This is a genomic window from Shewanella sp. Actino-trap-3 (genome assembly GCF_002836275.1).
GTDB lineage: Bacteria > Pseudomonadota > Gammaproteobacteria > Enterobacterales > Shewanellaceae > Shewanella > Shewanella psychromarinicola.
On the sequence record NZ_PJCE01000001.1, the window covers coordinates 1,095,757 to 1,326,442 of the forward strand.

200 protein-coding genes, 4 tRNA genes and 2 pseudogenes are annotated in these 230,686 nt (G+C 41.3%); 99 read left to right on the top strand and 107 right to left on the bottom strand.

Annotated elements, in window-relative coordinates:
• The first annotated feature begins 12 nt into the window (after positions 1–12).
• Complete coding sequence (katG, locus tag CXF80_RS04650; protein WP_101031691.1) at positions 13–2,199, top strand: catalase/peroxidase HPI; 2,187 nt, start codon at positions 13–15, stop codon at positions 2,197–2,199.
• Between the two features lie 116 nt (positions 2,200–2,315).
• Here the strand turns inward: katG and CXF80_RS04655 are convergent, their stop codons facing one another.
• The 3 genes from CXF80_RS04655 to seqA form a co-directional block, all read right to left on the bottom strand.
• Positions 2,316–2,723, bottom strand: coding sequence for a hypothetical protein (locus CXF80_RS04655; protein WP_101031693.1), 408 nt, complete (start codon positions 2,721–2,723; stop codon positions 2,316–2,318).
• A gap of 141 nt (positions 2,724–2,864) precedes the next feature.
• The gene (gene pgm, locus CXF80_RS04660) at positions 2,865–4,508 is read right to left on the bottom strand and encodes a phosphoglucomutase (alpha-D-glucose-1,6-bisphosphate-dependent) (protein WP_101031695.1); all 1,644 of its coding nucleotides are present in this window, start codon (positions 4,506–4,508) and stop codon (positions 2,865–2,867) included.
• A gap of 51 nt (positions 4,509–4,559) precedes the next feature.
• Complete coding sequence (gene seqA / locus CXF80_RS04665) at positions 4,560–5,186, bottom strand: replication initiation negative regulator SeqA (RefSeq protein ID WP_101031697.1); 627 nt, start codon at positions 5,184–5,186, stop codon at positions 4,560–4,562.
• A gap of 304 nt (positions 5,187–5,490) precedes the next feature.
• Between seqA and CXF80_RS04670 the strand changes: the two genes are divergently transcribed.
• The 10 genes from CXF80_RS04670 to CXF80_RS04715 all read left to right on the top strand — a co-directional run bounded on the left by CXF80_RS04670 (position 5,491) and on the right by CXF80_RS04715 (position 13,826).
• Positions 5,491–6,264: an alpha/beta fold hydrolase gene (locus tag CXF80_RS04670; RefSeq protein ID WP_101031699.1), complete on the top strand. Its 774-nt coding sequence runs from the start codon at positions 5,491–5,493 to the stop codon at positions 6,262–6,264.
• Positions 6,265–6,363: 99 nt separating this feature from the next.
• Positions 6,364–6,585, top strand: coding sequence for a DUF2788 domain-containing protein (locus CXF80_RS04675; RefSeq protein ID WP_101031701.1), 222 nt, complete (start codon positions 6,364–6,366; stop codon positions 6,583–6,585).
• A gap of 8 nt (positions 6,586–6,593) precedes the next feature.
• Positions 6,594–6,866 (top strand): LexA regulated protein, encoded by a 273-nt coding sequence (gene ybfE / locus CXF80_RS04680; protein ID WP_011637372.1) that lies wholly within the window; start codon positions 6,594–6,596, stop codon positions 6,864–6,866.
• Positions 6,867–6,917: 51 nt separating this feature from the next.
• Positions 6,918–7,445, top strand: coding sequence for a flavodoxin FldA (fldA, locus tag CXF80_RS04685; protein ID WP_101031703.1), 528 nt, complete (start codon positions 6,918–6,920; stop codon positions 7,443–7,445).
• A gap of 77 nt (positions 7,446–7,522) precedes the next feature.
• On the top strand, positions 7,523–8,395 hold the full coding sequence (locus CXF80_RS04690) for a hypothetical protein (protein WP_101031705.1): 873 nt from the start codon (positions 7,523–7,525) through the stop codon (positions 8,393–8,395).
• Positions 8,396–8,429: 34 nt separating this feature from the next.
• Positions 8,430–9,638: an elongation factor P maturation arginine rhamnosyltransferase EarP gene (gene earP, locus CXF80_RS04695; RefSeq protein WP_101031707.1), complete on the top strand. Its 1,209-nt coding sequence runs from the start codon at positions 8,430–8,432 to the stop codon at positions 9,636–9,638.
• 49 nt (positions 9,639–9,687) lie between these two features.
• Positions 9,688–10,248, top strand: a complete 561-nt coding sequence (gene efp, locus CXF80_RS04700) for an elongation factor P (RefSeq protein ID WP_101031709.1) — start codon at positions 9,688–9,690, stop codon at positions 10,246–10,248.
• A 277-nt stretch (positions 10,249–10,525) separates the two neighbouring features.
• Positions 10,526–11,740, top strand: a complete 1,215-nt coding sequence (locus tag CXF80_RS04705) for a pyridoxal phosphate-dependent aminotransferase (protein WP_101031711.1) — start codon at positions 10,526–10,528, stop codon at positions 11,738–11,740.
• A 112-nt stretch (positions 11,741–11,852) separates the two neighbouring features.
• Positions 11,853–12,440, top strand: coding sequence for a 5'-deoxynucleotidase (gene yfbR / locus CXF80_RS04710; protein WP_101031713.1), 588 nt, complete (start codon positions 11,853–11,855; stop codon positions 12,438–12,440).
• Positions 12,441–12,449: 9 nt separating this feature from the next.
• Entirely contained in the window at positions 12,450–13,826 is a 1,377-nt protein-coding gene (locus CXF80_RS04715) for an anti-phage deoxyguanosine triphosphatase (protein WP_443018994.1), read from the top strand.
• Here CXF80_RS04715 and CXF80_RS04720 read toward each other — a convergent pair.
• Positions 13,809–14,045 carry a hypothetical protein gene (locus tag CXF80_RS04720; protein WP_101031715.1) on the bottom strand — a complete coding sequence of 79 codons (237 nt, stop codon included), beginning with the start codon at positions 14,043–14,045 and terminating at the stop codon, positions 13,809–13,811. The two genes, CXF80_RS04715 and CXF80_RS04720, sit on opposite strands and share 18 nt — an antisense overlap.
• Positions 14,046–14,718: 673 nt before the next feature.
• Here CXF80_RS04720 and adhE point away from each other — a divergent pair.
• Positions 14,719–17,316, top strand: coding sequence for a bifunctional acetaldehyde-CoA/alcohol dehydrogenase (gene adhE / locus CXF80_RS04725; RefSeq protein WP_101031717.1), 2,598 nt, complete (start codon positions 14,719–14,721; stop codon positions 17,314–17,316).
• 102 nt (positions 17,317–17,418) lie between these two features.
• Here adhE and CXF80_RS04730 read toward each other — a convergent pair whose 3' ends face one another.
• The 6 genes from CXF80_RS04730 to zwf all read right to left on the bottom strand — a co-directional run bounded on the left by CXF80_RS04730 (position 17,419) and on the right by zwf (position 24,002).
• A complete protein-coding gene (locus tag CXF80_RS04730; protein WP_101031719.1) occupies positions 17,419–18,114 on the bottom strand; it encodes an aspartate/glutamate racemase family protein in 696 nt (231 codons plus the stop codon).
• A gap of 472 nt (positions 18,115–18,586) precedes the next feature.
• Positions 18,587–19,099, bottom strand: a complete 513-nt coding sequence (locus tag CXF80_RS04740; protein WP_101031723.1) for a DUF1993 domain-containing protein — start codon at positions 19,097–19,099, stop codon at positions 18,587–18,589.
• Positions 19,100–19,321: 222 nt separating this feature from the next.
• Positions 19,322–19,966, bottom strand: a complete 645-nt coding sequence (locus CXF80_RS04745) for a bifunctional 4-hydroxy-2-oxoglutarate aldolase/2-dehydro-3-deoxy-phosphogluconate aldolase (protein ID WP_101031725.1) — start codon at positions 19,964–19,966, stop codon at positions 19,322–19,324.
• Positions 19,967–19,986: 20 nt separating this feature from the next.
• Complete coding sequence (gene edd, locus CXF80_RS04750; RefSeq protein ID WP_101031727.1) at positions 19,987–21,813, bottom strand: phosphogluconate dehydratase; 1,827 nt, start codon at positions 21,811–21,813, stop codon at positions 19,987–19,989.
• A gap of 11 nt (positions 21,814–21,824) precedes the next feature.
• Positions 21,825–22,523, bottom strand: coding sequence for a 6-phosphogluconolactonase (gene pgl / locus CXF80_RS04755; protein ID WP_101031729.1), 699 nt, complete (start codon positions 22,521–22,523; stop codon positions 21,825–21,827).
• Positions 22,524–22,532: 9 nt separating this feature from the next.
• Positions 22,533–24,002: a glucose-6-phosphate dehydrogenase gene (zwf, locus tag CXF80_RS04760; protein ID WP_101031731.1), complete on the bottom strand. Its 1,470-nt coding sequence runs from the start codon at positions 24,000–24,002 to the stop codon at positions 22,533–22,535.
• Between the two features lie 345 nt (positions 24,003–24,347).
• Here zwf and CXF80_RS04765 point away from each other — a divergent pair, with 345 nt between their 5' ends.
• Together CXF80_RS04765 and pyk are read left to right on the top strand one after the other, a co-directional pair.
• Positions 24,348–25,202, top strand: coding sequence for a MurR/RpiR family transcriptional regulator (locus tag CXF80_RS04765; protein ID WP_101031733.1), 855 nt, complete (start codon positions 24,348–24,350; stop codon positions 25,200–25,202).
• A 426-nt stretch (positions 25,203–25,628) separates the two neighbouring features.
• Positions 25,629–27,068 carry a pyruvate kinase gene (gene pyk / locus CXF80_RS04770; RefSeq protein ID WP_101031735.1) on the top strand — a complete coding sequence of 480 codons (1,440 nt, stop codon included), beginning with the start codon at positions 25,629–25,631 and terminating at the stop codon, positions 27,066–27,068.
• Positions 27,069–27,365: 297 nt separating this feature from the next.
• Here the strand turns inward: pyk and CXF80_RS04775 are convergent, their stop codons facing one another.
• Together CXF80_RS04775 and CXF80_RS04780 are read right to left on the bottom strand one after the other, a co-directional pair.
• Positions 27,366–29,642, bottom strand: coding sequence for an acyl-CoA dehydrogenase (locus tag CXF80_RS04775; protein ID WP_101031737.1), 2,277 nt, complete (start codon positions 29,640–29,642; stop codon positions 27,366–27,368).
• A gap of 11 nt (positions 29,643–29,653) precedes the next feature.
• A complete protein-coding gene (locus CXF80_RS04780; RefSeq protein WP_101031739.1) occupies positions 29,654–30,295 on the bottom strand; it encodes a TetR/AcrR family transcriptional regulator in 642 nt (213 codons plus the stop codon).
• Between the two features lie 194 nt (positions 30,296–30,489).
• Between CXF80_RS04780 and CXF80_RS04785 the strand changes: the two genes are divergently transcribed.
• Complete coding sequence (locus tag CXF80_RS04785; RefSeq protein ID WP_101031741.1) at positions 30,490–32,331, top strand: M2 family metallopeptidase; 1,842 nt, start codon at positions 30,490–30,492, stop codon at positions 32,329–32,331.
• A gap of 167 nt (positions 32,332–32,498) precedes the next feature.
• On the opposite strand, the gene smrA is transcribed toward CXF80_RS04785, so the two are convergent.
• The gene (gene smrA, locus CXF80_RS04790) at positions 32,499–33,101 is read right to left on the bottom strand and encodes a DNA endonuclease SmrA (protein ID WP_101031743.1); all 603 of its coding nucleotides are present in this window, start codon (positions 33,099–33,101) and stop codon (positions 32,499–32,501) included.
• Between the two features lie 153 nt (positions 33,102–33,254).
• Between smrA and CXF80_RS04795 the strand changes: the two genes are divergently transcribed.
• Positions 33,255–33,839: a YybH family protein gene (locus CXF80_RS04795; RefSeq protein ID WP_232772043.1), complete on the top strand. Its 585-nt coding sequence runs from the start codon at positions 33,255–33,257 to the stop codon at positions 33,837–33,839.
• Positions 33,840–33,847: 8 nt separating this feature from the next.
• Positions 33,848–34,339, top strand: coding sequence for a YchJ family protein (locus CXF80_RS04800; RefSeq protein WP_101031745.1), 492 nt, complete (start codon positions 33,848–33,850; stop codon positions 34,337–34,339).
• A gap of 226 nt (positions 34,340–34,565) precedes the next feature.
• On the opposite strand, the gene CXF80_RS04805 is transcribed toward CXF80_RS04800, so the two are convergent.
• From CXF80_RS04805 to CXF80_RS04815, 3 genes are all read right to left on the bottom strand, one after another.
• On the bottom strand, positions 34,566–36,800 hold the full coding sequence (locus CXF80_RS04805; protein ID WP_101031747.1) for a sensor domain-containing phosphodiesterase: 2,235 nt from the start codon (positions 36,798–36,800) through the stop codon (positions 34,566–34,568).
• A gap of 341 nt (positions 36,801–37,141) precedes the next feature.
• A complete protein-coding gene (locus CXF80_RS04810) occupies positions 37,142–37,429 on the bottom strand; it encodes a DUF406 family protein (RefSeq protein ID WP_101031749.1) in 288 nt (95 codons plus the stop codon).
• Positions 37,430–37,569: 140 nt separating this feature from the next.
• Positions 37,570–38,067, bottom strand: a complete 498-nt coding sequence (locus CXF80_RS04815) for a VC2046/SO_2500 family protein (protein ID WP_101031751.1) — start codon at positions 38,065–38,067, stop codon at positions 37,570–37,572.
• A 125-nt stretch (positions 38,068–38,192) separates the two neighbouring features.
• Here CXF80_RS04815 and CXF80_RS04820 point away from each other — a divergent pair.
• The 4 genes from CXF80_RS04820 to CXF80_RS04835 all read left to right on the top strand — a co-directional run bounded on the left by CXF80_RS04820 (position 38,193) and on the right by CXF80_RS04835 (position 40,107).
• Positions 38,193–38,277 (top strand) — tRNA-Tyr (locus tag CXF80_RS04820).
• Between the two features lie 67 nt (positions 38,278–38,344).
• Positions 38,345–38,429, top strand: a tRNA-Tyr gene (locus tag CXF80_RS04825).
• Positions 38,430–38,459: 30 nt separating this feature from the next.
• Positions 38,460–38,544, top strand: a tRNA-Tyr gene (locus CXF80_RS04830).
• Between the two features lie 501 nt (positions 38,545–39,045).
• Positions 39,046–40,107: a PLP-dependent cysteine synthase family protein gene (locus tag CXF80_RS04835; protein WP_101031753.1), complete on the top strand. Its 1,062-nt coding sequence runs from the start codon at positions 39,046–39,048 to the stop codon at positions 40,105–40,107.
• Between the two features lie 93 nt (positions 40,108–40,200).
• Here the strand turns inward: CXF80_RS04835 and queE are convergent, their stop codons facing one another.
• Complete coding sequence (queE, locus tag CXF80_RS04840) at positions 40,201–40,869, bottom strand: 7-carboxy-7-deazaguanine synthase QueE (protein WP_101031755.1); 669 nt, start codon at positions 40,867–40,869, stop codon at positions 40,201–40,203.
• Between the two features lie 211 nt (positions 40,870–41,080).
• Here queE and queC point away from each other — a divergent pair, with 211 nt between their 5' ends.
• Entirely contained in the window at positions 41,081–41,788 is a 708-nt protein-coding gene (gene queC / locus CXF80_RS04845) for a 7-cyano-7-deazaguanine synthase QueC (protein ID WP_101031757.1), read from the top strand.
• A 196-nt stretch (positions 41,789–41,984) separates the two neighbouring features.
• Positions 41,985–42,611, top strand: coding sequence for a rhombosortase (gene rrtA, locus CXF80_RS04855; protein WP_232772044.1), 627 nt, complete (start codon positions 41,985–41,987; stop codon positions 42,609–42,611).
• 388 nt (positions 42,612–42,999) lie between these two features.
• Here the strand turns inward: rrtA and CXF80_RS04860 are convergent, their stop codons facing one another.
• Positions 43,000–43,644, bottom strand: a complete 645-nt coding sequence (locus CXF80_RS04860) for a hypothetical protein (protein ID WP_157822179.1) — start codon at positions 43,642–43,644, stop codon at positions 43,000–43,002.
• Positions 43,645–44,085: 441 nt separating this feature from the next.
• On the opposite strand from CXF80_RS04860, the gene trhA reads away from it, so the two are divergent.
• The 3 genes from trhA to CXF80_RS04875 all read left to right on the top strand — a co-directional run bounded on the left by trhA (position 44,086) and on the right by CXF80_RS04875 (position 46,285).
• Positions 44,086–44,769 (top strand): PAQR family membrane homeostasis protein TrhA, encoded by a 684-nt coding sequence (trhA, locus tag CXF80_RS04865; protein ID WP_101031763.1) that lies wholly within the window; start codon positions 44,086–44,088, stop codon positions 44,767–44,769.
• A 135-nt stretch (positions 44,770–44,904) separates the two neighbouring features.
• The gene (locus CXF80_RS04870) at positions 44,905–45,249 is read left to right on the top strand and encodes an MGMT family protein (RefSeq protein ID WP_101031765.1); all 345 of its coding nucleotides are present in this window, start codon (positions 44,905–44,907) and stop codon (positions 45,247–45,249) included.
• A gap of 43 nt (positions 45,250–45,292) precedes the next feature.
• Positions 45,293–46,285 carry a DUF3108 domain-containing protein gene (locus CXF80_RS04875; protein WP_232772045.1) on the top strand — a complete coding sequence of 331 codons (993 nt, stop codon included), beginning with the start codon at positions 45,293–45,295 and terminating at the stop codon, positions 46,283–46,285.
• On the opposite strand, the gene CXF80_RS04880 is transcribed toward CXF80_RS04875, so the two are convergent.
• On the bottom strand, positions 46,271–47,047 hold the full coding sequence (locus tag CXF80_RS04880; RefSeq protein WP_101031767.1) for a class II glutamine amidotransferase: 777 nt from the start codon (positions 47,045–47,047) through the stop codon (positions 46,271–46,273). The two genes, CXF80_RS04875 and CXF80_RS04880, sit on opposite strands and share 15 nt — an antisense overlap.
• A 250-nt stretch (positions 47,048–47,297) precedes the next feature.
• Between CXF80_RS04880 and fadE the strand changes: the two genes are divergently transcribed.
• Together fadE and CXF80_RS04890 are read left to right on the top strand one after the other, a co-directional pair.
• Positions 47,298–49,745: an acyl-CoA dehydrogenase FadE gene (gene fadE, locus CXF80_RS04885; protein ID WP_101031769.1), complete on the top strand. Its 2,448-nt coding sequence runs from the start codon at positions 47,298–47,300 to the stop codon at positions 49,743–49,745.
• Between the two features lie 93 nt (positions 49,746–49,838).
• Positions 49,839–50,270: a PaaI family thioesterase gene (locus CXF80_RS04890; RefSeq protein WP_101031772.1), complete on the top strand. Its 432-nt coding sequence runs from the start codon at positions 49,839–49,841 to the stop codon at positions 50,268–50,270.
• A gap of 161 nt (positions 50,271–50,431) precedes the next feature.
• On the opposite strand, the gene CXF80_RS04895 is transcribed toward CXF80_RS04890, so the two are convergent.
• The 4 genes from CXF80_RS04895 to dapA form a co-directional block, all read right to left on the bottom strand.
• On the bottom strand, positions 50,432–53,527 hold the full coding sequence (locus CXF80_RS04895; protein WP_101031774.1) for an efflux RND transporter permease subunit: 3,096 nt from the start codon (positions 53,525–53,527) through the stop codon (positions 50,432–50,434).
• A complete protein-coding gene (locus CXF80_RS04900) occupies positions 53,524–54,606 on the bottom strand; it encodes an efflux RND transporter periplasmic adaptor subunit (RefSeq protein ID WP_101031775.1) in 1,083 nt (360 codons plus the stop codon). Before CXF80_RS04900 ends, CXF80_RS04895 begins: the two co-directional genes overlap by 4 nt.
• A gap of 494 nt (positions 54,607–55,100) precedes the next feature.
• Positions 55,101–56,198, bottom strand: a complete 1,098-nt coding sequence (gene bamC / locus CXF80_RS04905; protein ID WP_101031777.1) for an outer membrane protein assembly factor BamC — start codon at positions 56,196–56,198, stop codon at positions 55,101–55,103.
• A gap of 4 nt (positions 56,199–56,202) precedes the next feature.
• The gene (dapA, locus tag CXF80_RS04910; RefSeq protein WP_101031779.1) at positions 56,203–57,087 is read right to left on the bottom strand and encodes a 4-hydroxy-tetrahydrodipicolinate synthase; all 885 of its coding nucleotides are present in this window, start codon (positions 57,085–57,087) and stop codon (positions 56,203–56,205) included.
• Between the two features lie 284 nt (positions 57,088–57,371).
• On the opposite strand from dapA, the gene CXF80_RS04915 reads away from it, so the two are divergent.
• Together CXF80_RS04915 and bcp are read left to right on the top strand one after the other, a co-directional pair.
• Positions 57,372–57,908, top strand: a complete 537-nt coding sequence (locus tag CXF80_RS04915) for a glycine cleavage system protein R (protein ID WP_101031781.1) — start codon at positions 57,372–57,374, stop codon at positions 57,906–57,908.
• Between the two features lie 108 nt (positions 57,909–58,016).
• Positions 58,017–58,484 (top strand): thioredoxin-dependent thiol peroxidase, encoded by a 468-nt coding sequence (gene bcp / locus CXF80_RS04920; RefSeq protein WP_101031783.1) that lies wholly within the window; start codon positions 58,017–58,019, stop codon positions 58,482–58,484.
• Between the two features lie 135 nt (positions 58,485–58,619).
• Here the strand turns inward: bcp and CXF80_RS04925 are convergent, their stop codons facing one another.
• From CXF80_RS04925 to CXF80_RS04950, 6 genes are all read right to left on the bottom strand, one after another.
• Complete coding sequence (locus CXF80_RS04925) at positions 58,620–60,782, bottom strand: cation:proton antiporter domain-containing protein (protein ID WP_232772046.1); 2,163 nt, start codon at positions 60,780–60,782, stop codon at positions 58,620–58,622.
• A 438-nt stretch (positions 60,783–61,220) separates the two neighbouring features.
• Positions 61,221–62,390, bottom strand: coding sequence for a 2-methylaconitate cis-trans isomerase PrpF (gene prpF, locus CXF80_RS04930; protein WP_101031785.1), 1,170 nt, complete (start codon positions 62,388–62,390; stop codon positions 61,221–61,223).
• A gap of 85 nt (positions 62,391–62,475) precedes the next feature.
• Positions 62,476–65,070, bottom strand: coding sequence for a Fe/S-dependent 2-methylisocitrate dehydratase AcnD (gene acnD / locus CXF80_RS04935; RefSeq protein WP_101031788.1), 2,595 nt, complete (start codon positions 65,068–65,070; stop codon positions 62,476–62,478).
• Positions 65,071–65,174: 104 nt separating this feature from the next.
• The gene (prpC, locus tag CXF80_RS04940) at positions 65,175–66,299 is read right to left on the bottom strand and encodes a bifunctional 2-methylcitrate synthase/citrate synthase (RefSeq protein ID WP_101031790.1); all 1,125 of its coding nucleotides are present in this window, start codon (positions 66,297–66,299) and stop codon (positions 65,175–65,177) included.
• A gap of 117 nt (positions 66,300–66,416) precedes the next feature.
• On the bottom strand, positions 66,417–67,295 hold the full coding sequence (gene prpB, locus CXF80_RS04945) for a methylisocitrate lyase (protein ID WP_101031792.1): 879 nt from the start codon (positions 67,293–67,295) through the stop codon (positions 66,417–66,419).
• A 55-nt stretch (positions 67,296–67,350) separates the two neighbouring features.
• Positions 67,351–67,995: a GntR family transcriptional regulator gene (locus tag CXF80_RS04950; protein ID WP_101031794.1), complete on the bottom strand. Its 645-nt coding sequence runs from the start codon at positions 67,993–67,995 to the stop codon at positions 67,351–67,353.
• Between the two features lie 341 nt (positions 67,996–68,336).
• Here CXF80_RS04950 and CXF80_RS04955 point away from each other — a divergent pair, with 341 nt between their 5' ends.
• The gene (locus tag CXF80_RS04955) at positions 68,337–69,236 is read left to right on the top strand and encodes a LysR family transcriptional regulator (RefSeq protein WP_101031798.1); all 900 of its coding nucleotides are present in this window, start codon (positions 68,337–68,339) and stop codon (positions 69,234–69,236) included.
• A gap of 208 nt (positions 69,237–69,444) precedes the next feature.
• On the opposite strand, the gene CXF80_RS04960 is transcribed toward CXF80_RS04955, so the two are convergent.
• The 3 genes from CXF80_RS04960 to CXF80_RS04970 are packed head-to-tail and all read right to left on the bottom strand — an operon-like array spanning position 69,445 to position 72,153.
• Entirely contained in the window at positions 69,445–70,008 is a 564-nt protein-coding gene (locus tag CXF80_RS04960; RefSeq protein ID WP_101031800.1) for a LutC/YkgG family protein, read from the bottom strand.
• A gap of 1 nt (position 70,009) precedes the next feature.
• Entirely contained in the window at positions 70,010–71,398 is a 1,389-nt protein-coding gene (locus tag CXF80_RS04965; RefSeq protein ID WP_101031803.1) for a lactate utilization protein B, read from the bottom strand.
• An 8-nt stretch (positions 71,399–71,406) separates the two neighbouring features.
• On the bottom strand, positions 71,407–72,153 hold the full coding sequence (locus CXF80_RS04970) for a (Fe-S)-binding protein (RefSeq protein ID WP_101031805.1): 747 nt from the start codon (positions 72,151–72,153) through the stop codon (positions 71,407–71,409).
• A gap of 1,539 nt (positions 72,154–73,692) precedes the next feature.
• Between CXF80_RS04970 and CXF80_RS04985 the strand changes: the two genes are divergently transcribed.
• A complete protein-coding gene (locus CXF80_RS04985) occupies positions 73,693–78,144 on the top strand; it encodes a PAS domain S-box protein (RefSeq protein WP_198554731.1) in 4,452 nt (1,483 codons plus the stop codon).
• A gap of 379 nt (positions 78,145–78,523) precedes the next feature.
• On the opposite strand, the gene CXF80_RS04990 is transcribed toward CXF80_RS04985, so the two are convergent.
• Together CXF80_RS04990 and CXF80_RS04995 are read right to left on the bottom strand one after the other, a co-directional pair.
• Entirely contained in the window at positions 78,524–79,060 is a 537-nt protein-coding gene (locus CXF80_RS04990; protein ID WP_101031817.1) for a response regulator transcription factor, read from the bottom strand.
• Between the two features lie 58 nt (positions 79,061–79,118).
• On the bottom strand, positions 79,119–80,453 hold the full coding sequence (locus tag CXF80_RS04995; protein WP_101031820.1) for a sensor histidine kinase: 1,335 nt from the start codon (positions 80,451–80,453) through the stop codon (positions 79,119–79,121).
• Between the two features lie 390 nt (positions 80,454–80,843).
• On the opposite strand from CXF80_RS04995, the gene CXF80_RS05000 reads away from it, so the two are divergent.
• Positions 80,844–82,250 (top strand): alanine/glycine:cation symporter family protein, encoded by a 1,407-nt coding sequence (locus CXF80_RS05000; protein ID WP_101031822.1) that lies wholly within the window; start codon positions 80,844–80,846, stop codon positions 82,248–82,250.
• A gap of 429 nt (positions 82,251–82,679) precedes the next feature.
• A complete protein-coding gene (locus tag CXF80_RS05005) occupies positions 82,680–83,264 on the top strand; it encodes a TetR/AcrR family transcriptional regulator (RefSeq protein ID WP_101031824.1) in 585 nt (194 codons plus the stop codon).
• Between the two features lie 84 nt (positions 83,265–83,348).
• Here CXF80_RS05005 and CXF80_RS05010 read toward each other — a convergent pair whose 3' ends face one another.
• The 5 genes from CXF80_RS05010 to CXF80_RS05030 form a co-directional block, all read right to left on the bottom strand.
• The gene (locus CXF80_RS05010; protein WP_101031826.1) at positions 83,349–84,131 is read right to left on the bottom strand and encodes a hypothetical protein; all 783 of its coding nucleotides are present in this window, start codon (positions 84,129–84,131) and stop codon (positions 83,349–83,351) included.
• 169 nt (positions 84,132–84,300) lie between these two features.
• Positions 84,301–84,771, bottom strand: coding sequence for a Dps family protein (locus tag CXF80_RS05015; RefSeq protein WP_101031828.1), 471 nt, complete (start codon positions 84,769–84,771; stop codon positions 84,301–84,303).
• 540 nt (positions 84,772–85,311) lie between these two features.
• On the bottom strand, positions 85,312–85,656 hold the full coding sequence (locus CXF80_RS05020; protein WP_232772047.1) for a DUF2127 domain-containing protein: 345 nt from the start codon (positions 85,654–85,656) through the stop codon (positions 85,312–85,314).
• A 177-nt stretch (positions 85,657–85,833) separates the two neighbouring features.
• Positions 85,834–86,226: a hypothetical protein gene (locus tag CXF80_RS05025; protein ID WP_124012118.1), complete on the bottom strand. Its 393-nt coding sequence runs from the start codon at positions 86,224–86,226 to the stop codon at positions 85,834–85,836.
• A gap of 172 nt (positions 86,227–86,398) precedes the next feature.
• Positions 86,399–86,824, bottom strand: coding sequence for a PACE efflux transporter (locus CXF80_RS05030; protein ID WP_101031830.1), 426 nt, complete (start codon positions 86,822–86,824; stop codon positions 86,399–86,401).
• Between the two features lie 86 nt (positions 86,825–86,910).
• Here CXF80_RS05030 and CXF80_RS05035 point away from each other — a divergent pair, with 86 nt between their 5' ends.
• Positions 86,911–87,792, top strand: coding sequence for a LysR family transcriptional regulator (locus CXF80_RS05035; RefSeq protein ID WP_101031832.1), 882 nt, complete (start codon positions 86,911–86,913; stop codon positions 87,790–87,792).
• Here CXF80_RS05035 and CXF80_RS20595 read toward each other — a convergent pair.
• Positions 87,769–87,900: a hypothetical protein gene (locus CXF80_RS20595; protein WP_269801255.1), complete on the bottom strand. Its 132-nt coding sequence runs from the start codon at positions 87,898–87,900 to the stop codon at positions 87,769–87,771. The two genes, CXF80_RS05035 and CXF80_RS20595, sit on opposite strands and share 24 nt — an antisense overlap.
• A 562-nt stretch (positions 87,901–88,462) precedes the next feature.
• Here CXF80_RS20595 and CXF80_RS05040 point away from each other — a divergent pair.
• Both CXF80_RS05040 and CXF80_RS20045 read left to right on the top strand, forming a co-directional pair.
• The gene (locus tag CXF80_RS05040) at positions 88,463–89,680 is read left to right on the top strand and encodes an HD-GYP domain-containing protein (RefSeq protein ID WP_101031834.1); all 1,218 of its coding nucleotides are present in this window, start codon (positions 88,463–88,465) and stop codon (positions 89,678–89,680) included.
• A gap of 178 nt (positions 89,681–89,858) precedes the next feature.
• A complete protein-coding gene (locus tag CXF80_RS20045) occupies positions 89,859–89,996 on the top strand; it encodes a hypothetical protein (RefSeq protein WP_157822180.1) in 138 nt (45 codons plus the stop codon).
• A gap of 681 nt (positions 89,997–90,677) precedes the next feature.
• Here the strand turns inward: CXF80_RS20045 and CXF80_RS05050 are convergent.
• The 3 genes from CXF80_RS05050 to CXF80_RS05060 all read right to left on the bottom strand — a co-directional run bounded on the left by CXF80_RS05050 (position 90,678) and on the right by CXF80_RS05060 (position 92,753).
• Entirely contained in the window at positions 90,678–91,442 is a 765-nt protein-coding gene (locus CXF80_RS05050; RefSeq protein WP_157822181.1) for an MFS transporter, read from the bottom strand.
• Complete coding sequence (locus tag CXF80_RS05055) at positions 91,415–91,723, bottom strand: hypothetical protein (protein WP_101031840.1); 309 nt, start codon at positions 91,721–91,723, stop codon at positions 91,415–91,417. Before CXF80_RS05055 ends, CXF80_RS05050 begins: the two co-directional genes overlap by 28 nt.
• A gap of 577 nt (positions 91,724–92,300) precedes the next feature.
• Positions 92,301–92,753, bottom strand: coding sequence for a hypothetical protein (locus tag CXF80_RS05060; protein WP_101031842.1), 453 nt, complete (start codon positions 92,751–92,753; stop codon positions 92,301–92,303).
• A 374-nt stretch (positions 92,754–93,127) separates the two neighbouring features.
• Here CXF80_RS05060 and CXF80_RS05065 point away from each other — a divergent pair, with 374 nt between their 5' ends.
• Positions 93,128–94,126, top strand: coding sequence for an NAD(P)H-hydrate dehydratase (locus CXF80_RS05065; RefSeq protein ID WP_101031844.1), 999 nt, complete (start codon positions 93,128–93,130; stop codon positions 94,124–94,126).
• A 466-nt stretch (positions 94,127–94,592) separates the two neighbouring features.
• On the opposite strand, the gene CXF80_RS05070 is transcribed toward CXF80_RS05065, so the two are convergent.
• Both CXF80_RS05070 and CXF80_RS05075 read right to left on the bottom strand, forming a co-directional pair.
• Positions 94,593–94,910, bottom strand: coding sequence for a chaperone modulator CbpM (locus tag CXF80_RS05070; protein WP_101031846.1), 318 nt, complete (start codon positions 94,908–94,910; stop codon positions 94,593–94,595).
• A gap of 2 nt (positions 94,911–94,912) precedes the next feature.
• Entirely contained in the window at positions 94,913–95,884 is a 972-nt protein-coding gene (locus tag CXF80_RS05075; RefSeq protein WP_101031848.1) for a DnaJ C-terminal domain-containing protein, read from the bottom strand.
• A gap of 538 nt (positions 95,885–96,422) precedes the next feature.
• Here CXF80_RS05075 and CXF80_RS05080 point away from each other — a divergent pair.
• Entirely contained in the window at positions 96,423–96,764 is a 342-nt protein-coding gene (locus CXF80_RS05080) for an ABC transporter permease (protein ID WP_232772049.1), read from the top strand.
• Between the two features lie 403 nt (positions 96,765–97,167).
• On the opposite strand, the gene CXF80_RS05090 is transcribed toward CXF80_RS05080, so the two are convergent.
• Positions 97,168–97,617 carry a host attachment protein gene (locus CXF80_RS05090; protein ID WP_101031852.1) on the bottom strand — a complete coding sequence of 150 codons (450 nt, stop codon included), beginning with the start codon at positions 97,615–97,617 and terminating at the stop codon, positions 97,168–97,170.
• 841 nt (positions 97,618–98,458) lie between these two features.
• On the opposite strand from CXF80_RS05090, the gene CXF80_RS05095 reads away from it, so the two are divergent.
• Positions 98,459–100,342, top strand: a complete 1,884-nt coding sequence (locus CXF80_RS05095) for a DUF294 nucleotidyltransferase-like domain-containing protein (RefSeq protein WP_101031854.1) — start codon at positions 98,459–98,461, stop codon at positions 100,340–100,342.
• Positions 100,343–100,352: 10 nt separating this feature from the next.
• The gene (locus CXF80_RS05100; protein ID WP_101031856.1) at positions 100,353–101,069 is read left to right on the top strand and encodes a 3'-5' exonuclease; all 717 of its coding nucleotides are present in this window, start codon (positions 100,353–100,355) and stop codon (positions 101,067–101,069) included.
• 79 nt (positions 101,070–101,148) lie between these two features.
• On the opposite strand, the gene CXF80_RS05105 is transcribed toward CXF80_RS05100, so the two are convergent.
• Both CXF80_RS05105 and CXF80_RS20050 read right to left on the bottom strand, forming a co-directional pair.
• Positions 101,149–102,729: a BCCT family transporter gene (locus CXF80_RS05105; RefSeq protein ID WP_101031858.1), complete on the bottom strand. Its 1,581-nt coding sequence runs from the start codon at positions 102,727–102,729 to the stop codon at positions 101,149–101,151.
• Between the two features lie 1,000 nt (positions 102,730–103,729).
• Positions 103,730–103,918: a hypothetical protein gene (locus CXF80_RS20050; protein WP_157822182.1), complete on the bottom strand. Its 189-nt coding sequence runs from the start codon at positions 103,916–103,918 to the stop codon at positions 103,730–103,732.
• Between the two features lie 950 nt (positions 103,919–104,868).
• Between CXF80_RS20050 and CXF80_RS05120 the strand changes: the two genes are divergently transcribed.
• The 6 genes from CXF80_RS05120 (at position 104,869) to CXF80_RS05150 (ending at position 112,467) form a co-directional block, all read left to right on the top strand.
• Positions 104,869–105,519, top strand: a complete 651-nt coding sequence (locus CXF80_RS05120) for a TetR/AcrR family transcriptional regulator (protein WP_157822183.1) — start codon at positions 104,869–104,871, stop codon at positions 105,517–105,519.
• On the top strand, positions 105,519–106,463 hold the full coding sequence (locus CXF80_RS05125) for an HlyD family secretion protein (protein WP_101031863.1): 945 nt from the start codon (positions 105,519–105,521) through the stop codon (positions 106,461–106,463). The genes CXF80_RS05120 and CXF80_RS05125 overlap by 1 nt, the downstream gene beginning before the upstream one ends.
• Positions 106,460–107,377 carry an ABC transporter ATP-binding protein gene (locus tag CXF80_RS05130; RefSeq protein WP_101031864.1) on the top strand — a complete coding sequence of 306 codons (918 nt, stop codon included), beginning with the start codon at positions 106,460–106,462 and terminating at the stop codon, positions 107,375–107,377. Before CXF80_RS05125 ends, CXF80_RS05130 begins: the two co-directional genes overlap by 4 nt.
• Positions 107,367–108,494, top strand: coding sequence for an ABC transporter permease (locus CXF80_RS05135; protein ID WP_101031865.1), 1,128 nt, complete (start codon positions 107,367–107,369; stop codon positions 108,492–108,494). The genes CXF80_RS05130 and CXF80_RS05135 overlap by 11 nt, the downstream gene beginning before the upstream one ends.
• A gap of 544 nt (positions 108,495–109,038) precedes the next feature.
• Positions 109,039–109,725, top strand: a complete 687-nt coding sequence (locus CXF80_RS05140; RefSeq protein ID WP_101031866.1) for a lysophospholipid acyltransferase family protein — start codon at positions 109,039–109,041, stop codon at positions 109,723–109,725.
• A 1,806-nt stretch (positions 109,726–111,531) separates the two neighbouring features.
• Positions 111,532–112,467, top strand: coding sequence for a DUF5692 family protein (locus CXF80_RS05150; protein ID WP_101031868.1), 936 nt, complete (start codon positions 111,532–111,534; stop codon positions 112,465–112,467).
• A 516-nt stretch (positions 112,468–112,983) separates the two neighbouring features.
• On the opposite strand, the gene CXF80_RS05155 is transcribed toward CXF80_RS05150, so the two are convergent.
• A complete protein-coding gene (locus CXF80_RS05155; protein WP_101031869.1) occupies positions 112,984–113,601 on the bottom strand; it encodes a TetR/AcrR family transcriptional regulator in 618 nt (205 codons plus the stop codon).
• A 388-nt stretch (positions 113,602–113,989) separates the two neighbouring features.
• Between CXF80_RS05155 and CXF80_RS05160 the strand changes: the two genes are divergently transcribed.
• A complete protein-coding gene (locus tag CXF80_RS05160; protein WP_101031870.1) occupies positions 113,990–114,904 on the top strand; it encodes a DUF5692 family protein in 915 nt (304 codons plus the stop codon).
• A 709-nt stretch (positions 114,905–115,613) separates the two neighbouring features.
• Here CXF80_RS05160 and CXF80_RS05165 read toward each other — a convergent pair.
• Both CXF80_RS05165 and nhaC read right to left on the bottom strand, forming a co-directional pair.
• Complete coding sequence (locus CXF80_RS05165) at positions 115,614–117,296, bottom strand: ABC1 kinase family protein (protein ID WP_101031871.1); 1,683 nt, start codon at positions 117,294–117,296, stop codon at positions 115,614–115,616.
• 125 nt (positions 117,297–117,421) lie between these two features.
• Entirely contained in the window at positions 117,422–118,855 is a 1,434-nt protein-coding gene (gene nhaC, locus CXF80_RS05170; RefSeq protein WP_198554732.1) for a Na+/H+ antiporter NhaC, read from the bottom strand.
• Between the two features lie 504 nt (positions 118,856–119,359).
• Here nhaC and CXF80_RS05175 point away from each other — a divergent pair.
• The gene (locus CXF80_RS05175) at positions 119,360–120,493 is read left to right on the top strand and encodes an ADP-ribosylglycohydrolase family protein (RefSeq protein ID WP_101031872.1); all 1,134 of its coding nucleotides are present in this window, start codon (positions 119,360–119,362) and stop codon (positions 120,491–120,493) included.
• Here CXF80_RS05175 and ovoA read toward each other — a convergent pair.
• The 3 genes from ovoA to CXF80_RS05190 all read right to left on the bottom strand — a co-directional run bounded on the left by ovoA (position 120,465) and on the right by CXF80_RS05190 (position 124,582).
• Positions 120,465–122,627: a 5-histidylcysteine sulfoxide synthase gene (gene ovoA / locus CXF80_RS05180; RefSeq protein ID WP_101031873.1), complete on the bottom strand. Its 2,163-nt coding sequence runs from the start codon at positions 122,625–122,627 to the stop codon at positions 120,465–120,467. The two genes, CXF80_RS05175 and ovoA, sit on opposite strands and share 29 nt — an antisense overlap.
• A gap of 128 nt (positions 122,628–122,755) precedes the next feature.
• Entirely contained in the window at positions 122,756–123,880 is a 1,125-nt protein-coding gene (locus CXF80_RS05185; protein WP_101031874.1) for a MalY/PatB family protein, read from the bottom strand.
• Between the two features lie 612 nt (positions 123,881–124,492).
• Positions 124,493–124,582, bottom strand: a tRNA-Ser gene (locus CXF80_RS05190).
• A gap of 325 nt (positions 124,583–124,907) precedes the next feature.
• On the opposite strand from CXF80_RS05190, the gene punR reads away from it, so the two are divergent.
• From punR to CXF80_RS05220, 6 genes are all read left to right on the top strand, one after another.
• Positions 124,908–125,810, top strand: coding sequence for a DNA-binding transcriptional activator PunR (punR, locus tag CXF80_RS05195; RefSeq protein ID WP_101031875.1), 903 nt, complete (start codon positions 124,908–124,910; stop codon positions 125,808–125,810).
• Positions 125,811–126,013: 203 nt separating this feature from the next.
• Positions 126,014–126,673, top strand: a complete 660-nt coding sequence (locus CXF80_RS05200; RefSeq protein WP_101031876.1) for a Bax inhibitor-1/YccA family protein — start codon at positions 126,014–126,016, stop codon at positions 126,671–126,673.
• A gap of 65 nt (positions 126,674–126,738) precedes the next feature.
• The gene (gene tusD, locus CXF80_RS05205; RefSeq protein WP_101031877.1) at positions 126,739–127,128 is read left to right on the top strand and encodes a sulfurtransferase complex subunit TusD; all 390 of its coding nucleotides are present in this window, start codon (positions 126,739–126,741) and stop codon (positions 127,126–127,128) included.
• A gap of 19 nt (positions 127,129–127,147) precedes the next feature.
• The gene (gene tusC / locus CXF80_RS05210; protein ID WP_101031878.1) at positions 127,148–127,504 is read left to right on the top strand and encodes a sulfurtransferase complex subunit TusC; all 357 of its coding nucleotides are present in this window, start codon (positions 127,148–127,150) and stop codon (positions 127,502–127,504) included.
• A complete protein-coding gene (tusB, locus tag CXF80_RS05215; RefSeq protein WP_101031879.1) occupies positions 127,501–127,806 on the top strand; it encodes a sulfurtransferase complex subunit TusB in 306 nt (101 codons plus the stop codon). Before tusC ends, tusB begins: the two co-directional genes overlap by 4 nt.
• A complete protein-coding gene (locus CXF80_RS05220) occupies positions 127,800–128,138 on the top strand; it encodes a TusE/DsrC/DsvC family sulfur relay protein (protein ID WP_101031880.1) in 339 nt (112 codons plus the stop codon). Before tusB ends, CXF80_RS05220 begins: the two co-directional genes overlap by 7 nt.
• A 470-nt stretch (positions 128,139–128,608) precedes the next feature.
• Here CXF80_RS05220 and serS read toward each other — a convergent pair whose 3' ends face one another.
• The 6 genes from serS to lrp all read right to left on the bottom strand — a co-directional run bounded on the left by serS (position 128,609) and on the right by lrp (position 135,685).
• The gene (gene serS / locus CXF80_RS05225) at positions 128,609–129,895 is read right to left on the bottom strand and encodes a serine--tRNA ligase (protein ID WP_101031881.1); all 1,287 of its coding nucleotides are present in this window, start codon (positions 129,893–129,895) and stop codon (positions 128,609–128,611) included.
• Between the two features lie 18 nt (positions 129,896–129,913).
• Positions 129,914–130,288: a fluoride efflux transporter CrcB gene (gene crcB, locus CXF80_RS05230; RefSeq protein WP_101031882.1), complete on the bottom strand. Its 375-nt coding sequence runs from the start codon at positions 130,286–130,288 to the stop codon at positions 129,914–129,916.
• Positions 130,281–131,612, bottom strand: a complete 1,332-nt coding sequence (locus CXF80_RS05235; RefSeq protein ID WP_101031883.1) for a replication-associated recombination protein A — start codon at positions 131,610–131,612, stop codon at positions 130,281–130,283. Before CXF80_RS05235 ends, crcB begins: the two co-directional genes overlap by 8 nt.
• Before the next feature lie 8 nt (positions 131,613–131,620).
• Complete coding sequence (gene lolA, locus CXF80_RS05240) at positions 131,621–132,265, bottom strand: outer membrane lipoprotein chaperone LolA (RefSeq protein WP_101031884.1); 645 nt, start codon at positions 132,263–132,265, stop codon at positions 131,621–131,623.
• 11 nt (positions 132,266–132,276) lie between these two features.
• A complete protein-coding gene (locus CXF80_RS05245; protein ID WP_101031885.1) occupies positions 132,277–134,913 on the bottom strand; it encodes a DNA translocase FtsK in 2,637 nt (878 codons plus the stop codon).
• A 274-nt stretch (positions 134,914–135,187) separates the two neighbouring features.
• The gene (gene lrp, locus CXF80_RS05250) at positions 135,188–135,685 is read right to left on the bottom strand and encodes a leucine-responsive transcriptional regulator Lrp (RefSeq protein WP_101031886.1); all 498 of its coding nucleotides are present in this window, start codon (positions 135,683–135,685) and stop codon (positions 135,188–135,190) included.
• 178 nt (positions 135,686–135,863) lie between these two features.
• Here lrp and ald point away from each other — a divergent pair, with 178 nt between their 5' ends.
• Positions 135,864–136,979 carry an alanine dehydrogenase gene (ald, locus tag CXF80_RS05255; protein WP_101031887.1) on the top strand — a complete coding sequence of 372 codons (1,116 nt, stop codon included), beginning with the start codon at positions 135,864–135,866 and terminating at the stop codon, positions 136,977–136,979.
• A 160-nt stretch (positions 136,980–137,139) separates the two neighbouring features.
• Here ald and CXF80_RS05260 read toward each other — a convergent pair whose 3' ends face one another.
• From CXF80_RS05260 to CXF80_RS05285, 6 genes are all read right to left on the bottom strand, one after another.
• Positions 137,140–139,383 (bottom strand): bifunctional diguanylate cyclase/phosphodiesterase, encoded by a 2,244-nt coding sequence (locus tag CXF80_RS05260; protein WP_101031888.1) that lies wholly within the window; start codon positions 139,381–139,383, stop codon positions 137,140–137,142.
• A gap of 216 nt (positions 139,384–139,599) precedes the next feature.
• The gene (locus tag CXF80_RS05265) at positions 139,600–140,814 is read right to left on the bottom strand and encodes an RsmB/NOP family class I SAM-dependent RNA methyltransferase (protein WP_101031889.1); all 1,215 of its coding nucleotides are present in this window, start codon (positions 140,812–140,814) and stop codon (positions 139,600–139,602) included.
• 1,044 nt (positions 140,815–141,858) lie between these two features.
• Complete coding sequence (locus tag CXF80_RS05270) at positions 141,859–142,758, bottom strand: universal stress protein (protein WP_157822184.1); 900 nt, start codon at positions 142,756–142,758, stop codon at positions 141,859–141,861.
• Between the two features lie 511 nt (positions 142,759–143,269).
• Positions 143,270–143,512: a YecH family metal-binding protein gene (locus CXF80_RS05275; RefSeq protein WP_101031891.1), complete on the bottom strand. Its 243-nt coding sequence runs from the start codon at positions 143,510–143,512 to the stop codon at positions 143,270–143,272.
• Positions 143,513–143,798: 286 nt separating this feature from the next.
• Positions 143,799–143,990, bottom strand: coding sequence for a hypothetical protein (locus tag CXF80_RS05280; RefSeq protein WP_101031892.1), 192 nt, complete (start codon positions 143,988–143,990; stop codon positions 143,799–143,801).
• Between the two features lie 25 nt (positions 143,991–144,015).
• Positions 144,016–144,873, bottom strand: a complete 858-nt coding sequence (locus CXF80_RS05285; protein ID WP_101031893.1) for an STAS/SEC14 domain-containing protein — start codon at positions 144,871–144,873, stop codon at positions 144,016–144,018.
• Positions 144,874–145,529: 656 nt separating this feature from the next.
• On the opposite strand from CXF80_RS05285, the gene trmY reads away from it, so the two are divergent.
• A complete protein-coding gene (gene trmY / locus CXF80_RS05290; RefSeq protein ID WP_101031894.1) occupies positions 145,530–146,126 on the top strand; it encodes a tRNA (pseudouridine(54)-N(1))-methyltransferase TrmY in 597 nt (198 codons plus the stop codon).
• A gap of 809 nt (positions 146,127–146,935) precedes the next feature.
• Positions 146,936–147,331, top strand: coding sequence for a DUF805 domain-containing protein (locus tag CXF80_RS05295; RefSeq protein WP_101031895.1), 396 nt, complete (start codon positions 146,936–146,938; stop codon positions 147,329–147,331).
• 102 nt (positions 147,332–147,433) lie between these two features.
• Here CXF80_RS05295 and CXF80_RS05300 read toward each other — a convergent pair whose 3' ends face one another.
• The 3 genes and pseudogenes from CXF80_RS05300 to CXF80_RS05310 form a co-directional block, all read right to left on the bottom strand.
• On the bottom strand, positions 147,434–148,366 hold the full coding sequence (locus tag CXF80_RS05300; RefSeq protein WP_101031896.1) for a DUF808 domain-containing protein: 933 nt from the start codon (positions 148,364–148,366) through the stop codon (positions 147,434–147,436).
• 229 nt (positions 148,367–148,595) lie between these two features.
• A pseudogene (locus tag CXF80_RS05305) lies at positions 148,596–148,750 on the bottom strand (LacI family transcriptional regulator); the annotation flags it as partial.
• Between the two features lie 148 nt (positions 148,751–148,898).
• Entirely contained in the window at positions 148,899–149,609 is a 711-nt protein-coding gene (locus CXF80_RS05310) for a DUF3334 family protein (RefSeq protein ID WP_101031897.1), read from the bottom strand.
• Positions 149,610–149,882: 273 nt separating this feature from the next.
• On the opposite strand from CXF80_RS05310, the gene CXF80_RS05315 reads away from it, so the two are divergent.
• From CXF80_RS05315 to CXF80_RS05375, 13 genes are all read left to right on the top strand, one after another.
• Entirely contained in the window at positions 149,883–151,499 is a 1,617-nt protein-coding gene (locus CXF80_RS05315; protein ID WP_101031898.1) for a methyl-accepting chemotaxis protein, read from the top strand.
• 344 nt (positions 151,500–151,843) lie between these two features.
• Positions 151,844–152,101 carry an HPr family phosphocarrier protein gene (locus CXF80_RS05320; RefSeq protein WP_101031899.1) on the top strand — a complete coding sequence of 86 codons (258 nt, stop codon included), beginning with the start codon at positions 151,844–151,846 and terminating at the stop codon, positions 152,099–152,101.
• Between the two features lie 61 nt (positions 152,102–152,162).
• The gene (ptsP, locus tag CXF80_RS05325; RefSeq protein ID WP_101031900.1) at positions 152,163–153,896 is read left to right on the top strand and encodes a phosphoenolpyruvate--protein phosphotransferase; all 1,734 of its coding nucleotides are present in this window, start codon (positions 152,163–152,165) and stop codon (positions 153,894–153,896) included.
• A 69-nt stretch (positions 153,897–153,965) separates the two neighbouring features.
• Positions 153,966–154,475, top strand: coding sequence for a PTS glucose transporter subunit IIA (gene crr / locus CXF80_RS05330; protein WP_101031901.1), 510 nt, complete (start codon positions 153,966–153,968; stop codon positions 154,473–154,475).
• A 290-nt stretch (positions 154,476–154,765) separates the two neighbouring features.
• Entirely contained in the window at positions 154,766–155,107 is a 342-nt protein-coding gene (locus CXF80_RS05335; RefSeq protein WP_101031902.1) for an ArsC family reductase, read from the top strand.
• On the top strand, positions 155,107–156,240 hold the full coding sequence (dapE, locus tag CXF80_RS05340) for a succinyl-diaminopimelate desuccinylase (RefSeq protein ID WP_101031903.1): 1,134 nt from the start codon (positions 155,107–155,109) through the stop codon (positions 156,238–156,240). Before CXF80_RS05335 ends, dapE begins: the two co-directional genes overlap by 1 nt.
• Positions 156,231–156,941: a M15 family metallopeptidase gene (locus CXF80_RS05345; protein WP_101031904.1), complete on the top strand. Its 711-nt coding sequence runs from the start codon at positions 156,231–156,233 to the stop codon at positions 156,939–156,941. The genes dapE and CXF80_RS05345 overlap by 10 nt, the downstream gene beginning before the upstream one ends.
• Positions 156,942–156,976: 35 nt before the next feature.
• A complete protein-coding gene (locus CXF80_RS05350) occupies positions 156,977–157,825 on the top strand; it encodes an alpha/beta fold hydrolase (RefSeq protein WP_157822185.1) in 849 nt (282 codons plus the stop codon).
• A gap of 107 nt (positions 157,826–157,932) precedes the next feature.
• Positions 157,933–158,547: a carbonate dehydratase gene (can, locus tag CXF80_RS05355; RefSeq protein WP_101031906.1), complete on the top strand. Its 615-nt coding sequence runs from the start codon at positions 157,933–157,935 to the stop codon at positions 158,545–158,547.
• 171 nt (positions 158,548–158,718) lie between these two features.
• Positions 158,719–159,903 carry an 8-amino-3,8-dideoxy-alpha-D-manno-octulosonate transaminase KdnA gene (kdnA, locus tag CXF80_RS05360; protein ID WP_101031907.1) on the top strand — a complete coding sequence of 395 codons (1,185 nt, stop codon included), beginning with the start codon at positions 158,719–158,721 and terminating at the stop codon, positions 159,901–159,903.
• A gap of 71 nt (positions 159,904–159,974) precedes the next feature.
• On the top strand, positions 159,975–161,045 hold the full coding sequence (kdnB, locus tag CXF80_RS05365; RefSeq protein ID WP_101031908.1) for a 3-deoxy-alpha-D-manno-octulosonate 8-oxidase KdnB: 1,071 nt from the start codon (positions 159,975–159,977) through the stop codon (positions 161,043–161,045).
• Between the two features lie 88 nt (positions 161,046–161,133).
• A complete protein-coding gene (kdsB, locus tag CXF80_RS05370) occupies positions 161,134–161,871 on the top strand; it encodes an 8-amino-3,8-dideoxy-manno-octulosonate cytidylyltransferase KdsB (protein ID WP_101031909.1) in 738 nt (245 codons plus the stop codon).
• A 75-nt stretch (positions 161,872–161,946) separates the two neighbouring features.
• Positions 161,947–162,177, top strand: a complete 231-nt coding sequence (locus CXF80_RS05375; protein WP_101031910.1) for a DUF2897 family protein — start codon at positions 161,947–161,949, stop codon at positions 162,175–162,177.
• Between the two features lie 181 nt (positions 162,178–162,358).
• On the opposite strand, the gene CXF80_RS05380 is transcribed toward CXF80_RS05375, so the two are convergent.
• Together CXF80_RS05380 and CXF80_RS05385 are read right to left on the bottom strand one after the other, a co-directional pair.
• Positions 162,359–163,441: an AI-2E family transporter gene (locus tag CXF80_RS05380; protein ID WP_101031911.1), complete on the bottom strand. Its 1,083-nt coding sequence runs from the start codon at positions 163,439–163,441 to the stop codon at positions 162,359–162,361.
• Between the two features lie 25 nt (positions 163,442–163,466).
• Positions 163,467–163,688: a sulfurtransferase TusA family protein gene (locus tag CXF80_RS05385; protein ID WP_101031912.1), complete on the bottom strand. Its 222-nt coding sequence runs from the start codon at positions 163,686–163,688 to the stop codon at positions 163,467–163,469.
• 126 nt (positions 163,689–163,814) lie between these two features.
• On the opposite strand from CXF80_RS05385, the gene CXF80_RS05390 reads away from it, so the two are divergent.
• From CXF80_RS05390 to CXF80_RS05405, 4 genes are all read left to right on the top strand, one after another.
• Entirely contained in the window at positions 163,815–165,284 is a 1,470-nt protein-coding gene (locus tag CXF80_RS05390; protein WP_101031913.1) for a M48 family metalloprotease, read from the top strand.
• Positions 165,285–165,382: 98 nt separating this feature from the next.
• Entirely contained in the window at positions 165,383–165,739 is a 357-nt protein-coding gene (gene arsC, locus CXF80_RS05395) for an arsenate reductase (glutaredoxin) (RefSeq protein WP_101034680.1), read from the top strand.
• Between the two features lie 11 nt (positions 165,740–165,750).
• The gene (locus tag CXF80_RS05400) at positions 165,751–166,128 is read left to right on the top strand and encodes a DUF2069 domain-containing protein (RefSeq protein WP_101031914.1); all 378 of its coding nucleotides are present in this window, start codon (positions 165,751–165,753) and stop codon (positions 166,126–166,128) included.
• Positions 166,129–166,278: 150 nt separating this feature from the next.
• A complete protein-coding gene (locus tag CXF80_RS05405) occupies positions 166,279–168,228 on the top strand; it encodes a hypothetical protein (protein WP_101031915.1) in 1,950 nt (649 codons plus the stop codon).
• Positions 168,229–168,342: 114 nt separating this feature from the next.
• Here the strand turns inward: CXF80_RS05405 and hda are convergent, their stop codons facing one another.
• Positions 168,343–169,053: a DnaA inactivator Hda gene (gene hda, locus CXF80_RS05410; RefSeq protein ID WP_101031916.1), complete on the bottom strand. Its 711-nt coding sequence runs from the start codon at positions 169,051–169,053 to the stop codon at positions 168,343–168,345.
• Positions 169,054–169,206: 153 nt separating this feature from the next.
• A complete protein-coding gene (locus CXF80_RS05415) occupies positions 169,207–170,301 on the bottom strand; it encodes a DUF2066 domain-containing protein (protein ID WP_101031917.1) in 1,095 nt (364 codons plus the stop codon).
• A 550-nt stretch (positions 170,302–170,851) separates the two neighbouring features.
• Here CXF80_RS05415 and CXF80_RS05420 point away from each other — a divergent pair.
• Positions 170,852–172,081 carry a uracil-xanthine permease family protein gene (locus CXF80_RS05420; RefSeq protein ID WP_101031918.1) on the top strand — a complete coding sequence of 410 codons (1,230 nt, stop codon included), beginning with the start codon at positions 170,852–170,854 and terminating at the stop codon, positions 172,079–172,081.
• A gap of 115 nt (positions 172,082–172,196) precedes the next feature.
• On the opposite strand, the gene grxD is transcribed toward CXF80_RS05420, so the two are convergent.
• Entirely contained in the window at positions 172,197–172,538 is a 342-nt protein-coding gene (gene grxD / locus CXF80_RS05425; protein WP_011637214.1) for a Grx4 family monothiol glutaredoxin, read from the bottom strand.
• Positions 172,539–172,772: 234 nt separating this feature from the next.
• Here grxD and sodB point away from each other — a divergent pair, with 234 nt between their 5' ends.
• The 4 genes from sodB to CXF80_RS05445 all read left to right on the top strand — a co-directional run bounded on the left by sodB (position 172,773) and on the right by CXF80_RS05445 (position 178,459).
• Entirely contained in the window at positions 172,773–173,357 is a 585-nt protein-coding gene (sodB, locus tag CXF80_RS05430; RefSeq protein ID WP_101031919.1) for a superoxide dismutase [Fe], read from the top strand.
• A gap of 298 nt (positions 173,358–173,655) precedes the next feature.
• Positions 173,656–175,590, top strand: a complete 1,935-nt coding sequence (locus CXF80_RS05435) for a PrkA family serine protein kinase (protein WP_101031920.1) — start codon at positions 173,656–173,658, stop codon at positions 175,588–175,590.
• A gap of 64 nt (positions 175,591–175,654) precedes the next feature.
• Entirely contained in the window at positions 175,655–176,923 is a 1,269-nt protein-coding gene (locus CXF80_RS05440) for a YeaH/YhbH family protein (protein ID WP_101031921.1), read from the top strand.
• 9 nt (positions 176,924–176,932) lie between these two features.
• A complete protein-coding gene (locus tag CXF80_RS05445; RefSeq protein WP_101031922.1) occupies positions 176,933–178,459 on the top strand; it encodes a SpoVR family protein in 1,527 nt (508 codons plus the stop codon).
• Positions 178,460–178,590: 131 nt separating this feature from the next.
• Here the strand turns inward: CXF80_RS05445 and fadR are convergent, their stop codons facing one another.
• Positions 178,591–179,310, bottom strand: a complete 720-nt coding sequence (fadR, locus tag CXF80_RS05450) for a fatty acid metabolism transcriptional regulator FadR (protein ID WP_101031923.1) — start codon at positions 179,308–179,310, stop codon at positions 178,591–178,593.
• Positions 179,311–179,895: 585 nt separating this feature from the next.
• Here fadR and nhaB point away from each other — a divergent pair.
• Positions 179,896–181,500: a sodium/proton antiporter NhaB gene (gene nhaB, locus CXF80_RS05455; RefSeq protein WP_101031924.1), complete on the top strand. Its 1,605-nt coding sequence runs from the start codon at positions 179,896–179,898 to the stop codon at positions 181,498–181,500.
• A 114-nt stretch (positions 181,501–181,614) separates the two neighbouring features.
• The gene (dsbB, locus tag CXF80_RS05460; protein WP_101031925.1) at positions 181,615–182,124 is read left to right on the top strand and encodes a disulfide bond formation protein DsbB; all 510 of its coding nucleotides are present in this window, start codon (positions 181,615–181,617) and stop codon (positions 182,122–182,124) included.
• A gap of 159 nt (positions 182,125–182,283) precedes the next feature.
• Here dsbB and CXF80_RS05465 read toward each other — a convergent pair whose 3' ends face one another.
• The 3 genes from CXF80_RS05465 to CXF80_RS05475 form a co-directional block, all read right to left on the bottom strand.
• Positions 182,284–182,730: a YcgN family cysteine cluster protein gene (locus CXF80_RS05465; RefSeq protein ID WP_101031926.1), complete on the bottom strand. Its 447-nt coding sequence runs from the start codon at positions 182,728–182,730 to the stop codon at positions 182,284–182,286.
• Between the two features lie 62 nt (positions 182,731–182,792).
• Complete coding sequence (locus CXF80_RS05470) at positions 182,793–183,761, bottom strand: lytic murein transglycosylase (RefSeq protein WP_101031927.1); 969 nt, start codon at positions 183,759–183,761, stop codon at positions 182,793–182,795.
• Positions 183,762–183,792: 31 nt separating this feature from the next.
• A complete protein-coding gene (locus CXF80_RS05475) occupies positions 183,793–184,086 on the bottom strand; it encodes a YcgL domain-containing protein (RefSeq protein ID WP_101031928.1) in 294 nt (97 codons plus the stop codon).
• A 119-nt stretch (positions 184,087–184,205) separates the two neighbouring features.
• On the opposite strand from CXF80_RS05475, the gene minC reads away from it, so the two are divergent.
• Genes minC through minE form a run of 3 tightly spaced genes read left to right on the top strand, consistent with a single transcriptional unit; the run spans position 184,206 to position 185,971 of the window.
• Positions 184,206–184,871 (top strand): septum site-determining protein MinC, encoded by a 666-nt coding sequence (gene minC / locus CXF80_RS05480; RefSeq protein ID WP_101031929.1) that lies wholly within the window; start codon positions 184,206–184,208, stop codon positions 184,869–184,871.
• A gap of 27 nt (positions 184,872–184,898) precedes the next feature.
• Entirely contained in the window at positions 184,899–185,708 is an 810-nt protein-coding gene (gene minD, locus CXF80_RS05485) for a septum site-determining protein MinD (RefSeq protein ID WP_101031930.1), read from the top strand.
• Positions 185,709–185,710: 2 nt separating this feature from the next.
• Entirely contained in the window at positions 185,711–185,971 is a 261-nt protein-coding gene (minE, locus tag CXF80_RS05490) for a cell division topological specificity factor MinE (protein WP_101031931.1), read from the top strand.
• 95 nt (positions 185,972–186,066) lie between these two features.
• On the opposite strand, the gene rnd is transcribed toward minE, so the two are convergent.
• The 11 genes from rnd to CXF80_RS05540 all read right to left on the bottom strand — a co-directional run bounded on the left by rnd (position 186,067) and on the right by CXF80_RS05540 (position 197,013).
• Positions 186,067–187,179, bottom strand: a complete 1,113-nt coding sequence (rnd, locus tag CXF80_RS05495) for a ribonuclease D (protein ID WP_101031932.1) — start codon at positions 187,177–187,179, stop codon at positions 186,067–186,069.
• A gap of 90 nt (positions 187,180–187,269) precedes the next feature.
• Positions 187,270–188,943 (bottom strand): long-chain-fatty-acid--CoA ligase FadD, encoded by a 1,674-nt coding sequence (fadD, locus tag CXF80_RS05500; RefSeq protein WP_101031933.1) that lies wholly within the window; start codon positions 188,941–188,943, stop codon positions 187,270–187,272.
• Positions 188,944–189,141: 198 nt separating this feature from the next.
• Positions 189,142–190,035 (bottom strand): alpha/beta hydrolase, encoded by an 894-nt coding sequence (locus tag CXF80_RS05505; protein WP_101031934.1) that lies wholly within the window; start codon positions 190,033–190,035, stop codon positions 189,142–189,144.
• Positions 190,036–190,259: 224 nt separating this feature from the next.
• Positions 190,260–191,123 carry a class I SAM-dependent methyltransferase gene (locus CXF80_RS05510; RefSeq protein WP_101031935.1) on the bottom strand — a complete coding sequence of 288 codons (864 nt, stop codon included), beginning with the start codon at positions 191,121–191,123 and terminating at the stop codon, positions 190,260–190,262.
• Positions 191,120–191,797 carry a M50 family metallopeptidase gene (locus tag CXF80_RS05515; RefSeq protein WP_101031936.1) on the bottom strand — a complete coding sequence of 226 codons (678 nt, stop codon included), beginning with the start codon at positions 191,795–191,797 and terminating at the stop codon, positions 191,120–191,122. The genes CXF80_RS05510 and CXF80_RS05515 overlap by 4 nt, the downstream gene beginning before the upstream one ends.
• On the bottom strand, positions 191,790–192,119 hold the full coding sequence (locus CXF80_RS05520) for a hypothetical protein (RefSeq protein WP_101031937.1): 330 nt from the start codon (positions 192,117–192,119) through the stop codon (positions 191,790–191,792). Before CXF80_RS05520 ends, CXF80_RS05515 begins: the two co-directional genes overlap by 8 nt.
• A 59-nt stretch (positions 192,120–192,178) precedes the next feature.
• Positions 192,179–192,877, bottom strand: a complete 699-nt coding sequence (gene tsaB, locus CXF80_RS05525; protein WP_101031938.1) for a tRNA (adenosine(37)-N6)-threonylcarbamoyltransferase complex dimerization subunit type 1 TsaB — start codon at positions 192,875–192,877, stop codon at positions 192,179–192,181.
• A gap of 71 nt (positions 192,878–192,948) precedes the next feature.
• Positions 192,949–194,874, bottom strand: coding sequence for an ATP-dependent DNA helicase (locus tag CXF80_RS05530; RefSeq protein WP_101031939.1), 1,926 nt, complete (start codon positions 194,872–194,874; stop codon positions 192,949–192,951).
• A gap of 478 nt (positions 194,875–195,352) precedes the next feature.
• Positions 195,353–195,559, bottom strand: a complete 207-nt coding sequence (locus CXF80_RS20055; protein ID WP_157822186.1) for a hypothetical protein — start codon at positions 195,557–195,559, stop codon at positions 195,353–195,355.
• A 185-nt stretch (positions 195,560–195,744) separates the two neighbouring features.
• Entirely contained in the window at positions 195,745–195,975 is a 231-nt protein-coding gene (locus CXF80_RS05535; RefSeq protein ID WP_101031940.1) for a thioredoxin family protein, read from the bottom strand.
• Positions 195,976–195,999: 24 nt separating this feature from the next.
• Complete coding sequence (locus tag CXF80_RS05540; RefSeq protein WP_101034681.1) at positions 196,000–197,013, bottom strand: permease; 1,014 nt, start codon at positions 197,011–197,013, stop codon at positions 196,000–196,002.
• Between the two features lie 429 nt (positions 197,014–197,442).
• On the opposite strand from CXF80_RS05540, the gene CXF80_RS05545 reads away from it, so the two are divergent.
• Positions 197,443–197,994 (top strand): DUF1569 domain-containing protein, encoded by a 552-nt coding sequence (locus tag CXF80_RS05545; protein WP_101031941.1) that lies wholly within the window; start codon positions 197,443–197,445, stop codon positions 197,992–197,994.
• A gap of 201 nt (positions 197,995–198,195) precedes the next feature.
• On the opposite strand, the gene CXF80_RS05550 is transcribed toward CXF80_RS05545, so the two are convergent.
• The gene (locus CXF80_RS05550; protein WP_101031942.1) at positions 198,196–198,597 is read right to left on the bottom strand and encodes a Fis family transcriptional regulator; all 402 of its coding nucleotides are present in this window, start codon (positions 198,595–198,597) and stop codon (positions 198,196–198,198) included.
• Positions 198,598–199,013: 416 nt separating this feature from the next.
• Entirely contained in the window at positions 199,014–199,883 is an 870-nt protein-coding gene (locus CXF80_RS05555; RefSeq protein WP_101031943.1) for a sensor domain-containing diguanylate cyclase, read from the bottom strand.
• A 902-nt stretch (positions 199,884–200,785) separates the two neighbouring features.
• On the opposite strand from CXF80_RS05555, the gene hisG reads away from it, so the two are divergent.
• The 8 genes from hisG (at position 200,786) to hisIE (ending at position 208,160) form a co-directional block, all read left to right on the top strand.
• A complete protein-coding gene (hisG, locus tag CXF80_RS05560; protein ID WP_101031944.1) occupies positions 200,786–201,685 on the top strand; it encodes an ATP phosphoribosyltransferase in 900 nt (299 codons plus the stop codon).
• A gap of 5 nt (positions 201,686–201,690) precedes the next feature.
• Positions 201,691–202,980, top strand: a complete 1,290-nt coding sequence (hisD, locus tag CXF80_RS05565; protein WP_101031945.1) for a histidinol dehydrogenase — start codon at positions 201,691–201,693, stop codon at positions 202,978–202,980.
• 79 nt (positions 202,981–203,059) lie between these two features.
• Positions 203,060–204,157 (top strand): histidinol-phosphate transaminase, encoded by a 1,098-nt coding sequence (gene hisC / locus CXF80_RS05570; RefSeq protein ID WP_101031946.1) that lies wholly within the window; start codon positions 203,060–203,062, stop codon positions 204,155–204,157.
• Between the two features lie 87 nt (positions 204,158–204,244).
• On the top strand, positions 204,245–205,312 hold the full coding sequence (gene hisB / locus CXF80_RS05575) for a bifunctional histidinol-phosphatase/imidazoleglycerol-phosphate dehydratase HisB (RefSeq protein WP_101031947.1): 1,068 nt from the start codon (positions 204,245–204,247) through the stop codon (positions 205,310–205,312).
• 9 nt (positions 205,313–205,321) lie between these two features.
• On the top strand, positions 205,322–205,996 hold the full coding sequence (gene hisH, locus CXF80_RS05580; RefSeq protein WP_198554734.1) for an imidazole glycerol phosphate synthase subunit HisH: 675 nt from the start codon (positions 205,322–205,324) through the stop codon (positions 205,994–205,996).
• Positions 205,993–206,730 (top strand): 1-(5-phosphoribosyl)-5-[(5-phosphoribosylamino)methylideneamino]imidazole-4-carboxamide isomerase, encoded by a 738-nt coding sequence (hisA, locus tag CXF80_RS05585; protein ID WP_101031948.1) that lies wholly within the window; start codon positions 205,993–205,995, stop codon positions 206,728–206,730. The genes hisH and hisA overlap by 4 nt, the downstream gene beginning before the upstream one ends.
• The gene (gene hisF / locus CXF80_RS05590; RefSeq protein WP_101031949.1) at positions 206,712–207,485 is read left to right on the top strand and encodes an imidazole glycerol phosphate synthase subunit HisF; all 774 of its coding nucleotides are present in this window, start codon (positions 206,712–206,714) and stop codon (positions 207,483–207,485) included. The genes hisA and hisF overlap by 19 nt, the downstream gene beginning before the upstream one ends.
• A 24-nt stretch (positions 207,486–207,509) precedes the next feature.
• A complete protein-coding gene (gene hisIE / locus CXF80_RS05595) occupies positions 207,510–208,160 on the top strand; it encodes a bifunctional phosphoribosyl-AMP cyclohydrolase/phosphoribosyl-ATP diphosphatase HisIE (protein WP_101031950.1) in 651 nt (216 codons plus the stop codon).
• Positions 208,161–208,234: 74 nt separating this feature from the next.
• On the opposite strand, the gene CXF80_RS05600 is transcribed toward hisIE, so the two are convergent.
• From CXF80_RS05600 to speA, 13 genes and pseudogenes are all read right to left on the bottom strand, one after another.
• Positions 208,235–209,104 (bottom strand): mechanosensitive ion channel family protein, encoded by an 870-nt coding sequence (locus CXF80_RS05600; protein ID WP_101031951.1) that lies wholly within the window; start codon positions 209,102–209,104, stop codon positions 208,235–208,237.
• A gap of 45 nt (positions 209,105–209,149) precedes the next feature.
• Entirely contained in the window at positions 209,150–210,085 is a 936-nt protein-coding gene (gene lpxM, locus CXF80_RS05605; RefSeq protein WP_101031952.1) for a lauroyl-Kdo(2)-lipid IV(A) myristoyltransferase, read from the bottom strand.
• Positions 210,086–210,402: 317 nt separating this feature from the next.
• On the bottom strand, positions 210,403–210,702 hold the full coding sequence (gene ihfA / locus CXF80_RS05610) for an integration host factor subunit alpha (protein ID WP_011637176.1): 300 nt from the start codon (positions 210,700–210,702) through the stop codon (positions 210,403–210,405).
• A gap of 3 nt (positions 210,703–210,705) precedes the next feature.
• A complete protein-coding gene (pheT, locus tag CXF80_RS05615; protein ID WP_101031953.1) occupies positions 210,706–213,093 on the bottom strand; it encodes a phenylalanine--tRNA ligase subunit beta in 2,388 nt (795 codons plus the stop codon).
• Between the two features lie 15 nt (positions 213,094–213,108).
• Positions 213,109–214,092 carry a phenylalanine--tRNA ligase subunit alpha gene (gene pheS / locus CXF80_RS05620; RefSeq protein ID WP_101031954.1) on the bottom strand — a complete coding sequence of 328 codons (984 nt, stop codon included), beginning with the start codon at positions 214,090–214,092 and terminating at the stop codon, positions 213,109–213,111.
• Positions 214,093–215,099: 1,007 nt separating this feature from the next.
• Positions 215,100–215,591: an ATP-dependent zinc protease family protein gene (locus CXF80_RS20400; RefSeq protein ID WP_101031955.1), complete on the bottom strand. Its 492-nt coding sequence runs from the start codon at positions 215,589–215,591 to the stop codon at positions 215,100–215,102.
• Between the two features lie 263 nt (positions 215,592–215,854).
• Positions 215,855–216,205 (bottom strand): DUF3802 family protein, encoded by a 351-nt coding sequence (locus CXF80_RS05630; RefSeq protein ID WP_101031956.1) that lies wholly within the window; start codon positions 216,203–216,205, stop codon positions 215,855–215,857.
• Between the two features lie 83 nt (positions 216,206–216,288).
• Positions 216,289–216,864, bottom strand: coding sequence for a YceI family protein (locus CXF80_RS05635; protein WP_101031957.1), 576 nt, complete (start codon positions 216,862–216,864; stop codon positions 216,289–216,291).
• Between the two features lie 50 nt (positions 216,865–216,914).
• Entirely contained in the window at positions 216,915–217,412 is a 498-nt protein-coding gene (locus CXF80_RS05640; RefSeq protein WP_101031958.1) for a YaiI/YqxD family protein, read from the bottom strand.
• On the bottom strand, positions 217,412–218,050 hold the full coding sequence (pdxH, locus tag CXF80_RS05645) for a pyridoxamine 5'-phosphate oxidase (protein WP_101031959.1): 639 nt from the start codon (positions 218,048–218,050) through the stop codon (positions 217,412–217,414). The genes CXF80_RS05640 and pdxH overlap by 1 nt, the downstream gene beginning before the upstream one ends.
• Positions 218,051–218,151: 101 nt before the next feature.
• Positions 218,152–218,779 (bottom strand): annotated as a pseudogene (locus tag CXF80_RS05650) (arginase family protein).
• A 31-nt stretch (positions 218,780–218,810) separates the two neighbouring features.
• The gene (locus tag CXF80_RS05655) at positions 218,811–219,740 is read right to left on the bottom strand and encodes an adenosylmethionine decarboxylase (RefSeq protein WP_101031960.1); all 930 of its coding nucleotides are present in this window, start codon (positions 219,738–219,740) and stop codon (positions 218,811–218,813) included.
• A gap of 73 nt (positions 219,741–219,813) precedes the next feature.
• The gene (speA, locus tag CXF80_RS05660; protein ID WP_101031961.1) at positions 219,814–221,724 is read right to left on the bottom strand and encodes a biosynthetic arginine decarboxylase; all 1,911 of its coding nucleotides are present in this window, start codon (positions 221,722–221,724) and stop codon (positions 219,814–219,816) included.
• Between the two features lie 584 nt (positions 221,725–222,308).
• Between speA and CXF80_RS05665 the strand changes: the two genes are divergently transcribed.
• The 4 genes from CXF80_RS05665 to CXF80_RS05680 all read left to right on the top strand — a co-directional run bounded on the left by CXF80_RS05665 (position 222,309) and on the right by CXF80_RS05680 (position 225,670).
• Entirely contained in the window at positions 222,309–223,142 is an 834-nt protein-coding gene (locus CXF80_RS05665; RefSeq protein ID WP_101031962.1) for a CvfB family protein, read from the top strand.
• Between the two features lie 105 nt (positions 223,143–223,247).
• Entirely contained in the window at positions 223,248–223,901 is a 654-nt protein-coding gene (locus CXF80_RS05670) for a YceH family protein (protein WP_101031963.1), read from the top strand.
• Between the two features lie 39 nt (positions 223,902–223,940).
• Positions 223,941–224,774 (top strand): ABC transporter permease subunit, encoded by an 834-nt coding sequence (locus CXF80_RS05675; protein ID WP_101031964.1) that lies wholly within the window; start codon positions 223,941–223,943, stop codon positions 224,772–224,774.
• Positions 224,771–225,670 carry an ABC transporter ATP-binding protein gene (locus CXF80_RS05680; protein WP_101031965.1) on the top strand — a complete coding sequence of 300 codons (900 nt, stop codon included), beginning with the start codon at positions 224,771–224,773 and terminating at the stop codon, positions 225,668–225,670. Before CXF80_RS05675 ends, CXF80_RS05680 begins: the two co-directional genes overlap by 4 nt.
• A 1,276-nt stretch (positions 225,671–226,946) precedes the next feature.
• Here CXF80_RS05680 and CXF80_RS05685 read toward each other — a convergent pair.
• From CXF80_RS05685 to CXF80_RS05695, 3 genes are all read right to left on the bottom strand, one after another.
• Positions 226,947–227,156 (bottom strand): cold-shock protein, encoded by a 210-nt coding sequence (locus CXF80_RS05685; protein ID WP_011496716.1) that lies wholly within the window; start codon positions 227,154–227,156, stop codon positions 226,947–226,949.
• 236 nt (positions 227,157–227,392) lie between these two features.
• Positions 227,393–228,235 carry a 23S rRNA (guanine(745)-N(1))-methyltransferase gene (gene rlmA / locus CXF80_RS05690; RefSeq protein ID WP_101031966.1) on the bottom strand — a complete coding sequence of 281 codons (843 nt, stop codon included), beginning with the start codon at positions 228,233–228,235 and terminating at the stop codon, positions 227,393–227,395.
• A gap of 26 nt (positions 228,236–228,261) precedes the next feature.
• Positions 228,262–229,068 (bottom strand): hypothetical protein, encoded by an 807-nt coding sequence (locus CXF80_RS05695; RefSeq protein WP_101031967.1) that lies wholly within the window; start codon positions 229,066–229,068, stop codon positions 228,262–228,264.
• A gap of 167 nt (positions 229,069–229,235) precedes the next feature.
• On the opposite strand from CXF80_RS05695, the gene sbcB reads away from it, so the two are divergent.
• Positions 229,236–230,651, top strand: coding sequence for an exodeoxyribonuclease I (sbcB, locus tag CXF80_RS05700; RefSeq protein WP_101031968.1), 1,416 nt, complete (start codon positions 229,236–229,238; stop codon positions 230,649–230,651).
• Positions 230,652–230,686: the final 35 nt, after the last annotated feature.

Genomic DNA, 230,686 nt, shown 5'->3' on the forward strand with positions numbered 1-230,686 from the left:
AAGGAAAATATCATGGACAAAGCACAACAATCTCAAGGCAAGTGCCCTGTTAATCATGGCGGTAATACCTCAGTCGAAGACGATGTGATGGAATGGTGGCCTAAGGCACTTAATCTCGATATTCTTCATCAACACGACAGCAAATCAGATCCGATGGAAGCTGACTTCAATTATCCTGCGGCCTTTAAAAGCCTTGATCTTTCTGCCGTAAAAAAAGATCTCATCGCATTAATGACTGACAGCCAAGACTGGTGGCCAGCCGATTGGGGCCATTATGGCGGACTGATGATCCGCATGGCTTGGCATTCTGCAGGGACATACCGTATTGCTGATGGTCGCGGCGGAGCAGGAACAGGTAACCAACGTTTTGCGCCCATAAACAGCTGGCCAGATAACGTCAATCTAGATAAAGCGCGTCGCTTATTATGGCCAATCAAAAAGAAATACGGTAACAAACTCTCTTGGGCTGATTTAATTATTTTTGCCGGTACTGTTGCCTATGAGTCTATGGGACTCAAAACATTCGGTTTTGCGGGTGGTCGCGCCGATATATGGCACCCAGAAAAAGACATCTACTGGGGCTCAGAAAAACAATGGCTTGCCACTAGTGACTCACCAGATAGTCGCTATTCTGGTGAAAGAGATCTCGAAAATCCATTAGCAGCTGTAATGATGGGATTAATTTATGTCAACCCAGAAGGTCCTGATGGTAAGCCCGACCCACTGAGAACCGCACAAGACATTCGTGTCACCTTTGAACGCATGGCAATGAATGACGAAGAAACCGTCGCTCTTACCGCGGGTGGTCACACTGTGGGTAAATGTCATGGCAATGGCCAAGCAGAAAATCTACAAGCCGTTCCTGAAGGCGCAGAACTTGAAGACCAAGGCCTGGGCTGGTTAAATAAAACAAGTCGTGGCGTGGGCCGAGATACGGTTTCCAGTGGTATTGAAGGGGCTTGGACCACTAACCCAACACAGTGGGACAATGGTTACTTTGAGTTATTGCTTAACTACGAGTGGGAGCTTAAAAAAAGCCCTGCTGGAGCGTGGCAGTGGGAACCCATCAATATCAAAGAAGAGCATAAACCTGTTGACGTCGAAGACCCATCAATTCGCTTAAACCCCATTATGACAGACGCCGATATGGCGATGAAAATGGATCCCGAATATGGCAAAATCTCGCAACGTTTTTATCAAGACCCAGCTTATTTCTCTGACGTGTTTGCCCGTGCTTGGTTTAAATTAACTCATCGTGATTTAGGCCCTAAAAGCCGCTATCTTGGCACCGAAGTCCCTGCTGAAGAGTTAATTTGGCAAGACCCTGTTCCACAAGTTGATTACAGCTTATCAGAGCAAGAAATTAACGATCTTAAAGCCAAAATCTTATCCAGTGAATTGAGTGTTGCAGAGCTTGTGGCAACCGCTTGGGACAGTGCCCGTACCTTCCGTGGTTCTGATTTCCGTGGTGGCGCCAATGGTGCGCGTATTCGTTTAGCGCCGCAAAAAGATTGGCAAGGAAATGAGCCGGCAAGATTGCAAAAAGTATTAGCAGCATTAACCACTATTCAAGCCGGTCTTGCGAAGTCTATCAGCATGGCTGACTTAATCGTACTTGGTGGTACTGCTGCAGTAGAAAAAGCCGCTCACGCTGCTGGTGTCAAGGTTACAGTGCCGTTTGCGCCTGGTCGTGGGGATTCCACCCAAGAGCAAACCGATATTGAGTCTTTTGAGGTATTAGAGCCGTTGCACGATGCTTATCGTAACTGGCAAAAGAAAGACTATATCGTTCAGCCTGAAGAAATGATGCTCGACCGTACTCAATTAATGGGACTAACCGCCCATGAAATGACAGTTTTGGTTGGCGGTATGCGAGTATTAGGTACCAACTACGACAACAGCCAACACGGTGTGTTTACTGACAATGTCGGCGTGTTATCGAATGACTTTTTTGTCAACTTGACCGACATGTCATACAACTGGAAACCTGCTGGCAATAACCTATATCACATTATTGACCGTAAAACAGGCAAGATGAAGTGGTCTGCCACTCGCGTTGACTTAGTCTTTGGTTCTAACTCTATACTGAGATCTTATGTCGAAGTGTATGCTCAAGATGACGCTAAAGAAAAATTTGTTCATGACTTCATTAAAGCATGGACTAAAGTCATGAATGCGGATCGATTTGATCTAGTCTAGTGAGTAATATCTGTAATAATGTTTACTTTGTAAAATAATGACGGGGCAGAATATATTATTCTGCCCCGTATTTTATTGGGTTAAAGAGTGCAACACACGTTTAAACGACCCCAAGATTAATTCATACGCTTTATTTCAAAATCCACTTTCACTTTTACGGGTACTCGCTTAACATTCGATGCCGCTGGCTCATACTGCTGTTTTGGCATCTTGTTGACTAATTTTTGCGTCATCCAACCTTCTGGCTGCGAGCTAATAAGTTCTTTGCTGACTTCGTTACCGTTTGAGTCAATCGTAATATAATATTCGCCCTGACCTGCACCTCTTGGTAACCAATCAGGACGTTTGTTTAACATTACAGATTTAATCTGCTCCAATGACCAATATTGATTTAGTTGAGAATGTTCAATAGTGATCACATTTGTATTAAACACGGCTTGAGGTACTTGAACGGTTTCAGGTTGAGTTTGGCAACCCGATAAAATAATCACAGGTAAAAAAAGTAGTGAGAAACATTTATTCATTAATCTCTTCCTTGAAATGACTTAATATTGATTATGGACGACAAACAGACTACACATATTGATAAAAAAATAACATCTTATAGAAGCAAAAAAGCACTGAAAATCAGTGCTTTTATTTTTATTAAACAAGTAACAGTAAACTTAGCCTTTTAGGGCTTGATCAATCATTTTTTGTGCTTGGATGATGATGTCATCCAAATGCTGCTGACTAATAAAGCTTTCGGCATAAATTTTAAACAAGGCTTCAGTGCCCGATGGCCGTGCGGCAAACCAGCCATTTTCTGTAGTGACTTTAATGCCGCCAATGGCAGCATTGTTGCCGGGTGCGTGACTCAAAATTGCTGTTATCGCCTCACCCGCTAATTGAGTATCAGTAAAGCTATCACTATTTAATTGTTCAAACTTGGCTTTTTTCTTAAGGCTAATGGGGCTATCGATACGCGTATAAAAACTCTCACCAAATTGCGCGGTTAATTCTTGATAACGCTCTGCAGGTGTTTTACCGGTTACCGCTAATATTTCAGCCGCAAGCAGAGCTAAAATAAAGCCGTCTTTGTCGGTACACCAAGTGCTGCCATCACGTTTTAAAAACGCTGCGCCTGCACTTTCTTCACCGCCAAATGCTATGGTGCTTTTGGCTAAGCCATCAACAAACCATTTAAAGCCTACTGGCACTTCAAGGCAATGACGTCCTAATGCCTTACAAACCCTGTCAATCATCGCGCTAGACACTAAGGTTTTTCCGACTGCAAGTGACTCTGACCACTGCGGGCGATGGGTCATTAAATAATCTATCGCAACAGCTAAGTAATGATTCGGGTTCATTAAGCCAAAACCAGGACACACAATACCGTGACGGTCGTAGTCAGGATCATTACCCACGCACAAGTCATAATCTTCGCTGTACGCTAACAAGCCTGCCATGGCATAAGGAGACGAGCAATCCATGCGGATTTTGCCGTCTTTATCTAATGTCATAAAGCCAAATGTGGGGTCGACTTTGTCATTGACTAAGGTAATATCAAGGCTATAGTGAGCGGCTATTTGCTGCCAATAATAAATACCAGAGCCACCCAGTGGATCAACACCAATACGAATGTTGGCTTTTTTAATCGCTTCCATATCTATCACTTGTGCAAGTGATTCAACATAGGGCGCAATAAAATCAACTTCATCTATCCAACCAGATTTTACCGCAACACCGTAATTGACCTTTTTAACCCCAGAGAGTTGATTCGCTAGGTATTGGTTGGCCTTAGATTCAATGATTTTGGTAATTTCACCTTCAGCGGGACCGCCGTGCGGTGGATTGTACTTAATGCCACCATCCTGAGGAGGATTATGTGATGGCGTTATAATCAAACCATCGATTAATGTCGCTGGGTTAGCTGCATTAGCGGTGACTATGGCTTGCGACACTACCGGGGTAGGCGTAAACCCATCGTCTTTTTGAATTAACATCTTAACTTGATTAGCAGTCAACACTTCTACCACCGACATAAAGGCGGCGTAAGATAATGCATGAGTGTCAAAACCGACGATCATTGGCCCAGTAATATTGGCTGAGTGACGATAATCGACAACAGCTTGGGTGATGGCCCAAATATGGTTTTGATTGAAACTGGATGTAAACGCACTACCACGATGACCCGAAGTGCCAAACGTCACTTTCTGCTGCACGTCTTCCACGTTAGGAATAATGCGATAATAATGACTCATCAATTTAGGAATATTCACTAAATCCGTTTGTAAAGCGTGCTGTCCTGCGCGTTGATGAATGGCCACGTGTGGTCTCCTATGAGTAAATGATTAATAGAATCTTCGGAAGATCAAATGTTAAATGTGTTCAGCGATGCTCTTTGCTCTTTCACTACCACAGCCTAAATGTTCCAATACCTCTGTTAATATAGTTTGTTTTTTCGCAGTATTGTTATTGGTGGTGACCCAAAAACCACTTGAGGCAATTTCTTTTGGATTAGAAGATTGACTTGAATTTAATAATGCCTGTTTAGAACGAGCAAAATACAAACGTCCTTTGCCTTGCACATTAAGCACCTTATCAAAATCACTGCGAGCAGTGGTTTCAAGACTGGCTAATAAATGCATAAAACGCCCTACCGCACCTTTTTGCTGGCTTAATAAATGTTGGTTAACAATCGCATCAAAATCAATCGTGACTAACGTTGAAATGTCTTCATCTAGTGGATAGTGCTGACCGGTAATATTCTGTTCAGCAATGACCTTTTCCACGACTGCCTTAGCTTGATTAAAAACCGAATTACGATCTTCCAGCGATTCAGATTCTAAACTGGGCTGACTAATGGCCTTGGGTAAGCTTATATCGACATCTTCGACAGACAAGTTCAATAAACGACGCAAAATATCTGAAGCGCTTTCGCCGATGCGTTCCGTCTTACTGGCAATAAAACGATAAAGTTCTTCGTCAATTTCAATGTATTTCATCAGAGTCATCCTTTTTCTATCAGTCTTTGTCACTACTGTAGCCATTATTTTGCTGGCGCCGAGTAATTCGGGATCGCAGATCAAATTATTATTAATGCGATCAAAAAAATATTGTTCCAGTGTAAGCCAAGCTTAACCTACTAATAAAGTAGCAAAATCATTAAATGACCTATAATGCTGAAATTTTATTAAAAGGCGATTAAAATATCATCAACAATTGTAACAACGATCATCAAAACTTGATTTGACAGGCTCATTGCAGCAAAATCCCCCGCACAAATTGTCCCAATGAGCTTATTGCGTTATGCATTATGTATCTTCTGGTCAAGGTGAAGCCGTCCTGCTTATTCATGGACTGTTTGGTAATCTTGATAATTTAAAAAACCTAGGCAGCGTGCTTGAACAACAGCATCAAGTCATACGGGTTGATTTGCCCAATCATGGCTTGAGTGAACATTGGGATAACATGGATTACGCTCAACTGGCTGATGCCATGGTTGATGTACTCGATGATTTATACCTCAAACAAGTCCATGTTATTGGGCATTCAATGGGCGGCAAAATTGCAATGGCAATGGCACTTTTACACCCAGAACGAGTAATAAGCCTAGTGATCGCAGATATCGCTCCTGTGGCTTATAGTCCCAGACATCAAACGGTGTTTGCAGGATTAACCAGTTTAATATTAAACAGTAAAACCACTCGAAAATCAGCCTTAACCCACTTAATGGATGCAGGTATTGATGAGCCGACATCTCAGTTTTTACTTAAGAATCTACAACGTACTGATAGCGGTTTTGAATGGAAAATGAATTTAACTGGGCTAATCGAGTCTTACGACCGTATTATTGGATGGAATTTACCATTAACCAATGACAAACATTTTGATAAACCAGCACTATTTATCCGTGGTGGTGAGTCAAATTATGTAACGGCTGAATATCGTGATGAAATCATGCGTCAATTTCCTCGCGCTAGCGCCAAAACATTAAATGGCACAGGGCATTGGTTACATGCACAAAAGCCAGAGATATTTAATCGCATCGTGTCTGAGTTTATTGAACAAAACCAAGGGTAAGTTTTTAATATTTTAGCTTTTTGAATATAGCCGATTGTCACCTAATGTGATATATTCGCGCCCTCTTTTCGCCAGACACTCAATCGCGAAGGTAGAAGTATGTTAAACCAATACATTGAACAAATTGAAGCGGTAGGCTTAAACTTGTTTTTTGCATCGATATTCTTTTTTATCGGCATGGCTATCCATGATGTGCTTAAACAAGGTCAAGTCCCAAAATTTGGTCGATTTATTGTGTGGTTAGTTTTATTCCTCGGCTGCGCCGGGTTTATTGCAAAAGGTATTATTCAGATGACCTGGGAAGGCTCTGGGATCGGTTAAAGAGTACAATGGCAAAAGAAACAACAGATAGAACGACTATTGACCTTTTTGCTGCAGAAACTCGCCGAGGGCGCCCGAGAAGTAACCCACTTTCTAGGGAGCAGCAATTAAAGATCAACAAGCGTAACCAAATTCAGCGTGATCGCGCTAACGGTTTAAAGCGAATAGAGTTAAAGGTGTCACAAGATCTGTATGATGCCTTGAACCAACAAGCTTTGAACAGTAACATTAGTCGTAGCCAGTTAATCGAATTTATTCTGCAACAGCAACTCGACAACTGAGACGTTTTTAGAACATCGCACAACGCGAACTTGATATTTAAAGGATAGACAATGGCAACTGTAGGTCTTTTTTTCGGTAGCGATACTGGCAACACCGAAGCTATAGCCAAAATGATCCAGAAAAAACTGGGTAAAAGCATGCTCGATGTTAAAGACATCGCAAAGAGTACTAAAGAGCAAATTGCTGAATACGATTTGTTAATGTTTGGTATTCCAACATGGTATTACGGCGAAGCACAGTGTGATTGGGATGATTTTTTTCCAGATCTTGAGCAAATCGACTTTACCGATAAGTTAGTCGCTATTTTTGGTTGTGGTGACCAAGAAGATTATGCGGAATACTTCCTCGATGCGATGGGCATGATACGTGACATCGTAGAAGCGCGTGGTGGGATCATTATTGGTAATTGGCCATCTGAAAGCTACAACTTCGAAGCCTCTAAAGGCATGGCGGACGATAAGCACTTTGTTGGTTTAGGGATTGACGAAGACCGTCAACCAGAACTCACCGATGAGCGTGTTGATGCTTGGGTCAAGCAGATTTATGAAGAAATGTGTTTAGCTGAGTTAGAAGACTAATTCTGTAGTTACTTAGTAAAAAAAGCGGCAATTAGCCGCTTTTTTACTTTTTAAGTATCGGCTGTTGTAGGTAAAAAGTGCTAAAACTTAATATAGAAGTTAAAGAGATTATTGATAATGTAGTGATGCAATATCATATTTTTGATACATCCCAGCCTCTAATGATAACGTTCCCCCCTGTATGTCAAAGCATCAAAAATAAAGACGTATCTATTACAGCTCCGGTGTGGAGTTTTGATTTTTTTGCTAAGCGTAAACTCAATATAATTGCTTTTAATCATATTGGTGAAGGAAATTATTTTGACTCAATAGCCTTCATATCTTTGCTCGATAAGCTCAGACAAGAAATAGCAATATTTCCAACTAAAATAGGCTATGGCTCAAGTTTAGGTGCCTTTGCACTCAGTTTACATGCCGATAGATTACTTTTAGATAAAGCTTTACTTATGATGCCTCAAAGCACTTATTGTAAAAAGACTGCATCATGGGATCCTATTGTTGTTAATGCACAAGACAGCAAGAACTCAGACATGACCGTTCTTGATGGCAGCACATGTAAAACGCCATTAACCATTATTTACGACCCACTGTCGCTTGCAGATAAGTTACATGTAGATCGTTATGAACAAACAGCCACACGATTAAAAATATTTGGTGTAGGACATCGTATTCCTCGAACGCTTCAGCATTTGGATATGTTATCTGAAGTCATATTACAATTCAGAATTGGCACTATCGACAATGATTATTTCTATCGTGGGCTAAAAGAGAGACGTAAACTCAGTTATTATTTTAGAGACGCATATAAAAAACCCACTGTTAGTTATACAAATCGTAGAATTATCATCATTTATTGGCATAAAACCAAACAGAGGCTGATTCATTTTAAGTTTGAACCCGCTAAAATTTTAGACAGACTTTTATGCAGTATAAAAAAAAGAATATCTTAAATACATTTTCTATATATAAAAAGCACACAAGAATATGGCCGGACTTAGCAGCAAAATCTTTGATCTCGACATAAATAATAGTTTGAATCATTGGGATATATTTTGTACCGTTGTCGATAATTATGGAGACATAGGTGTCACGTGGCGTTTGGCTAAGCAGTTGGTGACAGAATATGCCATACCCATTAATCTATGGGTCGATGACTTAGTGAGTTTTTCACATATTTTACCAATGCTAGATCCCGATAAAGCACAGCAGAATATCAATGGCGTGAATATATTTCAATGGAATAACCCACTTGATATTAAGTTTAAAGCTGGGGCTGTGGTAATAGAAGCATTTGCCTGTGAGTTACCTTCACAGGTAAAACTAGCCATTGAACAATTACATCAACACCCAGATACTTGCGCCCCTACTTGGTTAAACCTTGAATACCTTAGTGCCGAAGATTGGGTCGCTGGTTGTCATGGACTGCCGTCGTCACAAGCCAATGGGGTCAAAAAGTGGTTTTACTTTCCCGGTTTTAGCGCTCAAACCGGAGGACTTATTTGTGAACGTGAATTGTTTAGCCAACGAGATGAATGGCAAGCAGATCATAAACATAAATTAGCATTATTCAAACAGCTAGGGTTACAGGGCATTAATGCCCAAGATACGGTTATCAGTGTTTTTAGTTATGAAACCCAAGCCTTACTCGCTTTATGTCATTTATGGCAAGCGTCGCCTACCCCAATTCATGCGCTTATCCCTAAAGGGCGCAGTTTGTACAGCTTAAAAAGCCTATTGCCTTGTGCGATTGAAGATTTGATGCCCGGTCAGCAATTTGTCATAGGTAGCTTAACCTTGCATATATTACCCATGACAGATCAAAATGACTTTGATCGCTTGCTATGGAGCTGTGATTTTAATATTGTGCGGGGTGAAGATTCATTTTTACGTGCTCAATGGGCTGCAAAACCCTTCATATGGCACATTTATCCTCAAGAAGATGATTATCACTTGGTAAAATTACAAGCTTTTATGCAACTTTACTGCGATAATCTTGCTCCAGAAATTACTACTACTTGGTCTGAGGTGAATTTGGCCTTCAACCGAGGTAATACACACGCGGTAGTTATGCACTGGCAACAGTTAAATTCTGTTAATTTGTCTTTAATGCAACATGCTATTAAATGGCCAATTAACGCGTTAAAAGATGCAGATCTTGCGAGTCGACTCGTTCAATTCGTTAAAAATAGCTAAGATACTGCTCTATAAATAAAAAAAGTCCAAAAATATAGGAAATAGTGAAATGAAAACTGCTCATGAAATCCGTCCTGGTAACGTGATCATGTTAGATGGCAGCCCATGGGTTGTTCAGAAGACTGAAACAACTCGTTCTGGCCGTAACGCTGCAATCGTTAAATTAAAATTAAAGAACGTATTGCTAGATTCTGGTACTGAACAAACCTTTAAAGGTGAAGACAAATTAGACGATATCGTTCTAGAACGTCTTGATTGTACTTACTCATACTTTGCTGATCCTATGTATGTGTTCATGGATGAAGAATATAACCAGTATGATGTCGAAGCTGACAACTTAGGTGATGCAGCTGCCTATATCATCGATGGCATGGAAGACATGTGTCAAGTGACCTTCTATGAAGAGAAAGCGATATCTGTTGAATTGCCGATCCACATCGTACGTGAAGTTATTTACACCGAGCCATCCGCTCGTGGTGATACTTCAGGTAAAGTGATGAAGCCTGCTACTATTACTGGTGGTGGCACGGTCACTGTTGCTGACTTTGTCAAAGTGGGTGACAAGATTGAAATTGACTCTCGTACCGGCGAGTTCAAAAAGCGCGTTTAATTGCCCGCTAACATGTGTTATTGATAAAATATCAATAACACAAGTTAATGCATTAAAAGCCAGCACTTAGTGCTGGCTTTTTTGTTATAAAATGGAATAAGACAACTGTATTAGGCGTGAAAAACAGTATAAAACACTTTTATCTGTGCCATCAAACTGGCAATAACAGCATTTTTGACTGATTAATTTGTTCATTTTACTCTTATGCCTCTTCCACAAGAACAATAAATTCGTTATGGTTCGCTAACTTAAGCCGTATTTAGTTATCGAGAGTAGTATGCGACCCATTATCAAATCCAATAAGCTTGATTCAGTCTGTTACGATATACGTGGACCCGTCCATAAAGAAGCCCGTCGTTTAGAAGACGAAGGCCATCGTATTTTAAAGCTTAATATCGGCAACCCAGCCCCATTTGGATTTGAAGCACCAGAAGAAATCGTCCGAGATGTCATTTTAAACCTACCGAGTGCGCAAGGTTACTGCGAATCGAAAGGCTTATTCTCTGCGCGTAAAGCCATAGTGCAACACTATCAAGCACAAGGCATATTTGGCGTTGATATTGAAGATATCTACATTGGTAATGGTGTATCAGAATTAATTATGATGGCTATGCAAGGCCTACTCAACACCGATGATGAAGTACTCATCCCCTCGCCTGATTATCCATTATGGACTGCGGCAGCAAACCTTGCCGGTGGTAACGCGGTACATTACCGTTGCGATGAAGAAGCCGATTGGTTTCCAGACTTAGACGATATTAAACGCAAAATTAGCAGTCGCACCCGCGCAATAGTGTTGATCAACCCCAATAATCCAACCGGTGCAGTTTACAGTAAAGAATTGTTGTTAGAAGTTATTGAGCTATGTCGTCAACATGATTTGATTTTATTCGCGGATGAGATTTACGACAAAATTCTGTATGACGAAGCTAAGCATATTCCAGCGGCGGGCTTGTCTGATGATATTTTAACCATCACCTTTAATGGCTTATCTAAAGCGTATCGCGCAGCTGGGTTTCGTGTCGGTTGGATGATGTTATCGGGTAATTTAAAAGCCGCCAAAAGCTACATTGAAGGCTTAGAAATGCTCGCCTCAATGCGTTTGTGTGCCAATGTACCCAATCAACATGCTATTCAAACCGCGTTAGGGGGTTATCAGTCAATTAATGAATTGATATTACCAAACGGTCGCTTAACCGTACAACGTGATGCCGTATATGAATTGCTTAATCAAATCCCTGGGGTCAGCTGTAAAAAGCCTAAAGGAGCCTTATACGCGTTTCCGAAGTTAGACATGAAAAAGTTTAATTTACGTGATGACGAACGCTTGGTACTTGATTTATTAAAAACTAAAAAAATTCTGTTAGTACAAGGAACAGCCTTTAATTGGCCAGAGCCCGATCACCTTCGAGTGGTTTTTTTGCCCTATAAAGAAGATTTGGCTAAAGCCCTTACCGAGTTTGGCGCATTCTTAGAAGATTATCGTCAATAGTCTCTTGACACTGCATCTCTAGCACAAAATACTAAGCGACTGAACAGTCGCTTTTTTTTATCGATAAGCTCATGTAAGCTGACTGAATCTATTGAGCGCAGTAAGGAGTCTCATGAGTCATTTATTTGCCCATTTATCGCGGATGAAGCTAATCCAACGTTGGCCGTTAATGCATAACGTGCGTCGCGAAAACGTCCAAGAACATTCACTGCAAGTGGCTATGGTTGCCCACGCTTTAGTGATCATCAGCAATAAGAAATTCGCCACAGACTTAGACGCCAATAAAGCTGCAACGATTGCGATTTATCATGATGCCAGTGAAATTTTAACCGGAGACTTGCCCACACCGGTTAAATATTTTAATAAAGAGATAGAAGCTGAATATAAAAAGATCGAAGCCATAGCCGAACAACGAATGCTTGAAATGGTACCTGATGAATTTAAAGAAGATTACCGCAGTTTATTCATTAGTCAAGATGCTGACCCACAATACAAAGCCATTGTGAAAGCCGCCGATACCTTATGCGCGTATCTTAAATGCTTAGAAGAACAAAAAGCCGGTAACAGCGAATTCAACAGTGCCTGTAAACGTTTAGAACAAATGATAGACGACAACCCTAACCCTGCAGTTGGTTACTTCCGTGATTGTTTTATTCCAAGTTTTACATTGAATTTAGACGAAATTAATCAAATGCTGTAAAGGAATTATATGCCTGATAACACTGTCATGCCCAGTAGTACAGAACATGAGGACTGTTGGCAACAACGTCTACTTGGCGAAGATAAACAACGCCGTAATGATCACCGCAGTCCTTATCAGCGCGATCGTGGCCGAATCCTACATTCTGCCGCATTTCGACGACTTCAAGCCAAAACCCAAGTGCTTGGTATCGGCATGAATGACTTTTATCGCACTCGTTTGACCCATTCGTTGGAAGTCTCTCAAATTGGTACCGGCATCACCGCACAGTTACGTCGTAAGTATCCAGAACTTAAGTACTTGCTTAACTCTATGAGCTTAATTGAATCGATTTGTTTAGCTCACGATATAGGCCACCCACCCTTTGGCCACGGGGGCGAAGTCGCATTAAATTACATGATGCGTCATCATGGTGGATTTGAAGGAAATGGCCAAACATTCCGTATTTTAACCCGTTTAGAGCCCTATACACCGTCATGGGGGATGAATCTGACTCGGCGGACGCTATTGGGTGTGATGAAATACCCCGCAACTCATGGGCAGTTATTTGTTGATCAACACCGTCCAGACATTGCCAATCATCGTCAATTAAAACCATCAGAATGGCCACCAGTAAAAGGCTTGTTTGATGATGATAAACCTATTGTTGATTGGGTATTAGATTCATTATCCGAGTCTGATAGACAGTTGTTTATCACTAGTGAGCAAAATCATACTCACGCCAATTACCCACATCTTAAAACCCGCTATAAGTCCTTTGACTGCTCTATTATGGAGTTGGCTGACGATATTGCTTATGCCGTGCATGATCTAGAAGATGCCATTGTCATGGGGATTGTTAATCAACATCAGTGGCAACGCGATGTGGTTGAGCAGTTAACGGAGATCAAGGATCAATGGCTCATATCGGAAATGGCTCAAATAGGTGACAAACTATTTTCCCATGAGCATCATTTACGCAAAGATGCCATCGGTACCTTAGTCAACGGTTTCGTGACTGCGATTGGCATTACTGCCAATCCACAATTTGAACAAGACTTATTAAAATATAATGCAGAATTAGAGCCAGACTTTGCTTCAGCTTTACATGTACTTAAACAATTGGTGTTTAAGTACGTTATTCGTAAACCCGAAATTCAAATGTTGGAATACAAAGGACAACAAATTGTAATGGAATTGTTTGAAGCGTTTTCCTCTGATCCAGAGCGTCTATTACCGCTCAACACTCGTGAACGATGGTTAGCTGAGTGTAATGAAAACAATAATCCAATGCGGGTTATTGCCGATTATATTTCCGGCATGACTGATGAGTTTGCAGGCCGCTTACATCAGCAATTATTTGGTTCAAAAACCGCAGGCATCATGGAATTAAGTCGCGAGCAATAAGCATAAAAAAGCACTTGGTTGTTCCAACCACCATTGCTGTTCATTCTTATTGGTATACTTGTCCGTCATTAATGGATCTATCGCCATAAACCCAAGGGCAAAAACGCTAGCATTGAGACTAGATAGCGCTTTAGTGAGTGGCAAATCGATACCGTACGGCAAAGATGGTACTTGCGACAGTAACAATATTAGCGCGTAAAACACGCTTTTACTGAGCATCAGTAGTGCCATTTAAACATCAAACCACAACAATCACTCTGTATAATCACCCTTAAGGGGTTAACAGAAGATGAGTTTGGTTTGAGAGTCACCACGTTAATCTAACCAAAGCATACATTCGGCCACATTTAATATTGGCCTTAAAGTGAGTCAATCCGCCCTTATAAATATTGATATCAATCACAATTCACTGATTAAGTAAGCAAAAAACGCTTTAGCATTTGCTTATATGCATTAATCGGTACTAAGATATTTCATACATTCAACAGACTATTTTCAAACTGTTTGATATGGTTAATTAATTAGGTCAAGGTATAAGGTTAAAGGTAAAAGAATTTCAGTGTAAAACAACTAAAAACACACCCCCAAGTCTATTGACCATTGCACTAGTTGATGACGATAGACCCAGTGATGACTGATTTTACGCCATTATTAACTAGTGCCATAAGCAGATCATCATGTTGAGCGAGTATAAGCGTTAGGTCATATCGAAGTGCTGGATGAACAGAAGTTGAATATTAAGTGGCTAAAAAGCATTCAATGCTGTAATAAAATTACATGAGTTACGCTTTTGTGGTCATCATCACAACAAATATAGCCTAAAAGTTGTAATTTTATTTACAAAGAATATTTTGCAAAACTAATTTGTTGAATATTTTTACAGGAAACCACTATGACAGTCACCAATACGCAAGAGCTAGATTTATTAGTAGAACGCGTTGCCAAAGCCCAAGCCGAGTTTGCCAATTTTAGCCAAGAACAAGTTGATATCATCTTTAGGGCGGCCGCTTTAGCCGCTGCAGATGCACGTATATCATTAGCTAAAATGGCCGTAACCGAAACGGGTATGGGTGTATTAGAAGATAAGGTGATTAAAAACCACTTTGCCTCTGAATACATTTATAACAAATACAAAGATGAAAAAACCTGTGGCATTCTATCTGAGGATTTAACCTTTGGTACCATTACCATTGCAGAGCCTGTCGGTATTATTTGCGGTATTGTTCCCACCACGAATCCCACTTCAACCGCTATTTTTAAAGCCCTTATCAGCTTAAAAACCCGTAATGGCATTATTTTCTCACCCCACCCAAGAGCGAAAAACTCAACCACCACAGCAGCTAAAATTGTATTAGATGCCGCAGTGGCCGCGGGTGCGCCTAAAGACATCATTGGCTGGATAGACCAACCGAGTGTTGCACTGTCTAACCAATTAATGACTCATGAAAAAATTAACTTAATTTTAGCTACGGGGGGACCTGGCATGGTTAAAGCCGCCTACTCGTCTGGTAAACCTGCCATTGGTGTGGGCGCGGGTAATACACCGATTGTGATTGACGAAACCGCAGATATTAAACGTGCTGTGAGCTCAATTTTAATGTCAAAAACCTTCGACAATGGCGTAGTTTGTGCCTCTGAACAAGCCGTGATTATTGTGGACAGTATTTACAAGCAAGTAAAAGAGCGCTTTATCAGCCATGGCGGATATATCCTGTCTAAAGCTGAAACCGCAGCAATGCAAACGGTGATCCTTAAAAATGGCGGACTCAATGCTGATATTGTTGGCCAAAGTGCGGTGGCGATTGCTGCAATGGCGGGTTTTGACGTTCCTAGCACCACTAAAGTCCTCATTGGTGAAGTAACTGATATAGATGATGCCGAAGCATTTGCTCACGAGAAGTTGTCTCCGTTATTGGGAATGTATAAAGCAAAAGACTTTAACGAGGCAATGGATAAAGCCGAAGCCTTAGTCACGTTAGGGGGGATTGGCCACACATCAGGTTTATATACCAATCAAGACACCCAAGATGAACGTGTTAAAATCTTTGGTTTTAGAATGAAAACTGCACGTATTCTAATTAATACACCGGCATCTCATGGTGGCATCGGTGACTTGTACAACTTTAAATTAGCGCCGTCGTTAACGCTAGGTTGTGGTTCATGGGGCGGTAATTCAATTTCGGAAAATGTCGGTCCAAGCCACTTGATCAATAAGAAAATGGTCGCTAAGAGGGCTGAAAATATGTTGTGGCACAAACTTCCATCATCTATATACTTCCGCCGCGGCTGTTTACCGATAGCACTAGAAGAGTTAAGTGATAAAAAACGTGCGCTGATCATTACTGACAAATTCTTATTTAATAATGGTTACTGTAACGAGACCTTAAAAATTCTGAAAGCACAGGGTCTTGAAACCGAAATTTTTTATGAAGTAGAAGCAGACCCAACCTTAGCCATTGTTCGCCAAGGTGCAAAAGTCGCCCAAAGCTTCCAACCCGATGTCATTATTGCACTCGGTGGTGGTTCGCCAATGGATGCTGCTAAAATTATTTGGGTGATGTACGAGCACCCTGATGTTGATTTTGCCGATTTAGCACTGCGCTTTATGGATATCCGTAAACGTATATACAAATTCCCTAAAATGGGCGTTAAAGCTCAAATGGTTGCCATTCCGACAACCTCAGGTACAGGTTCAGAAGTGACCCCTTTTGCCGTGGTAACTGATGAAGTAACCGGAATGAAGTATCCTATCGCTGACTATCAATTAACCCCGAATATGGCGATTGTTGATCCTAACTTAGTCATGGATATGCCCAAATCACTCACCGCTTTTGGTGGCATTGATGCTGTTACACATGCGTTAGAAGCTTATGTGAGTGTAATGGCAAACGAATACAGTGATGGCCAAGCGCTACAAGCATTAGACCTATTGTTTACGTACCTACCAGAATCCTATGAGTTTGGTGCAAACGCGCCAGTTGCCCGAGAAAAAGTTCACAATGGTGCGACGATTGCTGGTATTGCTTTTGCCAATGCATTCTTAGGTGTTTGTCACTCAATGGCGCACAAGTTAGGTGCTGAGTTCCACCTAGCACACGGCTTAGCTAACGCGCTGTTAATCTCTAACGTGATCCGCTTTAACGCGACGGATATGCCAACCAAGCAAGCCGCTTTTAGTCAATACGACCGCCCTAAAGCACTGTGTCGTTATGCTGCCATTGCAGATTATTTAAAGCTTGGGGGTAAAACCGATGCTCAAAAAGTTGACAAGCTGATTGAAAAAATCGAAGCGCTGAAAGCAACCATAGGTATTCCTGCATCAATCCAGGACGCCGGTGTTAATGAAGCAGATTTTATCGCTAAACTGGATGAGCTTGCTGAAGATGCTTTTGATGATCAATGTACGGGTGCCAATCCACGTTACCCGTTGATTAAAGAGCTTAAACAAGTGTTATTGGACAGTTTCTATGGCAGAGCTTATAAAGACTAGTCAACTCAATAACAAGCAGTAAGCTTATAACACTACGCCTTACGAGATAATTATCGTAAGGCGTTTTTTTTATACCTTTGACTGTGTAAAAACCTTACAAAACTACTTTGCTAGCGCCAGCATAACAGCGCTGTGAGCATGAATTTGAGTGGTATCATACAAAGGCACATTGCTATGTTGTTGCTGCACCAGTAAGGCTATTTCAGTACAACCTAAAATCACTGCCTCGGCTCCTTGAGCGAATAATTTATCAATAATACTAAGATAGCATTGTCGAGATTGCAGATTAATCTTGCCTAGGCACAACTCTTGATATATCACATTATGGATTAATATTTGATCGTCTGGCGAAGGCACAATGACTTCGATCGGATAGTTATCGGTGATACGCTGCTTATAAAAATCTTGATCCATAGTAAAGCGCGTACCCAATAAGCCCACTTTACCGATACCGTCGGCTAACAACGCCTCGGCGGTGGCATCGGCGATATGTAAAATAGGAATAGAGATTTGTGCTTGAATGTCATCGGCCACTTTGTGCATTGTATTGGTACAAATCAACAAAAAGTCAGCCCCGCCCGCTTCAACAGCCTTAGCCGCATTTGATAAATGAATGGCGGTATCGTCCCACAACCCTTGATGTTGCAATATTTCAATTTCAGCAAAATCGACACTGTACAGACAAATTTTGGCCGAATGAAGTCCGCCTAAAGTAGACTTCACCCCTTGATTAATGGCCTGGTAGTAACTCAGTGTTGACTCCCAACTCATGCCACCTATCATACCGATTGTTTTCATGTTCACTCCTACAACTGAATAGCAAAAAGTCCCTATAGTCATGATTGGCCAGATGGAACCTTACTTCGAAATAACACACTTATATCCTAAGCCGTATTATCGTTATTCAGGCTTCGGATAATATAACCTCAATACAAAATAAGAGATAAGCCAAATGGATAAAAATCAGCATCTTTGACATATTGCATATCAAACTTGCCTAGCGTTCTGCTAACAAGACCCATTTATACGGAAATACCTGCCTATGACAGGTTACTACAACGGCATTAGCTGGACACAAGAGTTGCTTAATAACCGTTTACTATCTCAAATGCAGCTATCTAGTAATAAGCCCCCTTCGTGCCGCTATCCACAACTTACCCTATTATTGTTGTTTATTAGTCTTATTTGGCTAGATAACAAAAAAACAGCTCAGGCTGGTTTTAGTGGCGCCAATGACACTGGCTATTTCTGTTGGTCACTAGTGGCTCTGTTATGACTTAAATGACATTGCACCTAAGTAATCTTTTTTACCGACTTCAACCCCATTATGACGCAAGATTGAATAGGCGGTTGTGATATGGAAATGAACATTAGGGATTGCATGCTCAAGTAAGAAATCGTGGCCGGTAAGGTATTTATCGTTCCAACGATGATGAGTGATCTTACGGGTTTGGGCACCAACAAAATCTTCTGCTTTAAAAGTGGCTAAATATCCAATAACCGAGGTTATGCGGGTTTGTAATTCTGCCACAGTCGTTTCATTATCTTCATGTTTTGGCGCACTGTCTTGTTGACCCGTTAACCGCGCAACCGATAATTTTGCGGTATCACACGCGATTTGTACTTGGCGAATTAAGTTGAATTGATCTGCTGCTAAACGTGAGTTAAGTAATACCGACATTTCAATCTTTTTAGCATCGGCAAAGTCTTCCCCTTTCGCAAGAATTGAACTTAAGTTATTGAGCATTTTACTAAATTGCACAACCGTTAAATCATAAAACATAGAGAATACCTCTTAAAAATGAATGAGTTTGCATCGTTTTAGGCTTAAAACATCAATAATCGTATACTTATCAACAATAACGCTTAGATTATCACCAACGCTTAGATTACACCAAACTGAATAATAAGAACTTTTCATAAATTAAGTTAATGATATACACAGTAAACTATCGATAATAAAAAACCAGCTTAAGCTGGTTTTTTAGGTCACACAATCAATGTATTACAAAGCCGCCAGGGCTTCTTTACACAATTGTGTAATGCGATCCCACTCTTCGTTATCTACAGCATCAGTCGGTGCAATCCAGCTGCCGCCAATGCAATCAACATTTGATAATGCTAAATAATCTTTATAAGTCGCTGGGCTGATCCCGCCAGTTGGACAGAATCGGATCTCAGACAGTGGGCCAGAGAAAGACTTTAATACATTAACGCCACCCGAGGCTTCTGCGGGGAAAAACTTGAAGTGAGTGTAACCCAACTCCATACCCACCATAATCTCTGAAATACTCGCGACACCTGGAATTAACGGCACAGTGCCTTTCTTGGCCGCTTTTAATAGATCAACCGTTGCACCCGGGGTAATGATAAATTGCGAACCCGCATCAATAGCTTGTTGTAACTGGGCTTCATTTAAAATGGTCCCTGCACCAACCAATGCTTCTGGCACTTCTTTAGCAATTTTAGCTATCGCTTCTAACGCACATGGAGTTCGTAAAGTGACTTCTAAAACACTAATGCCGCCAGCCACTAACGCTTTTGCTAATGGGACAGCGTGTTCAAGTTTATTAATGACCATGACCGGAACAACCGGGCTGCGTTTAAACACGTCTTGTGGTTGGAGCAACCAATTATTAGGCTCAAGCATATTACAGTCTTCCTTTGTCGTTAGTATAATTCATCAATCGCATTAGTACTGCGAGCACCTGTTTCTGGGCTGCTCAAACTGCTACGTAGCGCGCCAAACAACTCACGGCCCATGCCATAACTTGAATGATGTAAATCCACTATCCCTGCGGTTCTGCTTGCAAGTGTCTTCTCGTCAACAAACAGGGTTAATTCACCCGTTGTAGCATCAACACGAATTAAATCACCGTTTTCAACTTTGGCAATCAAACCACCGTCTAGCGCTTCTGGGGTTAAATGAATTGCTGCAGGTACTTTACCTGATGCACCTGACATACGGCCGTCAGTCACTAGTGCAACTTTAAAACCTTTGTCTTGTAGGGTACCTAAATAAGGTGTGAGTTTATGCAGCTCAGGCATGCCGTTAGCTTTAGGGCCTTGACCTCTAACAACCACAACACAATCTCTGTCAAGCTCACCCGCTTGGAATAGTGCATCGAGTTTGTTTTGATCATCAATCACAATCGCAGGACCTTCAACTACGCGATTTTTATCGGGCACTGCAGATACTTTAATCACTGCGCGGCCTAAGTTACCTTTGAGCAATTTCAAACCGCCATTATGTTGAAATGGTGTTGCAAGGTGGGTTAACACTTCTTTGTCTAAGCTTTCAGTGACACCATCAACCCACTTAAGCTCGCCATCAAACAAACGAGGTTCTTGGGTATATCGACGTAAGCCATAACCTGCAACGGTATTGACATCTTCATGCAATAAGCCACCATCAAGTAACTCTTTAACCAACAACGCCATGCCACCTGCTGCATGGAAGTGATTAATATCGGCATGACCATTTGGATATACGCGGGCTAATAATGGTACTGCATCAGATAAATCAGAAAAATCATCCCAATTAACGATAATGCCAGCGGCGCGAGCTGCAGCGACAATGTGCATGGTTAAGTTAGTTGAACCACCGGTCGCGAGAATACCCACAATGCCATTAACTACCGACTTTTCAGAGACCAGTTCACCAATCGGAGTGTACTGTGTACCCATTGCGGTTAGGCGGCACACTTGTTTGGCAGCCATTTTGCTTAATTCATCACGTAATGGATCATCAGGATTAACAAACGATGAACCAGGTAATTGTAACCCCATGATTTCAAGCATTAACTGGTTAGAGTTAGCCGTACCATAAAAGGTACATGTGCCGGCGCTATGATATGACTTAGCTTCTGCTTCAAGCAATGCGGCACGATCAACCTGCCCTTGGGCAAATTGTTGACGAATACGCGCTTTTTCTTTATTTGGAATACCTGACTTCATTGGACCAGCAGGCACAAATAACATCGGCAAATGACCAAAGCTTAATGCACCGATTAATAAACCAGGAACGATTTTGTCACAAATACCCAGTAGTAGCGCACCATCAAACATATTGTGCGACAAACCAACTGCAGTAGACATAGCAATAACTTCACGACTCAGTAAGCTAAGTTCCATGCCTGGCTGACCTTGGGTCACACCGTCACACATGGCAGGAACACCTGCCGCGACTTGTGCCACACTACCCACATCCATACACGCTTGCTTAAGCATATTTGGATAAGTTTCATAGGGTTGATGTGCTGACAACATGTCATTAAATGCAGTCACAATACCAATATTGGCTTTCGTTAGCTGGCGTAAAGAATCTTTTGCTACCGGCTGACAGGCTGCAAAACCATGGGCCAAATTGCCACAACTTAATGCACTACGATGAACCCCTTGGGCTTTAGCATCGTTTAGCGCGGTTAAATACGTTGATCGAGATTGTTGACTACGAGCAATAATTCTATCGGTAACGGCTTGTACTACTGAATGCATGGTAAAACTCCTTACGCGCTATAGAACACATCAACGGGCGTTTTATGCTGCGCTAATACGGCTCTAATGGGCATTTGAGTAACATCATCATTCTCGAGAGCCTGATGATATACAGTTAATTTTGGTTCTCCGACAAGATGCAAATAAATCTGACGACTATTTAAAATGGCATCTTTAGACAATGTGATACGTGCATGCGGCGCGGTAGTTGGGTTAACAGCTACACATACCGCTTTGGTATTTAAGGTATTATCAAGCTCTGCACTGCAAGGAAACCATGAACATGTATGGCCATCAGTACCCATTCCCAGTATCACCACGTCAAAAGGACGGGGGAAATTAGCTAACGATTCGCTGGTCATGTCGCAACCCGCTTCAGGCGTCGCAAACATATTTTTCAAACCGCGAAACTTAGCGCTAGCGGCACGATTTTGCAGAAAATGCTGACGAACTAACCTTTCATTTGAATCATTTTCATCAGTGTCAACCCAGCGTTCATCGGCCAAAGTAATATAAACATCACTCCAATCAACAAGCTTATGACTCAATAGCTCAAATAATTTCACGGGTGTTGAGCCGCCAGAAACCACTAAGCTGGCTTTACCACGGGTATCAACAGCATCTTGTAATTGCCTAGCAATTTTATCGGCTAATTTAGCGTCTAAATCAGCGGGTGTATTGAACGATTTAAATACGGCTTCTTTAATCATGTTTACTCCCTACTCGTCCCAAGAACGACCATCTTTGGTTATCAATGCAACGGATGCAACAGGTCCCCACGTGCCAGCAGGGTATGGTTTAGGTTTTTCGCCACTTTGTTCCCATGACTGAATAATACCATCGACCCATGTCCACGCTTGCTCAACTTCATCACGACGAACAAACAGCGCTTGATTACCAAGCATGGCTTCAAGTAACAAACGCTCATAAGCATCTGCAATGCGTTCATTTTTAAAGGTGTCACTGAAACTTAAATCAAGCTTAGTGGTTTGAAGACGTTGCTTTTGCTCAAGACCTGGCACCTTGTTCATCATCTGAATTTCAACCCCTTCGTGAGGTTGCAAACGAATAGTCAGTTTATTCGGTGGGAGATTACGGTAGCTTGCACGGTATAAGTTATGCGGTGGGTTTTTAAAGTACACCACAATTTCACTGCTCTTAAATGGCATACGCTTACCACTGCGCAAGTAGAATGGTACGCCAGCCCAACGCCAGTTATCGATATCTACACGTAACGCCACAAAGGTTTCGGTATTCGATTGGGTGTTGGCATCTTCTTCTTCAAGATAACCAGGAACGGGTGAGCCTTTTAAGAAGCCGGCACTGTATTGACCCCGAACAGTATTTTCATACACATTCTCTTGGTTAATGGGACGCAGTGACTTAAGCACTTTTACTTTTTCGTCACGAATACTGTCAGCATCTAAATTGACCGGTGGATCCATCGCAACCAAGGTTAACACTTGTAATAAATGGTTTTGGATCATGTCGCGCATTTGTCCAGCGCCATCAAAGTAGCCCCAACGCCCTTCAATACCGACTTCTTCAGCAACCGTGATCTGGACATGATCAATCGTACGGTTATCCCATTTAGAGGCAAATAAAGAATTAGCAAAACGCAGAGCAATTAGATTTTGTACCGTTTCTTTACCAAGATAATGATCGATACGATATACCTGATTCTCATTGAAAAATTCAGCCACTTGGTTATTAATTACATGTGATGATTCCAAGTCGGTACCAATCGGCTTTTCAAGCACAACACGGGTATCAGATTGAATCAGGTTTTGTGCATGTAAACAGCGGCAGATGACACCAAAAATCGAAGGAGGCGTTGCGAAGTAATTCACCATGACGCGCTTACTGGGTTCAAGTAAATCGTGGAAGGCACGATAACCTTCAGGATCTTTAAAATTGGTACCAATATAATGACAACGACTGAGGAAGCGCGCTAGCGTGGTTGGGCAAAGTTCGTCTTTTACAAATGTATTTAATGCTTTAGTAACGAGGGCGATAAACTCTTCTTGAGTAAATGCGTCTTTTGCTACACCGATTACCTTGGTTTCTTTATCAAGCAATTCTGCTTTATCTAGCTGATATAGGGAAGGTAATAGTTTACGCCTAGCTAAATCGCCTTTAGTACCGAAAAGTACGAAGTCACAAGCCTTGGCTCCAATTGATTTGCCCATTGCTTAAAGCTCTCCTGATTATATGTGTGTGTCATGTTCCAATTTGGTCAATGAATAAATGAATAAAAGCACACTTTTGTTGTAATATAACAACAGAATTTAAATTTTGCATCTTTAATTTGCATTTATTGTATTGTTTTTAATCTAGTCATGTGTATCTATTATCTGCTATGATTTTCTACCAATAACAAAGATTGAGAACCATTTAACCATGATCTATGTATTGAAAAATAATTACGGATTACTACCATAAGTAAATAAATAACTTAATTTACGTAATTCCTGTAAGTTATGATATAAAATTACATTACCTACTTTTAGCTACTTTCTAGCGGATGCATGCTTATGAATACCCTTGAAAAGGTTCAAAAAAGCCTTACCCAATTTAGTAAATCGGAACGTAAAGTTGCCGAAGTCATATTAGCCTCACCGCAAACAGCTATACATTCAAGTATCGCCACCTTAGCCAAGATGGCTGATGTAAGTGAGCCAACCGTCAATCGCTTTTGTCGTCGACTAGACACTAAGGGGTTCCCTGATTTTAAGTTACATTTGGCTCAAAGTCTTGCTAACGGTACACCTTATGTTAGCCGTCACGTTGAAGAAGATGATTCACCCGATTCATATACCACAAAAATCTTCGAATCATCAATGGCATCGCTTGATACTGCACGCCAAAGTTTAGACACAGCGGCGATAAATAAAGCCGTTGATATTCTAACTCAAGCTAAGACTATTTCATTTTTTGGCCTTGGTGCCTCAGCCTCTGTAGCCCATGATGCGCAAAACAAGTTCTTTCGCTTTAATGTACCAGTGATATGTTTCGATGATGTGTTAATGCAGCGCATGAGCTGTATTAACTGTAATGAAGGCGACGTAGTGGTATTAATCTCGCACACTGGCCGGACTAAATCACTGATTGAAATAGCCCGTATCGCTCGTGAAAATGGCGCCGCAGTCATTGGTATTACAGCCCGTAATTCGCCACTTTCTCTGGAATGTACATTACCTGTAACAATGGAAGTGCCCGAAGATACTGACATGTATTTACCAATGGCATCGCGCTTAGCGCAACTGGTTACCATAGACGTATTGGCAACAGGGTTTACCTTACGCCGAGGCCCTCGTTTTCGTGATAATTTAAAACGCGTTAAAGAAGTATTAAAAGAATCTCGAGTGAACAAAGATTTGACTATTTAAATCGATGGCCGATTAAACAAGATGTTACGGATGATTAGACTGAGGATCGATAGACTCAACAACTATCATCAATCGACACAACTCATTCTCATTTATACAGTGAATTTTGCACAAAGCTTACAAGATAACTGGTAAATAATTACACAATTCAGTTATGTTTAATCGTGTAAATTATCACGTCTCGCAATCAAATATTGTTCATAAGGCCAAACGGTTTATTCTGTTTGGCTTTTTTTATTGCAAAAATCGCTGATCTGTCACATAAATCACACAATAAAAACGATCTTTTTGTTTGTAACTTTACTACATTTGTTGAGAATGTCTGTTAATATAGTTACATCATTTAAGTGCCGAGATTGCTTAAGCACTTTAAATAACCAAATTCTATTTAACACAAAATCTTTCTTATCATTAACGGAGTATCTTATGTTCCGCAGAACTAAAATCGTTACTACACTAGGGCCAGCAACTGATCGCGATGACAATTTACGTAAAATTATCGTGGCAGGTGCTAACGTTGTTAGACTTAACTTCTCACACGGTTCACCAGAAGATCATTTAAAGCGTGCTACAGATACACGTAGAATTGCTAAAGAATTGGGCAAACACGTCGCTATTTTAGGTGACTTGCAAGGGCCTAAAATTCGTATTTCTACCTTTAAAGATAACAAAAAAATCAAGCTTAACTTAGGTGATGCTTTTATCCTTGATGCTGATTTAGCAAAGGGCGAAGGTGATGAAACTCAAGTGGGTATCGATTACAAGCAATTACCTAATGATGTCGTTATTGGCGATATATTAATGCTTGATGATGGCCGAGTGCAGTTAAAAGTTGAACGTGTTGAGGCTAATAAAGTCTTCACCAGCGTTACAATAGCAGGCCCGTTATCAAATAACAAAGGCATCAACAAAAAAGGCGGCGGCTTAACCGCTCCTGCCCTCACTGAAAAAGACATGGCTGATATCAAAACAGCTGCGTTGATTGATGTTGATTACTTAGCGGTATCGTTTCCTCGAACGGGTGCGGATCTTGATTTAGCGCGTTCGTTAGCACTTGAAGCGGGCAGTAAAGCATTAATTGTCGCTAAAGTTGAACGTGCAGAAGCGGTTGAATCTGACGAAGCTATGGACGATGTTATCCGGGCATCAGACGTCGTCATGGTTGCTCGTGGTGACTTAGGTGTTGAAATCGGCGATGCGGCACTTGTTGCTGTACAAAAACGGTTAATTGAACGTTCGCGTCAACTCAACAAAGCCGTGATCACTGCAACACAAATGATGGAATCAATGATTTCAAGCCCAATGCCAACACGTGCAGAAGTGATGGACGTGGCTAACGCAGTGTTAGACGGTACTGATGCGGTGATGCTTTCAGCAGAAACCGCTGCGGGCGATTTCCCTGAAGAAACCGTTCTGGCAATGGCTAACGTTTGTTTAGGCGCAGAGTTGCACCCAAGTGTAAATGTGTCTAAGCACCGTATGGATGAACGTTTCTCTTCAGTTGAAGAAACGATTGCACTATCAACCATGTATGCTGCTAACCACTTGCCAGGTGTTAAAGCGATTATTTCGTTAACTGAATCTGGCGCGACAGCTAAATTAATGTCACGTATCAGCTCTGGTTTGCCGATTTTTGCATTATCACGTCATCAAAAAACATTAGCTAGCATGGCTATGTTCCGTGGTGTACAGCCTATTGAGTTTGATTCAACAGCTTATCCTGCTGATGAATTAGCTAAAGAAGCATTAAACTGCATGGTTAACGCCGGTTATTTGGTCAGTGGTGATCTGGTACTGATGACTAAAGGTGACGCGATGGAAACCATCGGTGGCACTAACACTTGTAAAGTACTTATCGTTGCTTAATCAACAACTACGCGTAACGAGTAACACTCAATAGTTTTTATATTGTGATTATCTCGTTAACCCTAAAGCCAGTCTTCGGATTGGCTTTTTTATGGGTTAAATTTAGAACGTTAATAACGCTAATAACGCTAATAATGAACAGCCTACCCCCCCAAAACTCGCCCATCCCTCCCTTGTTGTATTTCTAACAATGTCTGTTTATCCCCTTATCGTAATAAAATAAACCCCGACAGAGTCAGGGTTTATTTGGCGCCAATGATTTACATCAAAGACTCACATAAAAGTAATCAACTTACATTATAGCGTTTCAAAGTCATTGACGTTAATAGCGGCTAAACGCAATACATCTGCTTCGACAAGCTGTTTATGTTCAGCTTCAGTGATAATGTCTTTTGCTAACGCTACGTCAAATAACTCAAGCATTGGAAGCTTGGATTTTATATGACCGCTACGTTGAGCTTTCTTCAACTTTTTATACAGCTCTTTGGCAGCATATTTGGCTAAGAACGCCTGCTCTACTTCCGCAATACCACTTTGGTCATCTTCAACATCACTACAAAGGAAAGTAATACGGTCTCGTGCCGGTCCAGGCTTTAGCATACCGGTCACTAAATCGACCGCCAACTTGTCGCTTGGTGCGTTGAAGTGATTCCCTAATGGAAAAATCAATACTCGCAGTAATACTGCCGCGATTTTGCTTGGAAAATTATGGATAGCGTCATTCAACGCTTTAGCCGCTAAATGTAAACGCTCCGTCATCACATAATGCACTGCAGGTAAATCATCTTGTTGACGACCATTATCTTCAAACAGTTTCAACGTGGCGGACGCTAGGTATAGCTGACTTAATACATCACCCATACGTGCAGAGAGCATTTCTTTACGTTTAAGGTCGCCGCCCATTATCAACATCGAAACATCAGTCATGATGGCAAGTGATGAAGAGATACGCGTCATATCACGATAATATTGCTGCGTCGGACCGCTCACTGGCGCACTGGCAAAACGACTGCCCGTTAGCGCATTACCCAATGATCGTAAGGCGTTACCGGTGGCATAACCTATGTGTCCCAGTAACAGAGAATCGAAACGATCTAATGCTGATGTTTCATCTTCCATCGCCGCGGCTTCCATTTCAGCCAAAACGTAGGGATGACAGCGCGTTGCACCTTGGCCAAAAATCATCAATGACCGAGTCAAAATGTTTGCACCTTCTACGGTAATTGAAATAGGAGTTGCCATGTATGCATGACCTAAATAGTTTTTAGGTCCTAATTGGATGCCTTTACCCGACTGGATGTCCATTGCGTCTTCTAATACATCACGACCTAACTCTGTCATATGGTATTTAGCAATTGCGGTAACTACAGAAGGTTTAACTTTTAAGTCGATACCTTGAGTGGTTAAACGACGGGCGGCTTCAAGCTGGTAAGTATTGGCAATAATACGCGCCATGGCCTCTTGTACGCCTTCAAAGTGACCGATTGGCATACCGAACTGTTGACGAACGTAACTATACGCTGTGGTCGTTTTAGTGGCCACATGGCCAGATGCAGTAGCAAGCGCAGGTAATGAAATACCACGTCCTGCAGACAAACACTCAACCAGCATACGCCAGCCTTTACCCGCAAACTGAGGTCCACCAATAATCCAATCCAATGGAATGAATACATCTTCACCACTGGTAGTACCGTTCATAAACCCCATCATTAATGGATTATGACGACGGCCGATTTCAACGCCTTGATGATCCGTTGGGATCAACGCACAAGTAATACCTAGGTTTTTAATCTCACCTAACAAACCGTCAGGATCGCGCATTTGGAATGCTAAACCTAATACTGTCGCTACAGGCGCTAAGGTAATGTAACGTTTGTTCCAAGTTAAACTTAAGCCTAATGTTTCTTCGCCTTCAAACTCACGACGACACACAATACCCAAGTCAGGGATTGCGCCAGCATCACTGCCCGCTTCTGGACCCGTTAACGCGAAACAGGGAATATCTTTACCCACAGCTAACGATGGCAACCAACGCTCTTTTTGCTCTTGAGTGCCGTAATGCGTTAATAGCTCACCTGGGCCTAACGAGTTAGGCACCATTACGGTAACGGCAGCACTGACACTGCGGGTGGCAATTTTAGCCACAATCGTTGAGTTTGCATAAGCTGAAAATTCACGCCCGCCGTACTTTTTAGGAATAATTAACGCAAAGAAGCCTTGTTCTTTAAAATATTGCCATAACTCTGGCGGTAAATCTTTACGATTATGGACAATATCGAAATCGTCAATCATGGTTAATGCGGTTTGTACTTGGTTATCAATAAAGTCTTTTTCTTCTGCACTTAACGTTGGTTTACCATAACCATGTAAGGTGTTCCAGTTTGGTTTCCCGCGGAATAACTCACCTTCCCACCAAACATCACCGGCTTCCATTGCTTCTTTCTCGGTACTCGACAATGGAGGCAACACTTTTTTGAAAAATGAGAATACTGGACGCGTGATAAATTGCATCCTGATATTACGTACGCCAAAGAGGACGATGATCGCTATAATAAGCAATATGACGATAGTCATTTTATACCTTCTTAGTTTGTTAACACAGGGACAGCGACACCAGCTGCCATATAGGGAATAACTTTACGAATAATTGCTTCAATATTGTTATGTTCACCATAATCAGCCGCGGCAATTTCATTTAAGGCATCTGCAGAAGCCATAGTGAACACTATAGTTCCTAAAGTGAAATGCAAACGCCAAAACATTTCAGCCGCGGGAATATGCGGTACGCTGGCTGATACAGCTTGAACAAATGTGGCTAAATGTTCGCCATAGTGTGTGGTAATAAACCAGCGCAAATGCCCTTGGCTTTCTATGTAACCTCTGCCCAACAACTGTAAGAAGATAATCGTGCCGCCGTTACGAACTTTATTCAATTCAAGTAACGGGTTAATTAAAGCAGAAAAAATCTCGTTTAGTGATGCATGTTCAGGCGCATTATGTAAACGATTAATTTCTATCGCAGCGCTTGGCATGAACACATCTAAGTATCTTGCTAATACAGCACGAATTAATTCTTTTTTCGAACCAAAATGGTAATTGACCGATGCCAAATTGACTTCAGCTTTACTCGTGATCAGTCGTAACGACGTTTCAGAAAAACCTCTTTCAGCAAACAACTTTTCAGCTGCATCGAGTATTCTTGTTTTTGTATCAGTACGACTTGCCATTCCAAGACCCAAGTTAATTTAAACACCTGTTTAAATTAATCATTGAGCGCACAGATGTCAATCGAAATTGTTAGCTTTCTTTGTTTATGCAAACAACAAAAAAAGTAACAACCGCATCAGATTGTTAACTTATATGCAAAGTTTGCTATTTTTCGGTACACTCATTACGACCAGAAAAACAAGGATGCAAACAAATGAATTTGCCTTTAAAACGACCGTCTCAAATTGCACTTATTGTCTCAATCGCATTAGGATTATGTGCATGTAACGACACGACTGTCACCACTGAGGCTGCTGATGAAAAAACAGATATCGCAGCCGCAATAAATTTTGTTAACCGCGCAGAGGCTGATTTAGCCAGTTTATCGATTGAAGCTAACCGTGCAGAATGGATCTATTCCAATTTCATTACAGATGACACCGCGGCGTTATCTGCTGCAATGGGAGAAAAAGTAACCTCCACATCAGTGCGCTATGCAACTGAAGCGGCCAAATACGCTAACGTAGATTTAGACCCCGTCAATGCACGCAAGCTTAACAGCCTTCGCAGTAGCATAGTATTACCCGCTCCACTTGATGCAGCTAAAAATGCCGAGCTGGCTAGTATCGTCTCACAGCTCAATGGACTTTACGGCAAAGGTAAATATTGCTTTGCTGACGGTCGCTGCCTTACTCAACCTGAGTTATCTAATATTATGGCAGAGTCAAAAGACCCTGCTTTGCTTTTAGAAGCATGGAAAGGTTGGCGTGAAATAGCCAAACCCATGCGTCCGTTATTTGAACGCGAAGTTGAATTAGCCAATCAAGGCGCAAGCGATCTAGGTTATACCGACTTGTCTGAACTGTGGCGCAGCCAATACGACATGGAGCCTGAGGCATTTTCAGCAGAACTTGATCGGCTCTGGGCACAAATAAAGCCGCTTTATGACTCATTACATTGCTATGTTCGCGGCGAATTAAACCAACAATATGGTGATGACGTTGCGCCAAAGACAGGCCCTATTCCAGCGCATTTACTGGGAAATATGTGGGCTCAACAATGGGGTACTATCTATAACAGTGTTGCACCTAAAGATGCAGACCCTGGCTATAACGTGACCGAACTATTAGCCCAAAACGGCTATGATGAAATCAAAATGGTAAAACAAGCTGAAGGTTTCTTCACTTCACTTGGGTTTGGCGCATTACCAGAAACATTTTGGACCCGTTCAATGTTTGTACAACCTCAAGACCGTGATGTGGTGTGCCATGCATCGGCGTGGGACTTGGATAACCTAGATGATATCCGCATTAAAATGTGTATTCAGAAAAATGCTGAAGACTTTAGTGTTATTCATCATGAATTAGGCCATAATTTTTATCAACGAGCCTATAAAAACCAGCCTTTCATCTTTAAAAACTCAGCAAATGATGGCTTCCATGAAGCGATTGGCGACACAATAGCCTTATCTATTACGCCTAAGTATTTGCAGAAAATTGGCTTACTTGAAACGGTCCCCGATGCGTCTAAAGACATTGGATTATTGTTAAAGCAAGCATTAGATAAAATTGCCTTTATGCCTTTTGGGTTAATGATTGATCAATGGCGCTGGCAAGTATTTAACGGCACCATCAAACCGGAGCAATATAACCAAGCTTGGTGGGAGCTACGTGAAAAATATCAAGGTGTTAAAGCACCCATTGAGCGTACTGAAGCGGATTTTGATCCTGGTGCTAAATATCATGTCCCAGGCAATGTCCCCTATACGCGTTATTTCTTAGCCCATGTACTGCAGTTCCAATTCCATAAAGCACTGTGTGATATTGCAGGTGACACAGGTCCTGTTCACCGTTGTAGCATTTATGGTAACAAAGCAGCAGGAGCTAAACTGAATCAAATGCTCGAAATGGGTGCCAGCAAACCTTGGCCTGAAGCGCTTAACGTTGTGACAGGTTCAGACAAAATGGACGCCAAAGCAGTGTTAGATTACTTTGCCCCTTTGCAAGTCTGGTTAGATGAACAAAATACACAGGCAAACCGCCAGTGTGGCTGGTAACCCTCGATGTGATGACCGATTGTTGTAGCGATTGGTTGCCGTGACTGATGCAAATAAACGATCATTAAGAGGCCGCTACTTCACATCTAATTTTTTCACTCAAAATAATGGTGCTAATTAATATTAGCGCCATTATTTTATATAAATACCCTATATTTAATATAAACCTATCTAAAACCACGACCTTTCCTATTCAACTCGCTATTTTCAATTCTTTTTTGCTGTGATTTTTTTAGTATCACAAATAGCGCACCGACCCCGCCACATTCTTTTGTGGCAGAATGATACGCGGTAACTGGCTCGATAAATCGTAACCAATGGCATACTGCAGATTTCATTAATGCTGCATAAGGTTTGCTTTTATAACCCTTACCATGAATAACCAGTATGTTACGTTCTCCGTTTTCATATGCACTTAATACGTAATTAAGTAAACTTTCACGGGCCTGTAAAAGCCGATATTGATGTAAATCCAACACCGTATTGAATCGATATTTACCAAGTCGAAGTTGTGTAAACACTTCGTCTTGAATGCCATCCATTTTATAGCTCACCACATCGTCGGGCTTAAGCGGTTTGAATAAATAAGGATCGGTGGGCAATAATGGTAACAACTCATGTTGCTCTGCTGCCGCTCGCTTTGCCAGTTGAGCATCTGTTACTCTTAATGGATTAGGCCATGTTTGGGCAGTCTGTGTTTGATGTTCATGTTTAATAGGAGTCACATCGGCCATTTCTTGTAAGAATAATGGGTCATCACTTAACGACATATGGACCTCCTACATACTTTGTAAAGATTCTACGCTTTAGCAAAGTTGATGAATATATTATAATTACGGTTACGTTATCGCTTCAATTATTGATTTACAATTTAGGCGACAACTGCCTTGAAAAACACCGTTAGCTAAAAAGAGAACTAATCCTTGAAAAGAATATTGACCTTATTGAATACGCCATGGTTATCTCTACTTCTGCTAGCAGTGGGTTTGGGCGGAACCACATTGAACGTTTATGCCGCAGAGCCGATCCCTCATCAGACGTTGAATGCTAATTTTACAAAATTGACTCAAGCTTTTGAACAATTAGATTTAACCGCCATTGAACAAATATACACTGACGATGCTGTGTATATTTCTGAAACACAAGACCGAGGCATCATTAGCGGTAAAGAAAACATTTTAGATCTGTATAGCCGATTTTTTAATAAGATTAAAACTAAACACGCTAAACTTGAAGTCGACTTTCGTGTACTTGTACGTTATAGCGAACCCAATAGCGCAACCTACATTGGTTATTATTTAGTGCGGTTTCACCCAGGGAAAGAGTCTGGTGAACCGATCAGTGAGTTTGCCGGTAAGTTTGTGACTGTTTTTACCAAAGACAACAAGCAACAATGGAAAATTAGCGTCGACTCTAACACTCACGCCGCGCCCCATTTTTACTATGATGCGAAACCGGTACCGAATCTATATTATGGTCGGCAATTTATTGCTGCCGCCGCAAAATAATAAACTTGATGAATAATAATGATTTATTAGACGCTAAATCGACACACTGCCCCTGTGGCAGTTCACGTCCCTATGAGCAATGCTGTGAGCCATATCATTTAGGTCGTGCTGTGGCAGAGATACCAGAGCGTTTAATGCGGTCTCGTTATTGTGCCTTTGTGTTGCGTCATTTTCGCTATTTGATTGCGACTCATCATCCGCAATATTTACACGGTTTGACTGAACAACAGCTTGCGCAAGGTAAAACCCTGTGGTTGGGGTTAGAGGTAATGTCATCGACACAACAATCTGAATATGGCGAAGTAACCTTTAAAGCTTGGTTTATTGAAAACAAACACATCGATGCTATTTATGAGTGTTCGTCATTTATCAAACAAGATGGCCATTGGTTTTATACTCACGGACACCAAATGCAAACTCAGTTACCAGGCAGAAATGACCCTTGCATCTGTCATAGCGGCAAAAAATTCAAACAATGCTGTGCTAAGCGCATGGGTTAGCAACGGTGAGTAATACGCTACCCATCCGATCAAAATAAGCCTAATTGCTGATGTAGTCGAGTAGCTCGTTGCAGAGCAATAGTGAATCAATCTGCTATTGATGAATAAAAATTGAGTAAAAGACACTGTGAAAACGGTATTTAGCATTTTGTAGAATACTGCTTAAAGATAATTTCAATCATTACCCGTAAAAATCTTATGCTCCATAAAGATGAAATACGACGACTCAGCCAACATGTTGCTCACTTAATGCCTGTTGGTGTCGTTTCATCTCATGGGCATTAATAAACAAGGCAAAATCATTAACACGTATAGCTGGGCTATACAAAAACCCTTGAGCATGATCGCAAGCGTTCAATGTTAAAAACGCTTCCTGTTCTTTGGTTTCAACCCCTTCAGCGGTTAACGAAATATTCAGTGCTTTGGCCATCGCGATAATCGCACTGACAATCTCACGGCTTTCGTGGCTAGAACAGATATCCATAATAAATGAGCGATCTATTTTTAATTTCGAAATGGGGAATTGCTTAAGGTATTTCATCGAACTGTAACCTGTACCAAAATCATCAATCGCTAAACCGACACCTAATTCGGCCAATTCATGACATAACTTAATTGCATAGCGAATATCTCCCATGAGTTCCGTTTCCGTTATTTCAAGGATCAAAGTCTTCGGTTTAATACGATAGCGCGTAACGAAACGCCAAACTTGTTCATACAAGTTACCGCTAAAAAATTGTCGCGCGGCAACATTCACATGCATCGCAATGTTGACATCTTTATGCTGCCATAAATTCAATTGCTTACAGGCCGCTTCTAATACCCATTCACCAATTTGATTAATCATCCCGGATTGTTCTGCTATTTCGATAAACGCACCTGGATAAAGCACCCCTTTTTTAGGGTGATGCCAGCGAATTAATGCTTCTGCACCAATATACTGATTATTTTTCAGATCCATTAAGGGTTGATAATACAACTCAAACTCTCGACCGCGAATAGCATGGTGTAAATCACGCTCTATCTCTGCTTTAGTGTTAAAAGCTTCAAGTAGCGCTTCATTAAAGAATTGATAATGAATATCATTGTTTTTCTTAGCAACTTGTAACGTAATATCAGCACAAGATAACGGGTTGAACAAGCCGACTACTGACTTGATATCGACTACGGCAATGGCGGGTCTAGGTTCTACTTTTTCTCGATAAATGACTGATGAAGCGGCCAGATTCATGTAAAGCTGGCTGATCATTTGTTCGACATCCGTCTCCGGTAACATCGGCGGCAATAATACAGCAAATTCATCGCTACCTATTCTGGCGACATCAATAGCGTTGGAAGTCTCAGCAAAATATTGTAAACGTCTTGCCGTCTCAATTAATAAGGCATCACCTTGTTCATGGCCATGAGTATCGTTAAAACGCTTGAAGCCTAATAAATCAATAAGAATTAATGTACCTTCAGTAGCGCTATCCAGAATGGGGGTAAAATGGCTACGATTGTGTAGTCCTGTTAATGAACAATGCCATGCAAAACGCTCTAATTCGGCTTTGTGTAAATATTCTGCTGAATTATCATAACTAGCCACAAGCGCATAATGCTTACCCTGTTCCGTTACAAACGGCGTAATATGATAATTTATCCAATATTCACTACCGTCAATTCGCGCCAATTTAAGGTCACCTTTAACGATCTCACTATTACGTAATTTATTGATAATCTGGTCAAGCAGTTGTGGCGTATGCCTAAACACATCAAGGTTTGAAGCACTATGATGTTCAACCGAAGAACGGGGTAACCCGGTCATTTTTTCATGGGCACTGTTAACATACTCAATAATACGACTATCGGTATTCACCAGCATGACAACATGCTCTGATTGCTCGGTAGCATTTCGCAACATACAAATTTGTTCATTGCGATCATAGGTATAGCGCGTAGATAATGTTAATGCCAATTGATCAGCACATTGAATAGCAAACTGAATATCAGATTCTATCCAACGGGCCGCTTCACAGCTTTCCACCGACAAAATGCCCTCTATATGGCCATTTATTCGGATGGCAATATCAATGCTGGTGGCGATGTTGTGGTGTTGGTAGTACTCAGAAAATGTTTGAACTAAATTTATATGCGTGCTGTCGGTGGATAAAATATATCGATGGGAACGTAATTCGTTAAAATATTGAGGGTCAATGCTCATTTGTCTCAAATGAGATAAATGACTCAGTTTGTCGTTAACCTTGCTAGCGACTAAGGTATGCTCACAGATAAAATCGTCATCGTCAGCAAAGCCGTTATTATCGGTTTTATTTCTCAATGACCAAACAGATACAAATGACGCAGCGAAATATTCTCGCAGCTGTTGGCATACCAACTCTGCGGTTTTTTTGAAATCACCTTGTTGTTTAGCACTGGAATTTACAATTAATTCCAATAAGTGCTGTTGCTCTTTTCGATTCATTTACATTCCGAAAAAATGGCTTCATCACCCTAAATTTTTAACATTATTAACTCAATACACTTATTATTATTTTCTGATATTCACAGCGTGAGTCAACATATAACAGCAATGCACCGGGAGCGAAACTCGTGTTAAAGACATTTAGAATATTAAATTAGCATAAGCTACTATACCTTTGATTAAGTAAAGCAGATTACACCCGATACTCTAAAACAGCAATCCTTTGGTAATATATTGTTACGCTTAATTAGGATTGTTGACACACGATGCTCACTCCCATAAAAAGTGTTTAACAACAAACACGTAACACGTTTTTATTTTCATTACAAAGTGCCATAAATCTAAAGTTGATTTTCAAGTTGAAAAATCATCTTCTCCACGCTATAAGCGAAATCAAGCTTCAAAGCAATAGTGTTATCCTCATCAACAATTTCAGCTTTTGTATCAGTAAAACGTTGTTGTGCTATTTGCTGCATAGCTTGTGCTTGTAACAATGCATCGTCACCGACAAAACTAAGCATCAATAAAGTATCTTCTGCTTCAACGACGGCACCAATATCAACATAACTACCACATTCCGCACAGGTGTCATTGACATTACCTTGTTGCTGTTTAATTTTCTCAATCATTACTCACCCCATCAGTTTGTTTAACGTCGAACCACAAATATAACCCAGTTTTGGCTGAATTTTATTTGCCATGCTCACAATTACCAAAAATATTCACTCTATACTATTAAGAGTAACAGCACCGTATTACCCCTAAGCAGTTAAGCCAACTGTAATGATAAGGTATTTGAAATCTTACGTTGTGTATTGAGCTGATCCAGAAAATGCATCTCTTCTATTGGAGTATGTTGTTGGTAAGCATTAATGGCTTTATTTTTAGTTAGGTAATCACAGTTACTTAAGACTTCAACCATCGCATCTGGTTGAGAGCCTCTAATCACAAGCGCTTCGGGCGTTAATGCTTGTTGAAGTTGGAACTGCCTTGCCCCTTGCTGCTGAAACACAATAGCGTTATCGATAGTGTCCGGGTGGACTGATATATCATCAACCAGTAATTGCGCTGGCGGTACCGCAAACTGTCTTCGTAGCTTTTGCGTGCTCTCTATATCATTATCCAATTGAAATTGAGCCATATCAACGGCATCAACCGACAACATAGCCAATAGCAAACCAAATTCACCGCGACGATTATGTTCAATCGCGACGTTTAATCGGTTCCCTATTTGTAATTCATTGACTAATGTTGATTCAATTTGCATATAAAAACATCACTACTACTGCTCGATGCTAATTTATCGACCAAACAGTCATAAACTTTAGCAATATATTCAATTTTACACTTTACATATAAAAGGTTTCTGACTACTATGGCGGCCGCAATTGAGGAGGGGTTCCCGAGTGGCCAAAGGGATCAGACTGTAAATCTGACGGCTCAGCCTTCGAAGGTTCGAATCCTTCTCCCTCCACCATTTGCGATGTGGTAAAGCTGTAAAGAGTTAAAATGTAAAAAGAGAGTAAGAAAAAAAGAAAAAATGTGGAGGGGTTCCCGAGTGGCCAAAGGGATCAGACTGTAAATCTGACGGCTCAGCCTTCGAAGGTTCGAATCCTTCTCCCTCCACCATCTTTCTTTTATTCGTATCTATCTTGCTGTGGAGGGGTTCCCGAGTGGCCAAAGGGATCAGACTGTAAATCTGACGGCTCAGCCTTCGAAGGTTCGAATCCTTCTCCCTCCACCATTTTACATCTTGCTTTAATTCAACGCTGTTTTATTACTGTGTCCTATCGGTTATTTACCCCGTTAAAATATTTCCCTATCTGCGCTTTGTCGACCTCATCTAGACCAATTTATGTCATCCAAGTTATAGCCTATTTACGCCACTATTGTTGTACTCACTATCCGTTGTACTCACTATCCGTTGTACTCACTATCCGTTGTGCTAACTATCTGTTGTACTAACAATCCATTGTACTAACTATTTTTTTTACTAATTATCTGTTGTACTAACAATCTGTTGTGATAACTATTGTGTTATTTATTGTGGTAGTACTTGTACTAACTACTGGGTTACTTGTGCACTAATTGTTGTTCTAATTGTTGTGTGATTAGCTGATCTCAACAATATTGCCCTTCATCGCCGTTATTCAATAATAATTGTTTCCTTGTGTCGATAAACACTACTCTTAAGTTTGTATTTTAGTTATTATTTATTCCTTTTTGGAATAACGGGTGCAATTGCATGTCATCTACTTGGGTCAATCAGGCCATCGCAAAAATAGAAGCCGATTATCAACGTTCTGCAGATACGCATCTTATAAAATTAGATCTTCCACAACTTGATGGAATAGACATTTATTTAAAAGATGAGAGTACTCACCCCACTGGTAGCTTAAAACATCGCTTAGCTCGATCACTATTTCTGTATGCGCTCTGTAATGGCTGGATAAAAAAAGATACCCCGATTATTGAATCCTCCTCTGGCAGCACCGCCGTTTCGGAAGCCTATTTTGCAAGATTACTCGGATTACCTTTTATCGCAGTGATGCCAACTACTACCGCCAAGAAAAAAATCCAACAAATTGAATTCTATGGTGCTCAATGCCATTTTGTCGATAATGGCAGTCAAATGTATGCAGAATCAGAAAGGTTAGCCACTGAGTTAAAGGGTCATTATATGGACCAATTCACTTATGCTGAACGCGCAACAGATTGGCGGGGTAATAACAATATTGCTGACTCGATTTTTAATCAGATGGAGAGAGAACCTCATCCAATTCCAAGTTGGATTGTCATGAGCCCTGGTACTGGAGGTACAAGTGCCACCATTGGCCGCTACATTCGTTATCAACAACAACAAACACAACTGTGCGTCGTTGACCCAGAAAATTCAGTATTTTATGATTACTTTCACAGTGGTGATGCCACTCTGGTTAGTGATAAAAGCAGTAAAATTGAAGGCATTGGCCGACCTCGCGTTGAACCGTCTTTTATTGCTGGTGTGATTGATAGCATGATTAAAATCCCTGATGCCGCCTCAATCGCAACGATTCAGTGGTTAGAACAACTCATCGGGCGTAAAACCGGGGCGTCAACCGGCACAAACTTATACGGCGCATTGTTGCTGGCATCGCAGATGCGAAGTGCCGGTCAAACTGGCTCGATTGTGACCTTGATTTGTGATGCCGGAGAGCGTTATCTAGATACCTATTACAATCCACAATGGATTGAGGACAACATTGGTTGTTTTGAGCACTATCGAGAAAAACTGACCGCGTTTAATGACACAGGTTTACTGAGTTAACTATCCGAATATAAAAAAGCCGTTGAACCTGTGTTCAACGGCTTTTTTATGGCACAACTGTGTTGACACAATTGTGCCTGAAATAAATACCTGCTAGTCGATATTCAAATATTTGTGTGTTTGGATAGATAATCGCCAATTACGACTAATACATACTTTCATTGCAAGTTCTGTCGCGCGGGCTTTTTGGCTGATCGGTTGCAAACAAATGGTTTTATCGCTGACATCAATATTTCGCAATAACTCATCTAATTCTTCAATATGATGTTCTGTGGCGATCGGATGTTTAATTTCATTTGCGCGGTTTAATGCTTGTTCGAGCACCTTGTATCCACCTTTCATATTGATTTTAGGTGATACAGTTACCCAAACCTTAGCATGGCATTTCACTTCAAAAGTACCACTGGTTTCAATCTGGATCTTATAACCAGCCTCTATAAAGTCAGTAGTTAACTCTGTTAAATCATACAAGCACGGCTCACCACCGGTTAACACTATGTGCTTAGCCGTAAATCCTTTCTCTGTGAACGCTTGCAATAATGTTTGCCCAGTATGATCAGCCCATCGACCGAGGGTGCCATCAACTTGAATAACTTGATCCGCAGTAACTTTATTTTCAGGTAATACATCCCAAGTTTGCTTAGTATCACACCATGCACAACCCACAGGACAGCCCTGTAAGCGCACAAACAGTGCAGCAACACCAGTATATGAGCCCTCACCTTGTATTGTTTCAAATACTTCGTTAATGGGATATTTCATCGTTTACCTTACTTTTAGCGACAAGTATCGGCTACCTGACTTACAACGGGGCGGCATTTATAGAGTATTTTGCCATTAGCTGCAAGTATTTACACCTATGGCTTTCCAGTTGGGTCTGCCTTAGGTAAAATATCAATTCTATTTACTTGAACCACTAAGCGTTGATCACACCGATCTTACCCGTCAGTTCAGTACGTTAATGAGTATATCCATGCCAGATGCAAAGCAAAACCCACCAACTAAAGCCCTTGTTGTTTTCAGTGGCGGTCAAGATTCAACTACTTGTGTTATCCAAGCTTTATCACAATATGATGAAGTACATGGGATCACGTTTGATTATGGTCAACGTCATCGTCAAGAAATAGAAGTGGCAAAATCATTGGCAATAGAGTTGAAATTAGCGAGCCATAAAGTGATGGATGCTACCTTGTTAAACGAGTTGGCCATTTCGGCGTTAACGCGTGACGCCATTCCCGTATCACATGATTTGATGAATAATGGTTTGCCAAATACCTTTGTACCTGGGCGTAATATACTATTTTTAACCTTAGCGGGTATTTATGCTTATCAACTTGGTTGTGAGGTTATCATTACCGGTGTATGTGAAACGGATTTTTCCGGATATCCAGATTGTCGTAACGAGTTTATTCAATCGATGCAATCGTCTTTAGCTTTAGGTATGGACAAACCCATGAAAATCGTCACCCCACTAATGTGGCTCAATAAAGCTGAAACATGGGCTTTGGCAGATAAATATCATCAATTAGCCTTAGTGCAACAACAAACGTTAACTTGTTATAACGGTATTATTGGTGAGGGCTGTGGAGATTGTCCTGCATGTTTACTGCGTCAACGAGGCTTAGATGATTACCTGCAAAATAGTCAATCAGTCATGACATCGTTAAACAATAAAATATGACCATATCGTTTACACTCTTTAACTAACAAGCGTAGTTTATTAGTTAAATATCCCTCTGTTGTTATTGCATTATTTTTCATTACGATACCAAAACGACATAGGGTTAACTCAAAATAACCTTTTTGCGCTACAGTTAACTTAGTGTCTTCAAATAAATTGGCTTGACTGTAATTTGACGGTGAACATAGAGGATATTTTGTTAAAACATAAATCAAACACTGTAGGCCTATATCATGTTGTTGTGGTGATCAGCCTCATTTGTATTGGGCTGTTTGCGGCAGATTTACCTTCGCCTTCATTTTGGCCTACTGATCAGTATTTCAGTTATCAGTATGACGCAATTGCTCATGGACAAGTTTGGCGATTAATCACCGGTAACCTGCTGCATACTAATTTATGGCACTTGCTAATGAATTTAGCCGGTTTCTGGGTCATTATCTTCCTCCATGAAGTTCATTATAAGCAGCACGCCGGTAAATTATTGCTGCTTTTTTTCAGTTTATGCCTGTTAGAGGGCATAGGCTTATATATTTTTTATCCTAGCTTGAAAGCCTATGTGGGGCTAAGTGGCTTATTACATGGCTTATTTGTATTTGGCGCGGTAATGGATATCCGCAGAGGTTATCGTTCAGGTTATTTACTGTTGCTCGGTGTCATCATCAAAGTGGGATATGAGCAATTATTTGGTGCGAGCGACAGCATTACTCAATTGATTAATGCGCGAGTTGCCACTGAATCCCATTTTGTCGGCTTAATCAGTGGGATGATCTGTGCATTATGCTGGTCTAGTGTCGTTCACCGTTTTAAGTATAAAAAAGTATAATCTCCGCTTCGCCTTATTGAGCATATTCAGCTTAATTACACTTCAATCAATTTTCGTTGATTGAAGTGACTATTCATTGCCGTTGAACAAACAAGCAAAGGCTCATTTAACACCGTTTAAACTTTGCTGCGCTATTGCACTTTTATCACATAAGCCATGCCACTGATGCTTTAGCTACCGGTAACACTCTCGACCAAGTATCGATCACAAGTCAGTATCGATCACAACTCAGTGCGCAGCAAGAATATCAATAGACTACTGTATCGAAGCGGTCTAGAACCAATTTGATCCAACCAACGCTTTGAGGCATTAACCTTTTTGCAGACAATCAAGCTTATCTAGATTATTGGTGACGGGTGCCAACTCGGAAAGACTAACTCAGTGACGGTTACTTGCGCTGATCAGTGCTAGGTATTGCCTTTTCAGGCGCTTGTACCACATCATTATTGATAACCTCAGTAACAGGTACATCTATTGCCGTATTATTGGTGGCATTCGGTTTGAGATTAGCTCGCTCAACCAATTTGTCATACTCGGCTTGGGTGATGAGGTAACTTTTAAGTGGGGGTAAAGGCTTAGCTTGATTGCGACTTGCGGCATCGGTTAGCGGAATATCGAGTAAATCACCGACATCGACTTTCCAATAAATGCTCGCAAAAATAATCAGTAACACGTGTACCATAACAACAATAATCATTGCATTTGTTGATGTCATTATTCGGGTAATAAGCTTATTAACAACAGAGCCTATTGGGGCTGTATCTGTTTCTGCATCTATCTCAGTCATTCCAGGCACTCCCAAATCATGTTCAGACTGAGTTGCCCCCATTAATTGCAGTTTAATCTTATTCGCAACCCGTTGTTGATGAGCATGAAGTTGACTGTCATCGACATCCTGTTGTTGAGGATCAATAAAAGGTGTCATATCTTCATTAAAGTCAATCTTAGCACTCTCATTAACTTGAGCGGTTTCATTACCCCACACAGAGGACTCATCAGTGTTAGCGTGGACATTTCGCGTAGGATTGGCCATAGGATGCTTATAAAATAATTATCAATAAAGTAATACAGGTTTCATTGCCATAGTATAGCGTTAATCACCGCATAAGCGACACACAGTAAGATTAATTAAGTTAAACATAACGACCAATGGACACTTCACTTAACTCAATGCACTGTTAGCTGTACATCATAAAAGGTTGTTGCATGGTATCCTGCGATAGGGTTTTAGCACAACGAACAGCCTTAATGTTTGCGTCATATGTCTAACCTTTACAGTGGCAGCGTCGAGATTATTAGCTTGTATGAAAAAACTATCTTGCTATTTTTTGTACTACAGCTATAGCAGTTCAAACGGATGTAGACCCAAGGATCATATTCAGCTTACGCGTGTTCACCAATTTAATGCTATTGTAGTTGGACACTGTTAGACTTGATTTCGATTCATTTCCATTCAACAACACAACGGACAATCATGAATTCATCCATAGCCACATCGTCAGCTCATCAAGATAACTTAACTCATACTGCTTCTGACTATTGTCACAAAGAAGAAACAGCAAACAGCCTTTCCCATGGCTTAGGTATCTTAGCGGGAATAGTCGGCTTAATCCTAATGTTAACCAAAGCCCCTGCACACTTATCATTCATACAATTAGCCGGTGTGTTTATCTATGGCATTAGTATTATTGCGCTGTTTTTGGCCTCAACATTGTACCATTCAAGTAAAACAACACTTTGGCGTCGCCGTTTTAAGATGGCAGATCATTGTGCCATTTATACCCTCATCGCTGGCACTTATACCCCAATGATGTTGATAAGCCTTCAAAGCCCACAAGCAACAAGGGTACTTATCGCCATTTGGGCGTTGGCACTTGGCGGTATTATTTTTAAAACCTTATTTATCGGGCGATTTAAAGCGTTTAGTGTGGTGTTATATTTAGTGATGGGTTGGTTATGTGTCACCGTAATCGGCGATTTAAACCAACACATGAGTGATGTAGGTTTAGGCTTATTATTCGCGGGGGGCTTATTTTATAGTCTGGGAGTGATATTTTATGTTGGAAAACGTATTCCATTTAATCATGCTATATGGCACTTGTTTGTGCTCGGCGGCGCGGTGTCACACTTTTTATGTATCTACTTAACGGTACTTTAAACGTTGATAATACAGTTATTATATCCTCGCTATCACCTATATTGCGATTGTACACTTGATGCTATTTTTATTATCCTTGCCTAATATTCAATATTTAATCATTATTGCGTCTAAAGCATCTTTGTTTGGAATGTAATGGCAACCCTTTCTTCGATGGAGCGTATCTGGTTTATTGTTAACCTCATCCCCAAAGGCAATGTATTACCTTATGGCATAGCCGCCGATTTAGCGGGATTACCAGGACGGGCGCGTTACGTATCACGAGCCCTAAAATTAGCACCACAATCATTAGCATTACCATGGCATCGTGTCATTAACAGCCAAGGAAAAATATCATTCGCTAACAATACTGAACCTTTTCGAACCCAACAAGAATTATTAAGATTAGAAGGTATAGAAGTGAACGCAGGCAAGGTTTCATTGTCTCAATATCAATGGAAACCTGATATTGCCACATTGGTAATGACATTACCCTTTTAATATCAGAGTGTTAACTGTTTTTATACTTTAAGGTAATTATACATTGGCAAATAAATTAACTCGCTTATTCACGTTGATCTTGTGTATTAGTCCTGTGATTTTCGCACACGCCTCTGACAACCAACCGCTGACTTCAGATGCTGAGATGACGGAGCCATTAGGTCTGTCACAAACCGCTGTTATCGGAAAACAAGGTGAACAAGTTAATCCAACTGCGGCATTAAGTGGTATCCAAAAAGCGGCTATTTTATCACCCTTGACGGCCCACACCGCTAAATACAACGTATTTTATGGCAGCATTGAATTAGGTGTAGCAAATTATCGCTTACCTGCAACCGATAGCGGTTTTTACAGTTATCATTTTGATAGCGATGTCAGTTTATTCATACTGTCCGATCAACGTCACCTTAAAAGCGAGTTCACCCTAGAAGATGGTAAATTGGTGCCATTTAGATACATACATGAACGGACAGGTACAGGCAGTGATTACACAGAACAGACTGCATTTGCCAAAGCCCAACAATTTATTCATACCATCTATAAGCAGGAAGCATTAAAACTGCCATACGAAGAAAAAGTATTTGATCCTTTAATGGTCCAATTACAATTTAGAATGGATCTCGCTGCAAATATAAGACCGTTAGATTATAAAATGGTTAAAGAAAAAGAAGTCGATGACTATCAATTTAGAGTATTAGGCAAAGAAAAAGTCATCATAGAAAGCGGCACTTACGATACGGTTAAGGTTGAAGTTGTTCGCGATAGTACCAAAAGACAGACATTTTTCTGGATGGCACCAGATTTAGCTTATCTACCGGTGCGATTAAGTCATTTTTCAAAAGGCAGCAAGCAACTGGATATTCAGCTAGCAAGCTATCAATTTGAACAAGCATTGCCACCAATGACCCCCGTGCTCATTGATGGTCCTGAGCATGAAGGTTCAGCAGCGCTTGATAAACTAGTGGCAGATGCTGAAAATGACGCAGGCATCAGTGAGTCAGAATTAGACAACATTAAGCAATTAGCGACGGATTAACTCACCTTTACGGAATAACGTCCACTCACCTGGCTGTAAAATAACCCAATTTTCATTATTGGTTAACGGTCGGGTGGCAATTACTGTCACCACGTCATTGGGGGTGGTTTCTTGACTAAAATCGATGACCACATCGGTATCGATCAAGGTTGCCTTTCCAAATGGAGCTCGGCGAGTGATGTGGCATAAATTATTGGTACAGTAAGTCATTAAGTCTATGCCGTTACTGAGCAACATATTAAATACACCTAGTTGTCTTATTTCATTGGCAAGTTGGCCAATATACTCAAACACCTCATTCATATTGTCAGGTTCATACTCACCAAATTTATTGACCACAGATTCCAATATCCAGCAGAAAGCCAGTTCACTGTCAGTTTCTCCAACAGGTTGAAACCGTGACACGATAAATTTAGTCTGATAATCAGTTAATTGACCATTATGCACATAGGTCCAATAACGGCCCCAAAGCTCACGACTAAAAGGGTGAGTATTGACCAAGGACACACAGCCTCGATTTGCCTGGCGAATATGACTGATCACTATTTCACTTTTAATTGGATATGACTTAATGAGCTCTGCAATATGTGACTTACTGCTAGGACAAGCATCTTTAAAGGTGCGGTGTCCTTTGCCTTCATAGAAGGTAATCCCCCAGCCATCAACATGAGGACCCGTTACCCCACCGCGCTCAGCTAAGCCTGTAAAACTAAATACAATATCCGTTGGTACATTGGCACTCATCGCCAGTAATTCACACATTAACCTTGCCTTTTTATTGCCATATTGAGCTAAACACTTCTTATAAACGTATTGTATATACTAAGCTTATTGAGTGGAATATTTCTGTCACACAAATATTTAAACAATTGTTTGAAAAACACTTGTAATCGAGTCTGCATAAGGTTAACTTTTACGTGACACAGGTCTGACCACGATCGAATCTGTGAATAAGATCAACAATTGACGGGCTATTCATTACCTATTTTGAATAGTTTTAAGGAGAAGTACATTGACCACCCTACTTTGGATCATCGCGATGATCTTTGTGCTCGGCGCTATGGCATACCTAAGGGTATCCCTACTATCAACCACAGTTGCAGCAGCCATTGTGCTCGTTGTCGGTAGCACTTTAGACATTACTGGTGTAATTGCATGGATTATTTTCATTGTTATTGCACTGCCACTCAATATCAAATCATTTAGGCAGAATTTTATCAGTCGCCCACTGATAAAAGTGTATCGCGGTATTATGCCAGAGATGTCTTCAACAGAAAAAGAAGCCATTGAAGCTGGTACTACGTGGTGGGAAGCAGATTTGTTTGCCGGTAACCCTAACTGGAGCAAATTACACAACTACCCAAAAGCACGGTTAACTGCCGATGAACAAGCATTCCTAGATGGCCCGGTTGAAGAAGTCTGTAAAATGCTTAATCAACATGAAGTGTCTCATGTGCTTGGGGATTTACCACCGGAGATCTGGCAATTCTTAAAAGATCATGGCTTCTTCGCGATGATCATCAAGAAAAAGTTCGGTGGTCTTGAATATTCAGCTTATGCTCAATCATGTGTGTTACAAAAGTTGGCCGGCGTGAGTAGCGAACTAGCCTCTACAGTAGGCGTACCCAATTCACTAGGCCCTGGCGAGCTATTGCAACATTACGGTACTAAAGATCAGCAAGATCATTACTTACCACGTTTAGCGAAAGGCTTAGAAGTGCCATGTTTTGCATTAACGAGCCCAGAAGCTGGCAGTGATGCTGGTTCAATCCCAGATTTCGGCGTTGTATGTAAAGGTGAATTCCAAGGCGAAGAAGTTCTTGGCATGAAACTAACGTGGAACAAACGTTATATTACGTTAGCACCTGTCGCGACCGTATTAGGTCTTGCATTTAAACTACGCGACCCTGATCACCTTTTAGGTGACAAAGAAGAATTAGGCATTACTTGTGCGCTTATCCCTACGGATGTTCCTGGTGTTGAAACCGGCCGTCGTCACTTCCCATTGAACTGTATGTTCCAAAATGGTCCAACACGCGGAAACGAAGTGTTTGTGCCATTAAGCTTCATTATTGGTGGTCCAGATATGGCAGGCCAAGGGTGGAGAATGTTGGTTGAATGTTTGTCAGTGGGTCGTGGTATTACCCTACCCTCAAACTCAGCCGGTGGAGTAAAAACCGCCGCGGTAGCGACTGGAGCTTACGCTCGTATTCGCCGCCAATTTAAATTACCTATCGGTAAGTTAGAAGGTATTGAAGAGCCAATGGCGCGTATTGGTGGTAACGCATACTTAATGGATGCTGTTGCCACATTAACGACTACTGCTATCGATTTAGGTGAAAAACCTTCGGTGATTTCTGCCATCGTTAAGTACCACTTAACCGACAGAATGCAAAAGTGTGTTATTGATGCAATGGACATTCATGGTGGTAAAGGTGTTTGTCTTGGCCCTAATAACTATTTAGGCCGTGGCTATCAAGCAGCACCGATTGCAATTACCGTAGAAGGTGCAAATATACTGACTCGTTCAATGATCATTTATGGTCAAGGCGCAATACGCTGCCACCCATATGTATTGGCCGAAATGGAGTCTGCATTTGATACTGATGCAAACCGTGGTTTAGCTAACTTTGACGCCGCGATATTTGGTCATATTGGTTTTGCAACATCTAACTTCATTCGTAGCTTCTGGATGGGCTTAACCTCATCTCGTTTCTCCAATAGCCCTTACTCAGATAAAACTAAACGTTATTATCAACAGATGAACCGTTTCAGTGCTAACTTAGCATTATTATCTGATTTAGCGATGGCAACCCTTGGTGGCAACCTAAAACGTAAAGAGCGTATTTCTGCTCGTTTAGGTGACTTGTTAAGTCAGCTGTACCTAACCTCTGCCACATTAAAACGTTATCAAGACGATGGCCGTTTAACTGAAGATTTACCGTTAGTGCAATGGGCTGTTGAAGATTCGTTATACAAGTTACAAGATTCGTTAGATGACTTGCTTAACAACTTCCCAATGGGCTTAGGCATTGCGCTTCGTGCGGTGATCTTCCCATTCGGTCGTCCAATTAAGCGTCCAAGTGATGTATTAGATCACAAAGTAGCTAAGATTATGCAAACCCCCTGTGCTAGCCGTGACCGTTTAGGTAAAGGCCAGTTCTGGACGCCATCTGAGTTCAATCCTGTTGGTATCCAAGAACAAACGTTTAAGGATATCCTAGCTGCAGAACCACTGTATGACAAAGTCTGTAAAGCTGCCGGTAAACGTCTACCATTTATGTGGTTAGACAAAGTTGCTGCAGAAGGTAAAGCGCTTGGTGTGTTAAGCGACAGCGAAATCGCTTTACTTGAACGAGCTGAAATTGGTCGTTTGAAATCAATTAACGTTGATGACTTCGATACCGATGAGCTCCGCGCGCAACTAGCGCCTAAAGCTAAGCGAGAAAAAGCAGCCTAGCTGCCTAGGTTATAAACCTAAAGTAAAAAGGGTAAAGCGCAAGCTTTACCCTTTTTTATTGCTACAGATTGTTCAGATAGACAAAGGATTAACATGAAGCACTTTACCGGATTACAATTAATGCAAGCCATGCTCAATGGCGATATCCCAGCTCCCTCCATCACCAAAACTATGCCAATGACGGCCATTGAAGTGAGCCAAGGATCGGTTACCTTCGAGGCCTTCGCTGATGAGCGTCACTTAAACCCTATGGGTGGCGTTCATGGTGGTTTTGCCGCCACGGTATTAGACTCGGCAACGGCATGTGCAGTTCATTCAGCCTTGCCTGCTGGTGTCGGCTATTCAACCATAGATTTAAACATTAAGATGGTCCGCCCAGTACCGCAAAAACAACGTTTATTAGCCAAAGGTAGCGTGATGAACTTGTCTACATCATTGGGCATTGCTGAAGCAACATTAACCACTGAAGACGGCAAACTATTGGCCACGGCAACAGCAAGCTGCTTAATTTTACGTGGCGCATAGCTATTTCTATTTCTATTTCTATATAAGAATGACCCGGTCACCATAAAGTCACCTATAAAGAGATCGCAACCACAATAAAATTGTCGATTAAACTGCCGCCGAAAAGCTAAAAAGCCAGTCATTTGCATAACTGGCTTTTGACATCACTCAAAAAAGTAAAGTTAGTCGTCTTGTAATTCTATTTCTAACTGCTTCGCCACCGCTTGCGGTGAGCTGCTATTGCGGGCAAATAAGCTATAAGCAACAGGAATAACAATCAAGGTAAAGAAAGTCGCCAGTAAAATACCTGACAACACCACTACCCCTATTACAAATCGAGTTTCAGCCCCTGCTCCACTGGACAACACTAATGGAATGGCGCCTGCAGCAGTGGTAATACCGGTCATTAAAATGGGCCGTAAACGTTGAGTCGAAGCTTGTAAAATCGCTTGTTGAAACTCAACACCTCGGTCGCGTAATTGATTGGCAAATTCAACGATTAAGATACCGTTTTTAGCAGCCAAGCCAACCAGCATGATAATTCCGATTTGACTGTAAATATTGATACTTTGGTCTGTAAACCATAACCCAATTAGCGCACCTAACGTCGCGAGTGGTACAGTTAACATAATCACCAAAGGATGAATATAGCTTTCAAACTGTGCCGCAAGCACTAAAAAAACAATCCCCAATGCTAGTAAGAATACAAAGTTCATCGAGTTACCCGACTCTTGGTAATCTAACGATGGACCTTTATAACTGATCACCGCTTCTGCAGGTAAATACGTCACAGCAAGTTCATTGAGATAATCTAACGATTCACCCAGAGTATAATCATCTGCTAAGTTGGCTTCTAACGTGATGGCACGCATACGATTGTAGCGATTTAACGAACTCGCATCGGCAAACTCTTCAACCGAGACTAAGTTTGATAACGGGATCAGTTCTTGCGAGCGGTCAGAACGAACATAAATGTTCTCCATATCAGTCGCAGTACTTTGATTATCACGATTACCTTCAACAATAACATCATACTCCTCGCCATCGCGCATAAAGGTTGTGACCAAGCGCGACCCCAGCATTGACTCTAATGTTCTGCCAATATGGGAAATCGACACACCTAAATCTGCCGCACGTTCCCGATCAATTACCACTCTCAACTGTGGTTTGGTTTCTTGATAATCGTGATCTAAACCAATGATTTTATGATTCTCTTTGGCTTTATCAAGCATAATATCACGCCACTCCGCCAGTTCTTCGTAGCTTGGACCACCGATAACAAACTGCACAGGTTTACCCACACCGCGACCAAACGCTTGGCGCATAATCGGGAAAGCACGAATGCCGGCTAAATCTGATAAGCGATTACGGATATCGACAATAATTTCATTAGCACTGCGGCGCTCAGCCCAATCTTCGAGCACAATGATCGCCATACCATTTGAAAAATCAGCAGAGGTTCCAAAACCACGAGGGGCACGGATCAATAAGCGCTTAATTTCGCCGCTTTCAACCAGTGGCATTAACCGACCTTCGACTTCATCCATGTATTTTTCAATGTATTCAAAGCTTGCGCCTTGAGGACCATTAACAATTAAAAACATAGAACCCCGGTCTTCTTGTGGGGCAAATTCTTGGGGGATTTTATTCAATAAAAACCCACTTAATGCAAACGAGAACAGTACAATTAATGACACTAAAATCGGTTTTTTCATGCCCGCTTGTAAACTTATCAAATACCAACTTGATAGCTTACTCATCATCTTATCGACTTGTTTAACTAACCACGGGTCTTGGTTTGCGGGTTTTAATAATTTTGAGCACATCATCGGGCTTAACGTTAACGCCACAATACTGGAAAAAATCACTGCCGCGCTCATGGTGACCGCAAACTCTTTAAACAGCTTGCCTAAATCACCCTCTAAGAAGGTGATCGGCATAAACACAGCAACAAGTACCAAGGTTGTTGCCACCACGGCAAATGCCACTTCACGCGCGCCTAAGAAGGCTGCTTTTAACGGTGAATCGCCTTCTTCAATACGTCGATGAATATTTTCGAGCATCACAATGGCATCATCGACCACCATGCCAATGGCGAGGATCATCGCCAACAATGTCAGTAAGTTGATGGTATACCCTAGTGCATATAGCACTATAAAGGTCCCCATTAAAGATACGGGCACAGTGATGGCTGGAATTAACATCGCTCGCACGGAACCTAAAAACAAGTAAATAACGATAATAACTAACACCATGGCAATAAACAGTGTTTTATAAACCTCAGCAATAGAGGCTTCAATAAACACTGAGCTGTCATATGATCGTTTAATCTTCATGCCGGCTGGCAATGTTGGGTTAAGCTTGTCTACCAAGATATTCGCCGCGCGCGCGACGTCCAGGGTATTAGCCGTAGATTGTTTACTGACGCCTAAGCCAATCATCGCCTCTTTGTTGCCACGAAAGATAATTCGCTCTTCCTCGGAACCAATTTCTACTTTGGCGACATCACTTAATTTAATTAAATAACCGTCCTCACCTTGCTTGATCACTAAGTTAGAAAAGTCATTCGCCGTTTTAAATACCCTGTCTAGGCGCACCGTAAAGTGACGATCTTTCGATTCGATTGACCCGGCTGGCAATTCAACATTTTCAGAGCGTAACGCATCTTCAACATCAGAGACGGTTAGATTGCGCGAAGCTAACGCTTGACGGTCAATCCAAATTCGCAAGGCATACACCTTGCCGCCACCTAAACGTAATGTCGACACCCCATCAATTACGGCAAAACGATCGACTAAATAACGATTGGCATAATCCGTAAGCTGCAAGATATCCATTTGATCGGACACTAAATTCAGCCACATAATCACTTCGTCGCTGCCGTTGGCTTTGTAAATGGATGGCGCATCGGCTTCTTCTGGAAGCTGCTCTAATAAACCAGAGATGCGGTCGCGCACATCATTGGTCGCAGCCTCAATATCTCGATTAATATCAAACTCAATAGTGACATTTGAACGGCCATCACTACTGGAAGAACTAATATGACGTATCCCTTCTACACCACTGATCTTGTCTTCGATAAGTTGGGTAATTCGACTCTCGACGACAGAAGCACTGGCGCCACGATAACTGGTTTCGACCGACACAATCGGCGGATCAATATTTGGGTACTCCCGCAAAGGTAATTTACCGAATGATACTAAACCTAGAACAATCAGTAAGATACTAATAACAGATGCAAAAACCGGTCTTTTAACCGATAAGTCAGTTAAGATCATGCCGACTTCTCCATTGCTTCAATAAGAGCAAAATTGAAGTTTTCAGCTTGTTGAACTTGAACCTTATCTCCAGGTCTAACTTTTAAAATACCGCGAATAATCACTTGCTGATCAACCTTAAGCCCTTTGGTTATTTCAACCCAACCTCGCGTCCGGGTGCCTAAGGTAACTTGTTGCTGTTCAACTTTATTTTCAGCATTAACCACATACACATAATGTTTGTTTTGAATAGGAATAATAGCGGCTTCTGGTAACAATAATGCTTCACGACTTTGCTTAATAAGACGGACTTTCATTAGCATGCCGGGCAGTAACTTATAATCATCATTAGGCATTACCGCACGCACGACTACCGCTCGGGTTTCAGGGTTAACCCTGCTGTCAATCGAGGTCACAACGCCTTTGAATATCTGGTCTGGATAAGCAACGGCTCTGGCTTCCACTAATTTACCTGGTTGTAATTCTTGGATAAAACGTTCTGGCACTGAAAAGTCTAATTTGATTTTACTCACATCATCTAACGTACTGATTTGCTCACCAGGGGTAACCAAACTGCCGACACTCACTTGGCGTAAGCCTAATTTACCTGCAAATGGCGCTTTAATAGTGCGATCATTGAGTGCCGCTTTTGCTTGCTCGACTTCCGCACGAGTGGTATCGATTAAACTTTGTAACCGGTCTCGTTCTAATTCTGCGATGGTTTTGCTGGTGACCAATGAACGGATACGATCCAATTCACGTAGATTTTCAATTAATTTGATTTCAGTGACGGCCACTTTGGCTTTATGTTCGTCATTTCTCAATTGCACTAATAGCGTACCTTTTTCGACCAAATCACCATCTTTAAAATTAATATTGGTTACAATTTCAGTGATTTTTGATGTCACTATGATCGATTCATACGCTTTTCCTGTACCTAAAGCTTCTACTTCATCACGAATAGGCATAATCGCCACGTTAGCTACAACCACATTAGGTATAGGTCTCGGACGTTGAATGACGGCCTCTTGAGGAAACATTAAATAGTAAGCCGACAGCGCAGCCAACACTATGGCGATCAGTACAATTATCTTTTTCATTTCAGGTCCGTAACCATCGAAGGTTAAATGAATTATATATATGATTTTTAACTTGTATGATTGTACTTAGCAATAAAACTACATCAAGTTGTTTTACTTTCATTTACAAACTACGAACATATCAAGCAAAAGGTTCACATCGAAATTATATGCACCATATTGTGCTTTTAAAGCAATAATAATGCATATTTTTTGCTTTTTATGCACTATGTGAATATTAAAACAATATAGAGGTCTTATTGTCGACACATGCTGTGACAAATGGTTTATAGCATCACTTTAAGTCTCGGTTCATTCTGCGAGAGTTAAGCTTTTCTGGGGGATTATTTAAAAAAGGAGCTCGCGTTATCGTGTCTATATGGATTGAACTGAAGACATTAATATGTGCAGACTAACGACCCATTGAATAAAATGAATATTAAAACTGTATAGCCGGCAAAGCAAAAGAGACGCTCGAAGCGTCTCTTTTAGAATAAAGTCGTTAACCGTAACGCTTAACGAATTTTACGGTCTTCTTGCATTAAGTCTGAGATAATGTTGTACACTTCTGTAATAGACTCATCAGGTAATGGTTTGTCTTCTACATCACGCAGCAATATTTTAGTTTGATTAACATCTTCGGTTTCTTTAAGCAGTAGACGATAATTGCCTTTTTTCAATGACAACTTTTCTTCACTCCATAAAGAGCTCCAGAAACCGCCGCTTTCTTCTAAATTAATGTAAAACAAGCCTTTGCTGTTATCCATATCAACAACATCAAAACCCATTTCCGGTAACACTAACCGTAAGCGATCCCAAACCGATTTGTAACTTGCATCAGCTAACCAATAAGCAGATTCGCTGGCATTCGTCACTAAATCAACTTTAATACCAAGACTTTGCTCAATCCGTGCAGCACGGATAGCTTGATCACGTTTAATACTCATATAAGCAATGGCATTATTTAGCATATCAGTGGTATAACGACGCTTGTCTTCACCATTTAATAAAATCTTTTGATCTTTATCATCGTAAAATTCTTGATGTTCAATTAAATCAATTGCGACAGAGCCTGAACGACCGTGAGATTTCACCTCTACTTGATAACGATAGCGTTGACGAAGTTGATACACTTTGTCACTGCTCCACCAATTAGATTCAATGATTTCATCATTTTCAATCCAATCTGTTTCAATAAAGCCTGCAGCCATATCTTCACTACGCACAGCAATATTGTTTTTGGCTAGATAACCATTAATCACATCAAATATTTCTTGATTTAAATCAGTAGTACTTTCAATCGATTCAATCACCACTCGAATATTATCATTGCTTTCTTCGATGTGTGTGCCTTCAGCCATTGGTAATACTTGCAATGGTGCACGAATATCAAGATTTTTACCCACAAGTTGCTTGTTTACTTTATTGCCCACAGCGGGAATATCATATTCTTTGCTGTAAGTAGGCGTATTCAAGCCCTGTGGGATCGTCAATAATGGCGTAGTGTCAGCATTGACGAAATCATCATCACCATTTGCCTGACGGCGGTCTAATGGTGTACTGCAAGCTGTAATAGCTGCAACAAGGAGTAACGGAGTGACTTTCTTTAACATGAATTTATTTTACCTCGATATGAGCTTGTTTCATTGTTTCTATTAACAGACCATGAAACTGCTCAGAAAGTTCAGTTAAAGGTAAACGAATATGACCATCAGCTATCAAACCCATTCTATGAACAGCCCATTTCACTGGGATTGGGTTGGCTTCACAAAATAAAGAGCGATATATGCCCATCAATGGTTGATCAATGGTGGCAGCTAATTGAGCATTTTTAGATAATGCGGCATCACACATGGCTTTAAACGCATGTGGAACAATATTATTCGCTACAGAAATAACGCCATTACCACCCAGCAATAAAAACTCGCGTGCTGTGGCATCATCACCGCTGTAAAGTAAAAATTCATCACCACATAATTCGCGCAAACGTGAGACTCGGCTTAAATCGCCAGTAGCCTCTTTTACACCAATAATATTACTCACCGTTGATAATTCCGCCACGGTTTCGGGTTTCATATCAACAGCGGTACGACCTGGTACATTATAAAGAATTTGCGAAATGTCAGTACTTGCAGCAACCGCCTTATAATGGGCAATGAGCCCCTTTGGCGAAGGCTTATTGTAATAAGGGGTCACGCCAAGCATGGCGACAACACCTGATTTTTGCATTGCTTTGGTTAATTCTATTGCTTCTGCAGTGGCATTGGCGCCATTACCACCAATAACAGGCAGACGACCTGATGCAAACTTAACCGTTTGGGTAACAACAGCCACATGCTCTGTCATAGGCAAAGTTGCAGATTCGCCTGTAGTACCGACCGCGACAATGGCATCAGTACCTTGTTCAATATGAAACTCAACAAGTCGTTCAAGACTTGCATAATCTACTGTGCCATCACTATTCATTGGTGTGATTAAGGCTACGATGCTTCCGTTTATCATCTATCTTCCCCACGGTTTCAGGATTCGCTATGTTACTGATGCCAACCACTAATGACAAGCTCTACGGTAACCAGAATCTCAAATAAGTTATTTATACTATTTATTGCACAGTAACCTAGCATCTTTGAAGCCATAGCGCTAAAAAATAATCACATTTATGTGAGTGATATAGGTTAGTATATTGAGGTGTTTTAGTGAAAAATGATAGTATTAACACCCGCACCAAAACTTACATGCTTTGGCATAAGTTTTCGCTCTAAGATATCAAAAAGTGAGGAAAATCCATGACCAATTATCTGGTCGTTACGGCAATGGGCGCAGACCGTCCTGGATTAGTGAGTCGTTTAGCGCGTTTAGCAAGTGATTGTGATTGCGATATAGTCGACAGTCGTATGGCATTATTTGGTAATGAATTTACCTTAATTATGATGATATCAGGATCTTGGTCAGCGATGACAAAAATCGAAAGCTTATTACCCGTGTTGAGTGTTGAACTTGAACTCATGACAGTAATGAAGCGAACATCCAAACATACGCCCAAAAACTTTGTCTCTCGTATTGAAGTTATTTTTAATGGTGAAGATCTACGCGGAACCATGAAGAGCATTACCCATTTCTTGGCTGAAAGAGGCCTCGATTTAGGTGCAGTCCGCTCCCACGCTGAAGATAATAACAATCTTAAAACTCAGTCGATTCTACTCGCTATCAATATCCCCGATAAAGTCAATCTATTGAAGCTTGAACAAGGTATTCATGAACTGGCTGAATCTATGTCATTAGAGTGCACCATTAAACGTATGCAAGGTATTGCGGCGCCATAATAGTTAAAAATGTTTAACCACGGTAATACAATCCATATTGATGCGATTAACGTGAACTTCTCAGGGCTTTTTGAGCAGAAATCGCATCTTAAATATTAAGGACAACTGATGAATACATTACAGGTCGGTGATAACGCACCACAATTTAGTCTTAATAACCAAGCAGGTGAAACCATATCGTTAAAGGACGTATTAACGAAAGGTCCTGTGTTGGTGTACTTCTACCCTAAGGCATCGACTCCCGGATGCACAGTGCAAGCACAAGGCCTGCGCGATATCAAAGCACAACTTGATGGCTTAAATGTAACAGTCTTGGGCATTAGCCCTGATCCTGTGGCTAAACTGGCCAAGTTTTCAGACAAACAACAACTCAATTTTGCTTTGTTAAGTGATGAAGACCATGCCGTTGCTGACGGTTTTGGTGTGTGGGGCGAGAAAAAATTTATGGGTAAAATTTACGATGGTATTCACCGTTTAAGTTTTGTCGTGGGGACTGATGGTAACGTTAGCCATGTACTCAACAAGTTCAAAACCAAAGATCATCATGAAGTGGTATTAGCGACACTGGCAGATTAATTCAGCTCAATCCCATCGTATGACAGTTACATGACCCTTGCATGAACAACAAAAAGGCTTAGCAACTGCTAAGCCTTTTACATTATTATCAAGCTAATTAAGACGAAATGTCACTAATAATCACCTCACAGTGAATTACACTACTTTAGGTTCTTCGCCGGTTTTAAGTTCACAGACAGTATCGCGAGTCGCATCGTCAACGGGTGTTGCGGCGTGTTGATCCTTAGCGGTCTTTTTGACTGCCTCTTGTTCAGTTAACTTATTGGATAACTCACTGGTTTCCTGCTGCACTAATGTCGCTTTTTCAGCTGATAAACGGGCTTTTTCATCCACTTCAAACAGAGCAAGCTCTTCTTCTTTACGGCGTGACTTTTCAATTGTACGAAGCTGCGCTTCTTGTGCTTCACGAACGACTCTCGCTTCAGCTGCCACTTTTGCATCTGCTTCAACTAATGCTTTGGTTTTCCGCTCCGCTTCATCATCTACAGCTCGCTGAATAACCGCTTGATCTTGTGCTTCTTGCGGCAATAAGCTAATTAACTCGATACCCACAGGGAGAACAATCGCTTCAACGCCAGAGAACACTTTAACTTTACCTTCTTTCGTTAAATAAACCAGAGGCATAGCCGTTTCTCCATAGCGTTTTTTGAAATGTGCAAAGGTAAAGTTTTCGGTAATGTTGGTTATTTTCAGTACCGCGCCTTTTGCCATTAAAGTGGCAATCTTGGCATAAGAGATATTTTCACCAAACAAACATAAGCGTTTTAGATAGGATTCAGACAACTGATGACGAGCACTCGCACTGTCAGCATTATTTAAACCATAAACTTTTTCTGTGCCCATTAAATCTTGGAAGTGAAATATTACCAACGGATTTAACTGACGGTAAGGCGATATCACTAACACTCGGCCAATGCCACTTAAGTCCATATAATTAGTGGCATGCTCTGAGGCAGGATTACCAAAATATACCGGAATATTGACCATGCGCGCTTGACGAATGTTGTCCCAGTTGTTATCGGCTAAAATGACCTTAATATTTTTGGAAATTAAAATTAAAGCCAGTTCACGGGAGAATTTTGATGCTCCAAATATCAATACCCCTTGGTTTGAGCCTTCTTTTACCCCTAAAAATGCCGCCCAACGACCGGCGGTTAAACTTTGGATCACTACCGTACCAATAATGATTAAGAATACTAACGGCACAATCGAACTCGCGCCTTCTAACCCAACCGACTCTAACTTAATTGCAAATAAAGATGAAATGGCTGCCGCCACAATACCGCGAGGTGCAACCCAACTTAAAAACCACTTATCTTTTGACGATAAGTTGGTTCCTAAGCCAGAAATCCAAATGCTTAATGGACGCGCAATAAACATCGCGACTAATAGTACGCCAAGACCACCAAAACCAAGATCAAGCATCGCCCCCGAATCAAGACGAGCCGCCAATAGAATAAATAGCGCTGATATTAACAGTACCGTTAGGGTCTCTTTAAACTCGAGGATATCAGCGATGTCTACGCCACGCATATTGGCTAACCAAATCCCCATAACGGTTACGGTTAACAGACCAGACTCTTCTTGTAAGATGTTAGAACCGACAAAAATACCCAGCATGATGGTGAGCACGGCAGTATTACGCAAATAATGTGGAAACACGTTTTTACGGATTGCGATACCGGTCAAAAAACCGGCCGCGGCGCCTAAGCCAAATCCGAGCAGTAAGGTTAGCCCTAACGCATTCAACACATGAGTGGTTGGATCGGCGGCGGCGGCAATATACTCAAAAACAAGTACCGCTAATAACGCACCGATGGGATCAATAACAATACCTTCCCAACGTAAAATACTGGCCAAATTTGATTTGGGTTTGACAGTACGCAACATTGGTACAATAACGGTTGGACCCGTTACCACTACTAATGCGCCGAATAACATGGCGATAGCCCAATCAAAACCGAGAAGGTAATGGGCGGCGGGCGCAATACACGCCCAAGTAATAAAAGCGCCGATCGTGACTAGATGTGTCACCATGCGGCCATGCTCTTTAATTTCTTTAAAATTAAGTGTTAGTGCCCCTTCAAACAGGATGACCGCAACACCTAAAGAAATAATAGGAAACAATAAATCGCCGAAAATTTCATCTGGATCTAATACACCTAACCCTGGCCCTAACAGTAGACCACATAATAGAAGTGGTAAAATTGCTGGTAGACGTAATTTCCAACCAACCCATTGACACAAAAGCGACAGCACACCGATTAATGCCAGCATGCCTGTAATGTGTTCAACCATAATTGTTTCCTTTTGTATTGCCCTCGGCGCCATTCATTGACTCTGTCAGCAATCTGTTTCATGTTAATACATGAATGATAAATAATCGTCTCGCTTATTAACGTTCAAGTTAACAAGATTAAAAAGAACTTAGTGTATTTAATGGATCACAACAACGAGGTAGCTCCTTAATTAGAGACTTTTTTAATGACATAAAGATGACTTAATACGCATCAATATTGGGACAAATAAACTCAGCATATGACATACTAATTTGCCTAAGGGATCAAGCATTTTTTAACCTAGATTACAATTTTATAACAAGATAACGTTTTTCACATAAAATATTGTTTCTAATAAAATAATATTCTTTTTTGTGTCAAGTTAAGCTGTTTATTTATCGATAAAATTAAAAAACCTCGGACATGCCGAGGTTTTGGGTAATAAACAGAGCCGTGACTATTGTGGCACTCTCACCTTACCTTCCATCAGTACCCGCGCACTGCGACTCATGATGGCTTTTTTGACTTGCCATTGACCTTGCACTAATTCAGCCTGTGCACCAACGCGCAGAGTTCCAGATGGATGACCAAAACGTACGGACGTTCTGTCTCCCCCACCGGCAGCCAAATTAACTAGCGTCCCCGGAATGGCAGCCGCAGTGCCAATAGCCACCGCAGCGGTACCCATCATGGCATGGTGTAATTTCCCCATAGATAATGCCCTAACGACCAGGTCGATATCTGTGGTTGTCACACTTTTGCCACTTGATGACACATAGTCAGCGGCAGGGGCAACAAAGGCGACTTTCGGCGTATGTTGACGAGCGACAGCTTCGTCGATATCACTTATTAAGCCCATTTTAACCGCGCCATAAGCACGAATGGTTTCAAACATGGTTAAGGCTTTATCGTCATTGTTTATGGCGTCTTGTAGCTCGGTGCCAAGGTAGTTAATATCTGCAGCATTGATAAAAATTGTCGGAATACCGGCATTGATCATGGTGACGACAAAAGTCCCCACGCCAGGTACGTCAAGTTCATCAACCACGTTACCCGTTGGAAACATTGCACCATCACCGTCGGCAGGATCAAGAAATTCGACTTGCACTTCAGCAGCAGGAAACGTCACGCCATCGAGTTCAAAATCACCGGTTTCTTGTACTTCACCGTGGGTTATCGGTACATGAGCGATAATGGTTTTGTGAATATTGGCTTGCCAAATACGCACCACTGCGGTGCCATTGTGCGGCACGCGGCTGGGATCAATTAACCCATTACTGATGGCAAATGAACCCACCGCGGCGGTCAAATTGCCACAGTTACCGCTCCAATCGACAAACGGCTTATCAATCGAGACTTGGCCAAATAAGTAATCAACATCGTGTTCTGCTTGAGTGCTTTTAGATAAAATCACCGTTTTACTCGTACTTGAGGTCGCGCCGCCCATGCCATCAGTGTGCTTACCGTAAGGGTCGGGACTGCCAATGACTCGCAGTAACAGCGCATCACGTTCAGCCCCAGCCACTTGGGCTGCAGCAGGCAAGTCGGTTAAACTGAAAAATACCCCTTTACTGGTGCCGCCGCGCATATACGTCGCGGGAATTTTCATTTGTGGTAAATGAGTCATCAGATATTCCTGTTAAGCTTAAAATAAGCAAACCCTTATGACTGTTGTTCATTAATCGAGATAAGGGTTTGCGGTAACGACATGATTACTTCGAGCCTTCAGACGCTAGAAAATCTTGGGCAAAACGCTGCAATACACCGCCAGCTTCATAAATTGACAACTCTTCGGCAGTGTCTACACGACACTTAACAGGAATGGTCACTTGCTCAGCGTTTTTACGCGTCATGATCACCTTTAACATGGCGCCCGGCTTGCGATCACCCAAAACATCATAGGTTTCAGTACCATCAATATGATAAGTATGACGATTATGACCTGCAGTGAACTCAAGCGGTAACACGCCCATACCCACCAAGTTAGTGCGGTGAATACGCTCAAACCCTTCAGCAACAATCACTTCAACCCCAGCAAGACGCACACCTTTGGCTGCCCAGTCACGTGACGAACCCTGGCCATAATCAGCGCCAGCAATAATAATCAGTGGCTGCTTTCGCTCCATATAGGTTTCAATCGCTTCCCACATGCGTGTCACTTGGCCTTCTGGCTCAAGGCGCGCCAAGGAACCTTGTTTAACCTTGCCGTTTTCCTGCACCATCTCGTTAAACAATTTAGGATTAGCAAAGGTGGCACGTTGGGCGGTTAAGTGATCGCCACGGTGAGTGGCATAAGAATTAAAGTCAGCTTCTGGTAAGCCCATTTTGTGTAAGTAAGCCCCTGCAGCGCTGTCGAGCATAATCGCGTTTGATGGCGATAAATGATCGGTAGTGATGTTGTCGCCCAGAACGGCTAATGGACGCATACCTTTCATGGTACGCTCACCCGCCAATGCTCCATCCCAATAAGGTGGACGGCGAATATAGGTACTTTGTGGACGCCAATCATATTGCGGATTAATGTGACTGCCATATTCCACTTTAATGTCGAACATTGGCTCATACACTTTACGGAACTGTTCTGGCTTGACGCTGGCTTTGACAACCGAATCGATTTCTTCATCGGTTGGCCAAATATCTTTTAAGGTGACCGAGTGACCTTGGTTATCGATGCCTAAGATATCTTTTTCAATATCAAAGCGAATCGTACCAGCAATGGCATAGGCTATCACTAATGGCGGTGATGCCAAAAAGGCTTGCTTGGCATAGGGATGAATACGGCCGTCAAAGTTACGGTTGCCCGACAATACTGCTGTGGCGTATAAGTCGCGATCAATCACTTCTTGTTGAATAACCGGATCGAGCGCGCCGCTCATGCCGTTACAGGTGGTACATGCAAAGCCGACAATGCCAAAGCCTAAGTTTTCAAGCTCAGGTAATAAACCGGCTTCTTCTAAATACAATTGCACCGCTTTTGAGCCAGGTGCCAGTGACGATTTCACCCAAGGTTTACGAAATAGGCCACGTGCATTGGCATTACGAGCCAATAAACCAGCTGCTATCATGTTGCGTGGGTTACTGGTGTTAGTACAACTGGTAATGGCGGCAATAATGACTGCACCGTCGGGCATTTTACCCGGTTCGTTTTCAACCACGCCACTAATGCCACGCGCCGCTAATTCTGAGGTTGGCACCCGAGAATGCGGATTTGATGGCCCAGCAATATTGCGACCGACTGACGATAGGTCAAAATGCAGTACCCGCTCATATTCAACACCCGTTAAGGTGTCTGCCCATAAACCCGCTTGTTTAGCATAGGTTTCGACTAATTTAACTTGGGCGTCGTCACGACCCGTTAGGGTTAAGTAATCGATGGTTTGTCTATCGATATAAAACATTGCCGCGGTGGCGCCGTATTCTGGGGTCATGTTGGTGATGGTGGCACGATCGCCAAGGGTTAAATGGCTGGTACCTTCGCCGTAAAACTCAAGATACGATGACACTACTTTTTGCGCACGTAAGTATTCAGTTAACGCCAGTACTATATCCGTGGCAGTAATGCCAGGTTGCGGCTTACCCGTAACCTCAACCCCAATAATATCAGGCAGACGCATGTAAGATGCCCGTCCTAGCATGACGCTTTCAGCTTCTAAGCCACCTACGCCAATCGCAATAACGCCTAATGCATCCACGTGAGGCGTATGACTGTCTGTGCCCACTAAGGTGTCTGGAAACGCCACACCATCGAGTGCATGTACCACAGGCGACATACGCTCTAAATTAATTTGATGCATAATGCCGTTACCGGGTTGGATAACATCGACGTTTTTAAAGGCGGTTTTAGTCCAGTTGATAAAATGGAAGCGGTCTTCATTACGGCGATCTTCAATGGCACGGTTTTTCTCAAACGCGTCTTTTTCAAAACCGGCATGCTCTACCGCAAGTGAGTGATCGACAATTAATTGGGTCGGTACCACTGGGTTTACTTTTGAAGGGTCGCCACCTTTTTCAGCAATGGCATCACGCAGACCGGCTAAGTCAACCAATGCGGTTTGGCCTAAAATATCATGACACACCACACGGGCCGGGTACCACGGAAAGTCGAGGTCACTTTTGCGTTCAATAAGCTGCTTTAACGAATCAGTAAGCGTCTCAGGAGAACAACGACGGACTAAGTTTTCGGCAAACACCCGTGAACAATAAGGCAGTTTGGCATAAGCACCGGCCGCAATAGCATCAACGGCTTCTTCGGTATCAAAGTAGTCTAATTTTGTGCCAGGTAAAGGTTTACGATAATCAGTATTCATAACAACATCCACAGTAAATTCGGCGATCGGTGATCAATATGTGATAATTAATAGATGATCATCGAAAAAAGTCGCGTCATCATGATGATGACGCGATCATCAAATTAGCGTTGGCTGATAGGAACCACTTTACGAGGTTCGCTACCAACATAATCAGCACTTGGACGAATAATGCGGTTGTTCGAGCGCTGCTCCATCACATGTGCCGCCCACCCCGTTAAACGTGAACAGACAAAAATGGGGGTAAATAACTTGGTTGGAATGCCCATAAAATAATAAGCCGAGGCATGGAAGAAATCCGCATTACAAAATAGCTTTTTGGTGTCCCACATAAACTCTTCACAGGCGACAGAAATGTCATATAGCGACGTATCACCCTGTTCATGAGCCAGTTTTTCTGACCACGTTTTAATGATCACATTACGAGGGTCTGACTCGCTATAAATGGCATGGCCAAAGCCCATGATTTTTTCTTTGCGGGCTAACATCAACGCCATTTGCACTTTAGCATCAGCTGGCGAACTGAATTTTTGGATCATGTCCATCGCCGCTTCGTTAGCACCACCGTGCAAAGGACCACGTAATGTACCAATCGCACCGGTAACACAAGAATACATATCAGATAGTGTCGAGGCACATACTCGTGCAGTAAAGGTTGAAGCGTTAAACTCATGCTCTGCATACAAAATAAGTGACACATCCATCACCTTACGGTGCATCTCTGACGGGGTTTTACCGTGCAGTAGTTTGAGGAAATGACCGCCTAATGAGTCTTCATCGGTGGTGCAATCAATGTCTACACCGTCATGGCTATAACGATACCAATAACACATGATCGCTGGGAATGCGGCTAACAAGCGATTGGCGGCTTTATTCTGCTGAGTAAAATCGACTTCTGGCTCAAGATTACCTAAAAACGAGCAACCGGTGCGCATTACATCCATTGGGTGCGCATCAGCAGGAATGAGTTTTAATACCGCTTTAAGGGCATCGGGTAAATCACGCTGCGCTGTTAATTCGGTTTTATAAGCAGCTAATTGCGCTTGGCTAGGCAGTTCGCCGTTAAATAATAAATAAGCGACTTCTTCAAAGGTAGCGTTATCAGCCAAATCAGAAACATCGTAACCGCAATACGTCAGGCCTGAACCTGATTTACCTACAGTACATAATTTTGTTTCGCCAGCACTCTGACCGCGTAATCCTGCGCCTGATAATTTCTTGTCTACCATAATATCTTCCTTTCTATGCTGTTCGCGATTTAGCGCTGCTAAATCGCGATTGTAGGGTATTTTTTATTTTAGTCGTAAACCTGTCAAGTAAACCTGTCAATCTGTTGTGCTGGGTGGTTATTTGTTTTTACCTTCGGCAAATAGACTGTCTAATTTTTGCTCATAATCGTGGTAACCTAAATAGTCATACAAATCCATCCGCGTTTGCATAGTATCAACCACGGCTTTTTGGTCACCATCGATTAAAATTGCACTGTAAACATTTTCAGCTGCTTTGTTCATCGCACGGAACGCGCTTAATGGATATAACACCATAGATGCACCCCACTCGCCTAATTGTTGCTTATTCCATAATTCGGTTTGGCCGAACTCTGTAATATTGGCCAAAATAGGCACATCAAGTGCTTCAGCAAACGCGCGATAATGTTGTTCGGTTTTAATGGCCTCAGCAAAAATACCGTCAGCACCAGCAGCAACATAAGCTTTTGCACGTTCTATGGCGGCTTCGAGACCTTCTTGAGCAAATGAGTCAGTACGCGCCATAATGAAAAAATCTGGATCAATGCGGGCATCGACTGCCGCTTTAATCCGATCAACCATTTCTTCTACTGGCACAATTTCTTTATTAGGACGATGGCCGCAGCGCTTTTGTGCCACTTGATCTTCCATGTGCACAGCTGCTGCGCCGGCTTTTTCCATATCACGAATGGTTTTAGCAATATTAAATGCCCCGCCCCAACCGGTATCAATGTCCACCAGCAAAGGTAAGTCACAGGCAGACGTAATCCGCTGTACATCAACCAGCACATCATTTAGCGATGTCATGCCCAAATCGGGTAAACCATAAGAGGCGTTAGCCACGCCACCACCAGACAAATATATCGCTTGATGACCAATTTTTTTTGCCATCATGGCGGTATAAGCATTAATGGCACCAACAATTTGCAGTGGATTATTGTTGGCTAAGGCTTGACGAAATTTTTTACCTGCACTCATGATATTTTCCTCTTTGTAATTATGGCTGTGGGCGTAAAACGCTACACGCAAATCGCTACGATAATTTATGTTCGATACTGTTTTTAGAATACATAATATGGCGGCGCATCAGCATTTCGGCTAATTCTGCGTCACGATTGAAAATGGCCTGAACAATGTGTTTGTGTTCATCATAGGCGGTGGTCACTCTCGGACCGGCCATACTAAGTTGCACCCGGTACATGCGCACTAAATGATAAATGCCATCAAACAGCATTGAAATTAGGTGTTTATTTTTACTGCCTAAAATAATTCGATAATGAAAATCAACATCACCGGCTTCTTGATAATAAGACTCGCCCCCTTTGACCTCGTCAAAGTGGGATTGTAATAAATGGTTTAAATCGGTAATTTCGACATCGGTCATGTTCTTTGCCGCTAAACGTGCCGCCATGCCTTCAAGTGATTCACGCACTTGATACAGCTCTATCAACCCTTGTGGAGATAACGCCACAACACGAGCGCCTACGTTGGCTTTACGCTCAACAATATGACACGACTCTAAGCGGTTAATGGCTTCACGGATCACGGCTCTACTCACGGCGTACTTTGTCGACAATTCAGTTTCGCTCAATTTAGAGCCAGCCTGAATACGACCTTCGACTATATCGTCTCTAAGGGCTACGAAGGTCTTATCTGCAGAAGTAATCGGCTGGATCATATTTATACCTTGGATAATAAAAACAGACATTAAAAACAGCTATACAAAACAAGTTGTCGACAATATAGCACCTTTGTAACGTATAACAACCCTAAATGGTACTTTTTGTCGACAATTAATCTAATTAACCCTAAAGCGTTAGCCATTCCTAATTTATGATGTCACTCAATACACCTTACCTCACCCCATGCTAATATTAGCCGCCGAGGTATGACTCATCACACCATTGTGGTTCGATGCTCACTCAGCTATCTGTTACACGCTATGCTGCGTTACACTCAATGATATAAAGAGATTGATGTATCGATTAATAGAACGATAAATACAATAAGGGTCTCTTGATGAGCCAACACTTAGCTTGCCAACTTGAATTGATCCATTTGTTTGTCCATGTGGTCAATGCAGGTGGTTTCTCATCTGCTGCACAAGAGTTACAGTTGCCTATTGCCACTGTCAGCCGCAAGATAAGTAAATTGGAACAAAGCCTTAATACTCAGTTGATTATGCGCAGCACGCGAAAGCTGCGATTAACTGAAGAAGGCGGCGCGTTATTTGATCGTTACCATAATGTAGTGGCACAATTTGATCGTATTTGTGGTCAAACCATAAACGAGCCGCAAAGCACCCTACGGATATCTACGCCTGTCTCGATAACCTCGATGATATTAATTGAGGCCATCAACGACTTTTCGAAACAACATCCGCACATTCAACTGCACATCACCCAAAATAACAGCACCATTGATTTAATTGACGAAGGAGTCGACGTTGCCATTGTCGGTGGCGCACAACCAGACTCATCTTGGGTATCTACATCATTGGGGGTATTAAACTACGGCCTATATGCATCACCGGAATATGCTAAGCAACTCATTGATCTGCACCATCCGCAGCAGCTAGTTGATTATCAGTTAATTAAAGTGTGGCCGCTGTTTAACTGGACCTTAAGACATCACAGTGGTGAGCAGTATTATTACGATGGACCCGCCAAATTAACCCTAGGGGATTTACACGGCGCAATACGGGCAGCTGTCGGTGATGGCGGGATTTTATATGGCCCTGAATTATTTGCGAAACAGCAATTATTGAACGGTGAACTCGTGCATGTATTACCACAATGGGCTGGCGAGCATCGTCGCATCAGTATTTTGTATCATCAACGTCGCCAACAACCATTAAAAGTGAAGTTGTTTATTGAGTTTATGCAGCAACGTGCAGCCACTATCTTCGACTTTTTCTAACTCGATTCGATTTTTGATACTTTAAATTTGCATGCGAAGTTCAAGTTGAAGTTGAAGTTGAATATTTTGCTTCAATAGCGGGCGTTTTCCTAACCTAAGCGATTCGAATTATATTGCTATAGGTTAGCGTGATCCCATCGACTGACACACTCAGTCAATGGCATCACTGGTAACTAACAGCTGGCGACTAATAACTAGCAACTAATGCCTAGTATAAGTACACATTTAAACTACAGGCGCCATGGGCCCCCACCACTAATGCTTGTTCAATGTCAGCGGTTTTAGACGGACCAGATATAAATAATCCTAACTCACCTTGTTGCAGCGATACTTGTTTAACCGCTTGATGCATATTGGCGACAATATTATCTTTCGATATGGCAAGAATAAGGTTTTCACAAATAAACGGCGTCACTCGATGACTGGGTTGATTGACCCAAATAGCCCCATTTTCGGCCACACCAAGATCGCCTGGAATAACCGCATAATCAATATCCGCCAGATCATGAGCGGTTGCAGGCACCTGACGATTACCTTTAATCCCCTCCATCAACGAGATCACCTGCATATTTTGTGTTATCAGATCATCGACGGCCTGTTGTAGCAATACTAAGCCGCCTTCGCTGTGAAGCGTCCCTGCGACTGTCTTTAAACTTGCGCTAAATTGGCCAACAAGATCATCATTATTAGCAACTACATCAATGTCTGGCATGGCATGATTATCCAATGCCGATTTCGATAGTTCAGATAAAATACTATTTTTATTAGACATATTAACGGCTCCGATTCTTGTTATACCAGGTGGCAAAGCTTGACTCTGGCGCGACAGGTAATTCGCGATATTTCCCCCATGCACCGCTAAATGGCTTGAGTAAACTTCCCGGTAATACCCGCAATGCTAATCTTGCTGCTGACATAGAGGTATTCATTAAGGTTTCATTGCCCATAAAACGGCCAACTAACGGCATATAGCTACCTTTGCCATAAGGCAAGGTCTTGGCCTCCGCTTTTAAACGACGATGATGAGCAATAATTTTATCCAAAGGCACCATCGTTGGGCACACGTAAGTGCAACTGCCACATAACGTACATGCCCAAGGGATAGAATTGGTATCATCATGCTTGGCACCTACGGCAATACCAATAGGGCCTGGAATGGTGTAGTTATAGCTATAACCACCTGAACGGCGATATACAGGACAAGTGTTTAAGCAGCCACCGCAACGAATACATTTTAGCGACTCGGCTAAAATTTTATCCTTCATCATATCGCTGCGGCCATTATCAACAATGATCACGTGCATCTCACCGCCATCTTGTGGACCACGGTAAAACGATGAATAGGTGGTGATGGGTTGCCCTGTGGCATTTCGGGCCAGTGTCCTCAACAACACCCCTACAGAATCCATATTAGGAACCACTTTATCGATGCCCATTGAGTGCAATTGCAACTTAGGTAAGTTAGCGCCCATATCAGCGTTACCTTCGTTGGTACACACAACGATAGCACCTTGATCGGCAATGGCCATATTGACACCGGTCATGGCGGCGTCGGCAGTGAGGAATTTCTCTCTCAAATGCGCTCGAGCAGCACGGGTTAAATACAAAGGATCTGATTCACCGGCTTTAGTGCCTAACTGTTGGTGAAATAACTCACCCACTTCTTCTTTTTTCATGTGAATGGCTGGCACCACAATGTGCGATGGTGGCATATTGGCTAACTGAATAATGCGTTCACCTAAATCGGTATCAACCACTTCAATGCCATGGCGTTCTAAATACGGATTCATATGGCATTCTTCAGTTAACATCGACTTTGATTTAACCAGTTTCTTAACTTTATGTTGAGCTAAAATACCTTGGACAATTTCATTATGTTGCTGAGCATCTTTAGCCCAATGCACCTTAATACCATTGCTAAGGCACTGTTGTTCAAATTGTTCAAGGTAATCCGCTAAGTGGCTCAAGGTATGAAGTTTAAGTTGTGAGCCTAGCAGCCTTAATTGTTCCCATTCGGGTATACTGCCCGCGGCGCGATCACGTTTTTCACGTAATGCCCAAAGGGCTTTAGAATGCCAATCGACACGGGTTTCATCGCGGCAAAAAATTTCAGCTTTATGGGCATGCACCTTTGAACCGGATGCAGAATATAATTCAGTCATGGTCGCTCCTAGAGTGCATCATTAATGATTTGGGCAATGTGACGGGTTTCTATCGGTAATTTTTGGCGACGGATCATGCCATCTAAATGCAACAAGCATGAGGGATCAAACCCCACCACATATTTAGCTCCCGTTGCCGCATGGGCTTGAGCTTTATCTTTACCCATCTTAGCGGAGACCGCCCCTTCATCTACGGCAAACGTGCCACCAAAGCCACAACATTCATCGATACGCGCCGGATAGACAATCTCGAGCCCAGCAATGTTGGCCAACACAGCTTCCACTTTATTAAAGCGTTTTTTACCCATTTGTTCTGTGGGCGTCGCCAAATTAAGCATACGGATCCCATGGCAGCTCATTTGAATACTAATTTTAGCCGCCACTGAACGCTTGAAGGTTTTAATCGGCGCGATGTCATGTAAAAATTCGGTCAACTCATAAAGCTTACTGATGACAGCTTGTGCCTCTTGGCTACCATCAAATTCGTGAAAGTTTTCTTTGGCTGCCACAAGGCAACTGGCAGCAGGACATACAATGGCATCACACTCAACACCTTTAAATGCATTGAGTAATTTAAGCGTGGTATTTTTGGCTTCATCAAAACAGCCTGAGTTTGTCATCGGTTGGCCGCAACAGGTTTGCCCTGGCGGAAAAATCACTTCATGGCCTAACTTTTCCAATAATGTCAGGGTTGCGATGGCCACATCGGGCATCATTTGATTCACTAAACAAGGTATAAATAGTGCTATTTTCATAAGGCGGTGTTATCCCCAAAAGCGTCATTAAACATGAGTCAAATCACATTGAGCTATTCAGCATCATGACCAACAACTCATAATCGTAGGTACAATGTATTCCGATACCCTTATAAAATGTAGTGCTAATTTAACAAATATCGCTACAGACTTTTCCATTTTTGTAATATTGAATATCGGCGTTAAAATTAAGCCTAGTTTACGCGACACTATGACGCACTTAAATTTAGGCTTTATTGTTGATATGAATGATGATGAATCGAGAAAAAGTCATTGGTTAATTCAACAAAAATTATTAATAACAATAACGTTAATCCCAGCAGTTCACTTAACAAAATATTGATAAATAGCTAGCACCTTAGTGAGTATTTCCCTGGATGCACCGACCCATTAAATTGAGTTGCTTACAGATTTCAATATCGTTTTTATTTGACTGATCCATCGATAAAATTATGAATATTCATTCACAGCAGATACTTAATCAGAGCATATTATTTAGTCAGTGCACACCGTTTAGGCGCTATCATAATGAGACGCCTACCATGGCATATCTGGTATTGTTGCCACACATTAACTGAATCAATATCAAGGCCATTACAACATCAACAGATTAGGTAATGTTAAAGGTTCACCTTATGTAAAGGGCATCTCATATTAACTGCGACATGGTGTCGCAGTTTGGCACTATTTGATTGCCCTGCTTGGGTAGATTCAGCAGACTCAGTTGATGGGTGACGTCAGTGACATCCCCCCGATTTAAATAACTTATTTAACACTGATGTTATAACCTGTTTGATACGACACTTTGGCGTTGTTTGGTTGATGACTTTGAGTCACAATCAAATGTCTACACTATGCTTGGTGACTTTACTCTGTATTTATTTACTATGGGAATGGGGATAGATGCAAATTAAAGGTATCGTTTTTAATCTGAATAAGATTATTGGGCCTCTATTAATATAGAGGCCTTTTTTTATGGCTAACTGTCTGCAGATAATGAAGTTTGTCACTTTTATGGGGCTAAACGCGCGCTGGCGGAACAGACTAACTCATTTGCGATCCAAAGCTTGTTAGCCACTTTGCTTTACCATCTTGAACGCTACTTGGTTTGAGTGAGTTCTATCATGCTAAAGCCTATTTCTCAATATTATAGGCCGATGATTACGTCATGCAGCAAAGTGTTTATGAACAGTCAATGTCGAGGATAGCAAACTAAGTTGACCATAACCCATTTAAGCCTATGGTAAAAAACTTGTTAAAAAACTGTCTTTTATAGGATTATTTAATATTTTATTTTTGATATTGCACATTAATTCATCCTCTGCGGACATAAAATTTACGACTATTGTGAGTTTACGAAAATTAGCGTTATTAAGATTGACGTCAATCAAAGTGATTCTAGCTGAAGTTATGATATTGTTAATGGATTTACTTGTATGGGGTTTTCTAGCGAAGAAATGTATGACTTTAAAATTGAAATAAAAAAACATTTTTGCCTATAAAAAATTTAATTTATTGTGTTAAACATGGATGCATCATATGGAAGCTGGCTCTCGTAGAATACAGTTTATTTCTATACCGGTAACGTTGCTCATCATGGCGATTGTTTACTACTCATTCAACACCGGACGCGATATAGCAGTACGCTACTCACCATTAGTTGATGCTGCGATGGAGATCAAACTTGAAGCGACCACGGCTCATTTGTGGTTTGAAGAGGCGATTAGTGGTGACCCAACTATTGATATCGATGCGATATGGACTCATCTTGATCAGTCAGCATGGTATGCACAAGCAATGCTTGATGGTGGCGTAAATAATGAAAACACTTTTCTCGCACTTAACGATCCCCATTTACGACTGCAAATAGAAGACACAATTGTCGATCTTCAGCATTTCCGTCAAATTGCTCAACTACGCTGGAATGCACAATCAACATCCGGTATTGGTTCTAATATTGATCAACAGTTTGATCAAGCCTTTTTAGAATTTAATCTTGCTGTTGATCATGTTCAAACCACCTTACAGAAAATCATCATTAACGATCTGCAAACATTTAAATTCATGCAACAATTGTTGATGGCCCTGATCCTTATCGTAGGGTTGGTTATACTTGGCTTATTGCTGCGCTACAACACTAGGATAAACAACCATATACTGGCGTTACATAAGCAAGAAGAAAGTCTGCGGATTACGTTAAACTCTATCGGTGATGCTGTGATTGTGACCGATACCCATGGCACTGTAACCTACATAAACCCAGTGGCAATTAAACTCACTGGCTATACAGCTGCTCAAGCGATAGGACAACCGTTAACTGCGGTTTTCAATATTATTCATGCTCTCACATTTGAACCGGTTAATAACCCAGTAAAAAAGGTACTCGAAACCGGTTTAATCGTCGGGCTAGCTAATCACACTATGCTTATTGCCAAAGATGGCTCTGAATACCAAATTGCAGACTCAGGCGCCCCTATACGCAACCCTGCTGGTGACATTAGTGGAGTGGTACTGGTGTTTAGAGATGTCACCGAAGAACACACATTATTTTCAGAGTTAGAGTCTAGTCAGGCACTGATAAAAACATTGTTAAATACCGTCCCCGATATGATTTGGTTAAAAGATGCAAAAGGGGTTTATTTAGGCTGCAACTCCAAATTTGAACGAATGGTTGGCGCTCGAGAACATGAGATTGTGGGTAAAACGGATTATGACTTTGTAGACCATGAGCTTGCCAATTTTTTCCGCAACAATGATGACAAAGCTTTAATTGCCGGAGAAGCAACTGTCAATGAAGAGTCACTTACGTTTGCCGATGACGGTCACATTGAGCTTGTCGAAACCATAAAAACCCCGATGAGAGATAATAATGGTCACTTAATCGGCATATTAGGTGTTGCCAGAGATGTCACTAACTATAAAAAATCGTTGGCACAACTTAAAGAAAGTGAGACGAGGCTAATTGAGGCTCAAGTTTATGCACAAATAGGCTATTGGGAGTTGCTGGCAGATCAGAAAACTGCCATTTGGTCTGATCAAATGTACGCTTTATTTGGACTCGTCCAAACATCTAAAGCTGGGCCAGAAACCATATGTGAAGTCATGAATAAAAGCGACTTTCCAACCTTTATAGCATCCGTTAAAGAATGCTTCTTTAGTGGCAAAGAACACCATGTCGAATTTCGGATCATAAGACCCTGTGATGGTGAGGAACGCTGGATAGAGTGTCGAGGTAAAGTGGTCACGGATAGTGATGGAAAACCGCAAAAAATATCAGGTTTTATCCAAGATATTACTGAGAGTAAAAAAGCCGAAGAGACTTTACGCCAAAGCGAAGCGACTATCCGAAACAAGCTAAAAGCGATATTAGAACCCGATGCAGATATTGATGCATTAGCATTATCCGACATCATTGATGCAGAGGCGCTGCAATCCCTGATGGATGATTTTTATGATCTTACCGGTATGTTAGGTGCGATACTTGATATCAAAGGCAATATTTTAGTCGCCGTGGGCTGGCAAGATATCTGCACTCAATTTCACCGTTGTCATCCTGATACGCGAAAAAATTGTCTTGAGAGCGATTTGCTCCTCACACACGGTGTAGAGCATGGAACATTTAAGGAATACAACTGCAAAAACAATATGTTCGAAATGGTCACTCCTATCGTTATCGGAGACAAGCATCTCGGCAATGTTTTCATTGGCCAGTTCTTTTATCAGGATGAGGTCCCTGATGTTGAGTTATTCCGAAAGCAAGCAAACAATTATGGCTTTGATGAACAAGAATACCTTGCTGCACTCGACAGAGTCCCCCGCTTCACCCGCAATGAGGTCACTCGAGGAATGCATTTCTATGCCAAACTTGCCGATATTATTTCAACATCAAGTTTCAGTGCGATTAAACAATCAAGGTTGCTTGCTGAGCAAAAAAAAACCGAAGAAAAACTTCAATTATCCTTTAGGGTCTTTAGTGATACCCACGAAGGCATCATTATCACCGATGCCCAACAGCACATCGTTGATGTTAATCCTGCATTTAGTCAAATCACTGGTTATAGCCGTGAGGACATTATTGGCAAAACGCCAGCCATCTTGAGATCGGGTAAGCATAGTCCGCAATTTTATTCCGCGATGTGGCAAACCGTCTCGGAACATGGATACTGGCTAGGCGAAGTATGGAACAGGACAAAGCAGGGACAACTCTATGCTGAATTACTCACCATTTCATCATTAACAAATGAACACGATGAAGTGACTCACTATGTCGGGATGTTTTCTGATATTACCAGTAGCAAACAACAACAAGATCAACTTAATATGATGGCGCACTATGATGTACTCACGAAACTGCCTAATCGCGCTTTATTTGTAGATCGTTTTCAGCAATCCATTGCCCATAGTCTGCGAACAGGACACCAACTTGCGGTATGCTTCTTTGATTTAGATGATTTCAAACCGGTAAATGATAACTATGGTCATGAAGCGGGTGATCGTTTATTAATTGAAGTAGCAAACCGCATCACAGTTTGTATTAGAGAAGAAGATACAGTATCACGTCAAGGTGGCGATGAATTTGCAATATTACTTAATGATATTGAATTGGCATCACAATATGAAGCAACGATAAAGCGTATTCATCAAGCGCTGGCGCAACCTTATTTTATTGATGATGTTCAACATCATATTACCGTCTCTAGTGGTGTAACCTTATACCCGTCAGATAATGCTGATATAGATACCTTACTACGCCACGCTGATCACGCGATGTATCAATCTAAATTGGCAGGTAAGGATCGTTCCCGATTATACAGTCCAGATTCTGACCAACGTATTATCCAAAAGAACCATCTCCTAGAAGAAATTGAACAAGCTTTAGGTAATCATGAATTTCAATTGTACTATCAGCCAAAAGTTAACATGGTTAGTGGCCATGTTTTTGGGGTTGAAGCCTTAATACGTTGGATCCATCCAGGAAAAGGACTCATTCCCCCATTAGACTTCTTACCCTTTATCGATGGTACGCCATTAGAGGTTAGGATTGGCGAATGGGTTATCAATGAGGCGCTACAGCAACTTGATGATTGGAAACTGCAAGGTGTTAACCTTGAAGTCAGTGTCAATATCTCATCAAACCATCTACTCTCGCCCTCTTTTGTCGTCAATCTAGAAAAGAGTTTAGCTAAGTACCCCAGTAACAATTCTCAATATTTACAATTAGAGATATTGGAAAGTTCTGCTTTTGGCGATATCAATACCATTAATCATATTATTGAGACATGCCAAAACAGGCTAGGCGTCAGTTTTGCTTTGGATGATTTTGGTACCGGTTATTCATCGTTAACCCATTTAAGAAGTTTACCGGTGAATACAATTAAGATCGATCAACGTTTCGTTTTTGACATGTTGGATAATCCAAGTGACTACTCCATCATTGAGGGCGTCATTGCGTTAACGAAATCATTTAACCGCAATGTTATTGCTGAAGGCGTTGAAAGCACAGAACACGGTCTCATGCTACTACTAATGGGCTGTGAGCAAGCTCAAGGTTATGGGATAGCGAAACCAATGCCAGCTAAAGCTTTTTTACCATGGCTTAGCAACTATACTCCGAATAAAAACTGGCGTGTTAGTGGCAATAAGCATCGTAATAATACCGAAAACAGTTTGGCGATATTCACTATGCTTAATGCTCAGTGGAAAGAGACATTTAGAAAAAAGATAGTATCGTCTCCAGATGACCATGCACTCTGGCCTATTCTTGATGTGCAGTCTTGTCAATGTGGCAACTGGATCCGTCGAGAAAAGCAAAGGCCGTTATTTGAAACGCAATACATACAGCGACTTGAACAAGCTCATAATAATATTCATTTTATTGCTCATGCAATACAGCATCAATATCAACAGGGCAATATTGACACTGCACGTAATAGCTTAGTCAATCTCGAATTAGCGTTTGATGATATAATTAACGTACTAAGTTTGAGCTAATCAAAATTATGATTAAAATGATTCTATAACATAAAAAAGCGAACATTATGGTTCGATCTAGGCGTTACGTTATATAATGAGGGTCACAAATATTGTGGTACTCTCTTCATAAGGTTAAATGACCAAATGTATGCTTTGGATCGATAAAATCCATTATTGAGATCATTGCTATGACGACTACAGAAGTAGTTTAACGTGTCGATCTGCTCTGATATTTAACCATAGTTCCGCTGTTAAAATCCCGATGTAGTAAATTTGTCGCAAAAACGGGAAGAAAACCATACATCCCCCTAATAACAAGAGTCATTTTAAGATCTAAAGCACTAACCCACGTTTGTCCGTGCGAGTTAAAAACAATCAAAATTTATTGTCCGCAATACTAACGATTATCTGCCGTCGGCTTTTTCAGCAATTTGCGTTGTAAGGTTCTGCGGTGCATGCCGAGTTGGCGGGCGGTTTCTGATACGTTGCCGTTGTTGTTGGCGAGAACTTGTTGAATGTGTTCCCATTCGACACGTTTTGGGGTTAAAGGCTGTTCCCCAATGGCATCATAAGTGGTGGTTTCTGCCGTGACTGATAATGCATTTAATAAGGTTTGGGTGTCGACGGGTTTGGCGAGGTAATTGTCTGCGCCAAGGCGGATGGCTTCTACGGCGGTGGCGATACTGGCAAAGCCGGTGAGCAATACCATGTGTACATGGGGTAAAAGTTGTCTTAACGGTTTAATCAACGATAAACCATTATGGTCGGCCAATTTCATGTCTAGCACGATATGGGTGGGGGAAAATTGCCTTGCCATTAATAAGCTGTCGCTGGCGTGATGGCAGGTTTTACACTCAAAACCCTGCTTGCCGAGGCGGCGGGCTAAAATGGCCGATAGGGCTAAATCGTCTTCAATAATCAATAGCTTGTTCATGGTGTTCTCAATTCAACTTCTATTTACTTCTATTCGCTTCTATTCGTTTAAAATAGCGTCAACTCGCTTTTTGTTCGTTCAGCGGTAAGGTCACAATGGCTTCGGTGCCGCATTCGGGATGGGGTTTAAGGTATAATTTACCGCCTAAACGCTCAAAGCTGGTGTGACTTAATAATACCGCGATGCCCATCCCTTTAGGACTTTTTACCATGTTACTGCCTAATGTTTGTAATAAATGAGTCGCAATCCCCACACCGTAATCACGAATAGTGATACTCAACTGCTTGGGTTGTGACAAGCCAATATTTACATCTACGCGGGTTTGGTGTTGATTATCTTCGCTGGCCTGAATGCCATTTTGAATTAACGCCATTAATGCTGGTAATAAGCTCATGTCGGTCATCACTATACGTGACTCAACTTGTGGTGCTATGGATATATTCAGTTGCGCTTCTGGCATCAATAAACTTATCTGCTCGGTTAAGGTTGCCACTAACTCATCGACTCGCTGTTCTGCTAGTTTTTGCTCTCGTATCGATTCGGTCGCTAAACGTAAGTCATCTAAGGTGACTTCGCAGCGATTCAGTGCGTGCTGCATTTCGGTGATCAATTCCAGTTGTTCAGCATAGTGCTGAGTATCGACTAACTCATCGGTGAGTAAACGTAATGTGGCTAACGGCGTCGCTAGTTGGTGAGCCATTTGCGCTGATGCGGTGCCTAAGGCCAATATCTTTTCTTGGCGTAGCTGGCCTTCTCGTAAATAGCGCAGCTCGGCATTTTTTTGTCTGATCCGTTTGGCAATAAAGCCGACGGTGACGGTTAACACTAATGCCGAAATAACAAAATTAAACCACATGCCTAAATAGTGCGATCCCATGTCCATACTGTGACTTGCGGGCATAGCCTGGTTTGCTGACATAACGTGGTCCATTGGTATTTGGCTTATGTCGTGTTCCATTACCGAGCCACTATTTTGTTCGGTGATATCAACAATCATCAAGCTATAAAATATCGTCGACACTATGGTTAAGCACCAAGGAGCCCATAGGGGTAAGGTAATGGCTGAAATCGCAATCGGTAATAGCAGTAATGAGACAAAAGCATTGGTTGCTCCGCCGGTGAAATATAACCACGTCGTCCAAAACAAGCTGTCTAATAATAAGGTTAAAAACAACAAACCATTGTTGTTCATGCTGAGTCGATGAAAGCGATAGCTAAAACCCACATAACAGGCTTCAAAAATTAACACGTAAGACAAGGTTACTGGAGGTGTTGTTAAACCAAATAAGTCGGTGGCAAACAAAATAAGACCAATTTTAAGCCCCCAATTAACCAATCGCAGTAAGGCTAATTGTTGCTGGCTTGCATTAAAAGGCAGATTCGCATTTGTCATACTATTATTTATCCTAATTTTTATGATGTATTAAGCTAAAGAACCCGCTTTCAAATGTGAGTGCCTTACAACACGGTAATTATGGGGGTATTTTATCAAATATTTACCCTTACAGTGCCAATATTAACGATATTAATTCAGCGAAACAGACTCACTTTTTAGTCAAAAATAAAGTTAACAAGTAACAAAAACGCCTCGCCTAGCATTAAATATGTAGCTACAATGCATATAAATTCACGCTATAAAATCAACCAACCGCATTATAACTCATCTTTCACGGTTATTAACGCATTTGGACTTTGGCTGTGTTTGCATTTATAGGCCATTTTTCCTAAATGTAACCTTTTTAAATATCTAATAATAAAACGATAAAACCAAGGAAGTTGTTCAATGATTAACGACATTATATCGCTCGCCAACAATGTGCTGTGGGGCGAGTACCAAGTCCTCATTTATATCTTGGTATTCGCCGGAGTGTGGTTTTCATTGAAGTTAAGGTTTATTCAATTTCGCCATTTTGGCTATATGTTTAAGGTGATGAAAGGCAGTACCCAAAGTGACAAATCGGGCATTAGTTCTTATCAAGCCTTGTGTACAGGTTTGTCAGCCCGTGTCGGTACCGGTAATTTAGCCGGTGTCGCCATGGCCATATCATTAGGCGGCAGTGGCGCGGTCTTTTGGATGTGGGTTATCGCACTGCTGGGTATGGCGACCGGTTTTGCGGAAAGCATTTTAGGCCAGCTGTATAAAGTACGAGACGATCATAAAGAATACCGCGGAGGACCCGCCTATTACATCCGCGCAGGACTCAACAAACCTTGGTTAGCAGTATTATTCGCCCTGTGTTTGTTCCTCGGTTACGGCATTAGTTTTAGTGCCATGCAAGCCAACACCATTACCGACGCACTCAACCACACTTTCGAAATTTCACCCGTTTATTCTGGGGCAGTCATTACCTTCATTGCTGGCATCATTGTTATGGGAGGCCTTCGCAGCATTGCTCGGTTTGCCGAGTTCGTGGTGCCTTTTATGGGCCTGGCATTTATTTTGGCAGCGGTAACCGTCACCATCATTAATATCCATCAAGTTCCCGGAGTATTGATGGATATTATTAACTCTGCTTTTGGATTAAATGAAGCGGCGGCCGGCGCGCTCGGTACAGCCATTAAAAATGGTATTCAACGCGGTTTGTATTCTAACGAAGCCGGTGCGGGCAGTGTGCCACATGCCGCCGCAGGCGCAACGCCAGTGCCAAATCACCCGGTTGCGCAAGGTTATGTGCAAATGCTGGGGGTGTTTATTGACACTATGGTGTTGTGTAGCTGTACCGCCATTGTAATTCTACTGGCTCAAGGCAGTATTGGCAGTGAAATGGAAGGTATTCGTATCACTCAAAACGCCATGACTTATCATATGGGCATTAGCGGCGATATGTTTGTTGCCATCATTATTACTCTATTCTCTTTTACTTCTGTAGTGGCCAACTACGCCTACGCCGAAAGTAACTTACATTTATTTAAACTCGACAACATCTATGGTCGCACCGGGTACACTTTATTGTATTTGGGCATGGTGTATTGGGGAGCTAATGCCTCATTAAAAGAAGTGTGGAATATGGCCGACATGGCGCTGGGATTAATGACAGTAGTTAACATCAGTGCAATTATGCTGCTCACCCCGACCATCGTAAATTTAACCCGCGACTACCAAGTTAAGCTTAAAACCACTAATAAGCCTGAATTCAAGCTGGCCGATGTAGAGATTCAAGGTAAAACCGAAAAAGGGATTTGGTCTTAGCCATTCATTAAGGCAGTTTTTTACGATGGATTTCACTTTAGTGTCAATGTAGCGCTTAGTTTTCAAAGCGGAATTGAATAAATTAGTTCAATTCCGCTTTATCGTTTACAACTGCTCATTACAGCCGTACTAACTATAACGCCACTATCAAAATGCCACCATTACATCACTACTAGTACAACGCCAATATCACAACACCACTTATGCTTGAAGCTGTATTTTTCCCTCAATTTTGCAATTAAAATAATCTCACATGCATGCTGCATTGTTGTTTAATTGGCTTTATTGGTTTAAATATGAATAGTTCATATCACATCCATAATTAAGCATAATCAGCAACAATGGCCGTTATGGTTAAAAATAACCAAAAGATACTGGCCTTACCTCATCGAGTTAACGTAAAATAATAATCTAACTAAAGAGGGGCTAATGGCTAATATATCTAAATTTGATCGCGAAGACGTACTCAAAAAAGCAAAAAACCTGTTTTGGCAAAAGGGGTTTCTAGCCACTTCTACGCGAGAAATTCAAACTATCATGGACATGCGGCCAGGTAGCATTTATGCCGCATTCGGTAGTAAGGCTGATTTATATAATCAGACATTAATTCATTATGCACAAACGTCCGCAAGCAATTTAAATGATAAAATCGAGCAGAATGACTACGTATGGGACGGGTTGAAGCAGTATCTACGCAGCTTAATGGCTCCTTGCAGTGAAACCGTACCCAGTGAATTATGTATGTTGATGCGCACGCTTGCAGAACTTGATGAGTCACATCAAGAAACCCTTAGCATCGCTCGTGATTTATTGACTCAAGTTGAGCATCGCTTTGCCAATATCATTGAGCAAGCTCAAAACGAAGGTGATTTGCCTGCTCAATTGGATAAACATAAGCTCGCGAAAAAGCTACAAGTACATATTATCGGCTTACGCTCTTACCTAAAAGCCACCGGCGATACTGAAACAGTAAGCCAGCAACTCGAAGAGTTTTTTATTCAGATACAAAGTTAACAAAAGCGCCTAAGGCGCTTTTTAAATAACGCAACGACAAGGTTTTTCACCTATTTTACTGCCAAGATTTATTTAGCGGTAAAATTAGGCCAGCGCATCGTAAAACCTCACATCAAATTGACCAATGCCATGATAGCCAATATTGATTTTTGTCGCTAATGGCACTTTTACCACACCGCAGTATGATCCGGTAATAATCGCTTGCCCTGCACTGAGGTTAATGCCCAATTGTGCTAAGTAATTAATCAGCCAATACACAGGCATTTGTGGTAATTCACACGGATGGAACCCAGAAAACTGCTGCACCATTTGGGTCTTATACTCGCTCACCACCACATCGATATGACTGGCTTTATACGCCACAGACTTATCTATTTTAGGGCCAATATACAGGCCTTGATTACTTAGTCCATCGGCAAGTTTTTGATAAAAACTCGGTTGACTCTCACGGCTAAATCGATTCTGGATCAGCTCTAATGCCATATGCGTAGCTGAAATCATTTGATCAATTTCACTATGACTGTATTGACGATAAGCTTCAATGTCTTGCCCTAGTATAAACGCTATTTCTGGCTCTATCAGCGCTGTCGCCTGCCCGTCTGTCACTCTGGGTATAATCGCGCAATCAATACTATGACTCACCGAATCTTGCAAAATGGGTGCTACAATTAATTGATCATTGGCTTGTGGAACTAAGCATTTCCACCCCGCAATGGTGCCATTAAGATTAATCATTAATTGTTGTACAGCAATTGATTCTTCAATACTTTGAGGAAGTACCGCTAGATAGTTAGAGTCGGGATGAAGAGTATTTCGCTGAGCAAATAAATGCATAGCAAGTTTAATAAGAGCGGGGTTATCAGTCAAAATAGCATCATCAAAACAATCAAAATGCTACATTATCGTTTTTAGCGACTTGGATCGATAGATTTCGTCACCGTATAATAAAAAAATAAACCGCTGCAACATAGTCAGCGGTTTAGTTTTACATCCAATGATTTGGCTACGTTAGCCTAAATATGATGCTTAAAGTAGATTACTTGCTCATCGCTCTTAACATCCATGCGGTTTTTTCATGTATCCGCATTCGATCGGACACTAATGCTGCCGTAGACTCATCCTCAGCGGCTTGGGCTAATTTGAGCACTTGTCGCGCGGTTTTGATCACTTGCTCGTGACCTTTGGTCAGTAAATCGACCATGTCAGCTGAACTCGGTACGCCTTCGACTTCTTTAATGGAGCTTAAACGGGCAAACTCTTTATAAGTTCCTGGTGCTGCCACGTCCAAGGTGCGAATACGTTCGGCAATATCATCAACCGCTAGCGCAAGTTCAGTGTAATGCTCTTCAAACATTAAGTGCAGTTCGCGAAAGTGGATCCCGGTGACATTCCAATGGAAATTATGGGTTTGCAAATATAGCGTATAGGAATCGGCTAATAAACTTTTTAAGCCATCAGCAATTTTTAGTCGATCTTCTTTTTTTATACCAATATCGATGTCAGTCATTTTATTCCTCGTAAAGTAGAATTAATTAGTCATAACATTACAGCACTTGTATAAATGGTGATGACAAGCTAGCAAGATTAACAATAAATATATTTTATCATTAACATGTTGCTTACATTGTATCTCAGCGAGTCTTTATCGTCGTATTATGACACCAACGAAAACAGCACATGCTGTTAAAACAAATATTACACCACTAATAAAACGGGTCTCAATTCAAATAACATTTATTTAATAAATAAGTTTATTGAATGTCTACATAAATTAACGTAATAAACTCGGGTAAATTAATTGCGATTACGCTAACTCATCGTTAATGTTAGTGAGTATTCATACTAACATTACCACTTAATGGATCAACCGCTGGCCATTAAACTCTGTTAATACTTTTATATTAATAACTGTAATCAAACATTGAAGCGGATCTCATATTGATGCTCGAAGAGGAAACAACACAAAATACATATACATGACCACCACAAGATTAATCAGCAGCACAATCACACTGAGCAAGCTAAAGTGGCTCATCATTTCATAAAACTAAAAAGGTAAATATATTGCGCCGCTAAGCAGTGCAAACCATTGGGTCCAGCGCATGTTATGCCATAAACCATAGGCTTCAATAAAGCGCACCAAAGTATATGCCGCAGCGCCTAGTGCCAGTATCGTCAGGCTTGATTGCGACACTGAACCCACTGCTGAAATAAAAATACTAGGGTAATGACTAGCAGGGTTTAGGTGTAAATGAGTAACTAGCTCAATTGCCAGCGTTGACAAGTTTTGACCGACATAGACATGAAGACCAATCGCGACCAGTAACGACAATAGGCCTTTAGATGCTTCAAGTACCGCAACGGCATGGACACCTTTATTCGAGTGCTTCATTGTGTAGCGTTTCCAATTTCCGGTAAAGCAAGCCGGCTAATATTAGCTTGTAACAATGACGATGGCGATTAATATTTCCCCGACAAAAAAGCACTTCGGTTAACGTGTTTAGTCGTCAATACCCATTCATTTTTACAATAAGTAACGTAAACACCTCGTCCAACTTAAACTGTGAAGTTACTGATTTTGGGCTGATAAAAGCTCGATTTGTTGACGCTCATCATCGGTTAGTGCACCGTAATCTCTTGGGTATGGCCAGCCATAACCCCAGCGAAATTGGGTCGGTAAATAAGGTGTACCGCCAACGCGGACCCCGGCTAACATCAATAATGCCACTTCAGATTGGCCGACTTGAGCCACACAAATACGTAATGCCTTATCTGATGCCAAACGCTCATCTGATGTCCCCCCTTTCCAGTAGTCATAATCATGACGTTCGCAACAGGACAACCATAATTGTTGCTGTGCAAAAGTGCCATCAGGAAACGCACTGCAACCATCACTGGTAAACGGTACGAGTGTGTCGGCTTGTAAAGGATTGCCTAGCATCGACATACTGGCGATAAACATGGCAGCGCAAATTAAGCGGTATTTTTTCACTATTAGTATCCAGCTTTTCATTATTCACGCATTATGATGCCACAGCAACGATGACAGTAATAGAATATAAACGTTGCTTCTTGATTAAATCCTCTTTTACATCAATGGGTAACTCTATATAAGGCCAGACTAATAAGCCAGATTAATGTGCCAGATTAGCAAACCATTTTTGGTACGGTTGATACACGTCGTAAAGCCAATTAAATATAAAGGTATAGATAAAAAGAAAAGCTAACAGGCCCGCCTCCAGCATTAAGGTATCGACAAGGGTTAACCCTAAATACCACGACACTGAGGGGATTGTGATTATAAGCATTCCTCCTTCAAAGCCGCAAACATGTACTCCCCTGATAAACAGCGTTCGCGCGAGTCGTTCCGCACCAAACAAACGATCAAACCATAAGTTATAAACATAATTCCACAACACGGCAAACACCGACAGAGCGAAACTGACCAGTAACATATCAGCGCTATTTTGCTTCATCACTATCGCACTTATTGGCACAATAAAGGCCATGGCGATCAGTTCAAAAGACACGGCGTGAAACATTCTTTCTCTACTTTGCATTTATATCTCAATTGGGGGGTGACGTTTTAACTATTTTCATCCAATATAAAGATACATTAAAGTTAGTAAGTATCGGTAAAAGCGATATGTATAGTATTGAACAGCTTGAGGCCTTTGTGGCGACCGTAAAAACGGGGTCATTTTCATCTGCAGCTAGAAACCTCAATAAAGCTCAGTCGGTTGTCAGTCAGCATGTGATAAACCTTGAAATAGACTGCAATAGCGAACTATTTGATCGCAGTGGACGTTATCCTCAATTGACACCAGCAGGAAAAAAACTGCTACCCCATGCCCAAGTATTACTGAGCCAACATCAACGCCTGCGCGATTGTGCCAAAAGCCTAGATCAACAAGCAATATCTGAGCTGACAATTGGTTTAGATGAAGGCATTCCGCTGCAAAAGCTGTCCAATATTATTAATGAGCTCGAAGCTCAATTTCCAACTATCACGCTTGAGTTTTTAACTGCATCGAGCATTGATATTATCGATATGATTGACACTGAGCGGGCTGTTACCGGAATTATTTTCAGCGAGTTAACGATCCCGACTCACATCGACTTTGAATCTATCGGGTCAATTAAGTTTGATATGTATGTGGCGAGTGTTCACCCTCTAGCACAACAGATATGTGATAACTTAGCCAACTTAAAATTGCATCGTCAACTCTTGATCCGTTCGCGAAATACTAAATCCAGTAGCTTTCAGACAGCAATTAGCCCAGATGCTTGGTACGCCGACAATTACTATATTTTGCTCGAACTTGCATTGCAGGGACATGGTTGGTGTTTACTGCCCAATCATATTGCCAATAACTATGTTAATAGCGGTCAATTAGTATTATTACCGTCTGAATTTAAAGAGATTGGCTGGCAAGCTAATGTGGATGTTATACAGCACCATTGTTACAGTCACGAGCCGGTATTTAAGCAACTTAGACACTCGCTACGGCAATTGCTGACGCCATAATTTACGTTGATAATAACTATTCTCCATGTCATATATCGAAACGGCTTTGGCAAACGAACCTTGCTGAACAACATGTAAAAACATTCCCAATTGAGCGGTGACAAACACGGCCTATCCCAACCCATTTATGATTAACATCAAAAAAAGCGCTACTGACTCAGCCTTAGACGTTGTAGCAAAGAGTACACGGAGGCTAGTGATTATAGTGGGGTTAACTATTATTTTTTAAAAAAATACAACAACTCAAACAGCAGACTTTATACTTTGTTTCACACCTAGTTTTTATACCGTTTACAGCTTGTAAAAGATACTTGCTCTATATTGAGAATTATCAATTGTTGAGATATCATCCGCTGTACACTTTGGTTAACATCTTGTATTGACGATATATAGTTAATTAACCGCACAAAAATAAACAATCCAATAACGATTATTCAAAGCCATTGAACCTTAGGTGATTTCGGCATAAACTCTGATTATGTTGCCTGTAACATAGTTGATTAACACCACAAATAAACCTTGAATAACGGTTGTGGTAAAGCTTGTTCTACGAAGCGTTATTTCACTTATATTACAGCATCAAATTCGTGATATTGTAACCTATCGTATGCTAAATCATACGATACAGTTGATAGCGCTGATGCTGATAAATAGCCCGAGGAACCGATTTATGCTGATTGAACATGACATTACTGACGTTTGTGTTGGAATGTATGTGGTCGAAATCACCGAGCCCAAAGATACGTTTTCGCTAACTAAACCTGGTGTGCTTAACAATGCACGAGTTATCGAAGCACTAAAGCGAAAATCGGTCACTAAACTACTCATTGATACCAGTAAAACTGAAGTTATTGTCAAAGAAGTCGAGCAAAAAATCAATGTGCTCAAGCCTCAACCGCCTCGTAAAGTCACGCCTGCACGCACCGATGTGAAAGCAAATTTCTTTAATCAAGAATTAGTTAAAGCTCGCCAAGTATTTAATGAATCAAAAAACATTCAAAAAAAGTTATTCCATAATGCCCAACACGGTTTGCCGTTAGAAATGGACCCGGTGCAGAAAATAACCTCCGAATCGACAGATTTGATTTTCAATAATCCCAATGCATTATCGTGTGTGATTAACATCCGCAATAAAGATGAATATTTACTTGAACATTCGGTGTCAGTATCGGTATTGATGACTATGTTTTCTGTATATAAAAAAATCGACAAAGATATTGTTAATCAATTAGCAGTCGGTGCATTTTTACATGATGTGGGTAAAATTATGATCCCCGATCGCATTTTAAATAAGCCTGATAAACTGACAGATGAAGAGTTTCATATTATGAAAACTCACGCCAGTTATTCAATTGAAATCATGAAAAACACCCCAGGCATTAGCCCGCTAAGTTTAGAGGTGGCAACTTTACACCATGAAAAACTTAACGGACAAGGTTACCCATTTGGTGTGCCAGCAGAAAAAATTACCCTATACGGACGGATGATCAGTATTTGCGATATTTTCGATGCTCTCACCTCCAATCGTTGCTACAAACAAGGTTATGCACAAGTCAAATCCTTTAGTATTTTGCGGGCATTGGCTGAAAAAAATGAATTAGATAAAGACCTAGTCGATCAATTTATACGTTGTATGGGGGTTTACCCTGTCGGCTCAGTGGTTCAACTTGAGTCGAATAGACTTGCTATTGTTGAAAGTCATAATCCTAAAGACCCAATCCGCCCGCTTGTGAAACCGTTTTATCATTTAAAACCGGATCATTTCGAAGTCGGGCAAAAGATTGATTTGGCAACAGTGACTGACGACTTAATCGTAAAATGTGTTCGCGCCGATGATTTTAACCTAAACATGGAACAAATTATTCAATATTTAGCCCACGAAGGCTAGCCAGTAAACGTTGCAGGCTTTACCTGTCGCAGTTAATTGAACTATGGGGTTTATTAACGCTCTCTTGTACTTCAAGCTCATCAATCACGAAGTGCGCTTTACCATCAGTGTGAAACTACCAATGCTCACGATGTACCTGGGCAAAAGGTTTGGCTAGAAAACGGCTATTGGGTAAATTGTGCACCACAAACTGCGACCAAATTCAGTGTATACATTGCATCCTTACGCTGCAGCATTACCTTTACAAATCACGGTATGCTCACAAGCCATTGAAGATAAATCAACCCAAACCACTGATGCCGCCGAACATCACTAAAGCTTTAGTCTATTTTGCCTAAAGAGGCATACTTACACATTTTTAAGCAATAACGGGGGTTTCAAGACAGTTGTCGCCTAAAGGTTTAATAAGCCAATAACACAGCAATGCACAGACAATATATAAGGCTAAAGCTGATGCTAAATATAAAATGAATAGATCAATTCATTGGTTAGATGTAACCACGTCGGAGTGCGGATTATATGGGCATTGACGTAACCTGTCGGGGTTAATAATCCACTCCATGACACTAAAACACACACCAACCACCATAATTGCTAACGGGCAGTTAACGACAAATAAGGGCTTAAATCCGGTGAATAATAGTAACCATAATTCAATAATGAGCTCACTAACAGGCAGCTTAAATATCGATGTAGATGGGTGGTTAATGCGCGCCAAATAACGTCACTTGTAACAAACTCATGCCTGCGAAAAATAAAACAAATAGAACACACTCAATGACAGGTTTTCGATATGGTGACTTTCCGATGGCGCCATATACTTTAAGGCGCAGCGTAATATCACTAGTAGCACGACCAAAGATAATAAATCGTACCAATGGCAGCTTATTCGCTCAAGCCACTGTTGCCACTTACCCCCCCCCTTGGTTTACTGGTTAAAAAGTGTTTGAATGGGACTGCCAATAACATAAAAAGATGAAACACCAGCGCCAAAAAGTTAACGAATCAACGTCTGTTCAGCTTTCATCTCTTCTCTAGTTCTTAAAAACGGTATGAGTATTAAAGGTAATATAACAATTACTGATTCTATAAAGAACATATTGGCATAGCCCATATGTTCTGAGACAATCCCTTGCCAATAGTTAGATACCATAATGGCTAGGTTTCCAAAGGCCATATAAACTGTAAATTGGGTTGCCGCTACCATAGGATTGGTTGCCCCCATAAAATAAGCTGTCGATACTGCAAAGCCCATACCAAAGAGAAAGCCATGCGCTGTAGCAATGGTGTAAAACTCATAAGTATGAATATCTTCTAAGCCAGCCATATATATTCTCGTGCCTAAATATAGTCCGGGAAATATCAGTAGGAAATAGAAAGTAAACAACATCTTTCGCAAGCCACAGATATCAGCCAAATATCCGCCGATGACACACCCAATGCCCGCAAAAATGGTATTGAGTAATGTTACCTGAGAAATTTCATTATTGCTAAAGCCCAGATCGACTTGAATAGTCTGCAAGGAAGCATAAGCCAAAGCCATGGTGCCAGTAGGAAGAAAAGCAAACAATAAGGCTAGGATCGGTATTCTACCCGAAAGCCAAAAACTATCGAAGACGGCTTTAATGAAGTAGATAAAACTAACGTATAATTCATGGAGAACTGATTTTTCTGTGACTATTTTTGCTTTTTGTATATGTAGATCTTTTACAAAAAATAAAATAAACAATAAATTCAGAAATAATAGTACGCTAATGACCATAAGAGCAACATCATTATGGTACAGGCAACAATCCATGCTTTTCTACCGCCATAATGGGTGAACTTGATAATATCGACAAATGGGGCAACCGCCCATTTAAAGGTCCAAGGAAGAAAGAGTGCCGCGGTGAAAATCCCAATTACGTCGAGACCTAAACCAGACTGACGCATAATAGAGACGAGTGCAATACTGGTAAATCCAAATGGGATACCCTCAGAAATATACATCATACCAAAGGAAAACAATCGGCCTTTGGTCGTATTAAATAGATTACCTTGCATAAACATCCTAATTATTTTAATTAAATATATGATGCTGGTGCGAACGTAACACAAACGTCGGTGATATTTAGGTGTGTATATCAATCAATGACTTGTGATGTTTTAATGATTGAAAAATTACTAATAATCAATGTTATGAATACATATTGTAGTCTATTAAATGGCTAATTTTTCTAAAACACAGTGCTTCATTAATGGGTTAAGCCAAAACCGGTGCAGTAACACTTGTTAAACGCGTTGGCAGTACGCTAGATTTGAACATTCAGTTTCACATGCTGTTTTAGAAGGTGCGCGGAGCGGAGATAAGCTAGGTAACACCAAAATTACGCGCATTAAAGCGCCTACCCATAATGATATAGTCAATCAAATGCACACCATCAGTTGTCGCGTGAGCGGTATGTGTAAAAAGTAGGGTTATTTACCCAAAAGATGGAGAACACTTACCTAAACTTTGCAAAAGATGATGACGACGGCCTGTTAGCGTTTACAGGGGGAAAACAGCCCAACTTACCATCTCAATAAAATATTGATTCCGACAATCAGACAAACCCCAGCTAACAGCAATCAATAAACGTGGTTAGCCTAACCATTGCTTAAACTGATCCCAAATACCTAATGACGTATCAGAAAATAAATCGATACCTAATGCTGACTTGATAATATAAAGCACCAGCAAACCAAGTAGCATCGAGGCAAATATAACCGTAAAAACTAACATTACCATGATCGCTAACGAGGCATTTTTTTCACGACGTGTGTAAGCACGTTTATTTCGTCCCAGTAGAAATACATAATAAAAACGCCACTTTATAAACGGAAATTTAAATGTTCCCCGATTATCAATAAAGTGGCTGCCCCATGTATTTGGACCTAACGCGCCTTTAATACCCTCAAGTTGTTCATCAGTATAAGATTGAACCAGTTGTGCTGGTAACCTCCCAAGTAACTTAGCGATTAAAGGATCTTGTCTAATATCCTTTTTATTGGGAGCCAGAGGGTCATCTTGCTTACTCGCTTGCCACTGTGTCATACATGAGTCTCATATTGTTGCGATAGACTTAACCATAATCCCATTAACTGTAAATGATGCGTTATTATAATTAGTATAGTTATCAATGCCATTGACCTACGGCAGACCGCTAAGTCGAGAAAGCGTTGACCATCACCAGTAAAATACATAAAGATGATCCCTGTGCCCTATCAACTCTCGTCATTCATTTTCCTTAACATTATGTCTAAACCCAGGCGGTGTAATTGATACAATATTGTCCACGGTACATTCAAGCTTAACGAGTTAATCACAGAGTAAAAAATATTATAATATTTCTGTATTAGGTGCCATTAAGCATTTTCTGTTTGTGCTACTTTATTGTATGAATATTTAATATTAAGCAGCGAAGATCAATGAATACACTAACCCTCGAATACATCAACAGTATATTGCCGCCAAGGCCAGATGACAGTCATAAGATGACCTTTGGCCAGGTGCTGAATATTGCCGGTTCGATACATTATCGAGGGGCGGCATATCTTTCTAGTTTATCCGCGCTGCGGGTTGGTGCAGGTTACGTCACATTAGCCAGTAGCCCATCGGTCTGTGACAGTGTGAGCGCGCAAACCCCAAATGTAGTTACCTTGCCGCTACCATCTCGTCAAGCACAGCAAGATATTGATATAAAAGATATAAATACACAATCCATAGCCCCCCAAGCTGTTTTACAACTTCGGGGTAAACTCGCACAAGCCAGTGTAATTTCCATAGGCAGTGGATTGAGCATTAGCCAAAGTACAGATCAATTGAACCATTACCCTAACCCTATAAATGGCTTAATAGTCCCTGATGGTAATAGTGAATTTTTTTATGCACTGCTAACAGAAATCCAAGCGAATACTCATCCGGTGATATTCGATGCAGATGCACTGAACTTTATGAGTCGTTTACTTCACCACCCTACAAGCACCGTGCAAAAACCGATTAGTTTGACCAAAAATAGCATTATTACCCCACATCCAAAAGAACTCTCACGGTTATTAAATGTAGATGTCAACATGATTCAAGCGCAACGGGTTCATTTTGCTAGCTTAGCGGCTAAACAATTAAATACGCTCGTGGTGCTTAAAGGTAAGCACACCGTCATAAGCGATGGGGAGCACGTTTTCATTAATCCTACTGGCAACAGCGCGCTAGCCAAAGCCGGTACTGGAGATGTCTTGACCGGTATGATCGCAGGATTTTGCGCCCAAGGCGTCAGCCCACTTAACGCTGCGTGCCTAGGGGTATATTTGCATGGTTTAGCAGGCGAGTTAGCCGCAAATGAATTAAGCCAATATGGGGTGCTTGCCAGTGATCTACTCGAGTACATACCTAAAGCCATCTTGCGAGTATTAAATGCCGATAATTAAGGTTAATACGCCAATAACACAATGGTTGTGTGTCTTAACAATAGCGAGCATTTGTGGGATGGGGAGTAAGCCGCAATTTACCCTGTTAACGTGACTCTGGGGTTGAATATAAAACGCTGATGCTAATCAACGCAATCGCAGTCAAATTAGGTTATTGATTGGTGGAAGGTTTATACGTATTAACCCGTTTTAATTAATTACTAACCTACATATGTACTTGTTACCTTGCTGCAACCTCCGGATTAAGAGTCGCTTTATCTAAAATATTAGGATGATGAGCGAAAGACAGCAACCCTAGTCAGCAACACTAGCCAGCAACCATGCCATCCATTTTTTAATCAATATCATAGCCTCTTTCAGCATTTATTGCGTGACTCAATCCTTACAGAAAGATCCTAAAATACGAATAGCACTGTGGATCGACTAGTGTTTTTTGCTAACACACCGACAGATAATCGACTTGTACCTATGATTTAAATCGACTAAGTTGCTGTTTGAGCCTATAGACTTCATGCTCCAATTGTTCTCTTTCATCGAGTAATTGCAAAATTAAGCCAATGCCCCCCCAATCCAGTGCAAGATCACGTTGAATTCGAGTGGCTTTTTTAACTTGATGTAAATTTTCCACGCTAAATTGCCATTGTTCTATCACCTCGCCCTGCAGTGGAATGGCTATACTATGCTCTACGAGCTCAAGTAATAATGTCGAGCTAATATCGCTGCATTCACACAGTTCATCGCTACTCAACCAACAATCTTGTTCGTTTATATTAATCTGCAGCATGGTTATTTACTCCAACTGGCACGAGGGTCGAATGTATTTTTTTCGGCTAGTTCAGTCCACAATGGCTTGCTTGTCTCATCTGGTGATGTCGGTACCACAATTTTAAGCACCGCAAATAAATCGCCCTGCACTTTTTTACTGAGTAAACCTTTGCCTTTTATGCGTAATCGCTGTCCTGACTGACTATTGGCGGGGATACTGAGTTGAATATTACCCGTTAACGTGGGCAATTTAAGCTTGGTACCCAACACGGCTTCCCAAGGTGCAATAGGCACAACAATGCTCAAGTTTCGACCATCAACATCAAATAAAGGATGCGGCGCAAAACGAATTTGTAAATACAAATCGCCATTATCGGCCTTGGTCGGTCCCGGTCCACCTTGGCCTTTAAGGCGAATACGTTCGCCATTAATAACCCCGGCTGGAATTTTAACTTTTAGAGATTTGGGCTGATCAACGACATGACCTTGGGGATCACGTTGCTGTAAGGTAAACGCTACCGGCTTAAGAGTGTCAACCAAGGTTTCTTCAAGGAACATCGGGAACTCAATTTCGATATCTTGGCCTTTTGGCTGCTGAGCTTGGCGACTTCTTTGTTGCCCGCCATGCTCAAAGCCTGAATGCCTTCCACCAAACATTGAATTAAAAAAGTCCGCAAATTCTTGATCAGTTTGTGGATCACTTTGCTGTTGGCCCCAATCTTGACCTGCACCATTTGCACCACCTTGATTGGCATAGCGATGTTGGGTTCTATTTAGGTGATGATGGCGCAACTCGTCATATTCGGCACGCTTTTTAGTATTGTGTAATACCTCATAGGCTTCACTAATTTCTTTGAATTTTGCTTCTGCTTCAGGATGTTTGCTCACATCAGGATGGTACTGCACCGCGAGTTTTTTATACGCTTTTTTTATTACTTTATCATCCGCATCAGGTTCTACCCCTAATACAGTGTAATAGTCTTTAAAATTCATTTTATCCCCTAACAAAAAACAAGTTTGCAACGGATCATCAGACGGCTTGGAACTAATCAACATTAACAAGTTTAGGCCCAGGGAGAAAGAACACGCTTGATCTTGATCAACTCTATTACAATATCTCTAGTTTAGTTAATAAGCATCAAATGATGACAAAAATAACCGTTAAATGAAAAGATATTGCATATTAAAGATCATATACAACTGATTTTATTGATAATAAATTACCGCATACCTCGGTATCAATAATCCAAGTGTTCACGTTTAATATCAAGCTTATTCAGTCAAAACCAAAACAGTACTCTCGTTCTATTATGTGGGACTAAGAGGGCCATTAATAAACGCCTCCACGCTGAAGAAAAGTATGGGTAGATGCCATCAATAACATCAGACTCGGGATAATATATTTTGCACAAGGAGTGAATTATAAACTCATTACACAGTTTAAAATATCACCACAAGTGTATTGTAGGAATGATTAACACAAAGGTCTCCAGACTTGAGATAGATATTCAAATAATGAGAGGCTCGTGACATGGCATCAGATAAACAACAACCGAAAGCAACACAGGGTGCCGAATTTGTCCAACGCAGGGTCTTAATCAGTCTAGCCATCGGCGCCATGGAACGAGAACTGCTATTACAGTTTTTGGTAGAAGCCGTGATGCTGACTTCTCTGGGCGGAATGGTTGGCATAATACTGGCGCTACTGGGCTCAGTTGCGCTGGCCGATTTGATGCAAATTCCTTTTGTCTTCAATCTGGACATAATAGTTGTCTCTTTTCTGTTTTCTGCAGCAGTCGGCGTCATCTTTGGTTACTTCCCTGCCCTTAAGGCCGCGCAACTAGACCCGATAGAAACCATGCGTCATGAATAGACTGGTTGATGATCGCTGCTTTTTATCAACGAGAGGAACAAAGGCTTTATATTGTTTTTGTGGACTTATTTGATAGATGTCCTCCATGCTTGAAGCGTCCATTTTAGGTATCATGCATTGCTTATCTGCATCTTTTTTTATGTCTACTATAGCAACTGGTATGGATACCCCCCCATCTAATAACAAATAATTCCCGTTTCGGTAATATGAGACCCAGGCTTTAGCTGCAACTAAAGCTTTTTTTGTCGTAGTTCGATTGAGTGCAGGCAGCTCTACTGAGAAACCGATACCAACAACAAACGCGACAAAGGACGGCAAGCATTACCCTCGAATAGTCTACTGGGTCTTGTTAAATTTTGTTGCCTCCACTGTATATGGGTTAATAAAAAATGCTTTGGCCGCATTATGAGGTTAAAAGTGGAAGAATAGTGGGCAGGTGACCTCGAATCGTGGCAATGTCCTGCTTAACTATGTCTTTGTCTATTTCTAGGGTAATAAGCTTAGCGACGTTGTCGCTCATTACCTTGCGTAAGTTGCCAAGGAACTGAGGTTCAGCAACCACGATCAATTGGCTAAATTTTTGCGCATTATATTCAGCCTCAAGGTATCTACATATATCTCTAGCAAATTCTACCGCCTCATACTCTTTGGGCTCTGTTTTACCTCCCACAGCATGGTGACTAAACGTTGCACCACCAGCCTGACGTCCTGGTAGATCAGAGGTTAGCTTCTGTTCATGTTGTCTTGATTCGGGGTGGATCATGCTCTTAATCTCATTTAATGCGGATTTTGCTGTTTCGGCGTTAAATAGACGTGCATGAGCGCTATCGGCGACTAAAATCCAACTGCTCATTATTTATCTCCCAATAAGTTCATCATTAAGTTCATCATTAATAGATTGTCTTATTAAAAATAAGACAATCGAGTCACTTAATTATAGACAATATTTTTGTTAATTCTTTGGAATCGATTGCTGTTAGCTTGTTTCTTTGAATTAACGTCTTTCTCAGCAGTGAAGTTTGCTGGTGCACATTTTGCGTTTTTTTCAAAGACCACTACTGTGCACTAAATCCGTTGCAGCACTTGTTCGCTATCCTTTTACGGTAGAACTCCATCTTAAAACCCTGCTGTTCAGTTTCTGATACCGTACCAATACACTGATATTATTTGTCTCAATTAACTTGTAGATTAACGTGTAGGTATATTTATGTGAAAAATCGTGTTTACGGTTCTCCAATACCTCCGCATTATCGGGTTATCATCACAATACGTTAGTTTACATAAATGGGAGATCTATCAAGATTATCATGTCATATATGAACAATTTACTTATCACCGCATAAACATAGAGTTCATTCACCAAGATGGTTGCCAGTAAGAAATTCACCCATTTTTGGCGATGTTCATAGTTAATATAGAGGTGTAATTCTCCTGTCATATTATCAGGCCCCACAGAAATGCTTAAGTACAATACACCAACAGAGTGATAGTATTGTGTGTCATTTAAACTGACTATCGTTTATCTTGGTCTAACGATTATTTGTTACTTACAAGCAAATCAAGGTAACTAAAGACGAGACCAACAGTTAAATATTCAGCAAAAATTATGGCTGCTCATATTTTAGCTTTACTCGTATAATATCTAAATCGATATAAACAAAAGCTCCAGTAATCACCAACTAGCAGGCCTATTAATGTCAGCCGAACTACTCGAAATTAAAAGCTTTATCGCTCAGTACGCCCCTTTTGACCAACTTCCAGAACAAGCCATCATTGAAGTTGCACAAAGTGTTGAGATTTCTTATTACCGTACCGATAGCATGATTGTTAACTTTAACGACAATATTACCGAACTGTATATGATCCGCAGTGGCGTCGTTGAGTTATATCGCCGTAAAGGTGAACTGTACAATCGTCTAGATCAGGGACAGTTATTTGGCCAAATGGGCTTACTCACCAATAATAAAGTACGTTTCCCAGCCAAAGCGGTAAAAGATACCTTGGTATACTGTATTCCAGAATTGGTATTCACTAACTTATGCGAGCTTTATGACGATTTCGCTGATTTTGTTGAAGTGGAAGATACTACCCGTTTAAAACAGGCGGTAAAAGGTAAAACCGATGATGCTAATGCACTGACCACTTCCAAAGTGAAAACATTATTGACGAGAGGAGCAGTCGTTATTTCCTGTAATAGCACTATTCAAGCGGCAGCTAAGCTAATGGCCGAAGAAAATGTTTCTGCTGCATTGATTAATGATCCTGATGCAGAGGATGAGAATGAGGAGGGCAGCAGTTTTGTTGGCATTATTACCGAACATGATCTCTGCGCTAACGTCATTGCAGCTGGGGTAAATGTTGATAATCCGATTTCACAAGTCATGTCGACCAATTTGATTTCACTGGATCATAACGCTTATATTTTTGAAGCAATGCTGCTCATGCTGCGTTATAACATTCATCATCTACCTATTCTAAAAAATAAAAAGCCCATTGGCCTGATTGAAGTTGCAGATATTATCCGTTACGAATCGCAAAATAGTTTGTTATTTGTGAGCAGTATCTTTCAGCAGAAAAGTAGCGAGGATTTAGTGCTGCTTTCTGCACAGTTAAAAAACTGTTTTGTGCGCATGGTTAACGAAGATGCTAATTCACATATGGTCGGGCGGGCAATGTCTGAAATCGGTCGCAACTTTAAACAGCGTTTATTAGAACTTGCCGAAGAGATGTTCGGCCCCCCGCCGGTTCCCTACTGCTTTTTAGCATTGGGCTCGATGGCTCGAGATGAGCAACTGATGGTAACCGATCAAGATAATGCCATAATCCTTGATAATAGCTATCAAGTCGCGTTGCATGGTGCCTATTTTGAAAAGCTAGCCAATTTTGTTTGTGATGGTTTAGCTGCCTGCGGTTACAGTTACTGCACTGGTGATATTATGGCAAGTAACCCTGAGTTTCGCAAAACACGATCTCAGTGGGAAGATTGTTTCGGTGATTGGATAGATAATCCAAACCCTCAAGCTTTATTGAACTGCTCTATTTTCTTTGATCTTACGGGTGTCTATGGCCGAGTAAAATGGGCTGAGCAATTAAATGCATTTATCCTGCGCAAGACCAAGAAAAACAACCGATTTTTAGCCTGTTTGGCGCACAATGCCCTTAATCGTAAACCCCCTCTGGGATTTTTTAAAGATTTTGTGATGGAAAAAGATGGCCGCCATAATAACGCTATTAATTTAAAACGTCGTGGTACTGCACCATTGGCGGATCTGATCCGAGTGCATGCCTTGGCGATCGGCTCACAATCGCAAAACTCATTTCAACGCTTGGATGATATTATCGAAGCAGGTATTTTGCCTAAATCAAAGGGCGAAGATTTACAACATGCAATGGAGCTTATCTCTCTGGTACGTTTGCGTCATCAGTCATCCGATATAGAGTCTGGGATCGAGCCTGATAATAATATTGAACCGGAAAGTATGTCTGATTTTGAAAGACGCAATCTTAAAGATGCTTTTTTAGTATTAAGCAATGCACAAAACTTTTTAAAATATCGTTATACTTCAAACAAACTTTAAAGGTTAACTCATGAACAATTTCAGTAATCAGGAGATTTTAAACTGGGCGGCCTTGCTAAAATTAAAAGCCAAAAACAGTAAAGATCCACGCTTGGTTGATTTTTATAATACCGGAACCTATAGCAATGAAACGCCATTAAATGATATTGATTTTGTCGCGCTTGATTTTGAAACGACAGGCTTAGATTCACAGCAAAACAGCATCATTAGTATTGGTTTGGTACCCTTTAATTTACAGCGCATTTTTTGCCGCAAAGCAAAAGAATGGTATCTCAATCCACAGGATAAATTACAAGAAAACTCAATTATTATTCATGGTATCACCCACTCGGATTTACAAGATGCACCTGATCTGTTGCGTATTTTAGAGCAGCTTTTAGCTGAACTGGCAGGAAAAGTGGTGGTGGTACATTATCGGCATATTGAGCGTGATTTTCTTGATCACACTTTACGCTTGTTGATAAATGAAGGTATTATCTTTCCGGTTATCGATACCATGCAGATTGAGGCTAATTTGCAAAGGGTTAATACGTCGGGCTTGCTTAATTTCTTTAAAAGAAAACGCCCAGAGTCCATTCGTCTTGCTAATAGTCGTGATCGCTACAACTTACCCGCTTACGCGCCTCACGATGCTTTAACCGATGCAATTGCCACCGCAGAATTACTGCAGGCTCAAATTAAATATCATTTTAGTCCCGACACTGCGATTAAAAAATTGTGGTTATAACGTCTCGGTGATGAGAGCACAATACTAGACAAAAAAAAGCCGATGATTCAATCATCGGCTTTTTTGTAGCAAGTAAAAACTAGCTTTTATTATGCTTTTCGGTACGCATGCCCATTAACAAACTGACACACATTACCAATAAAATAATGGTAAAGGGTAGCGCCGTCGAAATGGCACCCGCTTGTAATGCCTCAATCGCCTCAGTACCACCAACCCACAATAGCACAGCGGCAATAGCACCTTCGATTGATGCCCAAAAAATACGTTGTGGAACCGGCGCATCAATTTTACCACCAGCAGTAATACTGTCTATTACCAACGACCCGGAATCGGAAGAGGTAATAAAGAAAACCAGTACCAGTAGCACAGCTATCATTGATAAAATATTACCTAATGGCAGCGCATCAAACATCTGGAACATCGCAAGCGGAACGTCCGTTAACCCTTCACTGCCTAATATGCCGACTTCATTGACAACTTGGTCAATAGCGACACCACCAAAGACAGACATCCATAAGATAGTCACTGATGTTGGTATAATCAATACTGCGGTAAGAAATTCACGTACCGTACGGCCGCGCGAAATACGAGCAATAAACATACCCACAAATGGAGACCATGAAATCCACCATGCCCAATAGAAGACGGTCCAGCCGTGCATCCAAGCTTCATCTTCACGACCTACTGGATTACTCAAGGGGATAATATTCTTAACATAACCCATTATGGTTGTGGGAATAGTACCCATAGAAACTGCAGCGGTCACAAGCGCAACAAAAATAACTAAAACAGCAGCAAGTAACATATTAACGTTACTGATTACTTTAACACCACCTTCAAGGCCGCGTACCACAGAGACAATCGCCAGCATAGTCACTACGACAATAATAATGATTTGCAAGGAGAGGTCACCGTCAATGCCAAACACGTGCTGGAAACCACCCGCAGCTTGTTGGGCACCTAAACCAAGTGATGTTGCCAGACCAAATAATGTGGCTATCACAGCTACAATATCAATGACATGTCCGGGCCAACCCCAGGTGCGGTCGCCTAATATCGGGTAAAAAGCAGACCGTATGGAAAGCGGTAGGCCTTTGTTGTAAGCAAAGAAAGATAACGATAAGGCGACTACGCCATAAACCGCCCAAGGGTGTAATCCCCAGTGGAACATAGTAGCACCCAGTGCAAGCTCTGCTGCTGCCGGGGTATTGGCGACGACATTGAGTGGTGTTTCATACCAGCCTGTGTAATACGCTACAGGCTCAGCAACCCCCCAAAACATCAAACCAATGCCCATACCTGCAGCAAAAAGCATCGCTATCCAGGAAAGTCTTGAATGATCGGCTTTTGCGCCGTCACCACCTAGGCGAATTTTACCAAAAGGTGAGACAATTAATCCCAGACAGAAGATCACAAAAATATTCATAGACCACATAAAGAGGCCGTCAAATGCACCTATAATCTGCCATTTTATACCGTCTAAAAATTCTTTTGATGTTGCTGGGTCGATAATTAAAATAGCAATTAAAAAAATAGCGATTAAGCCTGCACTCGTTCCAAATACAGGGTTATGTATATCAAAACCCCATTTTTGAATGTTATCTTGCCCGACAGTATAATCGGTATTATCTATACTGTATTTATCCTGATTTTTCTTCATAAATCCTCGATTAGAGCGGCCTTGCGCTTTTAATTTAGCTTTCGATTTAACAGTCGATTGAATATTGTGGACGGATGTTAACAAAATCAGGTGCTAATTTCAGGCTTATTTCAAAATAAAAAATAAACAGGCATCTATATTTCTTATCATTATAAGTGAAGAAAGGGAGCCAAATTAAATTAACCAATCGCTCATATTCACCCATTGCGTCGACAGCAAACAATGCCAGCCAGAGTTTTAACCCTGAATGTCTGGCTAATAAAATTATCCTTCAAAGCATTAAAGGCATTGGTAATATCACCGCGGTATCCATCATGAGTAACTTGTCAGCATTAGGTTAAATCAATAATAAAGAAGCCAGCGCACCAAACCTCAGTGTAAGTATAGCTATCACCCACTTAAAGTCTTCATTTAAAATTTTAAATTCAGTAAAGTGTATGAGTCTTTCAATTCAGCATAACGCCATCGGTTTCTGCCTTGATTGGGCTTTATTTTGCTTTGCCCACGCTGACATTCTGAAACGGATTTTATTCGCCGTCATTAATTAACTCACACCTCTTAACAAACAGAAACACGGCTTGTTAGATACTCGTGGTCACTTTTACAGCGTCTGCACTTTTTCGATGCTGCGGTTTCAATAAAGTGACGTGTTCGCTGTGCAAGTTGTTAGCTATAGCGGCATGCCCAACGTCATTGGCTATTTATGTTATCAACTCATGCTGCGCTGCAGATCGACCATCGACTGCTACCCTACTGTTATTAACCCGCTTTGAGGGCGATTGAGGTCCACAACGAGCGCCACAAGCGCTGCAAAAACCAGTACCAAAGGGATCATTGCCACCAATCTTCGCTTACCAGTAAGCCCAACCTCAGCACCCATAGTTATCATTGTGAGTGCGATGATGCCTATGAGCGCCGTCCAGACACTGCTGGGAATTCGATTGCGCAGCGGTCAATCGTTTTTCGTGCATATCAAATATGTCATTGATGGATTGGATCATTAGTGAGGTGTTTGTATTGGGCGCTCTTTCGCTGCTGCTGTTGACACCAGTGCCCACAGGAGGTAATGGATCTCAACGGATTCTGCCATGGCCGTGTCTAGGGCGATGCCACTTGCGGCCTTTAGGCGAATATCGACATAATCTCGCAACAGATGTTTGACTTTTAATCCGTATGGCTTATCAAGCAAGTCAGCTCGCAGGTATGCCGTGCTAATTGAATTCGCTTCTTCGAGAACATTCTGTTTTCTAAGATCGTGCTGATGAGAAGCGATAGAAAATGTGAAGGCGAGAACAAAAGCGAGCAAGGTTAACCCCCCCCACCATCGGGCCTAACGAGCTCGGGGCCTCCTTGTCTTGACTCGTTCGCGCATGTGCCCCGAACTGATAGCCCACTTCGCTGAAAACTAACATGAGTATCGAGACACCAACATAGCCGCCAGCGATAGGAAAGGAGTCAAACAGGTTTAGATTCATTTAGTCCCCTAGGGTTATTTGTTAGCTAACCAATGTTATGGACTCCCCTGGCCAAATGGCACTATGTGCCATATTAAAAGTGCAAACATTCAATCAAAGAGAGTCCGTACATTGTTAATTAAAACCGTTGGCATCGATTTAGCAAATTAGTTTTTAGTCTTCACGGTGTGGACAAACACGGCAACAGCAAACTAAATAAAAAACAATCTATAAACAGATCTTCATCACATCGTTATAAGTTAATAAAGGGAGTCAAATTAGAGTCGCCACAGGCTTATATTCATCCGCAGCTGTGATGGTGAATATTCTGCAGGTAGGATATTAGATTTTATCTGATCGGGGCTAGTGTTTTATGCCTTCAACTACTCAATCCGTTTATTAACAATTCATCGCTTTATAAACAACAATATATTGTCTGATTTAACCCCGACAAAGATCGCCACAAATACAAACAATAATTATTGCGGCCCCTTTTTTTTACTCCCCTCCAGTGGCTTTGGTCATAAAATGATTTTGCACCTCATTGTTGACTATTTATTAATCTTAATAAGACACCATTCCTTGATGTAATTCCGCACGGGATCATACATTGTGGAATTAATGTTCTATTTTCTTTGTCCGTTTTTGCTATTATTCATCAACAGATGAATTAATGGAGTTTGAGATGGCAGATAAACCTGGAAGACCTAAAGGGGAGACACAAACTCGCGCTGCACTCATCGACTCGGCACAAGGATGTTTTCTTCACAACAGCTATGATCGAGTGTCTATTCGCGAACTGGCTCGGCGTGCTGGTGTCGATGCCGCGATGATCCGTTACTACTTTGATTCCAAAGCAGGTTTATTTGAAACTATGGTGAGAGAAACGATTGCCCCCGTGGCCATTGTGTTTAAACATGATGTAAAAAATCAAAAAGACTCTCCAGAAGCACTAATGCGGGCTTATTATCGAATGATGGAAAGAACCCCTGCACTGCCTAGATTAATTTTCCAATCATTGAATCAACAGGATAGTGATGAAGCGTTCACCATTGTATCGAATGTAATTCATGAGATGATCGGTTATGCCGGAGACTGGATTAAGGAATTATCCGATCAACAAAAACTCAATCCACAGCTCGATCCCAAATGGGTACGTTTAAGTTTTATCAGCTTAATGGTCTTTCCACTGATTGCGCCCAAAGTATTACTCAAAGAATTGGATTTACCCCTTAGCGAGTCCATGTTAGACCAACTGCTTGCACACAATATGCTTGTGATGAATCAAGGATTATTCCAAGAGTCATCGATACGAGCTTCAGGATCAGGAGTTTAATGATGAAACGTCTGCTATTTTGGTTACCTATTATGCTTCTATTCGCAGGTTGTTCTGGGGAAGAAGGTAATCGCGCAATGGGATTAGTTGAACGAGACCGAATGATGCTTTCTGCACCCGTTGCGGAACAGATCCGCTCGGTTTTGGTTGAAGAGGGACAAAAAGTGAACGCTGGAGACTTGTTGCTTCAACTTGATCCCCGGCATGCGCAATGGCTGATTGACCAGCGACAAGCAACCCTCGTCCAAGCACAAGCGAAGCTAAATCAACTGCAAACGGGCACTCGTTTAGAGCAGCTTGCTGCGGCCTATGCCGCAATGCTTGCAGTGCAAGCACAAGCGCAAGATGCAGACAGAAGCTATCTGCGAATGAAAGATCTTTGGTTTAAAAAAATAGTGGCACAAGCCGATTTTGATTCTGCCAAAGCAGTAAGAGATCAAACGACAGCGCAATTGACTCAAGCTAAGCAGCAATGGTTAGAGCTTAAAAATGGCACCCGCAGTGAAGAAGTGGTGCAGGCGCAAGCGCAAGCTGACGTAGCACAAGCTTCATTAGCCGATGCACAACAATCTTTAGCCGAGTTAAGCATACGAGCACCCAAAGCGGGAGTGGTAGATGTTTTACCTTGGAAGCTTGGCGACCGCGTCGCGGCCAACATTCAATTAGTGACACTGCTTGCCAGTGACCGACTTTATGCGCGGGTGTATTTGCCTGCCACTGCTCTGGGTAAAATTAACCAAGGTGACACTGTAGCGGTATGGATTGATGGTCAAGAACAACCTGTCATGGGAACCGTGCGTAACATTCGAAGTACTCCAGCTTTTACGCCCTACTTCGCACTGAACGAGCGAGATCGTGCCCGGTTAATGTATTTAACCGAGATTGACTTACCGAGCGATCAAAATTTACCCATAGGGATTGGTGTCGAGGTTCGATTACCATGAAACAACCCGCATATGTGATCGAAACACGAGGATTAACCCGTCGATTTGGCGATTTAGTCGCGGTAGATCAACTGGATTTACAGGTGACGAAAGGCAGTATTTATGGCTTTCTCGGTCCCAATGGCTGTGGTAAGTCAACACTCATTCGGATGTTAACTGGGTTATTAACACCCAGTGCTGGCAAGGCCACTATTTTAGGCTTACCACTGCAAGGTAATGAAGAGTCGCTCAAAAGCCGAATTGGCTATATGACGCAGAAATTTTCCTTGTATGACAATTTAACGGTATTGGAAAATATGCGCTTTGTTGCGGCCATCTATAGTGTTAAAGATAAAACCCGCGTGGCAAGCTTATTGGAGCAATATGGCCTCGAGCCGCAACAAAAGCAGTTAGCTGGCACCATGAGCGGTGGACAAAAACAACGCTTGGCGCTGGCGTGTGCCACCATGCACCGCCCTGAACTGCTGTTTCTTGATGAACCTACTTCCGCTGTCGACCCGCAAAATCGACGGGATTTTTGGGAGCACCTGTTTGATCTTAGTGACAGTGGCACAACGATTTTGGTGTCGACGCACTATATGGATGAGGCTGAGCGCTGTCATCAATTGGCCATTTTAGAAAATGGCATCAAACGGGCAAATGGAACCCCGCGTGAGTTAATGCAATCAATGGGGGCCACGGTTATCGAAGTCAGTGGCGATAATATAAGGGAGTTAAAACAAAAACTAACTGCTGTGGACGCGGTTATTTCAGCATCCCAATCTGGTACTCGGTTAAGAGTACTGGTCAATGAGTCTATAACGGAGCCTTTGCAGTTTCTGAGCACTGTTTGTGATCAACATCAGCTTGAAATCGTTCGTCCGAGTCTTGAAGATGTTTTTGTCACCAGTACCGGAGGTCGACATGTGGGGTAGATTAGTTGCCATTGTCTTCAAAGAAATGAAACAGCTCTCTCGAGATCGGATGACATTTGGCATGATTGTGATGATCCCATTACTGCAATTAATGTTATTTGGTTATGCCATCAATACCGATATTCGCCATGTGCCCGCTGGCATTATCGACATGAGTCAAACCACCTATAGCCGGGCAATCAAACAGACCGTAATTGCTACGCAAGCAGTTGACTTTAAACATCAATATTACTCTATCGATCAAGCTGAAAAAGCCATTACTAATGGCGAAGTCAAAGCCGTGCTTTATTTACCCGTCGATTTACCTCAACGACTGTTAATTCACCCTGCATTTGATCCAAAACAGGGATCATCGCAAATTACTCGACCCGTTGGACAATGGCTATTAGACGGTTCCGATACTATGGTTGCCGCAACGATCCGATCACTAAGAAAACTACCACTGGACGAAGTGGCTAACCGCTCAATCACAATGAATGTACCGACATTTGAAGTGGTTGAATACTTTAATCCAGAGCAGCGCTCAGTGGTCAATATTGTGCCCGGTTTACTGGCGGTGATCCTAACAATGACGATGATTATGTTCACCTCTGCGGCGATTGTTCGTGAGCAAGAGCTGGGGAATATGGAGTTTTTAATTGTAACGCCGGTTCGCCCACTGGAACTTATGCTGGGTAAAATCATTCCGTATATCTTGGTTGGACTCATCCAAGTGGCGATTATTCTCAGTGCTGGACACTGGATATTTTCAGTACCGGTCCGCGGCGGCTTAGATTCGTTACTACTCGCTTCTTTCTTGTTTATCTGCGCCAGTTTAGCATTGGGCTTGGTCATTAGTACCATTGCGAAAACCCAGCTTCAAGCGATGCAGTTAACCATTTTTGTGCTGATGCCATCAATTTTGTTATCTGGATTTATGTTCCCTTATGAAGCTATGCCCATTGGAGCCCAATGGGTAGCGGAAGCTCTGCCTGCAACCCATTTTATTCGTATGGTGCGAGGCATTGTGCTTAGGGAAGCCGAAGTCATGTCATTAGGCCAGGATGCACTGTGGTTACTCGGCTTTACCTGTATTGGGGTGTTGCTAGCGGCCAAGCGTTTTAATAAACATTTATAAACGGCTTAAAGAAGCGGTGAGTGGTGAAACAACTAGGGAGTGTTTATCTTTGGTGGTCACATATTGTTAAAATAAACCAAGGCTAATCGTGTTTCAAGGGTGACGCCGAGTCATTTTAAGCTAATAGCTTGTAATAATGCCCCCTTGCTTAGAAATAAGTACAACCATTTAGCTGCATTTTTCGGGCGGCATGAGCCTGTAAATAATGTTTTGGATTGGTGCTGCGTTATAGATTGTTGATGTAGAAAAACCATACTTCATAAGCTCTGCCTTAGACAAAATGGCCACACATTGCAGCAAAATACTCCAAAATTCATCTCAAAAGATCAATAGCTCATAGTCTCTTGGCAAGTAGGTCTTCAACCGCGCTCATTGATCCCTTATCTTAACGACTGACCTTCATATAGGCGATATCATGGCTAAACATCTTAGCAAGTAGGTCTTCAACCGAGTCAAACTCATTGACAGTAGAAAGTAAAGACCCGCCCCTGACGAAACTGTTATGATGCAGCAACTTTTATGACAGTCATTTTCTGGAGCGCCCTTGACACTGAATCAAATTAAACAAGCAATATACGCCCTTTATTTAACCAATAAGTTCGGTATTAAGCTAAAAGGTGATCACACACCCGATGACATGACGAGAATTCGGTTGGAGTATGCAGAAACGCTATTATCTCGCTTGAATATTAGTGTAGAGGTTGAAGGCATTGAGAAGGTTAATCAAGGTGGTCAATATCTTATCGTGTCGAATCATCGAAGTATTATCGATCCATTAATTGTCGAGATTGCTCTAAAGCATAAGGGAATTAACAGTTTATGGATTGCGAAAAAAGAACTTTATAATTCGTTTTTCTTTGGTATGTTTACCAGAAATGCTGGCACAGTATTGCTAGATAGAGAATCAAGTACAATGAGTTCGTTTTTTACTGACATTAAAAACAAGGTATCCAAAGGTTATTCTATTAGTGTGTTCGCTGAAGGTACGCGTAATAAGAGTGATGAAACATTGACTGAGTTTAAAGAAGGCGCTCAAATCATCGCGATGAAAAATAGATTGCCGATATTACCAGTATTTATAAAAACCAATGCCAATGAAGTCTTGGGTGAGTCGTTGAAAAATAATACTAAAGATTTAAAAATCATAATCAATATTGGTGACATGATTGATTATAAAGATCGTTCTAAAACACTACAAGACTCGTATAAGTCGCGGTTTAATCTCCTCTAGCCGTTATGACGTTGACTGTACCCTCTCAGCAAACACCAATCTATTAAAGTGGTGAAGTTAACAAGCTCAGCGCCTTTGTAACTCAACCGAAAATAGATCACATACGGTGGCTTACCTTCGCGCAGAACGAGGAATCGTATTTTACTTGGTCATCACGGTGTAATTTATTAAAACATTGAAAATAAAGAGTAAATATGAAAATTGTTATTCGGCATGATTAAAATGAGCAAGGCCTGATGAACGGATCATTGTAATGGCTAGCGTTAGTGGCTAGCATTAATGGCTCACTCATTTAGCGTTTAATGCTCAGTATTTTTAAGCCACAATCACCCCGCTTTGCGACTTAAAAAGATGCTCATGATCAAAGAAAAGCGAACACAAAGATTTGACCTTCAGCCCTAGGCTGACCACTTGCGCTACAGTATCAAGAAGGGAGCCCTTCGGCGGGTCTTCGTCCTTGCTACTTTCGCAGGTAAACCTTGAGCAACAGATCAACATCGATATTCTTCAAATTGTGAACCCGCCTCCTCAGCTGAATGTAATGGTCAAGATCACAGAGAACATTGTTAATTTTGTTTCGAGCGATTGTTGTGTTTTTGCTATGACCATAAAACTGTTGCACCAGTTGTGTCGCGCCTTTCAAGTTCTGATCTACTTTGGCGGCGTCCGTCAATGCATGGGTTGGTTTAATTGGGTCTTAACGCACCATAAAAATAATCTGCAATGCTCTGCAGCGTTGTCCTCGATTAGTTGATGACCCATTGACTGATCTTAGATTGGGTCAGTACAACATCTTCAGGCAGACTGGTCATACTAATGTCGCGACCTCGAGATATGTTTCCACTGAACGACAATTAGGTTAACACCAGCAACTGCGTGCAAAAATGGTCCGCTGGCTTTGATTTTGCCTGCTTCTCGACATAAATAGTGCTCTTTTCTTTAATGGCTTTCAACCCATTGGGTAGTTCTAAAAATGAGGCATTATCACTCTCTAATTGTACTTCCAATTATACTTACTATATTGTTCTGACCAACGAAAGCGGTTCCTAGCAATGAATACGGCAAAGGCAAATTTTGCACTTTTAGTCTACCCTTTAAAAACCGTAGACACATACTTAATCCATCAAAATGGAATATTTACAACTACAGCAGTTTATAAAATTTTATTAAAGTGAAATTTAATTAAAATTTCGATTATAAACATCCTGAACCCTTTTACTTTACTTCTTGAAGTGCTTTTAGTAATAAGTAATATAAATCATTCGAGTACAACTCACTCCAAAACTTAAACCCCGATGTTTTATTAGTGATTTATTATATAAACCACTCCATAGAAATATTAGTTATTTTTACGTTTATTTTATCGTAAAAATTGATAATGGCCTAGCCGCGACATGGATTTTCGCTCTATAACTCACTTTAAATAAAAATAATAAAACCAGCAAAACAGCTAGATACCTTGATTTAAATATATTTTTAGAGTAAATACACTAATTTGTGATTTTGATTATTGAAAATCGTTGATTATAGGAGTAAGTTACTCGCCACTTGATGGTTATTGTTGATACTTGAGATTAGTAATTTTTCGACATCTCAAATAAAACGTACCATTGCTTTTTTGCTATAAATACTGCTCGACGTTATTCGAGTTAAGCGATTTGATGCAACTGCAGATAGTATCGATTTAATAAGAGAGATATTTAGCTTGCTAATGTTAAGGCCAATTAAATTTCCAGTTAATAAACCGAATGACGTTAAGTAGAAAACAACTCTGATTATTTTTAAATTATAAGGAAATGAAATACTATGGGTTTTTTATATAATATGCCAAATATTGAAGGTTGGGGGATCGCGATTGCGGTTCTCTTTACCTTAATGGCTTTCAATGAATTTGCTCGTACTACCCGTTGGGGTGGGATCTCTATGTTTATTGTGCTTCCTATCATCTTGACCATCTTCATTTGGCCAACCACTGCTGCTCCTGGTAATGAGTACGGTACAGGCAACTGGTTTAACTGGGTAAAAACTTACTCTTGCCTTGCTGGTGCAATTGGTTTTATGGCCATTCGCTTCATTCCTGGTCTTTCTAAAAATAAGTATGTGTTAATTTTCCCCGCGGCTATTCTTGCTCTTAATATCTTCGAAGCCTGTATTCGTGATTTCCAAGTCTATAGCTATGGTGCATGGGATGGCGAAATCATTAACCAACTTTGGATGATGTCAGGTTCATGGAACATCATGAATGGTATTGCAGGTCTACTTAACATTGTTGCTATTTGTGGTTGGGCTGGAATTATTATTTCAAAAGATAAGTCAAAAGATATGATCTGGCCTGATATGATCTGGCCTTGGATCATTGCTTATGATTTATGGAATTTCGCTTACACTTATAATTGTATCTCGGATCACTCTTTCTACGCGGGTGTTGTACTGTTACTATCTTGTACTATCCCTGCATTCTTCATCAAGAAAGGTGCTTGGCTACAGCATCGCGCTTCAACATTAGCCTTGTGGATCATGTTTGTCATGTCTGTTCCTCAGTTCGCAGATAAAATTGCACCAGTTCCAACAACGCATGATCCAAAAGCATTCTTCATTGTAAGTTTGATCGCACTACTGGCAAATGTTGCCCTTGTGGTATACCAGTTTAATAAGATCCGTAAACACAAACTGAATCCTTTAAAAGATGAAATATTCACAGATTCAAAAGACTATAAACTAGTTATTAAAGAAAATACTTAATTAAACTCTTTATAACAAAGACTCAGAGCACTTCATTAATTTAATTCTTGAAGGGCTTTTTTATAGCGATTCGATTATTAAAACTAGACAATATCTTTATTTGATAACTCAGTAATCAAATAAAGATATTTTAGCGGGGTATTGCGTCATATTGGTGTTTATTCACATTGTTCCAAAAATACGAGCTAACAGGTTATCTAACCGAGCCGGTTCATCATTGTCTAAAAATTTATGCCACATATGTACCCCCTCGGTGGGTCAAGGCAATAATGTGTTCACCGATGGCCTTAGGTCTCTATTCTACAGTTCACTCTTGTCATTGCTTTTGATGCGACTCATGTACCGCAACAAGCGGTTGTACTGCCTTGATATTTATAAAAATAGGCGTTGACAGTCCAGCTACGACTCTACTGAAATCCGTAGCAGTGGCCCTATAAACGTGGGACACCCATGCAGATTAGCCGTTGGAATGGGTGCCAATGTATTCCGACATTGGTAATCAGGCGCGCCTCTCTCTTATTCAATATAATTAGCCATACCAGACATAACCGTATCAACATATATCTTCTTTAGCTGTTCCGGTGTACTCGCATCACTAGAAAAACACAGGCGTATAACGGAGCTAAATAGAAGACTCATCAATAAAATAAATTGCTTTAACTGTATCTCATCTTTAGGACGAGCGACTTTGAGTACGCTTTGAAATATTTTGTCGGCTTTGACATTACTTTCTAAGGTCGCAAGATTAACAAGATCGGTATCAATCGACTCAAACCAAATTTGACGTAGTGCCGACTCATTTTTATGTAATAAATAAATATCATCAAAATTATTATTTAGCACCATCTCTAGGTCTTCAAGTGTTTTCAGAGCAATAACATGTTTATCCACGATAAGCTGGATTTTTTCCATAAAATGTTCAGCTAAAGAAAGAATGATTGCTTCTTTATCTGAAAAATATCGATAAATCGAGGCTGGGGATGTATTCGCACGTTTAGCTATATCAGTAATTTTAAGGTTACCGATGTTTCTTTCTTCAATTAACCCCTTCACGGCTTCAAGGATTATTGCCACTCGTTCTTTACTACGATTTTGACTAGGATTTTTTCGGTTGGTGGCTTGTTTTAAATTCATCTGATTAAGCTCTTGCTCATAATATAGAATAAATAATTGGCTCAATATAGCATATTAAAAAATCAGATTCAGCTTGGTAATTATGTTGCGGCATTTGAGTAAAAGTAATCTTACAAGTATTAATTAGAGATCTAGAACACAAAATAAACAGAAGTAGAATTTATATTTTGACATTTAGTCGAGAACTCGAGATTATAAAAACGTGACGTTTAATCACGTTTTATGGTTTGGGGATATTGAGCTATTTGATTAACGACTAATTAATCATTTTAACTCATTAAATTACCAACAATAAGCAAAGATTTCACACTACCAACTGTGAATTGTAATGGTCGTTTTTATCCACAAAGGAAGCTTTACTTTAGCAACACAAAATAAAGGAATATATATGTTTTTTGAAACAATCCCTTGGCAATCTGCGCTTGTTGGTGTGGCGGTCACACTCGCGCTAATTGTGCTCAATGAAATATCTAGACGCAGTAAATGGGCTGCAATATTCTGTTTCATTGTCTTACCGATTATTTTAACCATCTTCGTGTGGCCAACAACAGCTGCCGAAGGTACTACTGTAGGCAGTTGGTTTGCTTGGGTTAAAGTTTACTCTTGTCTTGCTGGTGTCATTGGTTTTATGGCTATCCGTTATATTAAAGGTGCAGTTAATAATAAATATTTGTTGTTTTTTCCTGCCTTTATTTTAGGTTTCAATATTTTTGAAGCTGTTATGCGTGAATTCCAGACTTCTGGTTTCAATGGTATGCACGATGGTATGCTTATTATTGGCGGCCAGTGGAACATCCTTAACGCTATTGCGGGTATCTTAAACATCGTTACAATCTGTGGTTGGGCTGGTATCTACATCAGTAAAAATAAATCTCAAGATATGATGTGGCCAGATATGCTTTGGTTCTGGATCATCGCGTATGACCTATGGAACTTTGCTTACGTGTACAACTGTGTACCAGATCATTCATTCTATGCCGGTATGTGTCTGCTTCTTTCTTGTACTATTCCGGCCTTCTTTATCAAAAAAGGTGCATGGTTACAGCACAGAGCATCAACACTAGGTTTCTGGATGATGTTTGTAATGACGTTCCCTTCATTCGTAGATACTAGCGCATATGCGGTTAAATCTTCGCATAATACTGATGCAATGTGGTTAATTAGTATTATCAGTATTGCATTTAATCTCGGCGTATTTGTTTACCAGTTTGCTAAAATCCGTAAATTTAAACTGAGTCCTCTAAAAGACGAAATACACACAGATCTTAAAGTTTACCAAGATGTTGCAGCGGTAAATAACTAGATAGAAAATAGATTTTATTTATTCTATAAATAAAAAAGCCTCTCGATTTTGAGGCTTTTTTGCATGCCAAAAATTTAAATGTGCCAACTAAAAATTGTTACTACGTAGAGCAGACCAAATTGATGACATCCGCATAGACAGTTTCTGTATTCTTCTCATTCAACATTTATTAACGCTCTTATAGATATAAATGATGCGTTACCTTTTCGCAAAAAAAGAAGAAAACCCAAGCGACCCATTTTAATGATGAATTAACAGAATGTTGTTCAACTTTGATTGCGATAGTATTTATCACTATTTAAATGTATAAATTGAACGGGAATTAGCGAAAAATTGAGCTTTAGATGAAAATCGATGAGCATTATGGCAGATTCAAACATCACAAGCGGTTTGATATTAATCAAGGATGAAATGGGATAATTGATGTTAAACGTTAAGCCTTAAACCTTAAACCTTAAGCACACCACTAGGCATTGGCAGATTGTTGCACCTTGTCGCCGTTTTAGCGCTAAATGCTCACTGTATTCTGTTTATTTTTAAGTGGCATAATTATTTTTCCACACAATAGAACTGTCATCAATGTTGCGCAAAACAAAAATGCCTGATTAAGTGGTTATCAATTATCGCCCCGTAATTTTAATGCGATGACCCTGCAATGTAGCGCCAACGGTTACGGCCATGTTTATCTATTGAGTGGGAAAAAAGCGACTCATCTCCCCCGTCCGCTTGACCAGATAGAGAACACTAACCATATTCCACCAACGACAGCACTCAGAAATCCAAGAACGCCAAATAACGGCAAACCAAACAAGGTCGGGCCACCATCAACCGTCATAACAATAGAAGAGCCAATAATCATGGCTGCTACAACATTACCTATTGCCACTCGGCTAGCGGCACGGTCAAGTTGATTGCCAAAGGCTTTTAACCTCGTTACATCAACATGTAGCTGAAATCTCCCGCTACGCGCTGAGCGAAAAAGTTGCTGTAAATCTTGCGGTAATCCGGTTAAAAGTTCGGCGGTACCGACAATAGCTTGCCAACCTCTTTTGGCCATTGCATCTGGTGCATAGCGGTCTAACATTAGCTGGTGTAATAATGGCTCTGCTTCAGAAACCATATCAAAGTCAGGATCTAACTGCAGGGCAACGCCTTCAAGCGTTATCAATGCTTTAATCAATATAGTTAAATCAGGGGGTAAGTTAAGGCTATATTCTCTAAGTAATGACATCAGCTCAGTAAGCATCATGCCCAAATTGAAGTTCTTTAATGAAACGCCATGATATTTATCAACAAACTCTTCTACTTCAAAAGTAAGATTTTCACAATTTAATGGCGGATCTCCAGCCCAAGTCAGTAATACTTCAACAACTCTAGGCGCATCCAACTCAACCATGCTATGTAAAAGCTGTACCAATTGATGTCGGCGCTCGAAAGACAGTCGTCCAACCATACCAAAATCAATAAATGCAATTCTATTTTCCGGCAGATAAAAAATATTACCTTGATGGGGATCTCCATGATAAAAACCATCAATCAACATCATTTTTAACGCCGCTTGACCGCCATGCTTGGCTAACAATTTTCTATCTAACCCTGTTTTCTCCACAGCTTCGATATTTCGCCCAGAAATACCATCAATAAATTCTTGAACATTGACACGTTCACGGCACCACGACCAATAAACTTTAGGAATAACGATTTTTGGATCATTATTGAAATTTTTGGCGATCCTTTCAGCATTACGACACTCGGCCAACAAATCCAATTCCCGCCGCAAAGAGTGGGTAAATTGACGTACCACCTCACGAGGTCTAAAACGCCGTAAAGTTGTTGACTCGGACTCCATAACTTCAGCAATGCGGGCAAGTAAACGTAAATCGGCCTCCATTATCGGTCGGATACCCGGCCTGCGGACCTTAATAATGACCTCAGTGCCATCTTGTAATCGAGCTCGATGAACTTGCGCAATGGAGGCGGCAGCGAGAGGTTTAGGATCAAATTCGGCAAAAGCCTGTTGCGGGCTACATCCTAAGTCTTCGTGTAACTGTTTACAGATTAATTCAAATGATACCGGAGGAGCTTGATCCTGTAATTTTTCAAATTCAACAATCCACTCTGGAGAAAACAGATCTGAGCGTGTCGCAAGGATCTGTCCTAGTTTAATAAAGGTTGGCCCCATTTCAGCCAAGGCATGACAAAACCTGACTGGTGATTCTACATTGGTTATTTCCGAAGCATACTTCCAATGCAGTGCCTTACCTGCGCCATTAACCACATTCGCTAGGCCTAGTCTTCGCAGCACATCGCCAAAACCATAACGGATTAAGACCGATGCAAGCTCATTCAGTCGACCAATATCTCGCGCGGTACCTAACGTATCCCAAAGCATGGCGCACCTATTTATTCTTATTTGCAGTAGAATTGGATGTTAATTTATCATCCAATGTTTGTGCAATCCCGTCAAGAAAACCTGTTACTAAAACCTCGGAACATTTACCATCGCCAGCGGTGTGACTATGGCTCCCTTGAAGTAAAAACGGCCAAAGCTGATTTGGTTTTCGGTTTGAGAAGACCAATACCAAAGGCGGCCATTGCCACTGCAATGATGGCATTAAGGTAGTTGAAAAAAGCATAGGGCGCGTAGTCAAGTACGTCTACCCCTAGAGTGGCGGTATAAAAGGCACCGGCCGTGGTCCACGGAATAAGACCTGTGGTCATAGTGGCACCTTCTTCAACTGAGCGCGAAAGAATGGCAGCCTCTAAATTTTGTTGCTCATATTTGGGCTTAAACAGTTGGCAACTTAGAATAATCGAAATATAAGCCTCTCCCATAGCAATGTTACCTAAGAAGCCGGACATAATAGTTGTGGCAATAAGGGTGGCGGTGCGCTGCACTCTTTTTATGATGCCGGCTAATAGTGCAGTGAGAAATCCCGCGCCGTGCAAAATTCCGCCAAGTGCGATAGCCATTAAAGCCAGCAGCAAGGTCCAGCTCATGCTGCTAATGCCGCCGCGACCAAGCAAAGCATCTAAACTGGGGATACCCGTTGATTCGGGCGTATTTTCCCACAGCGCATTAAGCACGGAGATAGCACTTTCTTGCTGATAAACAATCGCGATTAGCACGGCGAGTATAATACTGCATGACATCGTCACTTCTGCAGGCACTTTTCTAATGCTCAGCACAGCGAGTAAAATCAGTGGTAATAACGTAATCAGCGGCGTAAGGCTGTAATTGTTGGCAAGTGCTGTTTGAATTGAGGTAACTTCTGCCAAGTCTAGATTTTGCTCACCATAGTTCAATCCGATCACTAAAAATATTAAGAAAGTGAGAATAAAAGTGGGCGTTGTGGTGAACAGCATGGAGTAAATGTGTCGATAAATATCGGTGCCAGCACTCATAGCGGCGAGATTTGTGGTATCTGAAATCGGCGACATTTTATCACCGAAGGTTGCACCGCAGACAATCATACCTGCGACTAAAGGCAGGGGAATATTCATGGCAGAGCCGATGCCAATAAAAACCACGCCTAAGGTGCCGACGGTACCCCAAGATGTTCCGGTTGCTACCGACATCAAGGCGCACAGTAATAAACCGACGGCCAAAAACAAACTTGGACTCAGCCAGCTAAGGCCATAATAAATAAGCGTGGCGATGGTGCCACTGTGCATAAAACTAGCAATCACCATGCCGATCAATATAAATATATAGATGGCAGGCATGGCTCTGGTGAGGGCGCTAGTCATCAACTCGCGTATGTGTATATAGCCGTAGCCAAGACTAAAAGCGTTGAGTCCTATCCACAAAAGACACAGAAACATCAGTGTATGCAGGCTGATCCCTAAACCAAAAAGTCCTCCTGCAATGGTGATGATAATCACGCTAAAACAGATAAGAGACTGCAAAAAACCAGGGCTACGGGGTAAGTTAGGAGTGATTACAGGCATTGGCACACAGTATGGTAACAATTGGGATGAAGCTGAGTATATCAGTACAGATAATTGGGTAAACTATAAACAAGCAGGATATGAAAAAAAATAAACCTTTCGTCTTTTATAAGCAATGGTTTAGCTACCAAGCAAAGGCCAAATCAAAAGATATATCATCACAGAGTGCGGCAAATAATTATTTATAAGCTCATTTATAAACTCATTTACAGGCTCATTTATAAACTCAATGGGTCACATCCTCTACATCTTCCACATACTCCAAATACTCAAAAAAGCTGTTGCGCTTGTCGGGTTGAATATTATGGTTGCGAAATAAATTTAGCCTATTGCCTTAAAAAAACGTCTACTTTTGTATAAATGACGTACCTAGTATGACCACATACATTTTTAATCAATATTCACATGGTAAAAATTAACCATTCGTTATCGATTCACAACCTATTGTTGCGGTATCTAATGCAGGTGCGAGTTGTTTTTTTACCATGTGAAAGAGGCATTATCATGAATCACACCCCTTCTCAGCCACTTCGCGTTACCTGGGCACTTAAAACAAGCTTTATTGCTGATGCTTTGGCCATGCCAGTGCATTGGTATTATCAACCAATGGAAATAGAGCGTGCTTTTACTGGTGGTATTGAGCGCTTTGAGGCCGCACCTGAGTTTCACCCTTCATCTATTATGTCATTGCACTCCAAGCATAAAGGGGGGCGACAGTCAGCTGATAGTTCGTCTAAAGGGCATTCGTCTATCGTTCAGTCGCCGCAAGTGGTTGGCGATGTTATTTTAAAAGATAAGGCGCTGTTTTGGGACCGACCTAATGTCCATTATCATCAAGGCATGCAGGCGGGTGAAAACACCCTCAACGCACATTGCGCTCGTGTATTGATGCGCACCTTGGCGAGTTCGCCACAACGCTACGACCGACAGGCATTTGTTAGCGCCTACATTGACTTTATGACAAAGACCCCCGCCGCTCATCCCGATACTTATGCAGAATCCTACCATCGAGGATTTTTTGCTAACTTGGCGCTGGGACGCAAGCCTGAAAACTGTGGAATGATAACTCACGACACCGCATCCATTGGTGCATTGGTGACAATAGCGCCTTTGGTTTTTTCAGAACGACTTAAGGGCATCAGCGAAGCCGAGATAAAGATTGCCTGCCGAGCGCATCTGGCCTTGACCCATCCTGATGAATCCTTAATGCAGGTGTGTGATCGCTACGTGCAACTCTTGTGTGGTCTGATGGATGGGCCTGATGAGGCAGGCATTAAGGCACTTATACTTGAAGCAAGTCAGGGCCTAACCAGTACTAATTTAGCCGGTCTGTTAAAACGTAACGTGCCCGACAATCAGGTCGTCGGCCAGATATTTTCAAGGGCATGTTATATTTCAGATTCTTGGCCTGTCGTCTTGTATCTAGCCTGTAAATACCAAAATGATCCTTGGCAAGCACTGCGAGTCAATACTAACTTAGGCGGTGACAACGTACATCGCGGCATAGTGCTGGGAACCTTGCTTGGATTGCAAAGCGATATTGTGGCCACCAGCTGGTTTGAACAACTGGTAGACCACAAATTGATTGCTCAGGAAATTGAGGCGCTTATCAGCGTGGCAAGCGCTCCCAAACCGTAAGTTCAGACAAGGTATGCTGAAACTTGTGCTGAGTTTCACGGATCACAAAAGGGACTTTGCGCGGCTCACCCACTAACGTAAAGTGGCTTGATAGTTGCTCTTTCAAGCCATCTAATGTGCTGTAGTTTTCGCCATCTTTTTTGAAACCCCCTATCCATTCTTCCTTGGGTGTATGTTCTTCCAGCCACGTGTAAGGCGATGCAATAATAAGCAAGCCGCCATCATTGATGCGCTGTGCCATATCCGCCAGAAAACGGCTCGGCTGGTAGAGCCTATCAATCAAATTAGCTGCTAGTACTAAATCATAAGCAGTGAATTGGGGTTTGAGGTTACAGGCGTCGCCTTGATGAAATGCAACACGGTTTGCATAAGCTTCCAACCCTAGTTCTTGCAGGGTACGAGTATGGTAGCTAACTAATTCGCCTTCTTCGGCACGGGCGTAACGCACTGCGCCTTGCTGCGCCATTTTAGCCGCTAGGCGGGTAAAGTTGGCAGAAAAGTCAATACCGTCTACTTCATCGAACTGACGGGCCAACTCAAAACTTGCTCGACCACACGCACAGCCTAAGTCAAGTGCTTTACCGGTGGTTTTGCCCTTCATTGCCTCAAGTGCAATATCAGCTAAGGCTTTAGGAAAATTCTCTACGCCATACCAGGTGTCACCAAAGTGAAACTCTGCATATTCTGACAGAAGCTGATCACTTTCATAGTAAGCCTTAGGAGACATTGCCTCAACTTCGGAGGCAATATAGCGAAATCCGGCGTGCTGCGAAAAGTGACGTCTAAACGCATAACGTGCACTAAGGCGCGCTTCGTTACCACTTGAGATCCATGAACCACCTTTGATTATATTGTGTTTACCATCAAAAGTTGGCGTGGTGAAATCGTCATACAGTGGGTGTACTTTAAAGTTATCGAAGGGATAAATAGGCGTTTCAGTCCATTGCCACACATTGCCCACCACATCAAACCAACTGCCATGTTGATAGCGCGTTACCGGGCAGCATGATGCAAAATGGTCAAGATGCAAGTTTGCATCGGCCGCGCTATTACCCAGCTCTTCAACGCCCGCTTGTGAGCATAGACGATGCCATTCGTCTTCCGTTGGCATGCGGATCTGTTGCCCAGTTTCTACGGTTTTCCATTCACAAAACGCTTTCGCTTCATGGTAGTTTACTTCAGCAGGCCAGTCCCAAGCCATATCAATTTCTTGTGTCATCAGGCGCAAACGCCAACCATTGTGCCAACGCCAAAATACCGGGTGTTTCGCCTCAGTAAACTGCCGCCAAGCCAGGCCTTCATCGCTCCAAAAACGATTTTGCTCATAACCACCGTCCTCAACAAACTCGAGGAACTCTTGATTGCTGACTAAATATTGGCTGGCTTTAAATTCGGCTACCTCTGCCTGATGTTGGCCATATTCGTTGTCCCATCCATAGAAGGCACTATCAAAGGATTTTCCAAGATTAACTGAGCCGGCAGTAACGCTTATCAGTTTGTTTTTTGGCGCTTGGCCAGTATCTTTGCAAGCTGGCCATTGAGGTAATGGCTGGACTTTGGCAAGTTCATGTTGGCGAATGAGAACAGACGACGTCTCAAGGTGAATACGCTCGTGCTCAATACCCATGACGATGGGCCACCAGGTATTTTCCCAATCAATGGGTAGGACAAGGTGCAAGGTATCAATTAATGTTAATACTGTGGCACGCACTTTAGCGCGGTAGTCTTTTACCGCAGAAACACTGGGCCAGTCATAACTGTCTTCAGACAGATCATCCCAGCTCATTTCATCAACACCCACCGCAAAAATTGATTCCATATGAGGATTAATCCGATCGGGTATCAGTTTTGCCAATAGTAGCTTGTTGATGAAAAAAGTGGCCGTATGCCCAAGATAGAAAATAAGCGGGTGGCGCAAGGGTATAGGTTTTTGATAGAAAACAGCATCATCGCGCAAACAATCGAACAGTTGCGTATAGGTATCGAAGGTATTAGTGAAGTAAAGCGCTATTTCTTTGCGCTTATCATCCACGGTGCCACTGTTCAGTGTAGGGGTTCGGCGCAATGCTCCAGAGTCAACAAACGTTGCGGATCGTTTAGCCATTTCTTGTGCGTTTTGTATAGGTAAGGTCATCCTGAAACACGTTCCTTTGATTTTTATTCTATAGTCATACGATTTACTACTGGATAAAGGCTCAACTTTTTTACTTTATATTAATATTACTTGCCAAGAAACAAATCTTTTCCCAGTGGTTAAACGTCTCAGCCCTGCAGTTTTTTAATGGCTTCGACTAAATAATCTCGTGAGCAACCGAAGTTCAAGCGAAAACAGTCTTTATCACCAAAATCTCTGCCCGCTGATGGACCAACACCTTTGGCTTCACACCAGGCTTGCGTATCGGTGACTTGCAAACCGCTGGCATCAACCCACAGCAAAAAAGTAGCCGCGGGTGAGATTGCTTTTAAACCTTCAATTTTGTTGATTTCAGTCACCAAATAATCGCGATTTTCAGTTAAATACGCCACTTGTTGTTGATGCCACTCATCGCAATGCCTGAAAGCTGCATTAGTAGCGGTAAGGCCTGTAACGGTTACCGATGGTAATCTGCCGCGGGCAGCATGGTTGAAGTCTGCTCTTAATTTTTCGTTTGGAATAATAGCGAAGGACGTACCTAATCCAGCAATATTGAAGGTTTTACTGGCGGCCATTAATGTCACTGAATACTCAGCCAACTCTGGGTGCGCACTGGCCGGTAGATGTGGCACGTCATCTAAAATTAAATCGCAGTGTATTTCATCAGAGCACAGCATAACGCCATGTTTTCTGCATATTGCTGCAATTGTGTCTAACTCGTCTTGGTTTAAAACTGAGCCGAGCGGATTCATCGGATTACACATAATAAATAAGCTGGCTTTAGGATCCGCGGCAGCCGCTTCTAAGGCATTAAAATCGAGTGTCCAGCGACCTTCCACTTCTATCGAGCCGATACAAGTTCGGTTGAGATGATTAATTGCAGGTGCTGCCATTATCGGAGGATAATTGGGTGTTTGTACGATAATCGTATCCCCTGCTTGGCAATATGCTTGAATAGCCACATTAAATGCGGGCACCACACCCGGAGTCCACACTAGCCAACTAGGATCAATCTTCCAGTTATACTGACGTTGACACCATGCCACAACAGCCTCACTGCCATCGGTATCGTGAGCCGGTAAGGTATAACCAAATAAGCCGTCATCAATGCGCTGATGTAAGGCGGATAAAATAGGCTCAGCACAGCGAAATTCAGTATCAGCAATCCACATAGGCAGTATATCGGTACCTTTGTATTTTTCCCATTTATGGGCTTTTGACGATGTGCGGTCTGGTTTATCACTGAAGTTCATTGCAGGTCCTTTGATCGTTAATTTAGCTGTCTGTAGAAAACAGCCGATTTAGCCTGTTACTATTAACCTTTGGTTTAGGTTAAAACACAAGTCAACATAACCCAAGTACTTGTGGGAATAAAAATGCTCCCCCATTTTATTCGGTATACAAGTGATAACGCTAACGATGACACTCATGGTTAATTTTTATTGGATATTAATCTTGAGGAAGGATAGCTTGCTTGTAATAAAGAGGAACCCTTGGGTTCAAAGTCCTATCTTTCGCCCAAACAAAGGCCTTATCTTTCGATAAGGCCTTTTTGTTGAATGCGGCGGAGGGATAGCGATCTGAAAAATAGGAACCCTAGGTTCAAAACTATTACAGACACAAAAAAGCCCGCTTTGATAAGCAGGCTCTTTCATTTAATATTGCGGAGGGATAGCTTGCTTTTATAAAGAGGAACCCGTGGGTTCAAAGTCCTATCTTTCGCCCAACAAAAGGCCTTATCTTTCGATAAGGCCTTTTGTTGAATGTGGCGGAGGGATAGCGATCTGAAAAATAGGAACCCTGGGTTCAAAACTATTACAGACACAAAAAAGCCCGCTTTGATAAGCAGGCTCTTTCATTTAATGTGGCGGAGGGATAGGGATTTGAACCCTAGAACGGGATAAACCGTTGCCGGTTTTCAAGACCGGTGCATTCGACCACTCTGCCATCCCTCCGAGCGGGCGAATAATATGACAATGACCCTTTGGTGTAAAGGGTAAATTGCAAATAACCCGTTAAGTGTCTATTAAACACACAAATTAACTTATCATCTGCTGTTCGGTGATTCAAAATGTATCGCGCAGCTAATATTGCTCAATGGTATTGGTTCACTCAACACCAAAAGCCCGCGACTGCGCTATCGGCTATTAAGCTTCGAATACAGCAATGGGCTAAGCGAAAACATGATTAAACAGCCGATAACGGCAACTTTGCTTGATTTGATTAGGGTTAATGTTTACCTTTACTGCTAGTAATTTTGCCAATGCCAAGGATAGCGAGATGCTTTCAGAACAAGCATTCGAGATGATAGATATCGTGGCCCGTGTGGGTAGTTTTACCGCCGCAGCCAATAAATTGAATAAAGTGCCGTCTGCGGTGAGTTATGCAATTAAACAAATTGAAGATGACTTAGGGGTAATATTGTTTGAGCGTCACCATCGCAGTGTCAGTTTGACGCCCGCTGGTGAACATTTTGTGGCCCAGTCGCGTGACATTATGACCAAGCTTAATAATATTAAACGTGATACACAAAAAGTGGCTAATGGCTGGCGCCCTTCGTTATCTATTGCGATTGACAATATGGTGCGTGCTGACAAAATTAGTGGCTTAATTGCTGATTTTTATCGCCACTTTACCGACATAGAATTGATTATCCGCTTAGAAGTCTATAATGGAGTGTGGGAAGCTTTGTCCAGCGGCAAAAGCGATATCGCCATTGGTGCAACGTCAAGCATTCCTGTTGGTGGTACATTTAAGTCCCGCCATATGGGGATGATTGAGTGGTCTTTTTTAGTCGGTAAAAACCACCCTTTAGCTATCGCAGAGCATGCATTAACGGATGAAGAGTTATTGCAATATCCGTCAATTTGCCTGCAAGATACCGCCCATAATATTGCCCATCGACCTAATTGGTTGCTGAATAATCAGCGCAGAATTGTGGTACCTGATTGGATCAGAGCGATTAATTGTTTTAGAGAAGGCTTAGGCGTGGGATATATGCCATACCATTTGGCCGATATCTTTATTAAAGCCGGCGCGCTCATAGAAAAACAACTCGCCACACCAAAGCAAGACACAGCCTGCTGTTTAGCCTGGAATAATGCCAACATGAGCCCAGCAATGCAGTGGGTATTAGATCACCTAGGTGATACCGAAAAACTAAAAAAAGAATGGCTTAGTTAATCCTGTTACGCCAAATATGTTTTTTGTAATAGCATTACTTATCAAACCGTATATGTTAAATTAGCAACTATTAAGATGATGTTAGTTATGAATTAATTTTGGTTTAATATACATTGCTTACGCTATACAAATAGATTTAGCTTCAGAGTGAGAAATATTTTTTCTCGTAGAGCGAATCATTGAGTTAACACCTGGAGACGATAATGAATCAACAATCAGTTATATCAACCAGTCTATCGACTACTGAGGTCAATAAACTGTTAAAAAACACCTACATGCTTCTGGCGATGACATTAGCATTCTCTGCTGTCACTGCTGGTTTTTCCATGGCGATAAACCTTGGCCCAATGATGTCAATAGGCTTATCGCTTGGTAGCTTGGTATTGTTATTTGTAACACTCAAAAAAGCTGACAGTTCTGCAGGTATTTTTTGGGTGTTTGCTTTTACGGGTATGCAAGGCGCTTCACTCGGTTACATTCTTAATCATTATGCCGGAATGGCAAATGGTCCTGGCTTAATTATGCAGGCACTAGGCTTAACCTCTATCATTTTCGTGTCGCTTTCGGCATATGCGTTAACCACGAAGAAAGACTTTTCATTTATGCGCGGCTTCTTATTTGCGGGTTTATTAGTGATGATCGGTGCGATGGTCATTAATATATTCGTCGGTAGCTCAATATTATTTATGGCAATGAACGCAGGTATTGCGTTGCTAATGACCGGTTTCATTCTTTATGACACCAGTCGTATCGTGAATGGCGGCGAAACAAACTACGTTCGGGCGACTATTTCATTGTACTTAGATTTTTTGAACTTGTTCATAAGCCTACTACATTTAATGGGTATTGGCAGCGACGATTAATCGTCGATAGAGTTCACTAGCAAATTACGTTAAAATGACCCTACATTAGGGTCATTTTTTTTATCATGAGCAAATTCATCATTCAAGTAAATGGAAGCGTTTATGGCTCTACGGCCAGCTTTCGTGCATTAGCATTTTGCCAAAGCGCATTAGCGAATGGCCATCAAATCATTAATGTCTTTTTCTATCAAGATGGCGTAACTAACAGTAATGCCCTCACCTGTCCTGCTTCTGACGAAATTGATATGCATTCCAATTGGCAATCATTGTCATTAAAACATTCGATACCGTTGACCAATTGTGTCTCTGCAGCTCTGCGGCGTGGCGTATTATCGCAACAAGATGCGACGGAAAATGGTAAACCACAATGGAATAGCAGCGACGCATTTATCATGGGCGGTTTAGGTGAATTAGTGGTGGGTATTGAGCAAGCAGATAGATTAATTAGCTTTTAAGGTATTAGTGGAATAGACAATGAAATCACTAGTGATTATTTTTAGGCATGCCCCTTTTGGCACCACAAGTACCCGTGAAGGGTTAGATTTTGCCATGCTCAGCGCAAGCTTTGAGCAACAAGTGAGTCTGGTATTTACCAATGAAGCGGTATTACATTTACTGGCAGGCCAAACCCCCGAGCAAGCAGGCTCTAAAGATTATGTGTCGGCGTTTAAAGCGCTTTCTCTTTACGATATTGATACCGTATTGGTTTGTGCTGAATCAATGACCACATTAGGAATACACCCCAATGACTTTAGTATTGCGGCCACTGTGGCAACTCCAGATGTGATCACCAAAACCCTGCAAGCGGCTGATGAGGTGTTAGTATTTTGATATTACATCATATCCAAACATCAACAATGAGTGACGATGCCTTAAATACTTGCTTGCGGTATATTCACCCTACTGACAGTATTTTATTGTCTAGCGATGCGGTGAATTGTTTGTTACAAACCCAGTGGCAACAACGTTTAGCAAACATTAAGCTGTTTGTGCTGCAAGATGATGTTGTAGCAAGAGGCCTAGTTGAACGCTTGATGATGTTAGCGAATAAGACTGCTAGCTCTTTTGATATTATTGATTATTCACAATTTGTTGAACAATCTTTGTTACACGATAAGGTCATAACGTGGTAAATTTTTTTGAATTTAATGGTCAGCAAATTGAAACCGATCATCAAGGCTATTTAAACAACGTCAATGACTGGCAAGAATCCATGGCTGTTGTTATTGCTGCCACTGAGAATATTGAGTTGACCGAACAACACTGGGAAGTGATCCGTTTTGTACGTGATTTTTATCTTGAGTACAAAACCAGTCCAGCCATTCGAATATTGGTTAAAGCTATTGGCCAACGTTTAGGCGCGGATAAAGGTAACTCTAAATATTTGTATACCTTGTTCCCGATTGGTCCCGCTAAACAAGCAACAAAAATTGCCGGTTTGCCAAAACCGGCAAAATGTTTATAGCAGAAAAGGCTTACAAAAAAGCCCGCTTAAGATGACTTAAGCGGGCTTTTTAAATGGCTAACCTTAACTGAGGTTATTTTGGAAATATATTTTCTATCACTATAAATACTGCTTGAGCTAGTTCAACAATTACCAACAAAATAAAAAAGAAGATAACTGATAAATAGATAAGCCTACGATTATCACGCCGACTTGAACCCATTGCTGGTTGTACCAACCCTTATAAATATGTGACCAACTCAAACTGAGTGACACAATTTCCAATACAACGTAGGAGTAAAATATGTGCTGCGATACAGTAACGCCGTTAACTCGATTTACGGATTGTGGGGTCACTCAACGCGCAACAACATACAGGTCTTTTTAGACCATGAATGTCTAAGCTCTATCTTGTAAAAGACTGACGATTAAAACCCTAGCCACACTCAAAATTGACTGCGGCTAGCACTAAATCATATTAGCCCATAACATTAGCCAATCAGACTTAAGCCACCCATGTATGGACGTAATACTTCAGGTATTGTGATGGTGCCATCTTGATTTTGATAGTTTTCAAGCACGGCCACTAACGTACGACCAACCGCCAAACCTGAACCATTTAATGTGTGTAATAAAGCCGGTTTGTTATCTACCTTGCTACGGTATCTGGCTTGCATTCTACGGGCTTGGAAATCTTTCATGTTCGAGCAAGATGAAATTTCACGATAAGTATTTTGCGCCGGTAACCAGACTTCAATATCAAAGGTTTTGCTTGAACCAAAGCCCATATCACCAGTACATAACACCATAGTGCGGTACGGTAATGCTAGTAACTGTAATACTTTTTCAGCATTTGCGGTGATTTCGTCAAGTGCTTGCATTGAATTATCTGGATGAACAATTTGCACTAATTCTACTTTGTCGAATTGATGCTGACGGATTAATCCGCGGGTATCACGGCCGTAAGAGCCAGCTTCACTTCTGAAACATGAGGTTAATGCGGTCATTTTCATCGGCAGTTCACTTTCATCCACAATCATATCGCGCACATAGTTGGTTAATGGCACTTCTGCAGTGGGGATAAGAGATAAACCTTGGCCTTCTTCTGTGGCCGGTTTAGTGTGGAATAAATCTTCACCAAATTTAGGTAACTGACCTGTACCTAATAAACTGTCTTCATTAACCAATAGCGGTACATATGTTTCGGTATAGCCGTGTTCAGTGGTGTGTAGGTCTAGCATAAACTGACCTAAAGCACGATTTAAACGGGCAATTTGGCCACGCATAATAATAAAACGTGAACCGGTAATTTTTACCGCACTTTTAAAATCTAATCCACCTAACGCTTCACCTAAATCAAGATGATCTTTGACTTCGAAATCGAATACTTTTGGGGTACCCCACCGGCGTACTTCTACATTGTCATTTTCATCAGCACCCACGGGAGCCGATTCGTCTGGCAAATTTGGCATGCTCATGGCGATGCTATTGATCTGTTGCAACAACTCAGCAAGCTCAGCTTTCTTTGCATCTAACTGCGCACCTAAATCACCCACTTGCGCCATAATGGAACTGGTGTCTTCGCCGCGCGCTTTAGCTTGACCAATCGACTTCGATATCGCATTACGCGAGGCTTGTAAGTCTTCGGTAGCCACTTGAAGCGATTTACGCTTTTCTTCAAGCTTGGTCAAATTATCGACTTCAAGAATAAAGCCACGAGTGGCTAAACGCTCGGCGGTGATGTCCAGTTCATTACGCAAAAATTTTGGATCTAGCATGTTGTCAGTTCTTTTTAGTTAAACGCGAGAAAATATAAGTTGTTGACCTAAATACACCATAAATAGACATAAGGAGACATTCAACAACACATTTAAAATAGCTTTATGCCATAAGCCTTCTTGCAGCAGCAGTAAGGTTTCATTCGAGAAAGTCGAAAACGTCGTTAACGCGCCCAATAGGCCAATGCCAATAAGCGCTTTAATTTCAGGGCTAATATGACTTAATTGCCCCATCGCATAAACGGCGCCCATTAAAAACGATCCCAATAGATTGACTAACAGTGTACCAAAAGGAAAACTGCTTCCAAATAGCTGGATCATAAAAATTGACAGAAGATAGCGTAAAACTGCACCAATTGACCCACCTAGTGCCACCAAGAACACATTAGTCATAGCGCTTGTCCTCGCTTTGTTGATCAAGTTGGTTTAACTGCGCTAATTTATCTTGAATGCGTTTTTCAAAACCTCTATTCGTAGGCTGATAAAATTGGCTTTGTTGCAATGATTCAGGAAAGTAATTCTCCCCAGCAGCATAAGCACCCGGTTCATTATGAGCATAACGGTATTCTTTGCCAAAGCCGATTTCTTTCATCAATTTGGTCGGGGCATTGCGAAGGTGGTTCGGCACAGGCTCGTGTCCAGTTTGCTTAGCTAACTCACGCGCAGCGTTAAATGCGCTATAAACAGCATTACTTTTAGGCGCACTGGCTAAATACAACACCGCCTGAGCAATGGCGCGCTCACCTTCAGCGGGCCCAATACGGTGGTAACAATCCCATGCATTAAGTGCAACGGTCATGGCGACAGGATCGGCGTTACCAATGTCTTCAGAGGCAATGGCTAATAAACGTCGTGCAACATACAAGGCATCGCCGCCACCTTCTAGAATGCGGCAATACCAATACAAGGCGGCATCGGGAGATGATCCTCGCACCGACTTATGCACTGCAGAAATTAAATCGTAAAATTGATCGCCATTTTTATCGTAACCCGCAGCTTGATGCCCCGCGACTTGAGTGAGCATGTCAGTGGAAAATGCGCCACCATCACTGACTAAATCACTCATTAGCTCAAGTAAATTAAGGGCTTTACGTGCATCGCCATCACTAATGTCGGCTAATTGCTTGGCCACATCTGCAGGTAATGTTAACTGGCGTTTGCCCAAACCCCGTTCTTCATCGGTTAATGCTTGGGTAACAATCAAACTTATTTCGTCTGGTGTGAGACGATTAATCAGGTAAACGCGCGCCCGGGATAATAAGGCATTATTGATTTCAAATGAGGGGTTTTCGGTGGTGGCGCCAATAAAAATGACCGTACCGTCTTCAATAAAAGGTAAAAATGCATCTTGCTGGCTTTTATTAAACCGGTGGACTTCATCGACAAACAATAAGGTACGTTGACCGCGGCTTTGGGCGATAGCCTTGGCTTGCTCTATGGCGGCCCGGATATCCTTTACGCCCGATGTCACCGCAGAAATACGTTCAACATGGGCGTTGGCATAATGGGCAATTAACTCTGCCAAGGTGGTTTTGCCTGTACCAGGCGGCCCCCACAGTAGCATCGAATGAGCTCGGTTAGCTTCTAACGCCCTACGCAGAGGCTGACCTTCACCTAATAAATGTGCCTGACCAATATATTCGCTAATTTCCCTTGGACGCATACGAGCTGCCAAGGGGCGAAAGTCTGGGGAAAAATCAAAACCTAAATTAGCCATCAAATAACTTAGTTAGTTTGCTTTAAACGTTGATCATCTATATCAACGTTATCGGGCACGGCAAACTCAAATATATTGGCTTCATCAGGTTTCACCGTGCGTTGCTGAGTCAATGCAAATTGGCTTAGATTACCTTGCTCGTCAGTTAAGTTAAATTTAACTAATTGACTCGCTTCAAAACACACACTTACGGCGACAACATTACTGTTGAGTTTTTTAGGTTGGATATCAAAACAACTTGCTTTAGCGTTAACTGCACGCTTGGTGACTGAATATTTAGCCCATGTGGCTTCATCTCGATGAACCAACAAGGCCATAGGTGATGCATCAACCGCTTGAGCAACATCCATTACTGTGACTTCTTCAGCAAAGGGATTATAAATCCACAAGTTAACACCATCGGCCACAATCAGTGAATCATCAGGCTCAGTTAAATGCCAGTAAAATTGATTAGGGTACGCTAGCGCAAACACGCCGCTTCCACTTTGGATTGGTTTATTGTTAATGTCGGTCACTTGCTGGGAAAATGTCGCATGCAAGCTATCAATATTAGATAGCTTTTCACGTAATTGGGTTGCGTCATCTGCCATCGCGGCAAAGCAACTTAAGCTCGTTGTCAATAATAGGCTTAATACCGTAAAACGTTTATTCATCATCATTCCTATTATGTTCTTGGTGGCGGCGGAGCCAACACTTCACGATTACCGTTGTGGCCTTGAGCCGTCACAATACCTTGTCCTTCCATCATTTCAATAATACGGGCGGCGCGGTTGTAACCAATTTTAAATTTACGTTGTACGCTCGAAATAGAACCTCGGCGTGTTTCGGTCACAAATGCTACCGCATCATCATATAATGCATCGAGCTCTTCTTCACTATCTGAGGTTTCACCGGGTAACAATACTTGCTCACCATCAGTGGCACCATTAAGAATTTCTTCAATATATTGCGGCTTACCACGAGCACACCAGTCGGCAACGACTTTATGTACTTCATGATCATCAATAAATGCACCATGAACACGATTTGGCAACCCCGTTCCTGGCGGTAAATATAACATATCACCCATGCCTAAGAGGGTTTCTGCACCCTGTTGATCAAGAATGGTACGAGAGTCAATACGTGATGACACTTGGAAGGCTATACGGGTCGGAATGTTAGCTTTAATCAAGCCGGTGATCACATCAACCGATGGACGCTGTGTCGCTAAAATTAAATGGATCCCTGCAGCACGAGCCTTTTGCGCAATACGCGCTATCAGTTCTTCTACTTTTTTACCGACAATCATGATCATGTCAGCAAATTCATCGACCACTACCACAATAGATGGCAGCTTTTCTAAAGGTGGCGCCTCGTCCAGCATACTTTCAGATGACTTCCATAATGGATCGGGAATGTACTCCCCTTTTGCCGCCGCATCTTTAATTTTGATGTTGTAACCTTTAAGGTTACGCACACCTAATGCTGACATTAACTTGTAACGACGTTCCATTTCACCCACACACCAACGCAGTGCATTAGCCGCTTCCTTCATGTCGGTAACCACTTCACAGAGTAAATGCGGAATACCTTCATATACTGACAATTCGAGCATTTTAGGATCAATCATAATAAAGCGGACATCATCTGGGCCCGATTTATACAATAAACTGGTGATCATCGCATTCACACCAACCGACTTACCAGAACCTGTGGTTCCTGCAACCAATAGATGAGGCATCTTGCCTAAATCAACCACAACCGGCTCGCCAGCAATGTCTTGACCTAATACCATAGACAATGTCGATTTGCTATTTTTAAAGACCTCTGAATCAAGTACATCACGCATAAATACGGTTTCACGGAATTTATTAGGTAACTCTAAACCTACGTAAGCTTTGCCTGGAATAACTTCCACAACACGCACGTTTTCCGATAATAGTGAACGGGCTAAATCTTTTGATAGATTGGTAATTTTAGACGCTTTAACCCCTGGAGCTAACTCAAGTTCAAAGCGAGTGATCACAGGCCCTGGATACACCCCCACTACATTAGCGATGATGTTAAAATCGGCCAGTTTTATTTCAACCAATCGTGCTACTTGTTGTAATTCTGCTTCACTGATCGGATTTTTCTTACGATCAGGGACGTCGAGTAAGGTAATACTCGGTAAAGGATCCATTTTTTGACGAGTTTGCTGAGGCCCTTGACCATCAATCATCACGACGCCATCAACAATTTTAGCTTCTTTTTTCGGTTTTTGTTGTGCGACTAATGCCGCTGCCGAATGAGGCTTATTAGCGACTTCCTTAGATGGCTCATCCTCCATATTCAGGTTATTCACTTCATCATCAATGTCGTCATCAATGTTGAAGTCAATATCATCTTTAGTCGCTACCCAAGGAGCAAAATGAGTATCGTCATTATCGACTTGCATCGACGGTTCTTGTCGAACATCAATATCAAGATCTTCATCATCAATGTCTGACACGGTAATATCTTCAGTGGGTTTAGCCTTACGACTAAAAAAGCTGCGTTTCTTTTCAACAACAGGTGGACTCACTGCTGCTGGCTTAACGTGAATAGGTGCTGGGATAGACTTCTTTGGTTGATCCTGTGATGGATCATTTTGTTGATCAATTTCATTGCGACGTTGGGTAAACTTATCAACTAATGACATAAAACCTTTAGTATCTTCGGTCTCACGTTCACGTTTTAATAATCGAGGCAGTGTCCATAATTTCTTTGCGCACCAAATAGAACCTAATCCGGTTAACTCAATAATGGTCAACCAACTAATCCCTGTTGCTAAGGTGAAACCGGCACCAATAAAACACATCAATAGCAATGTGGTACCTAGCTTATTAAAGTACGGCAGCATGGCTTGACCAATCACATCACCAGCAACGCCACCAGCGGAAAACACAAACATATCGTCGGCATTCATACTGACCAGTGCAGCCAAAGCCAGCAGCATCAAAATAAACCCGATAATTCTTAGTCCAACTGAAAAATAATCTATTTCGAACAATCGATGGGCACGATTAAAAATAAACCAACCTGTGGTGGCAATCATAATAGGAATTAAAAAGGCGATGAACCCAAAAAAATAAAACAACACGTCCGCAGTCCAAGCTCCAACAGCGCCGGTCCAGTTATGAATTTCACCTTGAAAATGCGACTGGCTCCAGCCTGGGTCACTTGGATTGAAACTGGATAACGCCAATAGAATATATGTTGCAACCATGCAACATAAAATAAGGCCACCTTCGAGCAATCGTTGAAGACCGCTGAGTGTTTTTAGACTATTTTCCTGAGTCAAACGAAAGCTTCCATAAAAAGTGAAAAATAAGGGTTAAGATAACAGAATATCACTGTATTTGCAGTGATTATGCACCTTGATTGAATCAAGCTCAATCGATTGTAATGCCGAATTAATCCTGAAACTGAAAAGCGATGGGGTTTAGTCTCAAGTTGATGATTTTATATTCGAAAATGTGTAGGTTGAATATCAAGGGTGACGTTCACCCCCCATAAGTGACGACAGATTTATCACTGAGACGCTAAAGATTTGGCTGCAAATGAAACGCTACTATTTAACCTAAGTTGTACAGTGCAACTTTATTGGTTTGCTTCACTTCTTCCATGACGACATAAGTACGAGTATCTGATATTGATGGCAGTTTCAATAAGGTTTCACCTAATAATCGTCTATATGCAGACATATCTGACACACGAGTCTTTAATAAGTAGTCAAAATCACCAGAGACTAAATGGCATTCTTGAATATCATCAAGTAATTGTACTGCACGATTAAAGCGGTCAAAAATATCTGGAGTATCACGATTAAGGGTGATCTCAACAAACACTAATAAAGACGCACCGAGAAAGTGCGGATTCACCAATGCGGTATACCCATTTATAAATCCCTGTTTTTCAAGCCTTTTAACTCTTTCCAAACAGGGTGTAGGACTTAACCCTACTCGTTTTGATAGCTCAACATTTGAAATGCGACCATCCAGTTGAAGTTCATTTAATATATTGCGATCAATACGGTCTAAATCATTCACTGAAAAGCTTTTACTATTTACCATATATTTAACCTTGTTTTGTCCTTAAAACAATATTTATATCTATTAAAGGAGCAACTTCAGCAGCATAATCTGCTAAAGCAGCACTATACTAGAGTCCCCTGGAATAAGCACGTTCAGGTCACAATTAATAACAACTAAACCCACTTAACGTGGGTTTTATGTCAATCGAGGCTCAAAGATGATTATTGGTGTTCCAACAGAAATCAAAAACCACGAATACCGTGTAGGCATGGTACCTTCAAGCGTACGCGAATTAACAATAAAAGGTCACGATGTTTTTGTTCAATCAGATGCGGGGGTTGGAATTGGATTTACCGATCAAGACTATACTGATGCAGGCGCCTCGATTTTAGCTACTGCAGCTGAAGTGTTTGCTAAATCAGACATGATTGTAAAAGTAAAAGAGCCACAAACAGTTGAACGTGCAATGCTACGTCACGACCAGATTTTGTTTACTTACCTTCACCTTGCACCTGATTTACCACAAACAGAAGAGCTAATGACCAGCGGTGCTGTTTGTATTGCTTACGAAACCGTAACCGATGATCGTGGCGGCTTACCTTTACTCGCACCAATGTCAGAAGTGGCTGGTCGTATGTCAATTCAGGCTGGTGCTCGCGCGCTTGAGAAATCATTGGGTGGCCGAGGCATGCTGTTAGGCGGTGTGCCTGGTGTAGAACCTGCAAAAGTGGTCATTATCGGCGGCGGTATGGTCGGTACTAACGCTGCGCAAATGGCCGTTGGTATGGGTGCTGATGTGGTGGTATTAGATCGCAGCATCGATGCCTTACGTCGTTTAAATATTCAGTTTGGTTCTGCGGTTAAAGCGGTTTACTCAACAGCTGATGCGATAGAACGTCATGTGTTAGAAGCTGATCTTGTGATTGGTGGTGTATTAGTACCGGGTGCTGCGGCGCCAAAATTAATCACTAAAGACATGGTTAAGCGCATGAAACCTGGTAGTGCAATTGTTGACGTCGCTATTGACCAAGGTGGCTGTGTAGAAACATCACACGCAACCACTCACCAAGACCCAACTTACATTGTTGATGATGTTGTACATTATTGCGTGGCTAACATGCCTGGCGCGGTTGCACGTACTTCTACGTTTGCATTGAACAACGCAACCCTTCCTTACATCATTAAGTTAGCCAACCAAGGTTACAAACAAGCATTATTAAATGACAAACATTTATTAAACGGCTTAAATGTTATCCACGGTAAATTGGTTTGTAAAGAAGTGGCTGAAGCATTAAATCTTCAGTTCACTGAACCAAAAAGTATGCTTAACTAAGTTTGCTTAATTCAATAAAAATGCCGCATTAACTAATGCGGCATTTTTTTATCTCCAAGACTAAACCTTATCAATATGGATTTAATCCACAATACCGACCCTTTCCATTCAAGGTGGTTGAGATTTTATCCGATGATTATGATGCAGGCATCAATTCAGATTACTTGGCTAACAAATCAAAAAAGGCTTCTTGTGGCATAGGTTTATAAAAGTAATAACCTTGTACCGCTTCAATATCTTGTTGCTTAATATAATCAAGCTCTACTTGGGTTTCTACCCCTTCGACGACAATCGCCAGGTCTAACGCCCGGCTCATGCTAACAATCGCTTCAATGAGTGCTTTATGACGCGAACCCGATGATATTTTGTGAATAAATGATTTATCAATTTTTATTTGATCCACCGGAAAATTGGCCAAATAAGATAATGAGGAATACCCCGTACCAAAGTCGTCTACTGAAATTTGCATACCCCGATGTCTAAGCTCAGTCAGTAATTGATTAATAGTCTCTTGCTGCTTCATCATTAATGATTCAGTTATTTCAAGGGTAATCAATGAGTAAGGAAGATAATCCAAACCAAGCTTTTGTTGTATCACATCAAAATAGGCTAAAAACCTATGCTGTAAATCCGGGGTCCAAAATTCTATGGTAGAAACGTTAATGGATAGTGGAATGGCAAGATGACGTTTTTGCAATGCCACGATAGTGGTAAGCGCTTGCATTCTAACCCATTCACCGATTTGAACAATGAGGCCGGACTCTTCAGCAATAGGAATAAATTCATCTGGCGAAATAAATTGACCATTATGTACCCAACGCAATAATACTTCCGCTTTAATGATTTGACCACTAAATGGATTCACAATCGGTTGATAATATAGCTCGAATTCATCTTGGCTTAATGCCGATTTGAGGTATAAGTGAAGTTCAGCATTTCGTTCTGCATCTTTTTGGATTTGCTGATTAAAAAACTGCAGGCAATTACGCCCTTGGGCTTTAGCATTATACATGGCTTGAGTGGCGCAATTTAATATTTGTTCAACATTATCTGCATCATAAGGAAATCGAGCGAGACCAGTACTCATTGACAGCATCATATCTTGACTACCGACAATAAAATGTTTTTTCAGTTCATCCGTTAAATTATTAAACAAGCTAATCAATGACTCTGTAGACATTTTACCGGGCAAAACTAAAGCAAATTCATCGGCCGCAATACGTGCAATGAGAACATTCTCGGGAATAACACTCAATAAACGCTGCGCCACAAATTTCAGTACCAGATCACCGTTATCATGTCCGATCGTGTCGTTAATTTGTTTAAAATGATCGATGTCCATCAACATTAAATTAAACTCTTGTTTACAACCATTTACGTTGTTATTTGAATCTATCATGGTTTGTAACGTATTGAATAAATACTTTCGATTGGATAATCCGGTCAATTGATCATAGTTTGTTTGAAAATCAATTAATTTTTCAGCATTTTTACGAGCTGAAATATCAGTAATCAGCCATGCGAAACAATTTTGTTGAGTAAAGCTATCTCGAATAACCGTCACGGTAAGAGCAATATCAATAATATCATTATCGCTTTTAAGGCCTTTTAACTCCCCTTGCCAAGCCTGCCCTCGGTTTAAATTTTCAAATAAATCAGCAACCACATGATGCGGAGAATGGCTTAAAAAACGATGAACATCAAAGAGTTTCAGGTTTGAATAATAGGTAGATGTTAGCGATTTAAAAATTGGATTAACGGATAAGACTGAGTTGTCTTCAGTGGTGATCACAAGCGCGATGGGCAGGCTGTTAAAAATTTGGCTACTTAACCGTTCAATGTACATCCCACGACTTCGATCAATGGCTAAACTTGCCAAACGTGCCGCTTCTTGTATTAGGTATAAATCTTGCTCTGATGGCGATTTAACCGTGTCATAGTACATGGCGAAAGTGCCCAATACCTTTTGGTTACTGTCTTTTATCGGCTCAGACCAACACGCTTTCAATCCCGCTTTTAATGGTAGTACTTTATAATCTTGCCAATTAGGATGATGCTCGATGTCTTCAACAATGACACTTTCACACGTAAATGCTGCAGCGCCACAAGAACCAATATTGGGACCAATTTCGATGCCATTTATTGCATTATTATATTCTTCAGGGAGATTAGGAGCCGCACCCGATAATAGCCGTTTACCGTCATCACTGAGTAACAGTACTGATGCCCGGGTTCCTATTTTTTGTGCTTCAATCAATAAGACTAAGTCATGAAGTATTTCGCCTAACGGAAGGCCCTGCAATACCATATCAAGTATTGTACTGTAGCGTTCAACACTTGATTCACGAAAAGAATGTTGGTTGCTCTCTTCCATGAAGTGATTAATATCTGACCCTATATCCATAAAGCTCCATCATCACGGCAAATGCTTAAAAATACATTTTCTAATGTGACTGTAAGATTATGCATTTATGAGAACTTTATCAACGATTTAATATGAATTTATTAAAAGTGCCTTTTATCAGTAAATAATTATCCATAAAAACAATGCAGAAATTTGCACTGTTTTTTGTTATCTATCATCAATATGATGACTCTAAAAATCAATAGCCATGAATAACTATTCAGCTATACGTTCCATTTTAGCTAAATAGAAACCATCAAATCCACGTTCTGAAACCAAGATATTTTCATCCTCGATAAGAGTAAACTGTGGGTTTTCAGCGAGAAACGCATCGATTTGATGACGGTTTTCTTCTGGCATAATAGAGCATGTCGCGTAAATGAGCATTCCGCCAACTTTGACCATACGGCAGTAACTCTGCAAAATATGCTTTTGCAATTCAACCAGCACCGGCAAGCGCTCCGGCGTATCACGCCATTTAGAATCAGGATTACGTTTTAACACCCCAAGTCCCGAACAAGGCACATCTAATAACACTCGATCGGCCGATAATTTCAGACGTTTAATGGTTTTAGAGCTAGCGATAATCCGCGTTTCAACATTATGTGCACCAGCGCGTTTAGCCCGAGTTTTAAGATTATCGAGTTTCCATTGCTCAACATCCATCGCAAGCAAACGACCTTTACCTTGCATTTGTGCTGCAATATGTAAGGTTTTACCACCCGCACCCGCACAAGCATCGACAACCCGCATTCCGGGTTTGGCACCCACAGCGTCAGCAACCAGTTGTGAACCCGCATCTTGCTGTTCAAACCAGCCATTTTTAAATGCCTCGGTTCGAAATAGTGCTGAGTCTGATGTAACCTCAACAGCAGAAGCGACATCGCTTACCACTACCGCAGTTACGCCTTCTTTTTTAAGTCTTTCAATAAGGGATTCGCGATTACATTTCAGTTCATTCACGCGTAAATAACGCTTTGGCTGCTCTGCTAGTGCTGCACGTTCAGCGGGCCATTTATCACCTAACTGTGCTTGACCTATGATTTCTAACCATTCTGGACAGCCATCCCATAGCACAGGGTCTGTTTTTGCTTGTTCAAGATTAGCACTAAATGCCGCCTGCTCAATTTGCAATGAATACTGCATTTTAGGTAAATCTAAGCCATGAAAAACATGCCAACCATTGAGTAATTTAGATCCTAAACGATCAAACTCTTCCGGTTTAATATCAACCAGAAAACAATATAAGTTTAAGCGACGTAAAATATCGCCAGTGACTTGCGTGATCCGTGCTTGCTCTGATGGGTTAAGGGTTAAACCAGAAAAATGCTCTGAATAGGCTCTATCTAAAGGTTTTCCTCGGGTTAACACCATGGTTAGTACATTTAATACCAACTCTGATGAACTGCCTGACAACGGATAAGTCAACATGGGCTCTCTCATAATATTACGGTCAATTTAAAAACGTGCTGATCATAGGGATTAAAGCCGCTGATAGCAAGGCAATATCGGCCTTTAGCACCCATATCGATACCATAAAATAGACATTAATTCAGCGCGTATACGTTTTTTATACAGAAGATATATAGTGGCATCAACCGATGCTCAATACTGTCACAGAGACTGGATTTTAAGCATTTAAATATTTGAATATCGAATCCATGCCATTTCTTCTTAAACGTTAATGACTAGTCTCGACAGCCGTTCGCTGTAATGCCTCATCTCCTCATCGAACTAAACTGCTTGAGCGGCAAGTTAATCATCTACCATAAATAGCGTTTTTCTTTGTTGTGCAAAAACCTATTGCCCCAAAAAAATACCATACGACATTGATATCGCAGCCACTTCACATCAAGATCCACTAGCCTTATGCGCGTTCTATGGCGCAGTGTTTGAGCCTTTTAGTTTGAGCCCTGCCAAGGCGGGCACTTCTTGCCCTTTTGGGTTTAACACTTGGGTGATAGTGGGGGTTATCTGATTGGTTTTATTTTGGCTTATGAGCTTGCTTACTCACATCAAGTCGAAGCCTTGGTGACTATCGATGTCAACAATATATTTGAACCCGATATAGCTCATCAGCTAATAGTAGTTTGTTGCCCATGTCTTCATCCAAAGGCAAATAATCACACTGCGACGCTGTGTCAGTCGAAAAACCTAATGTGATGGGCGGCTCGAAGTAAGGTGTACTTCTGCATTGATTGTAAATTTAATTGTTGAAGTAATTGTCTACGTTTTAAGCAATTTTTCAACAGTGTCAATGTACCTCCATTCCTATAGATTAAATGGTATTTGAAGGTCGACAAACAACCACTTAAGAGACGAGGAGCATATACCTTGGTTGTAAATTAATACTCTTCTTTTATATGAGAAAGCAAGGTGGCGATATTACAATATGAAATTACAATATGAATATCCGACGAGAGGCGTTTTAGTCACGTCCCTGTGCTGTGTTGTCTGATCGATAGATTTTTGAGCTTATCTAAGCTCACTTGTGGGCGGTTTAACGGCGAGTATGTCGCAGGGGAGTTGATTAATCAGCAGTTCAGGAATATGGCCTTTAATTGAGTGGATTAACCCTGTGTGCTCGGCCGCTCCCATGATGACCATATTCACATCGAGTTGATGGGCCTTGATGGGAATAGCATCTTCAGGTAAGCCATGAGCTATGTGACAGTGATATTTTTCAGACAGTAAATCTGCCACTGCGTGATTAAGAATGCTTTGCTGGTTTGCTTGTTGTGACAACATTGAATGAGCATGGGCCCTATCTTCGGTTTCAAAGGCTATGCTGTAATTGTCAGCCAAAAAACAATTAATGAAGTGTAAATCATTATTGATGCTGTCTGCTATACCTTTAGATTCATGAATAATGTGATGATTAAAAGCTTGATGGCAATCTTGAGTGTGATTAATATCTAAGGCGGTCAACACGTGGCCTTGGGTCTGCCATTGACTGCTATTAACAAACATTACGGGTACCAAGGTTTCTCTTAATAAGTGCCATTCGTCAGCAGAAACCAACTCAGAAATAATGGAGTGATAACGTTTATGAGGCAATACCACAAGATCGTAATGTTCTTGCTTTAGTTGATTTAGCACTGCGCGATAAATGGTGCTCGATTGGCAACTGATTTGTTTGCTTGGGTATTTGAGAACTTGCTCTAATCCTTTGGTTGTCAATGTTCGTTTTGACTTAGGTTCAATTACACAGCTTCTTTCTAATAGACGTTTCAACAGGCTAGTTTGGGTAAGCTTTACGGTTAGCAATGTGAGTTTAGCGCGTGATCTACTGGCTAAGATAACGGCTTTGTGAAATGAGCTATTCAGTAGGTTTGGTGTTTCTGTAACAGCTAATATGTGCTCATATGGGTACATGGTAGCGGCCTCCATCGTAATGGTATTAGACCTGTACAATCCTAGTTTAACAGAGGCATTTTCGCCTCATACTTCAGTATTAGTGGATCTCACCCTGACACAGAAAGATTGATTGACACTAACTGAGGGGGCTTTATAGTGAATAGTTAAGCCATCGAACCGGAGTAAAATCAAACATCTACATAATTGTTGCGACCATATTTATTGTTACAATTTTTATCCTACTTTGACCAGAAATATTTGCGCCGCAAATGAAGCCAGCCATTTTACTAACTCAATCAACTATCGCAATAAACCCATATTGCAAAATCTAGGCGATTGAGCATTTTCATCCAAGGGTTGTTTACAAATGCAAACAAAACGACTTGTTAGATGTAAGCAGGACTGTGCGGATTAAATACCGCTTCAGCAGAGGCACTCAATGTGATATGACATCGCATCTGATTATAAAGTGAGTGTTGTTACATTAGGCCTAAGGAGATCTAAGCCACATGTTGTCACGGTAAATGATTTAGTGATTACAAATTTTATCTGCTGCTGTTGTAATACCACCTTCACTAGGGATGAACTTACCTTTGCCTTCTAAAAACTCAATAAGCATCTCAGCGTCCATCTCCGCTGCAGAGCAGGTATGATAACGAGTATCAGCACCAAAGTTAGTATGCATTAACGTTTTAAGCTCTTGCTTTGTTAACGCAGAGCCATGGGTTAGCATCAATTGCATAACTTGATGGCCGTGTACTGATCCAGACATTGTATCTCCAATTAAGGTGTAAATTTATTATACTTTATAGCTTATTTTTTTTTCATAAATACAGATCTCACCCACAAGATCCGAAAAAATATTTTTTTTGATGCCCGGATTAAAAAATGATACGGCATACCCACTACATCCGTATAAACGATACCCGTAAAATAAAAAATTAATATTCAACTTAGCATAGCTTCGCGAATAAATATTCGATGAAATCAGCCGTCAGAGTGATGATAAATTTAGCGGCATCTGTTGATTATTAACGGCCTTTTGCATGGCTTTCGCTTTATTTTGAGCTTTTTTCGATCTCTGCAAGTGCTGAATAAATTGCTTGAAAGATAAGCCTGTCTGCCTCCACAGTGTCATTATCAGGGACGTCCCACGCCATGATTTCACGATATTTTTCGACTACTTTACGTAAATCTTCAGTGATTTTGTCATGGTAGCGTTCAATTTCTATATTTTGTACATCAGACATATCGATACTCCTTAGCAATAATAACTTAGAACACAGGCTCTTGAACGGGAACGATTAATATTTCACAACGACTATGATTTTGAACATAATGCGCCACTGAGCCCAATAACTTGTTTATGCCTTTTTTCTTTTTTGCCCCAAAAATGGCTAAATCAACATCTTGTGCTTCCAAAAAAGACACGATGCTATAATTTACCTCACCACAAATCACTTTGGACTCTATGGGAAAATCGGTATCCAAATCGTTTACAAACGCTTTCATCTGAAACTGAGCAGCATCAATAGCTTTTTTGTTTTGATCTTTGATGATATCTAGATCAACAACGTTGTAGCCCACTGGATCGCCATAGAGTGTATAAGCGAGTACTTCTGGAACAACATTGAGTAATGTTAACGAAGCTTGATAGTAGTTAGCTAATTCTATTGCGCGTTTACATGCATGCTTTGAATACAGGGAGAAATCCACCGCAACCACAATGTTTTGATAGGGTTGCAATTGTTCTACCGCCTTTTCAAACTCTTGTTTTTCACGTAACCAGTCCCAAGCTTGTTGCAGATTTTCTCGGTTAAAATAACGCACTTCACTAGATATTAAAAAAGGCTTCGCGATTAACACCATCCAATGTTCCCAAGACTTATCGCCAACCATCGCAATGCGATCAAAATCACTAAGATGTTTCATACCAAACTTAACATCATTTATGGCGGCATCTACATCCCAGCCGGAAAAATTATCAAATTCAAAAAGTAATGAAATTTTACCTAATCGTTTAATTTGCGTTTCAAGTTGGGGTAAGAATTTCTGGTAATCTTCAAGAGTTAATTTTCCAGAAGCTCGCACAGCAATGGTATTGCCATCAAATACAGGTATAAATTGCAACATAGGATTTTCCTTCTATTTGTGGATAGTTCACATCCAGAATCAGTTAAAACACACTACTCACTAACTTCATCTTAAAACCTTTTTTTATAGAGCTTATTGATCAATGACAACATTTCAGAATGAAACGTTTCATGATGTTACATTATAGTGTGTTGAATTTGCTCTTACCTTTCCTGATTATGTACAAGCTTCAAAACCTGACGGCTAGGGTCTTGCCCTGTATTTACAATGATCTCTTCGTGTTCATCATCACGCGCCTACTAGGCCAGAACAACTCGGGCATGTTCATAGAAGTCATTGGAATGTTGCCTAATCGCATTTTAATGTCAGCTACTATCTCAAGGCTTCAGCAAGTTCTTCCCCCAGAGCCTTATTTCAGCTAACTATAGCGCATGTTCTGAACTGTAAAAGTCTGAGCATTGTCGACAATGACTCGGTTTCTCATGGTGTAAATAGATTGAACATCATGACGGTGTAAACAAACTCATTAAACCATAGTACAACTCGATATAATGTAAAAATAAAACCAATAGATTAATCGCGTTACAGTCAGCCTTAAAGCTGTGATAATACAGCCTATACCATGCGCAATGGCTGATTGATTATCCAACTCAGTTATCACATTTATGCTCCGATTCCCCTCATTAGGATTTACCATGCGCGCTTTTGTAGTTCGAGCCAGAGCGGCTCCAGTTGATAGTCAGCAGTTTGTGGCGGGTATAGGCCAAGAGGCCCATACTGAAATTTTAGCCCATACCTTAATGAACACCATCTTTGTGGCCCAGTCTCATCGGGATGATGTTATTGTTTATTTAGTATTAGAAAGCACCCAAGATTTTTCTCGCACCATCTGTTTCCGTTCAGGTGAACTAGGCCACATAGGCGGATTTCACGAACAAAATTTAACCAATAAAATTGCCAAAGCCTTAACCGCGTCAAAGGGCATGACGAAAGAGCAATTGCGTGTGGTTGAGCCCGGCATTACGGTACGCACTGTGAGTTTTGAAAAGCTGGTGCAAGAGTTAGCCGAAGAATATCAACTGTATATGTTGGAGAAAAAAGGCACCCCAGTGCGTGACATAGAGTTTGCACATAATCCTTGTTTTCTACTCACCGATCATATTCCTATGCCTAAAAAGAGCTTTAATAGCTTAAAGCGACTCGGTACTCAACATATAAACTTAGGGCCAAAAATGCTATTCGCGTCTCAATGCGTGGTGTTAATCCATAATGAGTTAGATATGCGGTTGTAAATCAATACGATTGGATCAAGGACCTGCAGTTGATGGATAATTTACGTCAATTAACGCTAAGCTTGTTGAGCTTACATAACAGACAAATCCAATCAATAAAGCTTAAACCTTAGTCTCCGTCGTCCTTACTTTCTAATGGATGTCTTACCTTTTTGGCAATTTATTATGCCCTATTCCACTACCTTGTGGATTGCCGCAGGTATGCGGTGACTTATGGCTTCCGACATCACTCAGTGGCATTACGATATGCTCATACCCGCTAATTTTTTCGTCAAGAATGCAAAATTAGATTATGACGCCTCTCAAATAACCCGCCCAGGCCCCAAACAACACCGAAAGCCGACGAGATAAAACACTAAGTCGAAACGAGATTTGCGGCTGATGTTAAACGCTAACTTTTTAGAATGAGTCCGTGATGAAGAGGTTGATGTTCAAGACCCACACATTCGCAACCGTGTTATATTTATTGATGGCCAAACTCTTGAGCTAAACTGATGAGTTAAATGTTAATGTTGCGCAAAAGATAGCAGAAATGCGCCGGGTTATAATCTTTAGCGTAATGAAGGTTATGGTTTATTTATTGCTTGAAAATTCCACGCAAGTAGCGAGTTTGATAAGGGTTTATTATCCCTTGAGATAGCCAAGTGATCAGCCACGTTAACAACCTTTTTATCAGCTTGTACCATAATGCCGTTGTTGATCAAATCGGCATTAATGTTTAGGCTTAAATAAAATAAAATATTGTTAATTCAAGGCTGTTTTGTTACAAATGCACTAGATTAAAAAAAATTAACGTTAAGGAATAACGAATGGATTGGTATTTAAAGGTTTTAAAACAGTATTTCGATTTTAGCGGCCGAGCACGTCGTAAAGAATACTGGATGTTTGCACTGATCAGCATGATCATTAGTATTGTGCTGACCTTATTGGATATGGGTGTGGGCTTATACAGTGAACTTTATGGTGCTGGATTATTGAGTTCTATTTATTCACTCGCCATCGTCATTCCAAGCATCGCAGTGAGTGTTCGTCGTCTTCACGATACTGACCATTCTGGTTGGTGGTTATTATTAATGTTTATCCCGCTGCTTGGTGCATTAATTCTGCTCGTCGTGATGTGCTTTAACAGTAAAGATGACAACGAATACGGCCCGAATCCAAAAGCAGATCCAAACCTTGGTGAGAGTGACAACTTAGCCGTTTAATCTTAAGTGATTCACTAACAGAGGTTAGCATCACTCATTAAAAAAAGCATGGTCATTGACTATGCTCTTTTGGTATCTGCAGCCAGCTTTATCACTATAAAACTAAGTTTTAGAGGGCATTAACTTAGTCACACCATTGATCACTAATACCGCTAAACCACCAGCAACAACACCAAATAGTGCATTCAACACGCTTGGGGTTAATAGCCCTAAAAAGCCACCTACAACACTCACTTGGCTTACCAGCGTTTCTGCATGCGCAATCCATTCAGATACCAGATGAATACCGTGAGTTAAAATACCGCCACCCACCATAAACATGGCAATAGTGCCTACAAATGTGAGAATTTTCATTAAGTAAGGGGCAGCAGATACTAATCCTAATCCCAATTTATGCCCTATTCCACTGGGCTTACGTTGAGCAAGATACAAACCAAGGTCATCAATTTTAACAATCCCTGCCACTAGGCCGTATACGCCTATCGTAATCACAATGGCAATAACGCATAAGGTTAAAAATTGCCCCATTAGGTCCATGTGTGCAGCAACACCTAAACTAATTGCGATAATTTCAGCGGATAAGACAAAGTCGGTGCGGATCGCCCCTTTTATTTTTTCTTTTTCGAATGCTGCTAAGTCTTCGATATCAGCTTTTGCTTTGGCAACCACCGCATCGTCATCGACCACAGGTACACGCTTATGTGTTAATGAATGATAGACCTTTTCAAAGCCCTCATAACATAAAAACAAACCACCAAACATCAATAAAGGAGTAATAGCCCATGGAATAAACGCACTGATCAGCATGGCCATCGGCACCAAAATGACTTTATTGCGAAACGACCCCATGGCGACGGCAAACACGACAGGAAGCTCTCGCTCAGAGGCGACACCCGATACTTGCTGCGCATTTAACGCTAAATCATCACCCAGAACACCAGCGGTTTTGCGTGCCGCCACTTTGCTCATTGCCGCTACATCATCCAAAATAGTGGCAATATCATCTAATAGGGTTAATAAACTGGCACCTGCCATAAACAGTCTTATCCTTTTAAATCAATCATTTAATTGATTTATACTTATCTCATACATCGTTTAGAGTAAACACACGGGAACACTTAAACCCGTGATATTGACCTAGTGTGTTGATACTCAAAATACTACTCAGTACACGTTAAGTCAGTGAGTCGTCTTCTACCATCACACCACAAGAGCTATGTAACACTAAATGGTTTTTGATTAATGGCTGACAGGCCTCTTAACCACAAATTAATAAGGCTAATATATGCCTATTTTGAGTACTTAAGTTACTGGCGTTTTTATCAACGTTAGCATTAAGCTCTTTGGCAATAGCTTGAAATGGCTGACGCGTGTCTAAATTTACCAATGGACTATTCATAACGCACCAGACACGGTCAACTAAAACACGCCATCACAGTAAGTTATATCAATAGAAGTGGCTTTAAATGCCATTTTTATAGCTAACCTTCTATGAATAGTGCATTTTGGTAAACAAAACAACCAAGATAAATAACTTAACATGGTTGTTTTCATTATATCCCTGACGTTATAACCCAAGCTCGCTGAGTAAGTCATCAGCATCGTCAACAACAAGGCCTTTTACATTGGGATCATTGAGTACATCTTGTGATTTATCTGATTTAGCTTGCGCTTTTTGACCGTGAGTTTCGATTAATGAGTCAAGATCAAATTCCTCATTCATTTCAAAGTCTGCAGATCGAAGAAACTCTGTTTTATCCATGGCAAATTCAAGATAAAAAATATGGTTATTTTCAGTCTTAAACGACACTCTTCTCGCGACGGCGTTATCGAGGTTAGTATCGACTGAAATCGTTAATTCTTTATTAATCGTCAACATTTTAGGCTGACTTTGGCTAATGGATGTTTGTAATTCTTTTGATATTTTACCAATAAAATCACCCAAAATTTGGTTCATTAATTCGCCCATTACATTGCTCACATCATCAGAAGTATGTGAAAACGCTAATTCCGTTTCAGGCATTCCCATGTTGAGCATATAACGGCGATAAATTTCAATAGCCGCTGCCGCAGAAAAGTTGATCACAACCAAGCCAGAAAAACCACCATCGAAAATAGAGAAACAACCCAAATCAGGTTTTAAGCGGGTGCGAGAAATACTTTGAATCATCCCAGCATGACTAATTTGGCTAGCACTCGTGCTAGAAAGAACATGAGACACTGAATGACAAAGCTTAAGTAGAATATCGTCATTGTTGACGATAGAAGATGAATTCATAGCATTAATACCTTTTCGTTAATTACACTAATCTTGCGGGTAAACCGTAAAAAAATCAAAATTAAAACAATTGCTTAGCACATTAATTAACCAAACAACGTTAATATTCAACTAACCAGTTGATAAAAAACAGCTTTAACCAATTCACTACATTATGCTTACAAATATAAAATATGCAGTTTGTTCACAAAAACAATCTTTTACGCTTATTTTTTTTAATATTTTCATTATAATCCCATTACTTTGTATTGATAGTTTAAAATAGGACTGATAATGATTAGATTATTGAGACGCCTAACCATTTTAAAGCGATTATTTATTATGTTAGCTTTAGCCGCTTTAGGTACAGTGGTTTTCGGTTCTTTTTCCATTAATGAACAATACAATCATTTAATAGAACAAAAGTTCAAACAGATCACCGGGCAAGTCAACCAATTAAGTAGCACACTTGATGCCTTTAAGCTTGTTAATCCTGATGCAACGGTCGAATCATTAAGCCAGTTTATTAGTGACATTAAGGTCTCTGAGCATCAAGCGTTTATTGTTATCGATAATCAAAATAATATTATTGTTAATCCACTAAACCCAAGATCAATCAGTAAATCCATCAACAACTTGGCGGCAAATGATGCTTCAACGCCTTATCAACAGCTAATCACCACGGCAAAACAACGCCAAACAGCCCAAGCAAAGTTTGCGGTTGTCGATCAACAAAATCAACCACAAACGGTATTAGCCGCAGCACAATATTATCCAAAACTTGAATTAACGTTAATCACCCAAGCAAACGTCAACGATGTCAATAACAGTATGACAGGTATCATTATTGACTATTTCATCATTATGATGATGATTGCAGTGCCTATTTTTGCGTTCTTTTTATTGCTTAATCATTCCATTACCCAACCTCTTAACGTCACAATCGACGCGATGGAACAAATTGCCAAAGGTGAAGGCGATTTGACTCAACGCTTGTCGACAGAAGGCAATGATGAAGTCGCCAAACTGGCCGATGCGTTCAATCAATTTGTGATTAAAATAGCCAATATGGTTGCTAATTTACAGCCTCTTGGGCATACCTTAAGTAATGAAGCGGTGCATTTATTAGATACTGTAAAATTATCGAATCAAAGCGCGAACCAAGTGCACAGTGAAACTCAAAGTGTCGCCGCTGCGATTAACCAAATGCTATCGACGAGCCAAGAAATGGCTCGAAACACTCAAGATGCTGCAGACGGTGCCAGCAATGTGAAACATCAAGCCGAACAAAATCAACAATTGATGCAACAAACAGTTGAACAGACAGAAAGTTTAGTCGGTGAGCTACAACAAGCAGAAACGGTGTCGTTAACCCTCAGTCAATCATCTGCTGAGATTGGCAGCATCCTTGACGTGATAGGTAGCATTGCAGATCAAACTAATCTACTTGCACTGAATGCCGCCATTGAAGCTGCACGCGCAGGTGAACATGGCCGAGGTTTTGCTGTAGTCGCTGATGAAGTGCGTGCGTTGGCAAACAGGACTCAGTCTTCAACCAATGAAATCAATAAAATTATTAACCAGATCCAGACAGGTATTCAATCGGTTATTAACAGTATTACTAACACACAGCAACATTCTGCTCAGCTGCAATCAAAAGCTGTGCAATCAAGTGATGCGATTATCGCAATTTTAGCGCTTATCGAAAATATTAGTAGCATGACAGCGCAACTCGCCAGCGCCACAGAAGAACAAGCACTCGTCACCGAAGACATTAACATTAATGTCAGTACGATTTCTGAACTCACCGAACTATCGTTAACAGCTAACGAAACCCACAGTCAGGCAGCACAATCGTTGCAAACTATTAGTGTAGATATGAGTCAGACACTAGGACAATTTAAAATATAATTTAATTCGATCAACTCATTACACAAACAAAGGCTTCCCACGGTTGATATTATACCCATCAGCATGGAAAGCCTTAATGTTGCTACCCTCAAACCTCGCCGTCTTATCGACAAACAATATTGGCTATAGCCATGGTCTATATCAACATCACAGCTCATTTCGAGTCGAACATCGCTTTTAGCTATTATGACTTTAGGGTATATTATGCCTATTAGATTAAATAGCTGAGTTCTACAAGGTATCATTTAACCAATAAGCTAGTGGATATCTCGACTAGCTTATTGAAATATTGATATTTAATCCGATGAGTATTTAGTTGTCATTCATTACAGAGTATGTTGTCTATGTATCAAAAAACGGTCACCATTGTTGCTCCTCACGGTATTCATACCCGCCCAGCGGCATTACTGGTTAAAGAGGCAAAAGAGTTTGATTGCGACGTCATAGTCGAATGCAATGGTAAGCAGGCCAGCGCCAAAAGTTTATTCAAGTTACAAACATTAGGTCTATACCAAGGTGTGTCAGTGACGGTATTTGCTTCCGGTGAACACGCCCAAGCAGCCGTTGACAAAATTGCCTCACTGCTGATGACTCTGAGTTAATTAGAGTTAATTAGAGTTAATTAGAGTTAATTAGGACAACCATAGTTAATAGGACAGCGATATGTCAATCAACGGAATAGTAGTATCAGCAGGCATCGCTTTTGGTAAAGCACTGACTATCACCACTCAACTGCCACCACTGGATTTTAAACTTCTCTCTATTGAACAAATTGACCAGCAGCAACAACAGCTAACACAAGCCATTAATCACCTTATTGCTCATTTACAACACTGCCAACATCACCTGTACCCAGATGGTGATAATTTCCAACTTATTGATAGCGATATTATGTTGCTTGAAGATGAGGAACTACAACAGCAACTTCATCAACATATTCGTCAATTTAAAGTCGGTGCCGCCGTTGCTGTTGATCGCATTTTTAATCAACATGCAGCAGAAATGTCGGCATTAGATGACCCTTATTTGGCTAATCGCAGTGTTGATATTATGTGTTTGGCTAAGCGCTTAACCAGTGCGTTGCAAGGGCACTTACAATGGGATTTATCGACCCTTGCCGAAGACACCATATTACTGGCTGATGATTTAACCCCTGCAGAATTTGCCATATTGCCACTAACTCACATCACCGGGCTGATCCTAGAGTCTGGAGGTCTAACAAGCCATACTGCTATTTTGGCTCGGGCAGCAGGGATACCTGCATTACTCAATTATCAATTTTCACAAACCAAAGACGTCATTGACGATGGCACTCAGCTTATTTTAGATGGTATGTCAGGTGAATTACATGTTGCCCCGTCAGCTGACGTTTTTGATCAATTAAAGCAGAAACAACAACAAGAATTGCTGCGTCGCCAAGCATTGATGATTTATAAAGATAAACCCAGTCAAACTCGCGACGGTCATAAGGTCACTTTGCTGGCCAATGTGGGCAACCTGAGTGAAATATCTCATGTCACCGATGTTGGAGCCCAAGGTATTGGCTTATTTCGTACCGAATTTTTACTGATGAATGCCAAAGCTCTGCCAGATGAACATCAACAATATAAACTTTATTGCGATGCCCTTCATAGCTTACAAGGTGAAGTGCTTACCATTCGAACGTTTGATATTGGCGCCGATAAAGAAATTCCTTTCTTGCCTCAAAACAACGAAGATAACCCTGCCCTTGGCATTCGTGGCATTCGCTATAGTTTGGCACACCCAGAGACCTTTATTACTCAAGTGAAAGCCGCCCTTCGCGCCGCTAATCATGGCCAAGTTCGATTAATGTTTCCGATGGTAAGCCAGGTAGAAGAACTTGACGCCGCCTTCTTGTTAATTGAACGCGCTAAATCCGAGTTGAACGAGCAAGAAAAAGGTTTTGGGGCTCTCAGCTACGGCATTGTGGTTGAAACCCCAGCAGCAGTTCTGAACCTGCCAAGTATGTTGCCATTACTCGATTTTGTCAGTATCGGCACCAATGACTTAACCCAATATACCTTAGCGGCCGATCGCACCAATCCGCATTTAGCTAAACAATACCCACCACTGTCACCGGCAGTAATACAACTTATTGCCTTAACGATTTCCCACTGTAAACACACTCATGTCAGTGTTTCATTGTGTGGTGAACTTGGCAGCGATCCACAAGTTCTGCCCTTATTGGTAGGACTTGGGCTTGATGAGTTGAGTATCAATCCTGCTAATTTATTAGACGTAAAAGTGGCATTGATTGAAGGTAACTACACCAATTTTGTTAACCATGCACAACACATCGCTTTGTTAACTCGCATTACTGATATTCGTGAAGCCATTAACGCTTTTTCACTCGATTGCGACCAATCACACGAATAAAGTAGGTAAAGCTGGCAGAGCCGTTTACACTTAACCGCATAAAAAAATGACTAACAGGGGCTTGTTCTTATGGGATTTTTAAGCCGAATACGGCGATTGATTTCTGGCCAACCACCATTGACGGGCGGTATAGCTATTTATGCACCAGTATCGGGTGATATTGTTGCAATTGAAAAAGTACCCGACGTGGTATTTGCTGAAAAAATTGTTGGCGATGGTATTGCTATCGACCCTAAGGGCGAATTTATGGTTGCCCCAATTGATGGCACCATTGGTAAAATTTTTGAAACCAATCATGCGTTCAGCATCGAGTCACCCCAGGGGCTAGAATTGTTTGTTCACTTTGGTGTTGGCACCGTTGAGCTCAAGGGTAATGGTTTTAAACGTTTAGCCGAAGAAGGTCAGCAAGTCAAAGCAGGTGAACCCATTTTGTCTTTTGATCTGGCCTATTTGCGCGATAAAGTCGACAGTCTATTGACCCCTGTGGTGTTGGCCAATATGGAAGATATTAAGCAATTAGATAAAGCCCAAGGTAGTGTCATTGCCGGTAAAGATATTATTTTTACTGTGCAAATGTAACATCATGTTGGACTGAGCTATTTTTATCGACATAGTTAACCGACATAGTTAACCGATATTGCTAATGGTTAGCGACACATTAATATGCAACCGCACGCTTAAATTAGCCTAGGTTGCAAATTATGAAATCGCCCCAAAACGCCGTCTTAGGCTTGTTCAAGCCGCTTCACAATGCCACAATGTTGTTAAATGCATTCACTGATATCCATCTTACATAAGGCACTTTTCAGGCTTATTTTGAAAGCCAAACCTTACTATTACAATCCAATCGACATTAATGGAGTATTCTTTTGACCTTATACGGCATAAAAAATTGCGATACTGTTCGTAAAGCGCGCAAATGGCTTGAAGCCGAAAAAATTGATTACACGTTTCACGATTTTCGGGAAGACGGTCTAAGTGAAACCACGTTAGCGCTGTGGGCTAATATCGTCGGTTGGGAAACCCTGTTTAATAAACGAAGTACCAGTTTTCGTGGCTTAAATGATGCCGAAAAAAACGATCTCACTCAAGACAAGGCTATCGCATTGATGGTGCAACACCCTACGCTGATCAAGCGCCCAGTTTTAGTTAACAAGGATAAATTGCTGATTGGCTTTAAAGCAGCAGAATATCAAATGTGGTTCGCATAATGAATAATGACGTAGTTGAATTAGCAAAAGATCTGATTTCACGCCCATCGGTAACGCCATTAGATGAAGGTTGCCAAACGTTGATGGCCAATCGTCTTGCCGCCATTGGCTTTAACATTGAGCCAATGGTATTTGAAGACACCACTAACATGTGGGCAAGACGTGGCAATAGCGACCCTGTTTTTTGCTTTGCTGGCCATACCGACGTGGTACCAACAGGCGATCTCAATCGTTGGCACACTCCACCGTTCGAACCCACCATTATTGATAATTATTTACATGGTCGCGGCGCTGCCGACATGAAAGGCTCATTGGCGGCGATGATTATTGCTACCGAACGATTTATCGCCAAACATCCAGATCACAATGGCTCTATTGCTTATTTAATTACCAGTGACGAAGAAGGTCCGTTTATTAACGGTACTACGCGCGTGATTGATACCCTCGAAGCCCGTAATGAAAAAATGACTTGGGCGTTAGTCGGCGAGCCCTCTTCAACGCATAAATTGGGTGATGTGGTCAAAAATGGTCGCCGAGGCAGCTTAACAGGCAACTTAACCGTCAATGGTATTCAAGGTCATGTAGCCTATCCACATTTAGCCGATAATCCTATTCATAAAGCGGTTCCTGCACTAACTGAACTCGCACAAATGCATTGGGACAATGGCAATGAGTTTTTCCCACCCACCAGTTTTCAAATCGCTAACATCAATGGCGGTACGGGCGCATCAAATGTGGTTCCAGGTGAGCTAACCGTCATGTTTAACTTCCGTTACTCCACTGAGGTGACCGCAGAAGAGTTGATCCAACGGGTAGTGAGTATTCTTGATGCACATGGCTTAGATTATGATATCAACTGGATTTTTAATGGCTTACCTTTTTTAACCGGTGACGGTCCATTACTTGACGCTGCGCGTGAGGCAATTCGTGAAGTCACAGGTTATCAAACCGATCCACAAACCACAGGTGGTACTTCAGATGGACGTTTTATCGCCCCAACGGGCGCACAAGTGTTGGAGTTAGGCCCAGTAAACGCCACTATTCATAAGGTCAACGAATGCGTAAATGTGGCCGACTTAGAGATATTGGCCAATTGTTATGAACGCATTTTGGAAAAACTACTGTGCAAATAAGTCCACGGCAGCCCTTGGTCGATATTGCTTGCGAGCAAGCGACACTTTACGGTTTAGGCGATGGAAATCTAGTTGCTATTGGGCAATATTTACTGGAACAGCGCACTGCAGCTGCATTTAACCAGCTGCAAAATGCGGCATCAGCGGCAGGGTTTGATTTGCAAATATGCTCGGCATATCGACCATTTGATCGCCAATTGAGTATTTGGAATGCAAAAGCTTGTGGCCAACGTCCTTTACTCGATAAAACCTCAAATCCCGTAGAGTTTACTACCCTCACGCCACAGCAACTAATTGATACTATTTTGATATGGTCTGCATTACCTGGTGCCTCGAGGCACCATTGGGGTACAGATATTGATGTATATGATGCCAATAGTATTACCCAGCAAGCGTTACAATTAATCACAGCAGAATACTCAGGCAATGGTCCTTGTGCTCCATTGCACCAGTGGCTCAATTTACACGCTGCTCAATTTGGGTTTTATTTCCCGTATCAGCCTCATTTAAGCGGTGTTAGCCCAGAGCCTTGGCATATAAGTTATTTCCCCGTTGCTAATGAATTGTTAGCGCAATTTAGCGCGGTTGAATTAGCAAAAGTGTTGTCTGCTGCAGAAATATCGTTAAAATCATCATTACTTGAACGACTAACCGAGTTAGTTAATCATTACGTTTTTTTTGTTGCGCCCTCTCCGGCTTAATGCCTGTGCGTACGTTCCCTTTGAATGAGTCTGTTATGTCCACTTTAATGCCCCATAAAATAATTGATAATCACCCACTGTATTACTCGGATGAAGGCCATGGACCTGTGGTTATTTTTTGTCATGGCTTACTCGCAAACAGTCATATGTGGCGAGCACAGATCGATGAATTATCAACACAGTATCGTTGTATCGCCATTGACTTTTGGGGCCATGGTCAAACGACGACTATCCCAGAAACGACTCAAAATTTGCAAGATGTAGCCCAACATGTATTAACACTAATGGATATGCTCAATATTCATTCGGCCGCCATCATAGGCCATGGCAGTGGCGGCGCCATTGCGGCAGAACTGATTTTACATGACCCAGCTCGTATTAATGGGCTGGTGATGTTAAACAGTTTTGTGGGATTTGAACCGCAAGTCAATTGCATTAAATATCAAGGGTTAATGGCTAAAATAGCCAACCAACAAGCAATATCATCGGAGCTTGCACAGACTATTAGCGGCTTATTTTTCAGTAAAGACATTGAGCAATTAATCACCCAAGATGCCACGCTTACGGCCGAGATAGAGCAATTCAGCACTGAATTAACCACTTATTCCAGCGCGCAAATTGCCGCGTTACTTAAATTTGCCAACATGGCCATCTTTAAACGCGATACACTTGAATTTGTCGAATCGCTAACATTACCCACATTAGTGACGGTTGGATTAAGCGGCCATTTGCGTACCGCACTGGAAAGTTATTTAATGCATGACTCCATCGATGGCAGTCAATTAGTCCACATAGAACAAACTGGTCACTTAGCTAACATCGAAAAACCGACTATTTTTAATCAGCATCTTATTGATTTTTTGAGTAAAATTAATTTTAATTAATCACTTAAATGGATAGACCAGATCCACCGATATTGCTGATATAATTGTGACAAATGACATATAGTCTGTAATGCGTTACCGGCGAAAACGACCTAATTTGAGCACCAATGAAACTTCTTCAACCTTTATTTGAAAATAATCGCCGTTGGGCTGAACGGATCAACAAAGAAGATCCCACCTTTTTCGAAAAATTAGCAAAACAACAAAATCCTGAGTATCTGTGGATTGGTTGCTCTGACAGTCGAGTGCCTTCTAATCAAATTATCGACTTATTACCGGGTGAAGTATTCGTTCATCGTAATATCGCTAATATGGTGATCCACACTGATTTAAATTGTTTATCGGTGCTGCAATACGCTGTTGATGTGCTGAAAGTAAAGCACATTATGGTCGTTGGGCATTATGGCTGCGGTGGTGTGCGTGCGGCAATGAATCAAGAGCGATTGGGGCTGATTGACAATTGGCTTGGGCATTTGCGTGATATTCATCGTTTTCATTGTGCAGAACTTGAACCCATGACTGAGCAACGGCGTTTTGATCGTCTTTGCGAACTTAATGTTATAGAACAAGTGTCAAATGTCGTGTCGACCAACATAGTCCAAGAAGCATGGGATCGCGGTCAGGATGTAGCAGTTCATGGTTGGATTTACGGGGTTAATAACGGATTGCTCACCGATTTAGACGTGACCATTGACCGTCTTCATGGCCGAAATTTCGCATAACGGCTCCTTCTATCTGCTTTTATACTTTATCAATAGGTCGTTTATTTAGTAGGCCTTTGTTTATTGTTATTAAAAATATGCAATAAAAGTCGCGAACCACCACTGAAGGACGTTATAATCACCCCGTTTATTTAGCGCTACTATGCGCAGAATTTTTAGGAGATTATTTCCATGCCTGGTTTTGAATTATTTGGTCCTGAAGAAAAGCAGGAAGTTGCTGACGTGATGGAGAACGGTTTTACCTTCCGTTACAATTTTGACCATATGCGCAATGATCGCTGGAAAACCCGCGACATGGAGCAATTACTTTGCGAAAAGATGAACGTAAAACACGCTCATCTAGTATCAAGCGGTACCGCTGCATTACAAACGGCAATGGCAGCAGCGGGCATTGGTGCTGGCGATGAAGTCATTGTTCCTCCATTTACCTTTGTCGCCTCTGTTGAAGCCGTGTTTATGGCCGGTGCTATACCCATTTTTGCTGAAATTGATGAAACATTGTGTTTATCTCCAGAAGGTATTGAAGCGGCAATCACACCCCGTACCAAGGCGATTAACCTGGTTCACATGTGTGGTTCAATGGCTAAGATGGACGAAATCAAAGCAGTATGTAAAAAGCATAACTTGGTGATTTTAGAAGACGCGTGTCAAGCCATCGGTGGCAGTTATAAAGGCCAAGCATTAGGCACAATTGGTGATGTGGGTTGTTACTCTTTTGACTCAGTCAAAACCATTACCTGTGGTGAAGGTGGCGCGATTGTGACCAACAACAGCGAGATTTATAACCATTCACATATGTTTTCAGATCACGGTCATGACCATGTAGGCAATGATCGCGGTGCAGAATCGCACCCAATGATGGGGTTGAATTTCCGCATTTCTGAAATGAATGCGGCAATGGGTTTAGCACAGTTACGTAAGCTTGATAAAATCATTGCTATTCAACGTAAAAACAAGAAAACCATCAAAGATGCCATGGCTTCTATCGCAGAAATTACATTCCGTGAAATTCCTGATCCAGAAGGTGATTCAGCAGGCTTCTTAACATTTATGATGCCAACGGAAGCTCGCACTCAAGAAATTAATAAAAAGCTCGCAGCCAACAAAGTTGATGGTTGTTTTTACTGGTATGTTAACAATTGGCATTATCTTAAAAATTGGAAGCACATCCAAGAGCTTAACGCTCCTGCTGCGTTACCCATTATGTTAATAGCCGATCGCCCAGATTACACTAAGGTGCTAACGCCTAAGTCTGACGCTATCATCAGCCGCACCATTTCGATGCTGATCAAATTATCTTGGACCGATGAGCAAATTGCTGAGCGTATTGAGAATATCAAACGTGCTTTCGCCTAGCATTAATGTCTCTTGGTCAGTGATAGCTGAGAGCACTTTTTACAGAATTTATCTCAATGGAGACACTTGTAATGAGTTTTAAAAATTTTAAATGTGTACCAAAAATGATCTTTGGTCGTGGTTCATTTGTACAACTTGATGTTGTATTAGGTCAAGAACGACAAGACGTAAACGATTTTGTTGTTTTTCTTGTCGATGATGTCCACCAGGGCAAACCACTGGCTGACCGCGTGCCAACTAAAGCACACGACTTAGTTATTTACGTTAACGTAGATGATGAGCCAACCACAGAACAAGTTGATGGTTTAACTTTACAAGTTAAAGCATTTAACAGCCAATTACCTGTGAGCGTCGTCGGTTTAGGTGGCGGTTCAACCATGGATTTGGCTAAAGCGGTATCGTTAATGTTAACTAACCCTGGTAGCTCTTCTGAATACCAAGGCTGGGATTTGATTAAAAACCCTGCGATACATCATATTGGTATTCCAACGGTATCGGGCACTGGTGCTGAAGCGTCACGTACTGCGGTATTGTGCGGACCGGTACGTAAGCTAGGGTTAAACTCTGATTACACCGTATTTGATCAAATCATTATGGACTCTGAATTAATTGCAGGGGTTCCAACAGATCAGTGGTTCTATACCGGTATGGATTGCTTTATCCACTGCGTAGAGTCATTACAAGGTACTTATCTTAACGAGTTTGCTAAAGCCTTCGCTGAAAAATCGATGGATTTATGTCGTCAAGTGTTCTTAAACGACCACCCAGAAAAAGATGACAAATTAATGATGGCATCTTACATGGGCGGCATGAGCATTGCTTATAGCCAAGTAGGTGCATGTCATGCTGTATCTTACGGTCTCGGGTATGTGCTGGGTTATCACCATGGTATTGGTAACTGTTTAGCCTTTGATGTGTTAGAAGAGTTCTACCCTGAAGGCGTGACTGAGTTCCGTAAAATGATGAAAATTCATAACATCACTCTGCCGAAAAATATCTGTAAAGATTTACCAGATGAAACTATCGCTAAGATGGTTGCCGTCACCAAGAGCATGGGCCCACTTTGGGACAACGTGTACGGTAAAGGCTGGGAAGAAAAAGTTACTGATGAAATGCTGACGACGTTATTCCGTCGTATATAATAAACGATACATTTAGTCATAAAGGGCTCTTATGAGCCCTTTTATTTATTGTCTACACCATTGTCACAACCACAGGTAGGTCATATTAATGAACGTTACTCTATTAATCCCTGCACGTTATGGTTCAAGCCGTTTCCCGGGCAAACCACTCGCCCCGATTAATGGTAAACCCATGATCCAACACGTTTATGAACGAGCCTCATTAGCAAGAGGGGTAGATAATATTTATGTCGCTACTGATGACGACCGGATCAAAGACGCGGTTGAATCTTTTGGTGGTAAAGTGGTAATGACCAGCCCAGATGCGGCTTCAGGTACCGACCGTATTAACGATGCCATCGAGCAACTTGGTCTTAGTGATGACGATTTAGTGATTAACTTGCAAGGCGATCAGCCGCTGATTGATCCAATATCAATTGAACAAATCATTACGCTTTTTGAACGTCACCCTAATGAGTTTGACATGGCGACCTTAGGTTTTGAAATTGTCGATAAAAGTGAGTTAGACGATCCATTGCACGTTAAGATGGTATTCGATAATCACCATAATGCATTATATTTCTCACGAGCCCGCATTCCTTTTGGTCGAGATACTAACGACTACCCTGTTTACAAACATTTAGGTATTTATGCATACACTAAGCGTTTTGTTAATGCCTTTGCTAAGTTGCCTTTAGGTAAACTTGAAGACATCGAGAAATTAGAACAGTTACGCGCACTGGAATATGGTTACAAAATTAAAATCGCCATCAGTGCATTTGACTCACCAGAAGTTGATACCCCAGAAGATATTCGTAAGTGTGAGCTACGTTTAGCTGTCGACTAAGCAATAGATATGGATCTAGCCTGCGCTGGTTTAACAGCAAGGCTATAAAATATCAATATTAAACAGGAGTTTACAATGAGTTTAGAAGGCTATGAAGTATGGCTAATTATCATTTTAGTCCTAGGTGTTATCGCGAGTAATATTGCAGTGTTGAAATATTCGGCCAAATTTAAAATGCCTCAATTTGGTGAGCATAAAGACAAAGAGCTTAACCCTGAGCAAAAAAATAGTTCAGAAGAACTTGATAAAGAATCTTCTACCAAAGAAGGCAAAGACAGTAAAGACAGTAAAGATAAAACACTATAGTGGCCGATTGTCGTATGCCTCTGCAAGCACTGTACAAATAGCATATTGTACATATAAACACTTATACATCTAACACCTAAACCACATAATAAAAAAGCTAACACCATAATAGGGTTAGCTTTAATTTTTTATACAACGGGTTAGGCTACTGTATCGGGATTAATGCCCCCATTCGCAAGCGCTATTCAGAGTCGAACTTAACTCGTCGTTGCTCTTGGTTATTCGGCCAAGCATTTATCACCGCTTTCACTAACGACGCTAGCGGTATGGCAAAAAAGACTCCCCACACGCCCCATAAGCCACCAAATACCAACACAGCGGCAATAATCACTACCGGATGTAAATCCACTGCATCAGAAAACAATAGCGGTACCAGCACATTGCCGTCTAACGCCTGAATAATGCCATAGCCTAATATTAAGTATCCAAATTCAGCACTGAAACCCCATTGAAAAAAAGCCACTAACGCAATTGGTAATGTAACCAACGTGGCACCAACATACGGGATCAATACAGACAATCCAGTCAACACACCTAGTAACGTAGAATAACGCAGCCCCATGATGGCAAAAAAGATATAGCTGGCTACGCCTACAATGACAATTTCAATCACTTTACCACGAATATAGTTGAAGATTTGTTGGTCCATTTCAAACCATACTTTTCGCGCTAAACCGCGGTTAGTAGGGAAGAAACGTTTGCTACCTCTCAGCAAAAGGTCTTTGTCTTTTAAAAAGAAAAAAACCAATAATGGCACTAAAATGGCGTACACCATTAACACTAGTAATGACGCAGAATAACCCAGAATTTGTTTACCTAAATCAATAAGATGCTGTGTATCTAGCATTTTATTGATTTCTTCCATCATCGAATCAAGTTGCGATGCACTGACAAATTTAGGATAATCTGCACTAAACTCTCTAACGATTAGCATTCCCTTATCGATCATAGAGGGTAAATCAGTGACCAATGACACCCCTTGACGCCAAATACTGGGTACCAAACCTAACATCAAAATGAGCATCAAACTTAAAAAAACCACCAACACTATCGTTGCGGCGGCGGTTCGACTGATCCTCAGCCGCGACATTTGTGCCACCGGCCACTCAAGCAAAAAGGCTAACACCAAAGCAACGAGCAAGGGCGCAAGTAATCCGGCACCAAAGTACAATGCAAGACCTATCCCAATAATGATAAACATTAACGTTATGGCTTGTGGATCACTAAAACGGGTTTTGTACCAATCAGTTAAAAATTCCAGCATTGAAAAACCTTTTATATAAACAATATCAATTTGTTTTGGTGATGATAAATGACAAACAATGCGATTGATCTGCAATGATTTCAATACCAAAACCCATTTTTTTTATCAACAAGGGAACATCTCGGCGTGAACCAGGGTCAGACAAGAGTACATGTAATTTTTCATCCAGATCCATTTGCTTCAGTAAAAGTTTTACTTTTACCAAAGGATAAGGACAAACATAGGGTGTTAAATCAATTAAAATCATTATCAACTTGCTTTAAACAATCTAGGGCTATTATCCTAGTTTGGACAATAAACCACAAGCAATGTAAATTAAGCATTCTTGTTGGTTAAGATTAAATTTTCGATTCAATCATCATAAAGGTTCCGTTTGCGTAAATTATCATTATTGACCTTTTCAAAAACACTGGCCGCTAGTGCTATTAGCGTTTTGTTTGCTGCCAGTATTGGCCACAGCTTTGCCAATAACGATCTTCCTGATCTTGGCACCGCAGCGGTCAATACTTTTAGTTTAGAAAAAGAAACCGTTTACGGTGATGCCTATATGCGCGTTATACGTTCTTCGGCACCCGTGCTCAGTGACCCGGTGCTGAATCAATATTTATCAGAACTGGGAAATAAGCTGGTTGCTAATGCCACTGGAGTAAAAACACCCTTTTACTTTTTTTTACTGCGCAATGATGAAATCAACGCTTTTGCTTTTTTTGGTGGTCATGTTGGAGTACATAGCGGATTATTTTTAAATGCCGATACCGAAAGTGAATTAGCATCGGTATTAGCCCACGAAATTTCTCACGTCACCCAACGACATTTAGCTCGCTCACTTGAAGCACAAGAAAAGAGTTCGACGGCGACTATTGTGGGGATGTTAGGGGCTATTTTATTAACGATTGCCGCACCTCAAGCCGGTATGGCTGCGCTAGCAACAACTCAAGCATTAGCCACACAATCTAAAATTAACTATACTCGGTTACATGAAAAAGAAGCCGACCGTATTGGAATGCAAATTCTTGTAGATGCTGGATTTGATCCCAATGCTGCCGCTACATTTTTTGGTCAACTTGCTATTCGCTATCGCTTTACCACGACGCCACCGCAAATGTTACTGACACATCCGTTACCAGAATCACGTATTACCGAGGCGCGTAATCGCGCGGCTCAGTACCCTAAACATAATGTTCCTAATAGTTTAAACTTTCAGTTAGCTAAAGCCCGTATCCAAGTACGCTTTTCCAGTTTTAGTGATGATGCAGCGTTATCTTTGTTTGATCAACAACTAAAAAAGAACGAATACTCTTTTAAAGAGGCTGCACTCTATGGCAAAGCCTTAGCACTTTTCCGTTTAGAGAAATTTGATCAAGCTGAAGTCATTATTGATGGGTTACTTAAACAAGATGACAATAATCTGTTTTACATCGACACCAAAACAGACTTATTAGATCAGAAAAAAGATTTTGCGGGGGCGATAGCATTATTAGAAGCTCAACGGAAATTAAAACCGACCTCACAAGTGGTCAACGCTAACTTAGCCAATATTTATGTTCAGGCAGATCAGCCTAAAAAAGCTATCCCGCTGTTAGAAGAACTGATATTTTTCGATAAACAGAACATGTTGCCATATCAAATTATGGCTGATGCATACCGTAAGCTAGACAACAAAGCACTTGAGTATTACAGCAATGCTGAACTGATGGCCTTATCGGCGAACTATAAAGGTGCGATTGACCAACTCAATTATGCCTATCGCTATTCCGATGGCCAAACCTTACAACTGGCGCGAATTGAAGCGAGAATAAGGCAGTTTAGACAAGCGGATAGAGCTATGGAGGCATTAAAATAGCTGCGATAATCTAACCTTATAAGCAATTCTTTGATAGAATAATGACAAACAATAAACCCACTTATTGTTTGCCATTTTTTTAATGACGGACTATGACCATGACAACCACAAAAACGACGATACTACATAACCCGCGCTGTTCAAAAAGTCGTGAAACATTGGCATTGCTGCAAGCAAATAATGCCGATGTCACTGTTGTTGAATATTTAAAGACGCCACCCACTACCGCAGAAATCCATACAATATTACAGCAACTTGGCTTAACGGCTCGCCAACTTATGCGCACCAAAGAAGACGAATATAAAGCTCAGAATTTGGCGGATACATCGTTATCGGAAGCTCAACTTATCGCTGCAATGGTAGCAACACCTAAATTAATTGAGCGCCCTATTGTGTTAGCGAACAACAAAGCTGCCATTGGTCGTCCACCTGAAAATGTTTTGTCTATTCTTTAACGAGTAAAATAATGACTTCACAAACCTTGTTTCAACTAAGTCGAATTGGTTACCTTGCATTACTCTTGTTGCTCAGCGGCTGGTTTATTCAACAAGGTATAAATGGAACTTACTCGCTAGGATTCAGCTTAATATGGATTGTACCTTTATTGTTGCCGCTAAAAGGTATTTTAACGGGTAACCCATACACTTATGCATGGGCGAGTTTTATTCTGTGTTTGTATTTATTACATGGATTAACCCTAGCTTATGTCACCACTGACGCCCTTGTTTTTGCCCTAATTGAATCGGTGCTTATTTGCGTACTACTTGTCAGTTTTCCGTTTTATGCCCGCATACGTGGCCGAGAGTTGGGATTAGGGTTAAAGAAAAAATCTGAGCAACAATAACCAACCTTCATTTTTGTTGCCTCACTAAGCGCCTTCGGGCGCTTTTTTGTTAGTTGCATTTATACAAAACAGCATGCTACATTATTTTGCTAACAGGATGTTATAAAAATGTATTTTTAAATAATAATAAAATAGACAGGGAGTCGTTTAATGAAGTTATCGCAAAATTTAGGGATCTACAGTCTTTTAGCCAGTGCCATACTAGTTAGCGCCTGCGGAGGAGATTCAGACAATAACAATCCAGGTGTACCTACCTCATCCACTTTCGAAATCTGCAGTGAAAATATTACTTATTCCATTGCCGACACAAACTCTCAACTGACTTTTATTCTTGAACACGATTATGCCAAAGACAAACCAGGTAGCATTATTGCCAGTATCAATGAACAAGACAGTATTGGAAAAACATTTTTGTGGCAGCAGATTTCAGGACCCAGTCTTGAACTTGCTGCAGTTAATAGCCAAGTATTAGCATTCACACCCACAAGTAACCAAGATTACGCTTTTAAGGTGACGGTCTCTGGCGATAACATCAACATTGAAGAAACGGTATCAATTACTGCCGATTCTAATGACAATCTTTTACGCATTAATAGCGATCATCAAATGGTGAATAGAACTGATGCGAGTTTGCGTATACAGAATATAAACGGCCAAGTACCTGAAAATATCAGTTGGTGCATGTATCCGAGTGCTAATAATAAAGCCTTTACCAACGTGGATTTAAGTGACATAAATAGGCCGTTTTTTGTTGCGCCAAACGTCGATACCGATCAACTATTCAGTCTTAAAGCCACTGCCACATTTGACGGCCAAACCATTAGTGATGACGTCAATTTACTCGTAACCAAAGAAAAAACCACCCCATCGGACGCCTACTTCAGCTACCCCATTGCACGAATGCACCCTTACAAGCCTGACTCACCATATGCAAACCAACTAATCTCTTGTGTTTACTCGAACCAATTCGTTGATCCATGCAACATCATTAATGAGTTGCCCTTTATTAGCCAAGATACCAATCTCGATCCTATCGATACGATTATGGACAGAGTGGTCGTGTCGCACGACTGGATGGGGGCAAACTTTGAAGCCTATTTACGTACACAAACTCATAATGATTTTGTAGAATTGTTGCAATCAGTGACTGCTGTCGTCATCAGTTACGATATCAGACCAGCCTTTTATACTGGTTTTATAGGAGCAATATATCTTGATCCTGAATACCTGTGGCTAACTTCTGCCCAGCGAGATACGATTAATGAAACGCCTGATTATCGCAGCAACTTTGGTGAAGACCTGAATTATTTATCTCCCTATCGTTATGTTAAAGATAATGCTTATGCAAGTGAATACATAGAAAAAGGTAATCGCATCAACCGCACGATTGACAGCATGTCTTATGATTTAGCTGATTTGCTCTATCATGAACTGGCTCACGCAAATGATTATTATCCACAAAGCATGCATGCAAATTTGCAAGGTCCAACCTTAGAAAATGATTTTAATCGTCGGTATGATGGTAAAGAGATGACATCAGACCAACTTAACATTCGCTATCCATTAACCAGTAATGAGATGTATGGTCTTGCAAAAGTAAATTATGCCGGTGAATCTGCAAATAACACCCAAAAAGCCTATACTCCAAGTGATGTAGCACTATTTTTCTCAAGTGACCTCGCCAACGATGATTATGCTTATTCGTCAACACGAGAAGATGTTGCCATGCTATTTGAAGAAGTGATGATGAGCCATCGATATGGTATTTTGCGTGATATCGCCATTACTGACAAACCAGAAATTGAGACAAGCTCGACGATTGTGGTTGAATGGGGCCAACGTGGTCGAGTCGGTCAACCAGAGTTATACGATCGTGCTAGTTACGTCTTAAGCCAAATGTTACCTGAAATAGAGGTAAAACAAGTGATGGATGGTTTACCTGCGCCAGTAGCGTTAGTTAAAGGCCAAACCTGGGCACAAAACTTGCTACTAACAACTGATCCATCAAAATCCCCACAGAAAATCTCATCACAAACTGAACAAAATACTGTTGACACTAGACCATTGCAATTTAGTGGCAGTGATCACGTGAAGCAATAAGCCATTGACTCACGCAATAAAAAACGCCAAATGAATGCATTTGGCGTTTTTTATTGTCTAATCGGATAGACTGATGGCGATAATTTTATGTCTAATGAATTAAACCCTAAGGCATTAAAGGCTCAGCATCTCTTTAATAAACGGGATGGTTAACTTACGTTGATGCACCATCGAAGCTTTATCTAATTTATCGAGTACATCAAACAAAGAACGTAAATCACGCGCCATTCGAGTCAGTAAAAATCGTCCTACGTCATCTGACAACTGCAGTCCTCGCATTGCCGCTCGGCGTTGCAAAGCAACTAGTTTTTCGTCGTCTGCCATCGGTTGAAGTTGATAAATTAAGCCCCACTGCATACGAGAAACCAGATCTGGCAACAAAAAACCCGTTTCAGAAGGTGAAGCTTTGCCGCTGACAATCAGGCGGCAATCTTGTTGTTCAGCAATACGATTATACAAATGAAAAATCGCTTCTTCCCATATAAGGTTACCCGCTATCGCTTCTATATCATCAATACAAATCAATTCAAGAGATTCTAGGCCCTCAAATAATGCCGGTGAAATGCTTGCGTGGATACCTAATGGAATATAGAGAGTGCGGCGTTCCGAGTCATTAGCATGGGCGCAGGCAGCATGCATTAAATGTGTTCGGCCTGATTTTTCAGGACCATAGACATATAAAGAAGAAGCCAACCTCCCCTCAGCACTGGCTTGAAGTTTTTGGATCAACTCGTCGTTACCCGAAGCCGGGTAATAACTTTGGAAGGTTTCATCGTCAGGTAAATAAACGGGTAAAGATAATTGTCTTGGTGAGTTTTGTGTCACTCAGATAGGTCTCAAAATCATAAACGAACTAACACTATTATATACCTAAGTCGCTCAATTATGCGAGTTTCAACGACAAACCTGCACATAACGAGTCTTGGTACAGTATTTAACCCTGCACTATTACAATGTACCGCGCACCAGTAATACTTATTAGCCCAACCATTGATAAATCAATTTGGGTTTGGTGTCGTCAGTCTTAGACTCATAAAATGACTCTACTCTGCCCTTTGTATCTAATTGTGATAGCCGACTATCAATATTAAGCAGCCGCTGTAAATCGTCTACACTACTAAACAACGCTATCGAGTAAGTAGCAGAATCCCCCTTGAACTGGCTAAGCTTAATCGACTTTACTGCACTGAGCTGACGAAGGTAGGTCTCAACATGCACCACTTGAGTCATGTTATTTAACCCAGTAAAGCTGACTTGTGTTGCAACATCACTACCTGTAGAGGCGATTGCATACTGGCTAATATAATAATCGGCCAGAATGTTCATCATTTGTTTAGTCGCTTGTTTATAATCAGCAGCATTACCTTGTTGTGAAATTAATGCTTGTAACACGCCATTAGTTCTATTTTTATCAAATAATTTAAAGGAGAAATGGACATTACCGCCTTGAGTGTCCACATTCGCAACGGCAAAGTAATCCGCTTGATAACGCGCAGATGCATTGGCTAATACATCAGTAAACATCCCTCGTACATCAGTGATACTCACTTGCATAACATCATCCAAGTCCATAATCGGCAGCAATAATGGTATGCCTTTATTAGTAGACTCTTGAGCCAACTCAATACGAATATCTGCCGAAGAAGCATCAGCTAACACAGTCGGTTCATTGTTCTCATTGACAGACATCCATAACAGGGTCAAGGGTCGCTGACTACCCCAAACAGCTAAACCTGCTTGACGTAACGTTGAAATAATCCGTTGATGGTCAAAACTGGCCTTGAGCATTAGCTCGCCATTTTTCTCATAATAACCATATTGAGTCAAAATGACTTCTGGTGTATTAATTTGAGCCTTAACCAATGGATTTAACACCACGCTAGGCAGACCAGAATTTTTTATGAAAACGGCAGCTAATGCCTCTTTGAGGCCGTGATCTTTAACATCGTTTGCGCGTGAGCTTACCGCAATATCCGCTTCATCAAGCTTGCCGACTTCTGCAGCTTGCACGAGCGCGATTGAGGTAAGCGCAAACAGGGGTAACACAATGAGATTAATTAGTTTTTTCAGCATCTGATAACATAAACGCAGCAAATAAAAGTATGCAAATTATATCATAATAAAATTTCATCGAGTAATAGATAACGAAAACTCTTTTTTGCACAAACATATTGAAAGGAAGTGACTGATCTTTTGAGATAAATTTTACAACAGTTTATGGCCGTTTTATCCAAGGCAACGTTTATGGGGTGTCGATGTTCAAGATGAATAAGTGATAATGCAGTAGAAAGAAGCCACTAACGCTGCCGGAGGGTTCGGCTAAACCGCGGTAATGATGCTAAGCAAGTGTCTTTGTAAACTAGGGGCTTTGTTACAAGATACCGGCTTACTTAGAGACTTTGTCTCTAACACTTGCGCCGCATCATTTTAAGCAAAGAGCTAACTCGCTTATCGCGAAAAAATTTTGACAGCTCGAGTTCAACAAGACCTGGGTATTGTAGCCATATCGAATAACAATAATCGCTACAGCGCCCTAAAAGTTGTTATGCATATGATCGCTTTTATGTGACAATTCGCGCCGTTTAATCACACGCTAACTTTCTAATCAAAGATGGAGAAAAATATGAAACGCGTGTTAATTCCGCTACAAGGCGCACAAATGTTATTTGTCGCTTTTGGTGCACTCGTGCTAATGCCGTTATTAACGGGCCTAGACACAAGTGTTGCCTTGTTTACTGCCGGTTTCGGTACCCTACTGTTTCAATTAGTCACCAAACGTCAAGTCCCCGTCTTTCTCGCTTCTTCCTTTGCCTTTATCGCGCCGATTTTATATGGCGTACAAACATGGGGTATTCCTGCCACCATGGGCGGATTAATGGCTGCAGGTGGTATGTATATGCTACTTGGATTAACGGTAAAGTTACGTGGCACAAAATTTATTCATACTCTATTGCCTCCTGTTGTCGTTGGCCCAGTCATCATGATCATTGGTTTAGGCTTGGCACCGGTTGCGGTCAATATGGCGTTAGGCAAAAGCGGTGATGGCAGTCTCATCATCGTCGAGCCAAATATCGCATTAATCATTTCTCTTTCTGCATTAATGACGACTATTATAGTCGCGGTATTTGCCAAAGGGTTAGTCCGTTTAATGCCTATCCTCGCCGGTATTTTAGTGGGTTATTCTGTCAGCTTAGCTAATGGTATTGTCGACTTTACGCCTGTCAGTGAAGCGCCTTGGTTCGCGATGCCAAACTTTGTGGCCCCTGAGTTTAACTGGCACGCGATATTATTTATGATCCCAGTCGCTATTGCCCCCGCGGTAGAACATATTGGCGATATTTTAGCGATATCGAATGTCACTAGAAAAGACTTTTTCAAAAAGCCTGGTTTACATCGCACCCTAATCGGCGATGGCATTGCTACGATTGCTGCATCGGCACTGGGCGGTCCTCCTAATACAACATACAGCGAGGTCACCGGCGCAGTTACACTGACTAAAAGCTTTGACCCGCGCATTATGACTTGGACTGCTATCACCGCGATTACCTTAGCCTTTATCGGCAAACTGGGCGCTATGATGCAAACCATTCCCGTTCCGGTCATGGGTGGCATTATGTGCTTACTGTTTGGCTCTATTGCAGCGGTGGGATTAAATACATTAATTCGTAATCAAGTCGATTTATCAGAACCACGCAATCTGAGTATTGTCGGGGTAACATTAGTGTTTGGTATTGGCGGAATGGCTTTTGGTATTGGCTCGTTCAGTTTAACAGGTATCAGCTTGTGCGGTATCGTGGCTATTTTCATGAACCTGATTTTACCTGCCGTGAGAAAGCCACAAACAGACGAGTAATATCCTTTTACAGCATCGTTAAGTAAACACATATAAAATGTAAAATAAAAAAGCCCCAATAGCGATTAGCATTGGGGCTTTTTATTGAACGCTTAACGCACTCAATCAATAGCAATTATTCTGCAGCATCTTCTGTACGGAACTTATCAGCTGTCGCTTTGATGATTGGCTGAAGTTCACCTTTTTGGAACATTTCAGTGATGATGTCACAACCACCAATCAATTCGCCTTCAACCCATAATTGTGGGAATGTTGGCCAATTAGCAAATTTTGGTAATTCAGCACGAATATCTGGGTGCTGTAAAATATCTACGAAGGCAAATTGTTCACCACAGTTGATCATCACTTGAGCAACTTGAGATGAAAATCCACAGCTTGGTAGTTTAGGCGAACCTTTCATGTACACAATAATTGGGTTTTCGCTAATTTGCTGTTTAATCTTTTCTACAGTTTCCATTTGATTTCCTAATTACAACGACTGAACATATAGTGACTATTGTACGACACCTAGACAAAGAACAAAATGCCACAGTTTGTAGGGTTTTTTTAAAATCGATAAAATCGATTACTGCAATCCACATAATTCCCTAAACAATGATTCACATCACAAAAATAATCAGTACAATGGTCCTAAATGAATGTTACCTGATGGGTAAACAAAACGATAACCTGAATCCATGGAGAAATACTAATGGCTTTCGAACTACCAGCATTACCTTATGCAAAGAACGCACTTGAACCACACATTTCTCAAGAAACCATTGAGTTCCATTATGGTAAGCATCACAACACCTATGTGGTAAAACTAAACGGTTTAGTTGAAGGAACTGAATTTGCTGGCAAAACACTAGAAGAAGTTGTTAAAACTTCAACTGGTGGTATGTTCAACAACTCAGCTCAAGTTTGGAACCACACTTTTTACTGGAACTGCTTAGCACCTAACGCTGGCGGCGAAGCAACTGGCGATATCGCTGCTGCTATCAATGCTTCTTTTGGTTCTTTTGAAGAATTCAAAGCTAAATTTACCGATTCTGCAGTAAACAACTTCGGTAGCGCTTGGACATGGTTAGTGAAAAAAGCTGACGGTTCATTAGCGATTGTTAACACTAGCAATGCTGCTACTCCATTAACTGACGAATCAGTTACCATTCTATTAACGGTAGACGTATGGGAACATGCTTACTACGTTGATTACCGTAACGCACGTCCAGAGTATTTAGCTCACTTCTGGCAACTTGTTAACTGGGAATTTGTTAACAACAACTTTGCTGCTTAATGTTAATTAATAGCAAAAATCAAAGGAGCCGTTAAGGCTCCTTTTTTATGCATTAAAATCCACCAAAAGTACCACGACTCTGACAGCTTTATTTTTGCAACTATTGCAAATGCTACTGTTTGTCTTTGTTTTTATTTAATTTATTTTTCATTAAAACTTCGCCAAGTTATTTTTCCTGTCCTACACTTTAGTCGTAAAGCCTAATATTGCGCCACCGACTCATCATCACATTATAGACCATCGCGTTAATCACTCTGGCTTTTTAAGCAATACAACTGCACGTTTTTAAGGGGTTACTATGGGCATTTTTGAGCATTATCAACAACGTTATCAAAAAAAACGCGACGAAGAATATACCTTAGAGCAATTTCTCGCTATCTGTAAACAAGATAAAAGTGCCTTTGCATCTGCTGCTGAACGTTTATTAATGGCCATTGGTGAACCGCAGATCATCGACACAGCAAAAAATCCGATCTTAAGTCGAATATTTTCTAATCGTGTTATTGCAAGCTATCCATCGTTTAAAGATTTCTATGGCATGGAGGACGCGATTGAACAAATTGTGGCCTATTTAAAACATTCTGCTCAAGGCTTAGAAGAATCAAAACAAATATTGTATCTATTAGGCCCTGTCGGTGGCGGTAAATCATCGCTAGCCGAAAAACTCAAAGCATTGATGCAGCAAGTGCCCATTTATATATTAAGTGCCGATGGCATTCGCAGCCCTGTCAACGACCATCCTTTTTGCTTGTTTGACCCAGAAGAAGATAGCGAATTACTTAAAAACGAATACAACATTCCCAGCCGTTATATCAAAACAATTATGTCTCCTTGGGCGGTAAAACGTTTACATCAATATGGTGGTGATATTGCTAAATTTCGAGTGGTTAAAGTTTATCCGTCGATATTAGACCAAATTGGTATCGCCAAAACAGAACCTGGGGATGAAAACAATCAAGATATATCAGCACTAGTGGGTAAAGTTGATATTCGTCAGTTAGAACATTTCTCACAAGATGATGCCGATGCCTACGCTTACTCTGGAGCATTATGTCGAGCCAACCAAGGATTAATGGAGTTTGTCGAAATGTTTAAAGCGCCGATTAAGGTGCTCCATCCTCTATTGACTGCGACACAAGAAGGCAATTATAACAGCACTGAAGGCTTGTCAGCGTTACCGTACAACGGCATTATTTTGGCCCATTCCAATGAATCCGAATGGTCGACGTTTAGAAACAATAAAAACAATGAGGCGTTTTTAGATCGCGTCTATATCGTTAAGGTGCCCTACTGCCTACGGGTTTCTGAAGAGATGGAAATTTATCAAAAATTGTTAGCCAACTCCGAATTATCAACTGCATCTTGCGCACCAGGCACACTTGAAACCCTGGCTCAATTTAGTGTGTTATCACGTTTGATCGCACCTGAAAACTCATCGATTTATTCAAAAATGCGCGTCTATAACGGTGAAAGCTTAAAAGACACCGATCCTAAAGCCAAATCCTACCAAGAATACCGAGATTACGCCGGCGTAGATGAAGGCATGCAAGGTTTATCGACTCGTTTCGCCTTTAAAATTTTATCCCGAGTGTTCAATTTTGACAGTGCAGAAATAGCGGCCAATCCGGTTCATTTATTTTATGTACTCGAAAAGCAAATTGAACAAATGCAATTTCCCAATGACATTAGCGAAAAATATCTAGAGTTTCTGAAAGGTTATTTAATCCCTAAATATGTTGAATTTATTGGTAAAGAAATTCAAACCGCCTATCTTGAGTCTTATTCAGAATACGGACAAAACATTTTTGATCGCTATGTCACCTATGCAGATTTTTGGATCCAAGATCAAGAATATCGAGATCCTGAAACCGGACAATTATTTGATCGTGGAGCACTCAATGCTGAACTAGAGAAAATAGAAAAGCCAGCGGGGATCAGTAATCCAAAAGATTTCCGTAATGAGATTGTCAATTTTGTCTTACGTGCGAGAGCCAATAATGAAGGCAATAATCCGTTGTGGACCAGCTATGAAAAGCTGCGCATTGTCATAGAAAAGAAAATGTTTTCTAATACAGAAGATCTGTTACCGGTTATTTCATTTAACGGCAAAACATCCAATGATGATCAGCGTAAGCATGACGATTTTGTTAATCGCATGATGGAAAAAGGCTACACCAAAAAACAAGTCAGATTATTGTCAGAATGGTATTTACGAGTGCGGAAATCATCGTAAAAACCCAATATTGGCAGAGTAGATAGTCAATGACTCTGGCAGAAATATGACTTGGGAGAGGCGTATGGCTAATTTTATTGATAGACGACTCAACGCAAAAGGCAAGAGCACCGTTAATCGGCAGCGTTTTATTGAACGTTACAAAAAACAAATCAAAAAAGCCGTCGGTGATGCGGTAACACGTCGCAGTGTCACTGATATTGATAAAGGAGAAGAGATCAGTATTCCGACTCGAGATCTCAGTGAACCGCTGTTTAGACAAGGTCAAGGCGGGAAGCGTGATCGTGTTCACCCGGGTAATGATCAATTTAATCGCGGTGATCAAATTCAACGCCCTAAGGGCGGACAAGGAAATGGATCTGGACAGGGCGAAGCTTCAAACTCTGGTGAGGGAGATGACGATTTTGTGTTTCAAATATCAAAAGATGAATATTTGGAACTGTTATTTGAAGATTTAGAATTGCCCAACTTGCAAAAAAACCGCCTCAATAAACTGATAGAGTACCAAACTTACCGTGCAGGCTTCACCAATGATGGTGTACCAGCCAATATTAATATTGTCAGATCGATACGTTCATCACTTGCAAGGCGCATTGCCATGAGTGGTGGAAAAAAGAAAGCGCTCAAACAATTAGAAGCCGAATTAGCGTTACTTGAAGATACGCCAGGGGCCAAAGCTGAGATAATTTTAGCCATTAAAGAACAAATATCAGTACTCAAGCAGCAAATCGCTAAAGTGCCCTTTCTTGATACCTTTGATTTACGTTATAACAACTATGCCAAACGTGAAATCCCCTCCAGCCAAGCGGTAATGTTCTGTTTAATGGACGTATCTGGCTCTATGGATCAAACCACCAAGGATATGGCTAAGCGTTTTTATATTCTGCTGTACCTATTTCTTACTCGCAGTTATCAAAACCTCGAGGTGGTCTACATTCGCCACCATACACAAGCCAAAGAAGTTGATGAACACGAGTTTTTTTACTCACAAGAAACCGGTGGAACTATCGTATCAAGTGCGTTAAAACTGATGCACGAAATACAACAAGCGCGTTACCCTGAAAGTGAATGGAATATTTATGCTGCTCAAGCATCTGACGGCGATAATTGGTCTGATGACTCCCCAACTTGCCATGACATACTGGCGAAACATATTTTACCAAAAGTGCGTTACTTCAGTTATATAGAGATAAGCCATCGAGCTCATCAGACGCTGTGGGACCAGTATGAACAACTACAACAGCAGTTTGATAACATTGCGGTACAGCATATTCACCAAGTTGAAGATATCTACCCTGTATTTCGCGAACTTTTTAAAAAACAAGCTATATAGGGGGCTATCATGGTTCAAAAAAAACGTAACCCGTTAGATGATGGACCCGAGTGGACATTTGATTTACTAAAACAATATCAACAAGAAATAGAAAAAGCAGCGGCTTTTTTTAAGCTTGATACTTACCCGAATCAAATTGAAATCATTACTGCAGAACAAATGATGGATGCATATGCAGGTATTGGGATGCCGATTGGTTATACTCATTGGTCATTTGGAAAACGTTTTATCCAAACAGAACAAGGCTATAAACGTGGTCAAATGGGCTTGGCGTATGAAATTGTTATCAATTCAGACCCCTGCATTGCCTATTTAATGGAAGAAAATACCATCACCATGCAAGCGTTAGTTATGGCTCATGCTTGTTATGGACATAATAGTTTTTTTAAAAATAACTATTTGTTTAACACTTGGACTGATGCAAGCTCTATTATCGATTACTTAGTATTTGCTAAAAATTATATCCGTGAATGTGAATTACGTTATGGTGTTGAACAAGTCGAACTGATCTTAGATTCTTGCCATGCATTAATGAATTACGGTGTTGACCGCTATAAGCGTCCTGCTGAAGTGTCATTTAAAGAAGAACAAGCAAGACAACAAGAGCGAGAGAATTATTTACAGAGCCAAGTAAATGACTTATGGCGAACGCTGCCGACATCACCACAAAAAGACAACCTTAAAACGACAGCCATTTTCCCCAGCGAACCCCAAGAGAATATTTTATATTTTATTGAAAAAAACGCGCCATTATTAGCCTCTTGGCAACGTGAATTAGTGCGCATTGTACGTAAAATGGCACAGTATTTTTATCCACAAAAGCAGACCCAAGTCATGAATGAAGGTTGGGCGACTTTTTGGCATTACACTATCCTGAATCACTTATATGATACCGGTAAAGTCACCGACCGTTTTATGCTCGAATTTTTACAAAATCACACCGCGGTAGTCGCACAACCGGCCTACAATAGTCCTTCTTACAACGGAATTAATCCTTATGCATTAGGGTTTGCAATGTTTATCGACATCAAACGAATTTGTGAAACGCCAACGGATGAGGATAAAAAGTGGTTCCCAGATATAGCAGGTAGCGATTGGCTCACTACGGTTCATTTTGCCATGGAGCACTTTAAAGATGAGAGTTTTATTAGCCAATATTTATCACCCAAAGTGATCCGTGACTTTAAATTATTTGGCGTTTTAGATGACCAAAAACGCAGTCAACTTTCAATATCAGCCATTCATGATGATCAAGGTTATCAAGACATTCGCAACATTTTATCGCAACAATATAACCTGTCGAATATAGAGCCCAATATTCAGGTGCAGAAAGTGCAAGTTGACGGTGATCGATCTATTATCTTACGGTACATTCCATTTGACAACATTCCGCTCGCAGACAACCATCAAGAGGTATTAAAACATTTGCATCGGTTGTGGGGGTTTAACGTCACATTAGAACAAATTGATGACTCAGGCGACATTAGCACACTCTCTACTTGCCCTGAAACAAAAGAGTACAGCATATCCACCTGACCTAACTAAGCACAGATATCGAGCCATAATTAACAGACAAAAAAACCAATCAATGTGATTGGTTTTTTTATATCTATGATTGGATATCCCAAGCGGATTAAGCAAGGATCATGATTCACAACTAACGTTAATTAGCTATTATCATGACCCATTTCAGCGGGCAAATCATCGCGCAGCTTTTGCCACATTTTGCCACTTTCAATACCATTAATACGCATTAGCGAAGGCACATCAGTATAATTTTTGTCTTTAGCTAGCGTTTCAAGTTTAAGATAAAAACGCATGGTTAATTCACGCGCTTCTTGGCTTGAAAAGTAATAGCGTCCAACACGATTGTAAAGGCCTTTGAATCCATTTAAAATCAAAACATACAATGGGTTGCCTGATGCAAAGGCTAATGTATGATGCAATTGATAATCAAATTCAGCATACGCTTCAGCCTCATTTTCTAAGCTGTGAATACCGGCCAAGACTTCAACCACTTTTTCGGGATTGTGACGGATTGATGCCCGAAAATATATGTTACTGACGTTACCACGAGCAGCCATTAGTTGATCGACTAATAATGGAAAACCATCAGGATTTAAATCAGCAATCGTCCCTAAAATATTCAACCCAGACGTTTCCCAAAAGTTATTCACTTGGGTAGGTTTACCATGTTGGATTTTCAACCAACCATCTCGAGCAAGACGTTGTAGCACTTCTCTTAACGTCGTGCGAGTAACACCGATAAGTTCAGAAAGCTCACGTTCAGCAGGTAAAATGGAACCAGGTGGAAATTTGTTTTCCCAAATGGAACGAACAATATATTTCTCGGCAAAACTTGCTGGCCCTTTGGCATTGATGATCATCAGCCTTCATATCCTATTGCTAAACAATGACGAAACTATTATTACTGATCATACCAGAGCGGTGGAAAATAAAAACCATTGTTTAATCACCACTCTCTTAACGATTGATTTTCGAACAACTCTAGTCTATTCAAATGTCATTAATTGAATGCACATCACATTAAACCACTGTAATCATGAACATATCAGTAATTTAAGTCATAAAACCAAACAGATTTAGTATATACTGATGTAGATATTTTATTATCTTTATGTTGTTTTTTTTACCAAATAACAACGTTACAATTCGATTTTTTTTAGGCTACACTATCGATAAAATAACAGCCATGCAGCGTTAGCCACATACATTCTTGTACTAACTCATTGTTTGCTATATCAAGATATCGTTATTAAACAGAAAATAATGGGTCATAATCCTCTATTTATCGAATGGCATTTTAACTCAATTAACCAAAAATTGATTTTTATCAAGTTTTCGAATGTGAGTTGCCTCTATTCTTCCGAATCTGTTGAACATAATGATGTGTTGTAAGCTATCAAATATGGTATCCATACCGTCACAATAACAATATCGGAGAGGCTACTATGCCTGTAACCAGAGGTAAGGCGTTGTTTGTCAATTTTTTAGGCAAATCACCTAAATGGTATAAATACGCAATTTTGGCGTTTTTAGTAATTAATCCCCTGCTGTTTTTTTATGTCAGTCCATTTTTCGCCGGCTGGGTTTTAGTGGTTGAATTTATTTTCACCCTTGCCATGGCGCTTAAATGTTATCCATTGCAACCCGGTGGTTTGTTAGCCATACAAGCCGTAATTATCGGTATGACATCGGCCTCACAGGTTCTTCATGAAATTGAAGCCAACTTAGAAGTTTTATTACTCTTGATCTTTATGGTCGCCGGTATTTACTTTATGAAACAGTTACTACTGTTCGTATTTACCAAAATGATCACAAAAGTGCGTTCTAAAATTATCGTGTCCTTGATGTTTTGTATTGCATCAGCTTTTTTGTCTGCGTTTTTAGATGCCTTAACGGTCATCGCGGTTATTATTGCTGTTGCAGTAGGTTTTTACTCTATCTATCACAAAGTCGCGTCAGGCAAGAGTTTTAGTGATGGTAACAGTGACGATGCTAGTCATGACCATACTTCTGAAACAACTGGACAGCTTGACCACGATGAATTGGAAGCGTTCCGAGCCTTTTTACGTAACTTATTAATGCACTCAGGTATTGGTACCGCGTTAGGTGGTGTATGTACCATGGTTGGTGAACCACAAAACTTGATCATTGCTGCGCAGGCCCATTGGCAATTTGGCGAATTCTTTCTACGAATGTCCCCAGTGACCATGCCTGTATTGGTTGCGGGTATATTGACTTGTTTTCTTGTCGAAAAATTCAAAGTTTTTGGTTATGGCGCTCAATTACCCGACGCTGTACACCGTATTTTATCTGATTATGCAGCCCATGAAGACTCGCACCGAACAGATCAAGATAAAATGAAACTGGTTGTCCAAGCCTTAATTGGTGTTTGGTTAATTGCAGGCTTGGCACTTCACTTAGCTTCTGTTGGCCTCATTGGTTTATCTGTTATTATTTTAACCACTGCATTTAATGGCGTTACTGATGAACATGCACTCGGAAAAGCTTTTGAAGAAGCACTGCCTTTCACTGCATTATTAGCGGTATTTTTTGCCATTGTTGGTGTGATCATTGATCAGGATTTGTTTGCACCAGTTATCCAGTGGGCATTAGGTTATGAAGGAAATATGCAGTTAGTGATTTTCTACATTGCTAACGGCTTATTGTCTATGGTCAGTGATAACGTGTTTGTGGGTACTGTTTACATTAATGAAGTAAAAGCTGCATTGATGAGTGGCCAAATCACTCGAGACCAATTTGACTTGCTTGCGGTGGCGATTAATACCGGTACTAACCTGCCTTCAGTAGCAACGCCGAATGGACAAGCTGCATTCTTGTTCTTGTTAACGTCGGCTATAGCACCGTTAATTCGCTTGTCTTATGGCCGTATGGTATGGATGGCTTTACCTTATACCATTGTATTATCTATTGTCGGTGTATTGGCTATTGAAACCGGTTTCTTAGTCGATATGACTGATATGCTTTATGAAACGCAATTATTAATCCACCACTCAGCCAAGGACATCACTGGCGCTGCAATGGGTCATTAATTAAATATCGTTATTGGACTTAGCAGTTAAATTATCTTAAAGTCTCTACAGTCTATTAGAACACCCTCATTTGAGGGTGTTTTTTTCTATCACAACGTTTATTAGGGACTGAAATTGTCGCCATTACAGCAGTTTTGTCGTAGCCGTATTTCTTGGGGTTTATTGTTATTATCCGCAATTTGGCTAGAGTTAGCGGCCCTATTTTTTCAATATGGCATGGATCTAGCGCCTTGTGTGATGTGCATTTACATCCGAGTTGCGGTACTCGGTATTTTTCTGGCTGGGCTTATAGGCATGTTACAACCTGAAGTGTGGTTTTTACGCCTAGTAGGTATGGTCGGTTGGGCAATCTCTGCCGTGTGGGGCTTACGATTAGCGTATGAATTAAATGATATGCAGGTTAATCCGTCACCTTTTGCTACTTGCTCTTTTTACCCTGAGTTCCCCAGCTTTATGCCATTGGACACATGGTTGCCTTCAGTATTCTCGCCGACAGGCATGTGCAGTGACTCACCATGGTCATGGCTTTCTGTTAGCATGGCCCAGTGGATGATGGTTGGTTTTGCTGTTTATTGTGTAATCTGGTTATTAATGTTGTTGCCGGCGCTTAAACCAGCAAGATAAACCAGCTAAAGTAAGCGTGAAGAATAGATTAAGCATCAAAAGACCTCATTGAGGTCTTTTGGCTTTTATAGCCTTTGCTGGGCTTAAGATAGGGAGGATTAGGTTATAACTGGAATATTTGACCTATTTAGATCCCGAACAGGTGTTTTATTACACTTATTATTCAATGTCCAATAATGGCCACAATACAATACAGTCTTCTAAATATTTCACTTTCATTTCATTGACGGTTTTGCCTTGTACCGAAATACCCGCGCTGTGCATGGCCTCTTTACTTCCTGTCAGCAACGGATGCCAACTCGGTAAACCTTTACCAAGATGCAAGCGACGATATGCACAACTGTCAGGTAACCAAGTCAATTCAGCGATATTTTCTGGAGTAATGGCTGTACATTCAGGAACATAAGTAAAGCGATCAAGGTAACTACGGCAACCACAGGTGTCGTTGTCTAATAGATGGCATGCTGCCTTAGTGTAATAAAGTTCATCGGTATCATCATCGATGATTTTATTTAAACAGCATTTACCGCAGCCGTCACAAAGTGACTCCCATTGTTCGGGTGTCATGTTTTCTAAAGGTGTGGTTGTCCAAAACTGAGTCATCATTTTCTATCTATAGTAACTTTTTATCGAAATTTGACCGCATTTTACACCGAAAACACCTCAGTTTACTGTTTAATTCTCTCAGAGAGGTAAGTTATCGCTAAGGTATCGTACAAAGTGTCATTGAATTGATGCAATAAACGGAAGTTATCGTACACCAAATATAAGCGCCCTTTCGGTCCATCAGGCACAATTAATGACACATCCATGTCGTTTCGTTGCGGTAAGTCATTACCATTGAAACGTCTGACACCGTAGGCTTGCCACTGTGGGAATGTGTGATGTGTGCTTAAACCATGCAAATTAGGATCTAACATCATGGTGGCTTTTACCTGTCGCCCCCATGTAGAATCATATTGCCACCCTTGTTGGTGCAACATATTCGCCGTTGATGCAAAGGCATCATCCGTGCTGTTCCAGACATTGATTATACCGTCATTATCGGCATCGACACCGTACTTTAGTAATTGGCTCGGCATTATTTGCATCTGTCCCATCGCCCCAGATGAGGAACTGAGCAATAAATCTTCGGTTATATTTGTCTGCTCGATTAACTTAAGCGCAGCAATAAATTCGTTAATGTAGAATGCTTCTTTATCACCTTTATATGCGAGTGAGGCTAATACAGATAGCCCAGGGAAACGACCCGGACGCTCTCCAAAACGAGAGTTCATGCCCCATAACGCCATAAGGAAACGAGGCTGAACTTGATAAATTCGACTCAAGTCATTTATTTGGGATTCATGCTGCTGAAACATCGCTCTAGCAGTACTGACAGTAATTTCTGGAACAGCTTGGGGGATAAAGTACTCTAAGGATGTCGATGGTTGTAAGTCGGTGCTGAAATTGGCTTTTTTGAATATTTTAATATTAGCAATATAGCGTTCTGCTGTAAGTTGATTAACGCCAGCGGCTATCGACTTCTGTTGAAGCTGTAACAGGTAGTCAGTAAATTCACGATGGCTGTATTCAGCCATCAAGATATTAGAACAAAAGAAGTAAAAAAATACGCTTAAAATGATTTTTTGAATCATATTAGTCTTGATTACTCCTTTGAGAATGAGCTTATTTCTTAAGGGCTACTGTCTTAAGCGCTAATTCTTGTTTGTGTTGTTCGAGTAAATTAACTTGCGGTGGCGGTATTTGTAAGTAAAAGCCTTGCTCAGCCAATGCAGACTTCACTTTGTTAATATCAGCGATACCTAAGTGAGTTCGTTTAGATAATGGGACAATCATTACTAATGTAGGCGTGCCGAACATTTCCATTAACGACTCAGGAACCTCATCAAAAACATCACGTTTTTTAACAAAAAGGTAAGTATCTGCTCTTCGACCACTTTTATATACTGCACATATCATTTTAGTGTAAATTTCCAAAGGTTCAAACTTGATAGTCAACTAAGCACACTATAACATGGTGAGACAAGAAAATAATTGTAAATCAGTTTATCACTGAAGTATTGGAGAATCACGCCGAGATGGCTAAAGAAAATCTCGAATTAAAGGCCACGTCTTTTACATTGTCAGTGCTGCATATTAATCATAACGATCTCGATATCATAGCATCTGAATTAGACTCAAAATTGGCTCAAGCTCCTCAGTTCTTTTTGGGCGCACCCTTGGTATTAAATTTATCTGCCATTCAGCATTCCCACATAGATTTCAATGCGCTAAAACAATTATTAATTGACCGAAATCTTATTATTGTTGGCATTACCGACGCAAGCCCAGCGCAAATTGAACAAGCAAAGTGCATGGCTATTGCCGTGGTAAAGTCGGGCAAACAAGCCCGTAAAGCAGAGTTGCCTAAACGGGCAACCAAAATTATTAAGCAAAATGTGCGTTCTGGACAACAAATATACGCACAAAATGCTGATTTAATCATTTTTGGTGCGGTTGGTAATGGCGCAGAAGTCATTGCAGATGGTAGCATTCATATATATGGCGCTCTTCGTGGCAAGGCCATGGCTGGCGCAGCGGGAGATAATCAAAGTGTGATTATCGCTAACTCGTTAGAAGCAGAATTAGTATCGATTGCTGGACAGTATTGGTTGACTGAACATTTGCAACAATACGACCTAAGCCAAAGAGGCTGTGTTCGCCTTGATGGCGCATCCCTCACTGTTGAATCATTGCCCCAATAATCGGCAAATACAAGGACATAAAAATAAATGGCACAAATTATTGTTGTCACATCAGGTAAAGGCGGTGTGGGTAAAACAACATCCAGTGCAGCAATTGCCACCGGATTGGCCTTAAAAGGAAAAAAAACCGTTGTTATCGATTTTGATATCGGTTTACGCAACCTTGATTTGATAATGGGTTGTGAACGCAGAGTTGTATATGATTTTGTCAACGTTATCAATGGTGAAGCCAATTTAAACCAAGCATTAATTAAAGATAAACGCTGTGATAAACTGTTTATTTTACCCGCGTCTCAAACACGCGATAAAGATGCGCTAACGAAAGAAGGCGTGGGTCGAGTACTTGACAATTTAACAAAAGATTTCGATTATATTGTGTGTGATTCGCCTGCGGGGATTGAACAAGGTGCAATGATGGCACTTTACTTTGCCGACATTGCGATTGTGACCACCAATCCAGAGGTTAGCTCAGTACGTGACTCTGACCGTATTTTAGGTATGCTACAGAGTCGCTCACGTCGTGCTGAATTATCTCTGGAACCGATTAAAGAATATTTACTGTTAACTCGCTACTCTCCTGCCAGAGTCAGAACAGGTGAAATGCTCAGCGTTGAAGATGTGAAGGAAATCTTAGCCATTGAATTGCTAGGTGTGATCCCTGAATCTCAATCGGTACTGAAAGCATCAAACTCAGGAGTACCAGTCATTATTGATCAAGAAAGTGATGCAGGTTTAGCATACGGCGATACCGTTGCGCGCTTATTAGGTGACGATGTGCCGGTTCGATTTATCACAGAAGAAAAAAAGGGATTCCTTAAAAGGATATTTGGGAGCTAATTATGTCGATACTTGATTATTTTAGAAGCAGTAAAAAGCCCAATACCGCATCATTGGCAAAGGAACGATTACAAATTATTGTGGCTCATCAGCGTGGAGAACGCGGTATACCTGATTATTTTCCAAAGATGAAACAAGAAATCATCGAAGTTATCCGAAAATATGTCCAAATATCAGAAGACCAAGTGTCTGTGCAGTTAGACCAAAATGACGACAATTTATCCGTTTTAGAGCTTAACGTCACTTTACCTGATACTAAGTAACTATCACTGGTTGAGATTAAATCGCTAGGACAAAATAACAAAAAGGATACTTGCAGCAATGCAAGTATCCTTTTTAGTTTGATGATCTTATTGCATTAATTGAAACGTACTTGCGCTAGCAAATCACCGATCAACATCCCTCGCCAACCACTTAGTAGCAAAGGTGTTGAGGTAGTTTTATTATTGAAAAGCCATAACAAAAACTCATGAATATGGCGTTTAGAACCGACAAATTCTAATGCAACATTTTCACGCTCACATAATTCAGTCAAGACGTTCTTAACCTCTTTAAAAGCTGATTTATAACCAGACTTAAGCGCAACAATATCAACTTCTTCAGGTAAATTAACTAAATCTGCAGTCGCCATTACCGATAATAAATCTTTGCCATGGATGCGCTTTTCTTGATCCGTTAAATCATTTAATTGAGCTAATTCTGCTAACGTGGTCGGTTGTTTTTTGGCTAATGCAATTAATGCATGATCTTTTACCACAAAACCGAGCGCAAGATTACGGCTTACCGCTTTGTTTAGTCGCCATTTAGCCAATACTTTTAAATAGGCTAACTGCTGACTCGATAGCTGAAAGGCATTTTTTACTTTAAGGTAAACGCTATCGCCTTCTGGCAATGACAAACGCCCTTCCGTCATGCGCTGACCTTCTTCAAACAACCATTCAATACGATTGCTTGCCGCAAGTTTCTCTTGGAGCTGTGGATATAATTGATACAAATAAAACACATCATTGGCTGCATACTGTAATTGTGCTTCAGTAAGTGGACGCTTCATCCAATCAGTACGTGACTCGCCTTTATCTATTTCAACTTGCAAGCATGCATCGACTAGTTTGGCATATCCTAAACCGTGGCCGAAACCGGCAAGACTAGCAGCAATTTGGCTATCAAATAATGGGCTAGGTTGGCATTCACCGTAATGAGCAAACACCTCAAGATCTTCACTGCATGAATGCACTAACTTAACAACCTTCGGGTTAGTTAATAATTGCCAAAAAGGGCTTAAATCGGTAATCGCGACCGGATCAATTAATGCTAAGGTCTTGCCATCATAGGCTTGAATAAGACCTAATTTAGCATAATAGGTTCGAGTGCGGACAAACTCAGTATCGAGCACCAATAAGGTGCTTTGTTGGTATTGTTCAACTAATGACAATAAGCTGGCATCATCATTGATATATTCAAACGTTAACAAAATAGGCTCCGCTAAAAATAGATGTGGGCCATGGCAGTCAACTGAGAATAGCTAAGCATAAAAAAGCCGGCTCAGTTGCCGGCTTTGATTTTACGCTTTGTTAACTTCATCTCGAAGTTGTCGGCGTAAAATTTTACCCACATTGGTTTTCGGTAATTCGTCTCTAAATTCTACCAGCTTAGGAACTTTATATCCCGTTAAATGATGACGACAGTGCTTAATCAATTCTTCTTCGGTTAATGATTTGTCTTTTGCGACCACAAAAATCTTTACTAACTCGCCACTGGCATCATTGGGAACGCCAACAGCAGCGACTTCAATCACTTTAGGGTGCAGGGCAACAACCTCTTCCACTTCATTCGGGAATACGTTAAAACCTGACACTAAAATCATGTCTTTTTTACGATCAACAATGAAAAAGAAACCTTTTTCATCCATGTAACCAATATCGCCTGTTGCTAACCAACCATCTTTATCAATTACAGTGGCGGTTTCTTCCGGACGTTGCCAATAGCCCAGCATGACTTGAGGGCCTTTAGCATATAACTCGCCAGTTTCGCCTTGAGCCAATACCTTTGAATCTTCATCCCTGATTTGAATAAAGGTCGATGGTGCAGGAAAACCAATCGATCCATTATAACCACTGAGGTTATATGGGCAGCAAGTCACTAAAGGTGATGCTTCTGTTAAACCATAACCTTCTAATAAACGTGTCTTAGTCAGATTTTGCCATTTATCGGCGACCGCGCGTTGTACGGCCATACCACCGCCAATCGACAGTTTCAAGCCAGAAAAATCAAGTTGGGTGAATTCTTCATTGTTCACCAAAGCATTAAATAAGGTATTAACACCGGTTAGTACGGTAAACGGGTACTTTTTCAGTTCAGCCACAAATGCGGGAAGATCGCGAGGATTGGTGATAAGTAAATTTTTGCTGCCTTTGTGCAAAAACAGCAAACAGTTAACCGTAAGGGCAAAAATATGGTACAGCGGCAAGGCTGTCACCACAAACTCAGTGCCATTATCAAGGGCTGGAGAGTAAGCACCATTGGCCTGTAAAACATTACTCACCACGTTTTTATGGCTTAGCATTGCGCCTTTAGATAGCCCGGTTGTGCCACCGGTATATTGTAAAAAGGCTAAATCAGCACCCGTAATATCCGCTTTAATATACTGCAGACGACGACCTTTTGATAAGGCATCGCGAAACGATAATGCATGAGGTAAATGGTATTTGGGTACTAATCTTTTAATGTATTTAACGACAAAATTGACTAAGGTGCGTTTCGGTGCACTGAGTTGATCACCAAGATTGGTAATAATGACCGATTCAATAGGTGTTTGAACGACAATCTTTTCTAAGGTATGAGCAAAATTTGACACCACTACAATAGCTTTCGCACCTGAATCGACTAATTGATGCTTTAATTCCCGCGGAGTATAAAGTGGGTTAACGTTAACCACCACCATACCCGCGCGTAAAATACCAAACAGAGCAATAGGATATTGCAACAAATTGGGCATCATCAGGGCGACACGATCACCTTTTTTTAAATGCAGTTCGTTTTGTAAGTAAGCTGCAAATGCCCGACTGCGTTCTTCGAGTTTGCGGTATGTGATCGTCGCACCCATGTTAATAAACGCAGGTTGGTCGGCATATTTTGCTACTGAATCTTCAAACATATGTACTAAAGAACTGAATTGAGATGGGTCAATTTCGGCCGGAACATGTTCAGGTAAATTATTAATCCAAGGCTGGTCCACAAGTGTCTCCTAATAATACCCACTGTGCTAAGACGTGCATACCCCGTCAGTGGTAAAATATTTTATTGTCTGCGTATCATTAATATTGTTATCGCAGGCTTTATTATGATGCTTATCGTGACCTAAATCATACAAGCGTTTTAATTTTCGACTATAGTCACATAAATAATCGAAAAATAACAGCGATTTCAACCAGTGCTAACGGCTATTTAGAATAAATGCTCCAATCGATTCGGCCACCTGTTGGGCATTTCCCATATGAAGGTGATGGTCTCCGGATAAATGTACTATTTCAATATGGGTAAACCATTTATTGGCTTGATCTGTTGATGCGGTTAATTGTTTATAGCCATCATGGCCAATAATCAGTAAAGAAGGCGTGTCACTGGTGGTCATCAGCGCATCTACCTGATCAAACGTAAATCGGTTCAGCGAATCTAACTTTAATCTTGGGTCACTGCGCCAATGATATTGTCCATCAGTGAGCGCCATATTACGCTTGGTGATCAGTGCACACCATGGCAATGCCAATCCAGTCAGTTGGTGGCGAGCTTGAACCGCAACGTCCATAGAGAAATATGTCGGAGCGGGTCTGGCTAATTGACGATTAAAACGTTGTTGTTGCAGTAAACCTTTACGTAAGCGATCTTTAGCTTGGCTGGAAGACTCTGATAATGGTGCAAGTGCTTCTATTAATATGAGTTTATGGATATTTTCAGCAAGACAAGCATTATAAGCTGACGCCACTATGCCGCCAAGCGAATGACCCAATAAAATAATCGGCCCGGTATCTTGTGCGATAGCATGGATCACGGCTTGCAGATCATAAATGTAATCGACCCAATGCAATGGATAGCGCCCTGGACGGTGATCTGATAATCCATGTCCAGGCCAATCAATGCACAATAGTTGAAATGTATCGAACAAACCTTGATCGGCAAAAGCCTGTGCTAAGGGAATAAAACTGTCTGCATTGTCAAGCCAGCCATGCAAAGCCAATATCATCGGCTTACTAGCATCACCATAGCGTTTCGCAGCAAGGGTTATATGAGCCAACGGCAATTGAATCTCGGCGACGTTAACGTTTAACATGATGGGCTCACTTTACAAAACGAATTGATCTAAATTGGGAGCGGAGACGGGGTCATGGCTTAATCATCTGCTTAACTATCCACTTACAGGTCAGTTTTTCACAGCAAACGTGCACTTTGTACCGCTAACATGCTGAATTACCATGACAATAGTGAATCTATTACATGTACATTCAATATGACTCAAAGTGCTATTTTAGATGCGTTTACTATTTCGTGTTCAGATTATTTAGCCGCAGTTTTGGTAAACTTAAGTGTCATACGATCACTTTCACCAATATCAAGGTATTTTTGTTTATCTTGATCGCCCATCGCTAAACGGGGTGGTAATGTCCACACACCTTTGGGATAATCTTTGCTGTCTTTAGGATTGGCATTTAATTCTGAGTTCGCAGTCAGTTCAAAACCGTATTTATTGGCAAGTTCAACCATTTGATTTTGTTCCATATAACCACTTTCTGCAGCCATCCCCACGTTTGCTCTGTGCTCGACGACCCCTAATGAACCTCCGACTTTTAACACATCATAAGCGGCTTTAAATACACCTTCTAACTCACCTTTCATGGCCCAATTATGCAAATTACGGAATGTTAATACGTGGTCTGCAGAGTTATCTTTGCCTAATGAAAATTTAGCCGGTGGATCGAGGGTTACAAACTGAACATTGCCAACGCTGGCTTTGTTGTCACTCACCCATTTTTCAAATTTAACACCGGCTGATTTATAATAAGCCGTTTGACGGTTATCTTCTGCAGGCTTAGTTTCAAAATTGGCGGCAACATATTGACCTTTTGAGGCTAAATAAGGCGCAAGAATTTCAGCATACCAACCACCACCCGGCCATAACTCAATAACCGTCTGTTCTGGTTTTACATCAAAAAAAGCTAATGTTTCTGCAGGATGACGATATTGATCACGCAGTTTATTTTCTGTAGACCGAAATTCGCTGGCCACCGCCTTAGCAAGAGCAGCATTGACCTGCGGCGCCGTCACTTTTTTATCGGGCATACTATCGGCTGCGTATATGGCGGTCGACATACCTAAACTTGATAAGCCAATTAAGGCTCCTAACATCATGTTACGTTTCATTTTGACACTCCCTTTTTTCGACCCACTTTACGCCAGCAGAGCCACAACATATAGCCACTAAATGCTAGCCATGACATTACCCACAACCATGCTGGTAGCCAAGTCATTTTAGCTAACAAAACCGCATCGCCTTGGCTGCTTAACCCCAATAACACCATTGGACTGGCCATGGCGTTTAAAATAATCATCAGGCCTAATATACGCAGCAAGGTGTTTAATAGGCTACTATTTTTTAATTTAAGTGGTAACAAAAAAAGTATTATCAAGACGCTAAGAATAATAATTGTTAACAGATCCTGGGCCCAGAAAAGTAACGAAGCCGCCACTGTTAGGGCTAACAGGGTGAGTGTAAACCGGATAGTCTGTTTTTGAGTAGCCATGAGGAAGATTGTATATCCCCACAATGCGGCACCAAAATAACCGGCATAAGCAATTAATATGCTACTGCCGCCTTGACTAAAACAAAGGCCTGCACCGTTTGGAAATAATTGAATATGACTGACCGAGCCACCCGTCATTAACGTCGCGATGCCATGAGATAATTCATGGAAATAGCTTTCGAACCATTTAAAAGGAATAGAGATATACGGAAATCGAGTTAATAAAAAAGCCAGCAGTAATTCAATCATAAAACGGCTGCGACTGGGTATTGCAGACCACGATACATTAGGCATATAAATCAATACCAACCATTTGTTGAATTTCGTCTCTTTTAACAAAATGCTGTGTAGACAAATATTGCGCTATGGCACCACGTTGACTATGGGTATCACGATCATATTCAACACGTGCCTGCTGTTTAGCCGCCAAGGTTAAATCATCAACAATGACCAAGTTACGGGGTTCAATGCCTTTAACTTCACGGTCTGAAGCAGAAGGGTTGATAATAATAGGTTCGCGGGCCGCAATGATCGGTCGATTTCCGGCAACAGTTTGGCTCAGACTGATAGGGCCTGATTGATTATTGACCATTAATAATGCTGCATTTATCGTCATTAACGATACCGTTTACCTATGTTTGTCTCTTATACTTTATGTCAAATAACACCGAATGGCTATTCTCGGCCAGGAAGTTTTTTCCATGTGACCGTATCACGAAGGTACACAGGCGAAAGTTCATCGACAGAGGTATGTAAACCTTGTTGGTAACCTTGCTGCGCAAGCACGATCATGGCTTTTGCATCTGGGTAAGTTGCTTGACTGCATTGAGTAATGTGCGGCGCAATATTCAATAATTGTGGATAGGCCTCAAATCCTGTGCCACAAACACTAATGGTTTGTTGAGTATCGAGTGTCAATTCAATCGCTTCTGGCGCGCTAACGTGTTCTTCACCCACTAAGGTGGCAATACCATCTTTGGCAATATATTGTCCCCAATACACTTCTTTCATGCGGGCATCAATACAACACAATACCTGTGAAGCTCCGAGCTCAATCGCCATTTGCGCCATGGCAGTAAGCGTAGAAATACCAATAACGGGTAAATCTAGCCCCAGAGCTAAACCTTGGGTCATGCTAGTACAAATACGAATACCGGTAAAGCTGCCGGGGCCGCGGCCATAAGCAATTAAATCAATATCGGCTAGTGTCACTTTAGCTTCGGCTAAGACGGCGTCGACCATAGGTAACAAACGTTGGCTATGTTCACGCGGTGCATCTTCAATACGAGCATAAACGTCGCCGTTAATGGTTAATGCTACTGAGCAAGTTTCAGTGCAAGTATCAAGCGCGAGGATATGTAACTGCTTAGGCATTTTGATGGGTTACTCGGTAATCACGACAAATAAGCCCATTATGATAACTGATGGGCGATGTTTTAAAAAGCTTAAGGGATCTGTTTTAAAAATTGCAGTGCGTGCTCTAAGTCGCGAGTTCGCTGCATTGGCGGCAATGAATTAATAAACGCTTGCCCATATGCGCGATTCACAATTCGATTATCACACAAGATAAGCACACCACGATCTTTTTCATCACGGATTAATCTCCCTACGCCCTGCTTTAAACTGATCACCGCTTGCGGCAATGAAATAGTGGCAAAAGGATCGAGTCCTTGACGCTCAGCATTAGCCGCTCGAGCCTTGTATAATGCGTCATCCGGAGACACAAACGGTAATTTATCAATAATCACACAACTGAGTAATTTACCGCGAACATCCACTCCTTCCCAGAAACTGCTGGTTCCCAACAACACCGCATTACCGAGTTGTCGAAATTTATTCAATAAACTTTGTTTACTGGCCTGCCCTTGCACTAAAAGCGGATACTTGACTTTACCTTGCAACATTACGGCGACTTGTTGCAGCATATGATGACTGGTAAATAAAATAAATGTCCGTCCTTGTGCGGCATTAATGGCTTGAACACACACATCAACCAGTTGTTTTGCTGAATGTTGCGACTGCCCCACCTTGCCTAAATGACGAGGTACGCAAAATACGGCTTGATTGGGATAGTCAAATGGACTGTCTAAAATGAGTTGCTTTGAGTCAGCCAAGCCTAACTCTTTAGCAAAATGCGCTAAGCTGCGATTCACTTGCAATGTCGCGGAAGTAAATATCCAACGCGTATCCTTAACAAACAATTGCTGACATTGTTTGGCGACATTAATCGGGCTCATGCGAAGCATAATAAACCGAGGGCCAAGTTCTACGCTGTAAGCCGCTTGCAGGTCTTGGCACTCAAAATAATGACGTAATGTCTCAGCCAGCGCCTGTAATTGCTCAAAGGCAATATCGAGTTGATCATCTCGACCCAGATGATATTGCATATTATTGGCTAAATCGACAAGCGCCTGGTGTAAGCTCCAAGATGTACTAGCAAGTGTTTTATGGGCAAGCACTTTGCGCCAATCAGAGACTTGATGTTCAAACATCAAGTTGTGCCATTCACTGAGGGAAATTAAGCCACGCTGAGCCAGTTGTTCAAGTTGAATGCTGTCGCGGATCACTTCTTTATGCAGTTTGATCACCGCATTGAGTCGTTTATCAATTTCGCGACTTGAAATGTGGCTGCCAAAGTAACTGATACAGATATCAGGCACTAAATGGGCTTCATCAAAGATGACAACATCTGGGTCTGGCAATAACTCCGCAAAACCAGAGTCCTTCAATAACCGGTCTGCAAAAAATAAATGATGATTGACCACTACCACTTTAGCGTCCATAGCTTTAATGCGTGCTTTACGGGTAAAACACACATCATAATGATCACATTTTTTACCGGTACAACTTTCTTTGGTGCTGACGACGGTGGGGATCACTTCAGAATGTTCAGCCACCGAGGTTAAATTGCCGATATCGCCATCTTTACTTAAATGTGCCCACTGGTTAATTTTTAATAAATCATCAATGTAATATTCAGTAAACTTATTGGCCATTTGCATCTGTTTTTCAAGGCGTAATTGGCATAAATAATTATTACGCCCTTTGAGTAATGCAACAGGGACATGAATATCAAGCATGGTTAATAATGCAGGTAAGTCTTTGAGAAATAACTGTTCTTGAAGATTTTTACTGCCAGTACTGATGACCACTTGCTTACCGCTGAGCAAGGCAGGGATTAAATACGCGAAGGTTTTCCCCACGCCCGTACCCGCCTCTAAAATCAGATTATGCTTTTTAGCAATAGCCTCACTCACCGCAACCGCCATATCTGTTTGGGTTTGGCGATTGTGATAATGATGTACATGTCTTGCTAACGCACCGCGCTCGCTAAATTCGTGGGTAACGGATTGGGTAAGTGTCGAGCTCAAAGCATCCTCAAATTATCGCGCTAATGCTGATGTGATATGGTTTGGGCTATTATGCTTATAACAGCTTCATCTTCCAACTACTTATCGTCAAAAGTACAAAAGGATGTCGATGTAACAGCAATGACGACTGGATTCAATGATTGTAAACCGAGCATTAAAAAATGCTGGCACCTGTGTGACTCAGCATTTATTCAAGCAACATAAAGAGATCATTGCTTTATGGTTATTGGGGGAAACTCGTTGGGAAAGATTATTTGGCTGGCATTCTCAAAGGAGAGTTGAAACACCCTTTTGGGGTCTGTCGCTTTACGTTTCCCCTTCATACTGATGACTTTTCCTGCTGGCAATTAACCAAATAAATCAAACGAGAATGTCCAATCCGTCACCTTATGATCACTAGTAAAACGCCCGATGACAATCAACTGAGACGCGGTATCAGGATTGTGATGACCGTCGCCCAATGAAAACATAAGTCCTTTTATGGGCGTAAGCCTTTATTATCCTTTAATTGCACCTTTGCTAATGTTTGAGTCATGATTTCAACGCGATGATGGTTAAATTCAGCAATCGATGATGCCATTAATGTCATCATCGACATGATCACATGCACTGAGGGTGCATTAACATTACAATAAAAGCCTGTCGGCGACTTATTCGTCCACCCTTTTATTATTTCAAATGGCACTCGATTGCGAAGGATCCGAACTAATGACCCTTAAGCTTTTAGATAAACATGAGGAAAGAAACGTTACTGGCAAGATTTCAATGTCTCTGTCCGCTAGAGTCAATAACAATCTAGCACAATGCCAAAGAGGCTATCGGCTTATTTACTGCCAATAGCCCCAAGCAACTTATCGCTACAGAGGCAAATTATATCCACTCGGCTATTTGATCTTTAGTGGGTTTACTGCCTTTATGAACCACTTTTTCATCTACCACCACCGCTGGCGTGCTCATAACGTCATAAGCCATAATTTGCGCCATCTCGGTCACTTTTTCGATTTTGATTGCTACACCCTTTTCATCTGCAACGGCTTGGACCAATTCGGCAGTTTCAAGGCATTTTTTACAACCAGAGCCTAATACTTTAATGATTTTCATTTTTATTCCTTAATAATTAATTTTTTAAATTGAAGATGACAAGGTTGGCGCTAGTGCATTAAAAATCCAACCGACCAGTGTAAACGCGACTAATAAAAGACAGAATAATATCGCCAGTAAGCGCCATTGCATAACTTGTTTTAGCAAAATAAACTCAGGAAAACTTGCCGCCACTGTGCTCATACAAAATGCCAATGTGGTGCCTATAGGTAGACCATTGATAATCAGGCTTTCCATCACAGGAATAACCCCTGTCGCATTGGAATAAAGAGGAATACCCAGCAACACAGCGGCAGGAACAGACCACCATTGTCCGTCACCCAAATGCGCCGCTATCCAACCGTCGGGAACAAAACCATGTAATGCAGCACCTAAACCGACACCAATAATGACCCATTTCCATACCCGGCCAAAAATATCCAGCATCTCAGTTTTGGCAAATTGATGCCTTTGTGGCAAAGACAAGGGTTCTGCACTGACGCCATCATCAACCTTATCTACGCCGCCCTTTTGTTGACCACGTTTTAACGCTTCTGCCGCAAACGATTGCAACCAACGTTCCGCTTTAATCGTGTCAAGAAATAACCCTCCTAACATGCCCACACTCATGCCGACGGCGACGTACAAAAGAGTAAACTTTATCCCCAATAAACTCATCAGCAGTAATATTGCCACTTCGTTGATTAAGGGCGAAGTGATCAAAAAACTCATGGTGATCCCCAAAGGGATCCCCGCAGACGTGAAGCCTAAAAACACCGGAATACTCGAACAGGAACAAAATGGGGTGACGACACCAAATCCAGCTCCCATCAAGTAACCTACACCTCGATGTTTACCGGCTAAATAATCCCTGACTCGCTCCACATTTAACGACGCCCGCATTAGGGCAATGAGATAAATCATCACTAAGAGCAATGCAAAAATTTTAGTGACATCTTCGACAAAGAAATGCAGCGCATCACCGAGCTTTGTCTCTGCCGACAAGCCCAATACACTGTAAATAAGCCAAGATGCCAAATCAGAAAAGATTTGAAACATAAATAAAATACTCAAGAAATCGCTTAAGCTTAAGATAACTGATTTTTCAGATAAAATTTAAGACATAGATCTCGATTTTATCGAGACTGCATTAATGATCAACTCAGCTCACCCAATTTCAGTTAATGAGGCATTACTGAGTAAACCTAACCACATTAGTATTTGCGAACAAATAACCGTGAGCGCTAAACAGCGATATGCAAAGCTGAAACAGAAATGGATCAAATTTCATTTCCTGATATGCCAATGAATAGCAACGTATTAGTTAGGCTACAGATCGTTATAAAAGATCATGAGCAGCTTGTCGTTGTTATACTTATTGAAATAAGATTGAATATTTTATAAAAATGTATCGACAACAAAGATCCTAATTGGGTTGTCTTAAACGTCAATAATGCACATGCAACTATCAAAAATTGAGGCTAAACAATGCAACGTAGACAATTTTTAAAAGTGGGTGTAGCGAGCGCAGCCATCGGCTTAGGGGGGGCGAGTGTGATGTGGTTAAACCAAGGCAAGGATACTAAGCTACTTAATTTAAACGCATTGTTATCGATCCTGAATAAAATGTCATTATTACCACCAGAGCAATTAGCAAGCCTAAGTACTGGCCAATGGAACACTGCCCAGGTATTCAGCCACTGTGCCCAAAGTGTTGAGTTTTCGATGACCGGGTTTCCGCAACATAAATCTGCCGTATTTAAGCACACGGTTGGCACACTAGCGTTTGCGGTTTTTGCCACTAAAGGGGCGATGTCGCATAGCTTAAGTGAATCTATTCCCGCGGCACCAATACTAGATGAACATGTCGACGTTAACGTCGCCTTGAACCGTTTGATACAATCCTTAGGTGATTTTCAGCAATATGAGGGTGAACTCAAGCCACACTTTGCTTATGGCCCATTAACTAAATCAGAATACGAACTTGCCCATGTATTACATTTTTATAATCACCAGCAAACTTTTACCCAAGTCATTTAGTCGTTAATCTTTGCTTGGGATAATAAACGGTTATCAAACAGCCTTTCCCTGTTAATTATCTTGTATTGACTTACGAACAAAACCAATGCCAACTTTGATATAATATTAGGTGTAATAGTCTGATTTTAAATTACTTATTCCATCTCACATCTCGAGCTGATATTCGTTAATTTAGAACGAGATAAGTTTTAGCTGGTTAAATCAGCCTCCACGCGACAATGAGCGCAGCTTAGAGCGACCATTGTTTACCATGCTATTAGTTTCACTTAACCGCAACGCCCAATTACCTTGATGTTGCTGCTCGCAGGCTGTTTCGGTATCAAAGCTAACATGCTGATTGATGTCTTTGAGGTCAATATCGTATTGAGCAAGGGTGCCTTGAATTAAGCTTAACAATATCGCTTTATCACCGCGTTGATTAAATTGCATTAGCTGTGATTCAGTATCAAATATGCAAATAATCCGTAAACCTTTAGGAAATATAGCATAATCAACTATATGGGTAATCCACGCAAAACCTGGATAGGCCGCTATTGCATGTTGGCATACAGAGGTTAATCCCTCTCTTAATTGGTTGTCTCTTTTTTTGTCTATTTTACGCATACTAAAAATATTCTTCCTAAGTCAGTATAACTAACCTCATCTCGGGGTAATAAGCGGTTATCAAACAGCCTTTTGTTTCTCTATCTGCCTTATATTAATGTTTAATAGGCCAGCTATTGACGCGGCAATACGCCTTGATAGCAACACAAAAGACCAGCTTGATATTGATGACTTAACGATAGACTGATTTTTATCCGTCTATCCCATCTCTATATCCCGAGTTGAGGCTAAGCTAATAAATCATCTTGTTAAAACATATTCAGCGCATTGTTTTTATGCAGATAAAATATCGGAAACAATGACACTACTTAACCTTATTATCTCAATCGGGGTTAATTATAACCCACTATTTTACTAGCAAGAGCATTGTTCAAGTTTTAGACAATGGCTAAGCAATAAAACGACTTAAGATTATCTCAACTTGCATTGACTCGATTTCCGCCAGCATTTTTTGCTCTATACATTGCTTGATCTGCATGTTGAATTAATTGCTGCTCATCATCACCGTTTTCAGGGTAACGAGCAACGCCAATACTCGGTGACAGTTGCAAATTAAGACTGTCAAACTGATAAGGTTTCTCAAGCTCAGCACGTATGTTTTCAGCAATAACAAGCACATCATCAAATAAATCAATTCCATTTAACACAACTAGAAACTCATCCCCACCAAAGCGCCCAACCGTATCCGATTTACGGACACAATCGCGTAAACGTTGAGCTATATTCTTGAGTAGCTTGTCACCGACAAGATGACCATAACTATCATTTACATGCTTAAACCCATCAATATCGATAAATAACAAGGAAAGATCAGTGCCTTCGCGGCGCGCTAATCCAAGTGAAGTTTGCAAGCGCCCAAACAATAATGTCCTGTTCGGCAATTCTGTTAATGGATCATGTCCTGATATGTAATGCAGTTGCCGTTCCATTTGCTTGCGTTCAGTAATATCGTGAGCAATCGCAATTCTAAATTGATGATACTCTGACCATCGGGCAGACCAAAGAATGTCGACGATTTCTCCATCCTTGCGGACCCAGCGATTTTCAAACCGAGGTTGAAGTTTCCCACTCATTAGTGTGTCGACAACGTTAAGCGTTCTTATGCCATCCTCGGGATAAACAAAGCCAATCATTGGTTTGCCTATAACTTCGTCAGGAGAATATCCAAAAATGTCTTCAAACGCAGCACTGACAAACACAAAACAGCCTTTTCTATCAACGACACAAACTGCATCAAGCATTAAATCCATAACATCTCTAAGCGCCACTAAGTCAATGGTCTTCATACAGTGCATACCTCGAGAAGTTAGATTTAATGTTAAAGGCTAATATATGCCAGCTTATAAGCAGAGTAAAATAAACTCAACGACTTATGGGAATATCATTTATTCATATCGATGAGAAAAGGCCTGAGAAGTAACCTTGTATTGGTTATAGTGTAGTTTATCCATTGAATGAACAAACAGAACAAGTGATTTATTCTATTAGCATTCTGCTCACAACCATAAAAACATCGCCTACAGCCAAAGCGAAGCTAGAACAAGTCATACTGATGCGGATCGAGCGTTCAGCCTTACAAAGGAAATAACCGATGCAGCGATGTCATTATACTTTGTTATTCAAACCGTTAATGTTTAGGATCAATGTGATAGGTGTGCAGCCATCGAACAAATTAAATGCTTCAGTGGTAAGAAAAAATATTACATTAACATTTAAGCCAAGGTACCATTCACCTTACAGGGTATAATTTATCCGTAATCACGACCATGTTGTCGGTTTTATTGAGCATAAAAAAATAACAAGGCATAACTTATGCCATAAATATGCTCATTAAATAATATAAATGCTTTATCCACGCTTGCAAACTAGCATAAATGCGGTTAAATTAATGGCAAGTCGATACACACGACATTCAATGAGAGTATAAATCCTCATTAAAACTGATTAAATAAGATTACATAAAGAGAATTACCATGAACATCCAAGTGACTACAATGCACCATCATCACCATATGCGGTAGCCTTCGGATGCTAACTGCCGAAGGACGATATCCTTCTGGTGGTGAACAATATTTCACATAAACCCCTGGAAGGAATTTCAGGGGTTTTTTGTTGTTCTAAATTTATATTTTTATTTAAGCTGTTAAATTTACACTATTTTATAGTTAATACATTAAGGAAGTATCACATGAGTGAATCAAAGCGTTTACGTATTGCCATCCAGAAATCAGGCCGTTTATCAAAAGAGTCTCAACAGTTACTGAAAAGCTGTGGCGTTAAATTTAACGTTAATGAGCAACGCCTGATTGCCCACGCTGACAACATGCCAATCGACTTATTACGTGTTCGTGATGATGATATTCCAGGCTTGGTAATGGATGGTGTTGTTGACCTCGGGATTATCGGTGAGAACGTACTAGAAGAAGAGCAAATTGAGCGCCAACTAGCAAACAAACCCGCTGAATGTACTAAATTACGTGAATTAGATTTTGGTTCGTGCCGTCTATCATTAGCGGTACCCAATGAGTTTAAATACCAAGATGCTAACTCACTTGAAGGTCTGCGTATCGCCACCTCTTACCCCAACTTACTGCGCCGCTTTATGCAAGAAAAAGGCATTAACTACAGCGACTGTATGTTAAAAGGTTCAGTTGAAGTAGCACCACGAGCTGGATTATCTGACGGCATTTGTGATTTAGTGTCGACCGGAGCCACCCTTGAAGCTAACGGCTTGTATGAAACAGAAGTGATTTACCGCTCAAAGGCTTGCATCATTCAATCAAGTAAAACTCAATCTACTGAAAAACAGGCACTCATCACCAAGATCTTATCGCGTATTAATGGCGTTATCCGTGCCCGTGAAAGTAAATACATCTTATTACACGCACCAATTGAAACCTTAGATCAAATCGTGGCCCTTCTCCCCGGTGCAGAAAACCCAACAGTATTACCACTCAATGACGACACTAATCGTGTTGCCATTCACGCAGTGAGTACAGAGGATTTATTCTGGGACACAATGGAAGAGCTAACGGCATTAGGTGCCAGCTCAATTCTAGTCATGCCTATTGAAAAAATGATGGGGTAACACAAATGCAAATTCTCGATTGGGCTTCTTTATCGACCAAGCAGCAACGACAAACCTTAGCACGGTCGCCATTGATTGGTGATGCCAGTGTAGAGCAAGGTGTTCGCGACATTATTGAGCAAGTTAACGCTCAAGGTGATAGCGCGTTATTGGCTTATAACAAAAAATTTGACGGTGTTGAACTGACAGAGTTAGCGTTATCAACTGACGCTATTGCCGCCGCTTGTGCGCGAGTGGGTGACGACGTTAAGCAAGCTGTAGCGCAAGCAGTCAATAACATTGAAACCTTTCACAAGGCGCAAGTGTTTCAGGGTGTAGATATTGAAACTCAAGCGGGAATTCGTTGCGAGCTTAGAAGTGAACCTATCGAGCGTGTCGGCTTATATATTCCTGGCGGCACAGCACCATTAATCTCAACGGTAATGATGCTCGCCCTGCCAGCAAGAATAGCCGGCTGTGGCAAACGCGTATTGGTCAGCCCACCGCCAATTAATGATGCGATTATTTATGCAGCCAATGTGTGCGGCATTACCGATATTTTCCAAGTCGGCGGCGCCCAAGCTATTGCGGCAATGGCGTTTGGTACTGAATCAGTACCAAACGTAGACAAAATATTTGGTCCAGGTAATCGCTATGTGACCGAAGCCAAGCGCTTAGTGTCACAAGACAGCCGTGTTAGCGTGTCTATTGACATGCCAGCAGGCCCGTCTGAAGTGCTAGTGATTGCCGACAAAGATGCTAATCCTGCTTTTGTGGCGTCCGATTTACTGTCGCAAGCTGAACACGGCGTTGATTCACAAGTGATGTTAGTCACTGACTCATTAACTCTTGCCGAAGATGTAAACCAAGCCTTAATTGAACAATTAGCCCAATTGAGTCGTAAAGACATCGCCGCGCAAGCACTAGAATGCAGCCGCAGTATTATTGTCAGTGATATGGGTCAAGCCACCAAGGTGTCTAACTTATATGGTCCAGAGCATTTAATTATTCAAACTGCAGCGCCTCGTGAAGTACTGAAACATGTGCGCGGTGCGGGGTCTGTGTTTTTAGGGGCTTACACACCAGAATCTGTCGGTGATTATGCCAGTGGCACCAACCACGTGTTGCCGACATATGGTTATAGCCGTTCGGTATCCAGCTTGTCATTGGCCGATTTTAGCCGCCGCTTTACGGTGCAAGAACTCAGCAAGCAAGGACTACAATCCTTAGGCCAAAGTGTGATGGTATTAGCTGAAAATGAACTGTTAGATGCGCATAAAAATGCTATAGCCATTCGTTTAGCCAGTTTGCAGTAGTTGTTATTGTCTAAGCTTTGATCTAGAACAGAAGTGATGAATTAACACCTTTATAGCGAAGAAAGTAGAGAACACAGCCATGAGTCAGACCCAAGTAGCGCCTTTTGATCCAAACACGTTGGCCAGACCCGAGTTACTTACGTTAACACCGTATCAAAGTGCCAGACGTATCGGCGGCAGAGGGGATATTTGGATCAATGCCAACGAGTCGCCATTTAATAATAGCCCGCTTGATAAAGTGAATCGTTACCCAGAATGCCAGCCACCTGAACTCATCAATGCTTACAGCCGGTATTCAGGCGTAAAAGCAAGTAACATTATTGCCAGTCGTGGCGCTGATGAAGCGATTGAATTACTGATCCGCACCTTTTGTATTCCAGGTGTCGACACCATTGCTTGTTTTGGACCGACTTACGGCATGTACTCCATTAGCGCGGCGACCTTTAATGTTGGCGTCAACGCACTAAGCTTAACGGATAACTATCAGTTACCTCAAAATTGGCCAGCACAAATCGGCAATGCCAAAATTGTGTTTATTTGTAACCCAAATAACCCAACTGGCACTGTGATAGCGAAAGACAAAATTGAACAAGCAATTCAAGCGGCGCCAAATTCAATTGTGGTGGTAGACGAAGCCTATATTGAATTTTGCCCTGACTACAGCGTGGCCGATTTACTGGGTAAGTACCCTAACCTTGTCGTGCTGCGCACTCTATCAAAAGCGTTTGCCTTAGCGGGCGCCCGTTGTGGTTTTATGCTTGCCAGTGATGACATTATCGATTTAGTGATGCGAGTCATCGCCCCTTATCCGGTGCCATTGCCAGTATCAGACCTTGCGATAAAAGCCTTAAGCCCAGCGGGTATCGACACTATGCAAGCCCAAGTGGCTAGCTTAGTTGAGCAAGGAAAACGCTTAAGCAATGCACTTACAGCCTATGGCGCCAAGGTGTTACCGGCAAACGGTAACTATGTGCTGGCTAAATTTGCCGATGTCAGCGCTGCCGCTAAACGCTTAAGTGATTCAGGTGTAGTCGCCCGCGCCTATAAAGATCCGCGTCTTGCTGATGCCATTCGCTTTAGCTTTACCAATGAACAACAAACAAATTTAATTATCTCTTTGTTTACAAAAAACCTATCTGAGTCGGTAGCAGAAGTGGGCCAAAAGTCGCTTCGATAGATAACCTGATGAACAGATTGATAGCCACATAGATTAACATTAATAGATTAAAACGAATAAAATTACACCCTATTGAAGGCATTGAACATGAAACAGAACATATTATTCATCGACCGTGATGGCACTTTAGTTGAAGAGCCGGCAATCGATAAACAACTCGATAGTTTGGCTAAATTGGTGTTTGAGCCACAAGTGATCCCAGCGCTGCTTAAATTACAAAATGCGGGTTTTCGCTTGGTGATGGTCAGCAATCAAGACGGTTTGGGTACCGATTCATTTCCAAAAGCTGACTTTGATGCTCCGCACAATATGATGATGCAAATATTTGCAAGCCAAGGGGTGAAGTTTGACGATGTGGTGATTTGCCCGCACTTTAATGATGAAAATTGCAGCTGCCGCAAACCGAAACTGGGCTTAGTAAAAGACTACCTGACTCAAGGCAAAGTGGACTTTACCACTTCAGCGGTGATTGGCGATCGCGAAACCGACGTTGAGCTTGCCAATGCTATGGGTATTAAAAGCTATAAATACAATCGTCAAACGCTGAATTGGGATGACATTGCTAATGTATTGCTTAGCAAAGGCCGTATTGCAACTGTGGTACGCACCACCAAAGAAACAGACATCAAAGTCACCATTGACCTAGACAGTCAAACTAAGGGTAAGATTGAAACTGGCATTGGCTTTTTTGACCACATGTTAGATCAAATTCAAACCCACGGTAATTTTAAAATGGACGTGCACGTTGATGGCGATTTAGACATCGACGATCACCACAGCGTGGAAGACACCGCCCTAGCCATTGGTGATGCTATTCGCCAAGCATTAGGCGACAAGCGCGGCATCGCTCGTTTCGGTTTTAGCTTGCCTATGGATGAAGCCAGCGGCGAATGCCTAATGGACATTTCAGGTCGCCCATTTATTAAATTTAATGCTGATTTTGAGCGTGAAATGGTCGGCGAGATGGCCATTGAGATGGTGCCACACTTTTTCCGCTCGTTTGCCGATGGCCTGCGCTGCACCTTACACATTGGCTCCAAAGGCGATAACGATCACCACAAAGTAGAAGCACTGTTTAAGGTACTCGGTCGTACGCTTCGCCAAGCGGTGAAGGTCGAAGGTGACATACTGCCATCAAGCAAAGGCGTGCTGTAAGGAGTTCATATGACAGAACTATCGGTTTCATCAAGCACTTCTACTACGGCTTCTACCAGCATGGCCAATGACCTTACCGTTATTATAGATACCGGCTGCGCCAATTTAAGCTCAGTACGGTTTGCCTTTGAGCGTCTTAACGCTAATGTCATTGTCAGTGCTGACTTTGATGTTATTCGCAGCGCGGCACGAGTGGTATTGCCAGGTGTTGGCACCGCAGGTGCGGCCATGGACGCCTTAAAACAAAAAAACTTAGTCGAGCTGATTAAAAGCTTAACTCAACCTGTGATGGGCGTGTGTCTTGGCATGCAAATGCTGGCATCGTTATCAAATGAACATGGCGGTCGCAGCGAGCAAAGTATCACTTGCTTAGGCCTAGTACCCACTGACATTGGCGACTTAGACAGCAAAGGCTTGCCTTTACCTCACATGGGCTGGAATCAAATTGAGGTCAGCGATCATCCTTTGTTTGTTGGGATAGAAAATGGCAGCTACGTGTATTTTGTTCACAGCTACCGCGCGCCAATCAGTGAATACACTTTAGCCCGCAGCACCTATGGCGAATCATTCAGTGCCGCTATTGGTAAAGGTAACTTTTTTGGGGTGCAATTCCACCCAGAAAAGAGTGCCAAAGTGGGTGCAAAGATTTTACAAAACTTTTTAAATATGGGGACACCACAGTGATTATTCCTGCCATTGATTTAATTGACGGCCAAGTGGTGCGTTTATACCAAGGTGACTACGACAAGCAAACCACCTTTGACTTAAGCCCATTGGCGCAATTGCAGTCTTATCAAGCCCAAGGGGCAAAATTGTTGCATATTGTTGACTTAACTGGCGCTAAAGATCCTAATAAACGTCAAACTAAGTTAATAAGTGAGTTAGCTGCAGGACTTGAAGTGGATATTCAAGTCGGCGGCGGTATTCGCACCGAAGAGCAAGTTATCGAGCTGCTCAATATTGGCGTCACGCGGGTGGTGATTGGATCCTTAGCGGTTAAAGAGCCTGAACTGGTTAAAAGCTGGCTAAACAAATACGGCCCTGAGGCAATTTGTTTAGCGCTAGATGTCAACATTAACGACGCCGGTGAAAAAATCGTTGCGGTATCGGGTTGGCAGTCTGGTGGCGGTAAGTCACTAGAATCACTGGTGGCTGAATTTGAAACTGTCGGCCTTAAACATGCTTTAGTGACCGATATTAGCCGTGATGGCACCCTAACTGGCGCTAACACTGAACTCTATACTGAACTTGCTTCCACGTATCCTGACATCCTTTGGCAAGCCTCTGGTGGTATTGCAACCCTGGATAACGTAGCTGCTGTGCGCGACAGTAAAGCATCGGGCATTATTATCGGCAAAGCACTGCTAATTAACCAATTTACCGTTAAGGAGGCAATCCAATGTTGGCCAAACGCATAGTTCCTTGTCTTGATGTACGCGAAGGTAAAGTGGTTAAAGGAATACAATTTCGCAATCACGAAATTGTCGGTGACATAGTGCCGCTGGCGGCTCGTTACGCCCTTGAAGGTGCTGATGAATTAGTATTTTATGACATTACTGCCAGTGCTCACGATCGGGTGATTGATAAATCTTGGATCAGCCGCGTCGCGGAGCAAATTGATATCCCCTTTTGCGTCGCCGGTGGCATTAAAACCATCGAACAAGCACGTGAAAAATTGGCTTTTGGTGCCGATAAAATCTCGATAAACTCGCCAGCATTAAGTGACCCTAGCTTGATATCCCGTTTGCAAGACGAGTTTGGCCGCCAATGTATCGTTATTGGTATTGATTCATTTTATGATGCTGCCAGTGACAGCTATAAAGTCAAACAGTTTACCGGTGATCAAGCCGCCACTAAAGACACCCAATGGTATACTCAAGATTGGGTTGAAGAAGTGCAAAAGCGTGGCTGTGGTGAAATAGTACTTAACGTCATGAACCAAGACGGCGTGCGCGGCGGTTACGATATCAAGCAATTAAGCATGGTTAGGGCAATATGCGATGTACCGTTAATTGCTTCTGGCGGTGCTGGCACCATGGCGCACTTCAAAGAAGTGTTCGAACTTGCCAAGGTCGACGCTGCATTAGCGGCAAGCGTATTCCATAAAGGCATTATTGATATTGGTGAACTCAAGCAATATCTGCACGCCAATAGCATCGCAATTCGTTTATAATTTTGCAAAAAAAAGAGAACACCTATGACTGATATTGTATTTGATAGCACAAGCGTGGACTGGGACAAACAACAAGGCGCTACTTCGGGATTAGTTCCAGCGGTCGTGCAGCATCACCTGACCGGTAAAGTGCTTATGCTAGGTTACATGGATAAAGCCGCCTTAGCCAAAACCTTAGCCACTAACCAAGTCACCTTTTTTAGCCGCTCAAAACAGCGTTTGTGGACCAAAGGCGAAACCTCTGGCAACACACTTGATTTAATTGCTATCGATAAAGACTGCGATAATGACAGCTTTTTAGTACAAGTTATTCCTAACGGCCCGACTTGCCATACCGGCACAGAAAGCTGCTGGCCAGATGGCAACGCCCATCCTTTTATCGATAACCTGACTAAGCTGATTATTTCACGTAAAGGTCAAAGTGCTGATTCAAGCTACACAGCATCATTATTTGAACGTGGTACAAAGCGTATTGCGCAAAAAGTCGGTGAAGAAGGCCTTGAAACCGCCCTTGCTGCAGCCACCCATGATAAAGAAGAGTTGGTCAATGAAGCGTCTGATTTAATGTATCACTTAATTGTGTTACTTGAAGATCAAGGCTTGTCGATGGCAGACATCAATAAAAACTTATTAGATCGTCACACCAAAGCCAACAAATCTGACACGAATAAGTAACGCTTTAGCTGGTTAAATTAATAATAAAAAAGACGCCACGGCGTCTTTTTTATTGATGCAAAAATCGGTGTTAATTAACTTTTATGACTTCGGTTAATCGTCAAATTACCATCAACATGTAAATCACGTTGTGGATAAGCAATCACCACATTATGCTCGTTAAATAGCTCGTACATTCTAAAACGAATTTCGCTACGACGGCGGCGGATATCAGTTTCTGACACTGCGCTGACCCAAAAAATTAAATCAAAAATCAATGCATTGTCGCCAAAATCTTCAAATAAGACGGAGGGTTCAGGTTGCGGCAAAATATCATCTCGCTCACCAATAACTTGATAAATTAGCTCACGAACTTTAATCACGTCCGAACCGTAAGCCACGCCAACACGAACAAATGTTCGGGCATTTTTATCAATCAAGGTCCAGTTAGTCACGGTGTTTTCGAGTAACAGACTGTTGGGCACTAGCATGTGCACTCCGTCATTACGGCGTATCAAGGTTGAGCGAGTGTTAATACACTCTACAACGCCTCGCGCCTCACCTACTTCTAAAAAATCACCAATGCGGATGGGACGTTCCCACATTAAAATCCAGCCACTGATAAAGTTATTAATAATGTTTTGCGCACCAAAACCCACACCAATCGCTATCGCACCTGACACAAATGCAAACGCAGTTAAGGGAATATTTAAAATTTCCATACAGGTAAAAATGAGTACTGCGATACTAATAATAAAATACATGCGAGTGAATAAATGGATCGCATCTGCACCAACATTACGACGTTTGAGTGCTTTAACAATCAAGCGCCCAACACGAGTGATAATAAACCAGGCTAAAAATATGTACAAAGGTACTTGTAACAACTGCAACAAAGTAATTGGGCTATCGTCGTAGGTAAATACCACCAAAGACAAGGCCGATAACAATTCGTTAAAATCCATATGAACCTCTTATTCTTGTGATTACATCAAGGTGATGGTTATAATTTAGTAAAACTCTTGCTCTCCTGGTGGACGAGTTTTGAGCAATTTCAAAAACCACATATATTGTTCTGGATAAGCATTAATCACTTGCTCAACCACTTTGTTTAACGCGATGGCTTCATTCTCTTTGCCAATCATCTCATCAGGATTAACCGCTGGCAGCACCGTCATAATAAATTGTTTAGCCTGCTGGTCGTAACCAATCTTAACGGGCATGACTTGTGCATTACCCGCTTGGGCTAAGCGACCGACAACCGGTAATGTGGCTTTAACTGTGCCCATAAAAGGCGCAAATATACTTTTTTCAGGCCCTAAATCTTCATCAGGCAAATAGAAAAAACTGTTGTCATTTTTTAACTCGGCCAATAAAGCTCTAATCCCTGCTTCACGCATATACACACGACCACCTTGACTACTGCGCATGCGATTACTAAACCAATTAAATAATCCATTGCGATGGGCTTTAGCCATGGTCACTAACGGAATTTCCATGTTAATTCGCAGACCGGCATATTCCATTGGCCAAACATGCGGCATGATAAAAATTATCGGTTGCTTTGCCTCTCGGGCAGCTTGCACATTTTCAATGCCATTAAGTTGAATGCGGCGTTTTAAGTGCGCTTTAGAACGAATAAGCAACTCAGCTTGCGACAATAAGGTAATGACAAATGTTTCAACATTCTGTTTGATTAACGCATCTACATCTGCAGGTGACTTATCAGGAAAACAGTGCGTAATATTCACCTTTGCGATCCGCAATGGTTTCTTGGCAACTTTCATTACTACTCGGGCAAATAATCTCGCAATGGGATCTCGAATGCTTGCAGGAAGTGCACCAAATAAAAACAGCACAGCAATGGCTAACCATGTCCCCCAGTGACGAGGATGTAATAGTGATTTATTAAAACGAGTATCAAAATATTTTGCTTGTCGTGCCAAAAGAAACTCCAAATAAACTGACCCTGATCCACAGGGAATAATCATATTATAACAATGGCATTATACTAAGGATTAATGAGTGTGGAACAGTCATTATGCCCGACAACATCAAAACATCACTCTCTCTTAGTGCTATACCCATGTTTATAAAACTAGCTTGCTCACGATTTCTCTGACGGTAAGGATAATGTTATAGATCATGTGGATATAATGAAATGATAAAATAAATTTACCAAATTCAAAAACAAAAGAGCCACTCAATTAAGAGTGGCTCTTCGTAATACAGATCCGATCGGATTGGCGTATTAACTAGTGAACTACTTTTTACCCGAGTTTGCTGCTTCAACACGTGACTTTAACTTCTGTCCAGGACGGAAGGTAACAACACGGCGTGCAGAAATTGGAATATCTTCACCAGTTTTCGGGTTCCTTCCCGGTCTTTGATTCTTGTCCCTAAGGTCAAAGTTGCCAAAGCCAGATAACTTGACCTGCTCACCACTTTCGAGTGCTTCACGAATTTCTTCAAAAAAAGACTCGACCATCTCTTTAGCCACACGTTTGTTAATACCTAATGTTTCAAAAAGATGTTCTGCCATTTCGGCTTTGGTAAGTGCCATACTTTAATCCCTCAACGATGCGTTGAACTCGGTCTTTAGAGCCGATACCACTGCAACCATAGTTTCAGTAATATCTTTATCTTCAAGTGTACGAGTAGTGTCTTGTAATGTAAGTGCGATGGCGAGGCTCTTTTTGCCAGGCTCAACACCCTTACCTTGGTATACATCGAACAAGTTTAAGCCAACCAACTGATTTTCGCCAACTTTTCTTATCAAATTCATAACATCAGTTGCAGAAACGGCTTCATCTACTACTAACGCTATGTCACGACGGTTAGCAGGAAACTTAGATACAGCTTGGGCTAGCGGCAAACGGGCGTGCAATAATGCATCCAGTTCTAACTCGAAAATAATTGTTTTGCCATTGAGTCCAAAAGGCTTTTCCAACTTTGGATGGATAGCACCGATATGACCAATGACGCGATTATTTCGTAATATTTCAGCACATTGTCCTGGATGCAGCGCAGGATGTGTTGCCCCCCTAAAACTAAATTCTGTAGAGGCAACTGTCAAGCCGATTATTGCTTCTAAATCACCTTTTAAATCAAAGAAGTCGACGATTGTAGACTCCATTGACCAATGCTCATCGTTTTGAACACCAGAAATGACCGCGCCCAGCATAGCTTGTTGACGAACACCAGAATCTGCTTGTGCATCAGGGATAAAGCGTAAACCCGTCTCAAATAAACGCACTCGATTTTGCTGACGGCTTTGGTTATAGCCTACGGCTGTCAATAATCCAGTAAACATTGATAAGCGCATGGCTGACATTTCGACTGAAATCGGGTTAGGCAACACCATGGCCTCTTCGCCAGGGTGAACAATATTTTGCATTTTTGGGTCAACAAAACTGTAGGTCACTGCTTCTTGGAAACCACGAGCAACAAATATACTGCGCACACGCTTAAGCGAAATATCAGCTTCTTGGTGATCAGGCATGCTTAACGCTGCCATTGGCGCAATATTAGGGATATTGTTATAACCATAAATACGCGCCACTTCTTCGATCAAATCTTCTTCAATCGCCATATCAAAACGATATGTTGCCGTGGTGACAATCCAATCATTGCCGTCAACGTTCACGCTAAAACCTAAACATTCAAGAATTTCCGTCACGTCAGTATCAGAAATAACATGCCCTAATGTTTTGTCTAACTTGCTACGACGCAAAGTGATAGTTGCTGCTACGGGTAAATGCTCAATCGATACCGCTTCAACAACTTGACCGGCTTCACCACCACAAATATCTAATACAAGGCGAGTAGCGCGGTCCATGACCTTATGTTGTAGCTCAGGGTCAACTCCACGCTCAAAACGATGTGAAGCGTCTGTGTGTAAGCCTAAACGACGTGATTTACCCATAATGGCCAATGGAGAGAAAAAAGCACACTCCAAAAGGATATCTTGGGTGTTTTCATTTACACCGGTACTTTCACCACCAAATACCCCCGCAAGCGCAACAGCTTGTTTGTCGTCGGCAATCACTAAGGTATCGCTTGGTACCGTAATTTCATTGCCATCAAGCAAGGTTAGCTTTTCAACACCATCAGCTAAACGCACGGTAATGCCGCCGTTTAAGGTATTTAAATCAAACGCATGCATTGGCTGACCAAATTCAATCAACACATAATTGGTAATATCAACAATGGGATCAATTGAACGAATACCACTGCGACGCAATTTTTCTTGCATCCATAATGGCGTGACGGCTTTAATATTGATGTTTTTGACTACGCGGCCTAAGTAACGAGGGCAAAGATTTGGCGCTACCACACTGATGCTAAACGGCGCATCTATCGTGGCGGTTACGGCTTGCCAAGAAGGCTCTATTACCGCTTGACGATTTAATACGCCCACTTCACGAGCAAGACCGGCCATGCCTAAACAATCGGCTCGGTTAGCGGTTAAGTCAACATCAATAATGGCATCATCTAATTGCAAATATTCACGCACATTCAGGCCTATAGGTGCATCTTGCGGTAATTCAATAATGCCATCGCTTTCGATGTCTATACCTAACTCGCCGTAAGAACACAACATGCCCATTGACGGTTGACCGCGTAATTTGGCTTTTTTAATTATAAAATCGCCTGGTAATACTGCGCCCACCATCGCTACTGCGACTTTTAAGCCTAAACGGCAGTTTGGTGCACCACAAACGATGTCGATAAGCTCATCGCCGCCAACATTGATTTTAGTGACGCGTAATTTGTCTGCATCTGGGTGTTGGCCACATTCAACCACTTCACCGATGACCACGCCGCTAAAATCGCCAGCGACGGCATCAATACCGTCAACTTCAAGACCAGCCATGGTGATTTGGTGTGATAATGCGTCACGACTTACTGATGGGTTAACCCACTCACGAAGCCAAGATTCACTGAATTTCATCTACTTTTTGCTCCGTTATTTGAATTGCTTAAGAAAACGTAAATCGTTTTCAAAGAAGGCACGTAAATCATTTACGCCATAGCGCAACATGGTTAAACGCTCAACACCCATACCAAAAGCAAAACCAGAGTATTTCTCAGGGTCAATACCCACACTGCGCAGTACATTTGGATGTACCATGCCGCAGCCTAATACTTCTAACCACTTACCGTTTTTACCCATAACATCCACTTCCGCAGAAGGTTCTGTAAATGGGAAGTAAGATGGGCGAAAACGGACTTCTAAATCTTGTTCAAAGAAGTTACGTAAAAAGTCATGCAAAATGCCTTTAAGCTCCGCAAAGTTAACGTTTTCAGCAACCATTAACCCTTCAACTTGATGGAACATTGGCGTATGAGTTTGGTCGTAATCGTTACGATAAACACGGCCAGGAGAAATGATCCGAAGTGGCGGTTTTTCATGTTCCATGGTGCGAATTTGCACCCCAGATGTTTGCGTGCGTAACATCACTTTGGGGTTAAAGTAAAAAGTATCATGATCGGCACGAGCTGGATGATGCTCAGAAATATTTAACGCATCGAAATTATGGAAATCATCTTCGATTTCAGGTCCTTGTTTAACAACAAAGCCAAGCTCACCAAAGAAGGTTTCAATACGTTCGATAGTGCGCGTAACCGGATGTAAGCCGCCAATATCGAGCGTACGACCCGGAAGAGTGACATCAATATTTTCAGCAATTAATTTTGCTTCTAATTCTGATGCTTTCAATCCGTCGATACGCACCGTCAACTGTTGTTGAACGGCTTGCTTTGCTTGATTGACTGCGGCACCAAAGGCAGGCTTTTCTTCTGCGCTTAATGATCCCATCATTTTCATCATGTCAGTAATTTTACCTTTCTTACCAAGGTAATCGACACGGATATCATCCAATGTTTTTAGATCACAGGCCTTATCAATGACCTCTAAGGCTTGTTCTACGATCTCGGTTAACTGCTGCATGTTATCATCCACTGCATTTTTGCATTTAAATGCGATTGAGCGTCTAGTCGACTATACGAGTTCACCATAGTGGCAACCCAGTAAGTGACGACGCGGTAGTTTGACGCTTATTATGATAACTAAACAATCAAGACTGGGGTTAAAATAAAAGATTGGAATTTTACGTTAGCAAGTACAACTTTACTAGTCATTATTGGTATTTTTAATAGCAAATAGTTGTATTTACCTACAATTAACCCACTTAGCCTGTAACCGTGGCAACAAGTGTTAACTCAGGAGTCTACCCAACCGAAATCGTCAGTCTGTTGATGATGGGGTCTGGTTAACTTACAGCAAGGTTACCTGTCCCGATTTAGTACGGTTGAACATGTCGCGGTCAAGGGTATTTACTCCTAAATCGGTCAGTAAAAAAGACGCAACCTGCGTGTTTTATGTGGTCACGGGTTAATGAGTTAAATCAGCGTTTACTATATCGATGACCGATGACAACGAGGTTGCAGAGTAGCGTCAATATCAAAGCCATTACTGGCGGTGTTCAACTCAAACCAACGTACACCTTTCAATTTAGCCCCTCCGAGGCTAATAATCGTTATGCTTTATTAATACGAGCACAAAACAGACAAAAAAATACCGCTCATATTGAGCGGTATTGTTAACCGATTTTATTGACCGATATTATTGACCAATAATAAGGAATTAATGTTTTTTAAACACATCAACCATATAGTGATCCAGTAACCAGTTTCGGCTAATTAATAATTTATAACCCATTTTGGTACGGTCTTTAGATCCATATCGACTAAGAACTCAGACTAGGTTCACCAACACTTAATCAAGCCATGTAATGCGCTTCAGTACCTTACGCATGACGAATTAACCATGTACCTCAAATGTTAGTCCACACCTTGTGTTCTTTCTCGACGCTAATATTGGCAACATGTAATGAGCGTTCTACCGCACCCGTGTTTATGCGGGGTATACATCAATCCTGTTTGCTTAAAACTCAATTAAAGGACCAAAGTACTTTTTTGTGATACATCCACAATGTAGTTATGCTTTAAAAAATTACGCCCAATGAGTAATTTGTATTTCATATGGCTACGGTCGCGTAAATTAACATAAATATGATGCAACTTATCCGAAAAACCGACATCGAGCTTCACCATGTAGCGGGTTTCAATGCCTTGTGAATTCTTCACCCTTAACGTACTGACAATTTCGGCTTGAATACGTTTTTTCTCACCACGTTCATTTTCTGTGGTGAATTCAACAATTTTACCGACATTACTTTTCATTTTTTTGAATGCGCCGCCAATGATTGTTAAATCTACCGCATGCAGAGAAGTCTTCCCCGCACCAGTATCAATGCGAGCATGATAGCGTAGTCCAGACTTAGCGACTGTCATGGTTTCAACTTGACTTAGAATGGTTTTATCACTCGCAAACACAGATATAGACAGCAAACACGACACAACAGAAATCACAATTTTTTTAAACATGATCGATCCCAAAAAAAACTAAACCAGTTAAATAACTGCCTGAACTAAGTCACTCAGCTCGGGATAATAAACGGTTATAAAACAGTTTTTTGTCCTGCTAACTGCATTGTATTGACTTGTAATAGGCTAGTTATTGACGCCGTAAGTCACAAGAGCTGCGCCTTAATAGCAAATCAAATCACAAGTTCGATATTAAATAGCTCAAATATTCTGATTTTGGCATATTTATTCCATCTGTTAACCCGTGTTGAGGTTAAGTAGATTTATCGCAACAGATGAGCAACTTCTTGATCAAATAAATTTTTAATCAAACCTGAAAACTCAGTAATAAAAATACTTTGTTCGGGTGTGGCTTGATGATTAGCAACAGAGGCTAAAATCTCTTCTAAGTCGTATACTATTGCATCAATTTCACGGATCACTATATTACGCTGAGCAAATGATAATTGCGGGTTTTGACCACATACCATAATGATCTGAGCAGATAACTGATCTTCAAACAGTTCCATAACAGTTTCCGTTGTATTTACGGTATTTTCAGACGACTCAAACAGCCCTAAATGTTCAGTTAAATACTGAATTAAATGCATGTAGCCGTCTTTGTCGGTAACCATTGTGCCCCACCTTTCTTAAACACTACTTAGCCGAAAATGGCTCTCAATCTTGATGATTGAAAGTCATTAACAACCACAGGTAACTATTGCGCTAAGGTTAGCACAAATGACACTGGCACTGCCAAGCTGATACTCGGCAAACCCGCCATTTCTTTAAGTTTTTCGACACCCGACACAAGGCCAAATTCATTTGCTTGAATAATCACTGGCGCTAAACTTGAAATCACCATTTTCTTGTCAGATAATTTAGCCACTAACACTTCAAAACTTTTTTGTTGTTTCTGACCATGTAGTGAAATGGTTGCTTCAACTTGAGTCGTTAGCGTGTCACCGACTTTTAATCCTGCCAACAATTTGGGATTAACCACCGCATCCAAGGTTAACTTTGGAAACTGCGCAACTTCAAACAACACAGTCTGCATTCGCTGATCACGAATTTCTATTCCGGTATCAACACTGGTTAAATCAATCGATAAAGAAAATGCACCCGCATCCGTTAATTCACCTGCAACTTGTTTAAAATGATGTACTTCGGCAATATCGGCTTTCTTAATCGAAATAAAGCTCACCCGAGAATGATCTTGATTGACTTGCCAATCGCCTGCCATCACAGATGTACTCAGCAAGCTCGCGGCTAAAAAAGGTAACCATTTTTTCATCATAAAGTCCTTTGTATAGAAAGTCAGATTAAGTATAGAGTAATATTTCGTTATATCTTGCTGGGGATCAATTTAGCCAACCATTTATCTAACGCTTGTGCAAACGCATGCTTATCCGTTTGCGAAAAACTATTCGGGCCGCCAGTATGTATGCCACTGCTACGCATTTCTTCCATAAAATCACGCATAGTCAGTATCTGTTTGATATTTTCAGCGGTATACACGGTACCACGAGGGTTCAATACTAGCGCACCTTTATCAACCGCATCTGACGCGAGAGGAATATCAGCGGTGACCACTAAATCCCCTTTGACAACTTGTTCAACAATGTAGTTGTCTGCTTCATCAAAACCGGAACTCACTCGGATCATGCTAATTAACGGTGATCTTGGCACGTTAATCATTTGATTAGCCACTAACACCAATTGAATCGACTTACGCTCAGATGCCCGAAACAACATCTCTTTCACTGGATTGGGACAAGCATCAGCATCAACCCAGATTTTATTGGTTATCACCGCTAAAGGCTCCACTTCATTAACATTCATTAAGGTGCCAACCGATCAATATTCCAATCAGCATCGGTTTTGGTATAAATAAATCTGTCATGTAAACGATGTTCACCTCCTTGCCAGAACTCGATACTGCTTGGACGGACTAAATATCCGCCCCAAAACTTAGGTAATGGCACTTCACCCTGAGCATATTTGGCCTTCATTTCGGCAAATTTCCCTTCCAGTGCTTGCCGCGCAGAAATCTTGCTCGATTGTTTGGATACCCATGCGGCAATTTGACTGTCTTTGGGTCTGGACATGAAGTATTTAGCCACATCCAATATAGATAATGGTTCCGCTTGCCCTAATACTGCCACTTGGCGATCAAGAGCATGCCAAGGAAACAGTAAACTGATTTTACTGTTAACGGCTAATTGTTTTGCTTTGCGACTTTCTAGATTGGTAAAAAACACAAACCCTTTATCGTCAAATTTCTTCAGCAACACAATACGTTGAAATGGCTGACCATCCTCATCAACCGTTGCGATAGACATGGCTGTCGGATCGGTAAGTTGTGCCTCTGTGGCCTGTTGCATCCATTGTTCAAACAGATCCATCGGGTTAGTAGGCAAATTGGCCCGTCTTAATCCACCTTGGGTGTATTCACGGCGAATATCACTTAAATCACTCATATTGGCTCCTCATTAACCTTGCGAGATCTATTCTACGCTGAGCAGGCACAAAAAAGCCAACGTCAGCACGTTGGCGAATGTGCTTAATGATAAAGTTGAAATTACTTTTTAATTAAGCCTTTACCTTCTGCCCAGACATGCAGCATTTCAAGGCCCAGGGTCGCTCCTGCAAGCGCAGTAATTTCAGCCGAATAGTATGATGGCGCCACTTCAACAACATCCATACCAACAACCTTCATACCACGTAATCCACGAATAATTTTCATTGCTTTATCACTGGTTAATCCGCCACAAACAGGCGTGCCAGTGCCCGGTGTGTAAGCCGATTCTAAACAATCAATGTCGAACGTGATGTATAACGGCATATCAACGACACGAGCACGCACTTGTTCAACAATGTCTTGCGCCGTTAAGTCACTGGCTGTTGCGGCATCAACCACCTCAAAGCCGTGACCTTCTTTGTGGTATTCGGTACGAATACCAATTTGTATTGAATGCCCAACATCAATCAATCCTTCACGCGGTGCACACTAAATTTACCGATGCTTGGCGAATGGCATTAGGCCCCATACGACCACCTGAACGACCTGTTGTTGCCATATAAAAAGGTAAACCAATCACTACCACGTCGGCATCAGACTCCGTTGGTTTAACATTCAGTGGCTGGCGTAAATACCCGAATGCGTTTGAATAAAGCAAATAATCAGGTTTTTCTGCGAAAGTAGTCATAGACTATCAAAAAGATGGCAAATGCCGATAATTACAATAATGTAGGGTTCAGTACTTCTAAGCAATCTTGCTGATAGTGGCTGAAGTGTATGTTAAAACCTTGTTCGATTGTCATCGCGCACTGGCTTAAACACAAGTACTTTAAAAACTTCTTATTGGCAATATTACTATTAAAACCAATAATGTCGCAGCTGTTAGGCTGCAATAATCTTACTAGCTCAGCAAAGATATCAACCTGAGTTGTGGTGAGATCAATGTTGGTTTCAACACTCACATAAGAACTATTTTCTTGTGGTGTAATGTGTATTGTAAAATATTCACAACCCCGAATACCGTTGATTGAATAGCCTAGTGGACTGAATAAATACTGATCAATACTAAAACCATTAAATAATTGTTCCAGTTGCAGCATCAGCCCAATTTGAACCATTGATTGCTGATCACCCCGTAAATAATCCGCTATCGGACCCGAAATATGATACATCAGCAGTTCATTGGTGGTATCAAACCGGCTGGCTTGATACTCTTTGTCGGTAGTAAAAGTATAGTGATGATGGCTATCTAAATGACCCATTCGGTGGGCCTGCCCCGCAATAAAATGCCTTAACCTAAGCACATCGTCGCCAAAAGAACTTGCTTGTAAATGGGCATAGTATTCGTTTTTGCGCTGATAACAAACATATGCAATAGCTTGTTCACCTAAACGTTCAATGCAGTAGCATGCTGATTCTACTAGCGAGCTAGTGCCGCAAGTGAGCATAACGAGTCGATCATCCCAAACAAATAAACTCGATTCACTCAGTAAATAAGCATCGCAATATTCATTACTTATGCTAGATAAAATATCTGCATTTGAGGCAGCAACAAGCCCCACCCAAAATGTTCGATCTAATGACCGTAATTTAGGGGCTGATGCATTAACGATAATCTCTAACTTTTTCTCTGAACCTTCAAAAAACATCTTAGCAACTTAAAAGCCTAGCGACCTGCGGTAACTAGGCTTTTTGAATAACAAGTTAATGTAGTAAATAAGATTAAAAATCTTCTAGGTAAGTGTAGCCTTTAAGCCCTAACTGTAACTCTTCTAGGATACTGGCGCGCTCTTCTTCAACAATATGTTGATTCACAAGCTCTTCATAGGTGCGCATAAAGTCTACCGCATCTAAATTCACATAACGTAGCACATCAGCTACCGTGTCGCCTTGTAAAACAGACTCAATCTGGCTTGATCCACGCTCATCGATACGCACAACAGCTGAGTTGGTATCACCGAACAAGTTATGCATATCACCCAAGATTTCTTGGTATGCCCCCACCATGAAAAAACCAATCAGGTATGGGCTGTCGGCGCTCCACGCTGGGACGGGTAAAGTTGTTTCAATTCCCTGACCGTCAACGTATTGATCAACAATACCATCAGAGTCACAGGTAATATCTAACATTACCGCACGGCGCTCTGGTGCTTTATCTAAACCCGATAAAGGCAACACAGGGAACACTTGATCAATACCCCATGCATCCGGTAATGACTGGAATAATGAGAAGTTAACGAAAAACTTGTCTGCTAATTTTTCATTCAATTCGTCAATCACGGGACGGTGATAACGATTGTTGTTACTTAATAATCCCTTCACTTCATGGCAAACACGTAAATTGGCTTGTTCTGCCCAAGCTCGGTCAGCCAAACTTAATTGACCCACAGCAAACAATGAGTGTGCTTCAGCAATATCACTTTGGCTATCATGATAAATTTCAATAATCGCACGCTGATCATATCGACCGCTGATTTCTAACCAAGATTGCCACATGTTGTGCAATAATTGCGGCGCCTCTTCACTTGGTTCTTGAATATTTTCTGGTTGATACGCTTCAGTACCAATCACATCAGTAATTAACACCGCATGATGCGCCGTTAAATGGCGACCAGATTCAGAAATAATACGCGGCATTGGTTGCTCGTACTCATTACATAAATCGGTTAATACGTTGACGATATTGTTAGCATACTCATTTAAACCATAGTTCATTGAGTTATTGCTTTGGCTTCGTGTACCATCGTAGTCAACCGCTAACCCGCCGCCCACATCGAAACAATCAATGCTGGCACCGAGTTGGCGCAATTCACAGTAAAAACGGCCGGCTTCGCTTACACCTTGGCGAATGTCACGAATATTGGCAATTTGCGAACCTAAATGGAAGTGTAATAACTGGAGAGAATCCAGCATATTAGCACTTTTTAATTCAGCAATAACTTTCAACACTTGTGCTGCAGACAAACCAAATTTGGACTTTTCGCCACCGCTGGCTTGCCATTTGCCTTTACCTTGAAAAGCCAAACGCACACGTAAACCTAAACGTGGAGTGATCCCTAGCTTTTCAGCTTCAGCCAATACCATTTTAAGTTCCGACATCTTTTCAAGCACGATATAGACTTTATGGCCTAGCTTTTCGCCGATTAATGCTAAGCGAATATATTCTTTATCTTTGTAACCGTTACATACAATAACTGAACTGGCTTTTTGCGCCATCGCAAGAACTGCCATTAACTCTGGCTTACTGCCGGCTTCAAGTCCCAACTGTGGAACTTCTTTCGATTTTTGGCTGGCTAGAATTTCTTCAACCACCGTTTTTTGTTGGTTTACTTTAATCGGATAAACTAACAAATAATCATTTTGATAATCGTATTTCTTAATTGCATCATTAAATGCTTCGCATAGACTTTCCACTCTATGGTGTAAAATCTGCGGGAAACGGACTAATACCGGTAACGAAACGCCTGCTTCAACCATACTATTGGCTAATTCATTTAAGCCAACTTTATGATCCGGATTTTGTGGGTTAGGTGACACTGTCACTTCACCATCTTCACTAATACCATAAAAACCTTGGCTCCAGTGAATCACGTTATAACCAGAGCGAGCATCTTCGATAGACCAATCAGACATAATTATTTTCCGTATTTGTATCAACGTTAGCAGCGCCCCCATCGGTAGCCACTGCTTGTTAAATAATCCAGATAACGCCGTAACGTTAACTCAGAAATTAACAGGTTTACCAGCACTTTCATCATGGCTGTATAACCTGTGACAGACAAAATAAGCACACAGCTAACGAGTTTTAGACTGCGCCGTATTGTTATCGTCTTTAGCACCTTTTACTGTCGAACATCTTACGCAGATATTTGCAAAGCATGCAAATATTGGTTGCCGAGCATGGGCTGAAGACTGTAACAAGTATTCTACTCATTAAGGAGTTCATTAGTTCACTTTTCAGCTCATACTTAACACATTTTCGACCTTTTTAAAAACGGCGCAATTAAAACCTGCAATCATGTGTAATGCAAGTTAATTACCGATTAATTTTGATAATAATTTGCCGACAATTCCCATGGTAAACATCGACAAAGACAGTGATAACAGCAAATGATTTTAGATAGCGATTAATTGACACAACGTGAGCGAATTTTACGTGTATAATTAAGTGTTTTTATTAAGATCATCTTTTCATTTTTATTAAAGTAGAGTCATTCATGATACAGATCGGTAAACGTTATTCATTAGAAGTCGTTAAACAAGTTAATTTTGGGGTTTATCTAAATGCTCAAGAGCTTGGACAAGTCTTGCTTCCTAATAAATTTGTCCCTACCGGTTGTAATGTCGGGGATATGGTCGATGTGTTTCTTTACCTAGATTCTGAAGACATTGTGATTGCCACCACCCAAAAATCTCTGGCCCAAGTAGGTGAATATGCTTATTTAAAAGTGATTGCCACTGGGCCTTTCGGTGCATTTTTAGATTGGGGTTTAGACAAAGATTTATTATTACCCTTTGGTGAGCAACACAAACCGGCAGAAGAAGGCCACTCATACTTAGTCTATGTCCATGCCAACCATGCCGATGAACGCATTATGGCATCCTCTAAACTGGATAAGTTTGTCGACAAAACTGAAGCACACTACACCCAAGGCGAGCAAGTTAACTTGATCATCGGCGGCACGACAGATTTAGGTTATAAAGCCATTATCAATCACCTGCATTGGGGCGTTATTTACCAAAATGAAGTGTTTCAAAAACTTCGCTTTGGCCAAAAGGTCACTGGTTTTATTAAAACCATCCGCAGTGATGGCAAAATTGATCTTGTACTGCAAAAAGGTGATAAAGACGAGCTGGATAAAAATGCCCGTTTGATCATCAATAAACTGCGCAGCGCGAACGGTTTTTTACCCTTACATGACAAAACGGATGCTGATGTCATTTATGACAAACTTGGCATGAGTAAAAAAGCCTTTAAAAAATCCATTGGCGGCTTATTTAAAGCCGGTGAGATCACCATCGAAACTGACGGTATTCGGTTAACTGTGTGAACAATATTCGATTAACTTGAGTAAACTAGTCCAATCCTTTGAGAAAAAGCATGCCTCTGTTATAAAAGTAATAGAATCATGCTTTTCATTAAAAGGATACTGTGTATGGAATTAACCCAACTAGAAGCTAGAGTTATCGGATGCTTGCTCGAAAAAGAACTCACGACTCCTGATCAATATCCTCTGTCATTAAATTCACTCGCCTTAGCATGTAATCAAAAAAGCAGTCGCGAACCGGTTATGTCACTGAGCGAATCTCAAGTACAAACGATAATAGATGACCTTACCCAAAAACGCTTAATCAGCGAGCAATCGGGTTTTGGCAGCCGAGTCGTAAAATATAAGCATCGCTTTTGTAATACCGAATTCAGTGAATTACAGTTAACCAGTGCTGAAGTCGCATTAATCTGTGTGTTATTACTTCGTGGCCCACAAACACCAGGGGAACTAAAAACCCGTACCAACCGACTCCACGAATTTACTGATATGTCGCAAGTTGAGACCGCATTGCTGGCGTTAAGCCAGCGGGAAAAACCGTCAGTAGTGCAACTCGCTCGAGAAGCTAATAAACGTGATTGCCGCTTCCTTGAGTGCTTTAGTGGCAAAGTCGACGACTATCAAGTGAATAGTAGTCACGCCATTGAGGTTTCTACTCACACTCAGCACTCTTTACAACCAAACGATCGGGTCACAGAGCTTGAGCAAAGAGTTGATTTACTCGAGCAAAAAATCGCGCAATTAGAGACGCTATTAAACTAATTTATGCTTTCCATTAACGGGTTAAGCAAGGGAATAGATATGGACCGTACCACCTCTCCGTCGACACTTACTCATATTGGGTTATTAGCCAAATATGAACTCACCAAACGTTTTAGTAATAAAAGCGGCATGATTTCATTAATTGCCTTTATGTTAATTTGGGCCATTTTATTGCTTTATCCTATTAAGAGTGCGTCTGAATTTATCATGCTGCCCAGCTTTAAAAACTTTACCGAAGCACTGTTTGGGCCTGGCAGTTTACGTCATCTCTTCGAATGGCCTGTGGCAGAATTTGCCGTGTTTTGGTTGGCGGCACTCTATCTGTTCCCAATGTTTAGTATTTTTATAGCAGCTGATCAATTTAGTTCAGATAAACAACGTGGTAGCTTACGATTTCTAACATTAAGAGTCAGTCGTACTAGTTTGTTCTTTGGTCGTTTCTTAGGTCAAATGCTTATTCAATTTATGTTGATCATCTTAACGCTATTAGCGACCATAGCACTGGCATCATCTCGTGATATATCATTATTGTTGCCATCAATAACAACCAGTCTTTTAGTGATGGTTAACCTAGTGATTATATTACTGCCCTATACTGCCGCCATGGCGGTGCTGTCATTACAAGCAAATTCAGCCAGGCAAGCAAGTATTTTTGCGATCATCTTATGGGCTGTTGTATCGATTGTTATCGCCATAGTGAATATGAATTTCCCACAACTCAGCTGGTTAAATTGGTGTCTTCCTGGCTCGCAAATTGCGAGTTTGATCAACACTCAAGGATTAAGTTCATTGGCACTTGCTCCCATTCCTTTACTGCAAACTGCAGTTATTTTATTTGTCGGTAAAGTCTTGATGAGTCGGAGCGCGCTATGAGTATTATTCAATGTGACAACCTTTCTAAACAATATGCCAATAAACTTGCACTCGATAACGTATCGTTAACCTTGACTGAAGGTGCTCCTATCGCATTAGTGGGTCCCAATGGTGCCGGTAAAACCACCCTATTCAGTTTATTGTGCGGTTATATTCAACCCACCACAGGTAGTATTAGGGTTTTAGGTCATAAGCCTGGTAGCAAAGCGCTACAGGGGCTGTTATCGGCATTACCACAAGATGCCGCATTAGACCCTAATTTTACGATTGTGTCGCAACTGCAGTTTTTCGCTCAATTGCAAGGCATGACAGTCGCGGCTGCCAAGCAAGAAGCGTTAAGAGTGCTTACTCTTGTGGATTTAACCGATTCCGCTGATGCCAAACCTAAAAGCTTAAGTCACGGCATGGGTAAACGGGTATCAATTGCTCAAGCACTGATGGGTTCACCCAAAATTGTATTACTCGATGAGCCCACAGCCGGACTTGATCCTGCCAATGCGAAAAAAATTCGGCAGATTGTTAAAGACTTATCCGGTAATACCACATTTGTGATCAGTTCACATAATCTTGATGAACTTGAAAAACTATGCGACCAAGTTGTCTATCTTGAACATGGAAAACTGCAACAATCCGTCTCTATAAACGCCAGTCAAGCCACAGACTTCCTCACACTCACCATGAAACAGTGCGACATGGACAGTCTACATCAGCAGTTATTAGGCCTTAACGACATTATTGAAGTAAGACGAATTAGTGATGAGCAGTATGTAATCGAGTATCAAAAACAATCTAGCTTTACCCTTGAAATGCAGTTATTTGAGCTGTTTACTACCCATCAGTGGCAATATAAGGCATTGCTTAAAGGCAGAACCTTAGAGGAAACCTTATTTTCTTAAGCCATCGTCATGGGTAAAACAACACTTTAATACTGACGAGAAATGGATTAGCGTTACCAAAAAGAGACTGAATAACCTGATGGCCCTAGTCAATGCCATTGCTTATTAATCTGTGATGACTCACCTAATTAATAAGCGATGGTATCCTTGCGCACATCAGTAATGCATCTGGTCAGCATAATGCAAAACGATTTACACTCCCATCACTGAACACAGTAAATTCATTAATAATATTACCGCTAAGCCACTGCACAGCAAGTTCTGTCACCGTTAAATCCCCAGAACTGTATTTACTCTAAAACGACAAAAGTTTTCAAACAAATAATCTGAACAGCTACCCCCTCACGGCAAGTGTTCTAAAACAATCGGTACTCTAACAACAAGTGCATTAAACTGAAAAGCCTCTTCACTCGCACCCCTTTGAATATCATTAATGCAAATAACCTCAACGTGAGCAAGAAGTAACACTGCTCGATATAAGTCAAAATAGTTTCAACGATTTGATCTCAAACTTGCCCATTTTTTTTCGAGCAGAGCATTGCCACCCCCTCAATAGCCTATCCATTACAAGCCAATTACTACAGCCGCCAAAGCCGTTAGCAGGACAAGCTTTTGACCACCGTTGAAATATCCCACGCTAAGGTTAACTAGCTAACGGCCCCTTGCCGTCATGGCGCACGAACAATCGCCAATTCCCTTGGGTAGTTATGTTTATATCGCCGACACTCCCTAGGGCAATCAAATAACCAGTCAAGTTATTGAGTCGGTGCTAAGTGGAGGGAGCAATTGTGTTCAGTAATCTTGTTGTTCTGCGGGAGTTCAAAGCGCTACAACGAAGGATAAGGCTTAAATGCCAATGTAGAGAGAAGGTAATAGGTTTCAGATTTACATCATGGCGCTGGCAAAAAAACCTCTTTAGACGCTAAATATATGCTAGTGAACCGATTAATCAAAAGTGTTATAAAAGCTTAGGGTCCATATAGGGCATAGTTATTTTATGGCATGGTTATTTATGGAATAGTTATTTTGGCTACCTTGAACTAACAAGCGTAAGCGACGTAATATTTAATGTAATTGCTACACTATTCATAAGGATATAAATGAGATTAATAACTTAGACAATGAGGTGAAACTGATGATTATATGATTATATGATTAGATGATTTAGATGATTTAGATGATTTAGATGATGGCAACACACATAAAAATGCAAAAAAAAACTGCAACAATAAATTGTTACAGTTTTAAAGTCCTAACATTTAGCTAAAGCTAAATGTTAACCAACTACTGAAACGTTCTCAGCTTGAGGACCTTTCTGACCTTGAGTCACAGTGAAAGAAACTTTCTGACCTTCGTCAAGAGTTTTGAAACCGTCTGAATTGATAGCACGGAAGTGAACAAAAACGTCTGGACCAGACTCTTGCTCAATAAATCCGAAACCTTTATCAGAGTTAAACCACTTAACAACACCAGTAACTTGAGACATAATATATAAATCCTGTAGAAAAAAATAGTTAAAGCCTTAACGGCAGTAAAGCTGGAAAATGCCGGTATTACTTATGTTTACAGGACGAAACTGGTCGTATTGATAAATATAAGCCCAACCTTCAAGCTGAGTAGACTATAAACCATTCTCGAGATAAGTCAACAAACATCAATCAAAAGATAGTATTTAATTGGTGACATGACAAAATGGTTTATCTTTGAGCATCAGATAGTTATTTATATCAATGATCTGATTGTTTCTTGTTCGCGTTGATGAATTTCGATTTTAAAGTCTATCTCACACTCAAGCCCTTGCTCTATTATTTGAGACTTCTGTGAATCACTCAACTTCCAGGCGTAAGGTGTCATATTAAGAAAATGATCAATATCGTCTGCATGGGTTAGCGATAGTGAATAGCTCAACGCTTCGTGAGCTAAGTATGTAAAACCATCCAATACCAAGGGGCCTTGTGGGTGCAGCTTGGGCTCACTATAAATTTTCTTCTTTAATGCATAATGATGTGTAGGACCAGGTGAAACCGTAATTAATATTCCACCCGGTTTTATCACCCGCTGTAACTCTTCAATCTTAGAGGGCGCATAAATACGGATCGCTAAATCAAAACTATTATTTGCCAAAGGCATTTCAAACGCACTCGCCACACAAAAATGCAGATCCGAATAGCGTTTGGCTGCATAACGAATGGCAGATTTAGAAATATCTACCCCGAAAAGCTCACAATGGGATTGAGTGACAGATTGCAGCGCTTCAAACAATCGATGACTGTAATACCCTTCACCACAGCCTATATCGAGTATCTTATTGGCATCTGGAGCATATTCAAACGCCAACTGGTTAACCTTGTCGCTTAAGGGCTGATAAAAGCCTTGATTAAGAAACTCTCTTCTAGCGAACATCATTTCTTTGTTATCACCAGGGTCTTTGGTTTTCTTTTTTTGTACAGGCAGTAAATTAACGTAACCTTCTTTGGCACAATCAAATTGATGACGTTGTTCACATTGCCAAGCATTTTGTTGTTTCACTAACGGGGCGCTGCAAATAGGGCAAATATAAGACATGGGTGGACTCTAGAGTTACTGAAAAATTAAAGATCGTCATCACACAGTTTAGTGACCATTTCCGACACATCTTTAGGGGCTAATAGTTCAAAACAATCTAATTTACGTTGTAATTGCTCATTATTATAAAGTTGTTCATTGGATGAACGCCCCAAATTAGGACGCTCTAATGACTGATGATAGGTTCGCAACAACCATTGGTGCTTATTTTGCAATAAATGATCAAGTTTTAATAGTTCAGTTGAGACACCAGGGTGGATTTTGCCCGACTCACCACTGAGGTAATCACGTAACTCTCGTCGGACTTGCTCTAATTCACTAATATGAACGGCCAGCATGTTAGAGGGCTCATTATAATCAAACTTACGCCCTAATATCGCTTTAGCCATAACGAGTGCTTGAGGTTCACTCAAAATCCGTAAGTCATTTTCTAACGTCACCAGTTCAAAACGAGCTTCGGCTGATAATCTAAAATACATATCCTCATCAACGTTAATATTAATCGTCACCCCTCTTCTAAGTTGCTCGATACACACGCGAGGAGCCACTCCCATTGAAGGATATAATTTAATCCCCTGCCCCACGGATCGTCGTTGAGCTGGCGTTTGGATTAATGGCTGCGTATGCTCAAAAGCAAAAGTCAAAAACGGTTGGATACGTATAATTAGTGTCGCTTGGGTATGATTAACTTGGCTCACCACAAACTCAACCAAAGGATTACTCATCGTTGATAACACTAATAAATCACTCACACTTTCAGATAAGCGCAGTGTCAACGCAGTAGGTTGATTAATTTCGCAAACACTTGGTTGAGTAAAGAGATGGTGATCCATAGAATATTCCTTAATTACTTCGTTAAATTGTAACCAGCAAATCCCCATTAGTCACCAGTAAACAAGGCTATATTAGAAAATTTGTATTGAACTTTATCTCATTATCATTTTTTTATGCTGATAAATGTTAACATGGATTTAATCGCGAAAAGGATCTTATATTTACTATGGCTAACGCAATTCAACCCACTTTATTCTGGCACGATTATGAAACTTTTGGGGCAAATCCAAGCAAAGATCGCCCATCACAATTTGCGGGTATTCGAACCGATCTAGAGTTGAACATTATTGGTGAACCTGAAACCTTTTATTGCAAACTCGCGCCTGACTACTTACCGTCTCCCGAAGCAATATTAATTACCGGTATCACTCCGCAGCTGGCTAATCTTAAAGGCGAACCTGAAGCTGAGTTTATGAAACGTATCAATACGTTATTTAGCCAGCCTAACACCTGTGTCGTGGGCTATAATTCATTACGTTTTGATGATGAGGTCAGTCGTCATGGTTTCTATCGTAACTTTATCGATCCCTACGCTCGAGAATGGCAAAACGGTAATTCGCGTTGGGATATTATTGATTTAGTTAGAGCTTGCTATGCATTTCGCCCTGACGGTATTAATTGGCCAAAGAAAGAAGATGGCTCACCCAGTTTTAAACTGGAGTTACTCACCCAAGCGAATGGCTTAAGTCATGAAAAAGCCCATGATGCCATGTCTGATGTTTACGCCACCATTGCCATGGCGAAACTGATAAAGCAGAAACAACCTAAACTGTACCAGTATTATTTTAATTTAAGACGTAAACAAGCGGTTGCTGACCACGTTGATGTATTAAAAATGCAGCCTTTGGTTCATGTCAGCTCGAAAATTAGTGCACTTCAAGGCTGTACTACGTTGATTGCACCCGTGGCGTATCATCCAACCAATAAAAATTCAGTGATCTGCATTAATTTGGCCATGGACATCTCACCTTTGATAGAGTTGTCCGCTGAAGAAATTAACCATCGTATGTACACTCCTCGTCAAGAATTATCAGAAAATGAGCTGCCAATACCGCTCAAGCAAATTCAGCTTAACAAATGCCCTTTTGTTGGTTCGCCAAAATTACTGGATGACGAGGTCGCGGAGAAATTACAGTTTGATAAAGCATTTGCACGTGAGCAATATAAACGCTTAAAAAACCATCCCGAATTACGTGAAAAGCTTAACCAAGTATTTGAACTTGAATCAAATCGCAAACCGATTACCGATCCTGATTTAATGCTTTATAGCGGTGGATTTTTTAGCCATGCAGATAAATCTAAAATTGACATTATTTGTCATACCGAACCTCGTAACCTAGCGGCGTTGGCATTGCAGTTTGATGATCCTCGTATCGATGAAATGTTGTTTCGTTTCCGGGCCCGTAACTACCCAGGAACATTAACAGACAGTGAAGCTCGTAAATGGCGAGATTTCTGTCAACAACGCTTATCTGATGCCGATTATGTGATTAAACTCGAGAACCTGGTCGAAGAAACCAGCGAGAATGAACACAAACAAAAGCTATTAAAAGCCCTATATCAATATTTACAATCATTATAGTGAATTTTCACTTTGCTCAATTTATTTCATTTAAG

What these genes read in the sequence shown, in the direction of transcription:
- katG (WP_101031691.1), top strand. Translation starts at nt 13, where the DNA reads ATGGACAAAGCACAACAATCTCAAGGCAAGTGCCCTGTTAATCATGGC.
- CXF80_RS04655 (WP_101031693.1), bottom strand. Translation starts at nt 2,723, where the DNA reads ATGAATAAATGTTTCTCACTACTTTTTTTACCTGTGATTATTTTATCG.
- seqA (WP_101031697.1), bottom strand. Translation starts at nt 5,186, where the DNA reads ATGAAATACATTGAAATTGACGAAGAACTTTATCGTTTTATTGCCAGT.
- CXF80_RS04670 (WP_101031699.1), top strand. Translation starts at nt 5,491, where the DNA reads ATGCATTATGTATCTTCTGGTCAAGGTGAAGCCGTCCTGCTTATTCAT.
- CXF80_RS04675 (WP_101031701.1), top strand. Translation starts at nt 6,364, where the DNA reads ATGTTAAACCAATACATTGAACAAATTGAAGCGGTAGGCTTAAACTTG.
- ybfE (WP_011637372.1), top strand. Translation starts at nt 6,594, where the DNA reads ATGGCAAAAGAAACAACAGATAGAACGACTATTGACCTTTTTGCTGCA.
- fldA (WP_101031703.1), top strand. Translation starts at nt 6,918, where the DNA reads ATGGCAACTGTAGGTCTTTTTTTCGGTAGCGATACTGGCAACACCGAA.
- earP (WP_101031707.1), top strand. Translation starts at nt 8,430, where the DNA reads ATGGCCGGACTTAGCAGCAAAATCTTTGATCTCGACATAAATAATAGT.
- efp (WP_101031709.1), top strand. Translation starts at nt 9,688, where the DNA reads ATGAAAACTGCTCATGAAATCCGTCCTGGTAACGTGATCATGTTAGAT.
- CXF80_RS04705 (WP_101031711.1), top strand. Translation starts at nt 10,526, where the DNA reads ATGCGACCCATTATCAAATCCAATAAGCTTGATTCAGTCTGTTACGAT.
- yfbR (WP_101031713.1), top strand. Translation starts at nt 11,853, where the DNA reads ATGAGTCATTTATTTGCCCATTTATCGCGGATGAAGCTAATCCAACGT.
- CXF80_RS04715 (WP_443018994.1), top strand. Translation starts at nt 12,450, where the DNA reads ATGCCTGATAACACTGTCATGCCCAGTAGTACAGAACATGAGGACTGT.
- CXF80_RS04720 (WP_101031715.1), bottom strand. Translation starts at nt 14,045, where the DNA reads ATGCTCAGTAAAAGCGTGTTTTACGCGCTAATATTGTTACTGTCGCAA.
- adhE (WP_101031717.1), top strand. Translation starts at nt 14,719, where the DNA reads ATGACAGTCACCAATACGCAAGAGCTAGATTTATTAGTAGAACGCGTT.
- CXF80_RS04730 (WP_101031719.1), bottom strand. Translation starts at nt 18,114, where the DNA reads ATGAAAACAATCGGTATGATAGGTGGCATGAGTTGGGAGTCAACACTG.
- CXF80_RS04740 (WP_101031723.1), bottom strand. Translation starts at nt 19,099, where the DNA reads ATGTTTTATGATTTAACGGTTGTGCAATTTAGTAAAATGCTCAATAAC.
- CXF80_RS04745 (WP_101031725.1), bottom strand. Translation starts at nt 19,966, where the DNA reads ATGCTTGAGCCTAATAATTGGTTGCTCCAACCACAAGACGTGTTTAAA.
- edd (WP_101031727.1), bottom strand. Translation starts at nt 21,813, where the DNA reads ATGCATTCAGTAGTACAAGCCGTTACCGATAGAATTATTGCTCGTAGT.
- pgl (WP_101031729.1), bottom strand. Translation starts at nt 22,523, where the DNA reads ATGATTAAAGAAGCCGTATTTAAATCGTTCAATACACCCGCTGATTTA.
- zwf (WP_101031731.1), bottom strand. Translation starts at nt 24,002, where the DNA reads ATGGGCAAATCAATTGGAGCCAAGGCTTGTGACTTCGTACTTTTCGGT.
- CXF80_RS04765 (WP_101031733.1), top strand. Translation starts at nt 24,348, where the DNA reads ATGAATACCCTTGAAAAGGTTCAAAAAAGCCTTACCCAATTTAGTAAA.
- pyk (WP_101031735.1), top strand. Translation starts at nt 25,629, where the DNA reads ATGTTCCGCAGAACTAAAATCGTTACTACACTAGGGCCAGCAACTGAT.
- CXF80_RS04775 (WP_101031737.1), bottom strand. Translation starts at nt 29,642, where the DNA reads ATGACTATCGTCATATTGCTTATTATAGCGATCATCGTCCTCTTTGGC.
- CXF80_RS04780 (WP_101031739.1), bottom strand. Translation starts at nt 30,295, where the DNA reads ATGGCAAGTCGTACTGATACAAAAACAAGAATACTCGATGCAGCTGAA.
- CXF80_RS04785 (WP_101031741.1), top strand. Translation starts at nt 30,490, where the DNA reads ATGAATTTGCCTTTAAAACGACCGTCTCAAATTGCACTTATTGTCTCA.
- smrA (WP_101031743.1), bottom strand. Translation starts at nt 33,101, where the DNA reads ATGTCGTTAAGTGATGACCCATTATTCTTACAAGAAATGGCCGATGTG.
- CXF80_RS04800 (WP_101031745.1), top strand. Translation starts at nt 33,848, where the DNA reads ATGAATAATAATGATTTATTAGACGCTAAATCGACACACTGCCCCTGT.
- CXF80_RS04805 (WP_101031747.1), bottom strand. Translation starts at nt 36,800, where the DNA reads ATGAATCGAAAAGAGCAACAGCACTTATTGGAATTAATTGTAAATTCC.
- CXF80_RS04810 (WP_101031749.1), bottom strand. Translation starts at nt 37,429, where the DNA reads ATGATTGAGAAAATTAAACAGCAACAAGGTAATGTCAATGACACCTGT.
- CXF80_RS04815 (WP_101031751.1), bottom strand. Translation starts at nt 38,067, where the DNA reads ATGCAAATTGAATCAACATTAGTCAATGAATTACAAATAGGGAACCGA.
- CXF80_RS04835 (WP_101031753.1), top strand. Translation starts at nt 39,046, where the DNA reads ATGTCATCTACTTGGGTCAATCAGGCCATCGCAAAAATAGAAGCCGAT.
- queE (WP_101031755.1), bottom strand. Translation starts at nt 40,869, where the DNA reads ATGAAATATCCCATTAACGAAGTATTTGAAACAATACAAGGTGAGGGC.
- queC (WP_101031757.1), top strand. Translation starts at nt 41,081, where the DNA reads ATGCCAGATGCAAAGCAAAACCCACCAACTAAAGCCCTTGTTGTTTTC.
- CXF80_RS04860 (WP_157822179.1), bottom strand. Translation starts at nt 43,644, where the DNA reads ATGGCCAATCCTACGCGAAATGTCCACGCTAACACTGATGAGTCCTCT.
- trhA (WP_101031763.1), top strand. Translation starts at nt 44,086, where the DNA reads ATGAATTCATCCATAGCCACATCGTCAGCTCATCAAGATAACTTAACT.
- CXF80_RS04870 (WP_101031765.1), top strand. Translation starts at nt 44,905, where the DNA reads ATGGCAACCCTTTCTTCGATGGAGCGTATCTGGTTTATTGTTAACCTC.
- CXF80_RS04880 (WP_101031767.1), bottom strand. Translation starts at nt 47,047, where the DNA reads ATGTGTGAATTACTGGCGATGAGTGCCAATGTACCAACGGATATTGTA.
- CXF80_RS04890 (WP_101031772.1), top strand. Translation starts at nt 49,839, where the DNA reads ATGAAGCACTTTACCGGATTACAATTAATGCAAGCCATGCTCAATGGC.
- CXF80_RS04895 (WP_101031774.1), bottom strand. Translation starts at nt 53,527, where the DNA reads ATGATCTTAACTGACTTATCGGTTAAAAGACCGGTTTTTGCATCTGTT.
- CXF80_RS04900 (WP_101031775.1), bottom strand. Translation starts at nt 54,606, where the DNA reads ATGAAAAAGATAATTGTACTGATCGCCATAGTGTTGGCTGCGCTGTCG.
- bamC (WP_101031777.1), bottom strand. Translation starts at nt 56,198, where the DNA reads ATGTTAAAGAAAGTCACTCCGTTACTCCTTGTTGCAGCTATTACAGCT.
- dapA (WP_101031779.1), bottom strand. Translation starts at nt 57,087, where the DNA reads ATGATAAACGGAAGCATCGTAGCCTTAATCACACCAATGAATAGTGAT.
- CXF80_RS04915 (WP_101031781.1), top strand. Translation starts at nt 57,372, where the DNA reads ATGACCAATTATCTGGTCGTTACGGCAATGGGCGCAGACCGTCCTGGA.
- bcp (WP_101031783.1), top strand. Translation starts at nt 58,017, where the DNA reads ATGAATACATTACAGGTCGGTGATAACGCACCACAATTTAGTCTTAAT.
- CXF80_RS04925 (WP_232772046.1), bottom strand. Translation starts at nt 60,782, where the DNA reads ATGGTTGAACACATTACAGGCATGCTGGCATTAATCGGTGTGCTGTCG.
- prpF (WP_101031785.1), bottom strand. Translation starts at nt 62,390, where the DNA reads ATGACTCATTTACCACAAATGAAAATTCCCGCGACGTATATGCGCGGC.
- acnD (WP_101031788.1), bottom strand. Translation starts at nt 65,070, where the DNA reads ATGAATACTGATTATCGTAAACCTTTACCTGGCACAAAATTAGACTAC.
- prpC (WP_101031790.1), bottom strand. Translation starts at nt 66,299, where the DNA reads ATGGTAGACAAGAAATTATCAGGCGCAGGATTACGCGGTCAGAGTGCT.
- prpB (WP_101031792.1), bottom strand. Translation starts at nt 67,295, where the DNA reads ATGAGTGCAGGTAAAAAATTTCGTCAAGCCTTAGCCAACAATAATCCA.
- CXF80_RS04950 (WP_101031794.1), bottom strand. Translation starts at nt 67,995, where the DNA reads ATGATCCAGCCGATTACTTCTGCAGATAAGACCTTCGTAGCCCTTAGA.
- CXF80_RS04955 (WP_101031798.1), top strand. Translation starts at nt 68,337, where the DNA reads ATGAGCCAACACTTAGCTTGCCAACTTGAATTGATCCATTTGTTTGTC.
- CXF80_RS04960 (WP_101031800.1), bottom strand. Translation starts at nt 70,008, where the DNA reads ATGTCTAATAAAAATAGTATTTTATCTGAACTATCGAAATCGGCATTG.
- CXF80_RS04965 (WP_101031803.1), bottom strand. Translation starts at nt 71,398, where the DNA reads ATGACTGAATTATATTCTGCATCCGGTTCAAAGGTGCATGCCCATAAA.
- CXF80_RS04970 (WP_101031805.1), bottom strand. Translation starts at nt 72,153, where the DNA reads ATGAAAATAGCACTATTTATACCTTGTTTAGTGAATCAAATGATGCCC.
- CXF80_RS04985 (WP_198554731.1), top strand. Translation starts at nt 73,693, where the DNA reads ATGGAAGCTGGCTCTCGTAGAATACAGTTTATTTCTATACCGGTAACG.
- CXF80_RS04990 (WP_101031817.1), bottom strand. Translation starts at nt 79,060, where the DNA reads ATGAACAAGCTATTGATTATTGAAGACGATTTAGCCCTATCGGCCATT.
- CXF80_RS04995 (WP_101031820.1), bottom strand. Translation starts at nt 80,453, where the DNA reads ATGACAAATGCGAATCTGCCTTTTAATGCAAGCCAGCAACAATTAGCC.
- CXF80_RS05000 (WP_101031822.1), top strand. Translation starts at nt 80,844, where the DNA reads ATGATTAACGACATTATATCGCTCGCCAACAATGTGCTGTGGGGCGAG.
- CXF80_RS05005 (WP_101031824.1), top strand. Translation starts at nt 82,680, where the DNA reads ATGGCTAATATATCTAAATTTGATCGCGAAGACGTACTCAAAAAAGCA.
- CXF80_RS05015 (WP_101031828.1), bottom strand. Translation starts at nt 84,771, where the DNA reads ATGACTGACATCGATATTGGTATAAAAAAAGAAGATCGACTAAAAATT.
- CXF80_RS05020 (WP_232772047.1), bottom strand. Translation starts at nt 85,656, where the DNA reads ATGAAGCACTCGAATAAAGGTGTCCATGCCGTTGCGGTACTTGAAGCA.
- CXF80_RS05025 (WP_124012118.1), bottom strand. Translation starts at nt 86,226, where the DNA reads ATGTTTATCGCCAGTATGTCGATGCTAGGCAATCCTTTACAAGCCGAC.
- CXF80_RS05030 (WP_101031830.1), bottom strand. Translation starts at nt 86,824, where the DNA reads ATGCAAAGTAGAGAAAGAATGTTTCACGCCGTGTCTTTTGAACTGATC.
- CXF80_RS05035 (WP_101031832.1), top strand. Translation starts at nt 86,911, where the DNA reads ATGTATAGTATTGAACAGCTTGAGGCCTTTGTGGCGACCGTAAAAACG.
- CXF80_RS05040 (WP_101031834.1), top strand. Translation starts at nt 88,463, where the DNA reads ATGCTGATTGAACATGACATTACTGACGTTTGTGTTGGAATGTATGTG.
- CXF80_RS05050 (WP_157822181.1), bottom strand. Translation starts at nt 91,442, where the DNA reads ATGGTCATTAGCGTACTATTATTTCTGAATTTATTGTTTATTTTATTT.
- CXF80_RS05055 (WP_101031840.1), bottom strand. Translation starts at nt 91,723, where the DNA reads ATGCAAGGTAATCTATTTAATACGACCAAAGGCCGATTGTTTTCCTTT.
- CXF80_RS05060 (WP_101031842.1), bottom strand. Translation starts at nt 92,753, where the DNA reads ATGACACAGTGGCAAGCGAGTAAGCAAGATGACCCTCTGGCTCCCAAT.
- CXF80_RS05065 (WP_101031844.1), top strand. Translation starts at nt 93,128, where the DNA reads ATGAATACACTAACCCTCGAATACATCAACAGTATATTGCCGCCAAGG.
- CXF80_RS05070 (WP_101031846.1), bottom strand. Translation starts at nt 94,910, where the DNA reads ATGCTGCAGATTAATATAAACGAACAAGATTGTTGGTTGAGTAGCGAT.
- CXF80_RS05075 (WP_101031848.1), bottom strand. Translation starts at nt 95,884, where the DNA reads ATGAATTTTAAAGACTATTACACTGTATTAGGGGTAGAACCTGATGCG.
- CXF80_RS05080 (WP_232772049.1), top strand. Translation starts at nt 96,423, where the DNA reads ATGGCATCAGATAAACAACAACCGAAAGCAACACAGGGTGCCGAATTT.
- CXF80_RS05090 (WP_101031852.1), bottom strand. Translation starts at nt 97,617, where the DNA reads ATGAGCAGTTGGATTTTAGTCGCCGATAGCGCTCATGCACGTCTATTT.
- CXF80_RS05095 (WP_101031854.1), top strand. Translation starts at nt 98,459, where the DNA reads ATGTCAGCCGAACTACTCGAAATTAAAAGCTTTATCGCTCAGTACGCC.
- CXF80_RS05100 (WP_101031856.1), top strand. Translation starts at nt 100,353, where the DNA reads ATGAACAATTTCAGTAATCAGGAGATTTTAAACTGGGCGGCCTTGCTA.
- CXF80_RS05105 (WP_101031858.1), bottom strand. Translation starts at nt 102,729, where the DNA reads ATGAAGAAAAATCAGGATAAATACAGTATAGATAATACCGATTATACT.
- CXF80_RS05120 (WP_157822183.1), top strand. Translation starts at nt 104,869, where the DNA reads ATGGCAGATAAACCTGGAAGACCTAAAGGGGAGACACAAACTCGCGCT.
- CXF80_RS05125 (WP_101031863.1), top strand. Translation starts at nt 105,519, where the DNA reads ATGATGAAACGTCTGCTATTTTGGTTACCTATTATGCTTCTATTCGCA.
- CXF80_RS05130 (WP_101031864.1), top strand. Translation starts at nt 106,460, where the DNA reads ATGAAACAACCCGCATATGTGATCGAAACACGAGGATTAACCCGTCGA.
- CXF80_RS05135 (WP_101031865.1), top strand. Translation starts at nt 107,367, where the DNA reads ATGTGGGGTAGATTAGTTGCCATTGTCTTCAAAGAAATGAAACAGCTC.
- CXF80_RS05150 (WP_101031868.1), top strand. Translation starts at nt 111,532, where the DNA reads ATGGGTTTTTTATATAATATGCCAAATATTGAAGGTTGGGGGATCGCG.
- CXF80_RS05155 (WP_101031869.1), bottom strand. Translation starts at nt 113,601, where the DNA reads ATGAATTTAAAACAAGCCACCAACCGAAAAAATCCTAGTCAAAATCGT.
- CXF80_RS05160 (WP_101031870.1), top strand. Translation starts at nt 113,990, where the DNA reads ATGTTTTTTGAAACAATCCCTTGGCAATCTGCGCTTGTTGGTGTGGCG.
- CXF80_RS05165 (WP_101031871.1), bottom strand. Translation starts at nt 117,296, where the DNA reads ATGCTTTGGGATACGTTAGGTACCGCGCGAGATATTGGTCGACTGAAT.
- nhaC (WP_198554732.1), bottom strand. Translation starts at nt 118,855, where the DNA reads ATGCCTGTAATCACTCCTAACTTACCCCGTAGCCCTGGTTTTTTGCAG.
- CXF80_RS05175 (WP_101031872.1), top strand. Translation starts at nt 119,360, where the DNA reads ATGAATCACACCCCTTCTCAGCCACTTCGCGTTACCTGGGCACTTAAA.
- ovoA (WP_101031873.1), bottom strand. Translation starts at nt 122,627, where the DNA reads ATGACCTTACCTATACAAAACGCACAAGAAATGGCTAAACGATCCGCA.
- CXF80_RS05185 (WP_101031874.1), bottom strand. Translation starts at nt 123,880, where the DNA reads ATGAACTTCAGTGATAAACCAGACCGCACATCGTCAAAAGCCCATAAA.
- punR (WP_101031875.1), top strand. Translation starts at nt 124,908, where the DNA reads ATGCTTTCAGAACAAGCATTCGAGATGATAGATATCGTGGCCCGTGTG.
- CXF80_RS05200 (WP_101031876.1), top strand. Translation starts at nt 126,014, where the DNA reads ATGAATCAACAATCAGTTATATCAACCAGTCTATCGACTACTGAGGTC.
- tusD (WP_101031877.1), top strand. Translation starts at nt 126,739, where the DNA reads ATGAGCAAATTCATCATTCAAGTAAATGGAAGCGTTTATGGCTCTACG.
- tusC (WP_101031878.1), top strand. Translation starts at nt 127,148, where the DNA reads ATGAAATCACTAGTGATTATTTTTAGGCATGCCCCTTTTGGCACCACA.
- serS (WP_101031881.1), bottom strand. Translation starts at nt 129,895, where the DNA reads ATGCTAGATCCAAAATTTTTGCGTAATGAACTGGACATCACCGCCGAG.
- crcB (WP_101031882.1), bottom strand. Translation starts at nt 130,288, where the DNA reads ATGACTAATGTGTTCTTGGTGGCACTAGGTGGGTCAATTGGTGCAGTT.
- CXF80_RS05235 (WP_101031883.1), bottom strand. Translation starts at nt 131,612, where the DNA reads ATGGCTAATTTAGGTTTTGATTTTTCCCCAGACTTTCGCCCCTTGGCA.
- lolA (WP_101031884.1), bottom strand. Translation starts at nt 132,265, where the DNA reads ATGAATAAACGTTTTACGGTATTAAGCCTATTATTGACAACGAGCTTA.
- lrp (WP_101031886.1), bottom strand. Translation starts at nt 135,685, where the DNA reads ATGGTAAATAGTAAAAGCTTTTCAGTGAATGATTTAGACCGTATTGAT.
- ald (WP_101031887.1), top strand. Translation starts at nt 135,864, where the DNA reads ATGATTATTGGTGTTCCAACAGAAATCAAAAACCACGAATACCGTGTA.
- CXF80_RS05260 (WP_101031888.1), bottom strand. Translation starts at nt 139,383, where the DNA reads ATGGATATAGGGTCAGATATTAATCACTTCATGGAAGAGAGCAACCAA.
- CXF80_RS05265 (WP_101031889.1), bottom strand. Translation starts at nt 140,814, where the DNA reads ATGTTGACTTATCCGTTGTCAGGCAGTTCATCAGAGTTGGTATTAAAT.
- CXF80_RS05270 (WP_157822184.1), bottom strand. Translation starts at nt 142,758, where the DNA reads ATGTACCCATATGAGCACATATTAGCTGTTACAGAAACACCAAACCTA.
- CXF80_RS05275 (WP_101031891.1), bottom strand. Translation starts at nt 143,512, where the DNA reads ATGTCTGGATCAGTACACGGCCATCAAGTTATGCAATTGATGCTAACC.
- CXF80_RS05280 (WP_101031892.1), bottom strand. Translation starts at nt 143,990, where the DNA reads ATGTCTGATGTACAAAATATAGAAATTGAACGCTACCATGACAAAATC.
- CXF80_RS05285 (WP_101031893.1), bottom strand. Translation starts at nt 144,873, where the DNA reads ATGTTGCAATTTATACCTGTATTTGATGGCAATACCATTGCTGTGCGA.
- trmY (WP_101031894.1), top strand. Translation starts at nt 145,530, where the DNA reads ATGCGCGCTTTTGTAGTTCGAGCCAGAGCGGCTCCAGTTGATAGTCAG.
- CXF80_RS05295 (WP_101031895.1), top strand. Translation starts at nt 146,936, where the DNA reads ATGGATTGGTATTTAAAGGTTTTAAAACAGTATTTCGATTTTAGCGGC.
- CXF80_RS05300 (WP_101031896.1), bottom strand. Translation starts at nt 148,366, where the DNA reads ATGGCAGGTGCCAGTTTATTAACCCTATTAGATGATATTGCCACTATT.
- CXF80_RS05310 (WP_101031897.1), bottom strand. Translation starts at nt 149,609, where the DNA reads ATGAATTCATCTTCTATCGTCAACAATGACGATATTCTACTTAAGCTT.
- CXF80_RS05315 (WP_101031898.1), top strand. Translation starts at nt 149,883, where the DNA reads ATGATTAGATTATTGAGACGCCTAACCATTTTAAAGCGATTATTTATT.
- CXF80_RS05320 (WP_101031899.1), top strand. Translation starts at nt 151,844, where the DNA reads ATGTATCAAAAAACGGTCACCATTGTTGCTCCTCACGGTATTCATACC.
- ptsP (WP_101031900.1), top strand. Translation starts at nt 152,163, where the DNA reads ATGTCAATCAACGGAATAGTAGTATCAGCAGGCATCGCTTTTGGTAAA.
- crr (WP_101031901.1), top strand. Translation starts at nt 153,966, where the DNA reads ATGGGATTTTTAAGCCGAATACGGCGATTGATTTCTGGCCAACCACCA.
- dapE (WP_101031903.1), top strand. Translation starts at nt 155,107, where the DNA reads ATGAATAATGACGTAGTTGAATTAGCAAAAGATCTGATTTCACGCCCA.
- CXF80_RS05350 (WP_157822185.1), top strand. Translation starts at nt 156,977, where the DNA reads ATGTCCACTTTAATGCCCCATAAAATAATTGATAATCACCCACTGTAT.
- can (WP_101031906.1), top strand. Translation starts at nt 157,933, where the DNA reads ATGAAACTTCTTCAACCTTTATTTGAAAATAATCGCCGTTGGGCTGAA.
- kdnA (WP_101031907.1), top strand. Translation starts at nt 158,719, where the DNA reads ATGCCTGGTTTTGAATTATTTGGTCCTGAAGAAAAGCAGGAAGTTGCT.
- kdnB (WP_101031908.1), top strand. Translation starts at nt 159,975, where the DNA reads ATGAGTTTTAAAAATTTTAAATGTGTACCAAAAATGATCTTTGGTCGT.
- kdsB (WP_101031909.1), top strand. Translation starts at nt 161,134, where the DNA reads ATGAACGTTACTCTATTAATCCCTGCACGTTATGGTTCAAGCCGTTTC.
- CXF80_RS05375 (WP_101031910.1), top strand. Translation starts at nt 161,947, where the DNA reads ATGAGTTTAGAAGGCTATGAAGTATGGCTAATTATCATTTTAGTCCTA.
- CXF80_RS05380 (WP_101031911.1), bottom strand. Translation starts at nt 163,441, where the DNA reads ATGCTGGAATTTTTAACTGATTGGTACAAAACCCGTTTTAGTGATCCA.
- CXF80_RS05385 (WP_101031912.1), bottom strand. Translation starts at nt 163,688, where the DNA reads ATGATTTTAATTGATTTAACACCCTATGTTTGTCCTTATCCTTTGGTA.
- arsC (WP_101034680.1), top strand. Translation starts at nt 165,383, where the DNA reads ATGACAACCACAAAAACGACGATACTACATAACCCGCGCTGTTCAAAA.
- CXF80_RS05400 (WP_101031914.1), top strand. Translation starts at nt 165,751, where the DNA reads ATGACTTCACAAACCTTGTTTCAACTAAGTCGAATTGGTTACCTTGCA.
- CXF80_RS05405 (WP_101031915.1), top strand. Translation starts at nt 166,279, where the DNA reads ATGAAGTTATCGCAAAATTTAGGGATCTACAGTCTTTTAGCCAGTGCC.
- CXF80_RS05415 (WP_101031917.1), bottom strand. Translation starts at nt 170,301, where the DNA reads ATGCTGAAAAAACTAATTAATCTCATTGTGTTACCCCTGTTTGCGCTT.
- CXF80_RS05420 (WP_101031918.1), top strand. Translation starts at nt 170,852, where the DNA reads ATGAAACGCGTGTTAATTCCGCTACAAGGCGCACAAATGTTATTTGTC.
- grxD (WP_011637214.1), bottom strand. Translation starts at nt 172,538, where the DNA reads ATGGAAACTGTAGAAAAGATTAAACAGCAAATTAGCGAAAACCCAATT.
- sodB (WP_101031919.1), top strand. Translation starts at nt 172,773, where the DNA reads ATGGCTTTCGAACTACCAGCATTACCTTATGCAAAGAACGCACTTGAA.
- CXF80_RS05435 (WP_101031920.1), top strand. Translation starts at nt 173,656, where the DNA reads ATGGGCATTTTTGAGCATTATCAACAACGTTATCAAAAAAAACGCGAC.
- CXF80_RS05440 (WP_101031921.1), top strand. Translation starts at nt 175,655, where the DNA reads ATGGCTAATTTTATTGATAGACGACTCAACGCAAAAGGCAAGAGCACC.
- CXF80_RS05445 (WP_101031922.1), top strand. Translation starts at nt 176,933, where the DNA reads ATGGTTCAAAAAAAACGTAACCCGTTAGATGATGGACCCGAGTGGACA.
- fadR (WP_101031923.1), bottom strand. Translation starts at nt 179,310, where the DNA reads ATGATCATCAATGCCAAAGGGCCAGCAAGTTTTGCCGAGAAATATATT.
- nhaB (WP_101031924.1), top strand. Translation starts at nt 179,896, where the DNA reads ATGCCTGTAACCAGAGGTAAGGCGTTGTTTGTCAATTTTTTAGGCAAA.
- CXF80_RS05465 (WP_101031926.1), bottom strand. Translation starts at nt 182,730, where the DNA reads ATGATGACTCAGTTTTGGACAACCACACCTTTAGAAAACATGACACCC.
- CXF80_RS05470 (WP_101031927.1), bottom strand. Translation starts at nt 183,761, where the DNA reads ATGATTCAAAAAATCATTTTAAGCGTATTTTTTTACTTCTTTTGTTCT.
- CXF80_RS05475 (WP_101031928.1), bottom strand. Translation starts at nt 184,086, where the DNA reads ATGATATGTGCAGTATATAAAAGTGGTCGAAGAGCAGATACTTACCTT.
- minC (WP_101031929.1), top strand. Translation starts at nt 184,206, where the DNA reads ATGGCTAAAGAAAATCTCGAATTAAAGGCCACGTCTTTTACATTGTCA.
- minD (WP_101031930.1), top strand. Translation starts at nt 184,899, where the DNA reads ATGGCACAAATTATTGTTGTCACATCAGGTAAAGGCGGTGTGGGTAAA.
- minE (WP_101031931.1), top strand. Translation starts at nt 185,711, where the DNA reads ATGTCGATACTTGATTATTTTAGAAGCAGTAAAAAGCCCAATACCGCA.
- CXF80_RS05505 (WP_101031934.1), bottom strand. Translation starts at nt 190,035, where the DNA reads ATGTTAAACGTTAACGTCGCCGAGATTCAATTGCCGTTGGCTCATATA.
- CXF80_RS05510 (WP_101031935.1), bottom strand. Translation starts at nt 191,123, where the DNA reads ATGAAACGTAACATGATGTTAGGAGCCTTAATTGGCTTATCAAGTTTA.
- CXF80_RS05515 (WP_101031936.1), bottom strand. Translation starts at nt 191,797, where the DNA reads ATGCCTAATGTATCGTGGTCTGCAATACCCAGTCGCAGCCGTTTTATG.
- CXF80_RS05520 (WP_101031937.1), bottom strand. Translation starts at nt 192,119, where the DNA reads ATGACGATAAATGCAGCATTATTAATGGTCAATAATCAATCAGGCCCT.
- tsaB (WP_101031938.1), bottom strand. Translation starts at nt 192,877, where the DNA reads ATGCCTAAGCAGTTACATATCCTCGCGCTTGATACTTGCACTGAAACT.
- CXF80_RS05535 (WP_101031940.1), bottom strand. Translation starts at nt 195,975, where the DNA reads ATGAAAATCATTAAAGTATTAGGCTCTGGTTGTAAAAAATGCCTTGAA.
- CXF80_RS05540 (WP_101034681.1), bottom strand. Translation starts at nt 197,013, where the DNA reads ATGTTTCAAATCTTTTCTGATTTGGCATCTTGGCTTATTTACAGTGTA.
- CXF80_RS05545 (WP_101031941.1), top strand. Translation starts at nt 197,443, where the DNA reads ATGCAACGTAGACAATTTTTAAAAGTGGGTGTAGCGAGCGCAGCCATC.
- CXF80_RS05550 (WP_101031942.1), bottom strand. Translation starts at nt 198,597, where the DNA reads ATGCGTAAAATAGACAAAAAAAGAGACAACCAATTAAGAGAGGGATTA.
- CXF80_RS05555 (WP_101031943.1), bottom strand. Translation starts at nt 199,883, where the DNA reads ATGAAGACCATTGACTTAGTGGCGCTTAGAGATGTTATGGATTTAATG.
- hisG (WP_101031944.1), top strand. Translation starts at nt 200,786, where the DNA reads ATGAGTGAATCAAAGCGTTTACGTATTGCCATCCAGAAATCAGGCCGT.
- hisD (WP_101031945.1), top strand. Translation starts at nt 201,691, where the DNA reads ATGCAAATTCTCGATTGGGCTTCTTTATCGACCAAGCAGCAACGACAA.
- hisC (WP_101031946.1), top strand. Translation starts at nt 203,060, where the DNA reads ATGAGTCAGACCCAAGTAGCGCCTTTTGATCCAAACACGTTGGCCAGA.
- hisB (WP_101031947.1), top strand. Translation starts at nt 204,245, where the DNA reads ATGAAACAGAACATATTATTCATCGACCGTGATGGCACTTTAGTTGAA.
- hisH (WP_198554734.1), top strand. Translation starts at nt 205,322, where the DNA reads ATGACAGAACTATCGGTTTCATCAAGCACTTCTACTACGGCTTCTACC.
- hisF (WP_101031949.1), top strand. Translation starts at nt 206,712, where the DNA reads ATGTTGGCCAAACGCATAGTTCCTTGTCTTGATGTACGCGAAGGTAAA.
- hisIE (WP_101031950.1), top strand. Translation starts at nt 207,510, where the DNA reads ATGACTGATATTGTATTTGATAGCACAAGCGTGGACTGGGACAAACAA.
- CXF80_RS05600 (WP_101031951.1), bottom strand. Translation starts at nt 209,104, where the DNA reads ATGGATTTTAACGAATTGTTATCGGCCTTGTCTTTGGTGGTATTTACC.
- ihfA (WP_011637176.1), bottom strand. Translation starts at nt 210,702, where the DNA reads ATGGCACTTACCAAAGCCGAAATGGCAGAACATCTTTTTGAAACATTA.
- pheT (WP_101031953.1), bottom strand. Translation starts at nt 213,093, where the DNA reads ATGAAATTCAGTGAATCTTGGCTTCGTGAGTGGGTTAACCCATCAGTA.
- pheS (WP_101031954.1), bottom strand. Translation starts at nt 214,092, where the DNA reads ATGCAGCAGTTAACCGAGATCGTAGAACAAGCCTTAGAGGTCATTGAT.
- CXF80_RS20400 (WP_101031955.1), bottom strand. Translation starts at nt 215,591, where the DNA reads ATGTTTAAAAAAATTGTGATTTCTGTTGTGTCGTGTTTGCTGTCTATA.
- CXF80_RS05630 (WP_101031956.1), bottom strand. Translation starts at nt 216,205, where the DNA reads ATGGTTACCGACAAAGACGGCTACATGCATTTAATTCAGTATTTAACT.
- CXF80_RS05635 (WP_101031957.1), bottom strand. Translation starts at nt 216,864, where the DNA reads ATGAAAAAATGGTTACCTTTTTTAGCCGCGAGCTTGCTGAGTACATCT.
- CXF80_RS05640 (WP_101031958.1), bottom strand. Translation starts at nt 217,412, where the DNA reads ATGAATGTTAATGAAGTGGAGCCTTTAGCGGTGATAACCAATAAAATC.
- pdxH (WP_101031959.1), bottom strand. Translation starts at nt 218,050, where the DNA reads ATGAGTGATTTAAGTGATATTCGCCGTGAATACACCCAAGGTGGATTA.
- CXF80_RS05655 (WP_101031960.1), bottom strand. Translation starts at nt 219,740, where the DNA reads ATGTTTTTTGAAGGTTCAGAGAAAAAGTTAGAGATTATCGTTAATGCA.
- speA (WP_101031961.1), bottom strand. Translation starts at nt 221,724, where the DNA reads ATGTCTGATTGGTCTATCGAAGATGCTCGCTCTGGTTATAACGTGATT.
- CXF80_RS05665 (WP_101031962.1), top strand. Translation starts at nt 222,309, where the DNA reads ATGATACAGATCGGTAAACGTTATTCATTAGAAGTCGTTAAACAAGTT.
- CXF80_RS05670 (WP_101031963.1), top strand. Translation starts at nt 223,248, where the DNA reads ATGGAATTAACCCAACTAGAAGCTAGAGTTATCGGATGCTTGCTCGAA.
- CXF80_RS05675 (WP_101031964.1), top strand. Translation starts at nt 223,941, where the DNA reads ATGGACCGTACCACCTCTCCGTCGACACTTACTCATATTGGGTTATTA.
- CXF80_RS05680 (WP_101031965.1), top strand. Translation starts at nt 224,771, where the DNA reads ATGAGTATTATTCAATGTGACAACCTTTCTAAACAATATGCCAATAAA.
- CXF80_RS05685 (WP_011496716.1), bottom strand. Translation starts at nt 227,156, where the DNA reads ATGTCTCAAGTTACTGGTGTTGTTAAGTGGTTTAACTCTGATAAAGGT.
- rlmA (WP_101031966.1), bottom strand. Translation starts at nt 228,235, where the DNA reads ATGTCTTATATTTGCCCTATTTGCAGCGCCCCGTTAGTGAAACAACAA.
- CXF80_RS05695 (WP_101031967.1), bottom strand. Translation starts at nt 229,068, where the DNA reads ATGGATCACCATCTCTTTACTCAACCAAGTGTTTGCGAAATTAATCAA.
- sbcB (WP_101031968.1), top strand. Translation starts at nt 229,236, where the DNA reads ATGGCTAACGCAATTCAACCCACTTTATTCTGGCACGATTATGAAACT.